We start from the raw sequence: 225801 nt of genomic DNA, 5'->3' as shown, positions 1-225801 counted from the left end.
ACCGGTGGCAGGCCGAGTACGGCACGGCCGAGCCCGACACGGAGGCCTGGCCCGACCTCCGGGGCTGGATCGCGCGCCGGCACGCGGAGGGCCGACGCGTCCTGCTGTGGTGGAAGGCGTGGGATCCGGGCGGACTTCCGGTCGAAGAGTGCATCACGGATGCGTCGGGCCGGCCCATCGCCGCCGACCCCGGCAATCCCGCCTACCTCTCGCGCCTGGACGCGATCGTTGAGCGGCTCGTGTCCGCAGGCGAACTGGATGCCGACGGCTTCAAGGTGGACTTCACCCAGCGCGCCCCCAGCGGCGCGACCCTCCGCTCGTCGCCCGACGGTGACGGGGTGTGGGGCATCGCGGCGCTGCACCGGCTCGTCGAGCGCCTTCACGACGCGGTCAAGCGGATCAAACCCGACGCCCTCGTCATCACCCACACCGTCCACCCGGGCTTCGGCGACGTGACCGACATGATCCGCACGAACGATGTGCTCAAACGCGATCTCACGGGTCAGCGCGTCTCCGTCGCCGCCCAGCTGCGCGCCCGCCACCAGGTGGTGCAGGCGGTGCTTCCGCACCATCCGATCGACACCGATCAGTGGCCGATGCCCAGCCGCGACGAATGGCTCGACTACGCACGAGCACAGCCGGGGCTGGGCGTTCCCGCGCTCTACTACATCGACCGGGTACGTGCGCAGCCGATCGAAGCCGACCATCTCGCCGTCATCGGGCGCGCGTGGGACGAGCATCGAGGGACCCTGACATGACGGTCACCCCGATCGCGCGCGGGGTCTGGCACATCGGCGACACATGCAACGTCTATCTGCTCGCCGACCCCGACGCGCCCGACGGCGAGCGCGACGGCGTCACCATCGACTTCGGATCGGGCCGGGTGCTCGACCACCTCGCTGAGCTGGGCATCCGCCGCGTCACCGACGTCCTGATGACGCACCACCACCGCGACCAGGGTCAGGGCCTGCCGCTCGCGGTGCGCCACGGCGCCCGCATCCACGTGCCCCCCGTCGAGCGCGACCTGTTCGACCGCGTCGAGGAGATGTGGGAGGGGCGCCCTCTCGACAACGACTACAACCTCCGCCAGGACCGCTTCTCGCTCCTGGCGTCGGTGCCGGTGCATGCGAGCGTGCCCGAGTACCGCACCCTCGAGCTCGCCGGGATGCGCCTGTTCGTCCTGCCCACCCCCGGGCACACCACGGGTTCGGTGACGTACCTGCTCGATCGCGACGGCGAGCGACTGGCCTTCACGGGCGATCTGCTCTACGCGCCGGGGAAGGTGTGGTCCCTCGCGGCGACCCAGTGGTCCTACACGCAGAACGAGGGCCCGGCGATGACGGTGCTCAGCGCGCTTCTGCTGCACCGCTATCACCTGTCGGCCATCGCCCCCTCGCATGGCGAGGTGATGCGCGATCCCGACCGCGCGCTGGAGCTGCTGGCGCAGGCGATGCAGGAGTACGTCAACTCCCGGCGCTCGTATCCGACCGACCTCAGAGCGCGACTGGAAGATCCGTACATCGCCCTCACCCCGCACCTGCTGCTCAATCGCACGTCCAACTCGTGCTCGTACGTCATACTCTCGGCGACACGCGAGGCGCTCATCGTCGACTACGGATACGACATGTCGACGGGGATCGCTGCCGGCCAGGACCGCGCCGCCCGCCGGCCCTGGCTGGCGTCCCTCCCGGCTCTGCGCGAGCTTTACGGCGTGACGCGCATCACCGTCGCGCTGCCGACCCACTACCACGACGACCACATCGCCGGCATGCCGCTCCTGCGCGACGTGGAGGGCACGGCACTGTGGATCCCGGAGAACGTCGCGCCCACGATGGCCGATCCGTGGCAGGAGGATCTGCCGTGCCAGTGGTACGACCCCATCGTCGCCGACCGCGTGCTGCCGCTGGGTGAGCCGTTCGTATGGAACGAGTACACCTTCACCGCGCACGAACAACCCGGTCATACCCTCTACGCCGTGGCCTACGCCGTCGAGGTCGACGGCGTCAGGGTGGTCTTCACCGGCGATCAGCAGGAAGGCCTGGGCGGACGCGACGGTCGCCGAGACCTCATGAGCTACCAGTACCGCAATCTCTTCCGGCTCGGCGACTACTCGCGCAGCGCGGAGCTGTACCGCTCCATCGCGCCCGGGCTGATGGCGTCGGGGCACTGGGAGCCGCGGTGGACGGATGAGGCCTACCTGGAGTACCTCGCCGAATCGGGCCGGCTCGTCGACGACCTCCACCGGAGTCTCCTGCCGCTGGACGAGCTCTCCATCGGACCCGATGGGCAGGCCGCCCGGCTCCAGCCCTACCGCGCGCGCGCCGAGGTCGGCGAGCCGATCCACTACACCGTTCGGGTGCGCAACCCCCTGCACGAGCGGGCGGTCGCACGGGTGACACCCGTGCTCCCGATAGGCTGGCGTTCGTCCGAGTCCGAGCTGAGGGTCGATCTCGCACCGAACGAGGAGTCCACCGTGCAGCTGACCGTGGTGCCGTCCTCCGTGGGGCGCAGGCAGCGCATCGCCATCGACGTCGCCATCGCCGACCTCCTGCTCGGCCAGCACGCGGAGGCCGTCGTGGACGTCGCGGACGCGCGCTCATGACCACGGCGCGGGAGAGCGTCACCCGCCCGACCATCCGCGAGGTCGCCGAAGCGGCCGGGGTGTCCAGGTCGACCGCCTCGCGGGCCATGTCGGGCAACGGCTACGTCGCGCGCGACGTGCGCGAACGCGTCCGCGCCGCCGCGAAGACGCTCGGCTACGTCGTGGATGCGACCGCCCGCGGGCTCAAGCAGGGGACGAGCCGGGCCGTGGGCGTGCTGGTGTCCGACCTGCGGAACGTCTTCTACGCCGAGCTGGCCTCGGGCATCGGCCGTGAGGCCCGCATCCACGGTCGCACGCTCGTGCTGGTCGACCTCCACCGGGAGGCCGAGGACGAACTCGCCGCCGCCGAGGCGCTCGTCGCCTCTCGCGTATCCGGCGTCATCGCGACGCCCGTCTCCGCCGAGCTGAGCGCCTTCCTGAGCCGGGTGGGCGTTCCACTGATCGAGGTCGACCGCCGGTTCGACAGCGAAGCCACCGACGCCGTCGTGGTCGACAACCGTGCTGCCGCGCGCGAGTCGACCTCCCGGCTGATCGACGCCGGCCATCGCCGCATCGCGCTGCTGATCGACGAGACGGAGTGGACGACGGGTGAGGAGCGCCTGCGCGGGTACCGCGACGCCCTCACGGCCCACGGCATCCCGGTCGACGAGTCGCTCGTGGTCCCCGCCGGGTGGGACACCGCCGCGGCGACCGAGACGGCGCGCGAGCTGCTCTCGCGCGCAGACCGCCCCACCGCCGTCTTCGCCGCGAACAACGTGCTCACCGAAGGCGTGTGGCGCGCCGCCGCCGCCCTGGAGCTGCCGGTGCCCGACCAGCTGAGCATCGTCGGCTTCGACGACGCCCCGTGGATGACGATCGTCGAGCCGGGTGTCTCCACCAGCGTGCAGGACGTCGGATCGCTCGGATCCGCCGCCATGCGGGCCCTGCTCGAGCGCATCGAGTCGCCGGCCGCGCCGGTGCGGACCATCGTGATGCCCACGACGTTCATCGACCGGGGCTCCATCGCCCCTCCCCCCGCCTGACCCCGCCCGCACCTACCCCCGCCCGCCCGCACGTAGGTCGGAGGATCGCACCCACGTCGGGCGATGCGCGCCGCATCCTCCGACCTTCGTGCGATCCTCCGACGGCGCGCACGCGCGAAGGGCGTCAGCCGGATGCGGCGGAGCCCACGACGGCGCGATGGATGTAGCCCCGCCGCCGCTGGGAGGCGCGAGCGCGGCGCGCCACGTCGTCCGGATCGACGAGCCTCCGCAGGTCGGCGCGCATCCGGGTCAGCAGCGCGGCGTGCTCGGGCGAGCCTGCGAGGTCGGCGCGCTCCCCCGGATCGGCGGCCAGGTCGTACAGCCGCTCTTCGAAGCCGTGCACGAGGACGTACTTCACATCGCCCTCGCGCAGCAGGAAGCACGGCGCATGGACGCCCTCGCCGTGGTACTCCGAGACCACCGGATGCTGCGACGCGTCGCCACCCGCGAGCGCTGCGCCCACGTCCACCCCGTCCAGGTCGGCCGGAAGCGGTGCGCCGACGAGCCCCGCCAGCGTCGGGAACAGGTCCACGAGGCTCACGGGGGTCGCGCACCGCACGCCCTCCGCGATGCCCGGTCCGCTCACGATGAGCGGGACGCGCACCGACCGTTCGTAGAACGTGCGCTTCTGCAGCATCCCGCGGTCCCCCAGCATGTCGCCGTGGTCGCTGACGAACACCACGACGGTGCGCTCGGGATGCGGCAGCGCCTCGAGGAGCTCCCCCACCCGCCGGTCCAGCTCGTGGAGCATCGCGTAGACCGTCGCGTACATCCACCGCAGGTTGGCCGCATCCATCAGCCGCTCCTGCACCTGCGGGACGTAGTGGAAGTCGTTGAGCCAGCGGTCCATGATCCCCGCCTCGGCCACCACTTCGGCGCGCAGACAGGGAAACGCGCCGTCGAAGCGTGCCACGTCGTCATCCGGAGCCCAGAACGGGTTGTGCGGCGCGTGGTAGGAGGCGATCGCGAGGAACGGCTCCGTGCGGTCGCGGCCGAGGTAGGCGAGTGCCTGGGCATGGATGCGGGCATCGCGCTCGTCGTGCAGTCCCGGCCGGAAGCGCTCGCGATAGGCGGAGCTCGATTCGGCGGCGAGGTAGGACTCGCCCATCATGTCGGGGCTGTTCGGGTTGCCGCCGCTGGGCCTGTCCCAGTCGTACGCGAGGGCGTACAGCCGCGGGTCGTAACCCGTGCTGTAGTCGGTGTCGAGGGCGAGGCGCTCATCGAACCCGTGGTGCTGATCGTGGCCGAGAAAGTGCATCTTGCCGATGATCGCCGTCCGATAACCCAGGGCGCCGAAGGCGTGGGCCATCGTGGGATGCTCGGCGGAGAACTCGCCGGCGTTGTCGTAGCAATCCAGACGGCTGGCCAGGCGCCCGGTGACCATGGCGGCTCGTGACGGAGTGCACAGCGGCGCGTTGCAGGATGCGTCGAAGACCGCGCCGCGCGCAGCCAGGGCGTCGATCGCCGGGGTGGCGCCATGGGAGTCTCCGTACGCGCCGACGAGGTCGGGCGGCAGTGAGTCGCACTGGATGACGAGCACATCGGGGCGGGGATGCGACGTCGGAGCGGATGCAGCGGTCACCGGGATCTCCTCCTCGAACGGCGCATCCGCCGCCCTCGATGCGACACTGGCGGCGCATGCGTACGCGTCGATACTATGTGGGAACGATGTCACACCGGCATCGTTCCCAGGACCGACGACGCGCGTCGCGACACGCCAGGGGGAACGGGACGTGAACGAAGAGGCATCGATGCCTGCCCACCGCGCACCGGTTGCCAACGCACCCTCCGGCCGGCAGCATCACGACCTCTCCCCCTCCGCGCGACCGGCCGCGACCCCCGACCGCACGCTGCACATGATCGGCAACGCGCACCTGGATCCGGTGTGGCTGTGGCCGTGGCAGGAGGGGTACCAGGAAGCGCGGGCGACGTTCGCGAGCGCCCTGGACCGGATGGACGAGTACCCCGACTTCGTCTTCACGTGCGATCAGATCGTGCTGCTGTCGTGGGTCGAGGAGCAGGACCCGGATCTGTTCGCCCGCATCGCCCACGGCGTCGCCGAGGGCCGGTGGGTCAACGTCGGCGGGTGGTGGGTGGAGCCGGACTGCAACATGCCGATGGGCGAGTCGTTCGCGCGCCAGGGGCTGTACGGTCAGCGCTACCTGCACTCCCGCTTCGGGCGGATCGCGACCGTCGGCATGAACGTCGACCCCTTCGGGCACAGCGCGACGATCCCGCAGATCCTGCGGGGCCAGCGCATGGACTCCTACTGCTTCCTGCGGCCCGGTCCGCACGAGGGCGACCTCGACGACACGCTGTTCCACTGGGAGTCACCCGACGGATCCCGCGTGCTGACCTACCGCATCCCCTTCGAGTACGGCAGCGCGCCCGGCGACGTCTCGTTCCAGACGGAGAAATCGCTCGGTCAGCTCGACCGCTCGCTCGGCCAGATGATGGTGTTCTACGGCGTCGGCAACCATGGTGGCGGGCCGACGAAGGCCAACATCGAATCGATCCACCGCTACGACCGGATGGGCACCTTCGGGAGGATGACGATGTCGTCGCCGCGCGCGTACTTCGATGAGATGCTCACGCGCGGGGCGGGGTTCCTCGACACCCTGGCCGTGCGCCGCGACGACCTGCAGCACCACGCGCCGGGGTGCTACTCCTCGCATTCGGGCATCAAGGCGTGGCAGCGCCGCGCGCAGTTCGCCGCCCTGTCCGCCGAGCGGTGGGCCGCGGTCGAGGTCGCCCTCACGGGGGCCGACTACCCGCGCGACGACCTCGAGCGCGCCTGGAAGCAGATCCTCTTCAACCAGTTCCACGACATCCTGCCGGGGTCGGCGATCGAACCGTCGTACGACGATGCGCGCGACCAGCTGGGCGAGGCCGTCGCCATCTCGAAGCGCATCATCACGCGGGTGCACAACCGCATCGCCCGGCGGATCGACATCCCCGCGGATGCCGCGACCCAGCCGGTCGTGGTCTTCAATCCGCATCCGTGGCCGGTGTCGGTCGACGTCGACATGCAGTACAGCGCGCAGCCGCACGGCGTGCGCGTCGTGGACGACGCCGACGCGCCCGTGCTGTCGCAGGCCACGCAGTCCACGGCCACGACCAGCGACCTCAGCCGCGGGGCGGTCACCTTCCGCGCCGACGTGCCCGCGCTGGGCTACGCGCTCTACCGCCTGCTCCCCGGGCCCGCGCTTCCCGCGGACGAGGGCGTACGTGTCGCCGGCGACGGCACCGTTCTGGAGAACGCACATCTGCGCGTGGAGCTCGACGCCGCCACCGGCGACGTCGTCTCGCTCCGAGACAAGACCACCGGCGTCGACCCGCTGGCCGGCACGCGCGGTCAGCCGCGCACCGCCGTCTGCGAAGACCCCACCGACACGTGGGGCCACCGGGTCATCTCCTACGCCTGGCCCGGCGCCGCCTTCCACCTGAAGCGCATCGTCGTGCGCGAGACCGGCCCGCTGCGCTCGCGCGTGCGCGTGGAACGCGGATGGGGCGCCAGCACTCTCGTCGAGGAGTACCTCCTCTCCCACGACGCCCGCGCGCTGCGGGTGGACGTGACGCTGGACTGGCGCGAGCACGCGCACCTGCTGAAGCTCCGGTTCCCCGTCGGGCTCGAGCATCCGGCCGCCACGTACGAGATCCCCTACGCGACCCTCGAACGCCCCGTCGACGGCGCCGAGGAGCCCGCTCAGTCGTGGGTCGATCTCACCGGCACGATCGCCGGGACCCCCGCCGGGCTCACGGTCGTGTGCACGACCAAGCACGGGTGGGACGTCTCCCCCGCCGGCACCGCCGGGCTGGGAACGGCGAGCATCGGCATCACGGCGGTGCGGAGCCCCGTGTACTCGTGGCACGATCCCCGCCTGCTCGATCCGGAGGGCGTGTACTCCTTCCACGACCAGGGCGTGCAGCGGTTCAGCCTCGAGCTCATCCCGCACGGCGGCGACTGGCGCGCCGCTCAGCCGACGCGGCGGGCCGCGGTGCTCGGGTCGCCCGTGCGTGCGCAGCTGGAGTCGTTCCACCCCGGCGACCTTCCGCCCCGCGGCAGCTTCGTCGACGACGGCGGCGGCGCCGTCATGGTCACCGCGGTCAAAGGCAGCGAAGACGTCCCGGACGCGGCAGCGGCCGACCTCATCGTGCGGGCCGTCGAGACCCGCGGCCTGCCGGGGTCGGCCCGGATCGCGCTCCCGTTGGTCGGCCGCACGATCGAAGAGGACTTCGGCCCGCACCAGGTGCGGACCTTCCGCATCCCGCTGGACCACGAAGCCCCCATCGTCGAGGTCGACCTGCTGGAGTGGCCGCTCGGTGAGGAGCCTGCATGAGCCCGCCCGGCGTCACGGATGCCACGGGCCGCCGGTGACCCCACAGGCGTCCCGGGGGCACAAGCCCTTCCGCCGGGGCCGGGGCTGCGCGAGCATGTCGGTGCGGCGAGGAATCGCCGGCGAGGAGGTGCGATGGATGTCATCCTGGTTCCCGGCCTGTGGCTCGACGCCTCCTCCTGGGCGGATGTCTCCGAGCTGCTGGCCGCGGCGGGCCACCGCCCGTCCGCGCTGACGCTGCAGGGACTGCACTCGCGCACCGCGAACCGCAACGGCATCTGGCTCGCCGATCACGTGGCCGCCATCGTCACCGCGATCGACCAGTGCGAGGGGAAGGTCGTCGTGGTCGGCCATGCCGAAGCGTGCGGGCTCGTGCACGCGGCGGTCAGTCAGCGCCCCGACGGCGTCGCCCGCGCCATCCACGTCGGCGGGTTCCCGAGCGCGGACGGGGCGCGAGTGCTGAGCGGGTTCACGGTGGACGCCCGCGGGGTCACGACCCACACCGCAGGGTTGAGCGCCGTGGATCCCGGTCTGGGCGGACTGCACCGGCGCATGAGCGAGAACGCCTCCCACGTGCTCGACGCCGTGCAGCGCCTCACCGACGATCGGCGCTTCGCGGTACCCGCCACGGTCGTGGCGACGGAGTTCACCACCGACGATGTGCGCCGGTGGGTGGCCGCCGGCATCGATCCGGTCCGCGAGCTCGCCCGCATCTCCGACCTCACGCTCGTGGATCTGCCGTCGGGGAGATGGCCGCAGATCGAGCGGCCCCGCGACCTCGCCGAGGTGCTGCTGGCCCAGCTCGCCCTGCCGCGGGCCGAGCCCGAGAAGGTATGAGGCCGCAGCGGAGCGGACGAGGCCTCAGCGATGCCCGACGGGGTGCGCCCCGACGCGCGCGATCGAGCCGGTGAGGGAGGACTCGTAGGCCGCGAGGATCACCCCGAGCACATCGATCCCCTCCTCGTGGGTCTGGATCGGGCGCGTGCCGTTGCGCACGCTGTCGGCGAAGTGGCCCACCTCGGCTTCGAATTCGTGCACGGGAGCGAACTCGCGCGTCACCGGCGCTTCGCCCCGCACCCGGTAGGTGAGTGTGATGCCGTCCGAGCTCAGCGAACCCCGCTCGGCCACGAGCGAGAACTTCTCCGTCCCCAGGGCCGGCTCGTACGCCCAGCTGGTGACGACGTGACCCACCACCCCGTTGTCGTAGCGGACGAGCACCTGCGCGGAATCCTCGCCCTCCATGAACTCGAGGCGGTGGCGCGAGAGCATCGCGGCGACCTCCACCGGGGCTCCCCCGGCGAGGTGCTGCATGAGGTAGAGCGGGTGGTAGCCGGTGTCGATGAGCTCGCCGCCCCCGGAGGTCTCCGCACGCGCGCGCCATCCCATGCTCTCCGGCGTGAAGTCGTTGAAGAAGCTGTCGGTCGTGCGCACCTCGTACACGCGGCCGAGCGCGCCGCTGTCGATGAGGCGCTTGGCCTCGGCGACGGCGGGCAGGAAGAGCTGGTTGTGCGCGCACATCACCGTGACCCCGCTGCGCTCCACCGCCCGGGTGATCGCCCCCGCTTCCTCCAGAGTCAGGCACAGGGGCTTCTCGCACAGCACGTGCAGACCCGCGTCGGCGGCGGCGATGACCGCGTCGGCGTGGAGGTGGTGCGGCAGGCAGATGTCCACCGCATCCAGCCCGCCGGCGGCGATCATCTCGCGATAGTCCGCGAAGATGCGCACGCCGGCGCTCCCGCGGCGCTTCTCCGCGCTCTCCCGGACGGGGTCGGCGACCGCCACGAGCTCCACGGTCTCGGGGTTCCGGCGGTACCCGTCGACATGCGCGCCGGCGATGCCGCCCGCGCCGATGAGTCCGATCCGCACCTTGCCGGTCATGAGGGTCCTTCCGGGTCGAAGCCGGCACGCGGATTCGCGGCGGCGGCGGTGTTGGCGGCGACGATGAACCGCGTGAGGTCGATCGCGGCCGACACGTTGGCGGAGGCATCCGCTCGCCCGCGGATGGCGTCCACCCACAGCTCGAACGGGGTGGGCGGCGGCGGATGCAGCGGCACGGGGACCCATTCGTCGCCGAAGGGCCCGCCCTTGGCGTGCAGTCCGCCTCTGCCGAATCCGTGGAGCAGCGACGCTTCGGTGCCGCGCACCTCCATCGCCAGCGCTCCGGGCGTGGTGACGAAGCTGGCCTCGGCGACACCGAGGGCCCCGTCGGGGTAGGCCGCGACGACCACGGCGTTGTCCTCGACCTCGCGGCCGGTGACGCGCGTGTAGACCGCCGACACCCTCTCCGGATACGCGCCGAGCAGGCGCTGGACGAGGTACGCGGGGTGGCAGCCGAGGTCGGTGAACGCCCCGCCGATGGCGGCGACGGGGTCGGCGAAGCGGTCGGGCAGCGATCCGGTGAGCCAGCCGTCGTGCGCCATCCGCACGCGGGCGTAGGTGACGGCGCCGAGCGTGCCCCGGTCGACGAGGTCGGCGGCGGCGACCATCACCGGGTTCGTCAGCTGCGGCAGCGACACCACGAGCGCCACGCCCTTGGCTGCGGCCGCGTCGGCGAGTCGCTGCGACTCCGCCACTGTGGGCGCCAGGAGCTTCTCGGTGAAGACGTGCTTGCCCGCCTCGATCGCCCGCCCGATGACGCCGGTGTGGTCGGCGGTGGCGGTCGTGACGGTGATCGCGTCGACGCCCGGGTGCGCGAGCAGCGCGTCGAGGCTCTCGGCGCGCTCGACGTCCCAGCGCGCCGCGCCCTCCCGGGCCCGGCCCGGTGCGTCATCCCACGCGGCGGCCACGCGGGTTCCCGGATGAGCCTCGGTTTCGCGCGCGTAGTCGTCCGCATGCACGTGCCAGAAGCCCGCGACCCCCACGCCGATGACGTCCTCGGTCACGCTCTGCACTCCTCTGGATGGACGTCTGCCCATCATCGGATCGGGGCTCGTGCTCCTCCGCGGGGCGGGGAGCGCTGCGAAATTGTGGCAACGTTACCACATGCGACTCCGCGCCTCTACAGAAGCGCGGGGAGACTCCGCGGGAGCGCTGTCGGTGGGCACGCGTAGCCTGGAGGCATGCCCGCGCGAAAGCCCTCCACGACCGTGCCGTACCGGTGCACCGAGTGCGGGTGGACGACCCTCAAGTGGGTCGGCCGCTGCGGTGAGTGCCAGCAGTGGGGCACCGTCGTGGAAGCCGCCGAGCAGACCGGGATCACCCGCACGGTGGCCGCCGTCGCCCCCGGCGCCTCGAGGAGCGCACGTCCGATCACCGCGATCGACACCCAGGATGCGCCGCGCCGCACGAGCGGTGTGGGCGAGTTCGACCGCGTCCTCGGCGGCGGCGTCGTCCCCGGCGCCGCCATCCTGCTCAGCGGCGAGCCGGGCGTGGGCAAGTCGACACTGCTCCTGGAAGTGGCGGCGCAGAGCGCGCGCGCCGGTCGCCGGGTCCTGTATGCCAGTGCGGAGGAGTCCACCGCGCAGGTGCGGCTGCGTGCCGAGCGGACCGGAGCGCTGCACGACGAGCTGTACCTGGCGGCGGAGACCGATCTGGCCACCATCCTCGGGCACATCGACGAGGTGCGGCCCGAGCTGCTCATCGTCGACTCCGTGCAGACGGTGTCGTCGGCGCTGAGCGACGGAGCCGCCGGCCAGCCGAGCCAGGTGCGGGAAGTGGCATCCACGCTCATCCGTGTGGCGAAGGAGCGTGCGCTGCCGGTCATCATCGTGGGGCACGTGACGAAGGACGGCTCCATCGCCGGCCCCCGCATCCTCGAGCACCTCGTCGACGTCGTGTGCCAGTTCGAGGGCGACCGGCAGACGTCGCTGCGTTTCGTGCGCGCCCTGAAGAACCGGTTCGGCCCCACCGACGAGGTCGGATGCTTCGACATGACCGGTGCGGGGATCGCCGAGGTGCCCGACCCCAGCGCGCTGTTCCTCGGCCACGGCGATCCCGTTCCCGGCACGTGCGTGACCATTGCGTTGGAGGGCCGGCGCGCGCTGCCGGTGGAGGTGCAGGCGCTCACGATCGACACGACCGCCCCCAACCCGCGCCGCGTCGTGAACGGCGTCGACTCGGCGCGTGTGGCGATGGTGCTCGCGGTGCTGGAGCGGAGGGCGCGTGTGAAGGTGTCGGACAAGGACGTCTACGTCTCGACGGTGGGGGGCGTGCGCCTCGTCGAGCCGGCCGCCGACCTCGCCATCGCCATCGCGGTGGCCAACGCCGTGCGCGACCATACGATCTCCCACCGCACGGCCGCCATCGGAGAGCTGACGCTGACGGGTGAGATCCGGCCCGTCACCCAGTCCGCACAGCGCGCGGGCGAGGCATCCCGTCTGGGGTATCACACGGTGCTCGACGCGTCCTCGCGCTCGATCGATCGCGCACTCCGCGACCTGCAGACCCGTCGCCGCGCCGACCCCGGCGACGTCCCGGACTTCTGAGCGCCTCGGCTTCCCACGGAACCCGGGTCGACCCCTGAAGCTGTCGAGGGTCGGTCAGAAGGCGCCGTGCGAACGGCCGGGAGGACCGGTGCGGCGGCGGCGCTGCTGCTGCTGCGCGAAGCCCAGGACGACCGGTAGGACGAGGCCTGCGGCGCACACGACGCCGACGAGGAGGTACTCCATCCGGCCGAGTCTGCCACCTCAGACCGCGTCCGCGCGAGTTCACGCGGAGTGTCGCCGCTTCCCTGAGCGGGTCAGAGGTCGAGCGCGGCAAGCAGATCCGCAGGCGTCGCCTGCAGGGGATGCGGACCGGCGATGTCGAAGAAGACCGTCGTGATGCGATCGCTGTGGGCCTGCAGGAATGCGCGCAGCCAGGCGGGAGACTGCAGCGCGACCCCCGGTGGCAGCGTCGCGGGCTTGTGTGCCGCGTCGCTGAAGAGCAGGAGGGCGATGTCGCCGGTGTCGGGGTCACGGTAGGTCCAGACCTCGCCGGAATCCAGCGGGTTGTCCCGGGCACCCACCCGCAGGAGCGGCACCACGGTGGGCCCGTGGCGCAGCGCGAAGGCGACGGCTGCCATGTCCTGCGTCTGCAGCGCATCGGCCAGCACCGTGTTGCGGAACTCCAGCTCGGCGTCCTTGCGCCCCTTCTTCCCCGGCATCCCTTCAGCCTAACGGCGCACCCTCACGGTGCTGAAGCCGCGGTCACCCGGCTGCCGGAAAAGGGGAGGCCCTCTCGGATCCCCCAGTTGGGGGCTGGCGGATTCGAGAGGGCCTCGTGCGTTCTGCAGGACCGCGGGCCATGGGCGCTTGGGGAACACCGGGGGCCCGGCTGCTGGGGACAGCCGTGCGATCCTTGGATGCAGGAGCGTATCTACTGTAGCTTCACCGATCGGTTCACGTCTGTCCGCCGTTTGGGGGACAAAAGTCCCGGGTCATTGCAGGATGAACGGGGCGGTGTTCGTCGACGCGATCCCGCCGATCGACACGCTGAGGTGGTACGTCGCTCCGCCACCGGGCGCGCTCGGGCGGTCACCGTCGCACGTGTCGACGGATGACCGCGTGCGATCCCACGTCAGCGGAGCCGAGCTCGTGGTCTCCTGACCTGCCGTCAGGAGCACGATCATGTCGCTGGGCTCGGTCTGGCAATCGGTGGAGCGCCACCACACGTCGCTCCCGCTGGAGACGGTGAACGACTGCGCGCTCGTGCCGACGTTGAGCGTGCAGTCGGTGTCGCTGCGGTTGACCAGGCGAATGGACAGCTGCGGGTTCTGTCCTGCGGCGTAGGCCTGCTGATCGGTGAGCGCCTCGATCGTGAGATCGCCGGGCAGACACGCATCCGCGGTCGGGGTGAGCTCGGGGTTGGGGACCTCCTCCTCGCCCTCAGCCGGAGGTGTCTCGGTGGGCGCCTCGGACGGGGTCGGGGAGGTGGTAGGGGACTGACTGGTCGACGGGCTGGGGCTCGGCGTCGCGATGGGCTGGGCGGCGCTGCGCCACGGCTGTGCGACGAACAGCCACACGAGCCCGCCCACCACGAGCAGCACGACGAGCAGGAGGACGAGCCGACGGCGCCGGTAGACCGCCGGAGAGTGCCGCCGTCGCGGAGAGGAACCGCTCATGCTCCCAGGGTAGGCGCGGCAGCGCCGGGCGCCCGGGCGGCACGCCCGGTGTGACGCGCTACAGCGTCTTCAGCATCCGCGTGTTGCCCAGGGTGTTCGGCTTGACGTGGGCGAGGTCGAGGAACTCCGCGACGCCCTCGTCGGGGCTGCGCACCAGCTGCGAGTACACGTCGGGGTCGACGACCTGCTCGCCGATCGGGGCGAAGCCGCGCCGGGTGAAGAAGTCCACCTCGAACGTGAGGCAGAACAGGCGCTGCACGCCCAGCTCGCGCGCTTCGTCCTCCAGCGCGGCCACGAGTGCTCGGCCCACACCGCGGTGCAGCCATTCGTCCACGACGATGAGGGTGCGGATCTCGGCGAGATCCTCCCAGATGACGTGGAGCGCGCCGCAGCCGATGAGCTCGCCGTCGGCCTCGGCGACGACGAACTGCTGCACCGACTCGTAGAGCACCACGAGGTCCTTGCCGAGGAGGATGCGCCGCTGGACGTACGGGTCGAGGAGCCGATGGATGCCGCGGACGTCGGCCGTGCGGGCGGGCCGGACCGTGAACGCGCTCATGTGTCCAGCCTAGAACGAGTGGGCCTGGCCGCGGCTCGGCGGGAGGGTCTACACTGCCGGGGTCCACCCCGACCGTGGGAGTGTCATGCCCGCTCCGTCGCCGCCCCGCCCCGTCATCGCGGTGGTCGATCCCGACCCCGCCGAGCGGGTCGTCCGCGCGTTGCGGGAGCGGTACGCGTCCCACTACGACGTCGTGACCCTCGACGGAGGCGGGGAGTCCCTGGCGACCCTGCACGCCGGCGGCGGGGCCGTCGCGCTGGTCCTGGCATCGGCGGGAGACGCCGAGCATCCGGTCAGAGCCGTGTTCTCCCGGGCCACCGGCCTGTTCCCGGAAGCGCGACGCGCGCTCCTGATCGAGTGGGGTACGTGGGCGGACGCCGACACCGCGGCCCGGGTGCTGGCGCTGATGTCGGATCTGTTGATCGACTTCTACGTGGTGCGTCCGGCAGATCCCCGCGACGAGGACTTCCACCACGCCGTAACCGAGTACCTCCGCGACTGGCGCGCGACCACGCCGGAGCGACGCGGTTTCACGATCATCGGCTCCGACGTCGCGCCCCGCACGCACCTGCTCGCCGCGCAGCTCGCGCGAAGCGGTCTGGCGGCGACGCGGCTGGATCCGGCCTCGCCGCGGGCGGCGGAGCTTCTCGAGCGCGCCGGCCGGTCGTACCGGGGCGCACCCGTCGTCCAGATCGCGGACGGAAGCCTGCTGGAGGACCCGGATGACCGCGCGATCGCGCACGCGACTGGCCTGTCCACCGAGCTTCCGCACTCCCCCGTCGATGTCGCGATCATCGGGGCAGGACCGAGCGGCCTCGCCGCGGCGGTCTACGCCGCATCCGAGGGCCTGTCGACCCTCGTCGTCGAAGCCGGCTCGGTGGGCGGTCAGGCCGGGTCGAGTTCGCTCATCCGCAACTACCTCGGGTTCCCCCGCGGCGTGGCCGGGGCGGAGCTCGCGCGGCGGGCCTATCAGCAGGCGTGGGCGTTCGGAGCTCGGTTCGCGCACGCGCGGCAGGCCACGGGCCTGGCGCGCGCCGAGGGGGATGCCGCGTTCACGCTCACCGTGGGCCCGGGTGACGAGCACGTGGTGGCCGGCAGCGTGGTCCTGGCCACCGGAATCGCGTACCGCCGGCTGTCGGTCCCGGCCCTGCGGCCCTTCGTGGGGACGTCGGTGTTCTACGGCGCGTCGTCCGTCGAGGCCCGGGCCCAGCGCGGCCGAGCGGTGCTCGTGGTCGGCGGCGGCAACTCCGCCGGGCAGGCGGCGCTGCACCTCGCCCGGTACGCCGCATCCGTCGCCCTCCTCGTGCGCGGTCCGTCGCTGGCGGCGAGCATGTCGAGCTACCTGATCACGCAGCTTCAGGCCCTGGGCGTGGAGATCCTGCCCGGGTCGCGCGTGGTGGGGGCACAGCCCGATGCCGACGGGCGTCTGGGCGCCGTCGAGGTCGAGCACGTCGCGGACGGAGCGCGCGAACTGCGCCCCTGCCACGCACTGTTCGTCACGATCGGTGCCCGTCCACACACCGAGTGGCTGCCCGATGACGTCCTCCGCGACCGCTGGGGCTACCTCGTGACGGGGTCCTCCGCTCCCGACGAGGACCTGCCCGACCCGTGGCGCGGAGGTGCACCGCCCGGGTCGCTGGAGACCTCCGTCCCCGGGTTGTTCGCGGTGGGCGACACCCGGCGCAGCTCCCTCAAGCGCGTCGCCTCGGCCGTGGGCGAGGGCTCGGTGGTGATCTCCGCCGTCCACGCGCATCTGGCCGCACGCTGACCCGCACGCAGGAACGACGAAGGGCGGATGCCGCAGCATCCGCCCTTCGTGTCGCTCAGGATCCGGCGACGATGTCCGGTGTCGCGGTGATCTCCCCGCCGCCGGTCACACCGACGGCGACCTTCTCACCGCGGGGGCCGGTCTCGAAGAGGAACTCCCCGTTCTCGGCGTCGACCTTCACGTGATCGCCCGACTCGAGCTCGCCGTGCAGGATCTTCTCGCTCAAGCGGTCCTCGACCTCGTGCTGCATCGCGCGGCGCAGCGGGCGCGCACCCAGAGCCGGGTCGAACCCGATCTCGATGAGCCGCTCCTTGGCCGCCTGCGACAGCTCGATCGTCATGTCACGGTCGAGCAGGCGCTCGGCGAGGCGCTTGGTGAACAGGTCGACGATCTGCACCAGCTCGGGCTTGCTCAGCTGCGGGAAGACGATGATGTCATCGACGCGGTTGAGGAACTCGGGCTTGAAGTGCCGCTTGAGCTCTTCGTTGACCTTGCCCTTCATGCGGTCGTACGAGGTGGCGCTGTCGCCTTCGACCTGGAACCCGACCGGGCCGCCCGCGATGTCACGCGCGCCCAGGTTGGTCGTCATGATGATGACGGTGTTCTTGAAGTCGACCACGCGGCCCTGACCGTCGGTGAGACGGCCTTCCTCGAGGATCTGCAGGAGCGAGTTGAAGATGTCGGGGTGCGCCTTCTCGATCTCGTCGAAGAGCACGACCGAGAAGGGCTTCCGCCGCACCTTCTCGGTGAGCTGGCCACCCTCTTCGAAGCCGACGAACCCGGGAGGGGCACCGAACAGCCGCGAGACGGTGTGCTTCTCACCGAACTCCGACATGTCGAGGGAGATCAGCGCGCCCTCGTCGTCGAAGAGGAACTCGGCGAGCGCCTTGGCCAGCTCCGTCTTTCCGACACCCGTGGGGCCGGCGAAGATGAACGAGCCCGACGGACGCTTCGGGTCCTTCAGACCCGCACGCTGGCGGCGGATCGTCTTGGACAGGGCGGAGATGGCCTCTTCCTGACCGATGACCCGCTGGTGCAGCGCCTTCTCCATGAAGACGAGCCGGCTGGACTCCTCCTCGGTGAGCTTGAACACCGGGATGCCGGTGGCCTGAGCGAGCACCTCGGCGATCAGGCCCTCGTCGACGATGGCGTGGGATGCCACGTCGCCCGAACGCCACTGCTTCTCCAGGCGCAGACGCTCGGCCAGGAGCGACTTCTCCTCGTCGCGCAGCGACGCGGCCTTCTCGAAGTCCTGCTCCTCGGAGGCGACTTCCTTCTGCTCGCGCACCTTGGCGATCTTGTCGTCGAATTCGCGCAGCTCGGGCGGGCTCGACAGGATCGACAGACGCAGGCGGGCGCCGGCCTCGTCGATCAGGTCGATCGCCTTGTCGGGCAGGAACCGGTCGCTGATGTAGCGGTCGGCGAGGTTGGCCGCGGCCACGATGGCGCCGTCGGTGATCTGCACCTTGTGGTGCGCCTCGTACCGGTCGCGCAGGCCCTTCAGGATGTTGATGGCGTGCGGCAGGCTCGGCTCGGCGACCTGGATCGGCTGGAAGCGACGCTCGAGCGCGGCATCCTTCTCGAAGTGCTTGCGGTACTCGTCGAGCGTGGTCGCACCGATGGTCTGCAGCTCGCCGCGGGCCAGCAGCGGCTTGAGGATCGACGCGGCGTCGATCGCGCCCTCGGCGGCACCGGCACCCACGAGCGTGTGGATCTCGTCGATGAAGACGATGATGTCACCGCGCGTGCGGATCTCCTTGGTGACCTTCTTCAGGCGCTCCTCGAAGTCACCGCGGTAGCGGGACCCGGCGATGAGCGATCCGAGGTCGAGCGAGTAGACCTGCTTGTCCTTCAGCGTCTCGGGCACATCGCCCTTGACGATGGCCTGCGCGAGGCCCTCCACGACGGCGGTCTTGCCGACGCCGGGCTCGCCGATGAGGACGGGGTTGTTCTTGGAGCGGCGCGAGAGGATCTGCATGACCCGCTCGATCTCCTTCTCGCGTCCGATGACGGGGTCGAGCTTGTTGTCGCGCGCGGCCTGCGTGAGGTTGCGGCCGAACTGGTCGAGCACTGCGGAACCTCCCTGCGCGCTGGCGGAGGTCTGCTCGCCGGCGCCGGATGCGACGCCCGCGGGCTCCTTGCCCTGGTATCCGCTGAGCAGCTGGATGACCTGCTGGCGCACCTTGTTCAGATCGGCGCCCAGCTTGACGAGCACCTGCGCGGCCACGCCCTCACCCTCGCGGATGAGTCCGAGCAGGATGTGCTCGGTGCCGATGTAGTTGTGGCCCAGCTGCAGCGCTTCGCGCAACGAGAGCTCGAGCACCTTCTTCGCGCGCGGCGTGAAGGGAATGTGCCCGGTCGGCTGCTGCTGCCCCTGGCCGATGATGTCCTGCACCTGCTCACGCACGGCGTCGAGCGAGATGCCGAGGGACTCGAGGGCCTTGGCGGCCACGCCCTCGCCCTCGTGGATCAGCCCGAGCAGGATGTGCTCGGTGCCGATGTAGTTGTGGTTGAGCATCTTCGCCTCTTCTTGGGCGAGCACCACAACTCGACGGGCACGGTCGGTGAATCTTTCGAACATCCTCAAACCCTCCAGAATGGGTCGATAGGCACGCTTCCGCGCGCCGTACATCGAGACTAACCAGCGCTCGGATGCGGGGCGGCCGTGTTCGCCGTCGGCATAGCGAGGCCTTGACACCCCCTTCCGTCGGACATATCGTTCCTCGATAACAACGATTATCGATATGGCTGGGGAGGGACCGAGATGACACGCGCAGAGGCCCGGGAGCGGACCGACATCGTCTGGATGGTGATCGCCGGCGGGATCGCGATGGTCGCCATCGCCGCGGAGGGGTCTGCCCGGTTCGCCCGCACGTTCACGCCGGCCGGGATCGCGTGGAGCTTCCCGATCGAGGAGACGGAGGTGACGGCGGCGATCACCGCCGACGGCGAGCCCGTGTCGGGGGCGGCGACCGCGCTGACCGTCCACGTCACCGATGTGAACGTCGTCTCGGCGGTCTCGATCGGGGCCTCGCTGGTGCTGCAGGTGCTCATCGCCCTCGCCATCATCGGCCTGGTGCTCTCGCTCGGCGCGGTCTTCCTCCGCGGCCGGTTCTTCGTCCCCGCGACGGCGCGGCTCATCGACGCGATCGCCCTGGTGCTCGCGTTCGGCACCATCGTCGTGCTGGGCCTCGACACCTTCGGCCGCAACGGTGTGCTGGCCGCGCTGGGTCAAGGTGAAGGCGAGCCGCTGCATCCGGCCACCTTCTGGTCGTACGCACCGGTGTGGTTCGCCGCGTTGGCGATCGGCGTGCTCGGGGTCGCCTTCCGGCGCGGTCTCCGGCTCCAGCGGGACACGGAGGGCCTGGTGTGAACCGGCTCGCCCCCGCCGTCCTTCGGCCCCTCCTGCGCGCGGTGGAGGTGCTCGCCGTCGTCCTGGCCGCCGGCACCGTGCTCCTCGGCATCCTCATGACGGCGAGCATCGCGTTCGGGGAGTTCTCCGCGTCCGTTCCGCTGGTGCCCGACTTGGACAGCGTGCCCGAGGTAGGGCAGGAAGACGTGTACGCGTGGGTGTTCTTCGACACCGTCCGCGTCGTCCACCCCGATCCGCCCGCCGTGGCCCGCGCGCTCAAGTGGGGCGGATACGCCGCGGTCGCCGTCGTCGTGCTGGCCGGGTGCGTCGTCGCCTTCACCCTCGCCCGCCGTCTGCGTGCCGGCCGGCCGTTCTCGCGCTTCGCCGCCGCGAGCCTGCTCACCCTCGGCATCCTGGCGACCCTCGCCGCCTTCCTCTCCCCCGCGCTGCTGCTGGAAGCCACCGCGGCGATGGTGAGCGACCTCGGCCTGCGCACCGCGGATGCCGCGGGGCTCGTGGTGTACGAGGCATCCGAAGGACCGGCGGCCCTCCTGCTGGACCGCTTCCCCTCCCCAGGCGTCGTCATCCGCCACGCCAACTGGGTGCTCGCCGGGGTGGGCGGCATCCTCGTCGTCATCTCGTTCGCGTTCCGGCGCGGAGCCGCCCTGCAAGCCGACACGGAAGGACTGGTGTGATGGACGCCATCGGCACGAATCTGGGGATGCTCGCCATCGCCGTCGCCGCGCTCGTCTGCGCGGCGGCCCTGGTGGCCTGGGCCCGCCGGCGTGACGCGGCGGCTGAGGGCGCCTCGCCATCAGCTCTCACCCGCGGGGAGCGCGTGGTCGTCGCCATCGTGGGAGGCGGCGCGCTCGTCGCGATCCCGCTGAGCGTGTACAGCCTCCTCGCCTCGGCGATGTGGTTCGCCAGCGCGCCCGTGCTGCGCGTGGACGACCTGCCCCTGGGCGGCAGCACAGCGCCGGGCTTCCTCGAGTCCGCCACCGCCGTCACGGGCGCGGGGTACGACACCGCATGGATTGAGGTCGCCGACCTCCCTGCCGGGCCGCGCTGGCTGCTGTGGGCGGAGGCCGCGCTTCCCATGGCGCTCGCGCTCGTCCTCGCCGTCGGGATCGCGTCGCTTGCCTTCGCGCTCCTGCGGGGCGCTCCCTTCGCCCGGACGCTGCCGGTGGCCCTCGGCGGCGCCGCGATCGTCGTCGTCGCGGCGGGTCTGGGCACGCAGGTCTTCGGCGCGATCGCGCGCGCTGAGATCATCTCCTCCCTCGGTCCACCCCAGCTGATCACCTCGCACGATGACGGCAGCGGGGTGGCGGAGGGGTTCATCTTCGCCCTGTCGCTGGATCTCAGCCCCATCGGCTGGGGACTCGGGATCGCCCTGCTCTCGGCCGTGTTCGCCATCGGGACGCGTATGCAGCACGACACGAAAGGACTGGTGTGATGGAGCAGACGACGAGGAAGGAGCGCAACGAGATCCTCTCCACGCTCGGAGTCAGCGGCGTCCTCGCCGTGTTCGTCCTCCTGGCTGCCGTGATCCGGTGGCTCGAGACATTCACCCCCGAGGGCACCTCCGTGGCCGTGCCGTTCGGATTCGTTCCCACGGAGCTCTCACCCCAGGACGGCCTCCCGCCCACCGCCGTCGATGTCACGTGGGGCAACGTGGCCGCCGACGGCACCAACCTGCTCTCCGTACTGTCGCTGGCGGCGTCGATCGTCGTGGGCGCCGTGGCCGCCCTCACGGTCATCGCCCTGTTCGCCGTGCTCGCGCTGCGCTTCCTGCGCGGCCGGTTCTTCGACGCGACGAACCCGCGCCTCTTGGATGCGGCGGGGTGGACGATGTTCGCCGGCGCCCTCGCGGTGTACTTCCTCGACACGCTCGGTCGCAACGGGGTCCTCGCGGCCGCAGGCCTGGCCGACTTCGATCCGAACTCGTGGGTGCTGGTGTGGCCGTTCTTCGCCGTCTGGATCGGGGCCACGGTGCTGGGGCTGCTCTCGCTCGCCTTCCGCCGCGGCATCCGCCTGCAGCGCGACTCGGAGGGGCTGGTGTGAGCCCCGCCGAGGACGACGGACCCAGCGGCATCCACTGCCGCCTGGACGAGCTGCTGGCCGAGCGCGGGATGACGCTGACGCGGCTGTCGGAGCTGGTGGGCGTGTCCATCGTGAACCTGTCGGTGCTCAAGAACGACCGGGCCCGCGCCATCCGCTATTCGACGCTGTCGGCGATCTGCCGCGCGCTGGAGTGCGAGGTCGGCGACCTGCTGGTGCTGGCCCGGGACTGACTCAGGGCTCGGCGAGGAAGTCGGCCCCGGCCTGCCGGAACGCGCGTGCGCCGGGCGCGTTGGTGTGGTGGCGGCCGGGGATCTCGAAGAACATGCCGTTCGGGGTCAGGCCGGCCAGGTGCCGGGACTCCTCGATGATCGGATCGTCGCTCCCGGTGGCGAACAGCACCCACTGGTGCGGCGGCGCGGCAGGATCCGGATCGCTGTCGCCGATGCGCATCCCCTCGGCCACGGCGATGAGCGCCCGCAGATCGTTGCCCGCGACCCGCTCGGCGAGGGCGACGTACCGCCGCGTGACCGGATCGGTGACGGGCTCGCCGGAATCGACGTACGCGCGCGCCTGCTCGACCTGGAGCCGCGCGAGCGGGCGGCCGTCGGGGATGCCGCCGAGCACCGCCCGCTCGACGTGCTCCGGCGCATCGACGGCCAGCTGCCAGCCGACGCGCCCGCCGAGGGAGTATCCGAGGTAGCGCACGCTGTCGAGCAGGTACGTGTCGAGCATCGTGGTGAGGTCGCCCACGAACACCGGCATCGCATAAGCGGCAGCGTCGTGCGGCTTGTCGCTGGCGCCGTGCCCGCGCTGGTCGACGGCGAGCACGCGGAGTCCGCGACGCAGCAGCTCGCGGACCCACCCCGTGCTGACCCAGTTGTCGCGCGTGCTCGAGCCGAACCCGTGCACGCAGAACACCGTGGGTGCGTCCGGTTCACCCCACGTGTAGGTGGCGAGCCGGACGCCGTCGTCGGTCATCACGAACTGCGGCGCGGGCATCTCGGTCAGGGCGGGGATGGCGGCATCCATGCCTCTCATCGTGGCGTACGGGGCGCATCCCGCGATGCCCGCGCCGCGCGCCGCGCCGCCCGAGCCCCACGTCCGCGCCACTTCCGTGCATCCGCGCCATCTCTTAACGGCGCGGATGCACCGAACAGGCGCAAACGTGGGATCGCGCGGTGAAGCAGCGTCCGTGCGGGCGGGCCGTCGAGCCGCGGTCAGGGCTGGCCGGCGATGGGGACGCGGATGCCGTCGTACGTGTCGCCCGAGAGCGCCGCCTCGTAGGCGACGCCGGCGGGCACATCGGGCACCTCCACGACGGTGACACGGGCGGCCATGTCGGCCGTGCAGATCTGGTCGGGCGCCGGGTCGACGAAGGCCACGGCGATCTCACCGGGCGCCGAGACCGCGGCCGACTCGACCTGCGGCGCGCAGCTCGACGAACCCCACGTGAGGATGGCGAAGGTGCTCGGGCCGGCCCATCCGGCGCTCGGCTGGCCGCCATCCATGCCCGCGCCCGGGGTGAGGCCGGCGACGCCGGGAAGGTCGGCGCGGCCCACGTAGCCCGATCCCCGCACCTCGATCGTGAGGTCTTCGGCCGGATCGACACCCTCGGGAACGGGCACGGCCACCCCGCGCAGCACGTAGTCGCGGGTGCAAGCGCCGTCGGGCTCCATGACCGACACGCTCAGCACGCCCTCGTCATAGGCGACCTCCTCGGCGAAGGGCTTGCAGGTCGAACTGCCCGCCACGAGCACGCCGACCATCGCGCCACCGTCCAACCACGCGGCCCCGACATCGACGGTGTCGCCGGTCGCCGGCGGAGCGGAGGATGCGCCGCCCCCGGCCGATGCGCATCCGGAGAGCATTCCGATGGCCAGTACGGCCGCGCCCCACGCGGCGACGAGCGAACGAGTACGACGGGACATGAGACCTCCGGATGCAGCGGCGGCCGTCCATCGGAGGAGGCCTCCGACCATCCTCCCGAACCTGTCTGGGCGAACCCAACGGATCCGGTAACACCCCCATCACGATCCGTGGCGGCCCGCGGCGGCCGATCCCCCGCTACTGGAGGGCAGAGGTCAGGCGTGCGAGGTTGTCGAGGAGCGTGGAGCGCAGCGGCTGGTTGGACCATTCCTCGAGGGTCAGCTCCCGGCTGAGGCTGCGATAGGTGTCTTCCACCGCGTGCATCTCGCGGGCGAATTCGCCGCCGCGCACGAGCATCGAGATCTCCAGGTTCAGGCCGAACGAGCGCATGTCCATGTTGCTGGACCCGATGACCGACACCTCGTCGTCGATCGTGACGCTCTTGGAGTGGAGGATGTACGGCTTGCGGTACATCCAGATCTTCACCCCGGCGCGCAGCAGCGTCTCGTAATAGCTGCGCTGTGCGTGGTAGACCACGGCCTGGTCGCCCTCCTCGGAGACGAAGAGCTCGACGCTCACTCCGCGCTGGCACGCGGTGGTGATGGCCAGCAGCAGCGCCTCCTCCGGCACGAAGTACGGGCTGACGATGCTGATCCGCTCGCGGGCCGCGTAGATGAGCGCCAGGAACAGCTTGAGATTGTTCTGGAAGTCGAAGCCCGGCCCGGAGGGGACGATCTGGCAGTCCAGATCTCCCGCCCCGGGAGTCACATCGAACAGACCGATCTCGTCGGAGAGGATCTCGTCGCTCTCGCCATACCAGTCGGAGAGGAACACGGCGTTGATGCTGGCGACCACCGGACCCTCGACGCGGACCATGAGGTCGACCCAGTGCAGGCCTCGGCGGATGTTCTTGTGCAGGTTGTAGGTGGAGTCGGTGACGTTCTGCGAGCCCATGTAGGCGACCTTGCCGTCCACGACCAGCAGCTTGCGGTGGTTGCGCAGGTCGGGGCGCTGGGTCCGGCCCCGCAGGGGCTGCACCGGCAGCAGCAGGTGCCAGTGCGCCCCCATCGCCTTCAAGCGGCGCAGAGTGCGGCGGTAATACGGCTTGCCGCGGTTGGCCCAGTGATCCAGCAGCACCCGGACCACGACGCCGCGCGCGGTCGCCTCCTCCAGCGCACGGAAGAAGTTGTCGGTGGCGTCATCCGATTGGAGGATGTAGAACTCCACGTGCACGTAGTGCTCGGCCTGCCGGATCGCATCGGCCATCTCGTCGAGGCTCTTCTGGTAATCCGAGATGAGGGTCGCGCCGTTGTCTCCCGCGAGCGGCATGGCCCCGAGGTTGCGGTTGAGCGTCACCAGGGCGCGGAACCAGTCGGGGGCGTTCGGCCGCAGCGTCCCGAAGTCCAGTGACGCGCTGGTCTCCCGCAGGTAGTCGTTCAGCGCTTCCTGCTTGCGCCGGAACTTGCGCGGGAGCCGCGGATTTCCGATCAGCAGGAACAGCAGCACCCCGACGTACGGGATGAAGTAGATGGCCAGCAGCCACGCCATCGCGGAGGTCGGACGGCGGTTTCGCGGAACGATGATGATCGCGGCGACGCGGATCGTCACGTCGACGATGAGGGCGACGACCACCCACCACGTGGCGTCAAAGGTGACTTCGACCACTGCACCCCCCGCCGGTGAACCCTCTCAGCGTATCGAATGGCGCCGACAGGGCAGTTCGAGCGGGTCAGCGGTCGGATGCAGCGGGCTGCGGCGGGAGCCCGCGCTTCGCGCGCTCCTCCGCCTCGACGCGCGCGTACGCCTTCCGCTCCGTGCGGTCCATGCGCAGGATGGAGCGGAGGATGAAGTAGAACACCGCCGACACCGCCAGGGTCGGCAGAAGCGACCAGATCACAGCAGTCCAGTAGGGGTCCACCCTCCCAGGATACGCCGCGCGGCCGGCGCTGTATCCGGACCGGATCGGATGCGGCGCCCGGGGTGCACCTCTCCTCCCCAGCCACGTCGGCGGATGCGGTCATCCACCGGCAGCTCCCGCGGCCCGTGCGAGTGCGCGGCCGCCGACGAGGGTGATCGGCATGACGACCATCTTCCGCGCGGCCGGAGCCGCCGACTTCCTCGCGCTGGTGCCGCGCCTCCTGGGCTACCGACCCGCCCGCAGCCTCGTCCTCATTCCGTTCGACGGCAACCGCACCCTGGGCGGCCTGCGTCTGGACCTGCCGGCCACCCTCGGTCGCACCGAACTGGACAGCATGTGCTCGACCTACATCGGAATGGTGTGCAAGGTGAGCCATGCCGATGCGGTGGCTGTCATCGCCTACACCGATGAGACCTTCGCGGCCTCGGAGGGGCCACCGCAGGGGGAGCTCGTCCGCGCACTGCTCGCCCAGGCCGATCTGTGCGGTCTCCGCGTCAGCGAGGCACTGTGCGTCGCCGCGGACGGATGGGGGTCGTACCTCGACGCCGGATGCCCTCCCGCGGGGCACCCGCTGACCGACATCCCGTACGACCATGAGGCGTTCGCCGACGAGCCCCTCCCGACCGAGGATCAGGCCTCGGGGGCCGACCTCCCCACGGTCGACCTGGCCGAGAAGGAACGTCTCGGACTCGCTCTGCGCGAGATCGATCGCGCGACGAGCGCGCTCTTCGGCGATGAACGGGAGCCCTCGGACCGCCCTCTCGGGCGGGACGCCCTTTCGACCGTCGGGCGGATGGACGACGTACCGCTGCTGCTGGAGGAGGCGATCGAGTACGCCCCTGCGGAGATGGACCCCTACGAAGCCGCCGCGGTGGTGTGGTGCCTGATGCGCCCCGGTCTGCGCGATGTCGCGCTCGTGCAGTGGGCGCGCGACCTCGCCGCCGGCGATGAGGCGTTCGCCGCCCAGATGCGTTACGCCGACGGCGGGGAGTACCCGGAGCATCTCGCCGCTCCCATCTGGGGGGAGGGGCCGTCCCCCGACCCCGCCCGGCTGCAGGCGGCGCTCGCGCTCACCCGCCACCTGGCCGCGGCCGCTCCCCGCTCCTCACGGCCCGGCATCCTCGCGGCGGCGGCGTGGGTGGCGTGGGCGCTGGGCCGCTCGACGCATGCCGGGCGCTACGCCGAGATGGCTCGCGAGATCGACCCGGGCCACGGCATGGCCGGCATCGTGCTGACCTTCGCCGCCAGCGGTCATCTGCCGGAGTGGGTGTACCGCCGGTCGGTGCCGTCTGATCCGGTGACCCACCTGATCGACTCGCGACGGGTGGAGTCGTGAATCAGGTCACTTCACGAGGGGAAAGAGGATGGTCTCGCGGATGCCGAGCCCGGTGATCGCCATCAGCAGGCGATCGATCCCCATGCCCATCCCACCGGTGGGCGGCATGCCGTGCTCGAGGGCACGCAGGAACTCCTCGTCGATGCGCATGGCTTCGTCGTCGCCGCCGGCGGCCAGCAGCGCCTGCTCCACGAACCGCTCGCGCTGGATGACGGGATCGACGAGCTCGGAGTACCCCGTGGCCAGCTCGAACCCGCGCACGTACAGGTCCCACTTCTCCACGACACCCGGGATCGACCGGTGCTCGCGCACGAGCGGGCTGGTGTCGACGGGGAAGTCCATCACGAACGTCGGTCGGGTCAGGCCGGTCTTGACGAAGTGCTCCCACAGCTCCTCGACCCACTTGCCGTGGGTGGGATGCGGCGGGGCGTCCACGCCCGCCTTCCCGGCGAGCGCCTGCAGCTCCTCGATCGAGGTGGCGGGGGTGATCTCCTGCCCGGCCGCCTCCGACAGGGAGCCGTACATCGACAGGCGGTCCCACTCGCCGCCGAGGTCGTAGGCGGTGCCGTCGGCCCACGTGACGGTGGTGGAGCCGGCGACGGCCACGGCGGCGTTCTGGACGAGCGCCTGCGTCAGGTCGGCGATGCCGGAGTAGTCGGTGTAGGCCTGGTACGCCTCGAGCATCGCGAACTCGGGGCTGTGCGTGGAGTCGGCGCCCTCGTTGCGGAAGTTCCGGTTGATCTCGAAGACCCGGTCGATGCCACCGACCACGGCGCGCTTGAGGAACAGTTCGGGCGCGATCCGCAGGAACAGGTCGGCGTCGAAGGCGTTGGCGTGCGTCACGAACGGTCGTGCAGTGGCCCCGCCGTGCTGCACCTGCAGCATGGGGGTCTCCACCTCGAGGAAGCCACGCTCGGCGAAGGTCGCCCGCAGGCTCGCGTTGACCTTCGCCCGCGCCACGACGGTCTCGCGAGCGCGGTCGCGCACGATCAGGTCGAGATACCGGCTGCGCACGCGGCTCTCTTCGCTGAGCTCGGTGTACATGTTGGGCAGCGGCAGGACGGCCTTGGACGCGATCTGCCAGTCGTGCACCATGATCGAGAGCTCGCCGCGGCGGCTGGAGATCACCTCACCCGAGACGAACACGTGGTCGCCGAGGTCGACGAGGTCCTTCCAGCGCTGGAGCGACTCCTCGCCCACGACCGCGAGCGACACCATCGCCTGGATGCGGCTGCCGTCGCCGGACTGCAGGGAGGCGAAGCACAGCTTCCCGGTGTTGCGGCTGAAGACCACACGGCCGGCGACGCCGACGGTGACACCGGTCTCCTCGCCCGCTTCCAGCTCGCCGAAACGAGCACGGACCTCGGGGATGGTGTCGGTCACCGGCACGACCACCGGGTACGGCCCGCCCGCGGCATCCGCGCGCTCGGTCAGCAGGCGCTCGCGCTTGGCCAGACGCACCGCCTTCTGCTCGAAGGCGTCGTTCAGTTCGGCCCGCTCGGCATCGTCGTCGGACGATGCGGCGGGTGCGGATGCGGGCGCGTCGGTCATCGCTGGGGGCTCCTCGGGATTCGCTTCCAGTCTACGTGCGGGCCCGGCAGCCCCTCGAAGACCGCCGACGCCCCCGGCTCAATCACCTAGCCGGCTCAGTGCACGTAGATGTCGGTGTTGTCGACGAAGCGGTGCCCGCCCACGGTCGCGGCGATGAGCATGTGCGCACGTCCGGCGTGCCCTTCGTCCACCGGCAGGAAGGTGTCCGGGTCCACGACGCTGAGGTAGTCCAGCCGGATCCGCGCCTCGCCCATGAGCGTGGACTGCGCCGCGGCGATGCAGGCGTCCACCCCCCGGTCGGCGGTGGATGCGGCCGCTTCGAGCGCCGCGGGAAGCCGGGCGGCCGCCCGGCGGTCGTCGTCGTCGAGGAGCGCCACGCGGCTGGAAAGCGGCAGGCCATCGTCCGAGCGGACGGTGGGGACGGTCGCGACGTCGATGTCGAAGGCGAGATCGCGCACCATGCGGCGCACCAGGAAGACCCGCTGCAGGTCACGCTCCCCGTAGACCGCGACGTCGGGGCGCACGAGGTGGAACAGCAGCGCCTCGACGGTGAGGAGTCCGTCGAAGTAGTACGGACGCGACCTGCCCTCGTAACGCAGCCCCAGGTCGCCGGCGCTGATGCGGGTCGTGGCGAAACCGGCGGGCAGCAGCTCGGCGGCCGCCGGCGCGAACGCCACGTCGACGCCGAGGGAATCCAGGAGCGCGCGGTCCACCGACGGCGTGGTGGGGTAGGCGGCGGCGTCGTCGGTCGTGCGGAAGCGCAGCGGATTGACGAACGTGGAGACCACCACGATGTCCGCGCGTTCGCGGGCGAGGCGCACGAGGTCCACGTGCCCGTCGTGGAGCGCACCAAGGGTGGACACGAGGGCGACGGTCGGCGCCGGCCGGCCGGTGGGGGCTGCGGCTCTGGCCTGGGCCAGTCGGGTGCGCAGCTCCGCGACGGTGCTGATCATCCGTCGAGCGTAGCCTCGGGCGGGAGGGTGTCCGGACCAGACGGCGCCCCCTCGGCCAGCGCCTGGTCGACCGTGGAACGCACGAGGGCGGAGAGGTAGCCGCCGGGGTTGTCGATGCCGACACCGGCGAGAAGGCCCGAGGCCTGGCGTACGACCGAGCGGGAGAACTCCGTCGCCGTGGCGATGGCCTCCGCGTACGCGGGGCGATCGGCTTCTGCCACCACGACCGGCTCGCAGCCCAGCTCGACGGCGAGGGCCTGCGCGATGGGCAGGACCGGACCGGGGGCGGTCACGGCGGCGTAGCTCTCGGTGAGCTGGCGCAGGTCGATGGAAGTGCCGGTGAAGGAGATGGCGGGGTGGATCGCGAGCGGGATCGCCCCCGACCGCATCGCCGGGGCGAGCACGTCCACGCCGTAGCCGGGGTCGACGTGCAGGACGAGCTGGCCGATCTGCCACGCCCCGATGTCGGCGAGCCCGGAGACCAATCCCGGCAGCTGATCGTGCGGGACGGCCAGGACGACCAGTTCGGCGCGCCGGACCACCTCGTCGGCATCGAGGACGGGCACTCCCGGCAGCACCGCGTCGGCGCGGTCGGGGTCGCTTCCGGCGGTGATGCCCACCACCGCATGTCCGGCGTTGCGCAGCGCCGCAGCGATCACGGGACCCACCCGGCCGGCGCCCAGCACGCCGACGCCGAGCCGTCCGTCGCGCGTCCCGCTCACCGCGCCCACCGGTGGGTGCGGTCACCCGCCGAGGCGGCGACGATGCCCTGGGCGGCGTCCTCGAACGCCCGCAGGGCGTCATCGCGATCGACGACTCCCACCGTCGTCGTGACGGTGCCGCTGACGACGTTGGCCGTCAGGTTCGCCACACGCAGGGCGCGATCGACCGGACCCTGGCTGATGCGGATGCTCTGCATGCGCGCCAGCGGGAAGACCCCGAGCGCCCGCCAGATGAACCCGCGACGCAGGAACAGCGCATCCGGTGTGAGGAGGAAGCCGTTGCGACGCCACGACAACGGGCGGAACACGCGTGCCCGCCGGGGCGTGGTGGCGTAGGGATCTCCCGGCGCGGGGCCGAGGATCCCCTGCTCGAACACGAGCGCGAGCTGGTCTTCGGGGAGGGCGGGCAGCAGGAGTCGGACGACTCTCTCGACGTCTGCACGCGTGCCCACCGGCAGCACGCTGGTGAGCTGGTCGGTGCCCGCGTCGGTCATCGCGCGCCCCGAGATGCGGTTCACCGCGATCGACCACCAGCCGAACGGGCGCCACATCAGCGACTGCCGCACCTCCACGGCGTGGACCCGCCCCGGCGGCAGGATCTCGCTGACCGTCGTGAACAGCCCGAAGGTGATCCGCACGCCACCGGAGGTGGGTGCGATCGAGTAGCGCAGCGAGCGTACGAACGAGCGCACCCAGTACGCCCCGAATCCGAGGAGCGCGGGGACGAAGGCGAACAGGACCCAGGGCTCGCCGATGACGGCACCGACGATCACGACGGCGAGGAAGGCCAGCAGCCCGAGCGTCGATGTGCTGAGCACGCGGGATGCCGCGAGCCGGCCGGCGGGGATGTGGACGACGGATTCGACCTCGGCCGCCTCGAGGTCTTCGCCCTCGATGATGCCGGTGATGCCGGCGCTGACGAGGTTGGCCGCCTGGTGCACGCGCGAGCCCGCGTCCACGGCGCCCTCGGCGGCGGAGGCCTCCCCCAGCCGGCGCCCCGAGGCCAGGCGCAGGATGTCGGCCCGGATCGTCTCGGAGTTGGAGGTGGAGAGGTACTCGAGCTTGACGTTGGAATCCAGGCCCGCCCCGATGACCTCCAGCTTGGCCATCCCGAACAGGCGGGCGACCAGCGGACGCGTGAGGTTCACGCCCTGGACCCGGTCCAGCGGGGCGCGGCGGTGCGTCCGGAAGAACACGCCGGTGCGCACCTCGACGTCGTCTCCGGTGATGCGGAAGGTGTGGAACCGCCACGACACCCAGAAGATGACCGTCAGCACCACCAGGGTGCCGAGCAGGGCGAGCCCGGCGACGAGCAGCAGGTTGTTGGAGAGCACGTAGTCGACCGGGTCGCCGGGCACCTCCCCCTCGTCGGAGAAGTCGGGGATGAACAATGCCACGAGACGTTCGCGGAGGTTGGCCACGACGATGCCGATGACGACGAGGAGGAACAGTCCCCCGCGCAGCAGCGGGGTGAGCGGGTGCATGCGGTGCCATTCGCCGTCGCTCAGCGGCGAGCGCACCTCCTCCATGGGAGGGGCCGATGGGGACGGCTCGCTCACAGGCCGGTCCGGCGGGTCTCGGCGACGTCCACCAGCGTGTCGCGCAGCCGCTCCGCCGCATCCTGGGTCAGGCCGGGGATCGTGACGGCGGTGGTGGCCGCGGCGGTCACGAGCTTCAGCTGTGCGATGCCGAAACCGCGGTCGAGCGGGCCGTGGGTGATGTCGATCAGCTGCATCCGGCCGTACGGGACGGCGACGACCCGCTGCCACAGGATCCCGCGACGGAAGACGAGGTCGTCCTGGCGCAACTGATACCCGTAGGAGCGCGCCTGGCGCGGCGTGATCGCCAGGGCCCACACCGAGATCAGCGCGAACACGCCGGCGGGGATCCACACCCACGTCTGCTCGAGCCACAGCTGCAGCACGAGCGCGATGCCCAGCACGACGATCAGCAGCGTGGCGGTGGAGATGAGCTGCACCCACACATAGGCCTGCGCGAGCTGGTGCCACTGGCCGTCTCCCAGTGGGAGCCGGCCGGCGCTGCGCGGCTCCCGGATGGACTCGAAGGTACCCCGGTCCAGCACGTCGTCGCCGCGGTGATCAGCGGTCGGTGGCATCGACTCCGGAGGGGTTCCCGGGTTGATCGTCATCGTCGTCCTTCCGGATCGTGCACAGCTGTTCCGCCACCAGCCCGGCGGCGATCAGGAGGCCGCCGCAGACCGCCGTCGCGATGACCGTGCCCATCGAGCCTAGCGAGGGCACGACTGGCCGCGTGAGCAGAAACGCGAGCAGTCCGACGCCGAGCCCGCCGAGCGCCGCGCCCACGATGCTGGAGGCTTTGGCGAGCATCGCGATGCGCAGCGCCCGGAAGGGATCGATGGCCGCCGCGGTGCGTCCACGACTGGCGCGGTAGACCGGGATGGCCAGGACCACGACGAGGGCCCCGAGGAGCAGCAGGAGGATCGGGAGGCTCACCGCGGGGGTGAAGGTGGGGCGCCCGGCGGCGCTGAACGCGCTGTCGATGAGGAAGCCCGCCACGGCCCCCAGCACGGCGGCGAGGAGGAGAGAACCGGCGCCGGTGCGCTTCACGAGCGGTCCTGCAGGCGCTCGCGGAGATCGCGGACGGCTCCGACCCCGGGCAGCTGGGCCTCGGGATCGACGTCGAGCCACGGCGTGAGGACGAACTCCCGCTCGGCGGCCCGCGGATGCGGCAGGGTCAGCGCCGGGTCGGTCGAGGTGAGCCGCCCGTAGGAGATGAGATCAAGATCCAGCGTCCGGTCGCCCCATCGCTCGCGGCGCACACGGCCGTGCGCGGCCTCGATGCCGTGCAGCGCCTGCAGCAGGAGGGAGGGGGCCAGTCGCGTGCGGACCAGGGCGACGGCGTTGAGGTACCGGGGGGCATCCTCGTTCTCGCCGGCCACGGTGACCGCGACGGTCTCGAACGCGCGCGAGGCCCGCAGATCGGTGGTCAGCGGCAGCTCGCCGATCGCAGTGAGGGCGGCGGTGAGGGTCTCGGCTCGATCGCCGAGGTTCGCGCCCAGCGCGATGACGGCCTCCGTGCCGAGGGGCTCCCCGCCGCGAGGCTCCGCCGTGGTCACCGGGGCTCCGAGGCGAAGCCCGCGGTGCGGGCGAGCGGACGCGATCGGCGCACCGTGACCGAGACGTCACCGAAGGGCACGGGGATCGGCGCGGAGGGCTTGTGGACGGTGACCTCCACCAGCTGCACGCGGTCGTCGGCGAGGACGACATCGGCGATGCGCTGGGCGAGGCGCTCGAGCAGGTTCACCGGCTCACCGGTCACGACGGCGGCGACCTTCTCGGCCAGTTCGCCGTAATGCACGGTGTCGGCGACGTCGTCCGAGGCGGCTGCCTGCCCCGTCGGCACGTGCAGCGTCAGGTCGACGACGAACTCCTGACCCTCGCGACGTTCGTCGGGGTAGACCCCGTGATATCCGAACGCCCGCACCCCCGTCAGGGTGATCTCGTCCACGACGTCGTCTCTGCTCATGCTCCGATGCCCTCCCAGCGCTCCGCGACCTGCAGAGCATCGCACGTGGCCGCCACGTCGTGCACGCGCACCGCCCATGCTCCCGCACGCGCGGCGAGCACGCTCGTCACGGCGGTCGCGAGATCCTTGCGCTCGGTCGACGCGTCGTCGCCCAGGGCGTCGGCGAGGAACCGCTTGCGGCTCGTGCCCACGAGCACGCGCGGGCCGAGCCCCGTCAGCTGGGGCAGCGCCCGCAGGACGTCCCAATTCTGGGCGCCCTTCTTCCCGAAGCCGATTCCGGGGTCCAGGATCACGCGCGAGGGGGCGATGCCCGCCGCCGCGGCAGCTTCGACGCGGGCGAGCAGCTCGGCGGTCACCTCCCGCACGACATCGCGGTACGACGCGGTGGCGTACATGTCCTCCGACGGCCCGCGCCAGTGGCCCAGCACGATGTCGGCGTCGGTGGCGGCGACGGCGGTCAGCATCTCGGGGTCGGACAGTCCCCCCGACACGTCGTTGACGATCCGTGCGCCCGCCGCCACTGCGGCCACTGCCGTGGCGGCGTTCATCGTGTCGATGCTCACCACGATCCCGGCCGAAGCCAGCGCCGAGACCACCGGCAGCACCCGCTCCTGCTCCACGCCCTCCGCCACGCGGGTGGCTCCGGGCCGGGTCGACTCCCCGCCCACGTCGATCATCGCGGCGCCGAGCGCGCGCAGCCGCTCGCCGTGCGCGATCGCAGCGGCCGGATCGACGTAGCGGCCGCCGTCGCTGAACGAGTCGGGCGTGACGTTGACGATGCCCATCACGACGGTCATGCGCGCGCGACGCCGATCAGGGCGATGAGCTCGGCGCGCGCGGCGGGGTCGAGCAGTTCGCCGCGCGCGGCGACGGTGACGGTGGATGCGTCGGGCTGGCGGGCGCCGCGCATCGTGACGCACTCGTGCACGGCGTCCAGCACCACCAGCACGCCGCGCGCATCCAGCGACGCCGCGATCGTGTCGGCGATCTGCTCACCCAGACGCTCCTGCACCTGCGGGCGGGACGCGAGGATGTCGACGACCTTGGGCAATGCGCTGAGGCCGACGACCTGCTCGCCGGGGAGGTAGGCGAGGTGGGCGCGTCCGCGGAAGGGCAGCAGGTGGTGCTCGCACATCGAGCGGAACGCGACGTCGCGCAGCAGCACCGCGCCGGAGGGGAGCGTCTCGGGCGCCGGACCCTGGGCGACCGAGATGGTGTGTTCCAGAGGGGCCGCCGCATCCTCGCCGATACCGGAGAAGAACTCCCCGTACGCGTCGGCGACGCGCTGCGGCGTCTGACGGAGCCCGGGGCGATCGGGGTCCTCTCCGATCGCAGCCAAAAGGTCGCGCACGAGCGCGGCGACGCGTGCGCGGTCGACGGCCACGGTCGCGCCTACGCGGTGGCCGGCCGGGCCTGCCCGCTGGCGCGGCGGCGCGGCGCCTTCTCGGTGTCCGCCTCCACCTCCACGCTGGCGGCGACACCGGCGGGCTCGCGGAGATGCGGCACGTCGACCGGCGGCAGGGCCGAGACGGGACGCTCGCTGCTGGAGAGCCACTGCGGACGCGGGGGCAGGCGCTTGATGTCCTTGAAGATCTCGGCGAGCTCGAGGTGGTCGAGCGTCTCCTTCTCCAGCAGCTCGAGCGCGAGCCGGTCGAGGATCTCGCGGTTGTCGTTGAGCACCTGGTAGGCCTCGTTGTGGGCCTGCTCGATCAGTGCGCGTACCTGCGCGTCGACGCGCTCGGCGATCCGCTCGCTGAAGTCACGGCCGTGACCCATGTCGCGGCCCATGAACACCTCGCCCGAGGACGATCCGAGCTTGACCGGGCCGACCTCGGTGGTCATGCCGTACTCGGTGACCATCTTGCGGGCGATGCCGGTGGCCTTCTCGATGTCGTTGGAGGCACCCGTGGTGGGGTCGTGGAACACGATCTCCTCGGCCACGCGTCCGCCCATCGCGTACGTGAGCTGATCCTGCAGCTCGTTGCGCGTGACGGAGTACTTGTCATCCAGCGGCAGCACCATCGTGTAGCCGAGCGCCTTGCCGCGCGGGAGGATCGTGACCTTCGTGACCGGATCGGTGTGGTTCATCGCCGCCGCGGCGAGGGCGTGGCCGCCCTCGTGGTACGCGGTGATCAGCTTCTCCTTGTCGCGCATAACGCGCGTGCGGCGCTGCGGCCCGGCGATGACACGGTCGATCGCCTCATCCAGGGCGCGGTTGTCGATCAGCTGCGCGTTGGAGCGCGCCGTCAGCAGCGCGGCCTCGTTGAGGACGTTGGCCAGGTCGGCACCGGTGAATCCGGGTGTCTTGCGGGCGACGACTTCGAGGTCGACGCTGTCGGCCAGCGGCTTGCCGCGGCCGTGGACCTCGAGGATCTTCTGGCGGCCCTTGAGGTCGGGCGCGTCCACGCCGATCTGCCGGTCGAAGCGGCCGGGGCGCAGGAGCGCCGGGTCGAGGATGTCGGGACGGTTGGTCGCGGCGATGACGATGACGTTCGCCTTCGGGTCGAACCCGTCCATCTCCACGAGCATCTGGTTCAGGGTCTGCTCGCGCTCGTCGTGCCCGCCACCCATGCCGGCGCCGCGGTGGCGGCCGACGGCGTCGATCTCGTCGATGAAGATGATCGCGGGGGCGTTCTCCTTGGCCTGGTTGAACAGGTCGCGCACGCGGCTGGCGCCGACGCCGACGAACATCTCGACGAAGTCCGAACCGGAGATGGAGTAGAACGGCACGCCGGCCTCGCCGGCCACGGCACGGGCGAGGAGGGTCTTACCCGTTCCGGGAGGGCCGTACAGCAGCACGCCCTTGGGGATGCGGGCGCCCACGGCCTGGAAGCGGGCCGGGTCTTTGAGGAAGTCCTTGATCTCGTGCAGCTCTTCGATGGCCTCATCCGCGCCGGCGACGTCCTGGAACGTCACGGTCGGGCTCTCCTTGGTCACGAGCTTCGCGCGCGACTTGCCGAACTGCATGACGCGGCCGCCGCCGCCCTGGGCGCTGGACAGGAGGAACCAGAACAGCAGACCCAGCAGCACCAGCGGGAGCAGGAGCGAGATGAAGCCGTCGAACCACGTCGGGCGGGGAACGAGGTCGTTGAAGCCGTCGGAGGGGTTGGCCGCGTCGATCGCGCGGACGACCTCGTCCCCGCGGTCGGTGACGTAGTAGAACTGCACGTCGGTCGCGCCTTCGAACGGCTCGGAGAGCACCATGTCGACGCGCTGGTCACCGTCGGTGTTGGTCACCTCGGTGACCGTGCCGCCGTCGAGCAGCTCGAGTCCCTGCTGCGTGGAGATCTGCTTCGCACCGTTGAGGCTGGTGATGAGCGAGAACCCGACGATCAGCAGGATCCCGATCAGCAGCACGTACAGGATCGGGTTGCGCGTCAGCTTCTTGAAGTCCATGGTTGGGCGGGGCCCATGACCCTTCCATCTGGGGATCCGCCCATGCGGCGGTGCACTCAGGGTATCGCGGGCCGCCTATGCCCGGACTGTGCATTCGCCCACGGCGTACGCCGCACCGCCCGGGCGACGCCTAGGAGTAGACGTGCGGGGCGAGGACGGCGACGTCGCGCAGGTTGCGATAGCGCTCGGCGTAGTCCAGGCCGTAGCCGATGACGAACTCGTTCGGGATGTCGAACCCGACGTACCGGCAGTCCACGTGGACCTTCATGGCCTCGGGCTTGCGCAGCAGCGCCAGCACCTCGATCGACTCCGCGCCACGCGACGCGAAGTTCTCCAGCAGCCAGCTGAGGGTCAGGCCCGAGTCGATGATGTCCTCGACGATGAGCACGTGCCGGCCGTGCAGATCGGTGTCGAGGTCTTTGCGGATCTGCACGACACCGCTCGAGCGGGTTCCGGCGCCGTAGGAGGACACCGCCATCCAGTCCATCGCGATGTGACCGGGGAGCAGGCGCGCGAAGTCGGCCATCACCATGACCGCGCCCTTGAGCACGCCGACCAGCAGGAGGTTCTTGCCCTCGTAGTCGGTCGCCACCTGAGCGGCGATCTCGGCCAGCTTCTCGTGGATCTGCTCCTCGGTCAGCAGGATCTCGGTGATGTCCTCGGGGATGTCGGCCGCGCGCATGCTTCCGATCCTAAACGTCGGCGCTGAGCGCGCCGTCGGCGGTGAACTCGATGCGGCCGCCGTTGCGGCGGGCGGAGCATCCGGGCAGGTGGATCGGGCCCTGCCCGGTCCAGGAGACTGCGAGGCGTGCGACCTCCACGGTCTGCCTGCGGGTGAGGCTCTGACCGAATTCGCTCGCGACGATGTGACGGATGATGCGGTGCCGCAGCGCTGCGGGGTTGGCGGCGAGGGCCGCCGCGGAGACGGAGATGCCGGCCTCGGCGTGCTCGACGATGTCTTCGATGACCTCGTCGATCATGTCGGCGAAGGCGGCAGCATCCTCCCGCAGCTGCTCGGCGGTGCGGGCGAGGGCCTCGGCCACGCCGGGACCGAGCTCGGCCTCCATCGTCGGCAGCACCCGTTCGCGCACGCGCACGCGAGCGAAGCGGGGGTCGGAGTTGTGCGGGTCTTCCCACGGCTCGATCCCCGCGGCGGCGCACGCCGCCCGCGTGGTCTCGCGGCGCACGCTAAGAAGGGGACGCAGCAGCGTGACTCCACCCAGCTCGGAGGACGCGGCCATCCCCTGGAGGCTGGCAGCGCCCGATCCGCGGGCCAGGCCCAGCAGCACCGTCTCGGCCTGGTCGTCGAGGGTGTGGCCGACGAGCACGGCGGCGGCCCTGCGGGCCCGGGCCGTCTCGGTGAGGGCGCGATACCGCGCACTGCGGGCGGCCGCCTCGGGCCCGTCGCGGCCGTCGACCGTCACACCGACCACGTGCGCGTCCATGCCCAGCACCCGGGCGGCGGCGGCGGCGCGGGCGGAGACCTCGGCAGACCCCGGCTGCAGATGATGGTCGACGACGATCGCGAGAGGCCGGAGGCCGAGCTTGGGCGCTTCGAACGCGGTCGCGGCGGCGAGCGCGAGCGAGTCCGCTCCGCCCGAGAGCGCGACGATCACAGGCGGGCTGCCATCCGCGCGCAGCGGCTCGAGGGCCTCCCGCACAGCACGGCGCACCTCGGCGACGGCGGGGGCGAGGGCGGGGCGGCGGTCCACAGTCCCACGCTACCGGGGTCGCTGGGCTGTCTCCGGATGGCCCGGTGCCCCGGTGGGCTGGGGTCGGTGCACCCCTCCGTCCCCGGTGATGTCCGGGCACCGGCAGTAGGCTGGTGGGCGGTATTCCCAGACTGAAGGAGCACACGCATGGGCGCGTACGACGCCGTCATCGAGATCCCGCGCAACAGCAAGATCAAGTACGAGGTCGACCACGGCACCGGGCGGGTCTTCCTCGACCGCATCCTCTACACGCCGATGGGGTACCCCACGAACTACGGGTTCTTCGAGAACACGCTGGGCGAAGACGGCGATCCCCTCGACGTGCTCGTGCTCCTGGACCACGACCTCGCCCCCGGCATCCTCGCCAAGGTGCGTCCGGTCGGCGTGCTGAAGATGAGCGACGAGGCCGGCGGCGACGACAAGGTCGTCGCGGTGCTCGCAAAGGACCCGCGCTGGGCGCACATCCAGGACGTCGGCGACATCCCGGAGTACACCCAGAAGGAGATCGCGCACTTCTTCGAGCACTACAAAGACCTCGAGCCCGGCAAGTGGGTCAAGGTCGACGACTGGGCGGGTGCGGCGGAGGCCGAGCGCCTGGTCAGTGAGGCGTTCGAGCGCTTCGAGCACCACGAGGGCGAGACCCGCACGCAGGGCTCCGGCGAGGCGCCGAACTCGCTCTGACCCGCACGGATATGCAAGAAGCCCGGCCGAATCGGCCGGGCTTCTCGCAGTCGGGGGCTGGTCAGATCCAGACGCCGCGGTCGCGCAGGAAGGGCGCAGGATTCACTGTGCCGGAGCCGGTATAGACCTCGAAGTGCAGGTGGCAGCCGAACGAGTTGCCGGTCGCGCCGGTGCCGGCGATCTGCTGCCCGGCGTTGACCCACTGCCCGCGCGAGACGTAGATGCCGCCGTTGGAGATGTGCCCGTATCCGGTCGCGACGCCGTTACCGTGATCGATGCGGATGTAGTTGCCGTAGCCGCCGTTGTAGCCGGCGTAGGTGACGGTACCGCTGGATGCGGCGAAGATCGGCGCCCAGCACCCGGCCCCGAAGTCCAGGCCGAGGTGCCACGTGGTCGAGCAGTAGCTGGGCGTGCACTGGCCGGACCGGGGACCATAGCCGGAGCTGATCCCTGCCGAGGAGGGCCGCGCCCATCCGGAGCCGCCGACGGAGCCGCCGTTGCCGCCGCCGCCGCCGCCACCACCGCCGCCGCCGTTGTTGGCCTGCTCGCGCTCCCAGCGCTCGCGCTCTTCACGGGCCCGGCGCTCGGCCTCCTCGCGGGCACGACGCTCGCGCTCCTCGCGGGCCTTGCGCTCGGCCTCGACGCCGGCCTGGTAGTCGGCGACCGTCTTGGCCGTCGTGTCTTTGAGAGCCGCAAGCTGCGCCTCGAGCGTCACCTGGTTGGCCTGCTGCTCGGTCAGCGCCGCCTGTGCCGCGTCGGCGGCCTGCTGGGCGGCGAGCATCTTCTCTTCGGCGACCTTCTGCAGGCGGTCGCGCTCGGCGCGCATGACCTCCGCCTGGTCGCTCAGGCTCTGCGCGCTGTCGCGGGCGGTGACCGCCTGCGCGTACACCGACTGGTTGCGCTCGATGAGCTTGTCCATCGTGCCGAGGCGCGAGAGCAGATCTTCGGCTGAGGTCGCGGACCCGGCGAAGAACAGGTCGAGCGACGTGTCGTCGCCGCCGCTGCGGTACAGCTGGGCGGCGACGCGGCCGGCCTTGTTCGCGGCTTCCGTCGCTGCTGCGGCCTGCGCATCGGCCTGGGCCTGGAGCTGATCGGCCTCGTACGCCGCCTGCAGGTAGGCCTGCTGCGCCTCGTAGTACTCGTTCGAGCGCGCGACGACCTCGGCCTGCGTGCGCTGCACCTCTGCGGCCAGACCCTGGATCAGGCCCTGGATGCGGGCGACCTCGGCGGCTTTGGACGCCTCGTTGGCCTTGGCGCGCTCGACGTCGGGCCACGAGGGGTATCCGGCGGCGAAAGCCGGAGCCAGGAGCGGACCGCCGGTCGAGCCCAGCACGCCGAGCGACACCGCGCCGATCGCACCGAGGGTGAGGGCGCCTCGCCGGTCGAGAGAGGGCCACAGCATCCGGCGTTCCCGAGGGCTGGGTGCGCAGTTGCACTCCTCGTCGTCCAGGCGGTCGAGCGTCACGACGGCACCTTTCCCCTCCGCGGCCACAACTCGCACCACAGTAGCAACAACAGTAACAAGCGCAACAGATGTCCGCCGCCGTCTCCGCGACCTCAATGGTGCGTGCGAATCCCGCTGATCTCGGGACGACGCGCCCTCGATTGGCGGATCCGTGCGGGATTGCGTATGCTTGGGCGTCGGCAAGTGAGCGCTGAGCCCGCGTGGCGAAGGGGTTCATTTCGGCCCCATCGTTTAGCGGCCTAGGACGCCGCCCTTTCACGGCGGTAGCACGGGTTCGAATCCCGTTGGGGTCACGTTCCACCCATAATTGAATAAGCATGGCCCTGTAGCGCAGTTGGTTAGCGTGCCGCCCTGTCACGGCGGAGGTCGCGGGTTCAAGTCCCGTCAGGGTCGCTCCGAGCGACGGGCCTTCTTTCGAGGAGGCCCTTCGTCTAGGACGTGGCATCGCGTCGTTCGCGATACGGATGCCACGCGGCTCTGTAGCTCAGTTGGTAGAGCGCACGACTGAAAATCGTGAGGTCACGGGATCGACGCCCGTCGGAGCCACACGGGTGACCGTTACAGTCACCCTAGGAACCCTCGCCTAGCTTCTACATGGCGGGGGTTTCGCTTTTCCCTGGTGGCGTGCGGCCTCACCTGGCTCCGGGCACTCGCCATCGCGCCGATGCAGCAGCCCGCCCTATTTGTCTTGCTCAGCGCGGTCGTCGTCCTCAAGGTAGATCGTGGCGTACAAGTCGACACCGAGCTCGGCGATCTGCCCGGGCCAGATCTGCAGGTAGTACGAACCCGCCCTGGACCGAGTCGGAGTCGGCGGACCACCAGATCCGGGCTTCGCAATCGGCCGGCAGCTCCCCGACGCGTCCGAACGCGGGGCGGCATCGATCGAGGAGATCTCTGAGCGCTCGCGTGCCCGTCTGGTCCTCATCCGTGTTCACGAGGGTGTCGACCTCGAGCGACCAAGCGTCGTGGTCACGAACTCGACCAGACCCAAGCGCTACCCCCTTCCGGTAACCTCCGTGGGCCCAATACCGAGGACACGCGTCACGATCTCAGCTTCCGTCTCCGTGGAGGTCACGACTAGTGATGCTCTGCCGGACCGAATCATGAGGGAGCCCGGCTGCTTGACTACGCTCGGGTAGTCGTTATGATCGACTACCGTCAGGTAGTCAGCTCGGCCGACTACCTCCCAGTAGTCAGGAGCGCTATGTTCACCGCGAAGATCGCGAGCGTCCAGGACCTCGGGTTCGCGCTGCAGCAGTCCCGCATGGCCACGGGAATGACGCAGCGGGACCTTGCCCAGGCAGTTGGCACAACCCAGCGCTACATCTGGGAACTCGAGTCCGGGAAGCCGGCCCCTGCTCTTGTGCGCCTGCTGGACGCGCTGCGCGAGACAGGCGCGGAGATCACCGTGAGCATCCCAGAGGGTCCGGCGACCGATGGCTGAGCTCACTGTCGCACTCCACGGGGGAGTCATCGGCACGCTCAGCGATCGCGGCGCAGCGTTCGATTTCACCCCGACCGGTGATGCTGTCCGGCGGTATGGGCTGGGCAGCCGAGTGCTCTCTGCGGCGATCCCGCTCGCGCCCCGCCCTGCGGCCTCGACGCGGCCGGTACGACAGAACTTCTTTGCCGAGCTGCTGCCCGAGGGTAACGCGCGGCGACGGCTGGCGCTGGAGGCCGGACTCGACGCCGACGATGTCATCGCCATGCTCCGCGTGTACGGCCGCGACGTCGCCGGAGCGATCCAGGTCTGGGATGCAGCGCTGCCTGGCGAGCCGCGCACACCGGCGACCGAGCCGCTCGATGATGAAGGCGTCGCGCGCCTCCTTCGCGATGTCGGGATTCACCCCCTGGGCAACAAGCCGCGTCGCGGGAAGACCTCGCTGAATGGCGTGCAGGACAAGATCGTGCTCGTGCGGACCGAGACCGGCTGGGCGCGCTCGCTCGACGGATTTCCCTCGACCCACATCGTCAAGCCGATCGTCGGCAGGTACCCGAGCATGATCTTCGACGAGGAGTATGGGTCCCGGTTCGCCCGCGTGCTGGGTCTGGCTGACTTCTCGACCGAGGTGATGACCTTCGCCGGCGAGAAGGCACTGGTGATCGAGCGCTACGACCGCTCGGGCAGCGCCGCAGATGGCCGGATCCATCAGGAGGACTTCAACCAGGTGCTGGGCTGCCGCGGCGATCAGAAGTACGAGATCTACGGCAAACGCGGCCTGAGCGACGTGGCGAAGATCCTCACCCCCGGAGACCGCGAGAAGCTCCTGCGAATGGTCGCGCTCTCCATTGCGGTGGGCAATCTCGACATGCACCTGAAGAACATCGCGCTCTTGCATGACGCAGACGGAGGGTACGTGCTGGCACCGATGTACGACGTCGTCCCGCAGCACTTCCCCGAGTACGACAACGACGGAGAACTCGCGCTGTCGGTGGTGGGCGTCTTCGACTACGCGCAGATACACCGCGATCTGATCGTCGAGGAAGCCGAGGCATGGGGCGTTGCCGACGCGTCCACGATCGTGGATGAAGCACTGTCCGTGACCCTCGAGGTAGCGCAGCGCGAGATTCCGCATTCTGGAGCGCACCCGGGGCTGCAGCAGCTGATCGCTCGGACGACAGAGAGCCTGCTGGCCGGACGCACCGTTATCGGAACCGAGCCCGGCGTCCCCGGCGAGGGGCCCCGGCCGGCAGCCGGACGTGGTGCGTGGGAGTGGCCGAACGCCCGCGCTCCACGTGTCGGGGGCCTCAGCGACGACCCGCCCTTGGAAGCGGGCGATTGATCGCCGTCGCGTTACAACGCCCGAGGTTGGAGCCAAGGCTCGCTCCTGCGTGCCAACCTAGGTTGCTTTCCACCCGGCGATTTGCCTACTGCGGAGCGACCAACGAGGCGACCCCGCCTCCTGCGCGGGGCAGCCAAGGCCCGAGCTTTTGGTCGAGCCACTGAAACCCTCGTGAGGCTTCTACTCACGGGGGTTTCTTCATTTCCCTGTCATCGACATCCCCACGGACATCCGAAGTGGTCCGAGATCGGGGTTCAGGGGAGCCGCATCTCCCTGAGCTGGCGCCGAGACGTGATGCCGAGCTTGCGGAAGATGTTGCGCAGGTGAGCCTCGATCGTCCGAGGACTCAGGAAGAGCTGCACACCGACCTCACGCGATGTCGCGCCCGTCGCGACCAGTCGAGCGATCTGCAACTCGTGTTCAGTGAGCGCGGTTGCCGGCGTGGCGGTGCGCTTTCGCGGATACTCGCCTGTCGCGCGCAACTCCCGCGCGGCGCGTTCGGCGAACGCCTCTGCGCCCATAGTCGACAGCAGCTCGTGCGCGACACGCAGCTGTTCCCGGGCATCCTGGCGCCGCCCCTCCCGGCGCAGCCACTCCCCGTACACAAGGTGCGTGCGGGCGAGATAGCCCGTCATCCGGGACGCCCCGATTCGGGCGATCGCTTCGAGGTACTCGTCTTCGGCAGCGGGTCCCGAGTTCGCCAGCGCGCGCGAGCGCGCAGCAACCCCGAGTGCGAACGGGGCGCCGCTGGCCTCGGCGCGGGCGCAGAGCTCGGTCAGCGCGGTCGCCGCAAGTCCGGGCTGTCCGGCGCGAGTGGCGGCCTCGACCAGCTCGAGCAGAGAGAGGCCGGTGTTGGAGAGCTCGTTCGTCTCACACCCCTCGGCCGCCGCCGTCGCCGCGGACTCGTAATCGCCCGTTCCGTTGCGCAACACGGCCAACGAGTAGTTGGCGGTGGCCATCTCCGCGCCGCCCCGGTGCCCCGCCGCTTTCTCTACGTTCGCGGCGTAGAGCTGAGCGGTCTCGGTCTCGTGACCGCGCCAAGCCGCCAGGATGATGTCGGCGTACGGCAGCGGCACAGCACCTGTTGCACGCGTGATCTCGGACGCTTCGGCGCACAGCTCCGCCGCCAGGGACAGCTCGCCGGCGAGCACCAGTATCCCGGCGTGACCGACGAGCGCCCCCGGCAGCGTGGCCAACGCACCGGAGTCGCGGGCCAGCCGGACGTTCCGTGCCGCCAGCACACGTACCCGCTCCTCGTCGAACAGGGCGGCCGCGCTCCGAGTCGCGAGCCAAAGCCAGCGGCGGCTGCCCATCTCGCCCAGCGCCTCCCCGTCGAACCCGCGATCGTGGAACGCCCTCAGCGCATCCTTCACCGCGGGCGCGCCCGCCACGTACCCTCGCGTGAAGGTCACGATCAAGCCCTCGAGCAGCAGATCCGGCGGTGTCGGCGGCCCCGGGGGCGGCGGCGCTCCGAGAGCCGCCGTCGCCACCTCGCGCGCGCCGCGAACATCTCCGGTCCCGCCGGTGATCATTGCGGCATCGATCGCGTGGAGGTACGTCTCGCGAGCCAAGGCGGGATCGAGCGGGGCGAGAATCTCCGCGGCGTCGAGCAGCATGCCCGGCACCTCTGCACCCTGGGTCAGCTGGAAGGCGATCCGGGCTCGGAGCAGCTCGAGTCGCGCGCGCTGCAGCTCGTCCAGCGGCCCGGCAGCCGCCACGTCCAAGAGTTCCGCCGCCGCGATCGACGCCCCGGAGTCGTGCTTTGCGTGCGCCGCCGCCAGCGCCCGCCGGGCGCGGGCGGCCGGTTCGGGTGTGAGGTCCGCAGCCTGCTGCAGGAACGCGGCGGCGGCCGCCACCCCGCCGCGCTCGCGTGTCCGTTCGGCCGAGCGCTCCAGCTCGGCCGCGACCTCCTCGTCCTGCCCCCACACCGCTTGCGCTCGATGCCAGGCACGACGGTCCGGGTGGACCTGCGGGTCGATGGCGGCGGCGAGCGCCGCATGCACGCGTCGGCGATCGGTCGGCGAGGCCGCGCGGTAGACGGCTGAGCGCACGAGCGGGTGACGGAATCGCACACTGGTATCGATCTCCAGCAGCCCGGAGTCTTCCGCAGGCCCCGCAGCTTCGAGGGGCACCCCGAGGTGCTCGGCCGCTCGCCAGAGCAGAGCCCCATCGCCGGTCGGTTCGGCGGCGGCGAGCAGCAGCAGCAATTGCGCCTGCGCGGACAGCTCAGCCGACCGGCGATGGAAGACCTCCTCGATGCGGCGCGGGATGGTGAGCGTGTCCGGAAGCTCGAACCCGCCCGCGAGCCGGCTGGGCGACGCGCTCCGTGGCAGCTCCAGGAGCGCGAGGGGGTTGCCACGTGACTCCGCGATGATCCGGTCACGCACCTCGTCATCGAGAGGGGCTCGGACTCCTGCCGCCAGCAGCATCCGGGCGTCGTTCTCGCCGAGACCGTTCACGCGCAGCTCGGGTGACAGGCCGGCCACGGGATCGACGTCGTCGATGCCCACGTCGCGCGCGGCGAACAACAGCACGACTCCCTCGGCGGCAACGCGTCGGGCGACGAAGGTCAAGACCTGCGCCGAGGCCTGATCTATCCATTGCGCGTCGTCGATGAGGCACAGCAGTGGGCCCTGCTCGGCGACCTCGGCCAGGAGGCTCAGCGTCGCGAGCCCGACGAGGAAGGGGTCGGGCACCGCACCGCTGCGCAGCCCGAGGGCCACGCCGAGAGCAGCCAGCTGCGGCTCCGGCAGCGCATCGACACGGTCGAGCAGCGGCGCACACATCTGGTGGAGGGCTGCGAAAGCGAACTGCGTCTCGGACTCGGCCCCGCAGCATCCCGTGACTCGGAGCCCGAGAGATGTCGCGGTCTCGCGGGCATGCTCGAGTAGCGCGGTCTTGCCGATGCCGGCCTCGCCCCGCACCACCAACGTCCCGCTACGACCGGCCTGCGCCTCGGCGAGCAAGTGGTCGATGGCGTCGCGCTCCGTGAGACGACCCAAGAGAGTTGCCAAAGTGGTCCCCGTCCCGGCCTCATGAGTCCCGCTCGAACCCGGTAACCGTGTGCTAACCACACAGTATTGCGCAGCACAGCAACGGACCCGAAGGAGCTCGGAGCCCGAGAGATGTCTGGATACCATCGGCTTCTCCGCGACGATGTACGAGAGGCAGTGGGCATTGCAGGAGGCAGCGCTCGAACGGCACCTGACGGGTGTTGACGCACCCCCTTCGTCCTGTCGGGGCTGTGGCGTTCTTCCGTAATGATGGGCAGACCCACGCCCTTCGACACGGATGGAACGGATGGAACGGATGACGATGATGCGACGGATCGGCTCACGTCGCGCCTTGCCGGCGATCGCGCTGGCGGGCGCGCTCGCCTTCGGGATGACCGGATGCAGCGCGCTCTCACCGACGCCGCAGCCTTCGCCACCGCAGGGCACCGAGCAGGTTCTCGCGGAGTACGGGAATCTGTCCGAGGCCGTGACCACCGCCGCGCCCCGCGTGGTCGCCGTCACCGATCCCGGCCGCTCGCGCAACGGCCTCGGCGAGCGCCTCGAACTCACCTTGCTGACCGACGTCACCGAACCCTTCAGCGCGGAGGAACTGGATGCCGTCACCGAGGCGATCTGGCAGGCCCTGCCGTGGGAGCCGAACGCGATCGACCTTGTCGCCGGGGTGGAGTCGACAGGCGGCACCGAACCCGTCGATCTGCGCACCGCGGCAGGGCAGCTCGGCCCGATGGGATTCGCCCAGTCCGGGCAGGGCGGGGTGAGCCTGTTCGACATGGCAGCCCGCTACGGCGTGTGGACCGCGCCGGAATAACCCCGCGCCGGAGACTGCTCGACGGAACGTAGCCCGGGGTGGGCGCCGCGAGTACCGTCACTCCGAAGTGATCGTGCCCCTGGCAGCGGCGATCTCGCGCACTATCTCGGTGAACTCCTGGCGACGCCCCGGCTGATTCAATGACAGCGGCGACGGATGCCACATATCGACGACTTCGGGCCCCCCGAACGAGGTCGAGCCGATGTACCGCCGCCAGCCCCTTTGCGCGTAAAGGCCGCCGAGCACCACGATCTCGAGGAATGGGAGGTGGCTGATCAGGTCGACGAGTTCCGAAGCCCCATTCTTCATTTCATCTTTCGTCGGCTTTCGCGATGCGGCACCGAGATACCAAGGAACGATATTCCACACCAGTGCACCGTCGTGAAGACCCGCCTCATTCCTCGCGTTCCACATGTTCGCAGCGGTCGCGTCATTGTTGTCGACGGAGATGAAGCCCGACCCTGGGCGCTTGTTGCCCGCATTGGTCATCGGACCCGGTGCCTCGAAGACGAACAGCACACGGGCCTCTTCCCCCGCCTCAGCCGGGTCGAATTGAGGGACGTGCACGCCGCGACGATCCTCAAGATCTTCGGCCCAGCCACGCAGACTCTGCGCACGTGGTTCAGTCAGCAGGAGTTGCTCGCGAGCGCTCACGAGGGCTGGATCACGGAAGCCACGGGGGTGGTCGAGGAACACCCTCGGATGCTATCCCCCGGGTGCTCAGCGCCGGCGTCATCGGTGCTCAGCCCGTGCGGCCGCGGTGCGGATCTCCGCCTGAAGCTGTGCTCTATTGCCCCCTCCGACGACGGCACCCCACCGCTGCAGGCGTGGGATGGATGCGGCAGCCGATGGAGCTAAGCCACCGAACGGCGGGCGGTCGCCGCATCCGCTCCGGCACATGGAGTGCGATGCCCTGGGCCCGGCGCTGACGTCATCCGCACCGAGGGGGAACTCCGAACGAACGGCTGCCGAGTTCGAAAAGGAGACCCAAATGAGGAAATTCATCGCGAGTGCCCTCGCGGCACTCCTCATCGGTGCGAGTCCGCTCCTGGTTGGCGCATCCGCCGCACCCGCAGCACACGCCGCGGAGGTCGCACCCACGCCCACCGTCGTCGCGACGGAGACGGCGGATGCCGCCGTCACCACGAATACGGCCCCTGCGGAGGATGCGGCGGATGGCGCGGCTGTCGGCAGGTGCATCTCGAGTCCGGCCTGGACGGAGACGATCATCGTCTCCCCGGAGGTGCCGGCCGTCCCGGAGATCCCGGCCGTTCCGGAGATCCCCGAGATCAGCCACATGGAGACGGTCGTCATCCAGGAAGCCTGGACCGAGACGGTCGTCGACAAGGAGGCCTGGGACGAGGAGGTGTTCGATCACTGGCAGCACTACTCGTGGACCGGTGGACCGCACACCGCTGACAGCGCCCCGGCGTTCCCGAGCGGCGACTGGCAGGCCAACGTGCAGGGCGATCCTCACGGCGTAGGTGTCGCGGGCGCGTACTTCCGCTCCCACGGCAACGCGGGCAACGGCGACTGGTTCTACCTCGAGGCGGTCACCAAGATCGTCCACCACGAGGCGGAGACGCACACCGTCGAGCACCCGGCCATCACCGAAGAGGTGAAGGTCATCGATCAGGAGTACGTCCCGGGTATCCCCGGGGTCCCCGGCAAGCCCGCGATCCCGGCGGTCGTCAAGTACATCTACCACCCGGCCGTCGAGTGCCCCGCTGCTCCCGCGGCGGTCGACACCACGACGGCGTCGGTCGACACCACAGCGGCCGTCGACACCGCGGCGCCGGCTGAGACGACGCCTCTGGCTCAGACGGGTGGGGGCGGCGTCGGGCTCCCCGTGCTGCTCGGCGGCGTGGGGGCGCTCGCCCTCGGTCTGCTGATCACGGGAATCCGTCGATTCGCCCGAGAGTGACGGCTCTGCCCCGCCGGACGGCGGGGCATCCGTGGACCCCGGCTCCGCCTTCGAGGGCGGAGCCGGGGTCCTCGTCACTCGTCGCCATCCGCGTCCGGGCCCCGGGCTCATCAAGATTCCCGCGAGGGTGCCGCAGCAAACCAAGAAGAACGATGATCCGGGGTTACCGTTCGTGTGTGGTCGGGCCGTTGGGGGCAGCTCGGACACATCCAGCGGCCTGCCGGATGCACGTGATCGGCTCCACCGCCTGGGGATGCGGGATTCCGAACGCGCACACCGGCAGGCCGCAGACCCCATGCATCCCGTCACCGATGCAGACAGACCGCGGCCGGGGACGCACATGGACGTGTGCGAACTCGGCAATCAGGTCACTATGGATGCGTGCGCAGCTGGGAGACGGGGCAGGATGGCGTGGTCGCACTGCCCGGCGGCCGCCTGGTCCGGGGCCGAGCGCTCCGAGCCGGTACGCTCACCCCCGACCTGACACCTGACTTCGGGGTGTACTTCACCTCGCGCCCATACGCCGAACGGTGGGAGTCGCGGTGGATCGCATGGCCGGACTTCCGGCTTCCCCGAGAGCCGTCGGAGCTGCTCACGGCACTTCACGACGCCTACGAGCGCGCGCCCCGCATGAGGGTCGAGGTCGCTTGCGACGGCGGCACAGGGCGAACGGGGACGGCCATCGCCATCCTGGCTCGCTACGCGGGCGTGGCGGCGGAGGATGCCGTCGCGTGGACGCGGGCCAATTACCGCCCGGGTGCCATCGAAACGCCCGGGCAGCGCCGGTTCGCGCGTCGCACGATACTCGCCACCTGAACGGGTCGGCGGCGGTGGAAGGTCGGGTCGGGCGGGTTCAGGGGCGCAGGACGCGCGAGGCCTGTTCCAGGGCGCCGGCGACCACGCGGAAGTAGGCCCAGCGACCCCGCTGCTCTCGTGTCGCGAGCCCCGCGTCGACGAGCAGTTTCATGTGGTGCGACACCGTCGGCTGCGACAGGCCCACCGGCTCGGTGAGATCGCAGATGCACGCTTCCCCGTCATCGGATGCAGCGATCAGCGAGAGCAGTCGCACCCGCGTGGGGTCACCCAGAGCCTTGAAGGTGTGAGCGATCCGCTCGGCCTCGTCGGCGGTGAGGACACCTTCGGTGACCGGAGAGCAGCAGGCGACGGCGGCATCATCGGTCAGGAGAGGCAGCACGGCGGGCACGGCACGATTCTGCCACTCGTATTGACATCTGTCGATATATCGACCACTCTCGATCCATCGAAGTTCGTCAATGTGTGGAGGAGTGGTCGTGGGTCGGAATGCACTGCCGGTCGTGGTCATCGGAGCGGGCCCGCAGGGGCTGGCCGCCGCCGCGCATCTCGCCGAGCGGGCCTCGCCGGTCGTCGTGCTGGAGGCCGGCGACGGACCCGCAGCGGCTGTGGCCGACTGGGGGCACGTGCGCCTCTTCTCCGGATGGCCCGAGCTGATCGACGCGGCCGGCGCACGCGTCCTGGCCCCCACCGGCTGGACGGCACCGACGACGGGGTATCCGACGGGCGCACAGTGGATCTCGGGGTACCTCGCGCCGCTCGCCGCCGCGCTGGGCGAACGCATCCGCTACGGCGCCCGCGTTGTCGGGGTGTCCCGCCTCGGCCGCGACCGTCTGGTCGACGCCGGGCGCGGCGAGCAGCCCTTCACCGTGCATGTGCAACCGGCCGAGGGCGAGGAGTACCGACTTCAGGCGCGGGCCGTCATCGACGCCTCCGGCACGTGGTCCACGCCGAATCCGGCCGGCGCGGACGGCCTGCCCGCACTCGGAGAACGGGCCGCCGCTGACCTGCTGTCCTACCGCATCCCGGATTTCCGCGACCGCGGAGGCTTCGAGGGCAAGCACACGGTCGTCGTCGGCTCCGGGCATTCGGCGATCACCGCGGTGCTCGCTCTCGCGCGGATGGCCCGCCGCGACCCGAGCACGACGGTGACCTGGGCGCTGCGTCGCGCGACCGCCGGCAATGCCTTCGGCGGCGGGGGTGCGGATGAGCTGCCCGCGCGTGGCGCCCTCGGCGTCACGGCCAGAGAGTTCGTCGACGCCGGACTGGTCTCGCTCGTCACGGGTTTCCGAGTGGAACGCGTCGTCCGTGAGCACGACCGACCGGTGCTCATCGCCGAGGACGGGCGAATGCTCACGGCAGATCGTGTCGTTGTGCTCACGGGGTTCCGGCCCGACCTCTCTTTCCTGTCAGAGCTGCGGCTGGAGCTGGACCCGACCCTGCAGGCTCCTGTGCGGATCGCCGCGGAGGTCGACCCTAACGTGCATTCGTGCGGGTCCGTCGCGGCGACGGGCGCCGCGGACCTGGCCCAGCCGGAGCCCGGCTTTTATCTCGTCGGCGCCAAGTCGTACGGGCGTGCGCCGACGTTCCTCGCGCTCACGGGGTACGAGCAGGTGCGCAGCGTCGTCGCGGAGCTGGCGGGCGATCACGAGGCAGCCCGGCGCAGAGAACTCGTGCTGCCCGATACGGGGGTGTGCGGCGGGGCCGGCGCGTTCGACGCCGCCGGAGGGTCATGCTGCGCTCTGCCCAGCCAGGTGCTCCAGATCGGGCGCGCGGCCGCATCCGTCTGAGGGGGGTCAGGCGAGGGCTCGGGCGACGAGAGCTTCGTTCATCCCTCCACGCAACTCGTGCCCGACACCGGTGAGGACCGTGGCGTGGAGGGCGGTGTGCTCGTCGAGGAACCGGCGGAACTCCGCTCCCTCAGCGTCCGCCGGAATGACGTCGTCGGAGTCACCCGTCACCCAGTAGGTGGGCGGCCGTAGGCGCGCCAACTCGAGGTCGGTGGGCCGGTTGCCAGCCACGGGGAAACCCGTGCCGAGCACCGCCTTCGCAATCCTCGCGGGCCGCAGCCGCATGACCTCGACGATGAGGGTGGATCCCTCCGACCACCCGATCGCCGTCACGGGCTCGTCGTCCGCTGCCTCGTCCTCGATGACGCGCAGCACCTCCTCCGCTGGACCAGTCGCCTCGTCGACATGCGGCGGCCGGCCCCGCCAGTCGAACCACCCGAAGCCCTTCCCCCTCACGTGAGAGGCTCGCAGGCAGAGCGTGCGACCAGGGAGACGGGCAGCGATGGGCTGCATGTCGCGCTCCGAGCCGCCGCGCCCGTGGAGGAGGACGGTCAGCATGCACCCAGCATGGCGCGCACGCGTCGGCGCCGCCACAGATCACAGCGTCGCTGGCTCTCGACCCGCCGGTGGATGAACCGGCCCCGCGAGCGACCACCGGAGCAGCAGCACGAGTGAGACCAAACGATCCGGCCGCATATGGAAACTGTCCCGGAAGCCCTGACACAGGGTGTCGTGATTCGTTCGAGCTGGAGGCGACCGCCGTCGCGTGACGGACGCGGCGGCAAAGCGCCTTCTCGTGGCCGCCTCCTTGCTTGCGCGGATGGCTCGAGCCCGACACGGTGAACGCATGACGGGTACGGGCGACGAGAACGTGACGTCCACGCGGCCGGGCAGCATGGCGCAATGGCTGCGAGCGCAAGGCTCACTCGTGGGCACCGCGCCCCCGTTCGATGTCGCGGCGCTGCCCGACGATCCGGTTGAGCTGTTCCTGGCGTGGATCCTCCATGCCGCGGACGCGGGCGTTGCCGAACCGCATGCCGCCACCTTGGCAACAGTGGATGCCGCCGGCAGACCCGATGCCCGCACGCTCCTCCTGAAAGACGTCGGGCCGATCGGCTGGGCTGTCGCCGGCCGGCGCTCCTCTGCCAAAGGCGCTCAGCTCGCCGCCCACCCGGTGGCGGCGCTGAACTTCTGGTGGCAGCCGGTGGTGCGCTCGGTGCGCGTGCGCGGCCCGGTGTCCGAGGCGACGCGCCAGGAGAGCGCCGCCGACCTGGCCGCTCGGTCGGCGTCGGCGAGAGCCGGCATCCCGCCCGAGGACTGGGTGCTCTGGCGGATCGAACCGGAGCACGTGGAGTTCTGGCAGGGCGCACCCGATCGCCACCACACGCGCGTCATCTACGAGCGGACGGGCGGGTCGTGGCGCCGCTCGCACATGACGATCTGAGCGTCTCCCTTGTGCGGGCTGGCCCGCCATGCTGTGGTGGTGCGATGACGGGCGACTCGACATTGCAGGACCAGCTCGACCGGCTGGTCGGGACCTGGCGGACCGAGGGGATCATCGTCGGCGGCAGCGAGCACGGCGGCCACAAGTGGGCCGGCTGGGATGTCTACGAATGGTTCCCCGGAGCCCGGCAGATGGTCCATCGGGTGGACGTTGAGATCTTCGGCGCGCGGAAAGAGGCGATGGAATTCTTCACGCCTCGCGAAGCATCGATGGACACCTTCGATCAGACCTCCTTCGACGCCGATGGCACCGTCGAGCACGCGGTGGGAAGCTTCGACGAGCATGGCCGGTACCTCAACGACGCCGGCGACGCCCCGCGCCATCCTCACCTTCGACGCCCCGGATTCCATGCGCGCGGTGTGGGAGACGCGGCAGCCCGGTGGCGGCTGGGCGGAGTGGATGCAGGTGAGGTTCACCCGGGTCGCCGGCCCGCACATCGAGGTGCGCACCAAGGACGACCACACGACCTGACGCATGACCGGTGACGGTCGACCCCACCTGTGTCAGGCCTTGGACACCCGGACCGTGATCGGGGTCGGGTTGGCGAAGAGGTCGAGCACGGGGCAGTGCTCGTCCACGGCGGCCTTGAGCTCGTCGTACCGCCGCTCGGTCTCAGGTCCGTCGATCGTGACGTGCAGGCGAACGCCCGTGAACCCCGGGCGCACCGACTCGTCGACGCCGAAGAGCTTCCGCGCATCGAGGTCGCCCTCGGCTTCGACGCGGATGTCGTCGACCTGGATGCCGAGCGCCTGCGCATAGAGGCGATACACGACGACCTGGCAGGAGATCAGTGCGGCGAGTGCGTACTCGACGGGGCTCGCGCCCACGTCGTCGCCGGCCAGCGCGGCCGGCTCGTCGACGAAGAACTGGTGCTTTCCGGCGCGGACGACGGTCGCGACCGATCCCGACCCCTCACCGCTGACGCGGTAGGTCAACTGGGCGCTGCGGGGATCGGTCGCGATCCGCTCGCCCCACGCCGTGCCGGCTGCGGTGAGCCGTGCGGCGCGGTCGGCGGAGGTGGTCTCGGGAACGACGATGGTGTCAGCAAGTGTCATGGCCGCGAGCGTAGGTCGCGCATCGCGCCGGGCGCTCGCCGCCGGTAACGCGGCGTCACGATGCGCGGTAACGCACCGTCACGCTGCGCTGATCGGGCCCCGCGCCCTGTGCCGCCGGACCGCGGCGCGATTGGCGCAGCGAACCGAGCAGTAGCGCTGCCTGCCGTTGCGGGTCACATCGACGACGACGTTGCGACATCCGTCACCCGCCGCGCAACGCCGCAGCCGGTGCATCCCCCGCGTGGTCAGGTGCAGGGCGGTGCCGACACTGATGACGGCCGCGAGCACGTGGGGCAGGGTCTGATCGGCATCCCGGTAGTGCAGGTGCCAGCCCTCGCCGTTGTGGTCGGTCAGGCGGGGGTAGGCGGATGCTGCCGCCAGGGCGGCGTTCAGGAGTGCCGCGCGGGCGTGCGGGTCGACCTCGTCGACGACGCGCAGCCACTCGTCCAGCACGGCGCGCGACGCCGCCAGGTCGTCGGCGCCGGCGAGGAAGTCCATCGTCATGCCGAACTCGCGCGTGCGGGCGACGATGCCCTCGCGATCGTCCGGCCAGTCGTTGGCCAACGATGCCGCCATCAGTACGGCGTACTCGCCGTAAGGGTTGAGGTGCATAAGGGCATTACAGCACTCTGGCCAGATGAGCCACCAGACCCCTCCTGCACTTGTCCGGAGCCACCGATGACCATCCTCGGAACCGGAGTATCGCTCGCGGCGGCGGGCGGCATGGCGCTGGCCGCTCTCCTGATGGTTCTCACGCCCGGCCCCAACATGGTCTATCTCGTCTCCCGGAGCATCAGCCAGGGGCGCGCAGCCGGGCTCGTGTCCCTCGCCGGCACGGGTACGGGGTTCCTCGTCTACCTGACGATGGCAGGCACCGGGCTCGCCGTCGTGTTCGTCGCGGTGCCGTGGCTGTTCATCGGCCTGAAGGCCGCCGGCGTGGCGTACCTGGCATATCTCGCGTGGCAGGCGCTGAAGCCGAGCGGGCGGGGGGTGTTCGAGACACGGGGGCTGCGCAGGGACTCGGCGGCGAAGCTGTTCCGCATGGGATTGGTGACCAACCTGCTCAACCCGAAGGCGGCGGTGATGTACCTCGCGCTCATCCCCCAGTTCGTCGACCCCTCCGCCGGCAGCCCCGCCCTCCAGGGCTTCCTCCTCGGCGGCATCCAGATCGCCGTCAGCCTGACCGTCAACGCCGCGATCATCCTGGCGGCCGGATCGATCGCCGCCTTCCTCGCCGCGCGACCGGTGTGGACGGTGTGGCAGCGCCGTGCGACCGGCGGCCTCCTCGGCGTCGTCGCCGTCCTGCTGGCACTCGAGGTCGCGGAGCCCGCTTCGGTGGCATAGCCCAGGAGCGCCCTCCCGTCCTGGGCGCACCGCAGCGCTTATGTTTGCTGGGGGCGCCGTCGTCACACCCGCGGCGATGCCGAGGATGCGACAGGAGTCGATGCACACGTGAGTCATGGAGACGAGGCGACGCGTCGCATTCAGCTGAGCCTGCGCAAGCCCTGGTTCGCGCTCTACGCCGGGGTTCGGCCCACGCTCGTCATCGCCGGGCGTGGCCAGCCGGCACAGTGGGGCGTGGGCACGTGGCAGGTTCCCGCCGACCGCTCGGTGACGGTGGGTGCGTACCTGTTCAACCGCGCGTGGCGGTTCGGCCAGGCGGAGTTCTCCCTGGATCCCGGTGACCGGCCATCGCTCGTCTATCGCGCGCCGGCGCTGCCGTTCCTCCGCGGGCGCATCCACGTCGCGGAGGTCGACGAGACCTGACTACACCCGGTGGCGTGGTGTTAAGTATTCCTACACATCCGTCTTGGTGCGCGGTAGGGTGCAGTAGGCCCAGCGGGAGAGCGAATGTCCACTGCAGAGAACATCGGCGAGCGCATCCGCCGCATCCGGCAAGCGCGCGGCGTGAGCCTGCGCAAGGTGGCGCAGCAGTTGGGCGTCTCCCCCAGCCTCATCTCCCAGGTCGAGACAGGGAAGAGCCGCCCGTCGGTGGCGACCCTGTACTCCCTGGCCGGCCTGCTCGAAGTCTCGGCCGACGAACTGCTGGGGATCGAAGGCACCACGAGCGTCCCGAGCTTCGCCGCCGCACCCCCTCTCACCCCGGAGGTGCAGCGCGCGAGCGAGAATCCGATGATCGAGATGGAGGACGGCGTCCGCTGGGAGCGGCTCGCCAGCCGCCCGGATGGCCGCACGGATTCGCTCCTCGTCACCTACCAGGCGGGCGCCTCCAGTTCCCCGACGGGCAAGCTCACCCGGCACTCCGGCTTCGAGCAGGCCTTCATCCTGGAGGGCGAGCTCATCCTCCGGCTCGAGTTCGACGAGTACGTCCTCGGACCCGGTGACTCTCTGCAGTTCGAGTCCGCGCGGCCGCACCTCTATCTCAACCGCAGCACCGCGCCGGCCCGCGGGGTGTGGTTCGTCATGGACCGCAACGGCGCGGGGCTCGAGGCGGAGCCTGCTGCCGACGGCGGGCGCTGGCGGCCGCATCCGCCCGCCAATCCCTTGAACGTGCTGCGTCGGTTCGACCACCTCGATTGACGCTGAATTCGGTGTTCACTGTGCATTGACATAGTGACCCCTCAATGTCACGCTCTGTTTAACACTTCGGCGTCGACATTGGAGTCACTCATGGCAGCCACGGCACTCCGTCCCGAGATCAGCACGATCGTCGACCAGATCGACGAACTGCGTCCCACGCTCACCGCGGGAGGACGCGACGCAGACCGCGACCGCCGCATCCCGCAGGATGCGTTCGACGCCGTCGCGGCGACGGGCGCATTCAGCATCTCCGCTCCGACCAGCGTCGGCGGGCTCGGCGCGAACACGGCCGAGTGCCACGCGGTGGCCCGCGCCATCGGCCGCGGCGACGGCAGCATCGCGTGGGTGCACGGCATCCTCGACTCCGGCGCATGGGTCGTCTCGCTCATGGACGAGCAGGCGCAACAGGACGTGTGGGGAACCGACAAGGGCGTGAACTCCTTCATCTCCATCGTCCTGGCCACCACCTCCGACACCGAGCGCGTCGACGGCGGGTACCGCGTGACGGGCAAGTGGGGATACGGGACGGGGAGCCTGCACGCCGACTGGTCGTTGCTGGGGATCCCGCTGAAGAACGAGGCCGGTGAGGTCGTGGACGCCGGCCTGGCCCTCATCCCCACCTCCGAGCTGTCGATGGAGGACAACTGGTTCGTCGCGGGCATGAAGTCCACCGCCAGCGTCATGCAGATCGCCGACGACGTCTTCGTCCCCGCACATCGGGTCTTCCCCCTCACGGCCGCGGTCGAAGGCGGGTATCTGGGTGGCAACGACGAGCAGACCTACCGCACGGTCTTCGTCCCGTCCCTGTTCATGAAGCTCATCGGCCCGCACCTGGGAATGGGACGCGCCGCGCTGGACTACGTCATCTCCAAGGCCGAGAGCAAGGCGATCGCGTACACCGGCTACGAGAAGCAAGCGGACTCAGCGGTCTTCCAGAGCGCCATCGCCAAGGCCGCCGTTCAGCTCGACGCGGCGGAGCTCGTCGCGCGCGAGCTGGCCGACCGCATCTACGACGGCTCCGCCAACGGCACGTACGCGCCGTACGCGGAGCGGATCGAGATGCGCGCGAAGGCCGGGTGGGTGGTGGAGACCATCACCACGATGATCAACGACCTGATGACCGCCCACGGCTCGGCCGGCTTCGCCGAGTCGGCCCCGCTCCAGCGCGTGTGGCGCGACCAGGCCACGGCCAGCCGTCACGGCCACACCCTCGCCGCCAGCGGGTTCGAGGCCTACGGCAAGGTGCTGTTCGGCCGCGAGGACGACGCACGATTCGTCCTGCCGATCGTCTGACCGGCGGGCACCCCTCCGAGAGGAGCTCACGATGAATTCCACCGTCTCCGAGCCGCAGATCTCCGCCGGCGACTTCACGCACGCGTTCCGCCACCACCCCGCCGGCGTCGCCATCATCACCGCCGACGCCGGCGACGGTCCGGTCGCGATGACGGTGAGCTCGGTCGCATCCGTCGCCATCGATCCGCCCACCCTCGTGTTCTCCGCATCCGGTCGCTCCTCCAGCACGCCGACGATCCGCCGGGCGGAGACGGTCGTCGTGCACCTGCTGGCCTCGGATCAGGTCGAGCTGGCCAAGCTCGGGGCCCGCAGCGGCGTCGAGCGTTTCGGTGACGACGTGGAGTGGGGCCGGCTGCCGACCGGTGAGCCGTATTACCCGCGCGCGAACGCGTGGCTGCGCGGACGGGTCATCGAACGGCTGGACGTGCACGGCTCGACCCTCGTCGTGGTCGAGGCCATCGAGGCCAAGCCGCGCGCGGAGACGCCGGAGAGGTCACCGCATCCGCTCGTCTACCATGACCGCAAATGGTTCGTGCTGAACGAGCACGCCGCCCTCCCCCGCACCGTCGTGCCGTTCTACGCCGTCTACGGGCGGGGCGACTGACCGCTTCTTCCGCCGCATCCGATCGAAACCCCTCCAAGGAGCATTCATGACCAACGACCGCATCAGCCGTACCGCCTCCCCCACCGTGCCCGGGATCTCCGACAGCACGCGGGTGACGAGCGGCGACCTCGTCTTCATCTCCGGCCAGGTGGGATTCGAAGCGGACGGCTCCGTGCCGGAGAGCTTCGAGCGGGCGATCGAGCTGACGTACGGCGAGCTCGAGCGCGCGCTGACGGCGGCGGGGGCGACGTACGAGGATGTGGTGCGCGTCAACGTGTACATCACCCACCTGGACCAGGAGAAGCTCGCGACCTGGCGGCGCACCCGCGACCGCATCGTGCGGGCCCCCGAGCCCTCCGCCAGCACCGTGATCGGCGTCTACTCGCTGTACAACGGCGCCACGATCGAGATCGACGCGATCGCCGCCGTCTGACGCCGTCTCCTGACGCCGCTCGACGCCCCTACTGCCGCGGGCCTGAGCGGCCTGGGCATCACGCCACCCAACATGCCCGCGCGACGCCACGAGGCGGAGCCGACGACACGAAGGAGTGTCATGAACATCAGTGGTTCGACGAAGTTCCCGGCAGCAGCCGATACCGACTACTCGATCTGGTCTCTCGAGTACTGCCACGCGGATATGCCGCACGACTTCTTCGGAGGGTCCGGCCTGTTCAGCAACAGGGGCATCATTCGCATCCCGATGCTCTACACCCTGCTCATCGGCGGTGAAGTCGGGGGCAAGCAGCACGTCGCACTGGTGGACTGCGGATTCCGCAACGACTACTGGCTCGAGCGCTACGCATTCTCGAACTGGGAGAGCCCTACCGAGGTGCTCGGGCATGTGGGGATCAGCCCCGAAGACGTCGACGTCATCCTCGTCTCGCACATGCACTTCGACCACGTCGGCAATTTCGAGGCGTTCCCCAACGCGCAGCTTTATGTGCAGTACGAGGAGTTCACGGGGTGGTCGTCGGCTGTGGACCTGGCCAACCACATGACCACCGAAGAACAGAAAGCATGGATCTTCTCCTCCTTCGACCCGCTCGATCTCGCCAAAGCCGCCCAGGGCATCGCCGACGGACGGATCCGTTTCGTTCATGGAGACGAGGAGCTCCTTCCCGGCGTGACCGCCCGCTTGGCAAGGGATTCGCACACCTTCGGATCGCAGTGGTTCAAGATCCAGACTCGCAACGGCCCCTTCGTCGCCGCCGGAGACACGGTGTACTGGTACTCCAACATCGAAGGCATGTGGGCGCCCGGCTACGTGCAGGGCAACACCTTCAACCTGATCAGCCTGTACCAGACGCTCCAGGAGGAGCTGCAGGGCGAGACGAGCAGAATCATCCCCGGCCACGATCCCGAAGTCGCTCTACGGCACAGCTCTTGGCTCTCCCCCAGTGGCAACTCGATCGCGGAGCTCAATCTTCGCGAGAACGATCGATCGCGTCGTCCCGATGGGGCTCCTCGGCTCCTACGCTGATCCGCCCCCTACTCAAGGAGCAAGGAATGACCGGAAGCACGCCGTTGTACCGCGACTTCACGAGCGTGGACGAATTGAACCGCGCCTACGACATCGAGGCGACAGTGCCCGACTTCGGCGCGTATGCCGACGACTTCGTCGCGCGCAGCGCCGCGTACCGCGACGAAGCCCGAGGTCTGCTGGACGTGCGCTACGGACCGACCCTCGATGAGACGTACGACGTCTTTCTCCCGCAGACGGATACCCCGGGCCCCCGCTCCGCGCTGTTCTTCATCCACGGCGGCTACTGGAAGGCCACGACGAGCAAGGTCTGGAGCTACGTCGCCCGGGGCCTGGCGGCGCGGGGTTTCGTTGTGGCAGTGGAGAACTACGCGTTGTGCCCACGCGTGAGCGTCGCCGAAATCGTCCGCCAGCATCGCGCGGCCTACGCGCATTTCTTCACGCATGCCGCGGACTACGGTGTCGATGCCCGCCGCATCGTCATATCGGGCCACTCGGCAGGAGGCCACGCTGTCGCCACGCTGATGCAGGCTGACTGGGCCGGCGAGTACGGGCTTCCTCGCCAACCATTCGCTGGCGCGCTGCCCATCAGCGGGGTCTTCGACCTTCGCCCACTCGTTCACACCTTCCTCAACGCCGACCTGCACCTGGACGAGAGTGCAGCCGAGGACATCAGCGTCCTCAGCACGCCACCCGTAGTCCCTGCGCTCGTCGTCGCGTACGGGAACGACGAGACGCCGGAGTTCGAGCGCCAGTCGATCGATTTCGCGGCCATGGTCTCGTCAAGCGGACACCCCGTAGATGTGTTGGTGAGGGAGAACAACCACTTCGACATCCTGGAGTCGCTGGCTGACGGCACCGGGGAGCTGGCCCAAATCGTCGAACGGCTCGCTGGCGGCTGACACCGCTTCCGCGGCGGATCACGGGTCGATCCGCCGCGGCGGCCCGATCTCCGCCTTCGCCTCCGTCGGCGCCACCCTGCCCGCTCTCTCCGGCACGACCGGCTACCTCACAGGGTCATCACCGTCCCGAACTCCTCGAAGTTGCGCCCCATCCGGCCACAACCCGCCGAAATGGCGCGGATGGGATCGAGTTTGAGGAGTTCGGGCGAGAGTCGAAATCCGAGGCCGGCGGGAGACAACAGGTCCCGGACGCGCCCGCGTCCGGCCGCCTCACCGCCTCACCACCGTCCGAACTCCTCAAAGTCCCGCCCATTCGGGCCCACAACCGGGCGAAACGACGCGGGGCGCCTCACTCTTGAGGAGTTCAGGCGAGGAAGGCCGGGCGCGAACCCACCCGGGCAGGGTCAGGGGGCGACGACGCGCAGTGTGCAGCCCACGGCCTCCCGGCTCTTCATCACCGCGATCGAGTCGGGCTCGGCGGCGTACTTCGCGTCGAGCACCCGGTCGATGTCGCGCTGGATCGGGTCGTCCTCGGGGACGGACTCGACCGCCACGGCTTCGGACGGCAGCTCGAGCGCGGCCTGACGGTCGCGCTCGGCGATCCTGCCGTCCCCCAGCGCGAACTCCACGTCACGCCCGGCGAGCACGTGGCGGTACCACCATGACGACGGCCCGTAGGCCGATCGCAGGTACGGCACGCCGTCCACCACCATCGCCCAGATGGGGGTCGCGACACGCGTGCCGTCGGCGCGGCGGGTGATGACGGCGACCACGCGGGTCTCATCCAGAACGCGAACCACATCGTCGAAGGCCATGGCCGAGGGTAGCGCGGTGCCCTGGGCGGAGCGAGGTCCTTGGTGGGCCCTCTCACCAACCGCTGCTGCGCCGCACCGCCGCGACGGCGTCCGCGAGAGAGAGATCACCGACCTCGATGATCTGCTCCTCGTCACGAGGAGGCACCTTCCACCGAGCGCCCGACGTGTGGATGATGCGGGCGATCACGGCATCGGAGGCGTGCAGGATGTCGTCGCCCGCGAGCAGCGGACCGCCTTCGTCACGGCGGGACAGGGCGCGCGCACGTCGCTCGGCATCGGGAGCACTCAGCCGGAGGAAGACGACCTCCGACGTGGGCAGGGCCGCGCGCACGGCCTCCGGCTCGATCTCCCACGGTGCGACCGCGACGAACCGCCGGGCACCCGCTTGCTGGAAGGTCGCGTGCACGCGCGCCAGATTCGCCAGGCCGACCGGTCGATCAACGTTCCACGCGAACGACAGCTGACGGACATCGGCGAATCCCACGCGCCTTCCCGCCTCCCAGTCGTGCGTCGCCACCTCCCAGCCGATCCGCGAGGCGCCCGCCAGCCGCGGGCCCGTGATCCACAGGACGCGGCCACCTCCCAACCCCGCGTCCGGGCCGGCGGGCTCGGCGCTCTCGCCGGGCATCGCGGTGACACGCCACCTCGCCAGCACGTCCTCGGCGGTCGCCGCAGCCGACCGTCTCTCGGTGTCGACCCGCTCCCAGGCCGGATGGACTCGTGCCGCCTCCGCGGTGCCGGCGGCGAGGGACCGTTCGACCTGCTCCGGCTCGTTCCGCCGCACGTCGAGGCGTTCGCGCCGGGTCTCCTCCGAGGCATCCAGCCACACGGAGTGCACGGAGATCCCGGGGATCGTCGGCGGTGGGTCATCCGGCCACGCGACTCCCGAGACGACCAGCCGAGCCACTCCCGCACGCGCGAACTCGCCGGCGACCGCCGTGAGCGCACGCTCTTTGAGCGCCCACCGATCCGGGTCGCCCGCAGGCGGCGGATAGCACATGCCCAGCTGGTCGATATCGACGAACCCGGATGCGACGCCCTCGGCCACGAGGCGCTGTGCGATCGCCCATGCCGTCGTCGACTTGCCGACGCCGGCCGCGCCCGCCAGCCGCAAGAGGTCCATCCGCTGCAGCATAACCAGCAGGCTCGGCGGACCGCGCCCGCGTCAGGGGCCCAGCAGCTCCGTCAGGACGGTGACCACGCCGTACTCGGTGTTCGCGGGCGCACGGAATCGGGCCCGCGCGGCGACCTCGTCATGCGCGTTGGCCATCGCGTACGACCAGGCCGCGGCATCCAGCAGCTCGAGATCGTTGAGATAGTCGCCGAACGCGACGGTCTGCTCCCGCGTGATGCCGAGCGTCTCCTGGAGCCGGCGGAGGGCCGTGCCCTTGTTGACGTCGCTGTTCATGATGTCGACCCAGTGCCGGCCCGAGACCACGACCTGATGACTGGCGGCGATGTCGGCGAGCTCGGGGTAGACCGACTCCTCGGCACTCTCGAAGGCGTACACCGCCACCTTCAGCACGTCGTCGTCCACGCTCGTGAGGTCGTCGACCCGCGCGAGCTCGGCGTAGTAGCGCTCGGCCTCGGTCACGAACGCCGGATCGCGCCGCTCGATGTAGGCCGAACGCTTGCCGCACACGACCACGCCGATGTCGTGCCGCGTGGCGACCTCCCGCAACCGCGCCAGCACGTGCTGCACGAACGCGGAGTCCATGACGTCGCTCGACAGTTCGACGCCGTCGCGCATCACGATCGTGCCGTTCTCGGCGATGAAGGCCAGGTCGTCGGCGGATGCGCCGAATTCGCGGCGGAGCGTGGCGTACTGCCGGCCGCTGGCCGGCGTGAAGACGATGCCGCGGGCGAGCATGTGCTCCAGCAGCGCGTCGAAACCGGGTGGCAGCCGGCCCTCGCCGTCGAGCAGCGTGCCGTCCATGTCGACGGCGACGAGGCGGATGTCGAGGCCGTCGCGCGGCGGAGCGTCGAGCACGCGCGGGTCAGCCGAGGACATCTGGCACCTCCGCCGACTTTCCGAGCACGTGCTGGGCGAGGAAGGCGAACACCGTCTCGTACCAGACCACGGCGTGCTGGGGCTTGAGCACCCAGTGGTTTTCGTCGGGGAAGTACAGGAACCGGTGCACGAGCGACCCGTCGTCCGCCCCGAAGTGCTCGTTCAGCTCCGACCACAGCCGCAGGCTCTCCCCGATCGGCACGCGGTAGTCGCGGTCGCCGTGGATCACCAGGAGAGGAGTGCGGATGTCGCGGACGAACCGGTGCGGGGAGTTCTCGGCCATCGCCTCGGGCGTGAAGATGCGCTGCCAGTACGCCGAGGAGTCGGTCGTGCCGGCGAACTGGTCGAGGGCCCACAGGCTCGCATGCGTGACGGTGGCGCGGAACCGGTCGGTGTGGCCGGCGACCCAGTTGGCCATGTAGCCGCCGAACGATCCGCCCATCGCCGCCGTGCGGGTCTCGTCGATGTCGTCGCGGGCGACGGCAGCGTCGGTGATCGCCAGGAGGTCGGTGTAGGGCTTGCCGCCCCAGCTGTTCCACCCGCGGGCGATGAAGTCCAGCCCGTAGCCGGTCGAGAGCGCCGGGTCGGGGAGGAGCACCGCGTAGCCGCGCGCGAGGGCCAGCTGCGGGTTCCACCGCCAGCTCCACGCGTTCCAGCTGTTGAGCGGCCCGCCGTGGATCCACAGCAGGAGCGGAGCCGGATGCTCCGCCGAAGCGCCGTCGGGAAGGAGCAGCCAGCCGCGCACCCGGGCCCCGTCCTCCGCCGTGGCCTCCACCTCCGTCATGGACCCGGCCGCCTCGGGGAGCGCGACCGGTGAGGCCAAGGCCGTCACGGCGCCGTCACGGCCGACGCGGACGGCGTGCGGCGGCGCCATCCACGACGAGCGCAGCGCGACCAGGTCGCCGGTGGCGCGGTCGACGTGCACGTGCGTGTAGGTGAACTCGTCGGCGGTGAGCTGCACGACCGGTCCGCCCTCGAGGGGGACCCGGAAGATCGGTCCGCGCCCGTCCTGGTCGGCGGTCACGATGAGGGCGGAGTCGTCGGCGTCGAAGGCGAGGGCGCTCGGCCACCGATCCCACCCCGCTGCCAGTCGTCGCGGGTTCGCGCCGTCGAGGTCCGACACCCACAGCTCCTGGTCGGCGGGGCCCTCCGGCGACCCGAAGCCCGAGCGCACGAAGGCGAGCGTCGTGCCGTCGTGGCTGATGGCGGGCATCTCGAAGTACGTGCTGCGCTCCTCGAACAGGGTCGTGCGCTCCCCGGTGGCGGTGTCGATCGCCACCAGGACGTGGCGGGAGTCGCGCCCCTCGGGGATCTGCAGGGATGCCACGAGCGTCGCGCCGTCGGGGGTGAGGGCGGCGCCGGCGATGTCGGCTGTGCGGCCCGGGTTCGGGGTCAGGTCGCGCGGCCGCGGGAGCGTGGACGGGTACGGCTTGGCCGCATCCGCTTCTGCCTCGTCGTCCGCCTCCGAGGCACCCTCTTCGGCCACCGCGGCGATGGTGTCGGCCAGGGCATCGAGGTCGAGCGCGAGCAGGTGCGGCTGGGCCGGCCCCAGATCGTGGTCCCAGAACCTCACCGGGTAGGTGTCGTGCAGGATCGCGGACACCTTCCGCTTCTTGCGATCGGCGCGCAGCCGCGCGTCGTCTTCGAGGGTCTGGGCCGACGGCATCAGGTCGGCCGAGAGGACCAGGCGAGTGGATGCCTCGGCCACCGCCGCGATCCCGCCCGCGCCGCCCGCCAGACGCGTGACCGGCCGCGCCTCTCCGCCACCGGCGGGGAGCAGCCACAGCTGACCCGACTCGCCGTCTTCCTCGGCTTCGGCGTCCGGTCGAGCACTGATGAACAGCACATCGCCGTCCGCGGTGAACACCGCGCCGGATTCCCCCTTGGCCGAACGGGTCAGGCGCCGGGGGGCGCCGGCTCCCTCAGCCGGAACCTCCCACAGCGACCGCTCGTACGCCGTGCGGTCTTTCGTGAGCGTTGCGACCGTGAGGACGACGCGCCGGCCGTCGGGCGACAGCGCGAGCGCTTCGATGCGCGGGAGGGCGATGTACTCGTCGAGGGAGGAGAACGCAGTCGAGGGCATGCCTTTCACGCTATCCCGCCTGCGGCGGTCGGGCGGCGGCGCGTCAGGCGGACGGGCGAGTGGCCTGCCCGTCGAGCCAGAGGCGGTCGCTGTCGTCACTGTGGGCGCTGCCCGAGCCGACATGCTTCGAATCGATGCGGTCGCCCTTCGTGATGACGTGCACGAGGGCCATGCCGTGCCCGCGCCCCAGGTCGTACTCGTTCTTCAGCCACTCCAGGATGGGGCCGGCCTTCGTCTGCGGACCGAACCCGCGCTCATGGGCCTGCTCGACGAACTGCCGCGGCGTGAGGCCGGTCTTCGTCTCGATGCTGTCAAGGTATGCCTGGAACGACACGGTGGCCCCCTGGATGACGGGTTGTGATCGGGCTGTCCCCGCACTGTAGGACGATCGGAGGCTGGAGGCCAGGGGCCAGGGGCCGAAACACCGATTCTTGAGAAGCGGAAGCCGCTCATGCCACGCTTCGTATATAACACCCCGATGAAGGAGAGTTCATGCGCTGGAAGTCCCGCCTCGCCGCCGCCGCGATCGCCACCGCCGTCATGGCGGGTGGGACGGTGGTCACTGCGGCACCCGCCGTCGCCGCCGACCATCGCATCGCGGTGGACGGCATCCACAAGAAGGCGGACTGCGTCTACGCGCAGAACTCGTGGCGTACGCACATCCTGCGCAAGGGCGGCAAGATCTACGCGGGCGAGGGCTGCCTGTACGCCGGTGCCGCGCGCAAGTGGATGTTCAGCATCAGCTACACGCTCTGACGCACGGTCAGGGCGCCAGGCGCTGCGCCTTGGCCCGGAGCACGGTGCTCTCCCGCGCGTTCGTCGCCAGGGCGGCGGCCGTGAGCAGCTCGGCGCGTGCCTCCGCGGTGCGGCCCACGCGTGCGAGCAGCTCGCCGCGCACGCTCGGGAGCAGGTGCGACCCCTGGAGCGCGGCGGCGTCTGCCAGCGCGTCCACGATCTCCAGCGCCGCCTCCGGGCCCGACGCCATCGACACGGCCACGGCGCGGTTCAAGGCGACGACGGGGCTCGGCGCGAGACGGCCGAGGGCTTCGTACAGGAGCACGATCTTCTCCCAATCGGTGTCGTCGACGCTGGCCGCTGTCGCATGGCACTGCGCGATCGCGGCCTGCAACGCGTACGGGCCACGCCCCCGCCCGAGTGCGTCCGCGCGGGCGAGCGCGACTCGTGCACGCAGGATCTGCGGGCGATCCCACTTGGTCCGGTCCTGATCGGCCAGGAGCACGGGCGAGCCGTCCGGGGCCACGCGCGCGGAGAACCGCGACGCCTGAAACTCCATCAGCGCCAGGAGCCCGAGGACTTCGGGCTCGCGGGGCACGATGCCCGCCAGGACTCGTCCGAGCCGCAGCGCTTCGGAGGCGAGCTCCCGCCGGATCCACAGATCCCCCACGGTCGCGGCGTACCCCTCGGTGAAGACGAGGTAGACGACCCCGAGCACCCCCGCCAGCCGCGCCGCCCATTCCGCCGGCTCGGGCGTCTCGAACGGTGCGCGCGCCGCCGCGAGCGTCTTCTTCGCGCGGGTGATGCGCGCCTGCACCGTCGGCACCGGAACCAGCAGCATCCGTGCGATCTCCTGCGTGGACAGTCCGCTGACCACCCGCAGCGTCAGGGCGATCTGCGACTCCCGCGAGAGCACCGGATGGCACGCGATGAACACCAGGCGGAGCACATCGTCCTCGATCGGCTCCCACTCGTCTTCGGCGGTCTCGGCGAGCGCGTGGGCGATCGCGCGATGACGTTCGTCCAGCGCGGCGCGACGTCGCCACGAGTCGATCGCGCGACGCTTGGCCACCATCGTGAGCCACGCGCCGGCGTTGCGGGGGACGCCGGTCTGGGGCCACTTCTCCAGCGCCTCCACGAGCGCTTCTTGAGCGAGGTCCTCCGCAAGGCCGACGTCGCCGGTGGCCCGAGTGAGCGTCGCGACGATGCGCGCGCTCTCGATGCGCCAGACGCCGTCGACCGTGCGGTGGATGTCCTCGGCCATGATCACTCCGCGGCGGCGGCCTCCTGGGCTCGCCACTCCTTCTCCTTCTGGATGTACTCGTTGTCGGAGTAGTCCGCGAAGTCGGATTCGTCGGTGACCCGGCGCACCTCGATCTTGTTGCCCGGCCCTAGGGGCGCGCGGCACGCCCACTCCACGGCCTCCTCCTTCGTGGCGGTCTCCAGGATCCAGTAGCCGTTGAACAGTTCGTGCGTCTCGCCGTAGGGGCCGTCGGTCACGACGGGCGCCTCACCCGTGAACTCCACGACCGAACCCTGCGACGCATCCGTGAGCCCTTCGCCGCCGACCATGACGCCGGCCTTGAGCATCGACTCGTTGTAGGCGCCCATCGCGTTGATGATCGTCTCGAAGTCCATGTCTTCGTAGTTCTCGACCGACCCGCTGTTGCGCATGATCAGCATGTACTTGGCCATGAGATTCTCCTTCGTTGCAGGGCCTCGATCCGGCCCCTCCACTATCGCGTCGAACGGCGCGGAGCGGAATCGACATCGCGATCCGGATCCGTTCGATGAGGGCGGTCGACGCGCGACTGTCAAGCCCGTGCCGTGCCCGCCGACCCGGCGGATCCTTGCGCACAGAACGGGCGAGAGGAGCAGCGATGGCCGCCGCAGACGACTTCGGATCACACGGTGACGGCAACGCGGTCTGGACCAGCGCGATGAGGGCCGCCTATGGTGACGGCATCCTGCCACGCGAGCGCGAACCGCGCGTCGCCCGGCACCGCTGGTGGGCGAGGAAGCCTCCCGAGGAGGAGGCACAGGACAGCTGACGGCCCCGCTCTCACCGCTCGTCCGACAGGGATGCATCGGGGAGGCGTTCCCCTGCATCCGCCGGCTCCCACCGCAGCAGGTCGCCCGGCTGACACTCGAGCGCCTGGCAGAGCGCATCGAGGGTGGAGAACCGCACGGCCTTGGCGCGTCCGTTCTTGAGCACCGCGAGGTTGGCGGGGGTGATCCCGACCCGTTCGGCGAGCGTGCCTACGCTCATCTTGCGCCGCGCGAGCATGACGTCGATGTCGACGACGATGGGCATCAGATCACCTCGTCCAGCTCCGAGCGCAGCCCGCGCGCCTCGTCCTCCCGGTCGATCGCCTGCGCCAGCAGCCGCCGCAGAACCACGACCAGCAGCGCCATCCCGGCCAAGACCAGGGCCGCGCCGCAGATGAGTCCCACGATCCCGGGCGCGACCTCCCCCGGCGCCAGCACGACAGCGAGGATGAAGGTGAGCGCGGATGCGGTGGCGATGGCGCCGATCACGACGTCCACGTAGCGGAACGCGGCATCCGAGAACACCGCCCCCCGCCGCACGAGGGTCAGCAGCTGCCATACGCACACGGCGAAGACCTGCAGCGTGCCGACGCCGAGTACGGCGAGCACGACGAGCGTGATGCGCCCCCACAGCGGCTCCCCGGCGAGGTCCGCCCACATCAGCGGCACGATGACCGTCTGGACCAGGACCGATCCGACCAGCGACAGGGCGATGACGATCCGCAGAAGCACGATGGTGACGGTGCCCATGGCGACTCCTTCACTCGGGGAATGCCGCTCAGGCTATCGTTAATCGATTGATTTCGCTAGGTATTCGATAGGTCCCTCCCCACGGTGGAACCCGTCCACACATCCGGCCCTGCGCCGAGAGTGCATCATCCTGGCGAGACGGCACCGGATCCGGTGCACTCTGGCCGAGTCGATGCACTCTCGGGGTGGCGCGAGGTGGGCGCATTAGGCTGAGAGCCCTGACCGAATCGCGAGTTCCCATGGACCTGTCCCTGATCGTTCCGACCTTCAACGAGGGTCCGAATGTGCGGGAACTGCTGCGCCGGCTCGCCCAGACCCTCGACGGCACCGCGTACGAGGTCATCTTCGTCGACGACTCCACCGACGACACCCCCGACATCATCCGCGCGGCCGCGGCCGAGAGCGACGCACCGGTGCGGCTCATCCACCGCACCGAGGCCGCCGGCGGGCTCGGCGGCGCCGTCGTCGCCGGAGTGCAGGCGGCGAGCGCCGACTGGTGCGTCGTGATGGACGGCGACCTGCAGCACCCACCCGAGGTCATCCCCCAGCTGCTCGCCCGGGCCGCGCGCGGCGACGTCGACGTGGTGGTGGCGTCGCGCTACATCTCCGGGGGCACCTCGAAGGGCCTGGCCGGCGCGGTGCGCACCGCGGTGTCGCGCCTTTCCACTCTGCTGACGAAGGCGATGTTCCCCCGAAAGCTCCATGGATGCTCCGACCCGATGACGGGCTTCTTCCTGCTGCACCGTCCGGCCATCGACCTCGACACGCTCCGCCCGCGCGGGTTCAAGATCCTGCTGGAGATCCTCGCGCGCCGGCAGCTGCGCCTGGCCGAAGTGCCCTTCGACTTCGCCGAACGGCACGCCGGCGCATCCAAGGCCTCGTTCACCCAGGGGGTGCGGTTCCTGGCGCAGCTGACGATGCTGCGGTTCGGGCGCATGTCAGCGTTCGCGGTCGTCGGAGGCGTCGGCGCCGTCGCGAACCTCGCGATCATGTGGGCGCTGATCGCCCTGGGCATGGAGTACGTGTGGGCGGCGATCATCGCCAGCGAGGTGACGATCATCAGCAACTTCCTGCTGCTGGAGTACCTCGTCTTCGCCGACATGCGCGCCGACTCCGGTCTCATGCGCCACCGGTTCCTGAAGTCCTTCACGTTCAACAACCTTGAGGCGGTCATCCGCATCCCGGTGCTGTGGGTCATCGTGGAGGCCACGCACATCCCCAGCGTCGTCGCGGCCGCGCTCACCCTCGTCGCCGCCTTCGTGGTGCGCTTCGTCTTCCACGCCCTCATCGTCTACGCGCCCCAGCGACAGCGTGCCGGGGCGGCTGCGCCCGCCGCCGCAGCGCCGGTCGCCGCCGACGAACGCGCCGCCTGAGCGCCCAGGGGTCTCCCATCGGCGCTCCCCTAGCGTGGAAGGCATGTCTTCTACTGATCCCGTCACGATGTTCGGCGCCGACTGGTGCCGCGATTGCCGCCGCACGAAGGCCCAGCTCGACGAGCTCGGCCTGACGTACCGGTACGTCGACCTGGAGGCCGACCCGGCCGCGGCCGACGTCGCGCGGGAGATCTCCGGACGCACGAACATCCCGGTCGTGGTCTACCCCGACGCCTCCCACCACGTCGAGCCGACCAACGCCGAGGTGGAAACCAAGCTCCGGGAGCTCGCCCTCATCTGACCCTGGGGTCTCGCGGCGGGGACGGGACCCTGGCGCGTCGGCGGCCCGTGCCAGAGTGAGCGCATGAACCGCATCGGCGCGATCTTCACCCCGTACTTCCCGCCTGAGGCGCTGCGCGACGCCGCGCAGGCCGCCGAGGAGTCCGGCGTGCCGGAGTTGTGGCTGTGGGAGGACTGCTTCCGCGAGTCGGCGTTCGCCACCGCCTCCGCCGTCCTGGCATGGACGACGCGGATGCGCGTGGGCATCGGTGTGGCGCCCATGCCGATGCGCAACGTCGCGCTCACGGCGATGGAGATCGCCACCGTCGAGCGGATGTTCCCCGGCCGCCTCATCCCCGGCGTCGGGCACGGCGTGCAGTCGTGGATGGGGCAGATCGGCGCTCGCGTGGCCTCGCCCCTGGGTCTCATGCGCGAGTACGTGCCGGCGCTGCGGTCACTCCTGGCCGGCGCCGAGACGAGCGCTTCCGGCCGCTACGTGTCCCTGGACCGCGTCCGGCTCGACTGGCCTCCCGCCGACCCGCCGCCGGTCATGGTCGCCGGGGAGGGCCCGAAGACCGTGCGCCTCACGGGGGAGGTCGGCGACGGCACTGTGCTCCCGGCCGGCAGCACGCCCGAGCGCGTGGCGAGCACCCTCGCGCTGGCCCGGGAAGGCCGCGCGGCGGCGGACCGGCCCGGACCGCACGAGCTGGTCGTGTTCGTCGAGGCGGCCTTCGATCCCCGCCATGCTCCGCCGGCCGCGAGCGATCCGGCCGCGAGCGATTCCGCACCGGTCGACCCGGCTGACGGTGCCGCGCCCGTCGCGGGCGCGCCGGAGGAGGTCGCCGCCGCGCTGGAGCCCTACTTCACCGCCGGCGCCACCCGCGTCATCCTGCAGCCGCCGCTGGCCGACCGCAACCTCACCGAATTTCTGGCCGGGGCTGGCACGGTCGCAAGGCTGCTGCAGGCGGCCTGACCGGACGCCCTTCAGGGGCCGCGCCTATGCTGGGTGCCACCGAAGGAGAGCCCCGTGACCCTCGAGCAGCCCGCCGCCACCCTCCCCGACGCTCCGCGCGAGCAGATCGAGGCCGACCTCGAGGCCCTCACCACCGGCTCGCGCGTGTGGTCGACCCTCGACCTCGGCCAGCGGGCGCGTCTGCTGGGGCGCCTGCGCGACACCGTGGGCGCCGCGGCCGAGGACTGGGCACTCACCGCCGCCGTCTCCAAGGCCCTCCCCGCCGGCTCACCGCTGCGGGGCGAGGAGTGGCTGAGCGGCCCGTACACGACCCTCACGGCGCTGGATGCTGCGGTGCGCACGCTGCGCGCCCTCGCCGGCGAGCGCAGCCCCCTCGACGGCGTGCGTCTCACCGACGCCCCCGGCGGCCGCATCCGCGCGCACGTACTCCCGGCCGAGCCGATCGACCGCGTACTGCTGTCGGGATTCCGCGGCGAGGTGTGGCTCGAGCCCGGGGTGACACGCGCCGAGGCGGTCGCCGCCGCGGGACTGGGACAGCGCACGCCCACGCGCTCGGGCGGCATCGGCCTGGTGCTGGGGGCCGGCAACGTCACCTCCATCCCGATCCTCGACGTGCTGTACGAGCTGCTCTCGGCCAACCGCGTCTGCATGCTGAAGGTGAACCTCACGCAGGACGCCCTCGTCCCGGTGTTCCAGCGCGCCTTCGCACCGCTGATCGAACTGGGCCTGCTGCGCATCGTGCGGGGCGGCGGCGACGTGGGCGCGTACCTGACGCAGCATCCGGCCTTCTCGCACGTGCACATCACCGGGTCGGCGGCGACCTTCGACACGATCGTGTGGGGTACCGGCGAAGATGCGGCGCGCCGCCGAGCCGCGGGCGACCCCGCCCTGAGCGTGCCGATCACCGCCGAGCTCGGTGGGGTGTCGCCGATCATCGTCGTGCCGGGGCGGTGGAGCGATGCCGACCTCCGCTTCCAGGCCGAGCACATCGTCACGATGCGCCTGCAGAACAGCGGGCACAACTGCGTCGCCGGGCAGGTCGTCCTCCTCAGCGCCGACTGGCCCCAGCGCGGCGCCTTCCTCGCGGCACTGCGCACCGCGTATGCCGCGGCGCCAGCCCGCACGGTCTGGTATCCCCGCAGCAGCCAGACCCTCGCCGCGGTGGCCGAGGCCTACCCCGACGCGACGTGGTCGGCGGACGGCACGCGCGCGATCGTCCAGGTCGACCGGGATGCCGCCGCCGATGCCGTGCAGACCACCGAGTACTTCGCCCCGGTGCTCGGCGTGCTGGCGCTCCCCGGAACCGGACGCGCCTTCCTCGACGCCGCCGTCGCCCACGCCAACGACCGGCTCACCGGCACCCTCGGCGCCAACGTGCTCATCGACCCCGCCACCGAGGCCGAGCTCGGCGACGGCCTCGACGACGCGCTCGCCGGGCTGCGCTACGGCAGCATCGCGGTCAACGCGTGGACCGGTGCGATGTTCACGGTGCCGGGCCTGTCGTGGGGCGCCTTCCCCGGCGGCACCCTCGAGCACGTGGGCAGCGGCATCGGCGTCGTGCACAACGCGCGCCTGCTCGACCGGGTCGAGCGCTCCGTGATGCGCGGGCCGTTCCGCCCCTTCCCCCGCATGATCCCCGCAGCGGTGCGCGGCCGCGGCACCTTCACGGTGCTGCCCAAGCCGCCGTGGTTCGTCACGGCGCGCACCGGTGCAGAGGTGAGCGAGGGGCTCACACGCTTCCGTGCGGGCGGGAGCCCCGTGGGTCTGGCGGCGACCCTCGCGAAGGCCTTCCGCGCCTGACCCGTCGCCGGGGTCAGGCGAAGCGGTCGGCGGCCGCGCGCAGGGCCCGGGCGATCCCCGGCTCCGTCGCGGAGTGGCCCGCGTCGGGCACCACGACGAACTCGGCCTCCGGCAGCGCCCGGTGCAGATCCCACGCCGTCATCATGGGCGTGCAGGCGTCGTACCGGCCCTGCACGATGACGGTGGGGATGCCGCGCAGGCGCACGGCGTCCTCGATCAGCTGCCCCTCCCGGAGCCACCCGCCGTGAACGAAGTAGTGGTTCTCGATGCGGGCGAACGCCGTCGCCGTGGCCGGGTCGCTCATCTCGGCGATGAACCCCTCGTCGGGCACGAGCGTGACGGTGGCGGCTTCCCAGCGGGTCCACGCCAGCGCGGCGGGGCCGTGCACGGCAGGGTCGGGATCGTTCAGGCGCCGGTGGTACGCCTCGATCATGCGTGAGCGCTCGAGCACGGGGATGGGGGCGACATACTCGTCCCACAGGTCGGGGAACAGCGCCGACGCGCCGCCCTCGTAGAACCACTCCAGCTCGTGACGGCGGAGGGTGAAGATGCCACGGAGGACGAGTTCGCTGACCGCATCCGGGTGCGCCTCCGCGTACGCGAGGGCGAGGGTGCTCCCCCACGATCCGCCGAACACCTGCCACTGCGCGATCCCGAGATTGCGGCGCAGCAGCTCCATGTCGGCGACGAGGTGCCACGTGGTGTTGTGCCGCAGGTCGGCGGTGGGATCGCTCGCGTGCGGCGTCGACCGGCCGCATCCGCGCTGATCGAACAGGATGATGCGGTACTTCTCCGGGTCGAAGAAGCGTCGCTGCCAGGGACTGGAGCCGCCCCCCGGGCCGCCGTGCAGGTAGACGACCGGCTTGCCCTGCGGGTTGCCGCTCTGCTCCCAGTAGAGCCGCTGGCCGTCGCCAGCCAGGAGCATCCCCGTCTCGTACGGCTCGAGCGGGGGATACAGGATGTCGTCGAGGTGGGCCGGCGCGCTCACGCTCGGTGTCCTTTCGAACTCATGACTTCACCGTAGCGGTGAACAGGACCCGGTCACGGCGCGCGGGGGCCGCCCTATGCTCTGAGGGTGCTGGAGACGCTCCTGGTCGTGGTCGTCGCGGTCGTCGTCATCGCCCTGGCCACGGCGCTGGCTCCGCGCGTGAACGTCGCGGGGCCTCTCGTGCTGATGGCCATCGGCCTGGGCGTGAGCGTGCTGCCGTTCGTCCCGGCGTGGGAGATCGACCCCGAGTGGATCCTCGTCGGGATCCTGCCGCCGCTGCTGTATTCCGCCGCCGTCCAGCTGCCCGCCGTGGAGTTCCGCCGGGATCTCGGGCCGATCGCGGGCCTGTCGGTGCTGCTCGTGGTTCTCTCCTCCGTTGTGCTGGGGGTGGTCTTCACGCTGCTGATCCCCGGCATCGGCCTGCCCCTGGGCATCGCGCTCGGCGCGATCCTGAGCCCCACGGATGCGGTCGCCACCTCCATCGCGAAACGTCTGGGACTTTCACCCCGCGTGGTGACGATGCTGGACGGCGAGAGCCTGCTCAACGACGCCACGGCGCTCGTGCTGCTGCGCACGGCGGTCGCGGCGATCGCGGGCGGCTTCGCGTTCGGCGACACCGTGTGGGCGTTCGTCTGGGCCGTGGCGATCGCCCTCGCGCTGGGAGCGGGAATGGGGTGGGTGAACCTCCGCGTGCGGCAGTGGGTGGCGCATCCGGCGGCCAACACCGCCCTGAGCTTCACCGTCCCCTTCCTCGCGTACCTCCCCACCGAGGCGCTCGGCGGCTCCGGCCTGGTGGCGTCGGTCATGGCGGGCATCGTGACGGGGCAGGGCGCAGCGCGTCGCTTCACGCCAGAGCAGCGCATGAGCGACCACCTGAACTGGCGCACGGTCGAGCTGCTGCTGGAAGGTGCCGTGTTCCTCATCATGGGCCTGGAACTGAAGGAGATCGTCCGCGCGAACGTGGAGGAGCACGAGGGCGTCTGGTACGCCGCATCCCTGGCCCTGGCGGCGCTGGGCATCACGCTGGCTGTGCGAGCGGCGTACGTGTCGGTGCTGATCTGGGCGCAGGGCCGGCGCAGCCACCCGCGGCGCCGGGTGCGTGCGGATGCGGCGGGCGAGCGTCTGGACGACCTCGAGGCCCGGCTCGACCGGCGCCTCCCCGCCGACACCGCCGATGCTTCCGGCGACAAGGCGGCCGAAGCCCGCGTGCGCGGCCTGCGGCGCCGCCTCGCGTGGATGCGCGGACGCATGACGCGAATGATGAGAGACCTCGACTACTACCGCGACTCCCCCCTCGGGTGGCGCCACGGCACGGTGATCGTGTGGGCGGGGATGCGGGGCGTGGTCACGCTCGCGGCCGCACAGACCCTGCCGGCCGAGACCGCCAACCGGTCACTGCTGGTCTTCGTCGCGTTCCTCGTCGCCGTGCTCAGCCTGACGCTGCAAGGGTTCACCCTGCCGTGGCTGGTGGCCAGGCTGGGATTGTCGCGTGAGGGGACCGACCGTCCGTCCCGCCACGATCAGCAGTCGCTCTGGGCCGAACTGCAGGCCGCCGCGGCGGAGGCCATCGCCGCCGGGCGCGTGCGTCGTCGCGACGGCGGGGCGTTCCCCGAGGATGTCGCCCGGCACGTGACGGCACGGCTGACACGCGAGCCGGAAGAGGACGAGACGGCCCGCGCACGCGAGCTGCTGGAACTGCGGGTCGCACTCATCGCGGTGATGCGCGAGCGCCTCGTGGCGGTGTCGCGCGACGGGCGCTTCAGCACCGCGGCCCTGCGGCAGGCCCTCGCAGAACTGGACGCCGACCAGCTGAGTCTCGAGCTGCGGCTCGACGGTGAGGACTGACCCCTCGCCGCGGGCCGGAAACAGGCACAATAGAAGGGCGGGAGGTGTCATGAGCGACATGCGAGACATGGCCGAGATCGCGCACACCCGGCCCCAGGCACCCCGGGCCGACACGAGCCCGCTGCATCTGCCGCATCCGGCTGCCCAATGCCCCAAGTGCTTCACCGAGCTCCAGCGCGACCGGGACTGGTGGCTCGCCCGCCCCGCCGGCGCGCGCCTGGTGGGGCTCGTGGTGTCGCGACCTGGCATGCCGTCGGTCGTGCAGCAGCGCGACGACCTGACCCGTTTCGGCGTGCCCATCGAAGGCTTCCGGCATCCCTCGCCCGAAACGCTCGAGGACTGGTCGGAGCGACTCGCGCGGTTCTTCGCGACGCTGGGCCGCGGCGATGTGCTCGTGGTCGCCAACGTCCACGCCCTCGGGACGACGCTGGAGGAGGAGACCCGCGCCGTCTCCGAGCTGCACGCGCGCGGCGTCGTGGTGAAGGTGCTCGGCCACGGCGGCCGCCACCTCTACGACACCGGCCGCTGACGCCCACCCTCTCGCCGAAAGCGCACCGACCCGGCGAGTGTGCACCGGATATGGTGCACTCTGGCCGAGTCGATGCACTTTCGGGGCCGCGGAGGCGGCGGGGGCGGAGTCAGTCGGCGAGGAGACGGGCGTTGCCGGCGGCGACCTCGACGAACACCTGGGCGGATGCGTCGGACGCGGTGCGCAGGCCGTTGTCGAACCCGCCCGCCGAGACGTCCGAACGCACGTCGTACACGTCGTCGGGGAGGGTCAGCTGGAGCGATCCGGCACTGACGGTGGCGCGGACCTCCGACGGGGCCGAGCCACCGAGGCGTGCGAACAGGTCGCCTGCGCTCACCTGCAGATCGGCTTCCCGCACACCGTCGATGTCGATGTCGGCCCGGCCGGCGCTGACGTCGGCGACGAGCATGTCGGCGCTGCCGGTGACGGTCATCTCGCCCGCACCCATGCCGAGATCCAGCTCGCCGAACGCGCCGTCGGCCGTGAGGGAGCCGGCCCCGACGGACAGCCGCGCGTCGGAGCCTTCCAGCTCGGCGGGCAGGGTCAGGATGGCACGGCCGTTGCCGTTGCCGAACCACGACCCCCACATCACGCGCGGACTGTGCACGAGCAGCGTCTGCCCGTCGTGCCGGAGCGTCCACTCGCCGTTCGTGGAGTTGCGCACGTCGAGGGTCGCCTCCGTCACGTCGTCGAAGCGCACCGTGAGGTCGGCGGCACCGACTTCGATGTCGAGGTCGCTCACGCGGTCCACCTCGATGCTGCTGGTGCCGGTGTACGCGAACGCGGAGGCCATGCTCGCACGCATGCCGCTCCACACGACGGCCACGAGCACGCCGGCGCCGAGCAGCGCGACGAGGATCGTGATCACCCGGGCGGCGTCGCGATTGGGGCGCGGTCCGACCGGCTCGGCGGCCGGGGGAAGCGGCGGCGGGGTGAGCGTGCTGGTCATCGTCCTGCTCCTGTCTGCGGCGTGGATCCGCCGTGTTCGATGTGGGCGAGCGCGGCCTGCACGCGCCGGTTCCCCGACTCGTCCTGCTCGAGCCCGAGCTTCTGGAAGATCGCGGTGATGTGCTTCTCGACGCTCGCCTCCGACACGAACAGCGTCGCGGCGATCGCCTGGTTCGACCTGCCTTCGGCGATGAGGGCGAGCACCGAGCGTTCCCGCTCGGTCAGCCGCTGCATCCGCTCGTCGCGGCTGCGCCGGCCGAGCAGTTGCGCGACGACCTCGGGGTCGAGGACGGTGGCACCTTCGCCGATGCGTGCGACCGACTCGAGGAACTCGGCCACATCGGCGACCCGGTCCTTCAGCAGGTACCCGAGCGCGCCGCCGCCTCCCCCGATGAGGTCGGTGGCGTAGCGCTCCTCGACGTACTGCGAGAGGACGAGGACGGGAAGCTCCGGATGCTGCGACCGCAGCCGGGCGGCGGCGCGGATGCCCTCGTCGGTGTAGGTGGGCGGGAGCCGCACGTCCAGGATGCAGAGGTCGGGGGCGGTCGCAGCGACGGTCTCGTCCAGGACGGAGGCGTCGGGGAGGGAGGCGACCACGTCGTGCCCCGCGTCGACGAGGAGCCGGACGAGCCCCTCCCTCAGAAGAACGCTGTCTTCACAGATCAGAATGCGCACGGCACACTCACCTCCAGAGCGGTCGGGCCGCCGTGGGGGCTGTCGAGGCGGTAGGTGCCGCCCGCGCCGACGATGCGGTTGGAGATGCCGTCGAGGCCTCCCCCGGGAAGGATCCGTGCGCCGCCGATCCCGTCGTCCTCGACGCGGGTCCACAGGGTCCCGTCGTCGCGCCGGCGGACCACGACGCGCACGGCGCTCGCGCGGGAGTGCTTGGCGGCATTGGTGAGCGACTCCGCGATGGCGAAGTACACCGCCGCCTCGGCGCTGCGCTCGCACCGGCCCTCGATGCGTACGTCCAGCTGCACGGGCACGTGCGAGCGGGCGGCGAGCGCCGACAGCGCCGCATCCAGACCGCGGTCGTCCAGGACCGATGCGTGGATGCCGCGGGCCAGCTGGCGCAGTTCGGTGATGGCGGCCTTGGTGGAGGTGTGCGCCTCCTCGATGAGCGCGGTGGCCGCGGCCGGGTCGTCGTCGATCTTCTGCCGCGCCAGGCCCAGGGTCATGCCGACGGAGACGAGGCGCGGCTGGACGCCGTCGTGCAGGTCGCGCTCGATGCGGGTGCGCTCGACGTCGGCGGCCCGCACGGCCCCTGCCCGCTGCTCGGCGGACTGACGGGCCTGCGCGGCCAGCTGCGCCTCTCGGGAGGGCACCATGATCAGGCGCGAGAGCACGCCGTGCAGGATCGCGACACCGATGAGCGCCGCGGCCGACAGCGCCACCATGACCGGCCCGACCACGAAGGCCCACGTCGCGGGCAGCTCCAGGTCCCAGCCCCACAGGCGGGAGACGCCTTCACCGGCCAGCAGCGGCGACAGGGTCAGGGCGATGCCCGACACCAGGACCGCGACCAGCAGGATCGTGACGAGGCCGAGCGCGGTCGCGATGGCGAAGTTCGCGATGCCCCGCCACACGCCCGGATCGATCGCCTGACGCCAGAACATGAGCAGGACGCCGCCGAATCCGGGACGGGGACGGCGGCGCAGCGCCGGCGCGGGAACGCCGACGTGGTACAGCCCGTCGATCCGTGCCGCCTCCAGCCATGCCACGGCCCACAGCGCGTAGACGAAGCCGATGAGCAGCAGCAGACCGATCCCGAGGACGACGGCCGTGCCGATCCCCGTGCTCAGGAGCGTGATCAGCACGGTGAAGACGACCGGTCCGACCACCCCGAGCGCGGCGAGCTGCGCGAGAGCGACCAGAACCCGCACGGGGGAGGCGACCGGTGAGCGGACGGCGGAGGCCGCGGCGGGGCGGGGGCCGTCCGCGGGTGGGGACCCGGGTGCGGGCCCGGTCGCGGGTGCGGGAGGCGACGCGGGCGCCGCAGCGGTGTTCGAGGTCATGTCCCCACGCTAGAGCCGGGGGCGCGCCACCGCCCCCGAGTTCTCCCGACGCCTCGTTCGGGGTTTCCCTACCCCTGCTCGCGCCGCATATGCGGCCGCGGGCATTCCGTACTGCGCGAACCCTGCCCCGCGACGCCCGGACCGGGCGCCGCGGGACACCCAGCATCAGAGGGCGGGGACGAGCACGCGGTCGATGGTGTGGATCACGCCGTTGGTCGCGGGGATCCCGATGGCCCACGGCACGAGCTTCGGGTCCTTCAGCGCCGGCGACTCGTCGCGCAGGGTGATGCCGCGCGGCTGGATGGTGCCGCCGTCGGCCATCGTGAGCGACTTCGACGTGATCACGCGGATCGGACCGAGCTTCTGACCCGGGACGACGTGGTACAGCAGGATGGTGGTGATCTGCTCGGTCGTGAAGGTCGACGTGATCGCCGCCAGCGCATCGGCCTCGGAGGCCGGACGGGATCCGGTCAGATCTTCCACCAGGCGCAGGAACGCGCGGTCGTTCGGCGCGAAGACCGTGTACGCGGTCGAGGTGTCGGCGAGCGTGGCATCGAGCCCCGTGGCCACGACGGCCTGCACCAGCAGGTCGTAGTCCCACGGGTTGCCGTCGGGAGTGCCGCCGCCGGATGCGCCGACGGCGACGTCGACGATGGTCCCGGACGGGGCGGAGCCTCCCGTGGCGTGCGCGGGGGCGGCGGCGAGCGCGAGACCCGCGGCGGCCGCGAGGGCGACGGTGAGGCGCAGCGTCTTGTTCATCTTCCAGCTCCTTCGATGGCGGCACCCGACCGGGGGTGAGCGGGCGTCCACAGGGTTATTCCGCCCGAACGCCCGATCTGGATGCAGCCGCGCCGAAGTCCCGGCCTGCTGAGGCCGCGGGGAGGGGAGGGAAGGATGGGGTCAGGGGGCGCAGGCGGTGGCCGGGTCGGAGGCCTGCCCGTTCGCGCGGCGGATGAGCACTTCGATGCACGTGGTTCCGGAGGGGTCGGCGGGCACCGTGACGGTGGTCTCCGACACCGACTGCAGCGCCGTGTCGCCGCCTCCGCGCTCCACGACACCCCACAGGTACGCGTCGCCCTGCGCGGGGTCGGGGTTCACCCACGTGAAGACGACGCCCTCGGGCGTGACCGTGCCGGTGAGATCGGCCGGAGGCGCTGCCGTGACGGGGATCACATCGATCGGCTCGTCGGTGGGTGCCGCCGTCGGCGTCGGCTCGCCCCCGCCACCGAGGACCGTGGGCAGGGAGAGGGCGAGGATGACGGCGATCACGAGGACGAACGCACCGGCGCCGACGGCGAACCACAGTCCGCGGCGCGACGCCGGCGGTGCGGCCTCGGGAGCCGGCGCGCCCGGGTCGCCCGACAGATCCGGGGTCGGCTGGGTGTACGTCGCCGCACCGGCGCTCGCGCCGCCGGGCGCGGCCGGAGCCGGGGGCGGAGGCGGGACGGCGGGACCGGCCGGATGGGTGGGCCGGAGAGGTGCGGCCGACATGCGCGCGGCCGGGGCCTGCGGGATCACCGACGGCGGCCGGACGCGGGTGGCGTCGTCGGCGACGGCGCGGCCGGTCGCCGCCTCGGGCGCCCACTGGTCGTGCCGCGGAAGCGGCGGCCGCGTGGGGCCGGCGGCGGGGTGGGTCTCCGGGTCGATGCTGACGACCCCGCGGACGCGGGTGAGGCCGTCATCCTCGTCGTCCACGACCCCGTCGGGCGTGCCGTCGTCGAGGATGTCGATCGGCGTCACGGCGTGCGCGGACTCGATCTGCACCTTCTGCAGCGCACGCGCGAACGCCAGTGCGGTGTCGTACCGGTCGGCGGGAGACTTGGCCATCGCCCGCTCGAGCACGCGCTCCAGCGAGGGCGGAGCATCCGGCCGGCCCAGGGGCGGCAGCGCCAGCGTCTCGATGCGGGAGATGAGCTCCGCGCCGGTGTTGCGGTGGCCCACGAGCTCGAACGGGGACCGCCCGGCCAGCAGGCTGTACACCGTGGCGCCCAGCGACCACACGTCCGAGCGCGCGTCGCCGGTGGGCACCGCGGCCAGCGCCTCCGGGGGTGACCACGGGATCGACAGCCCGCCCGCGTCGGCGGCGCCGGCGGTCGTCGACGCGATGCCGAAGTCGGTCAGCGCCGGACGGTTGTACTCGGTCACGAGGATGTTGGCGGGTTTGATGTCGCGGTGGAGCACGCCGGCGCGGTGGGCGGTCTCCACGGCCGCCGCGACCTGCACGCCCACGCGCAGGGCCTCGGCCACCGAGAACGGCTCGCGCCGGTAGCGGGCCTGCAGGTTGGGCCGGGAGCAGTACTCCATCACCAGGTACGGGCGGCCGTCGCCGGCCACCCCGGCCTGGTGGATGGTGACGATCGCCGGGTGCGTCGACAGCATCGCCATGACGTTGGCCTCGGCGGTGAACTCCACGATCGACCCGCTCGTCATGCGCTCGGTGAGGAGCACCTTCACGGCGACCCGGCGCTTGGGCAGGTGCTGCTCGTAGAGGAAGACGTCGGCGAACCCGCCGGAGCCCAGCAGTTCGACGAACGTGAACCCGGGCAGGTCGGGGGGTGACTGCGGCGCGCGGCGCGAACTCACGGAACATCCTCGACGGCGACGGTGATCCCGTCGCCGAGGTCGAGCACGTCCCCGGGGACGACGATCGTCTGCTCGCCCGGGTGCAGGCGCACCGGCTCCGCGCCCCGGCGCAGCAGCCGCGTGCCGTTGGTCGTGTTCAGGTCGGTGGCCAGGATGCTGTCGCCCTCGACGCGCACCTCGAGGTGGTTGCGCGAGATGTCCTGCTGCGGGCTGTCCACGGCGATGAGGTGCGGCAGGTCGGCGCCGCTGATGCGGGTCGAGCGGGGACGGCGTCCGATGATGACGGTGCGCTCGAGCAGCACGCTCTGCCCGCTGGAGACCCGCAGCAGCCCCGCGGCGGCGGAGGGCACGGGCGGCGAAAGCGGCGGCGCGACCGGCGGCAGCTCCCCGGCGGCGCGGAGCCGGCGTGCCTCCTCGAGGGTGATGGTGGCGTCCTCGGACTCCCCCTCTGCCTCGCCCGGGCCGCGGATGATCGTGGCTTCGATGTCTTCGTCCAGAGGCGGCACCGCGGCGGCCGGGGCCGCCGGCACCTCGGGCGCCGGGGCCGTCGCGGGGGCGGGCGCCGCCGGCGTGGGGACGGCGGCGGCGGGCGCCGGCACCTCGGGCGCGGCCGGAGTGGGGTGCGTCGGCGGCGCGTCGGGGGCTGCGGACGCGGCCGGGGCGTCGGCAACCGCCGGCGCGGCTGGGGGCTCGGTGGCGCCGGGGGCCTCGGGAACCGACGGCGCGTCCGCCTCCTGGCGCACCTCGGCCACGCTGTGCGGCTGCACCGGCTCGACGGGAGCGCCCGAGCGGCGCGGCCCGGCCGGCGCGGCCGCGGGCTGCGCGGCGGGAGCGGGGGACGCGTTCTCCTCCCGGGCGATCAGAACCGATGCCGCCGCGACGACGCCGTCGCGCAGGGGCAGGGCGGCGGCGACCGGGGCGGCGGGACCGATCACGAGTGTGTCGGCCGATCGGATGCTGCGCTCGATCCACGTGGAGACCCCGGCGCCGTCCACCCGCTCGGCGGCGGCGTCCGTGCCCAGCGACACCGTCAGGTCGCCGCGGACCGCGATCCGCCACCCGCCGTCTTCGTCGAGGGCGACGGCGAAGGGCGGGAGGGCGGACAGCGGCCCACCCGCGGCGAGCGCGTCGACGACGCCGGCCAGGCCTGCGCCACGGTGCAACTGCTCCCACACGGCCTCGGCCGTGGCATCCGTCGCAGGCTCACCGAGCACGGCGATAGCGTGCGGGGCGACGACGGCGCGCAGGGAACCGGGGGTGTAGCGCACGACGGTCATTGCAGTCCTCCTCGGACTCGCGCTTGCGCGCGTGGCAGGGTGTCGCCCTCGATCTCGTCGAAGGACGTGGACGGGATGGTCTCGCTGCCGTCGCGGACGCCGCGGATGCGCACCGCGAGCGCGTCGACGATCACCGCGGTGACGTTGTCGCGTCCGCCCGCCTCGACCGCCTCGCGCACGAGCCGTTCGGCGGCGGCCTGCGGGTGGCGCTCGGAGCGGAGGATCGCATCGATCCGCTCGGCATCGATCTCGGTGGGCAGTCCGTCGGAGCAGATCAGGATGCGGTCGCCCTCCTCCGCCGGCAGCAGCCAGAAATCCGGCTCGCTGTCGCTGCCGGCGCCGATGGCGCGCGTGATGACGTTGCGGCGGGAGTCCTTCGCGGCGGAGGCGGCGTCCAGCTGGCCCGAGTCGATGAGCTCCTGCACGACGGAGTGGTCCACGCTCACCTGCTCGAGCACGCCGTCGCTGAGGCGGTAGGTGCGGGAGTCGCCGAGGTTGACGGTGAGCCAGTACCCCTCCCCCTCGACGTCGGCGATCGTGACTCCGGCGAGGGTCGTGCCCGCGCCGGCGCCACCACCCTCGGGGAGCGCGTCGATGCGGCGCCGCGCCGCGCGCAGCGCCGCCTGCACGTCGTGGATCGTGAGGCTCTCCCGGCCGGCGAGCCGCGCGAACTCGTCGATCACGGTCGCGCTGGCGATCTCGCCCGCGTGGTGCCCGCCCATTCCGTCGGCCACGAGGAACAGCGGCGGCATCGCCAGGAACGCGTCTTCGTTGAGGGAGCGGCGCCGGCCGACGTCGGTCGCCGCGCCCCACACCACGGTCACCGGCGGATCCGGCCGGCCGATGTCGCCTGCCCCGCTCATGCCGGCCCGCTCACGGTCGCGCTGCGGTCGCCGAGCTCGAGGCGGTCGCCGGGGCGCAGCGCGACGCGCTCTCCCGGGCGGAGGGTCGTGCGCACGCCGTCGCGCACGAGCACGGTGCCGTTGCGCGACCAGCGGTCGGCCAGCCACACCTCGGTGTGCTCGCCGCCGATCTCGAAGTGCGTCCGCGACAGCGACAGCGTCTCGTCGCGCACCACCACGGTCGCGCACGGCCCGCCGAAGGGGTCGCGGCCGAACACCGTCCGGCCGTACACCGCGACCTGCTCTCCGGTGTCCCAGGTGAGGACGGCGACCGGGTTCACGAGCTGCTCCCCTCGTCGCGCGACGACCGGATGCCGCGCACCGCGGCCCTCACGCGCTGCCACTGCGATGCGGCGCCCTGCCCGACGGCGGTGGCGCGTTCGCGCAACGGGCGGCGCTTCACGGCGGAGTCGGTTCCGTCATCCGACGCCGCGGCATGCGCCGAACGCACCGGCTTGGCGCGGACGACCCGGCGATCGGGCAGCGCGAATCGCGTGCCGGCCAGGAGCGACCGCACGTCCAGGCGGGCCTTGAGGCGACGCCAGAAACCGACGCGCTTCCCCATCCCGCCGACGATGCCGTCCACCTCGTGCCAGAACTCCTCGATCTCGGCCGGAGTCGGCTCGGACGGCCCGAACACCTCCGCATCGGCCCGGCGCGCGAGGGTGGACACGTTCGGCTGCTCGAAAGCGGTGCTCACGACCGAGGCGTCCTCCCTGCGCGTCCCACCGCGGCGGACGGGGGTGCCGTAGTCGCTCGCGCGGTCGATCAGCTCGTCCCACCCGCCGCTGATGCGGTCGGCCGGACGCTCGGCCTCGCGCCTGCGGCGACGGCGTGCCGCCTTCAGCGCGCCCACGACGAGGAACGGCCCGAGCAGGAGCGCGAGCACCCCGAGGATGCTGGCCAGCACGATCGCGATGAGCCCGAGGATGCCCGCCAGCGGGTTCTCCTCGTCCTCCGCGCCGCGCTCGTCGGGCACGGTGGGCGGGAGGTCGACCGGCTCCTGCTCGGGCGGCGGCGGCTGCAGCACCTGCGGCTTCGGGTCGGCACGGGGCTTGGTGGTCTGGTCGGTGGGCACCTGGTCTTCGGGCGGCGTGGGGTCGAACGCGACCCAGCCCGAGTCCTCGAAGGCGACCTCCACCCACGCGTGCAGCGTCTCGCCGGTCGCGGTGAACAGTCCGCCGGCGTCATCCTCCTCCGGGTAGAAGCCCATCACAACGCGAGCGGGGATGCCGAGCTGCCCGGCCAGCAGCGCCATGGTGACGGCGTACTGCTCGTCGTCGCCGATCCACTGGTCACCGCGCAGCAGCGTCGCGATGCGCTCGGCGCCATGGCCGGCGCGCGAGAGCACCTGCCCCTCCAGCCCGTGGCTGAAGAACCCGTCCTGCGACAGGGTCTGCTCCAGGGCCCGCACCTGCTCGATCGGGGTCGCGGCGTCGCCGACGATGTCGGAGGCGATCTCGGCGAATTCCGGCGGCACGCCCTTCTGCTTGGGCATGCGCAGCGGCGCGAACTTCTCGTCGGCCAGCCGTTCGTCGCTCGGGTCGCCGGGCAGGAGGGTCTCCAGCGTGTAGGCGTCGCCCTCGCCGAGGCGCATCGTCACGACGCCCGTCCCGGTGGCGTCGTTGTAATACGCGCTGCGGCGCAGCTCGTCGGCGCGCGGCCCGTCGAAGGCGACCGAGCGCACGGCCCCGGCATCCGGAAGCCACACCCCGCGCATGCCCGCGATCTCGATCCGGATCGTCGCGGGGGTTCCCTCGGCATCGGGCGACATGATGCTGCGCACCGGCGTGAACGCGCTGGAGGATCCGGCGCCGTCATCGGCGACGTTGTAGACGGTTCCGGTGTAGGCGTCCATCGTCGCCAGGCGGATGCGGCCGCCTTCGGGCAGGCCCGAGGCGGTGAACAGGGGCTCGTCGGCGAAGTCGCGCACGTACCCGCGGAAGGACTGCAGGGGGCTGGGGTACTGCCGCACGTCGAACGGGGGGATGACGACGTCGCGGAGGACGTAGCGCGGGCCCTCGGGCGCCGCGGCCGCGCCGACGGCGACGCCCGCGCCGGTGGCCACCGCCAGGACAGCGGCCCCCGCGATCAGGCGACGCGCGAGCATGCCGGTGGGCTCGCCGCCCTCTCCTACCGAGATGGCCGCGCGGACGGGCTGCCAGGCCTGACGCACGGCGATCCACACCGCCGCGACGAGGGCGAAGACGACCCCCTGCACGATCGGGGCGGCCGGCTCGACGGTGCCCAGTGCGATCTGGGCGACGAGGTAGGCCACCGCGGGGACCAGGGCCCACGCCGCCGGCCGGACGCGCAGGGCGAGGCTTGCCACCAGGACGGCGGCGACGAGGGTGAGGAAGAACGGCACCACGAGGTGGCTGTCGCCGGTGCCCACGGGCGCGACGGTGGTGAGCAGCTCCTTCCACGACGTCACGATCGCGAGAACCAGGCGCCACAGGGATTCCGGTGTCGGGATGAACCCGAGGAGCCCCATATGCGGCACCGCGAGGACGGTGCCGAAGAGGATGTAGGCGGCGAGGGTGAGACCCGCGATGACGAGCACGCCCCAGCGGCGCCACGTGGCGCCGGCGGCGATGGCCAGGCCGAGGAGCAGTCCGCCCAGAGCGGCGGGCAGGTACGCCGGTCCGCCGAAGGTCGGCCAGAAACCGGCGATCCCGACGGCCAGCAGCAGCGTCGTCGCCCCCAGATCCAGCGCCCACCGGCGCACTTCGAGACCGCCGATCACGCGCGGCTCCCCGTCGGGGCGGGCGGGCGCGGTCATGCGAGCACCCGCGCGAGGGCGGAGGGAAGCTGGTCGAGGGCGCCGAGGGAGAGCACGTCGGCGTCGGCGATGCGGCGGAGGGACGGCGCATCCACCGTCGTGTCAGCCACGACCACCAGGGCCCGGGCGCCGAAGGGCACGCGACCGCACGCGACGCGCAGGCGCGCGGCATTCACGGCGCTGCCGCACAGGAGCACAACCACGCTGGCCGCCGGGGCGGTGGCGGAGATGTGCCCGGCCAGATCGACGATGTCCCCCGTGCGCCCGCGCGCGTACGACAGCCCGGACAGTCCGTCCAGGAACTGCTTGCCGGTGCCCGAGGGCAGCTCGGCGCCCTGCACGCGCACCTCGACGCGCTGGGAGTCGCGCAGTGCCCGCAGGCCGAGCGATCCGGCCGCCGAGATGGCGAGTTCGAACTCGTCCGCGTCGGCGTAGTCGCCCGGGTTCCGGGACAGTCCGATCACGAAGTGGGAGCGCCGCGTCTCCTCGAACTGGCGCACCATGAGCGTTCCCGTGCGCGCCGTCGAGCGCCAGTGCACGTTCCGGCGGTCATCGCCCGGCTGATACTCCCGCAGCGCGTGGAAGGAGATGTCATCGCGGGAGAGGTCGGTGGCGGGAAGGCCCTCGAGGTCGCGGAGGAATCCGAGCGACTGCCCGTCGAACAGCACGGTACGGGGGTGCACGTACAGGTCGACCGGCTCATCGCGGCGGTGCACGCGCTCGAACACCCCGAGGGGGTCGCCGCGGACGACGCTGACGGGTCCGACCGCGAGCACGGCACGACGATTCGTGGGGATCGCGAACAGCTCCTCGGCCTCCTCACCCGGGGCCAGACGCTTCACCGCGAACTCGCCGCGGCCGGCGCCGACGGGCAGCACGACGCGGGAGGGGAGGATCGCCCGCGAGCCGGTGTTCGCGAGGGTCAGCGCACCGACGGCCCGCTCCCCCACGACCACGCGCGTGCGGGTGAGGTCCAGGCCCACGTCGTAGTCGGTGCGGCCGATGAGGAACCCGGCGCAGATCACGAGCACAGCGGTCAGCACGAGGGCCGCGACGATGAGCTCGTGCCAGCCGAGCATCTGCCCGGTGATCCACAGGACGACCGCCGTGACGAACACGACCCAGCCCAGCGGCCGCACGACGCTCAGCACCTCCCGCGTCCCGCGCAGCACGCGCGCCGCCAGCGGCGCGGCGAGTTGACGCAGCGCCTCCGTGCGGGTGGTGCCGGCGGGCACGGTGGTGCCCAGCGTCTCGCTCGTCATCAGGCCGCAGACCTCGCCTGCGGTGCCGGGATCGACTCGAGCGTGCGGGCGATCACCGTCGCGGCGCTGACGCCGCTGAACTCCGCCTCCGGGTCGAGGACGAGACGGTGCGTCCACGCCGGCGCCACGAGCTCCTTGACGTCGTCGGGCACGACGTAGTGGCGGCCCTGCGAGGCCGCCCGCACCTTGGCGATGCGCACCATCGCGAGCGACCCGCGCACCGAGACGCCCACGCGGGTGGAGGGGTCGGTGCGCGTGGCCTCCGCCAGCTGGGCGATGTAGCGCAGGACGGCGGGTTCGGCGTGGACGCTCGCGGCGAGGTCTGCCATGTCGGCAACCGCGGAGGTGGTGATCAGCGCCGGGAGGCTCGCCGACGGGTTGCGGTCGGCGGCGCCGGCGAGGATCCGCTCGGCGATGGCGAGGTCGGGGTATCCGATCGAGGTCTTGATCAGGAACCGGTCGAGCTGCGCCTCGGGGAGCTTGTACGTGCCGGCCTGCTCGATGGGGTTCTGGGTAGCGATGACGAGGAACGGACGGCCCACCTCGTGCGCCACGCCGTCCACGGTCACGCGCGACTCCTCCATGACCTCCAGCAGCGCCGACTGGGTCTTCGGCGAGGCGCGGTTGATCTCGTCGGCGAGCAGGATCGAGGCGAACACGGGGCCGCGGTGGAACTCGAACTTGTGGCTGGCCTGGTCGTAGATCGTCACGCCGGTGACGTCGGAGGGCAGCAGGTCGGGTGTGAACTGGATGCGCGCGCTCGTGCCCTGCACCGTGGCGGCCAGGGCCTTCGCCAGGCTCGTCTTGCCCGTGCCCGGCGCATCCTCCAGCAGCACGTGTCCCTCGGCGAGCATCGCCGACAGGACGAGACTGACGACCTCGCGCTTGCCCATCAGAGCACGGTCGACGTTGTCCACCAGGCGCGTGAAAGTGGTCTCGAACCAGGCGGCCTGGTCGGGGGTCATGGTCATGCGGTCATCCTCGTTCTCGTCGTCGTAGTGCTAGCGCCAGGTGTACCGCTCGGAGTTACCCCAGCCGTCGATGCGCACCCAGACCTCGGTATCGGGGTAGCCGTAGAAGCAGCCCAGCTGGATCGACCCGCTCCGGGGGACATCGAAGCGGCGTCCCCCACCGGCGAACTCGCCGCTCCGGCTGCTGACGCACACCACGTTGTAGCTGCCGGCCGGGAAGTTCGACGTGTTCAGCTCGAAGTACGCGCACGACGCCGACGAGCATTCGCCGCTGTTCACGCGGCTGCCCTTGGTCACCCACGCGCGCGCCTTCGGCGCTTCAGCGGTGCGGGCCTGCGCGCTCGCGGTCGAGGTCTGATTCGCCGCATCCGTGGCGCGCACCTGGATCGTGTGGTTCTGGTCGTATCCGAAGTCCACCGTGCGGGAACCGCTGCGGACAGCGACCTGTTCCCAGCCGCCCCCGGCGATCTTGATCTCCAGCTTCGTGATCGCGCGCCCGTTCGCGGCGGGCGGCGACCATCCGAACTCGATCTGCGTCCCGCTCCCGCGCGCCGACGCTCCCGGAGGCTGGATCGGGCCGTAGGGGATCACCTGCGCCGTCGTGTTGGAGTCGGGGCTGGCGTACGTCGTGCCGTCCTGCGTGGTGACGGCGCGCAGCGTGACGGTGTACCCGGAGCCGTTGGAGATGCCGCTGGTGATCCGGGTGCCGTTCAGCGGCGCCCACCCGCCGCCGTTGAGCTTGTACTCGTACCGCACCGCACCCGGATCGGCGCCGTTGGTCTCCGCCGGCTGATACGCGACGTGGATGGAGTTGTCGGGCCCGGGCGTCGAGGCGCTCACGCCCTGCGGCGCACCGGGCGGCGTGAACGCGCGCCGCGGCGCGGACGGGGCGCTGTCAGGGCCCCACCCGGCCTTGTTCACGGCGGCGACGGTGAAGGAGTAGTCGGTGCGGCTCGGCTCGACCACGACGGCCTGCGAGGTCTGGCCGGCGCCGACGGAGATCGTGTTGATGACGCTGCCCCCGCGCAGCACGTTGAGGCGGTAGCCGGAGATGGCGTCGCCGTTGGGGTTCGGGGCCGCCCACGACACCTGCAGCTGAGCCTGCGAGCCGACCGGGTCCAGTCGCGTCGTCGAGGGTGCCCCCGGAGCGGTCGGCGGACCGGCGGGGATCTCCGTCGCGGAGTAGGCGCTCCAGCTGGACGGCTCGGGGGCGCGGTTGTGCGCCTGCACGCGCACCTGGTAGGCGGTGCCGTTCTCCAGGCCCTCCCACACGAGCGAGTTGCCCGACGCGGTCTTCTGCGTGACGCCCGAGGGCGGCGCCGGAGAGATCTCGAGCGTGAAGGATTCCACCGGCGATCCCGGGGTCGAGGGGGTCGTCCACGCGACGTTCAGCGAGCGGTCGCCGAAGCGCAGCGTCGGCGGAGCCGGGGTGTCGGGGCGCGCGTCGGGACGGGCCGTCTCCGAGGGGGCCGACGGGTCGGACTCCCCGACGCGGTTGGTGGCGGTGACGACGAAGTTGTACTCGACGTTGTTGGTCAGCCCGCTGAGCGTGCACGTGGTGGCGGGGCATTCCCGCGTGTAGTTCCCCGCCGTCGAGGTCACGGTGTACCCCGTGATCGGGGCGCCGTTGTTCGGCGGCGGGGTCCACGACAGCACGACCGTGCGGTCCTGCACGCTCGAGACCGTCGGCACGCCCGGCGCGTCCGGCTTGCCCTGCACGGTGAGGCGGATGCGGCCCTCGACCTCGCGGTCGACGTCGGCCGTCGCGTCCTGGATGCGGTACCGGACGACCATCGTGCCGAAGAAGCTCGCCGACGGCGTGACCGACACCTGGTCGCCGCTGACCTCGGCGACGCCCTCGCCGGTCTCGGTGGCGGCGGCGACGACCTTCAGCGGCGTCTCGGGGAACGGATTGAAGTCGTTCGCGAGCACCGGCACCGAGATCGTGCGGCCCTGATCGGCCTCGGGCAGCACGTCGTCGTTGGCCGTGGGGAGGGGGCGCGTGGATGCGGTCACCCGCACCGTCACGGTCCCTTCTATGGGATCGGTCTCGCCGTCGTCGATCCGCACCTGCACTTCGGCGGTGGTGCCCTTGCGCGTGTCGGCGTCGGCGCTGACCCGCAGCGTCTGGCCGTCGACGGAGGCGTTCATGCCGCTGGGCGACCCGCCCACGATCGTGTACCGCATCCCCTCGAGGTCGCCCTCGTCCGGGTCGGTGGTGAGCGCGACGAGGTCGAGGCCTGTGGCGTCCTCCCCCGGGGCGACGTCCATTTGACCGTTGACGAAGGTCGGCTGCTGGTTGTCCGGCGGCAGCACCGTGACCGGCAGCGTGAGCGTCGCCTTGCGCCCCTCCGGGTCGTCGGGGCCGGTGCCGTCGGTGACCTCGAACGTGATGGCGTCCTGACCGAAGTAGCCGTCGGCCGACGTGTAGACGAGCGTCTTCTCGTCCTCCACGAGCGGGGCGCCGTTCGCGTGCGTGGCGCTGACCTTGCCCGCCTCGGTGATGACGACGTCGCGGTCCCCGGCGGCGCGGACGTGCTCGGACAGCGGGATGCTGATGGTCTCTCCGCTCTGAACCTCAACCCCCTCGGTCGAGATCAGCACGGGGGGCAGGTCGCGCAGGCCCGGCACGTGGATGAACGCGGAGGCGGTGAGGTCGTCGCGGTCGGTGATCGTGTAGGTCACCAGTTGCGCCTCTTCGAGGATCGGCAGCCGCACGACGCCGTCCTCCAGCACGCGCGCGCCCGCGGCATCCACCGAGATCTCCAGCGCGTCCACCGTGCCGTCGGGGTCTTCGTCGTTCGCGAGCAGATCGAGGTCGACGGAGTCCTCCTCCTCCACGTCGGACGGGCGCACGCGGTCATCGCGGGCGATCGGACGCTGCAGCGGCACGTCTTCGGCCACGGTGACCTGCAGGACGGCCCGCGCCTCAGCGCCGCGTGCGTCGCGGATCGTGTACTGCAGGCTCGTCTCGACCGGCTCGCCCGGGGAGGTGACGACCACGCGGTCGCCCAGCACGCGCGCCTCCAGGCCGCCGGAGTCGGCCATGATGAGGCCGTCGGAGACGAGGGTCAGCGCGTCGCCCTCGGGATCGGAATCGTTCGCCAGCACCGGCACCGCCACCTCGCGGCCGGGCCGCATGACGACGGCGTCCTTCACCGCGTAGGGGGCCTGGTTGGCCGCCTCCGCCGGGGCGATGCCCACGCGGATCGAGGCGATCGCCTCGGCGCCGAAGCGGTCGCGCACGCGGTAGGTGAACGCGTCCGGCCCGGTCTCGCCCTCGAACGCCTCGTACGTGAGGAAGTTCGCGCCGACCTCGCTGACGCGTCCCTTCGACGGGGCGGAGTCGATGCCCATCAGCTCGACGGAGTCGCCGTCGGGGTCGAGCCCGTCCAGCGGCACCGGGATGCGCACTTCCGACCCCGCCAGCACGCGGCCGGTGATGTCGCGGGGGCGCGGGGCCTGGTTGGTGTCGGCGTCGACGGGGAGCACCTGGATCGTGACGTATCCGGCGTCCTTCTGGCCGGTGGAATCCTCCACCTCGTAGGTGGCGTACACCGTGCCCGGCTCATCGCTCGCCCGGAAGCGCACGGTGTCCTGCGACACGAAGATCGTGCCCTCTTCCGCCGTGGGGACCGGCTCCACGAGGTCGGGGGCGAGGCGCAGCGTGTCGTTGTTGGGGTGATAGTCGTTGTCGAGCACGGGGATGGTGACGACATCGCCGGCGCGGACGACCGCCGTGTCGTCGCTGGCCACGGGCGGGCGCAGCTGGTCGGGCGCGGGCACCGGGATGACCACGACCTCGCCCTCCGCGGTCTGCTGGCCGTTGGAGATGCGGTAGGAGATGCGCGTCTGCTCGCTCAGGGCCGACTGGTCGGTGATCCGCAGGGTCTCGTGCCCGATGACCGCGACCGAGATGCCGCTGGAGGGATCCACCGTCACCGACTGCACGACGAGGATGCCGCCGGAGGGATCGCTGTCGTTCGCGAGGACGTTGACGAGCACGTCGGCGCCGCTGGGCAGGAGCGCCACATCGCGCACCGCGACGGGCGGCAGGTCGGTGTCGGCGTCGGGGAGCACATCGATGCGCACGAGGCCCGGCACGGCGTTGGGGCCGGCGGCCACGAGGTACTGCGCGTAGTACGTGCCCGGCGCCGAGGAGCGGAACGTGAAGGTCTTGTTGGGGTAGTCGGGGACGATCTCGGCGCCCGGAACCTCGTCCACCCGCGTGAGGCGCAGGGTCTCCCGTCCCGAGCTGGTGTCGTTGGACAGCGGAGCGACGGTCGCGGACTGCCCGGCGCGGACGACGACGTGATCGGCGTTGGTGACCGGGACGGTGGAGCCCGCGGGACGCACGTCGAACCGGACGATGCCCTCGGTCACCTCGGAGCCGTCGGACACGATGATGGGCACGTCCTTGCGGCCCTGCGTGCCGCCGATCGCGCGGTAGGTGATGCGGCCGTCGGCGGTGAAGTCGGCCTCGTCGCCTTCGGCGGGGACGACGGAGGCGAGGAAGATCTCGTCGCCGTCGGGGTCGGTCCAATCCGGCAGGACGTTGTAGGTGATCGCGCCGCCGGCCTCGACGACGACCGTGGTGACGCGCTTGGGTTCGGGCGGCGCGTTGACGTCCCATCCGCGCACGTTCAGCCGCACGTTGGCGGTGTCGGTGCCGCCGCGGCCATCGTCGATCTCGTAGCGGAAGGTCTCGGAGCCCGACCCGTCCTCGGGCACCGCGATCTGCAAGGCGGAGCCGTCGTGGATCGGCTGCACCTCGCCCAGCCCGGGCTCGCCGTCGGGCAGGGTCACGACGAGGATGTCGCCGTCGGCGTCGGTGTCGTTGTCGAGCACGGGCAGCACGGTCGTGCGGCCGGGGCGCACCCCGAGGTCGTCATCGACGGCGATCGGTGGGGTGTTGACCTCGGTGCGCTCGGGGAGTGTCGTCTCGACGGTCTCCTCCGTGGTCTGCTCGTCCTCTTCCGACTCGCCCTCGGGCGGGATGATGTCGTCCCAGTTGTCCACGCGCTGCATCGCGTCGGTGGCCATCCAGGCGGCGCCGCCCACGACGTCGTTGAGGATCACGACGTCGCGGTTCTGCCGGAAGCGGAGCTGCGCGGTGGGCTCCAAGTCTTCGATCTGCATCGTGAGGTCGTTCGCGTCGCCGGAGCAGTCGCGCACGAACGCACCCGAGCCGCTCCACGCGGCATACGTGCAGCCGGCGAGGGTCACCGGCGCCGTGGGCGCCCCCTCCCCCGCGCCGGACGGGGTGGTGGAGGGTTCGGCGCCGTCGAAGGGCACCCGCACGACGTCGGATGCGGTGGCCAGCACGAGCGCATCGCCGGTCGCGGCGGGCTGCTGCAGGACGGCGGACTCGCCCCCGTCCACTTCGGTGCGCAGGCCCCCGGTGGTGTGCACCGTGCCGGTGTCGGCATCCAGCACCGCCGCCGTCGTGCCGACGACCGTGATCGACAGTTCGGCGTTCGCGTCGACGCCCTCGATGCCGCGGCGGGCGGCATCCCCCGTCTCGCCGTCGGCGGTGACGGGCACCGTGACGATCTCGCCGGATTCCGCCGAGACGCCATAGACGGTGCCGTCGCGGCCGACCGCGACGTCGGCGCCCTCGCCCAGTTCGGTCACCGGCTCGACGCCTTCGACCGTGAACCCTCCGGCAGCGCGGGCGGGGGCGACCCACAGCGAACCCGACGCCGGGTCGAGCACGGCCATCGTCGGCCCCCCGAGCGCGACCTTGGCGCCGGCGGGGATGTCCGCGGCATCCGTGAGCATGACCATCGCGGGGTCGACGGCCGTCACGGTGGACTCGGCCTGATCCAGGACGAGGACGGTGGAGCCCTCCTGGAGGATGTCGTACTCGTCGCTCGCGGCACGCAGGCCCGCGTCGAGCACGCGGGACTCATGGTTGAAGTGCCCCACCAGCACGCTGGACTGCTTGGTGATCCACACCCCGCCGTCGTGGAGGTCGACCTCGGTGGTGGGGAAGCCCTGATACGCGACCGCCATCGTGGTGACCGCGATCGCGGAGACGGTGACGACGCCGGCGGACATCAGCGTCCGGCGGCGTCGTCGCAGCCATGTGAACGACCTCACGCTACGTCTGCCTCCCCGGGGCGGAAACGAGCCGGAATTCCCGTCGATGCGGGCGGAATCCCCCTCAGCCTAGCGGGAGGTACTCGACCGCCCGCCACCGGCCGTCCACGCTTGCCGAACCGTTCCGCCGTCTGATATCGGTTCATGCCGTTTCCGGCACGTTCGGCCGGCGACGGGACTGCGGGGAACGGCTCACAGGAGCCCGCGCGCGCCCAGGCTCCACGCCAGGAATCCCGTGATGTGCTCCGCGTACGGCACCGTGAGGTGGGTGGCGTCGTAGCGGATCGGCAGACCGCCGGCGAAGGCGGGGCACGCATCCTGCCAGCAGCTGAACTCGAGCGAACCGATCGCGTGGGCCTGGGTGTCGGCGGCTCTCGCCTCTGCCGCCGCGTGCATGTCGCGCCACGTCTGGTCGACCGCCGTCAGGCACTGCGCGGGGCCCGTCACCGGGGAGAAGCAGCGCGCGAGGTCGCCGCCCTGGGGCGGCGGCGCGAGGTACACGACGCCGCCCGCGCCATACGTGGAGAGCTCGGCATGCGTCGCGGCGAGCAGATCGGCCGGCGACAGGTCGCGTCCGTCGACCGTGCGCCCCAGCGTGTACGCGTTGGACACCACCACGAGGTCGGCGGGGTCGGCCCCCGCGAGCGCACGCACGTCGAGCTTGCGCTGCGGACAGGCGGCCATGACGGCGGGGTCGGGGTTCTGCACGAGCACGTCGGTGAAGCGGCATCCGTACAGTCCCACCGTCGTGATCCGCCACGCACCGCCGCTGTCTTCCGCCAGCTTCTTGAACGCCGGCGCGTACGACATCGCCGTCGAGTCGCCCACGAGATACATGTGGCGCGCGGCATCCGCATCCCCCCACGTGCATCGGCCGGCGTCGATGGGCACGTCGGGAGCGAAGCAATCGTGCGCGGGATTGGCGCTGGAGGATGCCGCCATCACCTCGTCGAGGGACGGACGCAGGTCGGGCCACGCCTCCGCCGTCACGGCTTCGGCGAGCTCGGCCTGCAGGGCCGCCGTCGGATCCTCCGCGGGGGCCGCCACGGGGTCGGCGACCGGTGGGACGAGTGGCCCGATCACGGGCGAGCCGAAGCCGGTCTGCAGCATCAACACGACGACGGTCGCCCCGATGCCCAGGGTCGCCGCCGACATCCCCATCTGTCCGCGGTACCGCGCGCGCCACTGCGCCCACGGGGAAGGGCGGGCGGGCTCCTCGGTCCCCGCCGGGGGCGCGTCGATCCGCCGCACGTCCGCGGGTGCGGAGGCGCGCGGCCGGGCGGGCGACGGGGGCGACGGGGTTCGTGCGGACGTCGCCGGCAGCGGGACGGATGCGGCGGTCGGCGCGGGCTGCGCGGCGGCGGCCGCGTCGGGGCGCGGCGGCCGGCCCGGGTAATACCGCTGCCCCTGCACCCACCCGGCGGGGCGCGTCGTCACGACGCCGTGCCGCGCGGATGCCGGCTGGTGCGACAGGGCGGATGCGTGCTCTCGCGGCGGGGTGGTGGCCGGCTCGGTCTCCTCTGCCGGCTGATGCCCGGGCGCGGGCTCGGAAGCGGAGGCAGGCGAGTGCGCCTGCGCGGCGAGCACCGGCGCCGCCGCACGGCGGCGCAGGAGCGGCGAGCGGTGCAGGGGCTGCTCCACGCCGTAGTACGTCGACACGGCCAGGACGGCCGTCGCGGCCAGCACGATCGCGGTCGTCCACTCGCCGGCGGGCAGCAGCACACCGGCGAACACGAGCACGGGGAAGTGCCACAGGTACAGCGCGTACGACAGATCTCCGAGCCACACGCTGACCGGATTGGTGAGCGGGAACAGATGCCGGTGGCTCGGATCGCCGCCCACTCCGCCGGCCACGACGAGAGCCGTGGCCGCGACCGGCAGCACCGCCCACGGCGCGGGAAAGGCCGAGGCCGGATCGATCACGACGCACGAGAGCACGACACCGGCGAGCCCGACCCACTGCAGCAGCCCGCCGAGCGCGGCCGGGATGCGCGCCAGTGCGGGGGACGCCACGGCCAGCAGCGCTCCGACCGCGAGCTCCCACGCCCGCGTGGCCGTGGAGAAGTACGCCACGGTGGGTTCGGCGGCCGTCTGCGCGACGGCCCATGCCCACGACGCGGCGCCCACCAGCACCACCACGCCGCCCACGGCGACGCGCCCGGCACGCCCCCGGCGCCCGCCGCGGGGCACGAGCAGCACCGCGATCAGCAGCAGCACCGGCCACACGAGGGAGAACTGCTCCTCGACCGACAGCGACCAGAAGTGCTGCAGCGGGCTGACCGCCGCCGCCGAGAAGTAGTCCGTGCCCTCGGCGGCGAACCGCCAGTTCGACACGAACAGCGCCGCGGCCACCGCATCCGCCCACGTCGCATCGGCCCGCGCGCGGTTGAAGACGAAGAACGCCGCGACACAGACGCCCAGGAGCACCAGCATGGCCGCCGGCATCAGGCGGCGGATGCGGCGGGCGAAGAAGTCCCGCAGCGAGATCCGGCCGCTCTCGGCGACCTCCCGCAGCAGCAGCCCCGTGATGAGGAAACCGGAGACGACGAAGAACACGTCGACACCGACGAACCCGCCGCTGGGCCATCCCACGACGTGGGTGGCGATGACCATCACGACCGCGAGCGCGCGCAGCCCCTGGATGTCTCGCCGGATCGGCGTGCGGGGGGAGGTCGGGTTCGAGGTCACGGTTTCTGCGGAGGACGGCCGGCGCTCAGTCTAGGGGCGCCGACGTCGCCGCTGTGTTCCGCGACGGGTGTCAGGACGCGACGTAGGCGGCGAGGTGCTGGCCGGTGAGGGTGGATGCGGCGGCCACGAGGTCGGCGGGCGACCCCTCGAAGACGATCGTCCCGCCGTCGCGTCCGGCCCCCGGGCCGATGTCGATGATCCGGTCGGCGTGCACCATGACCGCCTGATGATGCTCGATCACGATGACGCTGTTGCCCGCATCCACCAGGCGGTCCAGCAGGCCCAGCAGATTGTCGACGTCGGCGAGGTGCAGACCGGTCGTCGGCTCGTCCAGGACGTACACCGCGCCCGATTTGGCCATCGAGATCGCCAGCTTCAGGCGCTGCCGCTCGCCGCCGGACAGCGTGTTCAACGACTGCCCGAGGGTCAGGTATCCCAGGCCCACGTCGACCATGCGGGCGAGCGTCGTGTGCGCGGGGCCCTTGGGGAAGAACTCCGCCGCGTCGGCGGCCGACATCGACAGCACCTCGGAGATGTTCTTCCCCTCCAGGCGGTACTGCAGCACCTCGTCGGAGAATCCGGTGCCCTCGCACACCTCGCACACCGTCTCCACCGTGGACTGGAACCCGAGGTCGGTGATGATGACGCCGAGTCCCTTGCACGCGATGCACGCGCCCTCGGAGTTGGCGCTGAACAGGGACGGCTTCACGCCGTTCGCCTTCGCGAACGCCGAGCGCACCGCATCCAGCACTCCCGTGTAGGTCGCCGGGCTGCTGCGCCGTGACCCTCGGATGGGCGCCTGGTCGACGACGACCACGTCGTCGAGGCCCGCGAGGTTGCCGTGGATGAGGGAGGACTTGCCCGACCCCGCGACGCCGGTGACGACGGTGAGCACGCCGAGGGGCACGTCGACATCGACGTTCTTGAGGTTGTGCTGCGTGGCTACGCGGATCTGCAGCGCGCCCTGTGGGGTGCGCGTGGAATCCTTCAGCCGCGCGCGATGGTCGAGGTGGCGTCCCGTGAGCGTGTCGGATTTCCGCAGGCCCGCGACGTCGCCGGTGAACTGGATGCGGCCGCCGTCGCGCCCCGCCCCCGGACCGAGGTCGACCACGAAGTCGGCGATCGCGATGACCTCCGGCTTGTGCTCGACCACGAGCACCGTGTTGCCCTTGTCGCGCAGGGCGAGCAGCAGCGCGTTCATCCGCTGGATGTCGTGCGGATGCAGGCCCGCGGTCGGTTCGTCGAACACGTACGTGACGTCGGTGAGGCTCGAGCGCAGGTGGCGGATCATCTTCGTCCGCTGCGCCTCGCCGCCCGACAGCGTGCCGCTGGCCCGGTCGAGCGACAGGTAGCCCAGGCCGATGTCGACGAAGGAGTCCACGGTGTCACGGAGCCCGGCGATCAGCGGGGCGACGGCGGGGTCGTCGATGGTCCGCAGCCACGCGGCGAGGTCGGTGATCTGCATGGCCGCCGCATCCGCGATGCTGACGCCGTCGATGGTCGACGAGCGGGCGCCGTCGTTCAGGCGCGTGCCGCCGCAGTCGGGGCACGCGGTGAAGCGCACGGCGCGGTCGACGAAGGCGCGGATGTGCGCCTGCAGCGAGTCGCGGTCCTTCTGCAGGACGCTCTTGGTGATCTTGGGCACGAGGCCCTCGTACGTGATGTTGATGCCCTGGATCTTGACCTTGACCGGCTCCTTGTGGAGGAAGTCGGCCAGCTCCTGCTCGGTGTAGTCCTGGATGGGCTTGTCCGCGTCGAGGAATCCCGACTCCGTGAACTGGCGCACCATCCAGCCGTCGACGTTGTATCCGGGGATCGTCAGCGCCCCCTCTGCGAGCGACTTGGTGCGGTCGAACAGCTGGTCCAGGTCGATCTCGCTCACTTCGCCCAGGCCTTCGCACCGCGGGCACATCCCGCCGGTGATCTCGAACGAGCGATGCTCCTTTACGGTCTTTCCGCCGCGCTCGGAGGTCATCGCGCCGCCGCCGCGCACGGAGGGGACGTTGAACGAGAAGGCCTGCGGCGACCCGACGTGCGGGACGCCGAGGCGGCTGAACAGCATCCGCAGCATCGCGTGCACGTCGGTCGCGGTGCCCACGGTGGAGCGGGCGTTGGCGCCCATGCGCTCCTGGTCGACGAGGATCGCGGGGCTGATGTTCTCCAGCGCGTCGACCTCGGGCCGCGGGGGCGTCGACATGAACGCCTGCACGAACGTCGGGTACGTCTCGTTGATCAGCCGCTGCGATTCGGCCGCGATCGTGCCGAACACGAGGGACGACTTCCCCGATCCGCTCACGCCGGTGAACACCGTGAGGCGCCGTTTGGGGATCTCGACGCTGATGCCCTGCAGGTTGTTCTCGCGCGCCCCCACGACGCGGATCACGTCGTGGCTGTCCGGCGCGGATGCGGTGGACTCGGGCGATGCTGCGGCCATGCGTGCTCCTCCTCGGTCGGTGTGCCCAGTGTTCCGCACATCGCGGACACGCGGCGTCCGCCTCTCGCATCCACACCTCCGCGAGACCGCATCGCACCGACGAGACCGCGACATCATGTCGCGGTCTCGTCGCGGGGATGCGGTCTCGCTGCGTAGCGGGCTCAGGACGCGGCGGCGACCTCCGCGGCGTCGTACTGCGCCACGGAGAAGTTGTCCACGAACAGGGCGTCGGGATCGACCTCGTGCTTGAGGGCGAGCAACCGCTCCAGCTTGTCCGGCGGGAAGGCATCGAGGATGCGCTCGGGCCTCGTGGACGAGTCGAAGCTCAGGTACATGCCGCGTCCGTGCACGCGCACCGCCTCCCACGCCGCGTCCAGACGTCCCGGATCGGCGCCGAGCGCCACCACGGAGAACTGCGCCCCGCGGTGCGAGTACGCGGTGTCGTCCTCTCCGACGTCGCTCACGGCCCCACCGACGGAGCGGAGCTGAAGGAAGTACGACGCGCCCGCATCGAGCATCCGCACGGCCTCCGCCGCGAACTCCGGCGTGATCTCACTCAGCAGAAGCGACCGGGCATGCGGCTCGCCGCGCCCGTGCTGCGGACCGAGGTCGGCGTTGGCCATGACGCGCGCATAGCTCGTGACCTGTACCGACTGCTGCACGAGCGGCGCGAGCTCGGCGAACGGCTGCAGTCGCGCGAGAATCGTGTCCGGATCGGAGGAGTCGACCATCGCCATGATCTGCGCAATGCGGGGCTGACCCGGCCGGCGGGCGCCCATGATGAGGAACGCCGTCAGATCGCGCGGAGCCGCCGCCATCACGGCACCGTAGCCGGTGAGGAACTCCTCGGTGTCGGAGGCGTCGAACGCCAGCTGCGCCCATCCGACCTCGCCGACCTCGTCGACCTCGAACTCGAAGCTCGTCACGATGCCGACGTTCGCGCCCGCGCCGCGGATCGCCCAGAACAGCTCGGGGCGGGTGCCGGCATCCGTGCGCACGACCGAGCCGTCGGCGAGTACCACCTCGGCGGCACGCAGGTGATCGATCGTGAGACCATGCTCGCGCACGAGGAAGCCGATGCCGCCGGCCGTGGCGAGCCCGCCGACCCCGACGCCGCCGTAGTCGCCCGAGCTGAGCGCCCAACCGTGCTCATCCAGCGCTGCGGCGACCTCTCGCCACCGCGCCCCGGGACCGATGCGCACCAGCCGGCGGGACGCGTCGAGCACCTCGATGGCGTTGAGCCGGCGCAGATCGATCACGATGCCGCCATCGTTCGTGCTGCGCCCGCTGATGCCGTGCCCGCCGCTGCGGATCCCGAGCGGCACCCCTCGGTGTCGCCGCGCATATGCGACGGCCTCGACCACCTGCGCCGTGGAGTCGGGCTGCAGGACGATGCCCGGCGCACCGCCGCGGAGGTAGGTGGAGCTCACGTCGGCGTACGCGAAGTCGCCCGGCTCGATCGCCCGCATGCCCGCGGGCACACCGTTGTAGTCGATGCCCGCCCGTCGCCGCGCGAGCGAGGCGACGGATCGCACCGGCGCCTCCGTGGTGCCGCGCGTTCCGCGCTCGCGGGCGACCAGCTCACGCACCGCCGGTGCCAGCTCCTGGCCCACGACCTGGAACACTCGCGGATCGTCGCTGGCCACGATGAACGTCGACACGCCATCCTCGAGCGCATACCGGGCCATCTTCGCGGCCCACGCGCTCACATCACCGCTGGGCGGAGCCACGTTCAACAGGCGGCGGATCTCCCGCGGGTCACGCGCGGCCCCCTCGGCCGCCTCGTCGATCGCGGTGTTGCCGCGCGCGAGGTCGCCAGGCTGCATGTAGGCCTCGGAGGGCAGCCAGCCGTCTCCGAGCCGACCGGTCAGCGCCAGCATCCGCGGCTTGAGAGCCCCGATCAGCAGCGGGATGCGGTGTGCCGGGCGCGGGCCGCGCTTGGCCCCGTGCACGCGGTGGTACCGGCCGTCGGTGAAGACGCCGCCGCGCGCCGACGTGTCCCACAGCTCGCGCATGACCACGATGGCCTCCTCGAGGGCCGTCACGGCCTGACCGGGCGTGAGCCGAGGTTCGCCCATGGCCTCGATCGCATCCCAGAACGCGCCCGCGCCGAGCCCGAGATCGAAGCGTCCGCCGGAAAGGAGGTCGAGGCTCGCGGCGGCGCGCGCGACGACGGCGGGCGGACGCAGCGGCATGTTCAGCACGTTCGGCGCGATGCGCACGCGCTCCGTCTGCGCGGCGACGTAGGTCATGAGGGTCCAGGTGTCCAAGAACGCCGGCTGGTACGGGTGGTCCTGGAACGTGACCAGGTCGAGCCCGGAGGCCTCCGCCATCTGCGCGAGGGTGACCGGAACCTGCGGGTCGGCCGCGGTGGGTGTTATGAAGGCTCCGAACTCGAGTCCGTGACCGTAATCCATGTCAGCTCCCTGCTGTCTGAGGAGTGGGGGAAGAAGAAGAGGGTTCGGCGGCCCGCGCGGGGCGGAGGCCGCCGAGGACGACGTCGAGGAGTACTGGTCGGTCATCGGGTGAGCCGAGGCGCACCGCGTGCTCGACGCCGCACAGCATCCGCCGCACGTGGTCGACAGTGATGTCCGGACGCACGGCCCCGGCAACCTGTGCGCGCTCGAGTGCCGCGCGCAGGCTCGTGACGAATGCGCACTTGGCCTCGCGGGCCGCACCCAGTTCGGCGTCAGGCGCGGTGATGACCGCCTGCACGCCTTCGTCGGCGAGTTGCAGCTCGAGCGCGGCGGCCAAGAGCGTGTGCAGTGCGGCGCCGGCGTCCGGCGTGCGCTCCGCCTCGCCCGCGAGGACCCGCAGGCGCTGGATCGAATCGAGCGAGAGCGCTTCGGACAGCGCCGCGACCGTCGGGAAGTGCCGATACACGGTCGCGACGCCGACGCCCGCCTCGCGCGCGACGTCGTTGAGCCTCAGCTCGCCGCGAGGGATGCGCCGCGCGGCGCACAGGATCGCGTCACGGCTGCGTGCGGCGTCGGCTCGAAGGCGGGTCATGGGCGCCAGCGTACTCCTGAAACGGATGACTCATCCGTTTCAGCGTTTCGCCCCTCGCGAACTCCGTTCCCGCGAAACAGCACGCCACCGGCGAGACCGCGACATATTGTCGGGGTTTCGCCGGTGGCGTGCAGTCTCGCGGACGAGAAGAGGAGGGTGCGGCGGCGTCAGCCCTGCGCGCGACGGTTCGAGCGCGCGTTGCCGCGCACGACGTCGCCGACGCGGATTCCGCCCGGGCGTGCGCCCGACGCGGATCCGCGTCCACCGGACGCCGATCCGCCCGAGCGCGGTCCGCCGCCGGAGCGGGAGCCCGCGGTCGAGGCAGCGGCACCGGCGGCCACCGGCGCGGCACCGCGGCCACCGGAACGGCGACCCTGGCCGCCCGCCGAACCGCCCGAACGGCCGGAGCCGGCCGGTGCGCCACCGCGGGCGGCGCGCTTGCGCTGCGCGTTGGCGCCCTGCGACTGCCCGCCACCGCGCTGCGGGGCGACGACCGGAGCGGGCGTCACGTACTCCGCGACCTCGCCGACGAGCGCGGTCACCTCGGACGAATCCGAGGTCACGGGGGTGGGCGTGGCCTTGATGGCGGCCTTGCGCAGGATGTCGAGGGTGTCGCGGCGCTGCTCGGGGAGCATCACCGTCACGACGTCACCCGCGCTGCCGGCACGGGCGGTGCGGCCCGAGCGGTGCAGGTACGCCTTGTGCTCGACGGGCGGGTCGACGTGCACCACGAGGGCGATGTCGTCCACGTGCACGCCGCGCGCGGCGACATCCGTCGCCACGAGGACGCGGGCGGTGCCGGCGCTGAACGCCGCGAGGTTGCGGTCGCGCTGCGGCTGCGACAGGTTGCCGTGCAGGTCGACCGAGGGGATGCCCGCGGCCGTGAGCGTGCGGGCCAGCTTCTTGGCCTGGTGCTTCGTGCGGGTGAACAGGATGCGGCGGCTCGAGCCGGATGCGAGGGTGCGCACGAGCGCGGCCTTGGCCGTGGCATCCGCCGCGACGAAGACGTGGTGGGTCATCGCGGCCACGTGCGACGTGGCCTCGTCGACCGAGTGCAGCACCTCGTTGCGGAGGAACTTGCGGACGAGCTTGTCCACGCCGTTGTCCAGCGTCGCCGAGAACAGCAGGCGCTGCCCGCCGGCGGGCGTGCGGGTGAGCAGGCGCGTGACGCCCGGCAGGAAGCCGAGGTCGGCCATGTGGTCGGCCTCGTCGAGCACCGTGATCTCGATGTCGTCCAGGCTCGCGAAGCCCTGGGAGATGAGGTCTTCCAGGCGCCCGGGGCACGCGACGAGGATGTCGACGCCGGCGGCGAGCGCGTCGACCTGACGGCGCTGGTTGACCCCGCCGTAGACGGTCGTGGTGGTCAGACCGTATGCGGCGGCGAGGGGCTTGATGACGGCGTCGATCTGGTTGGCGAGCTCACGCGTGGGGGCCAGGACGAGCGCGCGGGGCTTGCGACCACGGCGGGTCGAGGTCTTCGCGCCCAGGCGTGCCACGAGCGGGAGCGAGAAGGCGAGGGTCTTGCCCGAGCCCGTCTTGCCGCGCCCGAGCACGTCGCGCCCGGCGAGGGTGTCGGCGAGCGTGTCGGCCTGGATGGGGAACGCTTCGGTCATGCCCTGCGAAGCGAGGACGTCGACCAGGGGAGCGGGTACGCCGAGATCGGCGAAAGTGGTGGAGGAAGTCATGTGTCTTTCATGCCGGCGCGCAGCGGCGCGCATGGCGGATCAGAATGCGGCCGAGCCGCAGAGGAGGGCGAAGGCGCCGGGTGACGCATCCGTTCGCCGTGGAAAGTTCGGGCCGGAAGGGCCGATGCGTTCGACGACGCAGGGAGCAGGAATCGCTCCGCAGTGGGTCCAGTCTACCCGGTGACGCGTCGCCGGCGGTTCACCCGGCGCGCCAGCACCCCTCGACGTGGTCGTCGACCATGCCGGCGGACTGCATCAGGGCGTACATCGTCGTGGGGCCGACGAAGCGGAATCCGCGGGCGCGCAGCGCCTTGCTCAGCGCCGTGGACTCGGGCGTGACGGCGGGAACCTCCGCGAACGACACCGGATGCTGCGGGCGCGGCGGGGGCGCGAACGACCACATCAGCGCGTCGAGCTCGCCGTCGGCCATGCCCGCGACCAGGCGCGCATTGGAGATGGTGGCCTCGATCTTCGCGCGATTGCGGATGATGCCGGCATCCTGCATGAGGCGCTCGATGTCGTCGGGGCCGAAGGCGGCCACCCGCTCCGGCTCGAACCCGGCGAACACCTCCCGGAAGCGCGGTCGCTTGCGCAGGATCGTGATCCACGCGAGGCCGGCCTGGAAGCCCTCGAGGCTCATCTTCTCGAACAGCGCGCGGTCGCCGTGGAGCGGTACGCCCCACTCCTCGTCGTGGTAGCGGAGGTACTCCGCATCATCCGCCGCCCACGCGCAGCGCGCGACGCCGTCGGCTCCGGTCCGCACGTCGGTGGTCACCGCGCCACCCTATCCGTGCGCTCCGACGCGCGGATGCGGAAAGGTGGACGCATGGTCTCTCCCGATCCGGATTCCCGCACCCGCGCCGCCGACATCCTGCGGGCGAGGCTGGAGGACCGCCGCGTCAGCCCACTGAACAAGGCGCTGCGGGTGGTCTCGTCCTACGCGATCGCGCTCGTCGGCGTCAGCGTCACGGACGAACTGCTGCCCGGGATGGACCTCGTCGTCACCCGCATCGACACGGGCGCGGAGGTGCTGCGCGTCGCTGCGGGGCAGCCGCAGGAGGCCGACCGCATGCTCCAGGCAACCCGGCGCGACCTCGACGAGATGTCGGTCGCGCAGTTCGTGGCCGCGTGGCGGCCGGCGGACGACTGAGCCGCCCGCCGGCACGCCGCGCTACTTCTTCGCGGGCTTGCGCTCGGGCACGGGGGCGTTGCCGGATGCGGCGAGCTCGGCGTAATACGCCGCCGCCTCGTCCTGGCGGGCCTGCTCGGCACCCGAGGCGAGAGGCGCTCGCACGTGCTCGGGCTCGTAGCCGAACGCGTCGACGAGGTCCTGGGCGTGCGGCCGCAGACGCAGGCACAGGCGGTCGATGTAGCTCGACACCGCAGCGGCGCGCTGGGCGGACAGGCGCCCGTTGATGAGGTACCACGCGAGGTGCTTCTCGATGACGGTCAGGCCGAAGAGGTCGCGCAGCCACGTCAGGACCTTGCGGGTGCCGTCGCCCTGCGTCTTGTTGACCGCATCCGTGAACGCCTCCCACATCAGCAGCTCGCCGTGGGCGCGGGCGGCCTCGATGAGCTCGGCCTGGTTCGCGTTGAACAGGGCCGCGGCGTCCTCGGGGGAGAGCTTCGCGGCCGGACGCAGGCGACCGGCCAGATCGGCGACCATCTGCTGCACGCGCCCGGCGAGCAGCTCGTGCTGCTGATCGGCGCGCAGTCCGCGCTCGACAGCCCGCGCGGTCGAGCCGAAGTCGCTGACGGCCTGGCCGAGCTGGCGGAGGCCCGCACCGTGGAACACCTTGCCGGCGGTCTGACCGACGGCGAAGGCGGCGAGGGACTTGGCATCCTTGCCCTTGAACTGCCGGCCGTAGTCCGACAGCAGGCGCTTGCCCACCAGCTGCAGCAGGACGTTGTTGTCGCCCTCGAAGGTGGCGTAGATGTCGAGGTCCTGCCGGAGGCCCACCAGACGGTTCTCGAACAGGAAGCCCGCTCCGCCGCACGCCTCGCGAGCCTCCTGCAGCGTGTCCAGCGCGTGCCATGTGGAGAGCGGCTTGAGCGCGGCGGCGAGGGTTTCCAGATCCTGCCGGTCCTCGTCGGTGTCGGTGACGCCGCTGAAGACGGCATCGAACTTCTGCAGGAACTCGTCGTGCGCGAAGATGTGCGCGTACGTCGTCGCCAGGCGCGGCAGGAGGCGGCGCTGGTGCTTGCCGTAGTCCAGCAGCACGACCTCGGGCGTCCCGAGGCCGGAGTCGAACTGCCGGCGCTGGTTGGCGTACGTGATCGCGATGTACAGGCCGAGGGCCGAGCCCCAGGATGCGGCGCCGTCGAGGGAGATGCGGCCCTGCACGAGCGTGCCGAGCATCGTGAAGAAGCGGCGTCCGGGGCTGGAGATCTCGCTCGTGTAGGTGCCGTCGGGGGCGACGTCGCCGTAGCGGTTGAGCAGGTTCGTGCGCGGGACGCGCACGTTGTCGAAGTGCAGGCGTCCGTTGTCGATGCCGTTGAGGCCCCCCTTGAGGCCGTCGTCCTCGCCGCCGATGCCGGGGAGGAAGTCGCCGTTGTCGTCGCGCAGCGGCACGTAGAAGCAGTGCACGCCGTGGTTGACGCCGTTCGTGATGAGCTGCGCGAACACCGTCGCGGCGATGCCGTGCAGTGCGGCGTTGCCGAGGTAGTCCTTCCACGCCCCGCGGAACGGCGTGTTGATGACGAACTCCTCGGTCTCGGGGTCGTACGTGGCGGTCGTGCCGATGGCCGCGACATCCGAGCCGTGCCCGGTCTCGGTCATGGCGAAGGCACCGGGGATCTCCAGGCTCATGATGCCCGGGAGCCACTTGTCGTGGTGCTCCTTCGTGCCCAGCTGCAGCACCGCGGCGCCGAACAGGCCCCACTGCACGCCGGATTTGATCTGCAGGCTCGGGTCGGCCACGACGAGCTCTTCGAAGCCGGCGATGTTGCTGCCGTTGTCTTCGGCGCCGCCGAAGCGCTTGGGGAACGCGCGATGCACGGCCTTGTTCTCCACCAGGAGGTGCAGCTGGCTCAGGACCCGCTCGCGGTGCTCCGGCATCGACAGGCCGTCGACGCGCCAGAAGGCGGGGTCTTTGATCATCTCGCGCGCCGTGCGGCGCGTGTCGGCCCACGTGCCCAGCAGCAGGTTCGTCACCGCGGTGACGTCGATCTGGGCTTCGGATGCTTCGGCCGCGGTGTGTGCGGCGGTGGGGGCGCCCCCCGCGGGGGTGCGCTTGTCTTCGGCGGGCGTGGTCGGTCGGACGGCGGCGTCAGCCATGTTCAACACCTTTCGGCGGGACGAGAATCGACTCTCACCGTAGGCTTCCCACAACCGCCCTCCAAGCTGGTTGGTCACTCCCCACAAGTCGGTTCGTCCATGTCGCCGCCCCGGCTTGTGCTCCCCGCACAGTCGGCACATTCCGCGGCGCCGCGGAAGAAGCGGTCGCTCGTTTCCCGAAGCCGACGCTGCACATCGGGGTCGCGGGAGACGGGCGGCGTCGGCGTCTCGATGTCGCGAACGAAATACCGTCCGGTGACCCCCTCCATCGCCGGATCGACGGCGAGGCGGAGCGCGGCCGCGGCGCCCTGCTCGGGGGTGAGCAGGGCGCGCCGGATGAGCCCTTCCAGCGGCCGGAGCGGGGCGGGGATGAGGCTGTCGATGATCTCGGTGGAGACGATGCCGGGGTGCACCGCGTTCACGGTGACCTCCCCGGCGAAGGAGCGGGCGAGGCTGTAGCCGGCGGTGACCGTCAGCAGCTTCGCCCGCGCATAGGCATCGAAGGCGATGAAGCCCGCCGCCGGGTTGAGGCGCGCAAGGTCATCCAGCTCTCCCGCGTCGATCGTGGCCGGCCGCGGCGTGCCCAGGAGCGTGATGCGGCGGGCGTCGCGGAGGCTGTCCGAGGCGACGTTGACGACCCGCGCCCTGCCACGTCGAAGCTGCTCCTCGAGCTGCGTGATCATGCCGAACGCGGCCAGATAGTCGACCGCGATGTGCAGCTCGATGCCATCGGGTGACCGGCGATGCTGCGCGTAGTGCGCGCCGGCGTTGTTGATCAGGACGTGCACGGCGTCGTGACGCTCTGCGATCGCACCGGCGACCCGGATGACGCCCGCTCGCTGGGAGAGATCACCGGCGACCACCTCCCACGTGCCCCCACCCGGCATGTCGGGCGAGAGGAGGGCGTCTGCCCGGACGGCGTCCCGAGCCACGGCGACGACATGCAGGCCGTTCCGGACGAGCTCCCGCGTGAGAACCCGCCCCATCCCGCCGGTGGCGCCGGTGACGACGGCGACGCGTCGACCGGCGCTCATCGACGGATCCGGGGGTAGCGGCGCACGTACTGCGGCTCCTCCGCCTCGCGGACGAGGAAGTCGGCCAGGTCGGCGCGGCCGATGAAGTGCCAGAGCCGGATCGGCAGGTCCTCCCCGGTCCGGTATCGCCCAGTCGCCGGGCTGTCCCTGAGCATGGGCGGGCGGACGATCGTCCACTCCAGACCCGAGGCGGCGATGAGCGGCTCCATCGTCTCCTTGTCGGCCATCTTCTCGCCCACGCGTGACCACACCGCCCTCGCGTACAGCGACCGGTCGTGGCTCTCGCGCGCCCCGTGGGCGCTCACGACGATGAGCCGGGGAACCGCGGCCGCGGTCATGGTAGGCACCAGGGTGTGCATCGCGTCGGTGCACACCGTCGTGACCCCCGTCTCCGATCCCCCCAGGGCGCTGATCACCACGTCCACCCCCTCGAGAGCGGCGCTCAGGCCCGCCGTGTCCGAGGCGCCGGCCCAGGCCACTTCACGCACTCCGCGCTCGGGCGAGAACGATCCCTCCCGGCGGACGAGGGCGATGACCGCGTGCCCGGCGCGGGCGGCCCGCGCGGCCACGTGGCGACCGGTCCGTCCGGTCGCGCCGAGCACGAGAACCCTGCGGTTCGATACATTATGTCTCATAGACGAAGAGTCGCACGCGATGGTCTCTGAGTCAACATGTCTCATAGACTGATGCCGTGACGGACGACCCCGACCCCCGCTTCCTGCGCAGCCGGCAGGCGATGCTGGATGCGGCGCGCGAGCTGCTGCTCGCGCACGGCCCCGGCGCGGTCACCCACCACCGCATCGCCGAGCACGCCGGGATCGGCCGTGCCACCGTGTACCGGCACTGGCCGCAGCCGGAACAGCTTCTGGCCGAAGCGATGGCCACTGTTCCGCTGCCGTTCTTCGAGGCGCCCGCCTCCCCGTTCCGGCCGTGGCTGGCCGGTGAGTTCACCTCGCTCGCACGCGAACTGGAACTCGATGAGGTTCGAGCCGTCGCGACGACCCTCGCCAACGCGGCCCTGTGGAACCCCGGCATGGACGCGCGCCGCGCCGGTTTCGCGGGCGTCCTGTCGCGACGATTGGCCGCCGCGCTCACGGCAGCGGAGCAGGCGGGCGAGCTCTCGCTGCGGGGAGAGCCGTCGGATGCGGCCGCCCTCGCGATCGGCCCCCTCTACTACCGGGCGACCATCGAACGAGCCCCCGCCGACGCGGCCCTCATCGAGCGTTGCGTGGACGCGGTGGGAGTGTGGACGTCACGGTGATCAGTGGGCGGCGACGACGGCGAGGATGCGGTCGCCGTAGGCCTCCCGCTTCTTGGCGCCGATGCCGGTGATGCCGTCCAGGTCGCCGAGCGAGGCGGGACGGGCGGCGGCGAGCGCCCGGAGGGTCGCATCGCCGAAGACGATGTAGGCCGGAACGCCCTGTTCGCGCGCCTGCTCGGCCCGCCACGCGCGCAGCGCCTCGAACAGGTCGCGGTCGCCGGCATCCACCGACTCCGCCGCGGAAGGCTTGCGCACGCGCGGCCCGCCGCCGGTGCGCCCGAGCGTGTCCCGCCGCAGCGGCACAGGCGTCTCGCCGCGCAGCACACCGCCGCTGGCCTCGGTGAGGGCGAGGGTGCCGTAGTCGCCCTGCGCGACGAGAAGCCCGCGCGCGAGCAACTGCCGCACGACGCTGCGCCAGTCCTGATCCGACAGGTCGGCGCCGATGCCGTACGTGGCGAGCTTGTCGTGCCGCTGCTGCGAAATACGGTCGGTCTTGGCGCCGCGCAGGATGTCGACCAGATGCCCGGCCCCGAAGGACTGGCCGCGCTCTCGCTGCAGCCGCACGATCGTGGAGAGGAGCTTCTGCGCGGCGACGAGGCCGTCCCACGTCTCGGGCGGCTCGAGGCACGTGTCGCAATTGCCGCACGGGCCGGCGTGCTCGCCGAAGTACGCGAGCAGGTTCTGCCGGCGGCAGGCGACGGTCTCGCACAGCCCCAGCATCGCGTCCAGGTGCTGGCCCAGGCGCATCTTGAAGGTGCGGTCGCCGGGCGACTGGTCGATCATGCGGCGCTGCTGCACGACGTCGCCGAGTCCATACGCCATCCACGCCACGGCCGGCTCGCCGTCGCGGCCCGCGCGACCGGTCTCCTGGTAGTACCCCTCGACGGATTTGGGCAGGTCGATGTGCGCGACGAACCGCACGTCGGGCTTGTCGATGCCCATGCCGAACGCGATGGTCGCGACCATCACGACGCCGTCCTCGCGGAGGAACCGGGACTGGTGGGCGGCGCGGACGGAGCCGTCGAGGCCGGCGTGATAGGCCAGCGCGTCGATCCCCTGCCCGCGCAGGAACTCCGCGGTCTGGTCGACGGTCTTGCGGCTGAGGGCGTAGACGATGCCGGCGGACCCCTCCGGCTGCGCGCGGATGAAAGCCGCCAGCTGCTTGCGCGGCTCGACCTTCGGCGCGATGCGGTACTGGATGTTCGGGCGGTCGAAGCTCGCGACGAACCGGCGGGCTCCGTCCAGGCGCAGCCGCTCGACGATCTCACGCGCGGTCGCGGGCGTCGCCGTCGCGGTGAGCGCCATGCGCGGGACGCCGGGGAACCGGTCGGCGAGGTCGCCGAGGGCGAGGTAGTCGGGACGGAAGTCGTGACCCCACTGCGAGACGCAATGGGCCTCGTCGATCGCGATGACGCTGAGCCGTCCGCGCGTGAGCAGGTTCAGCGTCTGCGCGCCGTTCAGCCGCTCGGGGGCGACGTAGAGGAGGTCGAGGGTTCCGGCGAGATAGGCCTGCTCGACCTGCTGCCGCTCGGCGGGGCTCTGCGTGGAGTTGAGGTACGCCGCTCGCACGCCGTTGGCGACGAGCGCGTCGACCTGGTCGTGCATGAGCGCGATCAGCGGGCTGACGACCAGCCCGGTGCCCGGGCGCACGAGCGCGGGCACCTGGTAGGTGACGCTCTTGCCGCCACCGGTGGGCATCAGCACGACCGCGTCCCCGCCGCCGATGACGTGTGAGACGACGTCGCCCTGATCGCCGCGGAAGGTGTCGTAACCGTAGACCTCGTGCAGCACGTCGCGCGGGTCACGCCCCGTGAAGTCCCGCACTGCGGCGGTCAGGCCGGGGACGGATGCTGCGCCGGCGACCGGCCCGAACCCCGCGGCATCGGGTGGGGGCGGCGCGTAGAGGTCGTCGGGGGGCGGGGCGTCGTCGGGGTTCCAGTCGAACCCGGCGTACGGGTCATCGAGGTCGGCGTATCCCGGGTCGGGGTCGTAGCCGGGCGCACTCACCCCTCCACGGTAACCCGCGCCCCCGACGCAGACCGACCCGAGCCGTCGATCGGTGGACGGCCCGCCCACGCCGGCGGCGGAGGGGCCGGCGTGGGTCCGCTAGATTTGCGCGGGGCGCACGGCCGCGCCGCCGGGGAAGGGATGTCCGTGGTCGGGACAGGACGTAGGAATGCTGATCGCGCGCTGGCAGCGGTTGTCGTCGCCGGCCTGGTCTGGGCGACCACCGCGTGCGCCACATCCGAGCCGCCGCGCCCCGATCCCACCGAGGTCGTCGCGGAGTACCTCGGCGCCATCGCGGCCGGTGACGCCACCAGGGCCCGGCAGCTCGACGCCGCTGCCATCGGCGACCCGCAGCTGCCGGATGTCGACGCCGACACGCTGCGCACCGACGCCGTGCTGGCCGGAGCCCAGCGCATCGAGAACGTGACGGTCGAGGCCGACACCACCGGCGACGAGGACACGCGCAACGTGACGTTCGGCTACGAGCTGGCCGGGCAGCAGGAGCGGTCGGTGCTCACCGTCGCCTGGAACGCCGAGGCGGACGAATGGCAGTTGACCGACTCGCTGACCACGAACCTGATGGTCTCGGCGGAAGTCAGCCGGATCGAGATGAAATTCGTGTCGTTCGAGGTCCCGGGGGCGACCGTGACCCAGGTCGACGACCCGGCTGCGGCGACGATGAGCTTCCTCATCTATCCGGCGGTCTACTCCGTCACGGCCGACATCGACCCGGCTACGCTGGTCGACCCGGCCGCCGGGATCACGCAGGAGATCGCCGTCGACCTGTCGGTGCACCCGGTCGCGCGCTTCGCGGTGACGCGGCTGCCCGCGTCAGGGTAGGCGCGCTCGGCCGAGCGGAGGATGGCGGAACAGACGAGGCCGCGCCTACGTTGGGGACAGCGACCGGAAGGAAATCCGATGACCGACGACGACATCACCGTGACGCGCAACGACGACGAGTCGCGCTACGAGATCCACGTGGGCGACACCCTCGGCGGATTCCTCGTGCTCGAGCCCTCCGACGAAGGTGCGGTGGAACTGCCGCACACCCAGGTCGACTCGGCGTTCAAGGGCCGGGGGCTCGGGACGACCCTGGTGGGCGAGGCGCTCGCGGATCTGGCCCGCCGCGGCGACGCCGTCCGCCCGACGTGCCCCTTCGTCGTGAACTACCTGCGGGAGAACGAGGTCGCGGGGCTCGTCGTGGACTGGGCGGATGACGCTCCCGAGGACGCGGCATCCCCGTCCGAGAGCTCCGGCTGATCCGGGCGGCGCCCGCTCACTCGCTCCGGTCCCGGCGGGACGGACGCGGCTTCTTCTCCGGCAGCGGCGCCTGGTAGACGTCGGGCACGCCGTCGCCGTCGTCGTCGATGCGCTCGGCCTCGTGGATGCGGCGGTAGCGGCGGTTGCGCACGAGCAGGATGCTCGAGGCCAGCAGCGACGCGAGCACCGACGCGAGCATGATCGCGATCTTGGCGTCGTCGTTGTGGAGCGACCCTTCGCCGAAGCTCAGCTCTGCGATCAGGAGCGAGACGGTGAAGCCGATCCCAGCCAGCAGGCCCACGCCGAGCAGATCCACCCACCGGAGCGCCGGGTCCAGGCGGACGCGGCCGACGAGGGTGAGCAGGCGCACAGACAGCAGGATGCCGATGGGCTTTCCCAGCACGAGGGCCGCGACGATGCCGATCGTGACGGGGTCGGTGACCGCGCGCGCAATCCCGTCGGTGCCGCCGATGGCCACCCCGGCGGCGAAGAACGCGAACACCGGCACCGCGAACCCGGAGGACAGCGGGCGGAAGCGGTGCTCGAACTCCTGGGCGAGGTCGCGTCGCGAGCCCTCGCCGCGGTCGCGCCGGGAGGCGCGCACCGGGATCGTGAAGGCCAGCGCCACCCCGGCGATGGTCGCGTGCACCCCGGAGGCGTGCAGGAACGCCCACGCGACGAACCCGATCGGCAGCAGCACGAGCCACGCCGCCAGGGGCCGCCCGGCGAACAGTGCGCGGTAGCGCTGGGCGATGACGCCGTAGACGGCGATGACCGCCACCGCGATCACGAGGGGAAGGACCTCGATCTCGCTGGTGTAGAAGATCGCGATGATCGCGATGGCGATGAGGTCGTCCACGACGGCCAGGGTCAGCAGGAAGATCCGCAGCGGGCTCGGCAGGTGCGAGCCCACGAGCGCCAGCACGGCCACCGCGAAGGCGATGTCGGTGGCGGTGGGGATCGCCCACCCCTGCGCGAGCGAGGACTGCGGTCCGACGATGGCGAGGTAGATGAGCGCCGGCACGATCACGCCGCCCGCCGCGGCGGTCACGGGGACGATCGCGGTACTGAACCGGCGCAGGTCTCCGACCACCACTTCGCGTTTGAGCTCGAGCCCCACGAGGAAGAAGAACACGGCGAGCAGCCCATCGGCCGCCCACGCCCCCAGGCTCAGTTCCAGATGCCATGGCTCGTATCCGATGCGCAGATCGCGCAGCGCGAAGTACCCGTCGGCGACGGGGGAGTTGGCCCACACGATGGCGATCACGGCGGCGAGCACCAGTAGGCCACCGCCGACGGCCTCGGTGCGCAGGAGCGCGGTCACGCGGGTGACCTCGGCGTAGCCGGGCCAGGCGGGGGTGCGAACGGGCGGGGTACGAGTCACGAGGATCCCTGAGAGTCGACGAAAGAGGTGTCGACCAGACTTCCCGACGCGCCACCTCCACCCTATCGCGGGCGCAGCGGGTCACGTGTGCGGGACGCTGCTCATCGCCCGCCCCGCCACGATGGTCACCGCGGCCAGCACCGGAACGAGCATCCCCATCGCGACGGCGATCCCGACGCGGCCCGCGGCGACCCCGAGCACGGCGGGCCCGAGAAGGATCCCGGTATAGACGAAGCCGGTGAAGCGGGTGACGAGCAGGCCCGAGTCCGCGTCATCGGATGCGGCGCGCCCGACCGCGCTGAAGAGCAACGGCAGCAGAACCGACATGCCCAGCCCGGCCACGGCGAAGCCCGCCACGGCGACAGCGGGTTCCGGCATCAGCACCGCGACCATGAGCCCGCAGACCCCGAGACCCCCCGCCACGAGGAAGAGGGCTGGGGCGCCGTACCGGTGGGCGAGACGGTCCCCCACCAACCGCCCCGCGGTCTGGCCGACCGCAAAGCCCGTGACCGCCCCCGCGCTCAGGGCGAGCGAGGCGCCGCGCCCGTCGTGGAGCATGACCGCACCCCACCCCAGCACACCCCCATCGCACACCATGAGCGCCGTCCCGGCAAGACCCCACACGATCAGGGAGCGCGGCCACCGCCCCCGCCGTGTCCGGACGCCCCGGCGGCGGGGGCGGACGGGATCACCCGCCGTGAGAGTGGACGCCACGACCATCCCGCCGGCGAGGGCGATCGCCGCCACCACAGTCGTGCGGACGCGAAGGTCCAGCCCGGCCGCGGTGGTCACCCCCATCGCGAGCGACGCCACCACCGCGCTCGCGCTCCACGCGGCGTGGCACGAGTTCACCAGGCGTCGACCGTGCGCGCGTTCGATGCCGACCGCGTAGACGTTCATCGCCGCATCCGTCGCGCCGTGCACGGCCCCGAAAGCGCCGACGGCCACGAGCAGGCCCCCGAGCCCGCGAGCCGACGGGAGGGCGATCAGCAGCAGCGGCAGGGCGGCGAGCGAGACTCGCAGGACGGTTCCGGCGCCCACGGCCGCGGTCAGGGGACCCATCGCCTGCATCCCCACGAGCGCGGCGAAGGCGAAGGCGAAGCCGACCCCGCCCAATGCACCGTCATCCAGCCGGAACACCCCCTTCAGCGCCGGAAGCGAGGCGATGTAACTGGCGCACACGAGGCCGTTCAGGAAGAAGACCGCGCGTGCCTGCCACGCCGCTCTCGACGTCCCGACCCCGATTCCTCCCGGCCGTTCGCGATGCATCATCGTGCAGTCCTTCCTGTCTCCTGCCCTGCAAGGCCGACGTTCGCCGGCCACCGGGGATCGACAGCCGCCCGGTATCGCGCACACACTCGGAAGAGACGGTGATCCTGTCGATTCGGGCGGATCGCGGTTCGTCGGTGAAGTGAGCGGACTCCTTTCCCGTCCGCACGACGCGAAGGAGGAGGACATGGCGACGTACATGCTGCTGATCACGGGCGACCGGGAGAGTTGGGAGGACATCCCGCCCGCCGAGCGCCGTCGCATCGACGACGGTCACCGCCGGTTCGCGCAGACGGCGGCCGGAGCGATTCTCGCGGGCCACGAGCTGGCTCCGGCCAGCACGGCGACCGCGGTGCGCTCGCGCGGGGGCGGTCAGCCGGAGGTCACCGACGGACCGTTCTTGGAGACGAAGGAGGTGGTCGGCGGCTACTACCTGGTCGACGCGCCCGACCTGGACGCCGCGATCGAGCTGGCCGCGCTGCTCCCGGAGACGGCGGCGCCCTATTCCGCGGGCGTGGAGATCCGGCCCGTCGTCGATGCCCCCTGAGTCGGGGTCCGCCGCCGTCGCCGATGCGGTGACGGCGGCGTACCGGCAGGAGTGGCCCACCGTGGTTGCGAGCGTCGCGCGTGTCACGCGCGACCTCGATCTGGCGGAGGACTGCGCGCAGGAGGCGTTCGCGTCGGCGCTGACCCGCTGGTCGGCGACCGGCGTCCCCGACCGGCCGGGGGCATGGCTCACGACCGTCGCGCGCAACCACGCGCTCGACGTGCTCCGCCGCAAGGGACGCGCGGCCCGCCTCCTGCCGCTGCTGGTGATGGACCAGAGCACAGCCCACGGAGACCCGGGCGACCGGGCGGGGACGGGCGTGGACGACGACCGGCTGCGGCTGATCCTGACCTGCTGCCACCCGGCACTGGATCGCCCTGCGCAGGTCGCGCTGACGCTCCGGCTGGTCTGCGGCCTGTCCACGTCGGAGGTGGCCCGCGCCTTCCTCGTACCGCAGCCGACGATGGCGGCGCGCATCACGAGGGCGAAGAAGAAGATCGCCGTCGCGCGTATCCCGTTCCGCATCCCCGACGACGACCGGCTCCCGGAGCGGCTGGACGCCGTCCTCCAGGTCGTCTACCTCGTGTTCACGACGGGGCACGCGGCACCATCCGGAGCATCCGCGGTACGCGACGATCTCGCCGACACTGCGCTCCGCCTGGCCCGGCTCCTGCACGACCTGATGCCGCACGACGCCCGGGTGGCGGCGATGCTCGCCCTCATGCTGCTCACGTCGGCGAGGCGGGGCACGCGCGTCGCGGCCACGGGCGAGCCGGTCGCCCTGCCCGAACAGGACCGGTCTCGCTGGGACCGCGCCATGATCGCGGAGGGCGCGACGCTCGTGCGCCGGAGCCTGCGGAGCCGCCCCACGCGATACGGACTGGAGGCGGCGATCGCGGCGGTGCATGCACAGGCCGGAGAGTGGGAGAGCACCGACTGGGCGGAGATCGTCGACCTCTACGATCTCCTGGCTCAGCAATGGCCCTCGCCCGTGGTCGGCCTGAACCGCGCGGTCGCGGTCGGGTTTCGCGACGGACCCGAGGCGGGACTGCAGGCACTCGCCCCGCTGATCGCCGATCCGATCGCGCAGGTCTACCCGTATGTCGCCGCCGCGCACGCCGATCTTCTCCGGCGGGCGGGCCGCGCCGAGGAGGCCCGGCAGGCCTACCGCACGGCCATCGATCTCACCGAGAGCGCGGCGGAACGGGCGGGGCTGCAGCGTAGGCTGGATGCGTTGACGTGAGCCGACGGAGTCGCCGCCTGACGGTCGGCACGCCTCAGGTCAGGTGATCGAAATCGCCGCGCACCCACGCGGTGTGGCGGTCCGCTGACCGGCGGACGATCTCGCGGGCGTCGGCCGGGATGACGTTGTCGAAGTTCCCGTAGAGCCGATCGAACGCGAAGCGCTCGACGTGTCGCGCGACGCGGTCCACGACCGCACCCGAGAGCGGCAGCCGGTTGGGGAAGCTGCGCATGAAGCTCACGCTGGCCCGGTCGGGATTCGCGAAGATGGTGTCGCTGGACAGGAGCACTCCCCTGCCCTCCGCTCCCGCCACCCAATGGGCGACCGCGCTCCCGGGGAAATGTCCGCCCGGCTGCGTGAGCGTCACCCCGGGCAGGATCTCGATGTCGTCGGACCAGAACCGGATCGCCTCGCCCGGCCGTGCCAGCCACGAGCGGTCCTTCTCCGCCACGAGCACCGGCACGCCTCCCAGCATCCGGCTCCACTCCAGCTGCACGCCGTACATGTGCGGGGGGCTGGCCACGATCGCCACGACCGGGCCGATGTCCCGGATGCTGCGCACCGCCGCCTCGTCGATGAACCCGAGAGGGTCGAACAGCAGACATCCCTCTTCGGTTCGAACGAGTTTGGAGAGCTGGCCGATGCCGGCTTCCGGAGAGCTGCGGATGCCCCACAGATCGGGCTCGAGCTCGGCGATCGCGGTCTGGTAGCCGGCTTCCGTCATCTCCTCCAGCGTCAGCCAGCGCTGACCGCTCGCCGGCACCCATTGACGCTCATCGGCGCAGATCGCGCACACCTCGGGACGCGCGGCATGCTCCACCGCACAGGTGGCGCAGATCCAGAACGACATCCCGACATCTCCCCGCTTGCCGTGGCACCAGGTCGCCCTCAGTCAACCAGACAGAGCCGGCGTCTCGGTCGACCGACATCGATGGAAGCGGAAGAACCCCCAACACCCCTGAGCCCTACCCGAAGGAGGAGTCGGCCTCCGCCTGGGAGATCGGGTAGATGGCCGTCTGGTCGCGGAGGATGTGCCACCCCGACGCATCCGTCCGGCCCCGAGAAGGTCGGCCAGAACGCGTCGGCGTAGTCGGCCACCCGCCGGTGCGTCCGACGCTCGGGATCGGCGTCGTCGAAGAGGAGGACGTCCGCGTCGAAGTCGTAGTAGCGCCCGAACACATCGGCGAAGGCGCGCAGGGGGTCACCCTCGACGCGGTCCCAGCCGAAGATCCACTCGCGCTGCAGGGCTGCGACCTCCGCTGCCGATCGGTGCTCGGTGTCGCCTGTTCCCGTGTCCATATCCCGTTCTTAGGGCCCGCCGCGTCTGCGGAACCAGGGACTGATGAACCCGGGATGGAGCGGGAGCCCCGGTCAGCGGGGAGCGCGCGAGGGCGCCCGAGCCGGAGCCCGGACGCCCTCAGATGCGACGGATCAGCGGAACACGAGGAATCCGCTCACCCCCGTGGACGACGCGACGGTGTCGCTGCCGTCGTACTGCGCGATCACGACCTTGACCCCGCGGGACTGCGCGGGCAGCGGGATCGTCACGGTGCCCTCGGCGAGCGCACCGGTGTAGGACCGGCCGTTCACCCACACCTCGACCTCACCGGTGGCCGCCTCGCCGCCGGAGGGGGTGACGGCGACGGTGACCGCGTAGTCCTGGGACGACGTGCCCACGTAGCGGTTGAGCGTGACCTTGGTCTGCGACGTGAACTTCACGAAGACCCCGGCGCTGTCGGCTACCCCGGGGGTGGGGTTGCCGGCGGCGGTGGCCGTGACCCGCACCGAGAGGGTCGTGCCCACGTCGGCCCTGGTCACCTTGTACGTCTGCGCGGTGGCGCCATCGATGGGCTGACCGTCGCGCAGCCACTGGTAGGCGACCTCGACCTCCGCCGGCTCCCACGTTCCCGGCGTCGCGGTGAGCGTCTTGCCCACGCGCGGGTCGCCCGAGATCGTCGGCGCCTCCGTGGCCGCCGGCGCCGCCTGACCCGAGTCGACCGTCAGCACCGTGCGCACCGCCGAGTCGGCGTACTGCGCGACGCCGAGGTACCGCGTCTGCGGCTGCAGGCCCGACCACGACAGTGCGTAGGTGGTCTCGACCCCCTGTTCCACGGGGATCGGGTTGGGAGTCGCCGTCAGCGCCCCCTCGCCGACTTCGGCCGGCACGTTGCCGAACCACAGGTCCCACGTGAAGGGGTCGGTGAAGGAGAACACGTTCGCCTCGATGAGGTACGTGCCCGCCGTCGGCTCCTGCAGCGTCACCTGCTCGTCCGCCGCGCCCGTCGCCGACTGCCACACCTCGTAGTAGCGCAGATCGTCGGGGCTGACGACGCGGTACACCGCCAGGTCGAGGTCGCTGGTCTCGTCGTCGGAGGAGTCCAGCGTGAACCGCGACAGGGCGGTGCCCTCGGGCACCTCCACGATCCAGCTCACATACCCTTCGCTGTCGGCACCGGAATTCTCATCGCCGGTGTGGCCGTCCACGGGGTTGTCCGGATCGGCCAAGAGCTCCATCGGCGCCAGGCCGCTGAGGTTCACCGGCAGATCGCCCGTGATCCCCGGCGTGATGGTCACGTCGGTGCTGCCGTCGATCCCGGTGCCCGACACCTCGGCCGGAGCATCCGCCGTCACCGGCTGGATGACGATGGGCGAGCGCACCGTGGTGTCGCCGCTCGTCCAGGTCAGCCGTCCGCTCGTCCACTCCTCCGCGGGAGCGCCGTTGCGCGTGAACGTCACCGTGTACGACTGGGTCTCCCCGGCCGCACCGAAGGTCAGCGAGGCCGGCTCGACGACCGCGTCGATGCCCGGTACGTCGATGGATGCGGTGAAGGTGCCCGCCTGCGTCGCGGTCACCGTGCGCGTCACCGTCTGCGGCGTGGAGAGCGATCCGATCGCGATGGAGGCGAGGTTGAGGTCGCTGCCGTCGATGGGCTCCACGCCGAAGTCGTACAGGCCCTTGCCCTGCAGGTACGCCGCCCAGTCGTCGGGACCGTTCAGGTAGAGCAGCCCCGGCTCGAAGAACCGGGTCGGGTCGACGTGACCGGCGCCCTGCGCGAACGGGTCGGTGGCCGTGGAGCCGTCGTCGTTCACGGTGTCGTACGCGGTGGTCATCATCGCCGACTTGATCTCGGCGGGCGTCGCGTTCGGACGCTCCCCGAGGTACAGCGCGGCGAGCCCGGCGATGTGCGGGGCCGACATGGACGTGCCCGACTTGAAGCCGAACGTGGGGTCTTCGCCCGCGCGGTTCTGCGTCGCGGCGAGGATCGCCACGCCGGGGGCGGTGAGGTCGGGCTTGAGGATGTCGCTGCCGTCGGCGAGCATCGGCCCGCGGCTGGAGAAGCCCGCGATCACGGGGGTCGGGGTCTCCACCCCCGTGACGTTCTCACCGATCAGGGTGGCCGTGGCATCCGGAGTGTTCCGCACGTACTCGAGCAGCGCGGCACGGAAGGTGTCGGCGATGTGCACGGTCGGCACCGAGTGGAAGTCGTTGTCCAGCGAAGACGGCGTGACGTTGACGAGGATCATGCCGATCCCGCCCGCCTCCTCGACGGCCTGCGACTTCTCGATGCGGGCGTTCTCGCCCCGGTCGCACACGACGATCCTGCCCTCCGCCTCGGCCGGATCGAGCGCCCCGATGTAGCACAGCGCCGCCTGCGCGGGATCGGCGCCGTCCGCGACGATGTCGCCGCCGTACACGACCGGACCGGTGACCTCCTCGCCGGACGGCACCGACACCGATGCGCCCGCGGCCTCGAAGCCGTTGGGCAGCTGCACCGTGCCCTCGTAGGTGGGGACGGTGGATGCGGCGACCGTGGTGTACCACGGCGACGCGTGGTCGGCGGTCGCTGCTCCCGGCCCGGCGTTGCCGGCGCTGACGGACACGAAGATCCCGGCGGCGGCGGCGTTGAAGAACGCGCGGTCCTCGGTGGAGAAGGTCGTGGTGGCCGCTCCACCGCCGATGGAGTAGTTGATGACGTCGACGCCGTCCGCCACGGCGGCGTTGATGGCGGCGAGCAGGTCGCTCAGGGCGCAGATGTCGTCGGTGTTGACCAGCGGGTCGGGACCGGAGTAGCACGCCTTGTAGGCGGCGACCTTGGCCCCCGGCGCCACGCCGGAGATCTCTTCGAAGTCGATGCCCTCCACGCTCGCGGCGACGGCGTGATTGCCGGCGGCGGTGCCGGCGGTGTGCGATCCGTGCCCGTCCCCGTCACGCGGAGACAGCACGTCGGCGGAGAAGTCGTAGCCCGCGGCGGCAGCACCCGAGCTGAAGTACTTCGCGCCGATGAGCTTCGTGGAGTAGTCGTCGACGTCCCACTCCTCTCCGGTCACGCGCTCGCTGCGGAACGTCGTGCCGTCGCTCTTGGCGAAGACGACCTCGTTGCCGTCGAGGTACGGCTCCGCGCCGGGCGAGGTGCCCAGCGGCTCACCGGCGAACGACGGATGCTCCGGTGCGATGCCGGTGTCGATCACGCCGACGACCGTGCCGGCGCCCGCCGCATCCGGTCCGCCGACCGCTTCCCACACGCCGCCCTCGCCCTCGAGCCCGAGGAACTCCGTGGAAGGGACTGCGTCGGGGTGACGGATCTCGTCGGGCACCACCGCGGCCACGCCCTCGGTGGCCGCCAGCTTCGCGGCCTGCTGCGCGCTCAGCTGCGCGCTGAACCCGTTGGCCGCCAGCGTGTACGAGTACTCGCGGTCGGCCCCCACCTCTGCCGCGACCTCCTGCTGGCGGTCGTCGAGGAACTGGGTGTACTCCTGCACCTCGGGTGCCCTCGCGTCGAGCTTGTCGCCCTCGTCGGGCTGCGTCGAGCGCAGGTTGGACACGCCGCCGTCGTAGGTCGCGGCCGGCGCCTCATCCAGCAGCACGATGTACTGACCGCTGGGGGCGTCCACGGGAACGGGGCTGGTCACCTCCCCCGCGGCGACGGCGCCGTAACTGGCGGTGGCGGACAGGCCGGTCAGGAGCGCGGCAACCGCCACGACAGCGACCGAACGCAGGGGTCGACCCATAATGCGCTCCAGACGGGGGGATGTATCGAGCGAAATGCGTGACAGCTCTGCCGCGCGTTGCACAAACATAGCTCACAGGTCACTACCAGCCAATGGTCACATCGCCTCTGGATTCTCCCGGCCCGCGGCGGGCAGGCTCTCAGCGGCCAGGGGTACGCTGAACGCGTGGCCGCGGCATCCCGACTCCCCACGCGCGTCCTGCTGATCTGCGCGGCGATCGGTGTCGCAACGGGGCTGCTGTCGGCCGGCTGGGCCGTGCTGCACGCCATCACCGCCGTGGGCGCCGTCGCGCTGTACGGACTCGTGCTCGGATTCCACGCCCTGCCCGGCGTCATCGCGCAGGAGATGCTGCGCCAGCCGTGGGTCGCCCTCATCACCCATGCGATCGCGGCGATCGTGGGATCGGCGATCGCCCCGACGATGCTCGCCGGCTACATCCTGGCCGCGGTCGTCTTCGGCGGCGTGCAGGAGGGGGTCGCCGCTCTCACCCGCTATCGCCACTGGGAGCCGTGGCGCTTCTTCCTCTCGGCAGCGGTGACGGGCCTCGTGCTGGCCGTGCCCATGTGGTTCGCGTTCGGCGTCGCCGGCTTCGAGCTGTGGGTGCAGGTGGCCTTCGTGGCGCTGTTCCTGCTCGGACCCGTCGCCTGGACCGCGGTGGGACTGGCCGTGGGCACGGGCCTGCGCCGCGCCGGCGTCGCCCGCACCGCGACCCGGCGGTGACCGGGATCTCCGCCGCGCCGCTCCTGCGCCTGCGCGGCGTGGCGATCACCCACGACGGAGCCGACGTGGCGACCCCCGCCGACGTCGGGTTCGACGTGTCACCGGGCGAGGTCGTGCTGGTGCTCGGGCCCAGCGGCTCGGGCAAGTCCACCCTCGCGCTCGCCCTGAACGGCCTCATCCCCCACGCCGTCCCCGCGACGGTGACGGGCTCGATCGAGGTGGCCGGCATGGATGCGGCGACCACACCGGTGGCCACGTTGAGCACGCGCGTGGGAATGGTGTTCCAGGATCCCGACGCCCAGATCGTCACCGGCACCGTGCTCGACGAGGTCGCCTTCGGCCCAGAGAACCTGCGGCTGCCGGTGGACGTCGTGCTCACGCGGGCCGAGGCGGCTCTGCGCCGCGTGGGCCTGTGGGACCGACGCGGCGACAACCCGGATCTGCTCTCCGGCGGAGGGCGGCAGCGCCTCGCGATCGCGGCGGCGCTCGCCATGGGCTCGCCCCTGCTCGTGCTCGACGAGCCCACTGCGAACCTCGACCCGCGCGGGATCGAAGAGGTGTACGCCGCGCTGGCCGACGTCGTCGCCGCCGGCGACCGGGCGATCCTCCTCGTCGAGCACAACCTCGATGCCGCCGTGGGCCTGGTCGACCGGGTCGTCGTCCTCGATGGGGCCGGGCGACTGGTCGCCGACGGATCCGTCGACGACGTCCTGCGCGGCCGTGCGGAGGAGCTGCAGGCGATCGGGGTGTGGCTGCCGACATCGCTCCTCGCGGCGCTGCGGCTGCGCCGCGCGGGGTACGCCATCGATCCGCTCCCCCTCACCCCCGGCGAACTGCGCGCCGCGCTCGAGCGGACGCCGCCGCCGGCGGCGGCGTCCGAGGCGGCCGGACGCGGGCGGCCGGCCGCATCCGGAGGCGAGCCGATCGTGCGCGTGCGGGGGCTCACCCTGACCCGCGGGCGCGGGGCGGCCCGCACCACCGTCCTGGACGGCGTCGACCTCGACGTCGCGGCGGGCGCGTTCGTCGCCGTCGTGGGGGCCAACGGCGCCGGCAAGACGACGCTCGTGCAGGCCGTCGCCGGGGTGCTGCGCCCGCCACGCGGCACGGTGCGGCTCGATGGACTCGACGTGCACTCCGCCGACGCCCACACCCTGTCGCGGCGCGTCGGCTTCGTCTTCCAGAACCCCGAGCACCAGTTCATCGCGCACACCGTCTTCGACGAGATCGCCCACGGCCTGCGGATGCAGCGGCTGGCCGACGACGTCGTCCGCGCCCGCACGGACGAGATCCTCGAGCGATTCGGCCTCACCCGATACGCCGGGACGCATCCGTTCCTCCTCTCCGGCGGGCAGAAGCGGCGACTGTCGGTGGGCACCGCGCTCGTGGGCGGTGCGCGGATCCTGGTGCTCGACGAGCCCACCTTCGGTCAGGATCGCGCGCGGGCCGACGAGCTCCTGACGCTGCTGGACGGCCTGCGCCGCGAGGGCACGACGATCATCGTCGTCACTCACGACATGCAGCTCGTGGCCGAGCACGCCGATCATGCCGTCGTGCTCGCCGGCGGACGTGTACTGGCCGCCGCCCCCACCGCCGAGGTCTTCGCCGATGACGCCCTCCTCACGCGCGCGGGTCTCCGGCCGCCGCCGCTGCGGGCCGCGCTGCACGCACTCGCGCAGCATCCGGAGCTGTCCGCCGTGGCACGCCTCGCCGACCTCCCGGGCGGCAGCGGATGAGCGCGCGCGTCGACCCGTACGCCGCCCCCCTCGCGACGGGGCGGCTGCGGTTCCTGCCGCGCCTCAATCCCCTCGCCAAGCTCGCGGCGCCGCTGCCGGCGATCGTGCTCGTGCTCTTCGCCCGTGATGTGATCACCCCGCTGACCTTCCTTGTGCTGGGGTACGCGGTGCTGGTGGTGGGCGCCCCGTGGACGCGGCGCCTGGGCATGGCGCTGGGCGTTGTCGTGCCGGTGGGGGTGGCGGCGGTCGGCGTGGCGTTCTCGCTGTGGGCGGATGCGAGCCGCGTCGACGACACCGCCGTCCTCGTGCAGCTGGGCGGATGGACGTGGTACGCCGGCGCTGTGGAGAGCGGGTTCTCCACCGCGCTGCGACTGGCCGCCATCCTCGTCCTCGCCCTCATCGGCGGGATGACCACGACGGGGCCGGACCTCGTCCGCGCCCTCGTCCAGCAGCTGCGTGTGCCGTACCGCATCGGCTACACCGCCCTCGCCGCGTTCCGCTTCGTGCCGCGGTTCGGGTACGAGCTGGACGTCATCCGCCAGGCTCATCGCGTCCGCGGGGCCCACGGCGGCCGAGGACCCTTCGCCGCCATCGCCCGATGGGTCGGCTACATGGTGCCGCTGCTGGCGGGCGCCATCCGTCACGCCGAGCGCGTGGCCCTCGCGATGGATGCGCGCGCGTTCGGCGCGTACCCCGAGCGCACCGAACGCCACCTCGTGCCCTTCCGCACCCGCGACGCCGCGTTCGTCGCGGGGTTCTGGGTGGTCACCGTCGCGCTGTTCTGGGTGGTGCGCGCGTGGGGCGCCTGACGGCCCCGCGCCGCAGCATCCGGCTAGACATTCCCTAGAATCGGCCCAACGCCTCGACCGGGCGCGGAGGGGAGACGCCATGGCACGGCGACGCAGAACCGTGGCCCGGCACGCCCGCCTGGGCTCGCCCAGCATCGCCGGGCAGCTGCTGACCCTGGTCGCCGTCGCCGTGGCGGTCGTACTCGTGGCCGCCGCCGGCACCGTCGCGTACGCGACGTACGACCTGGCCGCGAGCTTCACCGAAGACGCCGTCGAGCTGGAGGACCAGCCGTCACCGCCGCCGGACATCGGGGCGATCGAGGGCGGGGTGAACCTCCTGGTCACCGGCATCGACGAGTGCGAACCGGAATACGCCCACTTCTTCGGCAGCCGGTGCACCGGGAAGGATGCCGCGAGCCGGCTCAACGACGTCAACATCCTGCTGCACATCTCCGACACTCCCCGGCGCGTGACGGTGGTGTCGTTCCCCCGCGACCTCATCCTGCAGGCACCCGGCTGCACCCGCACCGACGGGTCGCGCTGGAGCGGCGGGACGGTCCAGATCAACGAGCTGTACTCCATCGGCGGACTCAACTGCATCGCGAACACCGTCGCCGACCTCAGCGACCAGGAGATCCCCTTCGCCGCGACGGTGACCTTCGGTGGCGTCATCGAGATCACCGATGCCGTCGGGGGCGTGGAGGTGTGCCTCGCGCGGGGCATGCGCGACCGCGAGACCGGCATCGACTGGCCCGCGGGGCCGCGCACCGTCGCGGGGATCGAGGCGCTGCAGTTCCTGCGCACCCGCTACGGCGTGGGCGGCAGCGACCTCGCGCGGGTCAGCAACCAGCAGCAGTACATGTCGCGCCTGGCCCGCAAGCTCGTGAGCGACGAGGTGCTCTCCGACCCCGCGACGCTCTACCGGCTGGCGGCGACGGGGCTGCGCAACGTCGATCCGTCCACCACCCTGACCAACCCGCTCACCCTCGTGCAGATCGCGCTGGCCGTGAAGGACGTGCCCTTCGAGGAGATCGTGTTCGTGCAGTATCCGACGCTCACCGCGCCGTCGGACGAGGACCGCCTGGTCCCGAACTACAGCGCCGCCGCACCGCTGTGGCAGGCGCTGGCCGAGAACCGTCCGATCGAACTGACGGGCGAGGTCGGCGCCAACAACGGCGTCGTCGAGGTCACCCCCGAGCCCACCGACCCGTCCGCGCCGCCGACGGAGACGGCCGCACCCACGCCGACGGCCACTCCGACTGCGCCCTCCGACGCCGTGGCCCTCCCCCCGAGCGTGACGGGTTCCACCGCCGCGCAGGAGACCTGCTCCGCCGGAAACCTCTCCCAGTAACCCGGCCCCCGCCGGGGTCGCCCGGCGCGCACCCGTGTGCGCAGAATTCAGGAGATCCGCGCCCCCGGCGGCCGCCACAGCACCCCGGCCCGGCGTGTCTCCTGAATTCTGCGCGCTGACGGCTGGGCTCAGCGCCGCCCGGCGAGCTGGCGGCCGACGATCTCGCGCATGATCTCGTTCGTGCCGCCGTAGATGCGGTGCACGCGCGCGTCGAGGTAGGCCCGGGCGATGGGGTACTCCGTGATGTACCCGTAGCCGCCGTGCAGCTGCACGCACGTGTCGAGGACCTCGCCCTCGCGCTCGGTCGTCCAGAACTTGACCTTCGCGGCCTCCTCGGGCGTGAGCTTGCCCTCGCCGTACAGGGCGATCGCGCGATCGACGTACGCCCAGAGCACGTCGACGGTGGTCGCGACATCCGCGAGCCGGAACCGCGTGTTCTGGAAGTCGATGACGGGCGTGCCGAACGCCTCGCGGCTCTTGACGTACTCCAGCGTCCACGCGAGGCCGGCGTCCGCGGCCGCGGCGGCGGCGACACCGATCGAGAGGCGCTCGAGCGGCAGGTTGCGCATGAGCTGGATGAAGCCGTGCCCCTCCTCACCGCCGATGAGGTTCTCCTCGGGCACGAAGACGTCGCTGAAGGACAGCTCCGCGGTGTCGTGGCCCTGGAAGCCCATCTTGTGCAGCTTCTTGCCGTGCTCGAAGCCCGCCATGCCGTTCTCGATGAGCACCAGGCTGAACGCATCCGGGCGGTTGCCCTCGCCCGTCTTGACGAAGGTGACGACGAGGTCGGCGGTCTTGCCGCTGGAGATGAACGTCTTGGCGCCATTGACGAGGTATCCGCCGTCGACCTTCTTCGCCGTCGTGGTCACGCCGCGCAGGTCGCTGCCGGCGCCGGGCTCGGTCATCGCGAGGGCGCCGATCACCTCACCGGTCGCCATGCCGGGCAGCCACTTCTGCTTCTGCTGCGGCGTACCGAAGTGGGCGAGGTAGGGCACCGCGAGGTCGTCCTGGATGCCGAAGGCGCCGGCGAGCGAACCGGCACCGGCGCGGATGACCTCCTCCATCACGATCGTGCGGAAGCGGTAGTCCTGCAGCATCCCCGCGCCGCCGAACTCCTCCGGCACCGACAGGCCGATGAGGCCGGACTGGCCCGCCGCGAGCATCGTCTCGCGGTCGATCTCCCCTTCGGCGTCCCAGCGCTCGCGCGCCTGGTTGGAGACGTAGCGCTTGACGAATTCGCGCACCACGTCGCGGAACGCCTCGTGGTCTTCGTCGTAGATGTCGCGGTCCATGCCGACTCCCTCTCTGCTCCGAGTGGATGCTGTGGGCTCCGGCCGATCGACCGTGCTGCCCGAGCGATTCTAAGGGAGCGCTCCGCCGCGCCGGACGTCCGCTGTCGGAACCGCATCCCACCGACGGTGATACCCGGTGCCGCGTTGTGGGATGGCGCCAGATGCCGGCCTACTGCGCGTAGCCGGGGGCCGGAGGCAGGCCGAAGAACTCCTCGAGGGTGGTCCACCCGCCCTCGTGGTACGTGCGCGCGAGGTCGGGTCCGATGTACCGGAGGTGCCAGGGCTCGGGCATGTATCCGGTCACATCCGTCCGGCCCTCGACGTACCGCACGATCCAGCCGTACTCCCACGCGTGCTCGGCGATCCACCGCCCCTGTGGGGAGCCGGCGAGGTCGTCGATCGTCGCGCACGAGCCGTCGCACGGGACGACATCCGCCGTGAGGCCGGACTGGTGCTCGCTGAAGCCCGGCCGCGCGCTGACGAGGTCGGCGCCCTCCACGCCGCGGTCGGCGGCGTGCCCCCCGTAGGTGCTGCGCTGCGTCGCGTACGAGCGGTACGCGCTCTCCACGGCGATCTCGCCCGCACCGGCGCCGGCCGCCGCCTGGACGAGCGCGCTCAGGGCGGATGCCGCATCCTCTCGCAGCGCGGTGTCGGCGAGGGTGCGCACGCCCTCGGGCGCGCGCAGCGGGTTCGGCTCGACGTCGATGGGGACGTAGGGGCGCTGCTTGTTGATGACCACCCACACGCGGGCCGGATCGTCCAGCCGGATGCACGGCGCCGTCCCGGTCGCCACCGCGGAGCGGAACAGCTCGGGACCCCCGGCGGCCGCGATCGCCGCGGCGTCGTCGCCGGCTGCCACGGCGGCGGCGAGTGCGGGGTCCTCGCACAGCGTCCCACCTCCGGTCGTGCCGCCGGTCGGCGCGGGCGACATCACGGGCGTGGGAAGCCCTTCGGCCGGGATGGGCTGGATGAGCGCCTCCACCGTCTCCTGCGGGGCCGCGCTCGACGGCGCCGCCGCCGGTTCGGCCAGGGCCGGGGCGGTGAGGGCGGCGCCGGTCGCCGCGGCGGCGCCCGTTGCGAGCAGGAGGGCTCCGGAGAGCGCCACGACGACGCGCATCCCGGGTCGCCGGCGGCGTGCGTGCTGCGCAGGCGCCGTCACGCGGGTGCGGGCACTCCGCTGCGCGGCCTCGCGAAGCGCGCGGCGCGTCAGGGTGTGCGGGTCGGGTGCCGTCACGCTCCCATTGTCCCCCAGGCCGCCTCGCGCGTCAGCGCACGGCCGACGCTTCGAATCTCTGTGCGACCGTCTTGACAGAGATTCGTACGTCTGTTCCCATGGAACGATGAGGTGGCAAGGGCAGCAGCTGGGAGTCGACGACCCGTCCGCTCTCCCGGGCATGGAGCGGATGGACGGCCTCGTCCGCTCGGTCACGACACCGGAGTTCGCCGGCATGACCTTCCACGAAGTGCTGTGCAAGACGGCGCTGAACCGCGTGCCCGGCGCATCCGCCATGCCGTTCGACTGGACGGTGAATCCGTACCGCGGATGCAGCCACGCCTGCACGTACTGCTTCGCCCGCGGGACCCACGAGTACCTCGATCTGGACGCCGGCAGCGATTTCGACTCTCAGATCGTGGTCAAGGTCAACGTCGCCGACGTGCTGCGCACCGAGCTGCGGCGCGGCTCGTGGACGCGAGACCCGGTGATGCTCGGCACCAACACCGACCCGTACCAGCGCGCCGAGGGGCGCTATCGGATCATGCCGCAGATCGCATCGGCGCTGACCGAGTCGGGCACGCCGTTCTCGATCCTCACCAAAGGTTCGCTGCTGCGGCGCGATCTGCCGCTGCTCACGGATGCGGCGGCGTCGGTGCGCGTCTCGCTGGCCATGTCGATCGCGGTGTTCGACGATGTGCTGCAGAAGTCGATGGAACCGGGGACGCCGACCGCGCAGGCACGCCTGGACACCGTGAAGGCGGCCACCGAGGCGGGATTCCGGGTGACTGTCTTCCTCATGCCGGTCCTGCCCCATCTCACCGACTCGGTCGCGGCGCTCGACGACGCGCTGCGTCGCATCCGCGAAGCCGGAGCCGACCGCGTCGTATACGGCGCGCTGCATCTGCGCCCGGGCGTGAAACCGTGGTTCTTCGCATGGCTGGAGCGGGAGCATCCGGAGCTCGTCTCCTCGTACCGCGGCCTGTATCCCGGGGTCTCGTCGCAGGCACCGAAGGGGTACCGGAAGTGGCTCGCCACCCGGGTGCGGCCGTTGCTGCGGCTGCATCGCCTGGACGGGCGCGATGAGGACGACCATCCGCGCGGCCGGCCCGTGCCAGGCCTCGCCGATCGCGCCCTGCGCCCGGTCGAGGGCGATCCGGGCGCGTTGCGGGGCCTCGGGCCGGTGCAGGAGACGCGGCCGCGGGTCGCACCCGCCAGCGCGCCCACCCTTTTCTGACGACGCAGGCGCCGCGGGCGGTGCCCGCGATAAGCCCGCGAACGGCGAGACCGCACCCCACCGGCGAAACAACGACATCATGTCGCGGTCTCGTCGGTGCGATGCGGTCTCGCGGAGTCTGGTTCGCCTCCCGGCGGGGTTCCGTGGCCACCCCGTGCGGAGGACAATCGGCGAGCATGACCGACACCGCTTCGACGGACGACCGCCGCCGCATGTGGGACGCGAGTCGCCGTGCCCACCACCTGCTCTCCGGCGAGCGGCCCCTCACGATGACCGAGCAGCTCGAGCGCCTGACCGCGGGGAGCGCCGACCTGGACCGGCGCGGAGACGTCTACGGAGATGGCGTCATGCGCGAGCTGGAGGAGCGCATCGCCGCGATGCTCGGCATGCCGGATGCGCTGTGGCTGCCCACCGGCACGATGGCGCAGCAGATCGCCCTCCGCTGCTGGGCGGAGCGGGCCGGCACGACGCGGGTGGTGCTGCATCCGCGTCACCACACCCTGCTGAACGAGGAGGACGCGGTCACCGCGCTCGCGGCATTGACCCCCGTGTTCGCGACGGAGGAACCGCGCTACGCCACCGCCGAGGAGACGGGGGCGGCCGCGCGAGGTGCCGCGGCCGTCGTGTTCGAGGTGCCTTTCCAGGACCTCGGATACGAACTGCCGCCGTGGGCCGACTTCCGTGCCGCCGTCGGGGCGGCCCGCGCGGCCGACGCCGCCGTGCACCTCGACGGCGCGCGCCTGTGGGACGCCGCGGCGGTGTGGCGACGGGATACCGCCGAGGTCGCCGCACTCGCCGACTCGGTCTACCTCTCCCTGTACAAGGCGCCGGGAGCGATGTCGGGGGCCGCCCTGGCGGGCGACGCGGAGCTCATCGATCGCGCGCGCACGTGGCGGATCCGCTACGGCGGGCAACTCTTCTCAGCCTGGCCCGCGGTCGTCGGCGCGCTGCGCGGCCTCGATGAGCGCGTCTCGCGCGTACCGATGTGGACGGCCCACGCCGGTGTGATCGCCGGCGCTCTCGACGACGTCGGGATGCGGCCGCTCCCCTCCGCTCCCCGGCCCCGCGAGTTCTTCGTCCGCGCCGAGGCGAGCGCAGCCGACATGAACCGCGCGGTGCTGGAGGTCACAGAGACCACCGGATGGCGCTTCCTGCACGGATGGTGGGCGGAGGAGGGGGGCGGCGCGCTGGCGGAGATGACGACCGCCGATCCGGCGCTGGACTGGACGGCCGACGACGTCCACCGCGTCGGCAGGCTCGTCGCCGACCGCGCAGGCGGCACACGATGACGCCGCATCCGGCCCGCGCGCCGGATCGGCCCCATCCCGGATCAACTCGCGAACGGCGAGACCGCACCCCACCGGCGAAACCGCGACATGATGTCGCGGTCTCGTCGGTGCGATGCGGTCTCGCGGAGTGGGCCTCGCGTCAGGCGGGGACGTGGGCCGGGTCGGCGACCTCGGACACCTCGGACACCTCGGACACGTCGGCGACCTCGGATGCGTCGGACACCTCGGACGCGTCGGCGACGTCGGCGGTCGCGCCCAAGCGCAGCTGCTCGAGGAGGTCGTCGCCGGGGCGCACCTCGTCGAACGGCGCCTCGATCTCGGCGCGCTGCAGCATCTCGGTCATGCGGCGGCGGCGCTGACGCGGGATGAGCGTCACGACGGTGCCCGCGCGACCCGCGCGGCCGGTACGGCCTGAGCGGTGCAGGTACGTCTTGTACTCGTCGGGAGCGTCGGCCTGGATCACCAGGTCGATGTCGTCGACGTGGATGCCGCGGGCTGCCACATCCGTCGCCACGAGGACACTGACGCGTCCCGAGGTGAGCCGCTCCAGGTTGCGCGTGCGCTTGGCCTGGTTGAGGTCACCGTGCAGGGCGACGGCCGAGATTCCGGCGTCGTCGAACTGCTCGGCGAGCATCTCGGCGAAGGCGCGCGTGCGGGCGAAGACCAGCGTCTTGCCGTCGCGGTCGACCAGCGAGGTGAGGATCTCGGCCTTGTCACGGTGGTCGATGACGAGGATGCGGTGGTCGATGGTGCTCGACTCCTGCGTCTCGCCGGCCACCTCGTACACCGCAGGGTCCACGAGGAACTCGTCCACGAGCGCGGCGACCTCACGGTCCAGCGTCGCCGAGAACATCAGCTTCTGCGCGCCGTCCTGCACGAGGCGGAGGATGCGCTGCATCGGCTCGAGGAATCCGAGCTCGCTCATGTGATCGGCCTCATCCAGCACGACGATGCGCACGTCGGAGAGGTCGAGCTTGCCCTGGCGGATGAGGTCTTCGATACGGCCCGGGGTTCCGATGATGATGTCGACGCCCTTGCGGAGCGCGCCCACCTGACGGGCCTGCGGCACGCCACCGTAGATCTGCGTGGTGAACAGGCCCACACTGCGGGCGATGGGCTGCACGGTGCGATCGATCTGCAGTGCGAGCTCGCGCGTCGGAGCGAGGATGAGCGCCTGCGGCAGGCGACCGAAGGCACGCTTCTGACCGGCCTGCGCGCGCAGGAGGCTCTCCACGAGCGGGGCACCGAAGGCGATCGTCTTGCCCGAGCCGGTACGGCCGCGTGCGAGAACGTCGCGGCCCTCGAGGATCGGGGCGACGGTCGCCGCCTGGATCGGGAACGGCGTGGCCGCACCGAGGTCGGCGAGCGTGCGGACGATGTTGTCGCCCAGCCCGAGGCTCGTGAACGTCACATCCGACGTCTCCTGCGTCTGAACGGCCTCGGCCTGAAGCTTCTCGTGCACGACGTCGACGTGCTGCTCGTGCGCCTTCGAGGCCGTCTCCGACTTCCAATCGGACCGGTTCGGTCCGGCATCGCGGCGGGGGCGGTCGGAGAAGTCGCGACGCGGGCGGTCGTCGAAGGACCGCGCGGGGCGGTCATCCCGGCGGGGACGGTCATCGAACGAACGCGCCGGACGGTCGCCGTACGAACGGGCCGGACGGTCATCACGAGCCGGGCGGTCGCTGTACGACCGCGCCGGGCGGTCGTCGTACGAGCGGGCCGGACGGTCATCACGAGCGGGGCGGTCATCCCGGCGCGGACGGTCATCGAACGAGCGCGCCGGACGGTCGCCGTACGAACGCGCCGGACGGTCATCACGAGCCGGACGGTCATCCCGGCGCGGACGGTCATCGAACGAGCGCGCCGGACGGTCGCCGTACGAACGCGCCGGACGGTCATCCCGGGCCGGACGGTCATCCCGACGCGGACGGTCATCGAACGAACGCGCCGGACGGTCATCGAACGAGCGCGCCGGGCGGTCGCCGTACGAACGCGCCGGACGGTCATCCCGTGCCGCACGGTCATCCCGACGCGGACGGTCATCGAACGAGCGCGCCGGACGGTCGCCGTACGAACGCGCCGGGCGGTCATCGAACGAACGCGCCGGGCGCTCGTCGAAGGAGCGACGAGGACGGTCGGTGGACCGGATGGCGCGAGCCTCGTCGCGACCGGCACGCTCCTGTGCGGTCCAGCGGCGCTTCGGCTCGGCGGTGCCGGCCTCGGCGGGGCGGTGACCGCGGTGGTTCGGGCTCTTGCTGCCCGGTCGCGAGGCTGCGGGCCGCGCGTCATCGGTGCGGCGCTTGCGGTCCTGGAACGCGGGCTTGTCGCCGTAGCGCGGTTCGAAGTTCTGGGCGGGCCGGCCGCCGGCCGGCTTCTTGTTCTTGGGCATGGGGAATCTTCCTGGGTTGTATTCGCGCAAACAGCACGCGCCGTGCGCACGGCACGGCACAAACCCGGACATCCGTCGGCCGGGGCCATTAACTCTGATGATCGTCGGAGCGGATTCGCTCCTCCCATCGGCCCCTTGGACTCACAAACCCATCCGCGCGCAGCGCAGTGTCCAAAGCCGACGAGTCCACGTTAGTGCACGAGCCTGGGAACATGCCCCGCGCTCCGCTCACCGGCATGTGGCACCGCTCCCAGAAGACTTCGCCGAAGAAAAAGCCGCCACGCCGACGTAAATTCCCGGTGACAGGGGTGCTTTGGCCTACTTTCACATGCCCCTCGGGCGATAGCATGACCGAGACGGCATGCCGTCGCGCTGGGGGTTTAGTTAGTGGGCCGTCCGGCGTTCGTTGACCGACGGGCACATGGGGAGCGGGGAGCTCGGCGGGCAATGGGCGCCCTGTCCGTTTGGGTGGAGTTACCCGAGAATGAGTGCCGTCGTACCCGTCACCCGAACGATTCTCATCGTGTCACCACGCGCACTCGTCGCGCGTCTGACGTCGATGCAGCTGGCCTTCGGGGTGCTCGTCGTGCTCATCGGCGGCATCCTGCTGTCGGTGCTGACGACGACCGATCCGCTGTGGTGGCACCTGCACTTCAGCCAGCTGGGCACCTTCCACGACACCTCCGGCGCCCTCTTCAACGGCACCCTCGTGGTCGGCGGCACCCTCGTGGCGGTCTACGCGTACCGGGTACGCCGCGATCTCGTCCGCCTGGGCGCCCTCGTCGGCCGCCGGGGCTCGGGCTGGGCCGCCCAGGTGTTCCTCACCACGATCGGCGTCAATCTGGCGCTGGTGGGATGCGTTCCCCTCAACGTCAACCAGTCCGTCCACGACAATGTCGCTGCGGGAATGGTCCTGGGCTTCGCCGCGCTCCTGCTCACGTCGCCGGTGCTCCTGCACCGGATGCCGCGGCGCCTGCTGCTGACGACCCTCGCCATCTTCGGATGCCTGTTCGCCGGTGGATGGCTGTTCGTCGACGGCACCATCAACCTCGCTCTGTTCGAAGTGATCGCCTTCAGCGCGATGTTCGCCTGGTCGGGCGTCTTCACCCATTGCCTGGGCGAGCGGGCGAAGGCCCCGGTCAGCCGGCCGGCCGCCCCCGACGCAGTCCGCGCCGTGTCGCCGGAGCCGGTGCCGGCGCCTCCGATTCGCTCATGTGCGTCTGAGTCGCGGCCGTGGCGTCCGAGCCGGCTCGCGCTGCCCGTCGCTCGCGTCGGCGGCGCGCCCGCTCGCCCCTCCGGCCGGTATCGTCGGCCAGCCGCTCGGGCCGCCGCTCCCGCCAGCCCTCGACCAGGTTGTAAAGGGTCGGCAGGACCAGCAGCGTCAGCACGGTCGACGATACGAGTCCGCCGATCACGACGATCGCGAGCGGCTGGGAGATGAACCCGCCCTGCCCCGTGATCCCGAGAGCCATCGGAGTCAGAGCGAAGATCGTCGCCAGCGCCGTCATGAGGATGGGCCGCAACCGCCTGGATCCGCCCGCGATGGTCGCGTCGTGGGCGCTGAGCCCCTGCTCGCGGTACTGATTCACGAGGTCGACCAGCACGATGGCGTTGGTCACCACGATGCCGATCAGCATGAGCACGCCGATGAGCGACGCGACTCCCAGCGGCACACCCGTGGCCAGCTGCAGCAGGATCGCACCCGTGGCGGCGAACGGCACCGAGATCAGCAGCAGGAGCGGCTGACGCAGTGACTTGAAGGTCGCCACCATGACGATGTAGACGATGAGGATCGCCGCCAGCAGGGCGAGCCCCAGCTGCGAGAACGCGTTCGTCTGGTCGGCGAGCACCCCGCCGATCTCGGCGCGCGCGCCGCTGGGCAGGTCGGCCGCCGCCAGCGCGCGGGTGACCGTGGCGGATGCGGCGGTGAGGTCGTCCGTCGAGGGGGTCACGGTCACCGTGGCGGTGCGCAGACCTCGCTGGGTCGTGATCGAGGCGGGCCCCTCGCTCTCCCCCACGGTGGCGATGGCGTCCAGCCGGATCGGGCCCGCCGCCGTGGGGACCTCCAGAGCCCGGAGCTCCTCCAGTGTGGTGGGCGGGTCGGAGACGGCGAGGTACACCGTGAGCGAGGTGCCGTCGATCTCCACCGTGCCGACCTGACGGGGCTGTCCCGCCGCCGACACGAGCCCGCCGACGGCGACCTCCGAGAGCCCGCGCTCGGCGGCCGCATCCCGGTCGACCGCGACCGAGATGTAGGGCAGTGAGGCTGCGAGGTTGCTCGACACCTGCCCGACGCCGGCGCGCCCGTCCAGCTCCGCCACGACGGCGTCGGCGGCCTGCTGCAGCGCTTCCCCGTCGGGGGCGCTCACGTCGATCGCGATGTCGGTCGACCCGAATCCGCCGCCGGCGGCGGCGACGGTGACCGTTCCGACGTCCTCGAGGTCGGCGACGGCCGCCTGCACGCGTTCCCGCACGGCGACCTGGTCGGCGTCGGGGTCGGTGGTGACGGAGTACGTCACGCCGCTGCCGCCGCCGGAGAACGCATCCCGCAGCGCCGATCCGCTCGAGCCGATCGACACCTGCACCGTCTCGATGCCGTCGACCTCGGCGAGGGCCTCCTCCACGCGCAGCGCGGCGGCATCCTCTGCCTCCAGGCTCGGCGCCGGACCGATGCTCTGGGTGATCGTGAACGTGTTCTGACCGGAGTCGCCGAGGAAGTTGGTCTTCAGGAAGGGAGCGGCCGCGCCGGTGCCGGCCAGGACGAGCACGGCGAGCCCGAGGGTGGCCCACGAGTGCTTGAGCGTCCAGGTGAGCACCGGCAGGTAGGCCTTCTGCAGCCGGCTGGGGGGCGCCTCGGGCGATTCCGGGTCGATCGGACGACCCTCCGCGTCCACCAGCTGCTTCCCCGGCCGCAGGAACCAGTACGCCAGCACGGGCACGATCGTCAGGGCGACGAACAGCGACGCGGTCATCGCGATCGCGACCGTCAGGGCGAAGGGCCGGAACAACTCGCCCGTGACATCGCCGACGAAGGCGATGGGCAGGAAGACGGCCACCGTCGTGATCGTGGACGCCGTGATCGCCGCGGCGACCTCCTTCACCGCCCGGATGATGGACCGCAGCTTGTCGGCGTCGCCGACGTAATGCCGCTTGATGTTCTCGATGACGACGATCGAGTCGTCCACGACGCGGCCGATGGCGATGGTGAGCGCACCGAGCGTCAGGATGTTGAGGGAGTACCCGAACGCCTGGATTCCGATGAAGGTGATCAGCACGCTCGTGGGGATCGAGATCGCGGTCACGATCGTCGAGCGCACCGACAGTAGGAACAGCAGGATCACGAGGACGGCGAACGCCAGACCCAGCAGCCCCTCTTCGGCGAGGGCCTCGATGGACTGCTGGATGTAGGGCGCCTGGTCGAACACGACTGTGAAGGACGCGCCCTCCAGCGATTCCTCCAGGTCGGGGAGGACGGCGAGCACGCCGCGGGAGACATCGACGGTGTTGGCCGCGGGGAGCTTGGTCACCGCGATCGTCAGCGCCGGCTCGCCGTCCACGCGGGAGACGCTGGAGACCGGATCGGTCTCCTCGGCCACGGTCGCGACGTCGCCGATCGTGGTGACTGCCGCGCCGAACTGGCCCGCCTCGGTGGGGACGAGCGGAAGGGCGGCGACGTCCTCGACGGAGGTGAGCTTGGCGCCGGTCTGAACCGTGAGGCTCTGGCCGTTCTCGGTGATCTCGCCGCCGGGGAAGAGCACCCCGTTCTGGTCGAGGGCGTCGGTGATGGCCTGTTGGGAGAATCCGCGCTCGGCCAGACGGGCCTGGTCGGGGGTGATCGTCACCCGCTGCCCGAGTCCGCCGACGATCTGCGCCGCGTTGACGCCGTCGACGTCCTCGAGGTCGGGGATGACCGTGGCCTCCAGGGTCGCCTGAGCGTTCTCGGCGTCATCGAACCCGGTGACGGCGATCTGGATGACCGGGAAGTCGTCGATGCTCGCAGAGATCACGTTGGGTTCGACCGACTCCGGCAGCTCGCTGTTGATGCGGTTGACGGCCTGAGTGATCTTCTGCTCGGCGGTGGCCAGGTCGGTGCCGTACGTGAACGACGCCGAGATGATCGAGGCGTTGGTGGTGCTCGTCGCGCTCGTGGATTCCAGTCCCGGCACACCTTGAATGGCCGTCTCGATCGGAGTGGAGACGTCGTTCTCGACGACCTCGGGCGACGCCCCCGGGTAGGTGGTCACCACGGCGAGCTGCGGGAACTCGATCGAGGGGATCAGTTCCTGCTTGAGGTTCACCAGGGCGAGCCCGCCGAAGACCGCGGCCACGATCGTGATGAGGGCGATGAGCGCGCGGTTCTTGAGGCTCAGGACGGCGAGATTCGACACGGATGCCCTTCGGACGTGACGTGGGATGACCGACACCGATGCCGGGCCCTCAGTATCCCACGCGTCACCTGGGCACTTCTCAGGTGAGGAGAGCCCCGCACACCGCTCCCAGCAGCGCGCAGATCACCGAGCCGACGAACGTTGCGACGGCGTAGCCGACCGCCGCGCGCGGGCGACGCTCCTCGGCCAGCAGCACGGTGGATACGGCCACCGAACTGAAGGTGGTGTACCCGCCGAGAAGACCCGCGCCGAGCACCCAGAGACCCGTGGAGTCCACGATGCCCGCCGAGATCAGCCCGAGGGCGAACGCTCCGGAGAGGTTCACGACGAGGATCCCCCAGGGCACACGCGAACCGGCGAGCCGTTGCACGACCAGGTCGAGCAGGTAGCGCAGCCCCGCCCCGGCACCGCCGGCCAGCGCCACCGCGGCGAACAGGGACGGCGTCATCGCGGTGCCTTCCGCCGACGTGCGACCACGACGCCGGCCCACGCCGCCAGGGTGCCCGCGATCACGGTGGCGGCGCCCCACGCCAGACCGGCCGGATCGACCGACTCCACGGCGAGGGCGCTGTAGGTCGTGAAGCCGCCCAGGATGCCCGCTCCGAGGAAGTGCTGTGCGCCGGCCGGGGTCCGGGCCGGCCTGGACCGCGTGCCTCCGCCGAGCACGAGCCCGAGCAGGAAGGCTCCCGTGACGTTGACGACCGGCACGAGGGCGGGCCCCAGCCCCTCGCCGAAGGCCAGTGTGATGCCCAGCCGCGCGGCGGTGCCGATCACCCCGCCGAGGATCACGAGCGCGAGGTGGACCCACGAGAACACACCGACACCCTAGCCCGGTGCCTCACTCCCCGAGGATGAGGCGGCGGATCGCAGCGTCTCGGGAGCCGTCCAGGTCCATGAGCTGCCCGCGCCGGTAGAGCGTGAAGACGCGCGGATCGATGTAGCTGCCCCGCGCCACGGAGGGAGTGTTGCCCAGCTTCTCCGCCGTGGCGCGCACGGCGAGCAGCTCTGCGCGCTTGAGGTCCGTCTTGGTGTCGACGGTGCCGATGCGCGCGAGGGTCTCGGCCGCGAGGATGGTGCCGCGCAGGGTGCGGAAGTCCTTCGCGGTGAACGATCCACCTGTCAGTGCCCGCACGTACGCGTTCACGTCGCCCGGCGTCAGGGGCACGCGGCGCCGGCCGCGGACATACGCCAGCAGGTGCGCGCGGGGACGGCCCGCGGCCAGCTCCGACACGGCGCGGGCGAGGTCTTCGTCGTCCAGCTCCAGGAGGGCGCGCTTGCCGCTCTTGGCCGGGAACGACAAGGTGACGTGCGAGCCGTCGACCTCGGCATCCCGGCGCAGGAGCGTCGTGAGACCGCGACTGCCGTTGCTGGCGAAGTACCGCGCGGACCCCACCCGCGGGGCGACCTGATCGAGCAGCCGGAAGGCCACCGCCAGCACACGCTCACGGTCGAGCTCCTCGCGGCGGATCGACTGCGTGACCCGTCGCCGGGCACGCGGAAGGGCGGCGGCGAGTTCGAGCGCGCGCGCGTACTTGCCCTTGTCGCGCTTCTTCGACCACTCCGGGTGGTAGACGTACTGGCGCCGGCCGGCGTCGTCGGTGCCGACGGCCTGGATGTGACCGCGCGCCTCGCGGGAGATCCACACTTCACGCCACGCGGGCGGGATGACCAGTGCGTGTGCGCGTTCGGCGTCCTCCGAGGGAGCCGGACGGCCCCGGTGGTCGACGTAGCGGAATCCGCGCCCCGAGCGCACGCGACGGTACCCCGGGTCCTCGAAAGGCCGGACCCGGATGAGTCGTGCCACCCTCAGTGGTTTCGGAGCATGGAGATGAGCTCGGACTTCTTCTTGCCCGAGTAGCCGCTCAGGCCGAGTTCCTTGGCACGCTTGCGCAGTTCGGCCACGGTGCGGTCTTCGTAGTTATCGGCGTTGGCCCCGCGGCTGCCCACCTTCGAGCGCCCCTGCGCCGCGGCGGCGTTGGAGATGCGTGCGGCCTTCTCCTTCGACGCGCCGTCCTTGCGCAGCTCCTCGTACATCTCGCGGTCCTTGAGGTTCGATCCACGTCCAGCGGGCATCGCGACTCCTTTCGACGGTCCGAAGGTACGAGGCCAGGAACGGGACTGACATGGGGTTGACAGGGAACGCCCCTTCCCTACGCGCGACGCGCGTGCTAGCACCCGGCTTCCGCGGTCGTCAACCCCTCGCATCCGCGGAGGTACACCGGGCATTGTGGATGAGCGCCGCACACGGCGCCCGACGCCCTGCCCTCCAGCGGGGCGTCGTCCTAGAGAAGGAGTAGACCTCGACATGAACATCGCCCTCCTCATCATCATCGTCGTCGCCATCGTGCTGGCCATCGTGGGCGGTCTGAACACCGCGCTCAACTGGCTGCTCTGGGTGGCACTGATCGTCGGCGTCATCGCGCTGATCGCATTCCTGTTCCGCGTCATCAGCGGACGCAAGAGCGTCTGACCCCCTGGATGGATCGGCGCTTCGGGTGCGCCGGATTCATCGCCTGCGCGATCTGATCGATCGCGACCACGGATGCCACGTCCTTCCCCCCAAGGGACGTGGCATCCGTTCTTTCCCTCACCAGGTCGTCTCGGCGTAGATCCTCAGCGCCGACCGCACGAACTCCGCCCCGGCCGTCCCGCCGGCACTCGTTGCGTAGGTCCGTGCGAAGCGGGGGTCGCCGACGTACATGTCGGCCAGTCCGAGGACATAGCCCGCCACATCGCCTCCGGGCTGCGCGGCCGGCGTACCCGGCACTTCCGTCAGCCAGGCGACGTGGCGCGCAGCCAGGTCCTGTGCGGCCTCACCGGCCGGATCGTCGCCGCGCTCGGCCGCGTCGATCCATTCGCGGATGAGAGCGGCCGTGCGCCGTGACCATTCCGATTTCTCCTCGGTCGATCGCGCACGCCACCACGCGTCCGAGCGCTCGTAGGCATCACTCCCCCAGCGCTGGACGACCTCCTCCCGGTGCTCCGTGTGATCGAATCCGTCGAACATCTCCTGTGCCATCAGGCGTCCACCTTCTCTTCTCTTCTCCAGGGTCTTCTCCACCGCGGCGATCTGCCGCGTCAGCCGTTCCTGCTCGCGGCGCAACCAGGCCAGATGCGTGGCGAGCGCCGACTCCTCCGAACCCTCCCGAGCCAGCACCTCGGCGATCTGGGCCAGGCCGAGTCCCAGTTCGCGCAGGAGGAGGATCCTCTGCAGCCGCACGAGTGCGTCCTCGTCGTAGTACCGGTACCCGTTGCCGCCGACGCGGGAGGGATGCAGCAGCCCGACGGCGCCGTAATGGCGCAGCGTGCGACTGGTCGTGCCGGTCAGCTGCGCGATCTGCTGAATGGACCATTCCATGTCCGTCCCCTTTCCCCTCCACGGTAGAAGTTGACGTCGCGTCAATGTCAAGCTCATCTCAGCGCCTTCGTCCCCTCAGCTCTTGACACAGACGCGATATATCGTGTTATTCTCCCCAGACGCGATATATCGCGATCCACCCTCTTCACCCTCAGGAGTTCTCATGACCCTCGAGAAGTGGCTCATCCACCCGGGCGAGACGCGCGTGATCGACATCGAGACCGTTCGTTCGCTCAAGGTCGGCCTGGTCGGCGGCCAGATCGACATCGTCGCCCACGACCAGCCGGGCGCCCGCATCGAAGTGCACGGCGTCACGGTGAAAGATCTGCGCATCGAGATCACCGACGACAGCCTCGAGATCGATCATCCTCAGCTGCGGTGGGACAACTTCCTGGAGGTGTTCCGCAACTTCGGAGCGGGCGGCCCGCGCGCGGAGATCAGTGTCGCGGTCCCCCGTGACATCGCCCTCACCCTCGGAGTCGTCAGCGCGAGCGCCCTGCTGTCGGGGCTGCACACCGACGCGCGGCTCAACACCGTCTCGGGCGACATCATCGTCGACGGCCTGACGGGCGATCTCAGCGTGAACGCCGTCTCCGGCGACGTGCAGGTGCGCCAGCTGCAGGGTGCCCTCAGCGCCAACAGCGTCTCGGGTGACATCGCGGCGACCGGCAGCGTGTCGAAGGCGTCGATCGACACCGTCTCGGGAGCCATGCTGGTGGACTCGCGCGGCACGGTCCACTCCATCGGCGTGAACACGGTCAGCGGCAACGCCACCATCCGCCTGGACGACGATCTTCCCGCCAACTACGCCGTGCGCAGCGTGAGTGGCCGCATCCTCATCGACGGTCAGACCCGCTCCGGGTCGGGACCGACCAACTACACCGGGTCCACCGGCGAACTCAGCGGTTCCTTCGTCGACGTGCGCGCCCACTCCGTCTCCGGGAACGTCACCGTCCTGCGCCGCGGATCATCCGGTGTGCGCCAGTCCGACCTCGAGGCCGAGGAGGAGTGGTGATGGCCGCCGTCTTCTCGCACGGCGACCTGCGCCTGTACCTCCTGAGCCTTCTGGACGAGTCGCCGCGCCACGGGTACGACCTCATGCAGGCGCTGTCCGATCGCACCGGCGGCACGTACACGCCCTCCGCCGGCACCGTCTACCCCCGCCTGGCGAAGCTGGAGGAGGAGGGGCTCGTGACCAAGACGGTCGAGGGACGCAAGACGGTGTACGAGATCACCGATGCGGGCCGGGCCGAGGTCGCCGCCCGCGCGGGCGAGCTCGACGGGATTCAGGCGGGACTGGCCGACAGCGTGCGCCTGATCGCCGACGAGGTGCGCGGCAGCGTCCGCGAGGCGATGCGGAGCCTTCGCGCCGACCTCGCCGCCGCGGCCAAGGAGGAGCGCCGCAGCGCGCCGGCCACCCCCGCCGACGACGTCCGCACGCGCAGCCGGGAACAGCTGCACCGCGCGGACGCGATCGTCAACGGCTTCCGCGCCCGCGTGCGCGCCGACCTGCGCACGCACGTCGCCCGCGGCGGAGAACTGAGCTCCGCAGTCATCGACGAACTGGAGACGGCGCTCGATGACGCATCCGGCGCGATCGTCCGCGCCATCCGGGGCTGAGGGTCAGCTCCAGACGATGTCCTGATCGTCGGGCACCGGATCGCCCAGCGGGATCACGAGCAGCGGCCGGTGCTGACGGTGACTCAGCCGCGCCGCCACCGAGCCGGTGAAGAACTCCCGCAGCGAGTCGCCGAAGCCGCGCTTGCGGGTGCCGACGACCAGCAGCTTGGCGTCGATGCGCTCGGCCAGGTGCTTGATGGCGAGGGCCGGATCGCCGACCAGCTGATGCACGCTCCACGGCACAGGGCACTCGGCCAGGGCCGCTTCGGCGGCCGCGCGCACCTCGTTGAGCTCGACCTCGCCTCCACCGACGTCGAGATCGATGGGCGCGGAGTGCACGAAGCCGTCGGGGTCTTCGAACGTGACGAAGCGGGTGACATCCACGTGCGCGATCACCAGTGGCGCCGACAGCAGCCGCGCATAACGCGCGGCTTCGATGATGACCCGGGGGGATTGCCCGGGAACGGCGCCGACGATCACCGCACCGTGTGGAGCATCCGCGGCGGCGGCGGCTCGTTGCTCCGGACTGCCGGCTGCTTCGTCGACCATCTGCATCCCCTCGCGTCCGGCCGCCGCGCAGAGAGGGCGGAAGGCCACCGTGATATCCTGAATGCTACTCTTACCGGTTTCTATCCGGATCCGTGAATGCGTCGGGCCGCGAACAGCCCGCGTTGTCGAACATGAGGGGGTCTCGCATGGGGCGTGGCCGTCAAAAGGCGAAGCACACCAAAATCGCCCGGGAGCTGAAGTACGACACGTACTCGGTGAACCTCGCCGCCCTCGAGCGAGAGCTCGGTCACAACGGCGAGGACGAATACGTCGACAAGTGGGCCGACGAGCACGAGGACAAGCTCGAAGGCGAAAAGGCCTGACACCCCACTGAGGGGCAGGCCCGTCAGCGAAGACGGTCGGCTGCAGCGGTGCTGCGGCCGACCGTTTCGCTGTGCGCGCGGCGCGGTCAGGACTGCTGGCTGCCCTCGACCCACGCGAGGTACTCGGGGGTGACGGTGCCCGTGACGTACCGGCCGTCGAAGCAGCTCATGTCGAGGTCTTCGACGTCGGATCCCTCGAGGATCGCCGCCTTGAGGTCTTCGACCTCCTGGTAGACCAGGTAGTCGCAGCCGAGCTCCTCGGCGATCTCGGGCACCGTGCGGCCGTGGGCGACGAGCTCCTGGCGTGAGGGCATGTTGATGCCGTACACGTGGGGATAGCGCACCGGCGGGGCCGCCGAAGCGAACGTCACCGTCTTGGCTCCCGCATCCCGCGCCATCTGGATGATCTCGCGGCTCGTGGTCCCGCGCACGATCGAGTCGTCGATGAGCAGGACGTTCTTGCCCTTGAACTCGCTGGACATCGCGTTGAGCTTCTGGCGCACGCTCTTCTTGCGCACCGCCTGCCCGGGCATGATGAAGGTGCGGCCGACGTACCGGTTCTTGTAGAAGCCCTCGCGGTACTCCAGCCCGAGCTTGCGGGCGACCTGCATCGCCGCCGGCCGCGAGGAGTCGGGGATCGGCATCACGACGTCGATGGTTCCCGGCGGGGTGTACTTCGCGATGGTGTCGGCGAGCCGCTCCCCCATCCGCAGCCGTGCCTCGTACACCGAGATGCCGTTCATGATCGAGTCCGGTCGCGCGAGGTACACGTACTCGAAGGAGCAGGGCTTCAGCACGGGGGCGGACGCGACCTGTCGCGTGTGCAGGGTGCCGTCGAGCGTGACGAAGACGGCCTCGCCGGGCATCACGTCGCGGACCACCTCGAAACCGGCGTTCTCCAGCACGAGCGACTCGGAGGCGACGACCCACTCGTACCCGGCGGTGCCTGAGCCGGTCGGCGAGGCGACGGGACGGGTCCCCAGGATGAGGGGCCGGATGCCGAAGGGGTCGCGGAAGGCGAGGAGCCCGTGCCCGGCGATCAGGGCGATGGCCGCGTACGATCCCTCGACCCGCTCGTGTACGCGCGCGACCGCGCGGAACACCTGGTCGGGATCGAGGTCGGGCTCGGTGATCTCGGACTGCAGCTCTGACCCGAGGATGTTCACCAGCAGCTCGGTGTCGGACGTGGTGTTCAGGTGCCGGCGGTCTTTGTGGAAGAGCTGATCGGTGAGCTCGCGCGTGTTGGTGAGGTTGCCGTTGTGCACCAGGACGATGCCGTACGGAGCGTTCACGTAGAACGGCTGCGCCTCCTCCTCGCTGGAGGCGGTGCCCTTCGTGGCGTACCGGACGTGGCCGAGGCCGATCTCACCCAGGAGCGTGCGCATGTCACGCGTGCGGAAGGCCTCGCGCACCATGCCGCGCTGCTTGTTGATGTGGAAGACGCCGTTCGCCTCCGCGGTGGCGATCCCGGTGGAATCCTGCCCACGGTGCTGCAGCAGCAGCAGGGCGTCGTAGATCTCCTGATTGACCGGGCCGCGCCCGACCATGCCGACGATGCCGCACATGGGGTGTTATTCCGCTCCGTTCCCGGGTGACCCGGTGCTGCCGGCGGGGGTGCCGCCGCTGTCCGCGTACGCGCCGACGAGGCGCACCGCGCCGCCGTCGACGCCCTTGGCGCCCTGCTCGAAGTCGCCGTCCGGGCGCTGCCCGTCGCGGACGACACCCACCTGCCACGTCGCGATGCCGTCGGCGGCGAGGGCGGCGGCCGCCGCATCCGCGTGCTCGGCGGCGACGACGGCGAGGAAGCCCACGCCGAGGTTCCACGTGGACTCGGTGGCGGCCAGCGGCATGTCGCCGAGGTCGGCGAGGACGCGGAAGACGGGCGGCGGCGACCACGTGGCGCGATCGACGTCGACCCACGTTCCCCGCGGCAGCACGCGGGCCAGGTTGGCCGCGATGCCTCCGCCGGTGACGTGGCTCAGCGCGTGCACGCCGGCGTCGCCGGAGAGCAGCCGCAGGAGCGGGGCCGTGTACAGGCGCGTGGGCTCGAGGAGCACCTCACCCCACGTCGTGCCGAAGTCGGCGGCGTGATCGCCGTAGCCGATGCCGCGGCCGGCGACGATGTGCCGGACGAGGGAATAGCCGTTGGAGTGCAATCCGCTGGAGGCCAGGGCCAGCACGACGTCGCCGGCGGCGACGCGCTCGGCCCCGAGCACCTTGTCGGCCTCGACGACGCCGGTCGCCGCACCCGCGACGTCGTAGTCGTCCGGTCCGAGCAGGCCGGGGTGCTCGGCCGTCTCGCCGCCCACGAGCGCTGTCCCGGTTTCGGAGCATCCGCGGGCGATGCCCGCCACGATCGCCGCGATGCGCTCGGGCACGACCTTGCCGCACGCGATGTAGTCGGTGAGGAAGAGGGGCTTCGCCCCCACCACGACGATGTCGTCGACGACCATGCCGACCAGATCGATGCCGATGGTGTCGTGCTTGTCGACGGCCTGCGCGATGGCCACTTTGGTGCCCACGCCGTCGGTGCTGGTGGCCAGCAGCGGCTTCGTGTACGCCCGCAGCGCCGTCGCGTCGAACAGCCCGGCGAATCCGCCTACGCCGCCGAGGACCTCCGGCCCGTGGGTGCGGCGTACCGCCGACTTCATCAGCTCGACCGCTCGGTCACCCGCCGCGGTGTCGACGCCGGCTTCGGTGTAGGGGTTGTGGGACGCCACGCCCTCAGCCTAGCGGCGCTCCCGGAGGCCTCGGCGCCGCGTGCGGGCGTTCGGCGAGCGGGGCGGGTGCGGCGCGGCCGGAATGATGCGCGCAAGGGGAGGAAAGGGGTGCGGAGAGGCTCCTATGATGGGCGGCATGCGGGACGGGAACGGTCCGGAGTGGGTGATCCGCGAGGACGCGGGTCAGCCGGTGCTCGTCGCGCTCTACCTGCGACAGGCCCTGGGGATCCGCTCCCCCGACGAGCTCCCCCACCTCCGCGGGGCGCCCCCGCGGATCGAGCACAACCGGCCCGACGACCTCCAGGCGCTGCTGGAGCGCCAGTGGCGCGCGTACTGGGCGATGACGGTCGAACCGCAGGCGCATCCGTCCCCCGAACCGCTCGACCTGGTCGACGGATTCGACACGCTCGTCGCGCTGCCTTCGTCCGCGGGCGCGCTGCGCAATGCGATCATGCCGTACTCCGAGTCGGCGGTCGGGTTCGCCCGAACCGCACATGAGCGCTACCGCGTCAACGCCAAGCCGGGTGTGTCGTACCGGGCGTACGCGAGCGCCATCGCCGAGCACGAACGTCAGGTGGGCCGGCGCGCGCACTCGTTCGAGCTGAACGTGCAGGTGCTTCCGCTGTCCCAGCGTGGCGTGTGGTGGATCGGATCGCTGACGGTGGCGGTGACCGACGGTCTGCGCGGCGATGTCGTCGCCTTCGACGCGGCCATCCACCCGATCATCGCCGAGCTGGCCTGAGGGCTCAGCCGGGCCGGTTCACCGACTCGTGGTCGACGCGCACGTCGCGCGTGCGCTTGCCCACGACACGGTCGAGGATCAACGCCATCGCGCCGGCGAGGGCGATCCCCACGGGCACGCAGATGAGGGTGATGAACCCGAACACCTGCAGGCTCGAGTACTGCATGCCCGAGTTCGGGCTCACCATCGAGGTGCCGTCGAAGGCGAAGGTGAGGATCATCGCCACCAGCAGGCCGAGCGCCGCCCCCAGGGCGAGGAACACGCCGTACTTGGGAGCGCGGCGCACGCGCACCGTCTCGATGTCGTCCCGCACGGACGGCGGCTGCTGATCGGACATGCCTCTATTGTCGCACCGCGGTCGGCGGCCGGCTCGTGCCCACCGGCTGGATCCGTCAGGGACGCAGCGGCAGAAGCTCGGTCAGGTTGGCCCGGACGCCGGAGGCGGCGATGCGGCCCGAGTCCGCCGCATCCGCCCACGACTCCCCGCCGGTGGCGAGGGCGATCCACGTCTGCGGGTCGGTCTCCACCACGTTCGGGGGTGTGCCGCGCGTGTGGCGCGGACCCTCGATCACCTGGACGGCACCGAAGGGCGGCACGCGCACCTCGACGGTCTGGCCCGGCGCCTTCTCGGCCAGCAGCTGCAGCAGGTAGCGGACGGCGGTGGCCAGGTCGGTGCGGGCCGGCGCCGCACCGGCCGTGCGGGCCTCGGAGACGGCGGCCAGTGCACGACGGCCCTCGGCCGTGTCGATCCTTCGCGGCATGACTCCACGCTACGCCGCCACCGCAGTGGCGCGCGGCCACGGGCGGGCGGGTGCGGGCTGGGTAGGCTGGGCGCGTGCGAATCCTCGTCCTCGGCTCCGGTGCCCGCGAGCACGCCCTCATCCTCGCCCTGCGGTCCGAAGACGCCGATCACGCGATCTTCGCCGCTCCCGGCAACGCCGGCATCGCCGCCGACGCCCACCTCGTGCCCCTGGACCCGAGCGATCCGGTCGCGGTGACCGAGTTCGCCGGCACCGAGAGCATCGGCCTCGTCATCGTCGGACCCGAGGCGCCGCTCATCGCCGGCGTCGCCGACGCCCTGCGCACCCGCGGCATCCCGGTGTTCGGCCCCGGCAAGGCGGCCGCGCAGCTGGAGGGCTCCAAGGCTTTCGCGAAGCGCGTGATGGATGCCGCGGGCGTCCCCACCGGCCGCGCGATCCGTGCCCACACCCTCGCGGAGGTCGCCGACGCCCTCGACGAGCTCGGAGCTCCGCACGTGGTCAAGGCCGACGGGCTCGCCGCCGGCAAGGGCGTGCTCGTCACCGACGACCGCGCCGCCGCGCTCGCCCACGCCGAGACGTATCTGACCGGCGCCCCGGTGCTCGTGGAGGAGTTCCTCTCCGGCCCGGAGGTGTCGCTGTTCTTCCTCAGCGACGGCGACAGCGTGCTGCCCCTCAGCCCGGCGCAGGACTACAAGCGCCTGCGCGACGGCGATGCCGGCCCCAACACCGGCGGCATGGGGGCGTACTCGCCGCTGCCATGGCTCTCCGAGCGCTTCGGCGGCGAGGAGGAGTTCGTCGACCTCGTCACCCGCGACATCGCCCGTCCCGTCATCCGGCAGCTGGATGAGGAGGGCACGCCGTTCATCGGGCTCCTCTACGCCGGCCTCATCCTCACCGACGAGGGCGTCAAGGTCATCGAGTTCAATGCGCGCTTCGGCGACCCCGAGACGCAGGTCGTGCTGCCGCGGCTGGTGGATCCGCTCTCCGAGCTGCTGCTGGCCGCAGCATCCGGTCATCTCGAGGACCGTCCGCGCCCCGCCTTCGCCGAGGCGACCGCCGTGACCGTCGTCCTCGCGAGCGAGGGCTACCCGGAGGCGCCGGTCACGGGCCGGACGCTGAGCGGCCTGGAGGAGGCCGGCGCCGTCGACGGCGTGCACCTGGCCCACGCCGCCACCGTGCGCGACGGTGCCCACCTGGTCGCCTCGGGCGGGCGCGTGCTCAGCGTCGTCGGGCTGGGCACGACGTTCCACGAGGCGCGCACCCGCGCGTACGACGCCATCGGCCGCATCGGCCTGGAGGGCGCCCAGTACCGCACCGACATCGCCGACCGCGTGCTCGAGGCCTGACGCCGGGCACCGGGATAATGGGCCGGGTGACCCACACCCTGGAACTTCCCGGCTGGACCCATGTGTACTCCGGCAAGGTGCGCGACCTGTACGTGCCGCAGGGCACATCCGAGGGTTCCCGGCCGACGCGCATGCTCGTCGTGGCGAGCGACCGCGTGAGCGCGTTCGACCACGTCCTCTCCCCCGGAATCCCCGGCAAGGGCACGATCCTCACCACCCTGAGCCTGTGGTGGTTCGACCGCCTGGCCGGCGGCGACGGAGGCCGCCGCATCCCGAACCACCTCATCCCCGACCACGTGCTCGTGGGCGACGCGGCGCTCGAGCTCATCCCGGAGCAGGTCGCCGGCCGCGCGATGGTGGTCGCCGCCCTGGACATGCAGCCGATCGAATGCGTCGTGCGCGGGTACCTCACCGGGTCGGGATGGGCCGAGTACCGCGAATCGGGGACGGTGTGCGGCATCCCGCTGCCCCAGGGCCTCGGCGACGGCGACCGGCTTCCCGAGCCGCTGTACACCCCGGCCTTCAAAGCGCCGATGGGCGAGCACGACGAGAACATCTCCTACGAACGCAGTGTCGAACTGGTCGGCGCCGACACCGCGGCTGAGCTGCGCGACCTGTCGCTGGAGATCTACCGCCGCGCCGCCGCGACCGCCGAGGAGCGCGGCCTCATCCTCGCCGACACGAAGTTCGAGTTCGGGCGCAATTCCGCCGGTGCCCTCGTGCTCGCCGACGAGGTGCTCACCCCCGACTCGTCGCGATACTGGGATGCCGCCGCATGGCGGACCGGCGCCACCCCCGCCGAGCGGATGGCGAGCTTCGACAAGCAGATCGTGCGGGACTGGCTTGCGGAGCACTGGGACCGTCAGGGCGAGCCGCCGGCACTCCCCGACGGCATCGTGCAGCGCACGCAGGCCCGGTACGCAGAGCTGCTGCAGCGGCTCACCGGTCACTGAGATCCGGCGCGGGGCCACCGACGGCGGACGCGGCGTAACCGCGCCGAAACGCCGCGTATCGCTATGGTGTCGGAGGCGCTACCCGAGGAGGACCCCGATGCCGGTGTGGAAATTGCATGGAAACGGCCGAACCGTCGAGCCCGGCGCGGTCGTGCGCCCCGATGAGCGGCTGAACTGGCCCGCGACGATCGCGGTGGGCGTGCAGCACGTCGTCGCGATGTTCGGCGCGACCTTCCTCGTCCCGGTGCTGACCGGATTCCCCGTCTCCACGACGCTGCTGTTCTCCGGCATCGGGACGCTGCTGTTCCTCCTCGTCACCCGCAACAAGCTCCCCAGCTACCTCGGCTCCTCGTTCGCCTTCATCGCGCCGGTCACCGCCGCCACCGCCTCGGCGGGGATGGGATCGGCGCTGGCCGGTATCGTCGCCGTCGGCGTGCTGCTGGCCGCGATCGGCTTCGTCGTGCAGTTCGCCGGCATCGGCTGGATCGACAAGCTCATGCCGCCGGTGGTGGCCGGCGCGATCGTCGCACTCATCGGCTTCAACCTCGCCCCCGTGGCGTGGGACAGCTACCAGCAGCAGCCGCTGCCCGCCACGATCACCCTGGCCGCGGTCATCCTCTTCAGCGTGATGTTCCGCGGTTTCCTCGGTCGCATCTCGATCGTCCTGGGTGTCGTCGTGGGCTACCTGGTCACCGTCGTGCTGCAGCTGGTCACGGGTGAGCAGCTCATCGACTTCGCCCCGGTGGCGGATGCCGCGTGGATCGGGCTGCCCGAGTTCCACCTCGCCGACTTCGCGTCGCCTGGCACGTGGAGCGTCATCGCGATGTTCCTGCCGGTCGCGCTCGTCCTCATCGCCGAGAACGTCGGACACGTGCGCGGCGTCGCCACCATGACCGACCCTTCGGTGAACCGCTCCACCGGCCGCGCGCTCATCGCCGATGGCGCCGCGACGACCCTGGCCGGCGCCTTCGGCGGCTCGGGCACCACCACTTACGGCGAGAACATCGGCGTCATGGCCGCCACGCGCGTGTACTCCACCGCGGCCTACTGGGTCGCCGGGTCCGCCGCGATCGTGCTGAGCCTGTCGCCGAAGATCGGCGCGGTGTTCAACACCATCCCGCCGGGCGTCCTCGGCGGCGTCACGACGGCCCTGTACGGACTCATCGGCATCATCGGCATCAAGATCTGGGTCGACAACCGCGTGGACTTCTCCCGCCCGGTCAACCAGTACACCGCGGCGGTATCGCTCGTGATGGCCATCGCCGGGTTCACGATGGTCTGGGGCGAGTTCTCCCTCGGTCCGATCGTGCTCGGCGCCGCGGCGGCCCTGGTGATCTACCACCTCGGCAACCTCGTCGCCCGGCTCCGCAAGACCGGTGCCGATGACGGCGGGCCGATCCCGGCCGTCGGGCAGCTCGGCGGCGACCCGCTCGACAGCGACCCCCGCTGACCCGGCGGCGGCCGGCGCCCACCGCTCGCGCGGCGCCGGCCGCCGCGTCCGTCCGCGCGGCGGCCCCGCCGCATCCGTCCGTCAGGACTCAGGCGGACTCGCGCACCACGAGCTCGATGGGCAGGATCGTCGAGTGCGCGGCGTCCCTGCCCGCGAGCAGGTCCAGCAGCACCGCCGCCATGCTCGCGCCCTGGCCGCGGGAGGGCTGGCGGATCGTCGTGAGCGCCGGGGTGACCGCCGTCGCCACGGGCGAGTCGTCGAAGCCGATCAGTGCGAGATCCCCGGGCACCGAGACCCCCGCCTCGCGCAGCGTGGCCAGCGCCCCGCGCGCCATCAGGTCGCTGGCGACGAACAGCCCGTCGGGGGCCGCGCCGGACTCGAGGATGCGGCGCATCGCGTCGGCGCCCCCCGCCTCCGAGAAGTCACCGTCCTCGACGGCCACCAGATCCAGTCCGGCCTTCTCGGCCGCCTCGCGGAAGCCGCGGAGCCGGTCGGTGGCCGAGGTCATCGTCGCCGGTCCGGAGATGCTCGCCAGGCGGCGGTGCCCCTGCTCGACGAGATAGCGCGCCGCCTCCCGGCCGCCGCCGACGTTGTCGATGTCGACGTAGTAATCCGACGGACCGATCCGCCCGGGGCGGCCGCCGTAGACGACCGGCAGGTCGGCGGCGATGAGGTCGAGGAACGTGTCGCTCGTGTGGTGCGACGCGACGATGACCCCGTCCACACTTCCGCTGCGCAGGTACGTGGTCGCCTTGTCGTGCGGATCGTCGCTGGCGATGATGAGGTTCAGGACGTACTCGGACTGCGCCATCCGCTCGTGGACTCCGGCGACGATCGACGCGAAGAACGGATCGCCGAAGAACCGGTCGGTGTCTTCGGGGATCACGAAGGCGATCGCGTGGGTCTGCCGGCGCGCGAGCGAGCGCGCGGCTCGGTTGGGCACGTAGTTGAGGTCGGCGATCGCGCGGCGCACCGCATCCAGCGCCGTCGGTGAGACGGCCGTCGATCCGTTGACCACGCGCGACACCGTCGAACGCGACACGCCTGCGCGCGCCGCGACCTCTTCGATCGTGACGGCTTCCCGCGTCATGAAGCTCATCGGCCCCTCCTCGCCGAGCGGGACGCTACGCGTGGGCGGGATCGTCCAGCGCGCGGTCGGCGATGATGCGACTGTATCGAAGCCCGGAGCGCTTGATCGACCGCTCCTGGGTCTCGTAATCCACACGCACGATGCCGAACCTCTTGTCGTAACCCCACGCCCATTCGAAGTTGTCCAGCAGCGACCAGTAGAAGAAGCCTCGGACATCCACACCCTGGTCGATCGCGTCGAGGATCGCCCCGAGGTGCAGCTCGACGAACTCGGTGCGTTCGGCGTCGTCCACCTCCACGCGGCCGTCCACGACGACCGGCTCGTCCTCGTACGCCGCGCCGTTCTCGGTCACGACGAGGGCCACGCCGCGCTCGGCGGTGTACTCCTCGTGGACGCGGCGGAGCAGGCGGGTCAGACCCTCCGGCTGCACCTCCCAGTTCATCGACGTGCGGGGCAGCCCGCGATCGTGCCAGAAGATGTTCTCCGACGCCGGGAACGGCGACTGCGTGCGGCGCGACGTCGGCGCGTCGCCGCCGCCGGGGGCATCCGCCGGCGGGCGACCCGCGACGAAATCGCCGTGGTAGTAGTTGACGCCCAAGGTGTCCAGCGGAGCGGCGATCGTCTCCAGGTCGCCCGGGTGCACGGCGGCTTCCAGGACCGCCACGGCCTCGGGGTCCACGCGACGGAAGTCGTCGAGGATGTCGCCGGGATACCTGCCGCGGAACACCGGGTCGAGGAACCAGCGGTTGAACTGCCCGTCGATGCGACGGGCGGCATCGACGTCGGCCGGATCCGTGGCATCCACCGGATCGGCGACGGTGAGGTTGAGCGTGACGCCGAGGTTGAGGGACGCGTCGCGCGCGCGCAGCTCGCGGATCGCGGTGCCGTGACCCAGCAGCAGGTGGTGGGCCGACAGCATCCCCTCGGCCGCCGAGTAGTGGCCGGGTGCGTGCGCACCGGCGGTGTAGCTGAGGAACGACGAGCACCACGGCTCGTTGAGGGTCGCCCAGTCCTGCACGCGGTCGCCGAGCGCGTCGTGCATGTCGAGGGCGTACTCGGCGAAGCGCTCGCTGGTCTCGCGCACGGTCCATCCGCCGCGCTCCTCGAGCGCCTGCGGCAGGTCCCAGTGATACAGCGTCAGCCACGGGCGGATGCCGGCACCCAGCAGTTCGTCGACGAGCCGGCGGTAGAAGTCCAGACCCGCCTGGTTCAGCGGACCGCCGTCGGGGCGCACGCGCGACCACGACGTGGAGAAGCGGTAGGTCTGCAGGCCGAGCTCCTTCATGAGCGCGACGTCCTGCGGGTACCGGTGGTAGTGGTCGCACGCGACATCGCCGTTGTCACCGCGCAGCACGGCACCCGGCACGCGGCAGAACGCGTCCCAGATGCTCGCACGCCGGCCGTCCTCGAACGCGGCGCCCTCGATCTGGAAGGCGGCCGTCGCGGCGCCGAACCGGAAGCTCGGCGGGAACTCGCGCAGTCCGGGGCGCGCCGAAAGGGCGGTGGTGGTCATGGAAGGGGGATCCTCTCGTCGGATGTCGGTCACGCCTCAGCCCTTCACGGCCCCGGCCATGATCCCGCTGATCAGCTGCTTGCCCGCGATGATGAACAGCACCAGAAGGGGGATCGTCGCCAGGACCGCGCCGGTGAGGACGATCGAGTAGTCGATGTAGAAGCCGGACTGCAGCTGGCTCAGCGCCGTCTGCAGCGTCGGGTTGGACGGGCTGAGCACGATCAGCGGCCACAGGTAGTCGGTCCACGCCGTCATGAAGGTGAACAGCCCGAGGATCGCCATCGCCGGGCGGGCCGCGGGCAGACCCACCGTCAGGAACGTGCGGAACTGGTTGGCCCCGTCCATGCGGGCAGCCTCGATGAGCTCGTCCGGGATGACGTCGACGAGGTACTGGCGCATGAAGAACACCCCGAACGCCGTCACGAGCGTCGGCACGATGACCGCGCCGATGGTCCCGGTCCAGCCGAGTTCGCGCATGACCATGAACAGCGGGATGATGCCCAGCTGCGTGGGGATCGCCATGGTGGCGATGACGAAGACCAGGAGGCCGTCGCGGCCGCGGAAGCGGAGCTTGGCGAAGGCGTATCCGGCGATCGTGGAGAACGTCACGACCGACAGGGTGATGATCGCCGACACGAGCACCGAGTTGCCCAGCGCGAGCCAGAAGGGGATCGCGTCGAACACGCGCGCCGCGTTGGCGAGGAAGTTGCCGCCGGGGATGAGAGGCAGCGTCTCGCCGCGCGTGGCGTTGGTCCCCGACCCGACGACGAACGACCACCACAGCGGGTAGGCGCTGCCGATGATGAACGCCGCCAGCAGGCCGTAGGTGAGGAAGCCGGGGCGGCTGCCGATGCCGGCGGGACCCGCCTCGCGCGGCTTGCGGCCGCCGGCGCGTCGCGGGCTGCGCGGGCGGTCGGGCTCGACCGCATCCACCTGCACCGGGGGAAGGGGCTCGGGGATCGTGATGCTCATGCGTCCGCTCCGTTCTGTGCGCCGCGGCGCGCAGCCCTGCGCGCCCGACGCGTCGGCCTGCCCTCGCCGGTGGCGATGCGGCGGGCGATCAGGAAGTTGATGATGCCGATGCCGACGATCAGCAGGAACAGCAGCCAGGCGACCGCCGACGCCTCGCCCAGGTTGCGGCGGAAGAACGCCAGCTCCCACAGGAAGAGCACGGTGGTCTGGAACTGCCGGTCGCTTCCGCCGATGCCGCCCGCGGTGGAGACATCGAACAGGCGCGGCTCGGCGAAGATCTGCAGCCCGCCGATCGTCGCGGTGATGACGACGAAGATGAGCGTCGGACGGATCGTCGGGATCGTGATCGAGAAGAACCGGCGCACCGCCCCCGCGCCGTCGATCGCGGCCGACTCGTACAGGTCGCGCGGGACCGCCTGCATCGCCGCGAGCAGGATGAGGGCGTTGTAGCCGGTCCAGCGGAAGTTGACCATGATCGCGATCGCGAGGTGGCTCAGGAACGTGTCGTGCTTCCACTGCTGGTCGGCGATGCCGATCAGGTTGAGCAGGTTGTTGGCGAGGCCGTCGGCCTCGTTGAAGATGCTCGAGAAGATCAGCGCGGTCGCCACGGGGGTGACGACGAAGGGCAGCAGGACGCTCATGCGCCAGAAGGTGGGCGCCCGCAGACCACGGTCGAGGAGGTAGGCCACCACCAGTGCGACGGCGAGCTGGGGGATCGCCGAGAGCAGGAAGATGCTCAGGGTGTTGAAGATGGAGTTCCAGAACATCCGGTCGCCGAGGATCTCGACGAAGTTGCCGAATCCGACGAACTCCCCCTGGCCCTTGAGCAGGTCCCATTCGAACAGCGAGACGTTGAGGGTGTAGATCAGGGGGAACAGCCCGACGAGCCCGAAGAGCAGGAAGAAGGGCGCGATGTACAGGTAGGGCGAGGCCTTCTGGTCGGCCTTGGACATCCGCTGACGCAAGCGCGAACGGCGGGGAGCGGGAGGCGGGGCGTCGGCGGCGACGGTGTCGGGGCGGATCGCGGTGGCAGTCATGTCGAGTCCTCTCGAGGAAGGCGCATGCGGGGTCCCGGACGAGTCCGGAGACCCCGCATGCGTCAGCCGATCGCTAGTCGACCAGGTCGTTCAGCAGGTCGAGCGACTGCTGCCAGGCACCGTCGGTGTCGGTCTCGCCGCGGTCCAGTGCCGACAGCGGCGGGCCGAACACGTTCTCCTGGATGACGGAGTCCTGCGGTCCCTTGAACTGCGCGATCACGCCCTGGGCGCGCTCGGCGAGGATGGCACCGGTCGGAGCGTCGTTGAAGAACTCGTGGGGCGTGGCCTCGGCGGCGAGCGCCTCCTGCGCCTCGATCGTGCTGGGGAAGTTGCCCGCTGCGGCGGACTGCTTCACCTGCTGCTCGGGCTGGGTCAGCCAGTCGGCCAGCTTCGCGGCCTCTTCTTTGTGCTCGGAGGTCTCGGTCACGGAGAGGAAGGCGCCACCCCAGTTGACCGGGCCGCCGGGGAAGACGTCGGCGAAGTCCCAACCGGTGGTGGCGTCGCCGCCGCCGGCCTCGGCGTTGCCCTGCAGGACGCCGAGCATCCAACCGGGGCAGACGAACGTCGCGAAGGTGCCGTCGACGAACGACTTGCCGCCGTTCCAGTCCCACGCCGCCTGCGCAGCCGACAGGCCGTCTTCAGCGGCCGCGCCGAGCAGCTCGAACCGGTCCTGCAACTCGGTGTTGCCTTCGACGTTCAGCTCGCCGTCGGCGGTGTAGTAGCCCTCGGGCAGCTGGTTGACCATCGAGTTCCAGACGAACCCGGAGTGGTCGTACCAGGCCTTGCCGGTGGTCTCCTTGTACTGGCGGCCCACGTCGAAGTAGTTCTGCCAGTCACCCTCGAGGAGGGTCGCGACCTCGGCACGGTCGGTGGGCAGGCCCGCGGCGGCGAATGCCGGGCCGTTGTAGCACAGGCCGACCGGGCCGATGTCGGTGCCGTAGCCGATGACACGACCCTCGGGGTCGGTGGCCTGGTCGTACTTCCACTCCACCCAGTCGGACTTGCGATCCTCGATGCCGTGATCGCGCAGGTCGACGAAGTTGTCGGAGACCTCCATGATCGCCCCGAGCCAGCCCTCTTCGATAGCGACGATGTCGGACAGGCCCGAGCCGGCGGCGAGCTTGGTGAACGCATCCGTGCGGGCGTTACCGCCCGTGTCGATGTTGGTCGCCTCAATGGTGATGTTCGGGTTCAGCTCTTCGTACTCCGCGTAGAGGTCGTCGTAGCCGAAGGTGCCGAAGGTCGTGATCGACAGCGTGATGTCGCCGTCGGAGTCGCCCTCTGCGGCGCCCCCGCCGGCGCAGCCGGCGAGCACGAGAGCTGTGGTGGATGCGACGGCTGCCACGAGGGCGGAGCGTCGCAGGACGCGTGATGACACAGGTCACTCCTTTGTGGGTGGTGTTCGGACGGCTTCAGCGTGGGAGCGCTCTCACCGGATTGACGGTCAGCGTATGGGATCGCTCCCACGAAGTCAAGGGAGCGCTCCCATGGCGCGTCGGAGCCGTGCGGTGAGGCCGGAACGACGCCTCCCGGCGGGCGGGCCCATAGGATGGGAGCGCCTGCTTTCCCGCGATTCCTGGAGCTCGAATGCCCACCATCGTCGTCGACGTCATGCCCAAGGCCGAGCTGCTGGATCCCCAGGGCAAGGCGGTGTCGGGAGCACTCAGCCGCATGGGCGTCGAGAACTTCTCCGATGTGCGCATCGGCAAGCGCTTCGAACTCACGGTCGAGGGCGAGGTGGACGACGACGTGCTCGCCACCGCCCGCCGGATCGCCGACGAGGTGCTCTCCAACGCCGTCATCGAGGACGTCGTCGGCATCGAGGTGGTCCCGTGACCGCCCGCATCGGGGTCATCACCTTCCCCGGTTCACTCGATGACCGCGACGCGCAGCGCGCGATCTCGATCGCCGGTGGCGAGCCGGTGGCGCTGTGGCACGGCGACCACGACCTGAAGGGCGTCGACGCGCTCGTCCTGCCCGGCGGCTTCAGCTACGGCGACTACCTGCGGGCGGGGGCGATCGCCGCCCTCGCGCCGATCATGGCCGAGGTGAAGGATGCTGCGGCCAAGGGCATGCCCGTGCTCGGCATCTGCAATGGATTCCAGATGCTCGTCGAAGCGCACCTGCTGCCGGGCGGGCTGATTCGAAACGCCCACCAGCAGTTCATCCGCCGCGACCAGCGACTTCGCGTGGAGAACGCCTCGACGGCGTGGACGAGTGACTTCGCCGAGGGTGAGGAGATCGTCATCCCCCTCAAGAACGCCGACGGCGGCTACATCGCCGACGCCGAGACTCTGAAGCGGGTTCACGGCGAAGGCCTCGTGGCCCTGCGCTACCTCGGGGTGAACCCGAACGGGTCGATCGACGACATCGCCGGCATCACCAACGAGCGCGGGAACGTCGTCGGCCTCATGCCGCACCCCGAGCACGCGGTCGAGCCCGGCTTCGGCCCCGGCACCGCCGTCGCCATGCGCTCCGGTGTCGACGGTCTCGGGTTCTTCTCCTCGGCACTGTCCGCCGTGGTCGCCGCCGCCGCCTGAGCCGCCGCATCCGCGCCCGGCGCCGCTACTGAGGCCGCGGCGCCGCTACCGAGCCCGCCGTTCGCGAGAGTGCATCACCTCGGCGAATCCGCACCGGATTCGGTGCACTCTCTCCGAGTCGATGCACTTTCGCCGGCGCGTGTGGGTCGCCACTACGGTGGGAGGGTGACCAGCGTCGTCGTCTCCGTACCCACCGAACAGCTCGCCGCCGACATCCAGCCGCTGCCCGACGGGGTCGATGTGGTCGTGTGGGATCTCGACTCCCCCGCGCCGCGGGATCGGTTCGACATGGTCGTGCCGCCGTACATGGGCCTCGCGACGGTGCTGAAGAACCTCAGCGGCATCGAGGTGGGACTCATCCAGAGCCAGTCGATCGGCTATGACGGGGTCGACGCCGTGCTGCCGGAGGGGCAGGCCTTCGCGAATGCGTCGTCCGTGCATGAGACCTCCACGGCCGAACTCGCCGTGGCGCTGACCCTTGCGGTCCAGCGCGGCATCCCCGGTTTCGTGCGCGCGCAGGATGCCGGGAAGTGGTCGCAGGGCTTCGCCGAGAGCCTCGCCGACCGCCGCGTGACCCTCCTCGGCTACGGCGGCGTGGGCAAGGCGATCGCCGCGCGCCTGGCCGGATTCGAAGTCCAGCTGCGCGCCGTCGCCAGCCGAGCCCGCACAGAGGACGGCATCGAGGTCGCCGCGATCGACGACCTCGCCGAGGTCCTCGCCGACACCGAGGTGCTCATCGCCTCTCTTCCCGGCGGAGAGTCCACGACGCACCTGATCGACGACGCCGCGCTGTCGGCGCTGCCCGACGGCTCGCTGGTCGTCAACGTCGGGCGAGGACCGCTCATCGACACCGACGCCCTCGTCGACCACGTGCGTCGTGGGCGGATCCGCGCGGCGCTGGACGTCACCGACCCCGAGCCGCTGCCCGAGGGGCACCCCCTGTGGGGGCTGCCGGGCGTGCTCATCGCGCCGCACGTGGGCGGCGCGACCACCGCCATGCGGCCGCGGATCGCACGCCTCGTGAAGACCCAGATCGAGCGGCTGCACGCCGGTGAGCCGCCGCTGAACGTCGTGCTCGGCGGCTGATCCGCTGCCGTCGGGCGCTGGCCGGCGCGGCTGCCTCGCCCGGCGTGGCGCCTCGCGCGACGCCCGGCACGCGGCGTGACGTCCGCGTCACGGTCGCCGGTCGTGATCCGCGCCGTCCCACAGGTCGCCGCACTCGACCGCCGTCGCGCCGGCGCGGGTGAGGAACGCCCCGGCGCCCGCATCGCCCGACAGCCATGCTCGCAGCTCCGCCCAGTGGGCCGAGCCCACGAGCACCGGATGCCCCGGCTTTCCGCCGTACGTCGCCCGCACGAGCGCGACCCGCGGATCGTCCCCGCCGGCAGCGCGGATGCGGGTGACCGCCGCGGCGGGAAGCCCCGGGGTGTCCACGGGCGTCAGGATGACGGCATCCGCGCCGACCGCCGCATCCAGCCCCGCAACCACCGAGCGGGACAGGCCCGCCTCCCAGTCCGTTGCCACGACGACGCGTGCCGGCGGCGGCACCAGGAGCGCGGCCGCCTCGGCCCCGGCGCCGAGGACGACGATGACGTCGTCGCATCCGCCGCCCTGCAGAGCCTCCACCGCCCGCTGCACCCACGGGCTTCCGTCCGCGCCCGACGCCAGCGCCTTGGGGCCTCCGAAGCGGCGACCCGCCCCCGCGGCCAGCACGACGCCGGTGACGCGGGGCAGGGCGGGAGCGGCCATCGCGACAGCGTATCGACCGACCCGGCCCCGTAGCGTCCGCGAAACATCACCGGTCTACCGTGTGGCCATGCTCGAACTCGCCGACTCCCTGCTGCCGGTGCTTCACGCCGGGGAGCCGGTGGCGGTCGTCACCGTGATCCGCGCGGCGCGCAGCGCACCGCGCGGGCCGGGCGCGGCGATGGCCGTGCACCGCGACGGTTCGGTCATCGGATCCATCTCCGGCGGATGCGTCGAAGGCGACGCCGTGCTGCTCGCCACGCAGGTGCTCGCGACCGGTCACGGCATGGTGGCCTCCCTCGGCTTCAGTGACGAGGCGGCCCATGCCGCGGGCCTGGCGTGCGGGGGGAGCGTCGACGTCGTCATCCACCGCGTCGACCCCGCGGATGCGGTGGCACGGGCGGCGCTCGAGGTTCCCGTCGATCGCTCGGCCCGCGTGGGCATCGTCGTGTCAGGGGTGGCCGCGGGCCGTCTGATCCCCGGCGACGGGCTGCCTGCCGAGACCCGCATTCTCGAATCGGCATATGACGGCGCCGACGTCTTCGTGGTGCAGCGCGACCCCCGGCGACGCCTGGTGATCGCGGGCGCCGGGGAACACGCGATCGCCCTGTGCCGCGTGGCCTCCGCGGCCGGCTTCGCCGTCACCGTGTGCGACGTGTGGGAGCGGCTCGTCACGGCCGAGCGGTTCCCGACCGCGGAGCGTCTCGTCGTGGGCACGCCCGCCGAGCACCTGGACGACCTCGTGGGGCCCGACCCCGCGCGCGCAGCCGTGTGCGTCCTGAGCCACGACGAGCGCGTCGATGTGCCGACGCTCGCGGCCGCACTGGAGCTCGGCGCCGGGTTCGTCGGCGCGATGGGCGCCCGCGGAACCGTCGCCCACCGCGCACGGCTGCTCGCGGAGGCGGGAGTGGACGCGGCGGAGATCGCCCGCATCCACGCTCCGCTCGGCCTGGACCTCGGCGCCCCCTCCCCGGCCGGCACCGCGATCTCGATCCTCGCCGAGATCACCGCCGCGCGGCACGGCGGCACCGGCCTCCCGCTGCGAGAGCTCACCGGACCCCTGCACCGCTCGGCGGCCTCGTGCACGGTCGCCGCCGCGCCGCAGCCCGCGTAACCCCGCCGGTCGGGCGAAGACGCCCGGGATCGTCACACCGTCTGTTTCGTATCCGACCGCAACCTGCTGGTTGCACCACCTTCCTTCCTCTGCAATTATCTAGTTGCAGATAGCGAAGGGAACCTGGGATGCTTCGGATCACGCGCACGAAGATCGTGCTGGCGGTGCTCTTCGCCGGCGCGTTCACGATGGGAAGCGCCGAGATGCTCGTCGTCGGCATGCTCGACCTGCTGGTCGCCGACTTGGGGGTCTCCATCGCCGCGGCCGGGGCTCTCGTCACCGCCAACGCGCTCGGGCTCGCGCTCGGCGGTCCGATCCTCACCGCGCTGACAGCGCGATGGGACCGGCGACGCGTTCTGCTCGGCGCCGGTGCGGTCTTCGTCGCGGTGACGCTCGTGCCTGTCCTCCTCCCGGCGTACGACCTCTTCCTGGCGCTGCGCGGTGTGGGCGGAGCGGCGCAGGGACTCTTCATCGCGGCAGCGATCACGACAGCCACCAGCGTCGTCCCACCCGCGCGCGCGGGCCGGGCCATGGCCACCGTGATCTCCGGATTCGCCAGTGCCAGCGCCCTCGGGCTGCCGCTGGGCACGCTGCTCGGGCAGGCGATGGGCTGGCGTGTGTCGTTCGCTGTCGTCACGGCGGTGGCGATCGTCGTGCTGACGGTGGGATGGCGCGTGCTGCCCTCCGTGCCCGCACGGTCCGAGACTCGGATGGGCGGCCTGGCCCGCGCCGCCCTGGCTCCACGCGTGCTCGCCCTCCTCGCCGTCTGCGCGCTGGTGTTCACGGCGATCCAATCCGCCCTCACCTACCTCGTGCCGCTTCTTCTGGACGTCACCGGCGTCGCCGCGCCCGCCGTCGGCGTGTACCTGATGCTCTACGGCGTCACGACGACGCTCGGCTCGGCCGCGGGCGGGCGCTTCGCCGACGCCGGAGCCGCGCGCACGCTCGTGATCGGAAGCATCGGAGTCGCCGCATCCCTCGCCCTCCTGTGGCTGGGCAGCGACAGCGCGCTCCTCGCCGGGCTCGCCGTGGCCGGCATCGGGGTGTTCGGCATGGGCATGGCCCCGTCGATGCAGCATCGCGTCGCTGAGCTCGCCGGCCCGGGCGCTCCGCTGGCGGCGTCCCTGCCGTCGTCGGCGGTCAATGTCGGCATCGCGGCGGGGTCGCTTCTCGGAGGTGCCGGGGTCGATACCGTGGGGCTGACCGCCGCATCCGCTACCGGCGCCGTCGTCGCCGTGCTCGCCATCGTCGCGGCCCTGGTGACCTCCCCCCTCCGGCCGCCCACGGAGACCACCACGCTGCCCGCCTCCCTCGCCCATTCCCGGAAGGACCCCGCATGACCCTCGACAACCCCGCCGCCACCCTGGACGAGTCGACGCTGACGGTACGGCGCAGCATCCGCATCGCCGCGCCCGTCGAGAAGGTGTGGCAGGCCGTGACCGAGCCGGAGCACATCTCCCGGTGGTTCGCCCGCACCACCCTCGACGATGCCGGCTCCGGCGCGATCGTATTCCCCAGCCGCGGCGCGGTTCCCCTCCGGCGGATCGCCGCCGACGCCCCGCGTTCGGTGACCTACCGGTGGAACAACGACGACACACTCGCGGCGTTGCCCGCCCACTACGACGACGCGCGGGCGACCGAGTTCACCTTCACGCTGGCGGCCGTGGACGGCGGCACCGAGCTGACCGTGGTGGAGACCGGGTTCGCCGCGACCTCCGACCCACTCACCAATCTCCGGGCGCACCGGGAGGGCTGGACCATCGAACTCGACACGCTCGTCGCCCTCCTCGGAGGCGGACAGTGAGCGCGACGCTGGTTCCCGTCTTCGCCGCGCTGGGCGACGACACGCGCTGGAGCATCCTCGCCGCACTCGGGGAGGGCGACGCCTCGGCATCGGCGCTCGCCCATCGCCTGCCGGTGAGCCGGCAGGCGATCGCCAAGCATCTCGCGATCCTGGAGACGGCCGGGCTCGTCGAGCCCATGCGGGCCGGCCGGGAAGTGCGCTTCCGGGTGCTGGGGGCGCAGCTCAGCGCGACCGCCCGCCGGCTCGACGAGATCGGCGCGGCCTGGGAGAAGCGCCTCACCGCCATCCGCGACATCGCCGAATCGCTCTGACCGCGGCCCGGTCCGCCGCATCCACCGGCGTCCGGGAGTGTTCAGAATTCAGGAGATCTGGGGCGCGCACCGGCCCCGGCGGGCGGCCGCGCGGCGTGTCTCCTGAATTCCGAACCACTCGGCCCCTCGCCGACCCGGACTCGGCCGCGTGTCACGCGGAATGTTGATGACGGAAACATCCGGGTAATCCGGCGGTGTTTGACTGCTCGCAGCCCGACCGAGCGGAGGAAGCCGTGGACATCCACACCGTCACGAGCTTCCGCCGCGCCGGCTCGCGCGCCGACCTCGACCTGGGTGCGGGCGAGGTCTTCCTCGCCGGCGGCACGTGGCTTCTGAGCGAACCGCAGCCCGATGTCACCGGCTTCGTCGACCTCACGACCCTCGGCTGGCCCGACCTCGAGATCTCCGCCACCGGGCTCCGCATCGCCGCCACGTGCACGATCGCGCGCCTGGTGGCCTGGGCGCGCACCGCAGCACCCGAGGACTGGCCGGCCGCCGCCACGATCCCGGATGCGGCGAACGCACTTCTGGCGAGCTTCAAGATCTGGAACACCGCGACGATCGGCGGGAACGTCGCGCGCTCCTTCGCGGCCGCGGGGATGGTCGCCCTCGCCGCCGGGCTGGACGGCGTCGCCGAGATCTGGACTCCCGACGGCGGCGAGCGCCGCACGCCCGTCGCCGACCTCGTCACCGGCAACGGCACGAACAGCCTCGGCCCCGGGGAGGTTATCCGCGCGATCGAGCTGCCCGCGGCCGCGCTGGCATCGCGCTTCGTCCTGCGGAAGATCGCCCTCGCCGAGTTCGGCCGCTCCGGCGCGGTCGTCACCGGCCGGCTGGACCCCAGCGGCGCGACGGTCTTCGGCATCACCGCCGCGACCGAGCGGCCCACGGTGCTGCGCTTCCCGGGACTCCCGGATGCCGTGCACCTGCGCGCCGCGGTCGCAGCGGCATCCGGCTACTACAGCGATCCGCTCGGGTCGGCCGACTGGCGGCGCGGAGTGAGCACGACCCTGGCGGAGCGGATCCGCGGCGAACTGGCGGAGGCGGCGTGAGGTTCGAGGTCAACGGGGAGCCCGTCGAGGCGGATCCCGCCGCAGGGCAGTGCCTGCGCACCCTCCTTCGCGAGAGCGGGCACACGGAGGTGAAGAAGGGATGCGACGCCGGAGACTGCGGCGCCTGTTCGGTGCTGCTGGACGGCGCCCCGGTGCACTCGTGCATCGTGCCCGCCCAGCGCGTGGCGGGACAGGCCGTGACGACGGCGGCGGGCCTCGCGCCCGGCGATGCGCTGCATCCGGTGCAGGAGGCCCTCGCGAGCGGGTTCGGATTCCAGTGCGGCTTCTGCACGCCCGGGATGTCGGTGACCGCCTCGACGCTGTGCGCCGACGACCTGCCCGAGCTCGACCGGACGATGCGGGGGAACCTGTGCCGCTGCACCGGGTACCGGCCGATCCGCGAGGCGATCACCGCATCCGTCCTCGGCCCCGTGCGCGAGACCTCCGGCGCGGCCGCCGGAGAGGGGGTTGGAGCCTCCGTCGCGCCCCCGGCGGCGGCCCGGATCGTGCAGGGTCTCGAGCCGTTCACCTTCGACGAGCCGGTCGCCGGCGCGCTCACCCTCCGCGTGCTCGGATCGCCGCACGCCCACGCGCGGATCGTGTCGATCGACACCACGGCAGCCGCGCGCATCCCCGGCGTGGTCGCGATCTTCACGCACGAGGATGCTCCGGCGACGCGCTTCTCGACCGGTCGTCACCAGCACCGCACCGACGATCCCGACGACACCCGCGTGCTCGACGACGTCGTCCGCTTCCGCGGGCAGCGGGTCGCTGCCGTGGTGGCAGAGACGGCGGCGGCCTCCGAAGCCGCGTGCCGCGCGATCCGCGTCGAGTACGAGCTTCTTCCCGCCGTCTTCGACCCCGAGGAGGCGCGCCGGCCGGGCGCACCGCTGCTGCACCCCGACCGCACCCCCGACGATCGCGTGCACGAGGCAACCCGCAACGTCGTCGCCTCGATGCACGAGGAGCACGGCGGGGATGCTACGGTCGCTCTCGCGGCAAGCGCCGTGACGGTCAGCGGCACGTGGCAGACGAGCCGCGTGTCGCATGCGCAGCTGGAGACGCATGGCGCGGTCGGCTGGCTCGACGACGACGGACGGCTCGTGATCCGCGCCAGCACGCAGGTTCCGTTCCTCACGCGCGACGAGCTCGCGCGCCTGCTCGACCTCGACCCCGACCGCGTCCGTGTGCACACCGCGCGCGTGGGAGGCGGATTCGGCGGCAAGCAGGAGATCTTCGCCGAAGATCTCGTCGCCCTCGCGGTGCTGCGCACCGGCCGTCCGGTCGCGTACGAGCTCTCCCGGACCGAGGAGTTCCAGCGCACCTCCTTCCGGCATCCGATGCGCGTCTCGGTGTCACTCGGGGCGACGCAGGACGGACGCCTGACCGCGATGCGGGTGGAGGTGCTCAGCGACACCGGCGCCTACGGCAACCACGCCATCGGGGTTCTGTTCCACGGCGTCGCGGAGTCCACGACGGTGTACCGGGTGCCGGTGCGCCGCATCGACGCCGAAGCCGTCTACACGAACAACCCGCCCTCCGGCGCCTTCCGCGGCTACGGCCTCGGGCAGGTCATGCTCGGTGTCGAGTCGGCGATGGACCTCCTGGCCCAAGAGCTCGGGATCGACCCGTTCGAGCTGCGCCGGCGCAACGTCGTGCGCGCCGGGGATCCGCTGCATCCCGACGACGACGCGTTCGAGGAGGACCTCGTGTGGGGCAGCTACGGGCTGGACCAGTGCCTCGACCTCGCCCAGGCGGCGCTGGCCCGGGGCAACGGCGTCGAGGCCCCGACGGGGCCGAATTGGCGGGTCGGGGAGGGTATGGCGCTCGGGATGATCGCCACCATGGCCCCGCGCGGCCACATCGCCCACACCTCCGCGACCCTCCGCCCCGACGGCACCTTCCTGCTGCGCGCCGGGACGGCCGAGTTCGGCAACGGCACCACCACCGTGCTGCGTCAGATCGCCGCATCCGACCTGTCCGCCGGCTTCGACCGTATCGAGCTGCGCACCGCCGACACCGACGCGGTGCGCCACGACACCGGCGCGTTCGGGTCGGCGGGGATCACGGTCGCCGGTAAGGCGCTGCACGCGGCGTGTCTCGCGCTGCGGGAGCGGATGCAGCGGATCGCCGCGTCACTCGCCGGCGCCCCCGCGCATACGCCCGCGGAGCTGACCGCGGAGGGGGTGCGGGTCGGGGAACGCCTCATCGGGTTCGCCGACGTCGTCGGAGCCGCAGCATCCGAGGAGCGCACTGCCGAGGGGCTCATCTCGACGGGGGCGGAGTTCGGGAACGTGCGCTCGCTGGCGTTCAACGTGCACGCCGCACGCGTCGCGGTCGACGTGGACACCGGGACGGTCCGGGTGCTCCAGTCCGTCCACTCCGCCGACGCGGGCTTCCTCATGAACCCCGCGCAGGTGCGCGGGCAGGTCGAGGGCGGGGTCGCGCAGGGCCTGGGCAGCGCGCTGTACGAAGAGGTCCACCTCGAGGACGGACGCGTGCTCAATCCGGTCTTCCGGCAGTACCGCGTGCCGCAGTTCGCCGACATCCCCGACACCGAGGTCTACTTCGCCGAGACCTCCGACACGGTCGGCCCGTTCGGCGCGAAGTCGATGAGCGAGTCCCCCTACAACCCGGTGGCGCCCGCGATCGGCAACGCGATTGCCCGGGCTCTCGGCATCCGCGGTCATCACCAGCCCTTCTCCCGCGACCGCGTGTGGCGCCTGGCGGCGCCGCTGCGAGAACGCGCCGACGCCATCGTGGCCATGACGGCTGCCGACGGCCCGATAGGTTGAGAGCAAACTCGAATGAAGGGGCATCCATGGATCTCGTCGCTCTCGGAGGGGTCGGTCTCCTCGTTCTGATCGGGGTGGGCGTCGCCGTCGTCGCGCTCATCATCATCCTCATCTTGATCCGCGCGTGGTACCGCGTCGCCCGCGCCGACGAGGCGCTCGTCATCGTCGGTAAGAAGCAGCGGATCACTCCCGACGGAGACTCCTCGCGCATCACCGTGATCACCGGCGGCGGGGCGATCGTGAACCCGCTCACCCAGCGGGCGGAGATGATCTCCCTCCGCGCACGGCAGATCAAGATGGAGCCGGTGGCGCAGTCCTCCAACGGCGTCACCGTCAACGTCAGCGGTGTCGCGCTGGTGAAGATCGGCTCCGATCCCGATTCCGTGCGTCGCGCCGCGGAGCGCTTCGCGTCGCAGGATGCGGCCATCGAGCAGTTCACGACCGAGCAGCTGGAAGGCGCCCTCCGCGGCGTCGTGGCCACGCTGACCGTCGAAGAGCTCATGCGCGACCGCCAGCGCCTGTCGGACCAGATCGCCGACGGCATCAAGCACGACCTGTCCAGCCAGGGGCTCATCCTGGACTCGTTCCAGATCCAGGGCATCACCGACTCCAACGGCTACATCGGCGCTCTCGGCGCCACCGAGGTCGAGCGCGTCAAGCGCGACGCCGAGGTCGCGAAGATCAACGCCGACCGTGAGATCCGCCGCCGGCAGATCGCCACGGACGAGGCCAACCTCATCGAGCAGACCGCGCTGGACAAGAACACCGCCGCGGCCAAGGCCGAGGTCGGCCGCGCCAACGCCGAGGCCGAACAGGCCGAGGCCCTCGCCCGCGCCGAGCGTCAGCAGGCGGTCCTCGTGCAGGAGGCGGAGAACACCCAGGCGCGCCTCGAATCCGAGGTCAGCCGCGTCGCCGACGCCGACCTGTACCAGCGCCAGCGGCGCGCCGACGCCGACGCCTACGCGCACGTCAAGGCGGCCGAGGCCCAGGCCGAGATCGCCGAGCAGGACGCCACCGCCGTCCGGCTGCGCGCCGAGGCCGATGCCCACGCCGAGCGCCTGCGCGGCGAAGCCCGGGCCGCCGCGATCAGCGCGGAGGCCGAGGCCCTCGCGAAGAACCAGGAGGCGCTCCTGGCCCAGCGCGCGCTCGAGGCGCTCGTGCCGCTCATGGCCGAGTTCGCCAAGGGCTACGACAAGGTCGGCTCGATCACGGTCCTCGGCGGCGACGGCGCCAGCTCGCACCTGGCGACGGAGTCGGCCACCGGCCTGCGCGCGTCGTTCGAGGCGGTTCGCGCGGCCACCGGCATCGACCTGACCGCGATCATCCAGGGCCGTGCCCTGGGTGAGGGGATCGCCGCCGGCACGGCGGCGGCGACCTCACCCGAGGCGCCCTCCGCGCACGCGGCAGCACCGGCCGCTGCGGCAGCATCCGCCGTCCCGGCCACCGTCCCGGTCACCGAATGAGTACGGGCGGGTCCGGAGGTCGCCTCGGTGACTCCGGATCCGCCTTCCTCCCGTCCGGCTCACGCGAGCGCGTCGGCGTCAGCCGTCTTCGCCGGGGACGCTGGTTCCCTGCTTGACCACGACCAGCCGGTACGGGCGCCCGGTCGCCGACCACCAGCGGTGCGGCACACCGCCGACGTAATAGACCGAGTCTCCGACGGCGAGCCGCACCTCCCGGTCGCCGAGGTCGACCCGCACGTCCCCTTCGGCGACGTAGAGGAACTCGTCCTCCCGGTGGGTGAACACCTCCCCCGGAGCGGCGTTCGATCCCTCCAGTTCGAGCGGATGCAGCGGCCGGGAGCCGTGCGCGAGCATGCGCGCGTCGCCCGGCCCGAAGCTCTCGTCCACGCGCCCCTCGCCGCGCCGGTGCACCTCGATCCGGCCGGAGGTCGGCCCGGGGGCATCGGCGGCGGCGATGAGCTCGATCGGACTGGTCTGCAGCGCCACGGCGATCCTCCGCAGCGACGACAGGCTCGGCTGCGCCAGCCCGCGCTCGAGCTGGCTGAGGAACGGGTGCGACAGACCCGTCGCCTCGGCCAGCTGCACGAGCGTCTTGGCGCGCGCGTGCCGCAGGCGGCGGATCGAGGCGCCCAGGCGCGCGGTGGCCTCGGCGTCCCCCGCGGAGTCGTCGGCGGGCGGCGGCGTCACGGTCGGTGCGCTCCTACGCCGGGAGCGGCACTCCCTGCGCCGGGAGCGGTACACCCTGAGCCGTCGCGTACTCCTCGATGGCCGCGACGTACGCCGCGCGGCGGGCCGGGGTCAGCCACGCCGCCTCGAAGGAGTTGACCGCGAGCTGGACCAGCTCGGTCGGGGTCAGGCCCGCCTGCTGGGCGAGCGCGACGTAGTTGTCGCCCACGTACGCACCGAAGTAGGCCGGGTCGTCGGAGTTGACCATGACCCGCACGCCCTCGCGCAGGAGGCCGACGATCTCGTCCGCCTTCATCTGCTCGGTCACGAACGAGTTCGACACGGGGCAGGTCGTGAAGCCGAGTCCGCGTTCCTTCGCGAGGGCGACCAGCGCCGGGTCCTCCACGATGTTGGTGCCGTGGTCGATCCGGTCGACGCCGATCTCCTCCAGCACGGCGCGGATGTTCTCGATGGAGCCGACCTGGTCGATGTCGCAGTGCATCGTCAGGAAGAACCCCTCCGCCTTGGCACGGGCGAAGACGGCGGCGAACTTCGCCGGCGGATTGTCGCGCTCATCCGAATCCAGACCGACCCCGAGGATCCACGCCTTGTACGGCAGCGCCTCCATGAGGGTCGCCATGGCGTACTCGGCGGAGAAGTCGCGCAGGAAGCACAGGATGAGCTCGGCGCTGATGCCGAGTTCGTCCTGCGCGCGGACGGCGGCACGACGGTAGCCGGTGATGACGTTCTCGAACGGCACGCCGCGGCTGGTGTGCGCCTGCGGATCGAAGAACATCTCCGCGTGCACGACCCCCTGCTCCTTCGCCTTCAGCAGGTACGCCCAGGCCAGGTCGTGGAAGTCCTCGGCCGTCTGCAGCACCCGCATCGCCGGGTAGTACACCGCGAGGAAGCTCGTGAGGTCGGTGAAGTCGTAGGTCGCGCGCACCTCCGCCACGGTCTTCTCCGGCAGCTCGATGCCGTTGCGGGCAGCGAGGGCGAACTTCAGCTCGGGCTCCAGCGTCCCCTCCAGGTGCAGGTGGAGCTCGGCCTTGGGCAGGCCGTGGGCGAACGCGGTGAGGTCGAAATCGACGGGGGTGGTCATTCAGGTTCCTTCGGGTCGAACGGGTGGTGAGGGGTCATACGGTGCTCAGGAACGGTCGGCCATCCCCATGCGGGCCAGCACGACCGACTCTACGATCTGCACCAGGTTGTACAGCACGAGCGCGGTGCCGGTCACGAGCACGACGGCCGTCCACATGGCGGAGAACTGCGCGGCGGCGATGTAGCCGCCCACCGCACCGCCGATGCCGCCGCCCACGGCCAGCCACTCGGCCAGCAGCGCACCGGTGAGCGCGCCGGGGACGGAGATGCGCACGGCGGCGAAGAACTCCGGCAGGGAGCTGGGCAGCGCGACCTTCCGCAGGCGCGTCCACGAGCTGCCGCCGTACACCGAGATGAGGTCGTTCATCTGCGGCGAGGCCGACTTCAGCCCGAACGCGATCGTGACCAGGGCGGGGAAGAGCACGACGATGCCGCCGATCACGGCCACCGAGGCGAAGTCGCGGCCGAAGATGAGGATGATCACGGGGGCCATCGCCACCAGCGGAACCGAGCGCAGCAGCATTGCGAGGGGCATGAGCGCGTGCTCGATGCCCTTGCTGAGCTGGAACACGATCGCGACGATGAGCGCGACGGCGAGACCCGCACCGAAGCCGACGGCGGCGTGGCCGAGCGTCTCCCCCAGCTGACCGAACAACTGGGCGCGGTTGGCCGCGGCGTTGGGCATGGTGACGAGGAAGTTCCACACCTCCAGCGGCCCCTTGCCGACGTACGGCGAGATCTGGAACACCCACAGCGCCCCGACCCAGATGACCGTCACGGCGACGAGGGTGAGGACGAAGGTGAGGATGCTGCGACCCAGGGCGCGCATCGTCGCCCTGCGGGATTCACGGCGGATGTCCGCATCCAGGCGCGTGACCTGCTCGGCAGCAGCGGGGACCACCGGTGTGGGCGGGGCGAGGACGTCGGTCATCGTGCGGATCCCTTCGACCAGGGCGCGACGGCGCGCGCCACGAGACCGAGCAGCGCGTATCCGGCGAGCGCGACCGCCCCGGACACGAGCGCCACATCCCACACGCGGGCGGCGTTGAGCGCCTGCTGGGCGGAGATCATCGCCGGGCCCACGCCCACCGTGATCTTGCCGAAGAACTCCCCCAGGACGGCGCCGAGGAAGGCGGCCGGCACGGCGATCTGGAGGGCGTTGAGGATGCTGGGGAGCGAGGCGATGAGCCGCACCTTCCGCAGCTGTGTGAGACGCGATCCGCCGTAGACGGTGATGACGTCCAGGCTCGCCCTGTCGGCGGCCTTCAGACCCAGGAGCGCTCCGACGACGGTCGTGAAGAAGCAGCTGAGCGCGGCGAGGATGACAGCGGTGGGAGAGGGGTCGCCGGCCGCGGGGACGGGCACGATCACCACGATGAGCAGGCCGATCGCCACGATCGGCACGCAGTAGGTGAGGATCGCGACCTGCATGACGACGCCCTCCAGGCGCGGCACGATCAGCACGAGCGCGGCCAGTAGAAGGGCCAGCCCGTTGCCCCACGCGTAGCCGATACCGGCCTCGGTGAGGGTGACGGCGAAGTTGCGCGCGTAGAACTCCCAGCCGGTGGCGAAGAACTCCACCACGACTTGGGGTGGCGTGGGGATCGCCTGCGCCCCGCCGGGGCCGACGTTGGAGAACACCGTGGCGGCGAGGATCCACCACAGCGCGACGACGCCGACGCCGCCGATGAGGCCCGTGAGCCACGCCGGAAGGTGGATGTCCTCCCACTGGATGGCGCGGGCCTTCGCCGCGTCAGTGGTCATCGGCGGCGGCGCCTCCCGCGCCGAAGAGCAGCTCGGAGGCATGGTCGACGTACTCGTGGAACTCGGGCGTGCGCATCATCTCCGGAGTGCGGGGGCGGGGCAGGTCGATCGTCATGACCTCTTTGATTCGACCGGGACGCGCGCTCATCACCGCGACTTGGTCGGAGAGGAAGATCGCCTCCGAGATGCCGTGCGTCACCAGCAGCGTCGTCGCCGGCTTCTCCGTCCAGATCCGCAGCAGCTCCAGGTTCAACTTCTGCCGCGTCATGTCGTCGAGCGCGCCGAACGGCTCATCGAACAGCAGCACCGACGGCTTCATGATGAGCGAGCGCGCGATGGACACGCGCTGCCGCATCCCGCCGGACAGCTGCGCCGGCTTGGCCTTCTCGAAGCCCTTCAGACCGACGAGCTGGATCATCTCACTCACGTACGCCTTGTCGACGGGTTTGCCGGCCACTTCGAAGGGGAGCTGGATGTTGGACTGCACGCTGCGCCAGGGCAGCAGCGCGGAATCCTGGAACGCGATGCCGAGCTCGTTCGCCTTGCGCAGCTGCTTGGGGCTCTTGCCGTCGACGCGCGTCGTCCCGCTGGTCGGGTCTTCCAGACCCGCGAGGATGCGGAGGATCGTCGACTTGCCGCATCCCGACGGTCCCAGCAGCGACAGGAACGTGCCCTGCTCGGTGTGGAGATCGGCGTTCTGCAGGGCGACGACGCTCTTGCGTCCGACGCTGAAGACCTTGTTGAGGCCGGTGATCTGGAGGCCGGTGCCCAGGGTGGTCCCCTGGGCACCGGCGAGGGTGGCCGTGTCGGTCACGTGATGCTCCGTTGAACGGGATCTCAGCGCTGGTAGGCGATGAGGTCGGGGTTCTCTTCGTAGACCTCGGCCAGCAGGCTGAGGTCGAACAGGTCCTCGGCGGCGACCTCGATGCCGGCGCCGGCGAGGCTCTTGACGGTCATCTCCTGCAGCTGCTCGGAGATGGTGAACAGGCCGTTCTCCTCCGTCTCGGCGGAGACGACGAGGAGGTTCTGCGCCTCGGATCCGGCCAGGGTCTTGGCCGGGTCGAGGTCGAGATCCTTGCCGTACACCTCGAGGGCGAGGTCGGCGCCGCCCTGGGCGTCGTTGACGGCGTCGGTCCAGCCGCGGATCTCGGCGACGAGGAAGGCCTTCAGCATCTCGCGCTTGCTCTCCAGCGTCTCCTGCGTGACGGTGACGGTCTCGGCCACGAAGGGGAGGCCGTTGTCGGCGAGCTGCAGGTTCGTGGTCGCCAGGCCGGCCATCTCCACCGAGATGGCCTCGTTGGTGATGTAGGACATGAAGCCGTCGACCTCGCCGTTGACCAGGGGCGCGGGGTCGTACTGCACGGGGACGATGGTCAGCTCGCTGGGGTCGATGTCGTTCGCGGCCAGCAGCGCGCTGAACAGTGAGCGGTTGGAGTCCTGGACGCCGATCTTCTTGCCCTTGAGGTCCTCGGGCGTGGCGATGTCGCCGCCCTCGGCGAGCGAGAGGACCGTGAACGGGTTGGCCTGGAAGGTCGCGCCGATGATCTTCAGCGGTGCGCCCTCGTTCGCGATCGCGGTGCCGATGGCCACCGAGTCGCTCAGGGCGATGTCGGCGGAGCCGCTGACCAGCTCGGCGACCCCCGTGGACGGGCCGGGCACGAGGTTCACCGCGTCGAAGCCGGCCTCCTCGAAGTACCCGTTGCTGTCGGCGAAGTACTCCCCGGCGAACTCCTCGTTGAGGATCCAGCTGAGCTGCAGGGTGATCTCGCCGAAGCTCTCGTCGCCGTCATCCGAGGGCGCCGAGGCCGAGCCGGAGCCGGAGCCTCCGGCGCACGCGGTCAGGGCGAGGGCGGACAGGGCGACTCCGGCGAGGGCCGCGGTGGTGCGCGGTGCGCGCCGGGAAGAGAAGAACGTCATGTGCTGTGTCTCCAGATGCCAGTGGTGCATTCGGGTAGGTGTCGCGGTGCCGCCCTCGGGACTCGACGGTGCGCGGTGCGTCATTCGGCGGAAGCCGGCCTCGGCATTCGCCACGGTATGGGATGTAGATTTCACCAACACTGGCCCGGTGTTTCGGCGCCGTTACACGTGCCGCCGCCGCATCCCGGTCCACGCCGTTCGGCCCGGCCGCCGCCTGCCCGTGGTGCGCCGTTCGGCCCGGCCGCCGCCTGCCCGTGGTGCGCCGTTCGGCCCGGCCGCCGCCTGCCCGAACTCCTCAAGACCGGCCCGGAAAGGGCGCGGATCGGCCGCATGCGGGCCTTTGCGGCGCGAACTTGAGGAGTTCGGGCGGCGGGAGACGCCGGTAGAGGCCCGGGGAGACTGGCCCGCCCGCCGCCGCGGACACCCACGCCGGAGCAGCCGCGTTGCCGCCGATGCGCGCGCACGCACCCGCCGGCCCGCGCGTCACCGACCCGTCACCCGCCCGAACTCCTCAAGACCGGCCCCGATACGGCGCGGATCGGCCGGATACGGGCCTTTGCGGCGCGCACTTGAGGAGTTCGGGCGGCGGGAGGGTCGGCAAGGGCGGCCCGCCCGGCTCAGCGGGGGTGGGAGGTGCGGGCGGCGAGGGCGGGCAGGTCGGCGTGCAGACGGGCGGATGCTTCGGGTGCGAGCGGGTTCGTCGAGACGCCGCCGTCATCCACGAGCACGCCCCCGACGTACACGTGCCGGAGGTTGCGGGGCGTCATCGACAGCACGTAATTGCGGACGGGGTGCCACAGCGGACCCACGTCGGGCCGGCGAGGGTCGACGACGACGAAGTCGGCGTACTTGCCGACCTCGAGGCTGCCGACGCGGTCGGCGACGCCGAGGATCTCCGCCGAGCCCAGGGTGTGCAGTCGGAGCACCCGCTCGGGCATCATCGCGCGCGGATCCTTCGTGCGGGCACGCTGCATCGCGATGCCCATGCGCATGTTCTGCCACGGGTCCGACACGTCGGTGCAGGCCTGATCGTCCAGTCCCATGCCGACGTTCATGCCGGCCGAGATCATCTCCGGCACGAGTGCGACCCCCGAGGCCAGGCGCCCGTTGGAGGCGGGCTGCCACGACATCGACGAGCCGGCGGCGGCGGCCTCGGCGATGATCTCGGGCGTGGTCTGGATGAAGTGCCCGAACATCATCGCCGGGCCGAGGGCGCCCGCGTCGCGGTACATCGCGAACTTCGACTGCTGCAGCGGCACGGCCTCCGGCGACTCGAGGAAATGCGCCTGGTTCGTGACGCCGAACCGCCGCATCGCCTCCACCTCGACCTCGGCCGCATCCACCCGCGGCGACCACTGCACCTGGCCCATGATCGAAGCGCCCAGGGCGAGGGCGGGGTCCATCGCGCGGGTGTGGGCGACGGATGCGGCGAAGCGGTCGAAGATCTCTTCATCCGACCCGGCGGTGGCGTCCATCCCGATCGCGTCGACGAAGCGGATGCCGGCGTCGCGGCAGCCGTCGGCCTGACGCGTGTGGTACTCCAGCGGGCGCAGCTCCGCCGTGCCGGTGCGGCGCCCGTCGATCATGGGCTCCCACGCCTGCAGCGGGTCGGTGAAGTTGTACGCGGTGGTCACGCCGTTCGAGAGGAAGTCCAGCGCCCCGTGCAGCGTCGACCAGTACGCATCCTCCGGAGCGAATCCCGCCGTCATGCCGAGCATCGAGTCGCACCAGCCGTACAGCGTCTCGCTGACCCCCAGGCCCCGCAGGCCGCTGGTGAACAGGTGCGAGTGGCTCGACACGAATCCGGGGGCGACGAAGGCCCCGCCGACGTCGAGCACCTCGTCGGCGGTGACGGTGGGTCCACCCCCACCGAGGGCGGCGATGCGGCCGTCTTCGATGAGCATCCAGCCGCGGTCGAGGTATCCGGGGTCGTCGGTGCCGGCGGGAACGGTGATCAGGCGGGCACCGGTGACCAGGAGAGACATGCGGATCCTTCGGGTGGGAGCAGCGCGGCCGGGCGACCGCGACTCCCGGCACGCTACGAGACGGGGGTTACGCGGACACGGCGGTGTGTTTCGCCGTGGTTACGAAGGCGCCCGGCCGACGCCGGTGGGAGGCCTGGTCAGGCGAGGGGCTCGGCGGCCAGGTGCAGCACCGATTCGGCCAGGGCGCGGATGCCGGCACCCACGTCGGCCGCCGACACCGCCTCGTCCGGGTGGTGGCTGATTCCGTCGGGGTTGCGCAGGAACAGCATCCCGACGTCGGTGATGCCGCCGATGGCCATCGCGTCGTGGCCGGCACGGCTGAAGATCTGCGCGGGGCCGTCGGCGCCGGGCGCGAGGGTGGCGCCGATGCCGGCGCGGACGACGTCCTGCAGCAGCGGCGCGCAGAACACCGCCGGCGCCGAGTGCACCTCGCGCGCATGCCAGCGCAGGCCGCGGCGGCCCATGATGACGTCGAGCTCTCGCGCGATCCCGTGCCACACGCGGTCACGCGTGTCGTCGAACTCCCCCCGCAGGTCCAGGGAGAAGTGCGCCTCGCCGGGAACGATGTTGACGGCGCCGGGGAAGGCCTCGAGCTGCCCGACCGTGCCGATGATGTGGTGCTCGCCGCGGCAGATCCGCTCGACGGCGAGCGCCGCCTCGCTCGCACCCAGGAGCGCATCCCGCCGCATGTCGTAGGGGGTGCCGCCGGCGTGACGGGCCTCGCCCTCCACCACGAGCTGGAACCTCCGGGCGCTCGCGATCGACGACACCACGGCGAGCGCCTCGCCGCGACGGTCGAGCTCCGGACCCTGCTCGATGTGCGCCTCGAGGTAGCCGACGAGCTCGTCGGGTCGCCGGGCGGCCTCCCCGATGCGCCCGGGGTCGAGCCCGAACTCCCGGAACGCGTGGCGGAGGCTCACGCCGTCGCCGTCGGTCAGCTCCCACCACGAGTCATCCCACGCGCCCGCGACGGCCGAGGAGCCCAGCAGCGCCTTGCCGAATCGCGTGCCCTCCTCGTCGGAGAACGCGATCACCTCCAGGGCGAACGGGAAGGACGCGTAGACGGTGCCGTCATCGCGGATGCTGCGCAGCAGGCGGGCGACCTCGAGGGCCATCAGCACGCCCACGATGCCGTCGAACCGCCCGGCGTCGGGCACGGTGTCCAGGTGCGAGGCGAGGAGGAGGGCCGGCGCGTCGCGCGGGCCGGCGTCCGCCGCGGGTCCCGGCCGCTGGGGCAGGCTGCGCGACCGGCTGGAGGCCAGGCCACTGAGCGATCCGGCGGCATCGGGATCCAGGCGCCCGACCTGGTTGCCCGCGGCGTCCTGCCACGAGGTCATCCCGATCTCCCGCATCCACTCGGCGACCAGCCGGTTGACCCGCGCGTGCTCGGGCGAGAGGTACACCCGCTCGATGCGCCCAGGGGTGGCCGTCACACGGGCGAGCTCGTCGCACCGCGCCATGACCCGGCGGGCCGCCGCCGCGATGCGGTCGGGCGAGGTCTCCAGGCGCGTCCGCACGGCTCAGTCCCCGCCCGGCGCGTCGGTCGAGGCGTACACGCCTTCGGCCGCCTCCACGCCGCCGCCGGCGGGGACGGATGCGCCGAACCGTCGCAGCACGGATTCCAGCGCGGCGAGGGTCTGGAGCACCGCATCCGTGCGGGCGTTGTAGCCCATCGTCCCGATGCGCCACACCCGCCCGTGCAGCGGGCCGAAGGACGTGCCGATCTCGATGCCGAACTCCGCCAGCAGCGCCGAGCGCACCGCCTCACCCGGCACGCCCTCGGGAATCTCCACGGCCACGACGTTGTGCATCTTGTGCGCGAGGTCGCCGAAGACCCCGAGGCCGAGTCCGCGAACGCCCGCGAGCATCGCCTCGCCGTGCAGCCGGTGCCGCGCGATGACGGCGGCGCGCCCTTCGGTCAGCAGCACGCGCGCGCACTCGCGGGCGGCGTAGAGCATCGACGTCGCTTCGGTGTGGTGGTTCAGCCGGCGCGGACCCCAGTAGTCCAGGATCATCCCGAGGTCGAAGTAGTTCGAGCGGACGAAGTCCCCCGCGTCGGGGTCGCCCTCCTCCCGGATGCCGGCCTCCACGCGTGCCCGCGACCGGATCACCTCCACCGCCCGCTCCGACAGGGTGATCGGTGCGGAGCCGGACGGACCGCCCAGGCATTTCTGCAGACCGGCGGTGGCGGCATCCACGCCCCACGCGTCGGCCTCGAACTCGTTGCCGCCGAGGGATGCGGTGGCATCGGTGTAGAACAGCACGCCGTGCGCACGGCAGATCTCGCCGATCTCCTCCAGGGGTTGGTTCATCGTCGTGGACGTGTCACCCTGCACGAGGGCGAGCACGTGCGGACGCACGCGCGCGACGGCCTCGCGGATCGCCGACACCGGGAACACCCGGCCCCACGGCACCTCGATGGTGTGCACCTCGGCGAGCGCGCGTTCGGCGATCTCGGCGAGCAGGTGGCCGAACCTCCCGAAGATGGGCACGAGCACGCGGTCGCCGGGGCGGATGAGGGAGACCAGCGCCGCCTCGATCCCGGCCCGGGAGGTGCCGTCGATGAGGAGGGTCGCGTCGTTCTCGGTGGCCCACACGCGGCGGTACAGGTCCTGCGTCTCGGCCATCGTCGCCGTCATGAACGGGTCGTACTGCCCCACGAGCGGCGCCGACATCGCCCGCAGCACGCTCGGGTAGGCCGAGATGGGCCCGGGGCCCATGAGCAGGCGTGCAGGAGGGTCGATGGGGCCGGGCACGGATGGGGCGGTCACAGGTTCTCCGTCATGGTCGGGTTTCGGGGGGGATATGGGGGGTCGGGAGGTGGCGGGGAGGCGGGAGTGATGTCGGCCGGTCGGGGCGGGCGGCGGGGTCAGGAGAGGGCTCGGGCGAGGCGGCGGGCCAGGCGCACGAGCGCGATGTCGGTGCCCGGCGCCGACACGAGCGAGACCCCGACGGGCGCCTCACCGACCGGGGAGGGCACCGTCAGCAGCGGCACGGAGATCGCCGGCAGGCCCGCGACGGCGGCGGGTGCCGTCATCCGCAGGGTCGCCGCACGGGCCGCGTCGACGGCCGCCGCATCCGCTGTGCGCAGCGGGGCGGGTCCGGGGGCGGTAGGGAACAGCAGCACGGCGCCGCGGACGAGATCGGTCAGCCGCCCGCGCAGGGCGGTGACGGCCTCGCGCGCCGCGGCTTCGGCCGCGGGGTCGACGGCGGCGGCGACGCGGAAGCGTTCGGCCACCGCGGGGCCGAGGGCACCCGGGTGCGCGCGGAGCCACTCGCCGTGGTTGCGCCATGCCTCCGCGCCCTGCACGGTGCGGAAGGCGTCGAGGATGGCGCCGAGGTCGCCGGCGTCCGCGGGCGTCACCTCCGGCGCATCCGCCGTCTCCCCCAGCGCCGCGACGAGGGCGTCGAACGCGCTGCGCGTGGCGGGTTCCGCCTGCGCGCGCAGGTCGGCGGGCACGACGAAGCGCCATGGCAGATCGTCACCCGGGGCGCCGAAGACGCTCTCGGTCGACTCCGAGCCGTCGTAGCTCAGGCACCAGTCCACGACGCGCTGCAGCGTCTCACCGTCGCGCGTGAGCCAGCCGACGGTGTCGAAGGTCTGCGCGAGGGGCAGGAGGCCCTGACGCGGGACGAGTCCGTGCGTCGTGCGCAGGCCCCACAGGCCCTGGTACGACGCCGGCACCCGGATCGATCCGGCCGTGTCGGTGGCCAGCCCGATCTCGGACTGCCCGGTGGCCACCGCCGAGGCGGGGCCGTTCGAGGACCCGCCCGGCAGCGCACCGGGGACGGCCCCGTTGGGCGGAGTGCCGTAGTGCGGATTATCGCCGGCGATCGAGTACGCGAACTCGTCGGTGCGCGCGATGCCGCGCAGGGATGCTCCGCCGCGCAGCAGGTCGGATACGGCCGGCGCCGTCGTGGTCTCCGGCCGTGCCTCTTCCAGGTAGGTCGGATTGCCCGCGCCGATGCGGAATCCCTTGACGGCGAACAGGTCTTTCACGGCCACCGTGAGGCCGGCCAGCGGCCCCTCCCACGCGCCTTGGAAGAACGGGTCGCCCACGCTCCGCCACACCGATCGGTCGAACGCCTGCGCGCGCGGGGTCACGTGGGCGGCGGTGATGAGCCACCGCCCGTCGATGCGCTGCCACACCTGAGTCTGCAGGCCGCTCCCGCCGCCGGCGTACCGCGAGACCGACACCAGCAGCGCGGTGTCCTCGCCCAGGGGCCGGTACTGGATGCTGTCGATCGTGCGCCGCGCGACGCCCCCGCGCCGCGACCGGAACGCGCGGATGGCGTCGTGCCCGACGAGCAGACCCGCCCCGTCACCGCGCAGCACGTCGGGGCCGGGCGCGAAGGACGCGTCGAGCACGTCAAGGTCGTTCTCGACCACCGCACGCTCGTACGCCTCGAAGGCGGCCCGCAGGTCGTCGGGAATGGCCGCATCCGCCCCGCTCCCCGGCTCTGCCGCATCCGTCATCGCCGCACCGTTCCCCGCCGCATCCGTCATCTCCGCACCTGTCATCGCGTCTCCGTCCCGGTCGCGCCGCTGGATTCAGGAGATCTGCCGAGATCAGGCCGATTTCGGCCGGATGCTCCTGATCCGGGCGATTCTCCTGATTCGGGGAGAGCGGCCGGACGCGCGACAGCGGCGAAGTCGGCGACGCGGATGCGGGCGTGCACGCCGCTGATGATGTCGACGACCTGCGAGATGTCGAAGTCGGTGGCGGCGCTCAGGTAGGCGTAGGCGAGGTGCTCGTCCAGCCCCCATCGGGCCTGGAGAAGCGACAGGGCCGCGCGGACGCAGCGGCGCATGGCCTCGTCGAGGTCGATGTCCATCCCCGTCGGCACGAGATACGCGTCGGTGCGGATGAGGGGTCCGGTGATCTCGCCGAACTCGGCGAGCGCCTCCGGGCGCGGCACGACGTCGAAGCGCAGCGTCGCGCGCAGCGACGCCTCCAGCGCCGTGAGCGCGACCTCGCCGTCGCCCTGCGCGAAGTGCGGATCGCCCACGTACGCGAGGGCGCCCTCGACCTGGACCGGCAGGTACAGCACGGCGCCTTCCACGAGCAGGTTGATGTCGATGTTGCCGCCGTGCTCGCCCGGCGGCACGGAGTGCGGCCGTTCGCCGCCGGCCACGGCGACGCCCATCGTGCCGAGGAACGGCGCGAGCGGGAAGGCGACGATCCGCTCGCCGCCGTCGGTGACCGGGAGCGTGCCGAACAGCCGCCCGTCGCGCTCCTCGACGGCGGCGAAGACGCTGACGGTGCCGGGCGTGCGCGGCAGCTCCCCCACGAGCGCGCCCTTGCCGTGCCGGTTGGAGATGACGCCGTACGGCACGCGGGGCACCAGCTGCTCGACGGTGATCTTCAGCAGGTCGCCCGGGCGCGCGCCGTCGATGCGGATCGGCCCGGTCACCACGTGCGGGCCGTCGGCCGCCGCATCCCTCGGCACGGCCGCAGCGATCGCCACGGCATCGTCGAGGACGTCGGATGCGGCGATCCCGTGCCGCGCGAAGAACGCCACCGGGTCCTTGCCCTGGTCATCGAGGATGCCCTCGTGGCTCACGGTGTCGATCGTCACGGTCTCACCCGTCGCGATGGTGAGGACGGCGGCATCGGTCGCGCACGGCAGCCTGCCCCACAGGACCGTCTCCGGCGTGGACGGCAGGTAGCGCGCTCCCGGCTCGATGCCGATGCCCCGCTGCAGGATCGGGACGGCGGGGGTGGCGGCGGTACCCGGCGCGGCGAGATCGGGCGCCGTCATCGGTCACTCCCCCATCCGGCCAGCGCGGCCGGCTCAGCCAGGATCTCCCGGCCGGCGCGGGCGACGACACCCTCACCCCGGCGGTAGGCCGGGATCCCGTGCACCCACGTTTCGGCCACGACCCCGTGCAGGCTGCGCCCGTCCCACGGCGACATCTTGTTGCGGTACTCCAGCTCCCCCGCGCGCACCGTGTGCGCCGCGTCCGGATCGAACGCGACCAGATGCGCGGACTCGCCGGCCTGGATCCGCCCCGCCCCGCCCAGCCCGCCGATGCGGGCCGGGCCGGTCGTGAACAGCGGGAGGATGCGCTCGAGCGGGATGCCGCGGCGGCGGGCCTCGGTCCACACGGCGGAGAAGCCGGTCTGCAGGCCCGAGATTCCGCCCCACGCGAGTCCGAAGTCGGGCGAGGCCTTCAGCGCCGGGGTGGCGGGCGAGTGGTCGCTCACGATCGCGTCGACCGTGCCGTCCAGCACCCCCTCCCACAGCAGGTCGCGGTTCGCGGCGTCGCGGATCGGCGGGCAGCACTTGAACTCCGCGGCGCCGTCGGGCACCTCATCCGCCGTCAGCGTCAGGTAGTGGGGGCACGTCTCGACCGTCAGCGGCACGCCCTCGGCCTTGGCGGCGCGCACGTCGGCGAGCGCTCCCCCGTCCGACACGTGCACGATGTGGGCGCGCCCGCGCGTGCGCCGCGACGCGTCGATGACGGTGCGGATGGCCGCACGTTCGCCGGCGGCCGGGCGCGACGCCTCGAACGCGGTGTAGTCGGTGCCGAGCGGACCGTCGGCGCTCAGGTGCGCGGGGTGTTCCGCGTGCACGATGAGGATGCTGCCGAGCTCGGCGATCTCGGTGAGGGCGGCCTCCAGCTGGTCGGCGTCGAGATGACCGAACTCGTCGATGCCCGACGGCGACAGGAAGCACTTGAAGCCGACCACGCCCGCCGCATCCAGTGCCGCGAGCGTCCCGAGGTTCTCGGGCACGGCGCCGCCCCAGAACCCGACGTCGACGGCGAGCTGACCGGCCGTCGCGGCCCGCTTGGCGGCGAGGGCGCCGGGGGTCGTGGTGACCGGGATGCTGTTGAGCGGCATGTCGAGGATCGTCGTGACGCCGGCGGCGGCCGCGGCCGCGGTGCCGGTCGCGAACCCCTCCCATTCGGTGCGACCGGGCTCGTTGAGGTGCACGTGCGAGTCGACGAGGCCGGGAAGGAGAAGGTGCGTATCGGGGAGCACGATGTCGGCACCCGCGTCGAACGCATCCACCGCCGCGATCACGCCCCCGGCGATGCGGACGGTCGCCGGCACGAACGCGCCGTCGAGGTACACGCGGGCGGCCGAGACCGCGGAGGGGGTGGTCATGGCGCCACCGTACGGTTTCCGCATTTCCCGGATGTTACCCAGGGCAACATCTCGTGCGCGTGTTCCGTGGTTTCCTCTCCCCCGCGTCGCGTCACGAGCCGGAAACGCGGCCGCGCTACCGTGACCGGCATGGAGCTGGAAGAGTTCAACGCCGCCGATCCGGATGAGGCCGCGAGCGTCGTGCGGGTGTGGGCCGACGTGCCGGGATGGGTGGATGCCGTGGTCGCGGGCCGCCCGTACGCCTCCGTCGACGCCCTCGCCGCCTACGCCGGTGCGCTCGCCTCCACGTGGGCGCCCGCCGACCTGGAGGCCGCGCTCGCGCACCACCCGCGGATCGGCGCACGCGTGACCGGCACGGGCGCGGAGGCCGCGGCATCCCGGCGGGAGCAGGCGTCCATGGCCGCCGCGCCCGACGAGGTCGCCGCCGCCCTGGCCGCGGGGAATGCGGCCTATGAGGAGCGGTTCGGCCGGGTCTTCCTCATCCGCGCCGCCGGGCGGACACCGTCGGAGATGCTGTCCGAACTGCAGCGGCGCCTGGGCAACCCGGCCGACGTCGAAGCCGCCGAGGCCACCGCGCAGCTGGCCGAGATCGCACTGCTTCGCCTGCGGACGGCCCTCGCCACCGACAGCGCGCCCGAGGAGGCCGAGTGACCCACCTCACCACGCACGTCCTGGACTCCGTGTGCGGTGAGCCCGCCGCCGGGATCGCCGTCACCCTCGCCGCCGCCTGGACGCCGCTGGCCCACGGCGCGACCGACTCCGACGGACGCCTCGCCCTCGGCCCCGACCGGCTGGAACCCGGCGAGTACAGCCTCACGTTCCGCACGGGCGACTACTTCGCCGCGCGGGGGACGGCGAGCTTCCATCCCTCCGTCACGGTGACCTTCACCGTCGACGACAGTGGGCGGCACCTGCACGTGCCGCTGCTGCTGAGCCCGTTCGCCTACTCCACCTACCGCGGATCATGAAGGTTCTCGTCATCGGCGCCGGCGTCGGCGGCACGAGCGCCGCGCTCGCCCTCCAGCGCCTCGGTCACGACGTCGTCGTCTACGACCAGATGCGCGAGAACAAGCCGGTCGGTGCGGCGCTGTCGCTGTGGTCCAACGGCGTCAAGGTGCTCAACTGGCTGGGCCTCGGCGACGCGGTCGCCGCCCTCGGTGGCCGCATGGACCTGATGGCGTACTACGACGGGCACACCGGCGAGCAGATGTGCCGCTTCAGCCTCGACCCCGTCACGACCCAGACCGGTCAGCGCCCCTACCCCGTCGCGCGCGCCGACCTGCAGGCGCTGCTGATGGATGCGGTCGGGCTCGACCGCATCCGCCTGGGCATGCGGCTGACGGGCATCGACGATGACGGCACCACCGTCACGGCGACCTTCGCCGACGGCTCGACCGACACCGCCGACCTCCTCATCGGCGCCGACGGGGCGCGCTCCTTCACGCGCGACTACGTCACGGCGGATGCCGCCACCCGCCCCGAGCGCACCTACTCGGGGTACACGAACTTCAACGGCCTCGTCCCCATCGACGAGCGCATCGGCCCCGCCGACCAGTGGACGACGTACGTCGCCGAGGGCAAGCGCTGCGCGGTGATGCCCGTCGCCGGCGACCGGTTCTACTTCTTCGTCGACGTGCCGCAGCCCGCCGGGCTCCCCTACGACCGCGCCGCCGACGGCAAAGCCCCGCTGGAGGCCGCGTTCGGCGGATGGGGGGCACCCGGTGTGCGGGCGCTCCTGGACGCCATCGACCCCGCCGCATCCCTCAATCGCGTCGAGATCTGGGACATCGACCCGTTCCACACGTGGGTGCGGGGGCGGGTGGCGATCCTCGGGGACGCGGCCCACAACACCACGCCCGACATCGGCCAGGGTGCGTGCTCGGCGCTGGAGGACAGCTTCGCGCTCGGCATCGTCTTCGCCACCAACACCCTCGGCATCGAGGATTCGCTGCGCCGGTACCAGGACATCCGCTCGACGCGGGCCGGCGACCTCGTCCTGCGGGCCCGCAAGCGCGCGCACGAGACGCACGCGTTCGATCCCGCCGCGACCCAGGCCTGGTACGACGGCCTGCGACGCGAGGACGGCACGGGGGTGATCCGGGGCATCGTGGGCAACATCGAGGGCAGTCCGGTGAACCTCGGCGGCGGCATCCTGGCCTAACGACGACCTTCTTCCCGGCGCGGTGCGGCGGGGGCCGCGCGCAGAACTCAGGAGATACCGACTCCGACACCGGTGACAGCAGCCCGGAACGGCCGGATCTCCTGAGTTCTGCGCGACTGGATGCCGCCGCCCGGTCGCCGACCCGGCGGAGCACCCGGCGCACGGACCGGGCGCCGCACCTCGGGTCGTGCCCTGGCCGGGCGCACCCGGCGCGCAGCGGAGCGCGCAGATCTCAGGGGATACCGACTCCGACACCGGTGACAGCGGCCGAGAAAGGCCGGATCTCCTGAGTTTTGCGCGGCCGGGAGCGGCGGCCGGGAGCGGCGGGTCAGATGTGGAAGAGGGCGTGCAGCGGAGCGTCGCCCAGTGCGTCGCGCCCTCGGAGGGCGTCGATCTCCAGCAGCACCGCGGTGCCCACGACGGTGCCGCCGAGGCCGGTGACGAGCTCGCGCGCGGCGGCGATGGTGCCGCCGGTGGCGAGCACGTCATCCATCAGCAGCACGCGCGTGCCGGGGGCGATGTCGTCGTGCATCTCGATCTCGGCGGTGCCGTACTCCAGTGCGTAGGAGACGGATGCGGCGGGCCGGGGCAGCTTCCCGGCCTTGCGGATCGGCACCAGCCCCGCGCCCGCGGCGATCGCTGCGGCGCCGGCGAGGAGGAACCCGCGCGCCTCGATTCCGGCGACCACGTCGAATTCGTCGGCGAAGGGGGCGATGAGGGCGTCGATGCTCGTGTGCAGCGCGGCGGCGTCGGCCAGCAGCGGCGTGATGTCGCGGAAGATCACGCCCGGTTCGGGATAGTCGGGGATGCTGCCGATCAGGCTTTCGGCACGCGCGAGGTCGGACACCAGGCCACCCTACCGGCCGGATCCTGAGCGTTCCCACCACTGATGTAAGCGTTTGCACTACCCTGGACGCCATGACTTCGACGCAGCAGGAGACGCAGCACGCGGCCGCAGCCGCCCCCGGGTCGGAGTGGTGGCGCACGGCGGTCATCTATCAGATCTACCCCCGCTCCTTCGCGGACGAATCCGGCGACGGCGTGGGCGACCTGCCCGGCGTGACGGCGCACCTGGACGACCTGCGCGAGCTGGGGATCGACGCGATCTGGCTGAGCCCCTTCCAGCGCTCTCCGCAGAAGGACGCCGGCTACGACGTCTCCGACTACTGCGACGTCGACCCCCTCTTCGGCACGCTCGCCGACTTCGACGACCTCCTCGCCGGCGCACACGATCGCGGCATCCGCATCATCGTCGACCTCGTGCCCAACCACTCCTCCGACCAGCACGAGTGGTTCCAGGCCGCCCTGGCCGCAGGCCCTGGGAGCCGCGAGCGGGCGCGCTACATGTTCCGCGACGGCACGGGCGAGCACGGCGAACTGCCCCCGAACAACTGGGAATCCGTGTTCGGCGGGCCGGCCTGGACGCGCGTCACCGAAGCCGACGGGACGCCGGGGCAGTGGTACCTGCACCTGTTCGACACCTCCCAGCCCGACTTCGACTGGTCCAACGAGGAGGTGCGGGAGGAGTTCCGCCGCATCCTGCGCTTCTGGCTCGACCGCGGCGTGGACGGTTTCCGCGTCGACGTCGCCCACGGGCTGGTCAAGCAGGAGGGCCTGCCCGACTACACCCCGAATCCGGACGCCGGCTCCATGGGCGGCGACGAGGGCTCGGTGCCGTACTGGGGCCAGCCGGAAGTGCACGAGATCTACCGCGACTGGCACGAACTGCTCGCGGAGTACGACGGCGACCGGGCACTGTGCGCCGAAGCGTGGCTGCCGAGCATCGCGAAGACCGCCCTGTGGGTGCGGCCGGACGAGATGCACCAGGCGTTCAACTTCGAATACCTCGAGACCGAGTGGGATGCCGCGAAGCTGCGTGCCGTCATCGCCGAATCGCTCGCGGCCTACTCCGCGGTGGGCGCACCCAGCACGTGGGTGCTGTCCAACCACGACGTGGTCCGCCACGCCTCGCGGCTCGCGCTGACGGCGGAGAACCCCCAGGGACACGGCATCGGCCCGGCCTCCCCGGGCCAGCCGATCCCCGAGGTGGGCCTGCGCCGCGCACGCGCCGCGACGGCGCTCATGCTCGCCCTCCCCGGCTCCGCCTACGTCTACCAGGGCGAGGAGCTGGGCCTGCCCGAAGCCATCGACCTGCCCGACGACGCGCGTCAGGACCCGACGTGGTTCCGCACCCAGGGCGAGCGCTACGGACGCGACGGATGCCGCGTGCCACTGCCGTGGAGTCCTTCCGCCCCCGCCTTCGGCTTCAGCCACACCGGCGAGAGCTGGCTCCCCCAGCCCGCGCAGTGGCGGGAGCTGGCCCGGGAGGTGCAGGCGGCGGACCCGGAGTCGACCCTGTCGCTGTACCGCACGCTGCTCGCCGAGCGCCGCGCCCGAGGGCTCGGTGCCGGCGCCCTGGAGTGGCTGGACGGCTTCGGGGACGGCGTCGTGGCGTTCCGCAACAACGGCCTGACGGTCGTCGCGAACGTCGACGGCGCCACGGTGCCGCTCCCGCACGGCACGGTGGTGGCCGCGAGCGGTCCGCTCGCACCCGAGGGCGTGCCGGTCGACACGACGGTCTGGATCGCGGCGGACTGATCCGCGGGAGCGCCGCGGAGGCGGTCGACATGGTGAGCATCGACGAGGTCGCGCGCGTGGCCGGCGTGTCCACGGCGACGGTCTCGCGTGCCCTCAGCGGCCGCGGCCACGTGTCCGACGCGACGCGCACGCGCGTGCTCGACGCCGCCGACCGCCTCGGGTACGTCGTGTCCGCCTCGGCATCGAGCCTCGCGTCGGGCCGCACGCGCAACATCGGCGTGCTGGTGCCGTTCCTGGACCGCTGGTTCTTCAGCACGGTGCTCGCCGGCATCTCCGCCGCGCTCATGCGGCGCGGGTACGACATCACCCTCTACAGCGTCACCGACGACCCGGGCGAGCGCCGCACGGTGTTCGAGACGTTCCTGCGCCGCCGGCGGATCGACGGCGTCATCGCGATCTCCATCGCCCTCGGCGGGGAGGAGTCCCAGCGCCTGCACGACCTCGGCATTCCCGTGATCGCGATCGGCGGGCCCAACCCGCAGCTGACGACGCTGACCGTCGACGACGTCGCCGTGGCGCGCCTGGCGACCCAGCACCTGCTCTCCCTCGGGCACACCCGCATCGCCCACATCGGCGCGACCCCCGAGTTCGACATCGACTTCCACATCCCCACCCAGCGCCGGCAGGGGTTCGAGCAGGCGCTGGCGGATGCGGGGATCCCGGCTCTGCCGGCGCTGTACGAGCCGGCCGACTTCACGATCGAGGGCGGGTTCCGCGCCGCCAAGCAGCTGCTGGGGCGCCCCGGCGAACGACCCACCGCGATCTTCGCGGCCTCCGACGAGATGGCCATCGGCGCCGTCCTGGCCGCGCGCGAGCTCGGCTATCGCGTGCCCGAGGATCTGTCGGTGATCGGCATCGACGGGCACGAGCTGGGCGGGTTCTTCCGTCTCACCACGATCGACCAGTTCCCCACCGCCCAGGGTGAGCAGGCCGCCGACGCGATCCTCGCCGAACTGGAGGGGCCGGCGTCGGCCCCGCAGCCGACGGCGCGGCTGCCCTTCGAGCTCGTCGTCCGCGGCACCACGGCGCGGCTGCGCTGAGCCGGACCGTCGTCCGCGCCGCCGGAGGGCCCGCGTCTAGGCTCGACGCATGAGCATCGATCTGGAGAGCCTGTACCGCGACCTGCACCGCCATCCCGAGCTGTCGTTCCAGGAGACGCGGACGGCGGGGGTCATCGTGCGGCATCTCACCGAGCTCGGCCTCGAGGTGGAGGAAGGCGTCGGCCGCACGGGTGTCGTGACCGTGGTGCACGGCGCTGCGCCCGGCGATGGCCCGGTCGTGTGGCTGCGGGCCGACATGGACGCCCTCCCCGTCGAGGAGCACACGGGGCTCGATTACGCCAGCACCGCCCGCGGCGTGGATCCCTCCGGCGCGGAGGTCCCGGTGATGCACGCGTGCGGTCACGACATGCACGTGGCGGCGCTGCTCGGGGCCGTGGAGCGCCTCGTCGCGACCCGCGAGGAGTGGTCGGGCACGGTCGTGGCCGTCTTCCAGCCCGCCGAGGAGTACGGCGCCGGGTCGCGCGCCATGATCACCGACGGCGTGCTCGAGCGGTATCCGAGACCCGACATCGTGCTCGGCCAGCACGTCACCCCGCTGCCGGCCGGCGTGGTCGGCGTGCGCCCCGGCACGCAGATGGCGGCGTCGGACGGTCTGAGCGTCGTCCTGCACGGCCGCGGCGGACACGGGTCGCGCCCGCAGTCCACGATCGACCCCGTCGTGATGGCGGCGGCCACCGTCATGCGGCTGCAGACGATCGTCTCCCGCGAGACCGACCCGCGCGACGTCGCGGTCGTGACCGTCGGCTCCATCCACGCCGGGCTGAAGAACAACATCATCCCGGCGGAGGCGAAGCTCGAGCTGAGCCTGCGCTACCCCGACGACGACGCCCGCGACCGCGTGCTGGAGAAGGTGGAGCGGATCGTGCGGGCCGAGGCGATGGCATCCGGGGCGGAGCAGACCCCCACCATCTCGACCGACCACACGCTGCCGCCCACGATCAACGACGACGAGGCCACGGCGCGCGTCACGTCCGCCTTCGAGCGCCATTTCGGCGAGGGCAGCGTCGTGGATCCGGGCATGTTCACCGGCAGCGAGGACGTCTCGTGGTTCGCGCGGGACGCCGGCGCGCCCCTGGTGTTCTGGTTCTGGGGCGGGGTCGACCCGCTGGCGTACGCCGAGGCCGCCGCCGCCGGGACCCTCGAGCGCGACATCCCGACGAACCACTCGCCGTTCTACGCGCCGGTGCTCCAGCCCACCCTGAGCCGCGGCGTGGAGAACCTCGTCGTGGCCGCGCGGGAGTTCCTGGCCTGAGAGCCGGCACCCCGCCGGGCCCTGACGCCGTCGGGGTCAGACGCGTCCCTGGATCGTTCGCCACGAGAGCGTGCCCACCACCGCGGCCAAGAGCGTGAACATCGCCGTGACCACGAGGGCGAGGACGACGCGACCGCCGTCGTCCGTGCCCTGCGCGATGATCCATCCCAGCAGCGTCGCCGTCCACGCGAAGGTGAGCACGATCGGGATCCCGGCGACCCACCACGCCGGCACCGCGTCCCACGCGACGGCCCCGACCACCCACACGACCGCCGCGAAGGCCAGGAGGGCCGCTGTGGCGACATAGGCCTCCGCCGGCACGGGCCCCAGATCCACCGCGCGCGCGGGGCGACCGGGGAGGACGAGGTCGACCGATCCGGACGGGAGGGCACGGATGCCCCACCAGACCGCGAGAAGGGCGACGGCGAACGGGACGGCGCCGTACGCGGCGACGGACCACCGCGATCGGAGCCCGGGCGCGAGGCGAGGCGGCGCTGGACGGCGGAGGATCATCGATCGAATCTAGACGGAATCAGGGATTCGGTGCATCGCCCTGACGCCCGCCGGCGGCCGATCGGCTCGGCACTCCCGGATCAGTCCGCGACGAGCCGGTAGCCCATCCCCTGTTCGGTGAGGAGATGCTGCGGCTGGGCCGGATCGGCTTCCAGCTTCTTCCGCAGCTGCGACACGTACAGCCGCAGGTAGCCGGAGTCGGACACCTGCTCACTGCCCCACAGTTCCTTCAGCAGCGTCTGGCGCGTCACGAGCGTGCCGGGGTGGCGGGCGAGGAACTCCAGCATCCGCCACTCGGTCGGGGTCAAGTGCACGGGGGAACCTGCTCGCGTGACGGCGCGGGCGGCGAGGTCGACGACGACGTCGCCGAACCGCACGATGGGTTCGGCGGATGCGGCGGCCGTCCGCCGCGAGAGCGCGCGCAGTCGCGCGAGCAGCTCATCGATCTGGAACGGCTTGGTGACGTAGTCGTCGGCGCCCGCGTCGAGGGCCTCCACCTTGTCGGCCGAGCCGGTGCGGCCCGACACGACGAGGATGGGCGCCTCGCTCCACCCGCGCAGGGCCTGGATGACGCGCACGCCGTCCAGCCGCGGCATCCCGAGGTCCAGCACCACGATGTCGGGGTGCTCCTGGGCGGCCAGCGTGACGGCGGCGGCGCCGTCGGGGGCGGTGACGACGTCGTACCCGTGCGCGGCGAGCGTGATCCGCAGCGCCCGCACCAGCTGCGGATCGTCGTCGGCGAGGAGGATCTTCATCGAGGCCCATCCTCCCCCGCGCCCGCCGCCGGCAGCGCCACGACCATCGTGAGCCCCCCGCCCGGTGTGTGCTCGGGGGTGAGCGTGCCGCCCATGCCCTCGGTGAATCCGCGCGAAAGTGCGAGCCCGAGACCCAGTCCCGCGGTGTTGTCGGTGTCGCCGAGCCGCTGGAACGGGGCGAAGATGTCGCCCTGACGTTCGGTCGGGACGCCGGCTCCGGTGTCGACCACGCGGATCTCGACCGTTCCGCCCAGCCGGCTCGTGGCCACGCGCGCGCGGGCGCCCTCCGGAGCGTGCCGGTGCGCGTTGGCGAGGAGGTTCACGAGCACACGTTGCAGCAGGACGGGGTCGGCGGTGACGGCGGGAAGCTCGGGGTCCAGCGCGAGGTCGACCTGGTCGGGACCGAGGTGCAGCTCCTCTACGGCGGCGAGGATGACATCGGCGGCATCCACCGGCGCGAGCGACACGGCCAGCACGCCGGCCTGCACGCGGCTGACGTCCAGCAGATCGGTGACCAGCCCCGACAGGGTGGCCAGGCTCTCGTCCGCGGTGGCGAGCAGCTCGTCCCGGTCATCGCCGGTGAGCCGCCCGCCGGCCGCGCGCAGTCCGCCCACGGCCGCGACGGCGGCCGCGAGGGGCCGGCGGAGGTCATGGCTGACGGCGGACAGCAGCGCGCTGCGCACCTGATCCGTCGCGGCCAGGACACCCACTTCCCGCGCGGTCTCGGCGAGGTCGGTGCGCTCCAGCGCCGCGCCCAGCTGCGCGACGATGACATCCAGCAGCCGGCGGCCGGATGCGTCGAGCTCTGCGCCGTGCAGCTCCAGCGTCGCACGCGCCTCGCCGTCGGGTCCCACGGGCAGGCGGACGGCACGGTCATCGCGCACTGGTTCGCCGTCGGTCGCGAGCACCGTTCCGTCGGCGGCGAGGAGACGCACGCCCGCGAACCCGAAGGCCTCCCGCACCCGCGTGACCATCGCCGGGACCGCGCTCTCGCCGCGCAGGACGCTTCCGGCCACCGTCGCCAGCAGCTCGGATTCGGCCAGCGCCCGCCGCGCCGAGCGGGCACGCCGGGCCGCCTGGTCGACGACCAGGCTCACGAGGATCGCGATCACGATGTACAGCACGATCGACAGCGCGTGCGCGGGGTCGGAGATCTCGACCGTGAACAGCGGGTCGATGAAGAGGAAATCCAGGGTGAGACCCGACAGCAGCGCCGCGAAGACGGCGGGCCAGATGCCGCCCACGAGCGCGACGATCACGACGAGCAGCTGGTAGGCGAGCACGTCGGAGGTGAGGGAGTCGGGTCCGTCGGTGACGTACAGCAACCACGACAGGAGCGGTCCGCCGGCCAGCGCGAGGAGGAATCCGAGGATGCGGCGCTTCACGCTGAGCGCCCCGCCGCGCAGGCGCGGCAGGGTCAGGTGCCCGCCCGCGGCGGCGTGCGTGACGATGTGCACGTCGATGTCGCCGGATTCGCGGATGACGGTCGCGCCGATCCCGGGGCCGGTGAGGGCTGCGGCCAGGCGACCGCGACGGCTCACGCCGATCACCAGCTGCGACGCGTTGACCGAGCGTGCGAAGTCCACGAGGGTTCGCGCGACGTCGTCGCCGACCACCTGGTGGTAGGTGCCGCCGAGCGATTCCACGAGGGCGCGCTGGGCGGCCAGGTCGCCGGGGGCGGCGCCTGCGAGCCCGTCCTGACTGGATACGTGCACCGCCAGCAGCTCGCCGCCGGCCGACCGGGCCGCGATCCGCGCGCCCCGGCGCAGGAGGGTCTCGCCTTCTCGGCCACCGGTGAGGGCGACCACGACGCGTTCGCGCGCCTGCCACGAGCCCTCGATGCCGTGATCCGCGCGGTAGGAGCGCAGGGCGCTGTCGACCTCGTCGGCCAGCCACAGCAGGGCGAGTTCGCGCAGAGCCGTGAGGTTGCCCAGCCGGAAGTAGTTCGACAGCGCCGCGTCGATCCGCTCGGCGGGATACACGACGCCGGCCGACAGGCGGTCGCGCAGCGCCTGCGGGGCGACGTCGACGACCTCGATCTGATCCGCGCGGCGCACCACGCCGTCGGGAACGGTCTCCCGCTGCACGACGCCGGTGATGCGCTGGACGACGTCGTTGAGGGAGGCGATGTGCTGCACGTTGACGGTGGTGATGACGTCGATGCCGGCCGCGAGGAGCTCTTCGACGTCGGCCCACCGCTGGGTGTTGCGCGATCCGGGCGCGTTGGTGTGCGCCAGTTCGTCCACCAGCGCGAGGTCGGGGTGTCGCGCCAGCACCGCCTCCAGGTCCATCTCCGCCAGAGTCACGCCGCGGTGCTCGACGCTGCGGCGCGGCACGAGGGGGAGCCCCTCCGCCTGCGCGGCCGTGGCGGCACGACCGTGCGTCTCGACGACCGCGATCACGACGTCACGACCCTCGTCCCGCAGGCGCCGCCCCTCCTGGAGCATCTCGTACGTCTTGCCGACGCCCGGCGCCGCCCCCAGCAGCACCCGCAGGCGTCCGCGCTTCACGCCGTCGCTCCCGCCGCGGCGAGAGGGTCCGCATCCGGGGGGCGGCCGGCGGAGGATGCACGGGAGGTCATGGCGGGATTCTCTCAGTCCTGCAGCGCGTCCAGCGCCCGGTTCAGCTCCAGCACGTTCACGCGCTCCTCGCCGAGGAAGCCCAGGTCGCGCTGCTGCACGTGCGCGCGGACGAGCTCCTGAACCTCGCCGGTGGGGATGCCGCGGGCCGCGGCGACGCGGTCGGCCTGCAGCGCGGCGTACTCGGCGCTGATGTCGGGGTCCAGGCCCGACCCCGACGCCGTCACCGCGTCGGCGGGGATGTCTCCCGGTGCGACGCCGTCGCCGTCCGCGATCGCGGAGCGTCGCTCCTCGATCGCGGCGACGAGGTCGTCGTTCTCGGGACCGAGGTTCGAGCCGCTCGAGGCAGCGCCGTCGTACCCGTCCCCGGCGGCGGAGGGGCGGGACTGGAAGTACTCCGGAAGGGGGGCGCCCTCGGCATCCGTCCACCCCTGCCCGATCAGCTCGGATCCGACCACGACGCCGTCGCCGTCGCGCACGAGCGAGCCGTTGGCCTGATGCGGAAGGGCGAGCTGCCCGACAGCGGTGATGAGGAGCACGTAGCCGACGCCGAGGACGGCGGTGAGGACGAGCATCGCGCGGACGGCGACGCCGGTGGTGCGCAGGGAGGTGCGTGCGGTGGTCATGGGTTGCTCCTAGAAGCCGGGGATGAGGCTCACGACGAGGTCGATGAGCTTGATGCCGAGAAAGGGGACGAGCACGCCGCCGATCCCGTAGACGAGCAGATTGCGGCTGAGGATGCTCGAGGCTCCGGCCGCCCGGTAGGCCACGCCGCGCAGGGCGAGCGGGATCAGGGCGATGATCACGATCGCGTTGAAGATGATGGCGCTGGTCACCGCAGACGCCGGCGAGGACAGCTGCATGATGTTCAGCGCCGCCAGGCCCGGGAAGACGCCCATGAACATCGCCGGGATGATCGCGAAGTACTTCGCGATGTCGTTGGCGAGCGAGAACGTCGTGAGCGCACCGCGGGTGATCAGCAGCTGCTTGCCGATGCGGACGATGTCGATGAGCTTCGTCGGGTCGGAGTCGAGGTCGACCATGTTGCCGGCCTCCTTCGCCGCCGACGTGCCGGTGTTCATCGCGACCCCGACGTCGGCCTGGGCCAGCGCGGGAGCGTCATTCGTGCCGTCGCCGGTCATCGCGACGAGGTTGCCGCCCTCCTGCTCGCGCATGATGAGGGCGAGCTTGTCCTCCGGCGTGGCCTCGGCGAGGTAGTCGTCCACCCCCGCCTCGGCGGCGATGGCCTTGGCGGTGAGGGGGTTGTCGCCGGTGATCATGACGGTGCGGATCCCCATCGCCCGCAGTTCGGCGAAGCGTTCGCGCAGGCCGTCCTTGACGATGTCCTTGAGGTGGATGACCCCCAGCACCTCGCCCTGCGGTCCCTCCGGGGTGGGGCGGAGGACCGCGACGACGAGGGGCGTTCCGCCCGACTGCGCGATCGCGTCGGCTTCGCCGGACACGTGCGCACGCACCTGCGCGGCGACGCCGGAGGTCTCCGTCTCCAGCCACGCGAGCACGGCGGATGCGGCGCCCTTTCGGACCTGCGTGCCGTCGGGCAGGTCGACACCGCTCATGCGCGTCTGCGCCGTGAACGGCACGGCGATCGCATCCGCCGGCATGTCGGCCACGACTCCCTGGGCGGCGGCCAGCTCGACCACCGAGGTGCCCTCCGGGGTGGGATCCGCCAGCGACGACAGGGACGCCGCCTCGGCCACCGCCCGGGCGTCCGCGCCCGGCATGGGCACGAACTCGCTCGCGCGCCGGTTGCCGTAGGTGATGGTGCCGGTCTTGTCCAGGAGCAGCGTCGTGACGTCGCCGGCGGCTTCGACGGCGCGGCCGGACATCGCCAGGACATTGCGCTGGACCAGCCGGTCCATGCCGGCGATGCCGATGGCCGACAGCAGCGCGCCGATCGTGGTGGGGATCAGGCACACCAGCAGCGCGACGAGCACCGGGATCGACACGGGGGATGCGGCGTAGGAGGCGATCGGGTTCATCACCAACACGACGATCACGAAGACGATCGAGAGGCTTGCCAGCAGGATGTTCAGCGCGATCTCGTTGGGCGTCCGCTGACGCGAGGCGCCCTCCACGAGCGCGATCATCCGGTCGACGAAGGTCTCCCCGGGCTTGGACGTGATCCTCACCACGATCCGGTCCGACAGGACGCGCGTCCCGCCGGTGACGGCGCTGCGGTCACCGCCGGACTCGCGCACCACCGGCGCCGATTCGCCCGTGATGGCGGATTCGTCGACTGTCGCGATGCCGTGGACGATGTCGCCGTCGCCAGGGATGAGCTGCCCCGCCGTCACGACCACCACGTCGCCCACGCGGAGTTCGCCGGAGGGCACCTCGTCGAGCTCGGCGGCGAGGGCCGCCGCATCCGTCGTCCCGTCGTATCCGGGGACGCGGTGCGCCGTGGTGGTGGTGCGGGTCTGGCGGAGGGTGGCGGCCTGCGCCTTGCCGCGTCCTTCGGCGACGGCCTCGGCGACGTTGGCGAAGAACACCGTCAGCCACAGCCACACCGCGATGCCCCACGTGAATCCCCACGGCACCTCCGCGCCTCCCGAGGAGTCGGGGCCGCCGAGGAAGGGCTCGGCGATCGCGATGAGGGTCGTGAGGGCCGCGCCGACCCACACCAGGAACATGACCGGGTTGCGCCACTGCGCCGCCGGGTTGAGCTTGCGCAGCGCTCCGGGGAGGGCCTCGGCGACCTGGGCCGCGCTGAAGGCGCGCCGCTCGGGCGCAGGCGTCTTCTGCCGCGGCGACGGACGTCGGGGCTCCGGGACGGACAGGGGATCCGAGGTGAGCGAGGTGGTGGACATGTCAGGCGAGTCCTTCGGCGAGGGGTCCCAGGGTCAGGACCGGGAAGTAGGTGAGCGCGGTGACGATGACGGCGACACCGGCCAGGAGGCCCGCGAACTGCGGGCGGTGGGTGGGGAGGGTGCCGGCGGTGGAGGGCACTTTGTCCTGCGCCGCGAGAGAGCCGGCCAGCGCGAGGACGAACACGATCGGCAGGAACCGGCCCAGCAGCATCGCCACGCCCAGGGCGGTGTTCAGCCACGGGGTGTTCGCGGTGAGGCCGGCGAACGCCGACCCGTTGTTGTTCGCTGCGGAGGTGAACGCGTAGAGCACTTCGCTCAGCCCGTGCACGCCGGGATTCCAGATCGACGTCGACTCGACGTCTGCCCGGACGCCGGGGATCGCGAAGCTCAGCGCCGTGCCGGCGAGCACGAGCGTCGGGGTGACGAGGATGTACAGGCTCGCCAGCTTGATCTCCCGCGGGCCGATCTTCTTGCCGAGGTACTCCGGTGTGCGGCCGATGAGGAGTCCGCCGACGAAGACGGCGATGACCGCGAGCACCAGCATCCCGTACAGGCCCGATCCCACGCCGCCGGGGGCGATCTCCCCCAGCATCATGTTGATCATCGGCATCATGCCGCCCAGCGCCGTGTAGCTGTCGTGCATGGAGTTGACCGCCCCGGTGGAGGTGAGGGTGCTCGTGCTGCCGAACAGCGTCGACCCGAAGATGCCGAAGCGCACCTCCTTGCCCTCCATCGATCCGCCGGCCAGCTGCGGCGCGGCACCCGCTCCCGCCGTCTCCAGCGCCGTGAGGATCGCGGTGGAGGCGACGAAGATGCCGGCCATGACGCCGAGGATCGCGTAGCCCTGGCGGTTGTCGCCGACGATCCGGCCGAAGGCCCGCGGCATCGCGAAGGGGATGACGAGCATGAGGAAGATCTGGAAGAGATTCGTCCACGGCGTCGGGTTCTCGAACGGGTGGGCGGAGTTGACGTTGAAGAACCCGCCCCCGTTGGTGCCGAGGAGCTTGATCGCCTCCTGCGAGGCGACCGGGCCGCCGGGGATGGATTGCGCCGCGCCGGTCACGGTGGCGGCGTCGGTGAACCCGTTGACGTTCTGGATGACGCCGCCGGCCAGCAGCACGACCGCCGCGACGATCGAGAACGGCAGGAGCAGCCGGTACGTGCCGCGGATGAGGTCGACCCAGAAGTTGCCGATCACGCCGCCGCGGCGCGAGGCGAACCCGCGCACGAGGGCGATCGCCACGGCGATGCCCACCGCGGCGGAGACGAAGTTCTGCACGGCGAGCGCAGCGAACTGGACGGTGTACCCCAGCGTCATCTCGCCGGAATACGACTGCCAGTTCGTGTTCGTCACGAACGAGACGGCGGTGTTGAACGACAGCGCCTCGCCGGGGGCGGGCATGCCGAGGGAGTAGGGCAGGAACTGCTGCAGCCGCAGAAGGCCGTACACCAGCAGCACGCCCACGGCGGAGAACGCCAGTACCGAGCGCAGGTAGGCCTGCCACGTCTGGGCTCCGGCGGGATCGACGCCGATCAGGCGGTAGGTCACCCGTTCGAGCGCGAGGTCCTTCCTGCCGGTGTAGATGGAGGCGATGTAGTCGCCCACGGGCCGGTAGGCCAGTGCGAGGGCGAGGATGAGGGTCGCCGAGGTGAGGGCGAGCGACCAGGCTGTGCCGGCGTCCATGTCAGAACCTCTCCGGGCGCACGAGGGCGACCACGAGGTACACCACGGCGGCGACGGCGAGGACGGTGGCCAGCAGCGAGAAGACGATCATCCCCGCTCCTCCCCACCCACCGCTTCGCGTCGGGCGGAGCCGCGGGCGCGGGGACCCAGGTGCTCCACCCCCCGGGCGACCAGCGCGACCAGCGCGAACAGCGCCAGCGTTGCTGCGAGATAGACGACATCGAGCACGGGAGCTCCTTGAACGGGTACGACCGCGCGACTGCTGTGGCGCGGGTGACCACGCGCGGTGGCCACGGGATCCGATGCAACACCCCGCGGATGCTCCGGACGGCCGCCCTCACGGAATCCATACGGGCTGGGGGCCGTTCCTCACACGGTCCTGACATCGCAGGTATTCAGTGTTGCTATCTACCGGTACTCGGTCTTACTATGTAGTAGTACCTAGTGACACTGATATGCGGGAGCGGACCTCATGGGCAAGCAGGACACGGAGATGCTCAAGGGCGTCCTGGAGGGGATCGTGCTCGCGGTCCTCGCGCGGCGCCCCGCATACGGGTACGAGATCACGGCGGGGCTGCGCGAACGCGGCTTCGCCGACATCGCCGAGGGCACGATCTACGCGCTCCTCGTGCGCATCGAGCAGCGCGGACTGGTCGACGTGGAGAAGGTGCCCTCCGAGAAGGGCCCGCCGCGCAAGGTCTACACGCTGAACACCGCAGGGCGGGAAAAGCTCGCCGAATTCTGGACCACCTGGAGCTTCCTCGCCGAACGGCTGAAGCAGCTCCGCACGGAAGGAGAGTGACATGGCCTGGTACGAGAAGATCATCGGCGATCTCGGCGAGAAGAAGCGCTACCTGGCGTACAAGGCGCGCGTGAAGCGCCTGCCCGAGCCGTACCGGCAGGCCGCCGCCGCGCTCGAGCGCTACCTGCTGCACCTCGGGCCCAGCGACAGCGGTTCGAGCCTCGTCGCGATGCTCGACGATCTCGGCGACCTGCTCGAGCAGAGCGCGGCGGCCGGAACGCCGATCCGCGACGTCGTCGGAAGCGACCCGGTCTCCTTCGCCGAGACGTTCATGGAGAACTACGGCGGCGGCAGCTGGATCCGCAAGGAGCGGGCACGCCTCGAACGCGCGATCGAGGCTGCCGAACACGACGACACCGCCTGAACCTCCGGGGCTGAGCCCCGCCACACCACGCCCCCTCACCACGCCCTCCCGCCTCGGCGGGCTCGGAGCGATGGCTTCGTGCGCCCATTTTCCGCGCACCCCCACCCCGACACGCTCATCCCGCAAAGGAACGACCATGACCACCGCCATCCGCGTCCGCGACCTCGAGAAGACCTTCGCCGACGTATCCGTCCTCCGGGGCGTCGACCTCGACGTCGCCCGGGGCAGCATCTTCGCGCTGCTCGGCTCCAACGGCGCCGGTAAGACCACCATCGTGAAGATCCTCTCCACGCTGCTCTCCGCCGACGCCGGATCGGCCGTCGTCGACGGGCACGACGTGTTCGCCGATCCCCGCGGCGTCCGAGAATCGATCAGCCTCACGGGGCAGTTCGCCGCCGTCGACGAGGTGCTCACAGGGCGAGAGAACCTCGTGCTCGTGGCGCAGCTGCGCCACCAGCCGGATCCCGGCGGCATCGCCGACGACCTGCTCGCGCGCTTCCGTCTGGTCGAGGCGGGCGGACGGAAGGCGGCGACCTACTCCGGCGGCATGCGCCGCCGGCTCGACATCGCGATGAGTCTCATGGGGGCGCCGTCGGTCATCTTCCTGGATGAGCCGACCACGGGCCTTGATCCGGAGGCCCGCATCGAGGTGTGGCACGCCGTGCGCGAGCTCGCCGCCGGCGGCACGACCGTGCTGCTGACCACGCAGTACCTCGACGAGGCGGAGCAACTGGCCGACCGCATCGCGATCCTCCACGAGGGCCGCATCATCGCCGACGGCACCCTCGCCCAGCTGAAGGCGCTGCTTCCCCCGGCGACGGTCGAGTACGTCGAGAAGCAGCCCACGCTCGAGGAGATCTTCCTCGCCATCACCGGCGGCAGGAGCCACCCCACCTCCCCCGGCGCATCCGCCGCCGACGCCGCATCCACCGCAGACGAGTAAGGAACCGCCATGACCACCCACTTCTTCGGCGACACCGCCGTCCTCACCGGGCGTTCACTGCGTCACATCCTGCGCAGCCCCGACACGATCATCACCACCGCGGTGACCCCCATCGCGCTAATGCTGCTCTTCGTCTACGTCTTCGGCGGGGCGATCAATTCCGGCTCGCAGTCCTACATCGACTACATGCTCCCCGGCATCCTCCTGATCACCGTCGCATCCGGCATCGCCTACACGGCATACCGGCTGTTCCTCGACATGCAGGGCGGGATCTTCGAGCGCTTCCAGTCGATGCCCATCGCACGCTCGGCCGTGCTGTGGGGGCACGTGCTGACCTCCCTGGTGGCGAACACGATCTCGCTCGTGCTCGTCGTGGGCGTCGCTCTGCTGCTGGGGTTCCGATCCGGCGCCGGCGTGCTGGAGTGGCTCGCCGTCACCGGGATGCTCGTCCTGTTCACCCTGGCGCTGACGTGGGTCGCGGTGATCGCGGGGCTGTCGGCGAAGACGGTGGACGGGGCCAGCGCGTTCTCGTACCCGCTGATCTTCCTGCCGTTCATCAGTTCCGCGTTCGTGCCGACCGACACGATGCCGGGCCCCGTCCGCTGGTTCGCGGACAACCAGCCCGTCACCTCGATCGTGAACTCCATGCGCGCCCTGTTCACGCAGCAGCCGGTCGGCTCGGACATCTGGATCGCCCTGGCGTGGTGCCTCGGCATCCTCCTCGTGGCCTTCGCCCTCGCGATGCGCCTGTACCGCCGCCGGACCCACTGAGCCGCGAACGCGAATCGGCTGCTCCCCGCGCGGGGAGCAGCCGATTCAGCGTGCGGGGAAGGGCCCGGGAGCAGCGCCTACGTGCGGTCCCGGCCGCGCGCGTCGTAGGCCGCGCCGCAGCCGATGCCGATGGCCAGGCCGATCCCGAGCCACAGTGCGAGGTTCTCGGTCACGATCCCGACTGCCGCACCCAGGGCCATACCCAGGGCGATGCCGATGCCGACCCCGGTGCCTTTCGCGAAACCTTCGGACTCCGACTTCTCTTCGTCACTCATGGTCCCCACGCTACGCAGCACCGTGCAGCGGATCCTCCCGCGCGCGACGGAGATCCGCCTCACACCTGCGGGGGACCCGGTGGCGCGGCCATCTCCGCCCGTGGGCCCGCGCAGAATTCAGGAAGAACCGGATGCCGCGGGCCCGGCGGGGGCGGCAGCATCCGGATCTCCTGAATTCCGGCGGATCAGGCCAGGACGAGCGACTCCAGCCGGGCGTAGCTGGATTCCATGCCGTCGACCATGCCGGTGGCCAGGATCATGTCGCGCGTCTCCTTGTCGGGGTACTCGATGAGCACCGTGAGCAGCGTGACACCGTCCTCTTCGTAGAGCGTCATGTCGTTGACGGTGCCCTCGCCGGGCATCCCGATCATGCGCTCGGTGGTGACGGCGCGCCGGGGCGGATCCGACAGCAGCGTCTCGCCCTCGAAGCCGAACCGCTCCCCCGGCTGGCCGGGTGCGGGCTCCCACTCGTACCGGTAGTGCCCGCCGACGCTCGGGTCGACCTCGGCCACGGGCATCGTCCAGCCGTCGGGTCCGAGCATCCACTTCCGCAGCAGTTCCGGTTCGTGGTGCGCGCGCCACACGAGCTCGCGCGGCCCTTGGATGACGCGCGTGATGCGGACGTGGGTGTCGTCGAGCACCTCGAGCTCGGTGCCCCGCCCGGCGGCGTATTCGCCGAGGTCGCGCAGCACGGCGTCCAGCTGGCCCATCGCCATGGCCGCACCCTCGACCATGCCCATCGCCGCCAGCTGCTCGAGCGCCTCGGACGAGGGGAAGTGCGTCAGGATCGTCAGACGTGACCCGCTGTCGGTCGGTGCGATCTGGAACCGCATGCGCGAAGTGGGCATGTCGGCGGAGGGGGCACCCGATTCGTCGGCGAAGGCGTCGAGCACTTCGAACCCATCGGTGGGATCGATCGAGAGGAACTCCCATCGCCCGCGCGCGACGTCGCCGCGCGGACCGATCATCGCGTACGTGGCGACACCGCCCGGAGTCAGGTCGAACGCGTCGAAGGTCGCAGGATATCCAGGAGGCCCCCAGAAGCGCTCGAGCTGGCGGGGATCCGAGAAGGCCTTCCACAAACGCTCGGGGCCGACCGGGAAGTCGGCGACGAGGGTCATCGTGAGGGCCTCGGGGTCGGTGGTGACGGATGTGACGGGCATGGCGGTCTCCTTCGGACGAGTGGATGCCGCAGCATCCGGTTCAGGACGCGGGATCTTCCCGCAGCAGGTCGTCGAGGCGGTCGATGCGCGATCGCCACAGCCACTCGTAGGCACTGAGCAGCTGACGGGCGCGCGCGATCGTCTCCGGGTCGGCACTCACGAGCCGCTCCCTCCCTTCGGCCCGCTTGATCACGAGCCGGGCCGTTTCCAGCACGGCGACGTGCTTCTGCACGGCGGCGAAGCTCATGTCGTACTCGGCGGCGAGCGCCGACACCGTCTGCTCGCTGACCAGGGTGCGGCGCAGGATGTCACGCCGCGTGGCGTCGGCGAGGGCCCGGAAGATCCGGTCCACCGCCGCGTCATCGAGTTCACTGTCTACAACCATTTGGTTGTACGTTAGACCTCGGCGTGGCTGCCGTCAAGCCTTTCCCGCCCCCGGAGAGCGATCCGTCACGTGCGCCGGGTAGCCTCGCGGTATGACGCCCCCGCCCGATGCCACGCACGCGCGCGCTCCCGTGGCCGACGAGGGGCTGCCCGACCCGCTGGCCGACCCGCCCACCTCACCCGTGGACGCGCAGGGCAGGCCACTACCCAAGGGCGACGTTCGGGTCGCCTCCTGGATCGCGATCTTCACGGCGATCGCGGTGCTGCTGTGGTACTTCAGCATCCTCATCCTCGGCGGCGTCTACTTCGGCGAGTTCAGCAGCGCCGCCCAGGTCGCGGTGTGGGCCCTGGCTGCGGTGTCGTTCGTGTGCGGCCTCATCAGCCTCAACGCGCGCAGGGCGAGAGAGCTCGCCGCGGCGGGATTCATCGCCGGCATCGTGTCGCTCCTGGTCAGCCTCACCATCGGAGTGCCCACGGGCTTCCAGATCCTCTTCTGACGGGGACGATCGGATGCCGCGGCGGAACTAGACTGAGCGGGTCCGGCACCCCCGAAAGCCCGTTCGGCCGAATTCCTGGAGTACAGCCGCGTGACCACCCCCGCTGACAACGCCGCGGCCGCGGCATCCGCCCCCGTCGCCCCGACAGCTCAGGCTGATACCGCCGCCGCGAGAGCGGCAGCGCAGGCCGATACCGTCGATCACGCCCTCGCGACGCCGGAGAAGGAGCAGCCGTACGCGGCGCTGGGTCTCAAACCCGACGAGTACGCGCGGATCCGTGAGATCCTCGGGCGCCGCCCCACCTCCGGGGAACTGGCGATGTACTCCGTCATGTGGAGCGAGCACTGCTCCTACAAGTCGAGCAAGATCTACCTCCGCCAGTTCGGAGACAAGGTCTCCGACGAGATGAAGACCCGCCTCATGGTCGGCATGGGCCAGAACGCCGGCGTCGTCGACATCGGTGAAGGATGGGCCGTCACCTTCAAGGTCGAGTCGCACAACCACCCCAGCTACATCGAGCCCTTCCAGGGTGCCGCCACCGGCGTCGGCGGCATCGTCCGCGACATCATCTCGATGGGCGCGCGCCCGGTCGCCGTCATGGACCAGCTGCGCTTCGGAGCCATCGACCACCCCGACACGGCACGCGTCGTGCACGGGGTGACCAGCGGCATCTCCTTCTACGGCAACTGCCTGGGCCTGCCCAACATCGGCGGCGAGACCGTGTTCGACTCGGTCTACCAGGGCAACCCGCTCGTCAACGCCCTCGCGGTGGGCGTCCTCCGCCACGAAGACCTGAAGCTCGCCAACGCGTCGGGGGTCGGCAACAAGGTCGTGCTGTTCGGCGCCCGCACCGGCGGAGACGGCATCGGCGGAGCATCCATCCTCGCCTCCGACTCGTTCGACTCGACCGGCCCGACCAAGCGGCCGGCCGTGCAGGTGGGCGACCCGTTCGCCGAGAAGGTGCTCATCGAGTGCTGCCTCGAGCTGTACTCCGGCGGCCTCGTCGAGGCGATCCAGGACCTCGGCGCCGCCGGCATCTCGTGCGCCACGAGCGAGCTGGCCGCCAACGGCGGCAGCGGCATGAAGGTCGAACTGTCGCACGTGCTGCTGCGCGACCCCTCCCTCACGCCGGAGGAGATCCTCATGTCGGAGTCGCAGGAGCGGATGATGGCCATCGTCGCGCCCGACAAGCTCGACGCCTTCCTCGCCGTCACCGCCAGGTGGGATGTCGAGACCAGCGTGCTGGGTGAGGTCACCGGCGACGGACGCCTCGTGATCGACTGGCACGGGCACGAGATCGTCAACGTCGACCCGTCCACGGTCGCCGTCGACGGCCCCGTCTACGAGCGTCCGGTCGCCTATCCGGCCTGGATCGACGCGCTCCGCGAGGATTCCGCCGCCGCGCTCCCGCGCGAGAGCGACCCCGAGACCCTCCGCAGCCAGTTCCTGCAGCTGCTGACCAGCCCCAACCTGGCCGACACGTCCTGGATCACCAACCAGTACGACTACTACGTGCTCGGCAACACCGCGCTGTCGTTCCCCGATGACGCGGGCATGATCCGCGTCGACGAGGAATCCGGACTCGGGTTCGCGATCGCGACCGACAGCAACGGCCGGTACTGCCAGCTCGACCCGTACGAGGGCGCGAAGCTCGCCCTCGCCGAGGCGTACCGCAACGTCGCCGTCACCGGCGCGGCGCCTGCCGCCGTGACCGACTGCCTCAACTTCGGGAGCCCCGAGAACCCCGAAGTCATGTGGCAGTTCTCGCAGGCCGTCGCGGGCCTGGCCGACGGATGCCTCGAACTGGGCATCCCCGTCACCGGCGGCAACGTCTCGTTCTACAACCAGACCGGCGACACCCCGATCCACCCCACGCCGGTGGTGGGCGTTCTCGGCATCATCGACGACGTGGCCCGCCGCATCCCCAGCGGGTGGCAGGATCCGGGCGAGAACCTGTACCTCCTCGGCGTCACCTCGACCGAGCTGTCGGGCTCGCAGTGGGCCGGCACGGTGCACGGGCATCTCGGCGGGCGGCCCCCGCGGGTCGACCTGGCGCAGGAGCGCCGGCTCGCCGAACTGCTGCGTGCCGCGAACGACCAGTCGCTCATCTCCAGCGCGCACGACATCTCCTCCGGCGGCCTCGGACAGGCCCTCGCCGAGGGCGTGCTGCGCTTCGGCGTCGGCGCGCGCGTGTGGCTCACGGAGATCATGGAGCGCGACGGCGTGGATGCATCGGCCGCGCTGTTCTCCGAATCGACGGGCCGCGTGATCGTGAGCGTGCCGCGCGAGGAGGACGTGAAGTTCCGCGGCCTGTGCGCGGGCCGGGACTACCCGGTGCTGCGCATCGGCGTGACCGACGTCCCCGGCGACGGCAGCGGCGCGGCTCTGGAGGTCCAGGACGTCTTCACGATCCCCGTGTCCGAGCTGCGGGAGCTGTCGGGCGGCACCCTGCCCGCCGCCTTCGGCCCGACCGTCGTGGAACCGGCCGCCTAGACTGTCCTCATGACCGACCAGGAGGACTACGGCCCGCTCGGACAGACCAGGCAGCGCCGCATCCGCGTCGTGGCGTGGGTGGTCATCGCCTCGCTCATCATGGTGGGCGCCGGCGCGACCGTGATCTCGCTCCTGCCCGGCTGACTTCTGGCGGTTCCCATGGTCGAAGCGGCGCACACCGGCTGCCCGGCAGGCGGCCGCGCGATTAGCATGAGGGCGTGGATCCGCTCTGGGCGATGCTCGCCGATCTGTGGTGGCTCGCGCCCGCGACGGTGGGCGCCGGAGCCGTCGGCTGGGGCGCCGTGAGCATGGCGCGCGGCTCCGGGCGTGCGCGCCACCTCGAGGTCGAGGCATCCCTGCACGACGTGCGGGTCGCCGCCGGCAACCTCTCCCGCGCCCGCGCCGCCGTGCTCGCCGCGCGAGCGGGCGTCGCCCGCGCGGATGCCGACCGCCTCGCCCGTCGCGCCACCTCCGCCGATGTCGCCGCCGCCCGCCATGCCCTGCAGCAGGCCGAGCGCGACGTGCGCGCCGCCGGCGCCGACCTGCGTGCGCGACGCGCGAATGTCCGTGCCGCGCGGGCCGCCGTCCCGCCGCGGCGCGCCGGCATCGAGGCGCTGCCGCTGAGCCGCCTGATCGCCCGCCACGACGCGCTCCTGTCGCGCTGGCTGGCGTACGAGACGGATGCCGCGAAGGCCATCGACTACCCGTCGATGAGCGACCCGCACGATCCGCTCACCGCCGAATTCCTGCGCGCGCAGTCCACCGCGCAGTGGCTGCGCCCCTCCGGCCCCGACGTCAAGATGCAGGCGGCCGACTACGCCGCCTATCGGGACGCGGTGTACCGCGCCGAGTACGCGTTCGCCGTCGCGGAGCGGGCCGCGCAGCGCGGCCGCGGCGAGGTGCCCGATGCCCCCGCATCCGGCGACCACTGGAGCGACCTGGCCCGCGACGTGATGGACACCACCAGCCGCGCGATCGCCCGTTCCGCCGAGGCGGTCGCACGTGCCGCGGAGGCGGGCTGGAAGAACCGCCGGCGCCCGCCGGAGGGATGAGCCGGCCGGTGTGCCCGGCCGACCCCGCGACTAGCATGGCGACGTGGACTTCTGGGCCTTCGTCGGCGGTTACTGGTGGCTCGCCTTCCCGCTGCTCGGGGCGGCTGGCGGCGTCGCCGGCGCGTGGGAGAAGGCGGCCCGCCGGCGGCACAAGCGGCGCCTGGAGATCCTCAAGGCCAAGAGCGAGCTGAAGGCCGCGCAGTCCGGGCTGCGGTCGCAGGCCCTCACCGGCGCCACCCCCGCCGACGCGGCCCCGGAGTCGCAGGCCGCTCAGCTGGAACGTCTGTTCGCCGCGCACGACACCGTCACCGCCCGCTGGCTGGAGTACGAGCTGGATGTCGCGAAGCTCATCGCCTTCCCCGCGATGAGCGACGGCCGTCAGCCGCTGACCGCCGCGTACCTGCGCGCCAAGCGCGTCGCCGACGGCCTGCGCCCGCCCTCGGCCAAGGCCCGGCTGACGCACCAGGAGCTGACCGAATACCGTAACGCCGTCACCGACTACGAGGTGGCCTTCGACGTGGCCGAACGCGACGCGCGGCGCATCAAGGACTCCTCCTTCACGGAGGCGGAGCGCAAGCGCCTCGACACCGCTCAGCAGCTGCTCACGGTCGCGGTCGACCAGGCCGCCACCCCCGCCGAGCGTCAGCTCGCCTACCGGCGCGTACGGGAGGAGCTCGACGGCCTCCTGTCGCTGTCGGACGAGGCCATCGACGTGCTCGAGCAGAAGGTCGCGCTCGAGTTGCCCGCCGGCGCATCCTCCCCCCGCCCGGATGCCGCCGGCCCGGGTGCCGCATCCTCGGGTGGCCAGGGCGCTGCCGCCTCGGGCGGCCGGGGTGCCCGGTCCTCGGGCGGCCGGGGTGCCGCATCCTCGGCCGGTGCAGATCCCCGGTTGACGCCCCCTCCCGCGCCGGCTCCGGGCCCGCCCGCGCGCGAGCCGAAGACCGGCCCGCCGCCGGCGCCGTCCGACGTCACCCCCGCGCCGGGCCGCATCGTCCGCCCCAAGCCCACCCCCTAGCCCGAAACACCACATTCCGTCCGAGACACCGGGCGACGCCTGGTGTCTCAGACGTTTTCGCGTGTTTCGCGGGGCGGATGCGGCGGGCGCACGCCGCGCGGACGTCAGGTCAGCGGCGGGTCGAGCAGGTACAGCGTGCCGAGGTCGGCCGCTCGGGCCCGCGTGACCGTCTGCGCGTCGAGGATGCCCCGCTCCCCGAGGACGTCCAACGCCGCATCCCGGTCTGCGCGGATGGCGCCCAGCTCCGCGTCGTCCAGCTCACGCAGCGCGGCCTGAACGGCCTGCGGTCCATCGGTGGGCTGCGCCGCCTGCGCGACGGCCTCGGGCGCGCGGTGGCGCCGGCGTGCGATCATCGCGATCGCGGATCCGGCCGAGATCAGGAACGCGGCGATGACCGCCGGGTACCACGCGCCCCACCCGTCGTAGCCGTCGAGGGCGCCGGCGTTCACCATGCCGATGAGTCCGAAGCCCGAGAAGACGAGGGCCACCACCACGATGCCGAGAGTGAAGCCGTCGAACCGCGCACCCTTGCGCAGCCACATGACGAGCATGACGAGCTGGGTCAGCGCGGTGACGGCGAACAGCGCGCCGGCCAGCGGCACCGACTGCGCCGCATCCATGCGGAAGAAGTTGAAGCGGTCACCCCCCATTGCCGAGACCGCCGCCACCGGGGCGATGACACCCACCACGGCGAGCAGGACGATGATGCCGTTTCCCGCCCGGACGGCGATGGGGCGCCGCGCGGTCAGCGCGCGCGCTGCCGTGAGGGCGCCGTCGGGGCCGAAGTAGCGGTAGATCTCGGGATGCCGCCGGAAGGCGATGATCTCGACGCGCGCCAGGCGCAGGTCGGCGGCGAGCGAGTGCTCGCGCGCCCATGCGGAGGCGGATTCCAGAGTGTCCACGGTTGGCACGCTAGCAAACGATGTCGCGTCGTCAGCGCGGCGCGTCCGCGGCCCGCGGCGATCCGTCCACCGGGAGCTCGAGGAGAGGCGGCGGCGCGATCGTGAGCGCCGTCATACCCAGATCCGTGGCATCGGCGCGCGCGGCGAGGGCGTCGTCGATGAGGCCCCGCTCACGCAGGCGGCTGATCGCCCGCCCGCGCTCGATCCGCAGGCGTGCTCGCTCATCGTCCGACAGCTCCGCCACGCTGACGCGCACATTGTCGACGAGATTCTGCGGTCCGCCGGGGCGCACGGGGCCGCGCACCAGCTGCACGATATGCACGGCGACGTCGATCGCGATGACGGCGAGCCAGATCCACGCGCCGTCGCTCAGGAGGCCGCCGCCGAGCCAGAGGGCGACGATGACCGTGACGGCGCCGGGAACGATGTGCATGAGCGTGAGCTGCCGGACGGCTGCCTGAGATGCCGCTCGCGGATACCGGCGTGCCTGCACCTCGCTGTACGCGGTCACCGCCAGGGACGCGGCCGTCAGGATTCCCGCCGCCGCCAAGGGGAACCCCGAGTCCCACGCCCCCGTCGACGCCCATCGCGCCATCAACGCCGCACCGATCAGCGGGGCGATGAGGCCGAACAGGTAGGCCATCGACTGCACGACGTAGCGAAGCTCGAAGCGCGTGTACTCGTGGCGGCGCGGTGCCGGAGGCGCGAACATGACGAGCGCATGCTGAACCCGCGGTGTGTCGGCGAACAGCCGCAGGTCGAGCCGCCACCACTCCTCGACGCCCCACTCCGCCTGCTCTTCCACGAGATCCTGCACCGTCGCGTGCGCCATCGCATCCTCCCCCTCACGGCCGCCCCCGCCGTCGGCCGGCTGCTGCCCACATCCTAAAACGCGCCGCCCCGCGCCCCCGCCCCGCACTCTCCCGCGCGAAACACCACATCCCGGCTGAGACACCGAGCGACGCCGGGTGTCTCAGACGTTTTCGCGTGTTTCGCGGGCGGGCTTGACAACGGGGAGAGGGAGGCGCCATGGTTAGTTACTTAAGTAATGAACCAGAGAAGGAGGCGCGTGTGATCGATGAAGGCAAGGCCCTCTTCCTGCAGATCGCGGAGAACGTCGAGGACGCGATCATCGACGGCACTCTCCTCGAGGAGACCCAGGCGCCGTCGACGAACGAGCTCGCCGCTTTTTACCGCATCAATCCGGCCACCGCTGCAAAAGGAGTCAACATGCTCGCCGACAAGGGCGTGCTCTACAAGCGACGCGGCATCGGGATGTTCGTCGCGCCGGGCGCGCGCGAACTCCTTCTCACCGAGCGCCGCACGTCGTTCGCGGATCGCTTCGTCGATCCGCTGATCGCCGAGGCCCGCAAGCTCGGGCTCGGCCCCGAAGACCTCGCCGCGCTCATCCGCGACCGGGCCGCGCACGACACCGACACCACCGAGACCACCACTGAAAGGACCGCCTCATGACCGCCGTGATCGAGGTGAAGAACCTCACCAAGCGTTACCGCGACACCCTCGCCGTCGACGACGTGAGCTTCTCGATCGAGAAGGACAAGATCTACGGATTGCTCGGGCGCAACGGCGCGGGCAAGACCACCGTCATGTCCATCCTCACCGCGCAGAACTTCGCCACCTCCGGCGATGTGCGGGTCCTGGGTGAGAGCCCCTACGAGAACGCCCGCGTGCTCTCGCGCATGTGCTTCGTGCGGGAGAGCCAGAAGTACCCCGACGACGCGGTGCCGCTGCACGCGTTCCGCATCGCGCGGCTGTTCTTCCCGAACTGGGACCAGGAGCTCGCCGAACGTCTCATCGACGACTTCCAGCTGCCCCTGAAGACGCGCATCAAGAAGCTCTCCCGTGGGCAGCTCTCCGCCGTGGGCGTCATCATCGGCCTCGCCGCGCGGGCCGAGGTGACGTTCTTCGATGAGCCGTACCTGGGCCTGGACGCCGTCGCGCGCCAGATCTTCTACGACCGGCTGCTCGAGGATTACACGGAGCACCCCCGCACCGTGATCCTCTCCAGCCACCTGATCGACGAGGTCTCCAACCTCATCGAGAAGGTGCTCGTGATCGACCGCGGACGCATCGTCATGGATGAGAGCACGGATGCGGTGCGCGATCGTGCCGCGAACATCGTGGGCGACGCGGCCGCTGTGGATGCCTTCGTCGCCGGGCGCGAAGTGCTGCACCGCGAAAGCCTGGGCCGCGTGGCGAGCGTCACGGTGCTCGGCGCGCTCACCTCCGCGGACCGCGCGCAGCTGGCCGCCGCCGGACTCGACGTCACGCCGGTGTCGCTGCAGCAGCTCATCGTCCGCATCACCCAGAAGCACACAGGCGCGGATGCGGCAGCATCCACGACCCGGGAAGGAGTCCTGAAATGAACCGCACGCTGCCCGTCATCCGCATGCAGCTGGTGAACCGCCAGACCTTCGTGTGGCTGCCGCTGATCATCCTCGGCTCGGCATTCCTCATCACCCTCGCCATCTACGCGATCATCCACAACGCCACGGGCGGGACCGACGGCATGTACGGCGGCGGCGCGCAGGCACCGCTGTGGTACTTCATGATCGTCGGCGTGTACGCGCTCACCCTGAGCTTCCCGTTCTCGCTCGCCATGAGCGTGACACGCCGGGAGTTCTACCTCGGGACCCTCCTGACCGCCGCGATGACGTCGCTGATCATGGCGCTCGTGTTCGTCATCGGCGGCATGATCGAGACCGTAACGGGCGGCTGGGGCATGCGGGGATACTTCTTCCGCCTGGACTGGCTGTGGGAGGCCGGGGACGTCGTGGCCGGCCTGTTCTACTTCGTCATCGCGATGCTCTTCTTCGTCATCGGATTCTGGGGCGCGACGCTCTACAAGCGCTTCGGGCCGATGGGTCTGACGATCGCTCTGGTCGGAGTGGCCGTCGTGCTGCTGGGGCTCATCTGGCTCATCACGGCCACCGCCTCGTGGGTCGCGGTGTGGGAGACGGTCGTGGGCGCAGGGCCGCTCGGGCTCACGCTGTGGGCGGCGCTTCTGACCGCCATCCTCGCCGTCAGCGCGTTCCCGATGTTCCGCCGCCTGGTCGCCTGACCCCTCCACTCCCCGAGACCGACCGTTCCGGGTGAGACACCACGCATCGCGTCGTGTCTCACCCGGATCGTCGTGTGTGGGGAGTCAGCCGGATGCGGCGGCGGTGTGGTGGCGGATGACCTCGGCCACGACGAAGTTGAACCACTTCTCGGCGAACTCGGGATCCAGATCCGCCTCCGCCGCGAGCCGCTTGAGGCGCGCGATCTGCTGCTCCTCGCGCGCCGGGTCCGATGGCGGCATGCCGTACTGCGCCTTGAGCACCCCGACCTGCTTGGTCGCCTTGAAGCGCTCCGCGAGCAGGAAGATCAGCGCGGCGTCGATGTTGTCGATGCTGCCCCGCAGCCCGGCGAGCACCTCGCGCGGATCGACGGCGGCCACAGGGGAATCGGTCATGGCGTCCTCCGCCTCCGACGATACCGGGTGCCGGCGTCGCGGCCCGCGGCACTGGGGGCGGGGTGGGTCGCGGCCTAGAGTGTGAGCCATGACGGACGCGACGGATGCCGCGGCCCCGCCCCCTGCGGAGCTTCCCCCCGCGGCAGGCCCGCCGCCCGCCCGCCCCGATGCCGGCCGCCTGTGGGCGAGCCTTGCCAGCCCGTTCTCCGCCGGCTTCTTCCTCACCCTCGGAGGGTTGGTGGCGCTGGTCCTGGGACTGGCCGCCTCCCACCTGTCCACCGTGGCGATCTACGTGGTCTTCGCCCTCTTCGCCGCGCTGGGGCTGGATCCGCTGGTGCGCTTCTTGGAGCGCCGCGGTCTGGCACGGGCGTGGTCGATCGTCATCGTCTTCGCGGGTTTCGCGGTCGTGCTCGTCGGCGTGCTGGCTCTGATCATCCCGACGGTCGTGCGTCAGGTCACGCAGTTCGCCAAGCAGGCGCCCGCTCTCGTGAAGGAATTCACGGACAGCGACCTCTACGCGTGGCTGGAGAGCACGTTCGGGGAGAGCGTGAACGATCTGCTCGGTGAGCTGGAGAAGTTCGCCACGAACCCCGCGAACATCGCCGCCATCGGCGGGGGCGTGCTGCAGGTGGGCGTGTCGATCGCCACGGCGATCTCCGGCGCGATCATCGTCCTGGTGCTGAGCCTGTACTTCCTGGCCTCCCTCCCGGCGATCAAGACCTCGTTCGTGCGTCTCGTGCCCGCCCGCAATCGCACCCGGGTCGCGGACATGACCGAGCAGATCACCGATTCCATCGGCGGGTACCTCATGGGAATGGTGATCCTCGCCTTGTGCAACTCCGTCTTCGCCTTCCTCCTCTACCTCCTGCTCGGGCTGCCCTTCCCGGCGCTCATGGCGGTCGTCGCGTTCTGCCTGACCCTCATCCCGCTCGTGGGGTCGGTGCTCTTCTGGATCATCGGCACCGTTCTTGCGCTGTTCAGCAATCCGATCGCGGCTCTCGTCTTCGCGATCGTCTACCTCATCTACATGCAGATCGAGGCATACATCCTGACGCCACGCGTCATGAACCGCGCGATCTCGGTTCCGGGAGCCCTCGTCGTCATCGGAGCGCTCGTGGGCGGCACGCTGCTCGGGCTCCTCGGCGCGCTCGTCGCCATCCCGGTGACCGCGTCCATCCTGCTCATCGTCAAGCAGGTGATCATCCCGCGCCAGGACGCCAAGACCTGACGCGCCCTGTGTCAGCGCGTGGGCAGAAGACAGGTCGGCGCGGGAGCAGGAGTGCGGTACCGCACTCCGCCGGGGATCCCGGTGCGCAGATCCAGCGACAGCGACACGACCTCGTCCGAGGCCTGGCCGGCCACGAGGAGCGTGTCGCGCACGACGACGTGGTGCCGCGGACGCCGCACGCCCGCCTCGACGAGCGCCACCGGTTCGACGGCCTCTCCCCCGCCGCGCACTCGCAGCACGCCCAGCGTGTCGCTGCCGCGGATGCCGGCGTAGAGGAACTGCCCGTCGCGGGATGCCGCGAGCTCGGCTCCCGTGTCGCCCTCGAGCGCGCCGACCGCCGCCGGCGCGCCGCCGCGGACGTGCCACGCGCCGTCCGCGTCGGGGGAGAGCACGAACACCTCGTGCGTGTACTCGGTCAGCACATACAGGTGCCCGCTCGGGTGCCACACCATGTGGCGCGGACCGCAGCCTTCGGGCAGAGCGATCTGCTCCCCACGGCGCAGCCCCGCGCCCGCGGCGTGCCACACCCGCACGAGGTCGAAGCCGAGGTCGGTGGTGACGACGGTGCCGCCGGGGAGGAACAGCGCCTCGTGCGCGCGGGACACGCGGGGCGATTCCCCGGGCTCCGGTTCCGGCCCCGCCGGCTCGGCGTCAGCGTCGGAACCGTACCCGGGCACGAGGTCGGCGTACTCGGCCCCGGCCGCCGCTCGCAGAGCCCGCGCCGCCGCGGCGAGGCCCGGGTCCACCGCATCCGCTGCCGGCGACCCCGACCCGTACGGGTCGGCCGCCGCCGGCGCGACGCGGGCGTCGCCGAGCGCGCCGTCGGCGCCCAGCGGCACCCGCACGACGCGGCCATCACCCCAGCAGCTGACCAGGAGGAATGCGCCGTTCGGCTCGACGGCGACATGGCAGGCCGCCACTCCCGCGGGAACGGGTGCACCCATCGGCGCCAGGCGGTCTTCGGACACGCGGCGGAAGGCCTGCACGGCGCCCTCCCCCTCGAGGGCGGCATAGACGACGTCGAGGGTCGGATGCGCCGTCACCCACGACGGCGACGGGGCGGGCGCGGCGGTGCCGGTGTAGGCGAGCGGCCCGCCGGCCAGGGCGCCGTCGGGCTCACCGGCCACCAGCATCCCGATGCCCTCGGCGGGCGCGCCGTTGTGGTCCTCGCCGTAGCCGCCGACCCAGAACCGCATCAGTCGACGAGGTCGTGCCGCACGATGACCGCGTCGCGCGCGGCGCCGACCCCGATGACGGAGATCCGCGTGCCGCTCATCGCCTCCAGCGCGAGCACGTAGTCCTGCGCTTCCCGCGGAAGCTCGTCGAACGTGCGCGCACCGGAGATGTCGTCCTTCCACCCCGGGAAGTATTCGTAGATGGGCGTCGCGTGGTGGAAGTCGGTCTGGTTCACCGGCATCTCGTCGAACCGTTCGCCGTCGATCTCGTAGGCCACGCACACGGGGATGCGGTCCAGGCCCGTGAGGATGTCGAGCTTGGTGAGCACGAGGTCGGTGATGCCGTTGATGCGGGTGGCGTAGCGGGTGATGGGAGCGTCGTACCAGCCGACCCGGCGGGGGCGTCCGGTGGTCGTGCCGAACTCGAAGCCGCGCGAGCGCAGCCACTCCCCCTGCTCGTCGAACAGTTCGGTGGGGAACGGTCCCGACCCCACGCGCGTCGTGTACGCCTTCACGATCCCCACGATCCGATCCAGGCGGTTGGGCCCCACGCCGGCGCCGGTGGCCGCGCCGCCGGCCGTCGCCGAGGACGACGTGACGAACGGGTAGGTGCCGTGGTCGACGTCGAGCATCGTGGCCTGGCCGCCCTCGAACACCACGACGTCGCCGCGGTCGAGGGCGTCGTTGAGCAGCAGCGAGGTGTCCGACACCATGGGCCGGAGGCGCTCGGCGTACGACAGCAGGTCGTCGACGATCTCATCCACCGAGATCGAGCGGCGGTTGAACACCTTCACCAGCAGGTGGTTCTTCTGATCCAGCGCGCCTTCCACCTTCTGGCGCAGGATGTTCTCGTCGAACAGGTCCTGGATGCGGATGCCGACGCGGTTGATCTTGTCGGCGTACGCCGGTCCGATGCCGCGACCGGTCGTGCCGATCTGCCGCTTGCCCAGGAAGCGCTCGGTGACCTTGTCGAGCGTGCGGTGGTACTGCGTGATGACGTGCGCGTTGGCGCTCACGCGCAGGCGGGACGTGTCCACGCCCCGCGCGTTCAGCGCCTCGAGCTCGTTGAACAGCACCTCCAGGTCGACCACGACGCCGTTGCCGATGACGGGGATGACCCCGGGCGAGAGGATGCCGGAGGGCAGCAGGTGCAGCGCATACTTCTCATCGCCGATCACGACGGTGTGGCCGGCGTTGTTGCCGCCGTTGAACTTCACGACCCAGTCGGTGCGTTCGCCGAGGAGATCGGTGGCCTTGCCTTTGCCCTCGTCCCCCCACTGGACTCCGACGATCACGATTGCGGGCATGGACGCTCCTCGCGTGGATTCGGGCGGTACATCTCATCCTATCGAGGCCCGCCCCCCGGCCGCCGCCGTGCCGCGGGTTAGGGTGAGCGCATGCAGCCGCCACCCCGTGCGCACACGGCGTGGATGATCGCCCGTCTCGTCGCCGGCGCGGTCGTGACCGCCGCCGTGACCGCGCAGGGCATCTCCACGGTCAGCGCCGGCGCTGCCGCCGGGTACCACCTCGCGACGACCACCGCGAACTTCTTCAGCTACTTCACGATCCTCTCCAACGCCGCCACCGCGATCGTGCTCGCCTGGGCGGGGCTGTCGCGGGTGCCGCGGCGGCGGCGGGATGCGGTCGACCCGCCGGCGCTGGCGGCGTGCCTGGTGTGGGTGACGACGTACATGCTCATCACGTGCGTCGTCTACAACCTGCTGCTGCGGGCCGTGTCGATCGGGCCCGACACGGTCGGATGGGCGAACGAGGTCATGCACGTGTGGGCGCCGCTGTACTTGATGGTGGACCTCATCTTCGGCACCGGGCACCGCCGCGTGCGCTGGCGGGTCGCGGTGGCGGCCGTGCTGTTCCCCATCGCGTGGATCGCGTACACGCTCGTGCGCGCTCCGCTGGTCACGGCGCCGTCCTCCGGTGCGCCGTACTGGTACCCGTATCCGTTCCTGGACCCGTACGCCGGCACCGACGGATGGGGCGGGGTGGTCGGCTATCTCGTCGCGATCGCCGCCGGGATCATCGTGGTGGCCTTCGGCGTGGTCGCGGTGCTGCGGCTCCGCCTCCGGCCCCCGGCGGGCACCGCCCGGTCGCGGCCGCCCGTTTCGGTCGAGGGCGAGGGGCCCATACGCTGAGGACGTGCGCATCCGGATCCTCACCCTCGCCCTGGCCGCCTCGAGTCTGCTCGTCCTGTCGGGATGCGCCGGCTCCGGCGACGCGTCCTCCTCCCCCACGACTCCGCCGGCGTCCTCACCGGCCGCCGCAGACGGCTGCGGCTACGTCGCGGGCGGCGGGGCCGCGCGCGAGGTGACCCCTCCGCCGGCCGAGCCGACGGTCACCGGTGAACTGACGGCGGTGGTGGAGACCTCCGCCGGGGCGATCCCGATGACCCTCGACGCCGAGGGGGTGCCGTGCACCGTGGGCAGCTTCGTCTCGCTGGCCGAGCAGTCGTACTTCACCGACACCCCCTGCCACCGCCTCACCACATCCGGGATCTTCGTGCTGCAGTGCGGCGATCCCAGCGGCACCGGCCGCGGCGGCCCCGGTTACAGCTATCCCGACGAGCTGGACGGCACGGAGACCTATCCGGCGGGAACGGTCGCGATGGCCAACGCCGGGCCCGACACCAACGGATCCCAGTTCTTCCTCGTGTACGAGGACAGCGAGCTCCCGCCCTCCTACACCGTCTTCGGGCAGCTCGCCCCCGAGGGTCTCGAGGTCGTGCGCACCATCGCCGCCGCCGGAGCCGAGGGCGGCCAGCCCGACGGCGCGCCGGCCACACCCGTGACCATCACCGGCGTCACCGTCGGCTGACCGCTCCCGACGCGGCGGTCACCCCAGCGCGCGGGCGGATTCCCGCACGATGAGGTGGGTCGCGATGGGGGTGTCCTCGGTCAGGCTCTCGGGCTCCTCGACCGCCAGCAGCACCTTCTGCATCATGAGCTCCCCCAGAGCGCGGAAGTCCTGGCGCACCGTCGTCAACGGCGGCATGAGGTAGGGCGCCTCGGGCACGTCGTCGAACCCGACGACGCTGATGTCCTCGGGCACACTCAGTCCGCGGCCCCGCAGCGCCGACAGCAGGCCGATCGCCATGTGGTCGTTCCCCACGAACACGGCCGTGCCCGATCCGAGGTCGAGCTCCCGCCCCAGCTCGTAGCCGCTCGCGGCCGACCAGTCCCCGTTGCGCGGCTCCTCGGCCACGAGGCGCCGCGCGGCCAGCTCGTCGCGCCATCCGCGGACGCGTTCCAGGGCATCGGGGTTCCGCGGCGGGCCGGCGACGTGCAGGATGCGGCTGTGCCCGAGCTCGGCGAGATGCCGCACCGCCGACCGGGCGCCGCGGTACTGGTCGATGGAGACCAGGTGCGGATGCCGGCGCTGCGTCGCGGCGGCGGCGACCAGAGGAACGCTGAGGTCGAGACCGCGCACCACCTCGAGAACCCCGACGTCCGTCACGACGAGCACGATCGCGTCCACGCGCTGACGCAGGAGGGTCTCGACCGCCGAGCGCACGCTGGCCGGATCGGGATCGGGTGAGGTGACCGTGTCGACGGAGTACCGTTCGGCACGGGCCGCGACGGTGAAGTGCATCGCGATCGACGTCGGCCCGAAGTCGGCGCTTCCCGGGGTGACCAGCCCGATCGTGCGGGTGCGCCGCGTGACGAGCGCCCGCGCCGCCGGCGAAGGGCTGTATCGCAGCTGGGTGATGGCCTGCTCCACGCGCGCACGTGTCGCGGGGCGGACGTTGGGAAGGTCGTTGAGCACACGGGACACGGTCTGGTGCGATACGCCCGCCAGCCGCGCGACGTCGAAGATGTTGGCGGATTTCGCGCCGCGCTCATCGCTCACGGGGTGTCCTCGGGGCGCGCCACGCGCGCGAGCAGCGAATCCACGGTGAGCGCCTCGGCGGGCAGGATGTCGGCGACCCGGCCCGCGCGCAGCACCGCGACCCGGGAGGACACGCGCAGGACCTCCTCCAGCTCGGCGGAGATGAACAGCACCGACAGGCCGTTGTCGGCGAGGTCGGCCACGAGACGCTGGATCTCGATCTTCGCGCCCACGTCGATGCCCCGCGTCGGCTCGTCCAGGACGAGCGCCCGCGGCGACAGGGCGAGGAGGCGCGCCAGCAGCACCTTCTGCTGATTGCCGCCGGAGAGCGTGCGGGCGGGGCGATCGGGATCGGCGGGACGGATGTCCAGCGCCTCGATCCAGCTGGCCGCGAGTTCGCGCCGCCGTGGGCGCCCCAGCAGCTGGAACACGCCGCGCTCGGCCTGGAGGGCGAGGGTGATGTTGTCCTCCACGCTGAGGTCGCCGATGATCCCCTCGGTGCGCCGGTTCTCGGAGGAGTACACGATGCCGAGCCCGATGGCCTGCCGCGGCGAGCCGAGCACGGTCGGCACGCCCGCGACGCGGATGCTGCCGGCATCCGGCCGGTCGATGCCGGTGAGCACGCGCGCCAGTTCGGTGCGCCCCGACCCGAGCAGCCCCGCCAGGCCCAGCACCTCGCCCTCCGCCATCGCCAGGGAGGCGTCGGTGACCGCCGTCCCGACCGTGATGCCGGTACCGCTGACGTACGCCGCCGCGTCCGCCGGGGCCGGCTCGACCGCCTGGCGCACCTGAAGCTCCTCGCTCGTGCGACCGAGCATCTTCTCCACCAGATCGATGCGCAGAAGCTCGTCCGGGACGTACTCGCCGATGAGCCGCCCTCCCCGCAGCACCGTGATGCGGTCGCAGATCTCGTACACCTGGTCGAGGAAGTGCGACACGAACAGGATCGCGACCCCTCGCTGCTGCAGTTCGCGCATGACGCGGAACAGCTCCGCCACCTCGTCGAGGTCGAGGCTCGACGTGGGCTCGTCGAGGATCAGCACGCGCACGTCGACCGAGATCGCCCGCGCGATGGCGACGAGCTGCTGCACGGCGAGCGAGTGGCGCACGAGGGTGCTGCGCGGGTCGATGTCGAGCCCGAGCTCGGCGAGCACCTCCGCTGCCCGCGTGTTCAGCCGGCGCCAGTCGATCGCACCGAAGCGGCGCGGTTCGCGGCCGAGGAGGATGTTCTCCGCCACGGTGAGATTCGGCAGGAGATCGATCTCCTGGTAGACCGCGCTGATGCCGGCGGCGAGCGCGTCCGCCGGCTTGCGCAGGCGCACGGGCTCTCCCCCGACGCGCACGACCCCCTCGTCCAGCCGCAGCGCGCCCGTGATGGCCTTGATGAGCGTGGACTTGCCGGCGCCGTTCTCCCCCATGAGCGAGTGCACCTCGCCGGGGAAGAGGCGGAAGTCCACCGCATCCAGCACCGTCTCCGCACCGAACCGGACGGTCGCGCCGGTGACCTCGACCACCGGCGCGACCGTCGTCGGGCGCGAATCCATAGGCTCCATCATGCCGGTGCGGGGCGCGGCATCCCGTTCACGAACGCTGGGTCGCCGATCGCGCCACGATGACGCGCTGCACGACGACGAAGATCAGGAGCAGGCCGCCGATCGTGATGCGCGTCCAGGCCTGCTCCGCGCCGAGGAAGGAGATGACGGTCTTGATCGTGCCGTACACGAAGACGCCGATCATCGACCCCAGCACGTAACCGCTTCCCCCGGTCAGCAGCGTCCCGCCGATCACGACCGCGGCGATCGTGTCCAGTTCGGTGCCGATGCCGTTCAGGGGGTAAGACGCCCCGGTGTACGCGGTGAAGACGACGCCCGCCAGACCGGCGCACACACCGCTGATGACGTAGGCGAGCAGCTTCGTGCGCACGACCGGGAGACCCATGAGGCGCGCGGACTGCTCATTGCCGCCGATGGCGTAGATCGTGCGGCCGAAGCGCGTGAACTGCAGGACGAGGATGCCGACGAGCACCACCAGCAGCGCGAGGATCCCGGTGGGCGTGAGATAGAAGCTCCCCGGCGCCCCCTGAATGCGCGCGGACTGCAGCCACAGGATCGCAGGGTCCTCCACCTTGATCGAGGACAGGCTCACCATGAACGCCAGCCCCCGCGCGGCGAACATCGCGGCGAGCGAGGCGATGAACGGCTGCACACCGAAGTACTGCACCATCACGCCCACGGCCAGCCCCATCCCCGCCCCCAGCAGGAGCATGACGGGGACGACCACGGCGGTGGGCAGCCCCTGGCTCAGCAGGCTCGCCCCCAGCATCCCGGTGAAGGCCATCACGGCGCCCACCGACAGGTCGATTCCGCCCGTGAGGATGACGAAGGTCATCCCCACCGCCAGGATCAGCAGGTAGGCGTTGTCCAGCAGGAGCGCGGACAGGACGCGGGGGGTGACGAACGTGCCGAAGTACGCCTGCGCGCCTCCCATCATCGCGATGAGGATCACGAGGGCACCGAAGACGGGGACCCACGAGGCGTGCCGGCTGCGGAACCGCTGCACGGCGGTGGTGACGGCTCCGCGGCGCTCGGTGCCGGATGCGGTCAGGGTGGTCACGAGGCGGCTCCCATCTTGGTCGCGGGCGCGCGGCGGGCCGATGCCGCCAGCCGGGCGAGGCCACCGCGGGTGCGGGGCGACTGCACGAGCACCACGATGATCACGACGATCGCGAGGAACAGCGGACTGATCGCGGGCGGGACGCCGAGGAAGGTGATCGTCGACTTCAGCGTCTGGATGGTGAAGACCCCGACAACGGTGCCGGCGATCGTGAACTTGCCGCCCATGAGGCTCGTGCCGCCCAGCACGACGGCGAGGATGGCGTCCAGCTCGATGTACAGACCGGCGGCGTTGGCGTCGGCGGCCATGATGTTCGAGGAGTACAGGATGCCGGCCAGCCCCGCCAGGACGCCGCTGGCGGCGTACGCGCCCCAGATGATTCCGCGCGACCGCACGCCCGCGAGACGGCTGGCCTCGGGGTTGATGCCCACCGCCTCGGTGAGCACCCCCAGCGCGGTCCGCCGTTCCAGCAGCGCGACGACGGCGATGGCGAGCACCGAGACGTAGAACGCGAAGGGCAGCCCGAACAGGTAGCCCTGCGCCATGAACCGGTACGGGTCGCTGTTGATCGTCGTGATGAAGCCGCCGGTGATCAGCAGCGCCACGCCTCGGCCGGCGAGCATGAGGACGAG

Annotated in this window: 211 protein-coding genes, 3 tRNA genes and 1 pseudogene (2 of these 215 cut by a window edge); 93 read left to right on the top strand and 122 right to left on the bottom strand. The window is 71.4% G+C overall.

What is annotated here, in order from left to right:
• The 3 genes in view from E4K62_RS01330 to E4K62_RS01320 are tightly spaced (each overlapping or abutting the next) and all read left to right on the top strand, a layout consistent with a single transcriptional unit that may run on beyond the window.
• Window positions 1-758, top strand: partial view of an alpha-amylase family protein gene (locus E4K62_RS01330; protein WP_135062843.1) — the final stretch only. 1018 nt of this gene lie to the left of the window's left edge; the window shows 758 of its 1776 coding nt (coding positions 1019-1776); its start codon lies off the left edge, out of view; the stop codon is at window positions 756-758.
• Entirely contained in the window at window positions 755-2602 is a 1848-nt protein-coding gene (locus E4K62_RS01325) for an MBL fold metallo-hydrolase (RefSeq protein ID WP_135062841.1), read from the top strand. Before E4K62_RS01330 ends, E4K62_RS01325 begins: the two co-directional genes overlap by 4 nt.
• Window positions 2599-3624, top strand: a complete 1026-nt coding sequence (locus tag E4K62_RS01320) for a LacI family DNA-binding transcriptional regulator (RefSeq protein ID WP_135062839.1) — start codon at window positions 2599-2601, stop codon at window positions 3622-3624. The genes E4K62_RS01325 and E4K62_RS01320 overlap by 4 nt, the downstream gene beginning before the upstream one ends.
• 124 nt (window positions 3625-3748) lie before the next feature.
• On the opposite strand, the gene E4K62_RS01315 is transcribed toward E4K62_RS01320, so the two are convergent.
• Window positions 3749-5299 carry a sulfatase-like hydrolase/transferase gene (locus E4K62_RS01315; RefSeq protein ID WP_167747690.1) on the bottom strand — a complete coding sequence of 517 codons (1551 nt, stop codon included), beginning with the start codon at window positions 5297-5299 and terminating at the stop codon, window positions 3749-3751.
• A 76-nt stretch (window positions 5300-5375) separates the two neighbouring features.
• Between E4K62_RS01315 and E4K62_RS01310 the strand changes: the two genes are divergently transcribed.
• Window positions 5376-7964: an alpha-mannosidase gene (locus tag E4K62_RS01310; protein ID WP_135062835.1), complete on the top strand. Its 2589-nt coding sequence runs from the start codon at window positions 5376-5378 to the stop codon at window positions 7962-7964.
• A gap of 132 nt (window positions 7965-8096) precedes the next feature.
• Window positions 8097-8798, top strand: coding sequence for an alpha/beta fold hydrolase (locus tag E4K62_RS01305; RefSeq protein WP_135062833.1), 702 nt, complete (start codon window positions 8097-8099; stop codon window positions 8796-8798).
• 24 nt (window positions 8799-8822) lie between these two features.
• On the opposite strand, the gene E4K62_RS01300 is transcribed toward E4K62_RS01305, so the two are convergent.
• Both E4K62_RS01300 and E4K62_RS01295 read right to left on the bottom strand, forming a co-directional pair.
• Complete coding sequence (locus tag E4K62_RS01300) at window positions 8823-9839, bottom strand: Gfo/Idh/MocA family protein (RefSeq protein ID WP_135062831.1); 1017 nt, start codon at window positions 9837-9839, stop codon at window positions 8823-8825.
• Window positions 9836-10843: a Gfo/Idh/MocA family protein gene (locus tag E4K62_RS01295; RefSeq protein WP_135062829.1), complete on the bottom strand. Its 1008-nt coding sequence runs from the start codon at window positions 10841-10843 to the stop codon at window positions 9836-9838. Before E4K62_RS01295 ends, E4K62_RS01300 begins: the two co-directional genes overlap by 4 nt.
• A gap of 177 nt (window positions 10844-11020) precedes the next feature.
• On the opposite strand from E4K62_RS01295, the gene radA reads away from it, so the two are divergent.
• On the top strand, window positions 11021-12385 hold the full coding sequence (gene radA / locus E4K62_RS01290; RefSeq protein ID WP_135062819.1) for a DNA repair protein RadA: 1365 nt from the start codon (window positions 11021-11023) through the stop codon (window positions 12383-12385).
• A gap of 54 nt (window positions 12386-12439) precedes the next feature.
• On the opposite strand, the gene E4K62_RS18935 is transcribed toward radA, so the two are convergent.
• From E4K62_RS18935 to E4K62_RS01275, 4 genes are all read right to left on the bottom strand, one after another.
• A complete protein-coding gene (locus E4K62_RS18935; RefSeq protein ID WP_261799199.1) occupies window positions 12440-12568 on the bottom strand; it encodes a hypothetical protein in 129 nt (42 codons plus the stop codon).
• Between the two features lie 71 nt (window positions 12569-12639).
• The gene (locus tag E4K62_RS01285; RefSeq protein ID WP_135062817.1) at window positions 12640-13044 is read right to left on the bottom strand and encodes a dehydrogenase; all 405 of its coding nucleotides are present in this window, start codon (window positions 13042-13044) and stop codon (window positions 12640-12642) included.
• A 273-nt stretch (window positions 13045-13317) separates the two neighbouring features.
• Window positions 13318-14001: a hypothetical protein gene (locus tag E4K62_RS01280; RefSeq protein ID WP_187270433.1), complete on the bottom strand. Its 684-nt coding sequence runs from the start codon at window positions 13999-14001 to the stop codon at window positions 13318-13320.
• Window positions 14002-14059: 58 nt separating this feature from the next.
• Window positions 14060-14560: an amino-acid N-acetyltransferase gene (locus E4K62_RS01275; RefSeq protein ID WP_135062815.1), complete on the bottom strand. Its 501-nt coding sequence runs from the start codon at window positions 14558-14560 to the stop codon at window positions 14060-14062.
• Window positions 14561-14645: 85 nt separating this feature from the next.
• On the opposite strand from E4K62_RS01275, the gene E4K62_RS01270 reads away from it, so the two are divergent.
• The gene (locus tag E4K62_RS01270; RefSeq protein ID WP_135062813.1) at window positions 14646-16328 is read left to right on the top strand and encodes an NAD(P)/FAD-dependent oxidoreductase; all 1683 of its coding nucleotides are present in this window, start codon (window positions 14646-14648) and stop codon (window positions 16326-16328) included.
• Window positions 16329-16383: 55 nt separating this feature from the next.
• Here E4K62_RS01270 and E4K62_RS01265 read toward each other — a convergent pair whose 3' ends face one another.
• Window positions 16384-18909, bottom strand: a complete 2526-nt coding sequence (locus tag E4K62_RS01265; RefSeq protein ID WP_135062811.1) for an ATP-dependent Clp protease ATP-binding subunit — start codon at window positions 18907-18909, stop codon at window positions 16384-16386.
• A 183-nt stretch (window positions 18910-19092) separates the two neighbouring features.
• Between E4K62_RS01265 and E4K62_RS01260 the strand changes: the two genes are divergently transcribed.
• The 5 genes from E4K62_RS01260 to E4K62_RS01240 are packed head-to-tail and all read left to right on the top strand — an operon-like array spanning window position 19093 to window position 21971.
• Complete coding sequence (locus E4K62_RS01260) at window positions 19093-19701, top strand: hypothetical protein (protein WP_135062809.1); 609 nt, start codon at window positions 19093-19095, stop codon at window positions 19699-19701.
• Window positions 19698-20375 carry a hypothetical protein gene (locus E4K62_RS01255; RefSeq protein ID WP_135062807.1) on the top strand — a complete coding sequence of 226 codons (678 nt, stop codon included), beginning with the start codon at window positions 19698-19700 and terminating at the stop codon, window positions 20373-20375. The genes E4K62_RS01260 and E4K62_RS01255 overlap by 4 nt, the downstream gene beginning before the upstream one ends.
• Complete coding sequence (locus E4K62_RS01250) at window positions 20375-21133, top strand: hypothetical protein (RefSeq protein WP_135062806.1); 759 nt, start codon at window positions 20375-20377, stop codon at window positions 21131-21133. Before E4K62_RS01255 ends, E4K62_RS01250 begins: the two co-directional genes overlap by 1 nt.
• Window positions 21133-21741, top strand: coding sequence for a hypothetical protein (locus E4K62_RS01245; RefSeq protein WP_135062805.1), 609 nt, complete (start codon window positions 21133-21135; stop codon window positions 21739-21741). The genes E4K62_RS01250 and E4K62_RS01245 overlap by 1 nt, the downstream gene beginning before the upstream one ends.
• Complete coding sequence (locus E4K62_RS01240) at window positions 21738-21971, top strand: helix-turn-helix domain-containing protein (protein WP_135062804.1); 234 nt, start codon at window positions 21738-21740, stop codon at window positions 21969-21971. The genes E4K62_RS01245 and E4K62_RS01240 overlap by 4 nt, the downstream gene beginning before the upstream one ends.
• 1 nt (window position 21972) lies before the next feature.
• On the opposite strand, the gene E4K62_RS01235 is transcribed toward E4K62_RS01240, so the two are convergent.
• The 4 genes from E4K62_RS01235 to E4K62_RS01215 all read right to left on the bottom strand — a co-directional run bounded on the left by E4K62_RS01235 (window position 21973) and on the right by E4K62_RS01215 (window position 25525).
• The gene (locus E4K62_RS01235) at window positions 21973-22770 is read right to left on the bottom strand and encodes an alpha/beta fold hydrolase (protein ID WP_135062803.1); all 798 of its coding nucleotides are present in this window, start codon (window positions 22768-22770) and stop codon (window positions 21973-21975) included.
• A 188-nt stretch (window positions 22771-22958) separates the two neighbouring features.
• Window positions 22959-23669: a hypothetical protein gene (locus E4K62_RS18605; RefSeq protein WP_167747688.1), complete on the bottom strand. Its 711-nt coding sequence runs from the start codon at window positions 23667-23669 to the stop codon at window positions 22959-22961.
• A gap of 136 nt (window positions 23670-23805) precedes the next feature.
• Entirely contained in the window at window positions 23806-25272 is a 1467-nt protein-coding gene (gene cls, locus E4K62_RS01220; protein ID WP_135062800.1) for a cardiolipin synthase, read from the bottom strand.
• Between the two features lie 64 nt (window positions 25273-25336).
• The gene (locus E4K62_RS01215; RefSeq protein WP_135062798.1) at window positions 25337-25525 is read right to left on the bottom strand and encodes a hypothetical protein; all 189 of its coding nucleotides are present in this window, start codon (window positions 25523-25525) and stop codon (window positions 25337-25339) included.
• Between the two features lie 160 nt (window positions 25526-25685).
• Here E4K62_RS01215 and E4K62_RS01210 point away from each other — a divergent pair, with 160 nt between their 5' ends.
• The gene (locus tag E4K62_RS01210; RefSeq protein ID WP_135062796.1) at window positions 25686-26861 is read left to right on the top strand and encodes a DUF4192 family protein; all 1176 of its coding nucleotides are present in this window, start codon (window positions 25686-25688) and stop codon (window positions 26859-26861) included.
• A gap of 6 nt (window positions 26862-26867) precedes the next feature.
• Here the strand turns inward: E4K62_RS01210 and lysS are convergent, their stop codons facing one another.
• The 13 genes from lysS to tilS all read right to left on the bottom strand — a co-directional run bounded on the left by lysS (window position 26868) and on the right by tilS (window position 38702).
• Window positions 26868-28412, bottom strand: coding sequence for a lysine--tRNA ligase (gene lysS, locus E4K62_RS01205; protein ID WP_135062794.1), 1545 nt, complete (start codon window positions 28410-28412; stop codon window positions 26868-26870).
• Window positions 28413-28507: 95 nt separating this feature from the next.
• On the bottom strand, window positions 28508-29365 hold the full coding sequence (gene panC / locus E4K62_RS01200; protein ID WP_135062792.1) for a pantoate--beta-alanine ligase: 858 nt from the start codon (window positions 29363-29365) through the stop codon (window positions 28508-28510).
• A complete protein-coding gene (locus tag E4K62_RS01195) occupies window positions 29362-30096 on the bottom strand; it encodes a Rossmann-like and DUF2520 domain-containing protein (protein WP_135062790.1) in 735 nt (244 codons plus the stop codon). Before E4K62_RS01195 ends, panC begins: the two co-directional genes overlap by 4 nt.
• On the bottom strand, window positions 30084-31616 hold the full coding sequence (locus tag E4K62_RS01190; RefSeq protein WP_187270432.1) for a PH domain-containing protein: 1533 nt from the start codon (window positions 31614-31616) through the stop codon (window positions 30084-30086). Before E4K62_RS01190 ends, E4K62_RS01195 begins: the two co-directional genes overlap by 13 nt.
• A 26-nt stretch (window positions 31617-31642) precedes the next feature.
• Complete coding sequence (locus E4K62_RS01185; protein WP_135062786.1) at window positions 31643-32236, bottom strand: PH domain-containing protein; 594 nt, start codon at window positions 32234-32236, stop codon at window positions 31643-31645.
• Window positions 32187-32675 carry a DUF3180 family protein gene (locus E4K62_RS01180; RefSeq protein ID WP_135062784.1) on the bottom strand — a complete coding sequence of 163 codons (489 nt, stop codon included), beginning with the start codon at window positions 32673-32675 and terminating at the stop codon, window positions 32187-32189. The genes E4K62_RS01185 and E4K62_RS01180 overlap by 50 nt, the downstream gene beginning before the upstream one ends.
• Window positions 32672-33184, bottom strand: coding sequence for a 2-amino-4-hydroxy-6-hydroxymethyldihydropteridine diphosphokinase (gene folK, locus E4K62_RS01175; protein WP_135062782.1), 513 nt, complete (start codon window positions 33182-33184; stop codon window positions 32672-32674). The genes E4K62_RS01180 and folK overlap by 4 nt, the downstream gene beginning before the upstream one ends.
• Window positions 33181-33594: a dihydroneopterin aldolase gene (folB, locus tag E4K62_RS01170; RefSeq protein ID WP_135062780.1), complete on the bottom strand. Its 414-nt coding sequence runs from the start codon at window positions 33592-33594 to the stop codon at window positions 33181-33183. Before folB ends, folK begins: the two co-directional genes overlap by 4 nt.
• On the bottom strand, window positions 33591-34391 hold the full coding sequence (gene folP / locus E4K62_RS01165) for a dihydropteroate synthase (RefSeq protein ID WP_135062778.1): 801 nt from the start codon (window positions 34389-34391) through the stop codon (window positions 33591-33593). Before folP ends, folB begins: the two co-directional genes overlap by 4 nt.
• On the bottom strand, window positions 34388-34978 hold the full coding sequence (folE, locus tag E4K62_RS01160) for a GTP cyclohydrolase I (protein ID WP_135062776.1): 591 nt from the start codon (window positions 34976-34978) through the stop codon (window positions 34388-34390). Before folE ends, folP begins: the two co-directional genes overlap by 4 nt.
• Window positions 34979-34986: 8 nt before the next feature.
• Entirely contained in the window at window positions 34987-36990 is a 2004-nt protein-coding gene (ftsH, locus tag E4K62_RS01155; protein WP_135062774.1) for an ATP-dependent zinc metalloprotease FtsH, read from the bottom strand.
• Between the two features lie 130 nt (window positions 36991-37120).
• Window positions 37121-37672, bottom strand: coding sequence for a hypoxanthine phosphoribosyltransferase (gene hpt / locus E4K62_RS01150; RefSeq protein WP_135062772.1), 552 nt, complete (start codon window positions 37670-37672; stop codon window positions 37121-37123).
• 10 nt (window positions 37673-37682) lie between these two features.
• Window positions 37683-38702, bottom strand: a complete 1020-nt coding sequence (gene tilS, locus E4K62_RS01145) for a tRNA lysidine(34) synthetase TilS (protein WP_135062770.1) — start codon at window positions 38700-38702, stop codon at window positions 37683-37685.
• Window positions 38703-38849: 147 nt separating this feature from the next.
• Here tilS and ppa point away from each other — a divergent pair, with 147 nt between their 5' ends.
• Complete coding sequence (gene ppa, locus E4K62_RS01140; RefSeq protein ID WP_135062768.1) at window positions 38850-39383, top strand: inorganic diphosphatase; 534 nt, start codon at window positions 38850-38852, stop codon at window positions 39381-39383.
• A gap of 61 nt (window positions 39384-39444) precedes the next feature.
• Here ppa and E4K62_RS01135 read toward each other — a convergent pair whose 3' ends face one another.
• Window positions 39445-40848 carry a M23 family metallopeptidase gene (locus E4K62_RS01135; RefSeq protein WP_240742773.1) on the bottom strand — a complete coding sequence of 468 codons (1404 nt, stop codon included), beginning with the start codon at window positions 40846-40848 and terminating at the stop codon, window positions 39445-39447.
• Between the two features lie 220 nt (window positions 40849-41068).
• Here E4K62_RS01135 and E4K62_RS01130 point away from each other — a divergent pair.
• The 5 genes from E4K62_RS01130 to E4K62_RS01110 all read left to right on the top strand — a co-directional run bounded on the left by E4K62_RS01130 (window position 41069) and on the right by E4K62_RS01110 (window position 43631).
• Window positions 41069-41141 (top strand) — tRNA-Glu (locus E4K62_RS01130).
• 26 nt (window positions 41142-41167) lie between these two features.
• Window positions 41168-41241: transfer RNA gene (locus E4K62_RS01125), tRNA-Asp, on the top strand.
• An 80-nt stretch (window positions 41242-41321) separates the two neighbouring features.
• Window positions 41322-41394: transfer RNA gene (locus E4K62_RS01120), tRNA-Phe, on the top strand.
• A 658-nt stretch (window positions 41395-42052) separates the two neighbouring features.
• Window positions 42053-42292: a helix-turn-helix domain-containing protein gene (locus E4K62_RS01115; protein WP_135062766.1), complete on the top strand. Its 240-nt coding sequence runs from the start codon at window positions 42053-42055 to the stop codon at window positions 42290-42292.
• Window positions 42285-43631, top strand: a complete 1347-nt coding sequence (locus tag E4K62_RS01110) for a type II toxin-antitoxin system HipA family toxin (RefSeq protein ID WP_135062764.1) — start codon at window positions 42285-42287, stop codon at window positions 43629-43631. The genes E4K62_RS01115 and E4K62_RS01110 overlap by 8 nt, the downstream gene beginning before the upstream one ends.
• A gap of 254 nt (window positions 43632-43885) precedes the next feature.
• On the opposite strand, the gene E4K62_RS01105 is transcribed toward E4K62_RS01110, so the two are convergent.
• Window positions 43886-46633 (bottom strand): ATP-binding protein, encoded by a 2748-nt coding sequence (locus E4K62_RS01105; protein ID WP_240742772.1) that lies wholly within the window; start codon window positions 46631-46633, stop codon window positions 43886-43888.
• 307 nt (window positions 46634-46940) lie between these two features.
• Between E4K62_RS01105 and E4K62_RS01100 the strand changes: the two genes are divergently transcribed.
• Window positions 46941-47453 (top strand): hypothetical protein, encoded by a 513-nt coding sequence (locus E4K62_RS01100; protein WP_167747671.1) that lies wholly within the window; start codon window positions 46941-46943, stop codon window positions 47451-47453.
• Between the two features lie 57 nt (window positions 47454-47510).
• Here the strand turns inward: E4K62_RS01100 and E4K62_RS01095 are convergent, their stop codons facing one another.
• Window positions 47511-48149 (bottom strand): uracil-DNA glycosylase, encoded by a 639-nt coding sequence (locus E4K62_RS01095; protein WP_240742771.1) that lies wholly within the window; start codon window positions 48147-48149, stop codon window positions 47511-47513.
• Window positions 48150-48444: 295 nt separating this feature from the next.
• On the opposite strand from E4K62_RS01095, the gene E4K62_RS01090 reads away from it, so the two are divergent.
• Complete coding sequence (locus tag E4K62_RS01090; protein WP_135062760.1) at window positions 48445-49377, top strand: hypothetical protein; 933 nt, start codon at window positions 48445-48447, stop codon at window positions 49375-49377.
• A gap of 381 nt (window positions 49378-49758) precedes the next feature.
• Window positions 49759-50193 carry a protein-tyrosine phosphatase family protein gene (locus E4K62_RS01085; protein ID WP_135062758.1) on the top strand — a complete coding sequence of 145 codons (435 nt, stop codon included), beginning with the start codon at window positions 49759-49761 and terminating at the stop codon, window positions 50191-50193.
• Window positions 50194-50230: 37 nt separating this feature from the next.
• Here E4K62_RS01085 and E4K62_RS01080 read toward each other — a convergent pair whose 3' ends face one another.
• Entirely contained in the window at window positions 50231-50581 is a 351-nt protein-coding gene (locus E4K62_RS01080; RefSeq protein WP_167747687.1) for an ArsR/SmtB family transcription factor, read from the bottom strand.
• 70 nt (window positions 50582-50651) lie between these two features.
• On the opposite strand from E4K62_RS01080, the gene E4K62_RS01075 reads away from it, so the two are divergent.
• Window positions 50652-51980 carry an FAD-dependent oxidoreductase gene (locus E4K62_RS01075; RefSeq protein WP_135062756.1) on the top strand — a complete coding sequence of 443 codons (1329 nt, stop codon included), beginning with the start codon at window positions 50652-50654 and terminating at the stop codon, window positions 51978-51980.
• 6 nt (window positions 51981-51986) lie between these two features.
• Here the strand turns inward: E4K62_RS01075 and E4K62_RS01070 are convergent, their stop codons facing one another.
• Window positions 51987-52538, bottom strand: coding sequence for an alpha/beta hydrolase (locus E4K62_RS01070; RefSeq protein ID WP_135062754.1), 552 nt, complete (start codon window positions 52536-52538; stop codon window positions 51987-51989).
• Between the two features lie 289 nt (window positions 52539-52827).
• Between E4K62_RS01070 and E4K62_RS01065 the strand changes: the two genes are divergently transcribed.
• Window positions 52828-53424, top strand: a complete 597-nt coding sequence (locus E4K62_RS01065) for a pyridoxine/pyridoxamine 5'-phosphate oxidase (RefSeq protein WP_240742769.1) — start codon at window positions 52828-52830, stop codon at window positions 53422-53424.
• 44 nt (window positions 53425-53468) lie between these two features.
• Complete coding sequence (locus tag E4K62_RS01060; protein ID WP_135062752.1) at window positions 53469-53969, top strand: hypothetical protein; 501 nt, start codon at window positions 53469-53471, stop codon at window positions 53967-53969.
• A gap of 18 nt (window positions 53970-53987) precedes the next feature.
• Here the strand turns inward: E4K62_RS01060 and E4K62_RS01055 are convergent, their stop codons facing one another.
• Both E4K62_RS01055 and E4K62_RS01050 read right to left on the bottom strand, forming a co-directional pair.
• Window positions 53988-54539, bottom strand: coding sequence for an OsmC family protein (locus E4K62_RS01055; RefSeq protein ID WP_135062750.1), 552 nt, complete (start codon window positions 54537-54539; stop codon window positions 53988-53990).
• A 78-nt stretch (window positions 54540-54617) separates the two neighbouring features.
• A complete protein-coding gene (locus E4K62_RS01050) occupies window positions 54618-55151 on the bottom strand; it encodes a CGNR zinc finger domain-containing protein (protein WP_135062748.1) in 534 nt (177 codons plus the stop codon).
• A gap of 66 nt (window positions 55152-55217) precedes the next feature.
• Between E4K62_RS01050 and E4K62_RS01045 the strand changes: the two genes are divergently transcribed.
• The 8 genes from E4K62_RS01045 (at window position 55218) to E4K62_RS01010 (ending at window position 61359) form a co-directional block, all read left to right on the top strand.
• Window positions 55218-55883 (top strand): LysE family translocator, encoded by a 666-nt coding sequence (locus E4K62_RS01045; RefSeq protein WP_205805851.1) that lies wholly within the window; start codon window positions 55218-55220, stop codon window positions 55881-55883.
• 108 nt (window positions 55884-55991) lie between these two features.
• Window positions 55992-56306, top strand: coding sequence for a hypothetical protein (locus E4K62_RS01040; RefSeq protein WP_135062746.1), 315 nt, complete (start codon window positions 55992-55994; stop codon window positions 56304-56306).
• Between the two features lie 84 nt (window positions 56307-56390).
• The gene (locus E4K62_RS01035; protein ID WP_135062744.1) at window positions 56391-57080 is read left to right on the top strand and encodes a helix-turn-helix domain-containing protein; all 690 of its coding nucleotides are present in this window, start codon (window positions 56391-56393) and stop codon (window positions 57078-57080) included.
• A 90-nt stretch (window positions 57081-57170) separates the two neighbouring features.
• Window positions 57171-58373 carry an acyl-CoA dehydrogenase family protein gene (locus E4K62_RS01030; protein ID WP_135062742.1) on the top strand — a complete coding sequence of 401 codons (1203 nt, stop codon included), beginning with the start codon at window positions 57171-57173 and terminating at the stop codon, window positions 58371-58373.
• A gap of 31 nt (window positions 58374-58404) precedes the next feature.
• Window positions 58405-58977 carry a flavin reductase family protein gene (locus E4K62_RS01025; RefSeq protein ID WP_135062740.1) on the top strand — a complete coding sequence of 191 codons (573 nt, stop codon included), beginning with the start codon at window positions 58405-58407 and terminating at the stop codon, window positions 58975-58977.
• A gap of 46 nt (window positions 58978-59023) precedes the next feature.
• Window positions 59024-59410 carry a RidA family protein gene (locus E4K62_RS01020; protein WP_135062738.1) on the top strand — a complete coding sequence of 129 codons (387 nt, stop codon included), beginning with the start codon at window positions 59024-59026 and terminating at the stop codon, window positions 59408-59410.
• Between the two features lie 120 nt (window positions 59411-59530).
• Window positions 59531-60457: an N-acyl homoserine lactonase family protein gene (locus E4K62_RS01015; RefSeq protein ID WP_167747686.1), complete on the top strand. Its 927-nt coding sequence runs from the start codon at window positions 59531-59533 to the stop codon at window positions 60455-60457.
• A 26-nt stretch (window positions 60458-60483) separates the two neighbouring features.
• Window positions 60484-61359: an alpha/beta hydrolase gene (locus E4K62_RS01010; protein WP_135062732.1), complete on the top strand. Its 876-nt coding sequence runs from the start codon at window positions 60484-60486 to the stop codon at window positions 61357-61359.
• A gap of 404 nt (window positions 61360-61763) precedes the next feature.
• On the opposite strand, the gene E4K62_RS01005 is transcribed toward E4K62_RS01010, so the two are convergent.
• The 5 genes from E4K62_RS01005 to E4K62_RS00985 are packed head-to-tail and all read right to left on the bottom strand — an operon-like array spanning window position 61764 to window position 66602.
• Window positions 61764-62174, bottom strand: coding sequence for a DUF2255 family protein (locus E4K62_RS01005; protein ID WP_135062730.1), 411 nt, complete (start codon window positions 62172-62174; stop codon window positions 61764-61766).
• A gap of 52 nt (window positions 62175-62226) precedes the next feature.
• Window positions 62227-63297, bottom strand: a complete 1071-nt coding sequence (locus E4K62_RS01000) for a P-loop nucleotide/nucleoside kinase family protein (protein WP_167747685.1) — start codon at window positions 63295-63297, stop codon at window positions 62227-62229.
• A 42-nt stretch (window positions 63298-63339) separates the two neighbouring features.
• The gene (locus E4K62_RS00995; protein ID WP_135062726.1) at window positions 63340-64185 is read right to left on the bottom strand and encodes a Cof-type HAD-IIB family hydrolase; all 846 of its coding nucleotides are present in this window, start codon (window positions 64183-64185) and stop codon (window positions 63340-63342) included.
• Window positions 64172-66268: a S9 family peptidase gene (locus E4K62_RS00990; protein ID WP_135062724.1), complete on the bottom strand. Its 2097-nt coding sequence runs from the start codon at window positions 66266-66268 to the stop codon at window positions 64172-64174. The genes E4K62_RS00995 and E4K62_RS00990 overlap by 14 nt, the downstream gene beginning before the upstream one ends.
• A gap of 43 nt (window positions 66269-66311) precedes the next feature.
• Complete coding sequence (locus E4K62_RS00985; protein WP_135062722.1) at window positions 66312-66602, bottom strand: DUF4287 domain-containing protein; 291 nt, start codon at window positions 66600-66602, stop codon at window positions 66312-66314.
• Between the two features lie 158 nt (window positions 66603-66760).
• On the opposite strand from E4K62_RS00985, the gene E4K62_RS00980 reads away from it, so the two are divergent.
• Window positions 66761-67024 carry a hypothetical protein gene (locus tag E4K62_RS00980; RefSeq protein WP_135062720.1) on the top strand — a complete coding sequence of 88 codons (264 nt, stop codon included), beginning with the start codon at window positions 66761-66763 and terminating at the stop codon, window positions 67022-67024.
• Window positions 67025-67031: 7 nt separating this feature from the next.
• On the opposite strand, the gene E4K62_RS00975 is transcribed toward E4K62_RS00980, so the two are convergent.
• Window positions 67032-68267, bottom strand: coding sequence for an RNA polymerase sigma factor (locus E4K62_RS00975; RefSeq protein WP_135062718.1), 1236 nt, complete (start codon window positions 68265-68267; stop codon window positions 67032-67034).
• A 2-nt stretch (window positions 68268-68269) separates the two neighbouring features.
• Complete coding sequence (locus E4K62_RS00970) at window positions 68270-68698, bottom strand: YciI family protein (protein WP_135062716.1); 429 nt, start codon at window positions 68696-68698, stop codon at window positions 68270-68272.
• A 185-nt stretch (window positions 68699-68883) separates the two neighbouring features.
• Between E4K62_RS00970 and E4K62_RS18600 the strand changes: the two genes are divergently transcribed.
• A complete protein-coding gene (locus tag E4K62_RS18600) occupies window positions 68884-69054 on the top strand; it encodes a hypothetical protein (protein WP_167747684.1) in 171 nt (56 codons plus the stop codon).
• Window positions 69055-69065: 11 nt separating this feature from the next.
• Here the strand turns inward: E4K62_RS18600 and E4K62_RS00965 are convergent, their stop codons facing one another.
• Window positions 69066-69317, bottom strand: coding sequence for a helix-turn-helix domain-containing protein (locus tag E4K62_RS00965; protein WP_135062714.1), 252 nt, complete (start codon window positions 69315-69317; stop codon window positions 69066-69068).
• Window positions 69317-69802: a DUF2975 domain-containing protein gene (locus E4K62_RS00960; RefSeq protein ID WP_135062712.1), complete on the bottom strand. Its 486-nt coding sequence runs from the start codon at window positions 69800-69802 to the stop codon at window positions 69317-69319. The genes E4K62_RS00965 and E4K62_RS00960 overlap by 1 nt, the downstream gene beginning before the upstream one ends.
• A gap of 239 nt (window positions 69803-70041) precedes the next feature.
• Between E4K62_RS00960 and E4K62_RS00955 the strand changes: the two genes are divergently transcribed.
• The 4 genes from E4K62_RS00955 to E4K62_RS00940 all read left to right on the top strand — a co-directional run bounded on the left by E4K62_RS00955 (window position 70042) and on the right by E4K62_RS00940 (window position 74227).
• The gene (locus tag E4K62_RS00955) at window positions 70042-71175 is read left to right on the top strand and encodes a glycosyltransferase (RefSeq protein ID WP_135062709.1); all 1134 of its coding nucleotides are present in this window, start codon (window positions 70042-70044) and stop codon (window positions 71173-71175) included.
• A gap of 43 nt (window positions 71176-71218) precedes the next feature.
• Window positions 71219-71476 (top strand): glutaredoxin family protein, encoded by a 258-nt coding sequence (locus tag E4K62_RS00950; RefSeq protein WP_135062707.1) that lies wholly within the window; start codon window positions 71219-71221, stop codon window positions 71474-71476.
• A 63-nt stretch (window positions 71477-71539) separates the two neighbouring features.
• Complete coding sequence (locus E4K62_RS00945; RefSeq protein ID WP_135062705.1) at window positions 71540-72427, top strand: LLM class flavin-dependent oxidoreductase; 888 nt, start codon at window positions 71540-71542, stop codon at window positions 72425-72427.
• 54 nt (window positions 72428-72481) lie between these two features.
• Window positions 72482-74227 carry an aldehyde dehydrogenase family protein gene (locus E4K62_RS00940; RefSeq protein ID WP_135062703.1) on the top strand — a complete coding sequence of 582 codons (1746 nt, stop codon included), beginning with the start codon at window positions 72482-72484 and terminating at the stop codon, window positions 74225-74227.
• Between the two features lie 13 nt (window positions 74228-74240).
• On the opposite strand, the gene pip is transcribed toward E4K62_RS00940, so the two are convergent.
• Window positions 74241-75215, bottom strand: a complete 975-nt coding sequence (pip, locus tag E4K62_RS00935) for a prolyl aminopeptidase (protein WP_135062701.1) — start codon at window positions 75213-75215, stop codon at window positions 74241-74243.
• Between the two features lie 87 nt (window positions 75216-75302).
• Here pip and E4K62_RS00930 point away from each other — a divergent pair, with 87 nt between their 5' ends.
• Together E4K62_RS00930 and E4K62_RS00925 are read left to right on the top strand one after the other, a co-directional pair.
• Window positions 75303-77060, top strand: coding sequence for a cation:proton antiporter (locus E4K62_RS00930; RefSeq protein ID WP_308195135.1), 1758 nt, complete (start codon window positions 75303-75305; stop codon window positions 77058-77060).
• A gap of 58 nt (window positions 77061-77118) precedes the next feature.
• A complete protein-coding gene (locus E4K62_RS00925; RefSeq protein ID WP_240742918.1) occupies window positions 77119-77589 on the top strand; it encodes a dehydrogenase in 471 nt (156 codons plus the stop codon).
• Window positions 77590-77698: 109 nt separating this feature from the next.
• Here the strand turns inward: E4K62_RS00925 and E4K62_RS00920 are convergent, their stop codons facing one another.
• The 18 genes from E4K62_RS00920 to E4K62_RS00835 form a co-directional block, all read right to left on the bottom strand.
• Window positions 77699-78538, bottom strand: a complete 840-nt coding sequence (locus tag E4K62_RS00920; RefSeq protein ID WP_135062699.1) for a DUF4097 family beta strand repeat-containing protein — start codon at window positions 78536-78538, stop codon at window positions 77699-77701.
• Window positions 78535-79212, bottom strand: a complete 678-nt coding sequence (locus E4K62_RS00915) for a response regulator transcription factor (protein WP_135062697.1) — start codon at window positions 79210-79212, stop codon at window positions 78535-78537. The genes E4K62_RS00920 and E4K62_RS00915 overlap by 4 nt, the downstream gene beginning before the upstream one ends.
• Window positions 79200-80552, bottom strand: coding sequence for a sensor histidine kinase (locus tag E4K62_RS00910; protein ID WP_135062695.1), 1353 nt, complete (start codon window positions 80550-80552; stop codon window positions 79200-79202). Before E4K62_RS00910 ends, E4K62_RS00915 begins: the two co-directional genes overlap by 13 nt.
• Window positions 80553-80717: 165 nt before the next feature.
• Complete coding sequence (locus tag E4K62_RS00905; RefSeq protein ID WP_135062693.1) at window positions 80718-81311, bottom strand: fasciclin domain-containing protein; 594 nt, start codon at window positions 81309-81311, stop codon at window positions 80718-80720.
• A 141-nt stretch (window positions 81312-81452) separates the two neighbouring features.
• Window positions 81453-83135 carry a serine/threonine-protein kinase gene (locus tag E4K62_RS00900; RefSeq protein ID WP_135062691.1) on the bottom strand — a complete coding sequence of 561 codons (1683 nt, stop codon included), beginning with the start codon at window positions 83133-83135 and terminating at the stop codon, window positions 81453-81455.
• A complete protein-coding gene (locus E4K62_RS00895; RefSeq protein WP_135062689.1) occupies window positions 83132-84412 on the bottom strand; it encodes an FHA domain-containing protein in 1281 nt (426 codons plus the stop codon). The genes E4K62_RS00900 and E4K62_RS00895 overlap by 4 nt, the downstream gene beginning before the upstream one ends.
• Window positions 84409-85275: a PP2C family protein-serine/threonine phosphatase gene (locus E4K62_RS00890; protein WP_135062687.1), complete on the bottom strand. Its 867-nt coding sequence runs from the start codon at window positions 85273-85275 to the stop codon at window positions 84409-84411. Before E4K62_RS00890 ends, E4K62_RS00895 begins: the two co-directional genes overlap by 4 nt.
• On the bottom strand, window positions 85272-85595 hold the full coding sequence (locus E4K62_RS00885; RefSeq protein WP_167747683.1) for an FHA domain-containing protein: 324 nt from the start codon (window positions 85593-85595) through the stop codon (window positions 85272-85274). The genes E4K62_RS00890 and E4K62_RS00885 overlap by 4 nt, the downstream gene beginning before the upstream one ends.
• Window positions 85592-88096, bottom strand: a complete 2505-nt coding sequence (locus tag E4K62_RS00880) for a transglutaminase-like domain-containing protein (RefSeq protein WP_135062683.1) — start codon at window positions 88094-88096, stop codon at window positions 85592-85594. The genes E4K62_RS00885 and E4K62_RS00880 overlap by 4 nt, the downstream gene beginning before the upstream one ends.
• On the bottom strand, window positions 88093-89358 hold the full coding sequence (locus E4K62_RS00875; RefSeq protein ID WP_135062681.1) for a DUF58 domain-containing protein: 1266 nt from the start codon (window positions 89356-89358) through the stop codon (window positions 88093-88095). Before E4K62_RS00875 ends, E4K62_RS00880 begins: the two co-directional genes overlap by 4 nt.
• Window positions 89358-90329, bottom strand: a complete 972-nt coding sequence (locus E4K62_RS00870; RefSeq protein ID WP_135062679.1) for an AAA family ATPase — start codon at window positions 90327-90329, stop codon at window positions 89358-89360. The genes E4K62_RS00875 and E4K62_RS00870 overlap by 1 nt, the downstream gene beginning before the upstream one ends.
• Before the next feature lie 30 nt (window positions 90330-90359).
• The gene (locus E4K62_RS00865; protein ID WP_135062677.1) at window positions 90360-96431 is read right to left on the bottom strand and encodes an Ig-like domain-containing protein; all 6072 of its coding nucleotides are present in this window, start codon (window positions 96429-96431) and stop codon (window positions 90360-90362) included.
• A 192-nt stretch (window positions 96432-96623) separates the two neighbouring features.
• Window positions 96624-99119 (bottom strand): acyltransferase family protein, encoded by a 2496-nt coding sequence (locus tag E4K62_RS00860; protein WP_240742768.1) that lies wholly within the window; start codon window positions 99117-99119, stop codon window positions 96624-96626.
• Between the two features lie 70 nt (window positions 99120-99189).
• A complete protein-coding gene (locus E4K62_RS00855) occupies window positions 99190-101553 on the bottom strand; it encodes an ATP-binding cassette domain-containing protein (protein ID WP_135062675.1) in 2364 nt (787 codons plus the stop codon).
• 161 nt (window positions 101554-101714) lie between these two features.
• Complete coding sequence (locus E4K62_RS00850) at window positions 101715-103970, bottom strand: LLM class flavin-dependent oxidoreductase (RefSeq protein WP_135062673.1); 2256 nt, start codon at window positions 103968-103970, stop codon at window positions 101715-101717.
• 1 nt (window position 103971) lies between these two features.
• Window positions 103972-104562, bottom strand: coding sequence for a TetR/AcrR family transcriptional regulator (locus tag E4K62_RS00845; protein WP_135062671.1), 591 nt, complete (start codon window positions 104560-104562; stop codon window positions 103972-103974).
• A gap of 167 nt (window positions 104563-104729) precedes the next feature.
• The gene (locus E4K62_RS00840; RefSeq protein WP_135062669.1) at window positions 104730-106247 is read right to left on the bottom strand and encodes a DEAD/DEAH box helicase; all 1518 of its coding nucleotides are present in this window, start codon (window positions 106245-106247) and stop codon (window positions 104730-104732) included.
• Window positions 106248-106446: 199 nt separating this feature from the next.
• The gene (locus E4K62_RS00835) at window positions 106447-107022 is read right to left on the bottom strand and encodes a DNA-3-methyladenine glycosylase I (RefSeq protein ID WP_135062667.1); all 576 of its coding nucleotides are present in this window, start codon (window positions 107020-107022) and stop codon (window positions 106447-106449) included.
• 51 nt (window positions 107023-107073) lie between these two features.
• Between E4K62_RS00835 and E4K62_RS00830 the strand changes: the two genes are divergently transcribed.
• Window positions 107074-107397, top strand: coding sequence for a hypothetical protein (locus E4K62_RS00830; protein WP_135062665.1), 324 nt, complete (start codon window positions 107074-107076; stop codon window positions 107395-107397).
• Between the two features lie 21 nt (window positions 107398-107418).
• Here E4K62_RS00830 and E4K62_RS00825 read toward each other — a convergent pair whose 3' ends face one another.
• From E4K62_RS00825 to E4K62_RS00815, 3 genes are all read right to left on the bottom strand, one after another.
• Entirely contained in the window at window positions 107419-109524 is a 2106-nt protein-coding gene (locus E4K62_RS00825) for an acyl-CoA dehydrogenase family protein (RefSeq protein WP_135062663.1), read from the bottom strand.
• 74 nt (window positions 109525-109598) lie between these two features.
• A complete protein-coding gene (locus E4K62_RS00820; RefSeq protein WP_135062661.1) occupies window positions 109599-110558 on the bottom strand; it encodes an SDR family NAD(P)-dependent oxidoreductase in 960 nt (319 codons plus the stop codon).
• Window positions 110555-111193 carry an NAD(P)-dependent oxidoreductase gene (locus tag E4K62_RS00815; RefSeq protein ID WP_167747682.1) on the bottom strand — a complete coding sequence of 213 codons (639 nt, stop codon included), beginning with the start codon at window positions 111191-111193 and terminating at the stop codon, window positions 110555-110557. The genes E4K62_RS00820 and E4K62_RS00815 overlap by 4 nt, the downstream gene beginning before the upstream one ends.
• 56 nt (window positions 111194-111249) lie before the next feature.
• Between E4K62_RS00815 and E4K62_RS00810 the strand changes: the two genes are divergently transcribed.
• Window positions 111250-111819: a TetR/AcrR family transcriptional regulator gene (locus E4K62_RS00810; protein ID WP_135062657.1), complete on the top strand. Its 570-nt coding sequence runs from the start codon at window positions 111250-111252 to the stop codon at window positions 111817-111819.
• Here E4K62_RS00810 and recQ read toward each other — a convergent pair whose 3' ends face one another.
• The gene (recQ, locus tag E4K62_RS00805; RefSeq protein WP_135062655.1) at window positions 111820-113826 is read right to left on the bottom strand and encodes a DNA helicase RecQ; all 2007 of its coding nucleotides are present in this window, start codon (window positions 113824-113826) and stop codon (window positions 111820-111822) included.
• 147 nt (window positions 113827-113973) lie between these two features.
• Between recQ and E4K62_RS00800 the strand changes: the two genes are divergently transcribed.
• Window positions 113974-114666, top strand: coding sequence for a hypothetical protein (locus tag E4K62_RS00800; RefSeq protein WP_135062653.1), 693 nt, complete (start codon window positions 113974-113976; stop codon window positions 114664-114666).
• Between the two features lie 78 nt (window positions 114667-114744).
• Window positions 114745-115086, top strand: coding sequence for a GNAT family N-acetyltransferase (locus E4K62_RS00795; RefSeq protein WP_135062651.1), 342 nt, complete (start codon window positions 114745-114747; stop codon window positions 115084-115086).
• A 16-nt stretch (window positions 115087-115102) separates the two neighbouring features.
• On the opposite strand, the gene nhaA is transcribed toward E4K62_RS00795, so the two are convergent.
• Both nhaA and E4K62_RS00785 read right to left on the bottom strand, forming a co-directional pair.
• Window positions 115103-116470, bottom strand: coding sequence for a Na+/H+ antiporter NhaA (gene nhaA, locus E4K62_RS00790; RefSeq protein ID WP_135062649.1), 1368 nt, complete (start codon window positions 116468-116470; stop codon window positions 115103-115105).
• A gap of 81 nt (window positions 116471-116551) precedes the next feature.
• Window positions 116552-117742 carry an MFS transporter gene (locus E4K62_RS00785; protein WP_135062647.1) on the bottom strand — a complete coding sequence of 397 codons (1191 nt, stop codon included), beginning with the start codon at window positions 117740-117742 and terminating at the stop codon, window positions 116552-116554.
• Window positions 117743-117926: 184 nt separating this feature from the next.
• Between E4K62_RS00785 and E4K62_RS00780 the strand changes: the two genes are divergently transcribed.
• Both E4K62_RS00780 and E4K62_RS00775 read left to right on the top strand, forming a co-directional pair.
• Window positions 117927-118286: a YciI family protein gene (locus E4K62_RS00780; RefSeq protein WP_135062645.1), complete on the top strand. Its 360-nt coding sequence runs from the start codon at window positions 117927-117929 to the stop codon at window positions 118284-118286.
• Window positions 118276-119529 (top strand): RNA polymerase sigma factor, encoded by a 1254-nt coding sequence (locus E4K62_RS00775; protein ID WP_135062643.1) that lies wholly within the window; start codon window positions 118276-118278, stop codon window positions 119527-119529. The genes E4K62_RS00780 and E4K62_RS00775 overlap by 11 nt, the downstream gene beginning before the upstream one ends.
• Window positions 119530-119563: 34 nt before the next feature.
• Here the strand turns inward: E4K62_RS00775 and E4K62_RS00770 are convergent, their stop codons facing one another.
• The 3 genes from E4K62_RS00770 to E4K62_RS00760 all read right to left on the bottom strand — a co-directional run bounded on the left by E4K62_RS00770 (window position 119564) and on the right by E4K62_RS00760 (window position 124539).
• Window positions 119564-120379: an MBL fold metallo-hydrolase gene (locus tag E4K62_RS00770; protein WP_135062641.1), complete on the bottom strand. Its 816-nt coding sequence runs from the start codon at window positions 120377-120379 to the stop codon at window positions 119564-119566.
• 38 nt (window positions 120380-120417) lie between these two features.
• Complete coding sequence (locus E4K62_RS18595) at window positions 120418-120828, bottom strand: hypothetical protein (protein WP_167747681.1); 411 nt, start codon at window positions 120826-120828, stop codon at window positions 120418-120420.
• Between the two features lie 132 nt (window positions 120829-120960).
• Window positions 120961-124539: a S8 family serine peptidase gene (locus tag E4K62_RS00760; RefSeq protein WP_167747680.1), complete on the bottom strand. Its 3579-nt coding sequence runs from the start codon at window positions 124537-124539 to the stop codon at window positions 120961-120963.
• Window positions 124540-124704: 165 nt separating this feature from the next.
• Between E4K62_RS00760 and E4K62_RS00755 the strand changes: the two genes are divergently transcribed.
• The 4 genes from E4K62_RS00755 (at window position 124705) to E4K62_RS00740 (ending at window position 129131) form a co-directional block, all read left to right on the top strand.
• Window positions 124705-125259, top strand: coding sequence for an ECF transporter S component (locus E4K62_RS00755; protein WP_135062635.1), 555 nt, complete (start codon window positions 124705-124707; stop codon window positions 125257-125259).
• Entirely contained in the window at window positions 125256-126992 is a 1737-nt protein-coding gene (locus E4K62_RS00750) for an ABC transporter ATP-binding protein (RefSeq protein ID WP_135062633.1), read from the top strand. The genes E4K62_RS00755 and E4K62_RS00750 overlap by 4 nt, the downstream gene beginning before the upstream one ends.
• On the top strand, window positions 126989-127801 hold the full coding sequence (locus E4K62_RS00745) for an energy-coupling factor transporter transmembrane component T (protein WP_135062631.1): 813 nt from the start codon (window positions 126989-126991) through the stop codon (window positions 127799-127801). Before E4K62_RS00750 ends, E4K62_RS00745 begins: the two co-directional genes overlap by 4 nt.
• 79 nt (window positions 127802-127880) lie before the next feature.
• The gene (locus E4K62_RS00740) at window positions 127881-129131 is read left to right on the top strand and encodes an LCP family protein (RefSeq protein WP_135062629.1); all 1251 of its coding nucleotides are present in this window, start codon (window positions 127881-127883) and stop codon (window positions 129129-129131) included.
• 128 nt (window positions 129132-129259) lie between these two features.
• Here the strand turns inward: E4K62_RS00740 and E4K62_RS00735 are convergent, their stop codons facing one another.
• On the bottom strand, window positions 129260-130423 hold the full coding sequence (locus E4K62_RS00735) for an acyl-CoA dehydrogenase family protein (RefSeq protein ID WP_135062627.1): 1164 nt from the start codon (window positions 130421-130423) through the stop codon (window positions 129260-129262).
• 169 nt (window positions 130424-130592) lie between these two features.
• Window positions 130593-131657, bottom strand: coding sequence for a M15 family metallopeptidase (locus E4K62_RS00730; RefSeq protein WP_135062625.1), 1065 nt, complete (start codon window positions 131655-131657; stop codon window positions 130593-130595).
• Window positions 131658-131763: 106 nt separating this feature from the next.
• Between E4K62_RS00730 and E4K62_RS00725 the strand changes: the two genes are divergently transcribed.
• A complete protein-coding gene (locus tag E4K62_RS00725; RefSeq protein WP_135062623.1) occupies window positions 131764-132873 on the top strand; it encodes an Rv2578c family radical SAM protein in 1110 nt (369 codons plus the stop codon).
• Between the two features lie 176 nt (window positions 132874-133049).
• Entirely contained in the window at window positions 133050-134162 is a 1113-nt protein-coding gene (locus E4K62_RS00720) for a beta-eliminating lyase-related protein (RefSeq protein ID WP_167747679.1), read from the top strand.
• 139 nt (window positions 134163-134301) lie between these two features.
• On the opposite strand, the gene E4K62_RS00715 is transcribed toward E4K62_RS00720, so the two are convergent.
• On the bottom strand, window positions 134302-136551 hold the full coding sequence (locus E4K62_RS00715; RefSeq protein WP_135062619.1) for a DEAD/DEAH box helicase: 2250 nt from the start codon (window positions 136549-136551) through the stop codon (window positions 134302-134304).
• 421 nt (window positions 136552-136972) lie between these two features.
• On the opposite strand from E4K62_RS00715, the pseudogene E4K62_RS19035 reads away from it, so the two are divergent.
• Window positions 136973-137596, top strand: a pseudogene (locus E4K62_RS19035) (DUF998 domain-containing protein); the annotation flags it as partial.
• 94 nt (window positions 137597-137690) lie between these two features.
• On the opposite strand, the gene E4K62_RS00705 reads toward E4K62_RS19035, so the two are convergent.
• The 5 genes from E4K62_RS00705 to E4K62_RS00685 all read right to left on the bottom strand — a co-directional run bounded on the left by E4K62_RS00705 (window position 137691) and on the right by E4K62_RS00685 (window position 143012).
• A complete protein-coding gene (locus E4K62_RS00705) occupies window positions 137691-140939 on the bottom strand; it encodes an efflux RND transporter permease subunit (RefSeq protein WP_240742766.1) in 3249 nt (1082 codons plus the stop codon).
• Window positions 140940-141018: 79 nt separating this feature from the next.
• Window positions 141019-141387, bottom strand: a complete 369-nt coding sequence (locus tag E4K62_RS00700; RefSeq protein ID WP_135062615.1) for a fluoride efflux transporter FluC — start codon at window positions 141385-141387, stop codon at window positions 141019-141021.
• Window positions 141384-141755: a fluoride efflux transporter FluC gene (locus tag E4K62_RS00695; RefSeq protein WP_135062613.1), complete on the bottom strand. Its 372-nt coding sequence runs from the start codon at window positions 141753-141755 to the stop codon at window positions 141384-141386. Before E4K62_RS00695 ends, E4K62_RS00700 begins: the two co-directional genes overlap by 4 nt.
• A 22-nt stretch (window positions 141756-141777) precedes the next feature.
• On the bottom strand, window positions 141778-142743 hold the full coding sequence (locus E4K62_RS00690) for a DNA topoisomerase IB (protein WP_135062611.1): 966 nt from the start codon (window positions 142741-142743) through the stop codon (window positions 141778-141780).
• A gap of 2 nt (window positions 142744-142745) precedes the next feature.
• Complete coding sequence (locus E4K62_RS00685) at window positions 142746-143012, bottom strand: DUF7218 family protein (protein WP_135062609.1); 267 nt, start codon at window positions 143010-143012, stop codon at window positions 142746-142748.
• Between the two features lie 232 nt (window positions 143013-143244).
• Between E4K62_RS00685 and E4K62_RS18590 the strand changes: the two genes are divergently transcribed.
• Complete coding sequence (locus E4K62_RS18590) at window positions 143245-143409, top strand: DUF2207 domain-containing protein (protein WP_147911271.1); 165 nt, start codon at window positions 143245-143247, stop codon at window positions 143407-143409.
• A gap of 117 nt (window positions 143410-143526) precedes the next feature.
• Here E4K62_RS18590 and E4K62_RS00680 read toward each other — a convergent pair whose 3' ends face one another.
• Entirely contained in the window at window positions 143527-144297 is a 771-nt protein-coding gene (locus E4K62_RS00680) for a MerR family transcriptional regulator (protein ID WP_135062607.1), read from the bottom strand.
• Between the two features lie 163 nt (window positions 144298-144460).
• Here E4K62_RS00680 and E4K62_RS00675 point away from each other — a divergent pair, with 163 nt between their 5' ends.
• Complete coding sequence (locus E4K62_RS00675; RefSeq protein ID WP_135062605.1) at window positions 144461-145312, top strand: DUF4097 family beta strand repeat-containing protein; 852 nt, start codon at window positions 144461-144463, stop codon at window positions 145310-145312.
• Complete coding sequence (locus E4K62_RS00670; RefSeq protein ID WP_135062603.1) at window positions 145312-145917, top strand: PadR family transcriptional regulator; 606 nt, start codon at window positions 145312-145314, stop codon at window positions 145915-145917. Before E4K62_RS00675 ends, E4K62_RS00670 begins: the two co-directional genes overlap by 1 nt.
• A 3-nt stretch (window positions 145918-145920) precedes the next feature.
• Here the strand turns inward: E4K62_RS00670 and E4K62_RS00665 are convergent, their stop codons facing one another.
• Window positions 145921-146466 (bottom strand): universal stress protein, encoded by a 546-nt coding sequence (locus E4K62_RS00665; protein ID WP_135070664.1) that lies wholly within the window; start codon window positions 146464-146466, stop codon window positions 145921-145923.
• Window positions 146467-146612: 146 nt separating this feature from the next.
• On the opposite strand from E4K62_RS00665, the gene E4K62_RS00660 reads away from it, so the two are divergent.
• A complete protein-coding gene (locus E4K62_RS00660; protein WP_135062601.1) occupies window positions 146613-146789 on the top strand; it encodes a DUF3073 family protein in 177 nt (58 codons plus the stop codon).
• A gap of 86 nt (window positions 146790-146875) precedes the next feature.
• Here the strand turns inward: E4K62_RS00660 and purF are convergent, their stop codons facing one another.
• On the bottom strand, window positions 146876-148354 hold the full coding sequence (gene purF, locus E4K62_RS00655; protein WP_135062599.1) for an amidophosphoribosyltransferase: 1479 nt from the start codon (window positions 148352-148354) through the stop codon (window positions 146876-146878).
• 6 nt (window positions 148355-148360) lie between these two features.
• Window positions 148361-149509, bottom strand: coding sequence for a phosphoribosylformylglycinamidine cyclo-ligase (gene purM / locus E4K62_RS00650; RefSeq protein ID WP_135062597.1), 1149 nt, complete (start codon window positions 149507-149509; stop codon window positions 148361-148363).
• 136 nt (window positions 149510-149645) lie between these two features.
• Here purM and E4K62_RS00645 point away from each other — a divergent pair, with 136 nt between their 5' ends.
• Window positions 149646-150251 carry a zinc-binding alcohol dehydrogenase gene (locus E4K62_RS00645; RefSeq protein WP_135062595.1) on the top strand — a complete coding sequence of 202 codons (606 nt, stop codon included), beginning with the start codon at window positions 149646-149648 and terminating at the stop codon, window positions 150249-150251.
• A gap of 4 nt (window positions 150252-150255) precedes the next feature.
• Here the strand turns inward: E4K62_RS00645 and E4K62_RS00640 are convergent, their stop codons facing one another.
• Together E4K62_RS00640 and E4K62_RS00635 are read right to left on the bottom strand one after the other, a co-directional pair.
• A complete protein-coding gene (locus E4K62_RS00640) occupies window positions 150256-150588 on the bottom strand; it encodes a potassium transporter Trk (protein ID WP_135062593.1) in 333 nt (110 codons plus the stop codon).
• A gap of 55 nt (window positions 150589-150643) precedes the next feature.
• Complete coding sequence (locus E4K62_RS00635; protein WP_135062591.1) at window positions 150644-151012, bottom strand: sterol carrier family protein; 369 nt, start codon at window positions 151010-151012, stop codon at window positions 150644-150646.
• Window positions 151013-151086: 74 nt separating this feature from the next.
• On the opposite strand from E4K62_RS00635, the gene purD reads away from it, so the two are divergent.
• The 3 genes from purD to E4K62_RS00620 all read left to right on the top strand — a co-directional run bounded on the left by purD (window position 151087) and on the right by E4K62_RS00620 (window position 154761).
• On the top strand, window positions 151087-152358 hold the full coding sequence (purD, locus tag E4K62_RS00630; RefSeq protein WP_135062589.1) for a phosphoribosylamine--glycine ligase: 1272 nt from the start codon (window positions 151087-151089) through the stop codon (window positions 152356-152358).
• Window positions 152359-152375: 17 nt separating this feature from the next.
• On the top strand, window positions 152376-153311 hold the full coding sequence (locus E4K62_RS00625) for a phosphoribosylaminoimidazolesuccinocarboxamide synthase (RefSeq protein WP_135062587.1): 936 nt from the start codon (window positions 152376-152378) through the stop codon (window positions 153309-153311).
• 97 nt (window positions 153312-153408) lie between these two features.
• Entirely contained in the window at window positions 153409-154761 is a 1353-nt protein-coding gene (locus E4K62_RS00620) for a uracil-xanthine permease family protein (RefSeq protein ID WP_135062585.1), read from the top strand.
• Window positions 154762-154849: 88 nt separating this feature from the next.
• Here E4K62_RS00620 and E4K62_RS00615 read toward each other — a convergent pair whose 3' ends face one another.
• From E4K62_RS00615 to E4K62_RS00595, 5 genes are all read right to left on the bottom strand, one after another.
• Window positions 154850-155860, bottom strand: a complete 1011-nt coding sequence (locus E4K62_RS00615) for a LacI family DNA-binding transcriptional regulator (protein WP_187270431.1) — start codon at window positions 155858-155860, stop codon at window positions 154850-154852.
• Between the two features lie 25 nt (window positions 155861-155885).
• Window positions 155886-157364, bottom strand: a complete 1479-nt coding sequence (locus E4K62_RS00610; RefSeq protein ID WP_135062583.1) for a GH1 family beta-glucosidase — start codon at window positions 157362-157364, stop codon at window positions 155886-155888.
• Window positions 157365-157400: 36 nt separating this feature from the next.
• Window positions 157401-158336 (bottom strand): carbohydrate ABC transporter permease, encoded by a 936-nt coding sequence (locus E4K62_RS00605; protein ID WP_240742763.1) that lies wholly within the window; start codon window positions 158334-158336, stop codon window positions 157401-157403.
• Window positions 158333-159373, bottom strand: a complete 1041-nt coding sequence (locus E4K62_RS00600) for a carbohydrate ABC transporter permease (RefSeq protein ID WP_135062581.1) — start codon at window positions 159371-159373, stop codon at window positions 158333-158335. Before E4K62_RS00600 ends, E4K62_RS00605 begins: the two co-directional genes overlap by 4 nt.
• A gap of 73 nt (window positions 159374-159446) precedes the next feature.
• Window positions 159447-160751 carry an ABC transporter substrate-binding protein gene (locus E4K62_RS00595; protein WP_135062579.1) on the bottom strand — a complete coding sequence of 435 codons (1305 nt, stop codon included), beginning with the start codon at window positions 160749-160751 and terminating at the stop codon, window positions 159447-159449.
• A gap of 209 nt (window positions 160752-160960) precedes the next feature.
• Here E4K62_RS00595 and purS point away from each other — a divergent pair, with 209 nt between their 5' ends.
• From purS to E4K62_RS00580, 3 genes are all read left to right on the top strand, one after another.
• Entirely contained in the window at window positions 160961-161209 is a 249-nt protein-coding gene (gene purS, locus E4K62_RS00590) for a phosphoribosylformylglycinamidine synthase subunit PurS (RefSeq protein ID WP_135062577.1), read from the top strand.
• Entirely contained in the window at window positions 161206-161913 is a 708-nt protein-coding gene (gene purQ / locus E4K62_RS00585) for a phosphoribosylformylglycinamidine synthase subunit PurQ (RefSeq protein WP_135062575.1), read from the top strand. Before purS ends, purQ begins: the two co-directional genes overlap by 4 nt.
• A 165-nt stretch (window positions 161914-162078) precedes the next feature.
• Window positions 162079-162999 carry a 2-hydroxyacid dehydrogenase gene (locus E4K62_RS00580; protein ID WP_135062573.1) on the top strand — a complete coding sequence of 307 codons (921 nt, stop codon included), beginning with the start codon at window positions 162079-162081 and terminating at the stop codon, window positions 162997-162999.
• A gap of 87 nt (window positions 163000-163086) precedes the next feature.
• Here the strand turns inward: E4K62_RS00580 and E4K62_RS00575 are convergent, their stop codons facing one another.
• Window positions 163087-163662: a nucleotidyltransferase family protein gene (locus tag E4K62_RS00575; protein ID WP_135062571.1), complete on the bottom strand. Its 576-nt coding sequence runs from the start codon at window positions 163660-163662 to the stop codon at window positions 163087-163089.
• Between the two features lie 67 nt (window positions 163663-163729).
• On the opposite strand from E4K62_RS00575, the gene E4K62_RS00570 reads away from it, so the two are divergent.
• From E4K62_RS00570 to E4K62_RS00540, 7 genes are all read left to right on the top strand, one after another.
• Entirely contained in the window at window positions 163730-164773 is a 1044-nt protein-coding gene (locus E4K62_RS00570) for an XdhC family protein (protein ID WP_135062569.1), read from the top strand.
• Window positions 164774-164901: 128 nt separating this feature from the next.
• Window positions 164902-166113, top strand: coding sequence for an MFS transporter (locus E4K62_RS00565; protein ID WP_135062567.1), 1212 nt, complete (start codon window positions 164902-164904; stop codon window positions 166111-166113).
• The gene (locus E4K62_RS00560) at window positions 166110-166577 is read left to right on the top strand and encodes an SRPBCC domain-containing protein (protein WP_135062565.1); all 468 of its coding nucleotides are present in this window, start codon (window positions 166110-166112) and stop codon (window positions 166575-166577) included. Before E4K62_RS00565 ends, E4K62_RS00560 begins: the two co-directional genes overlap by 4 nt.
• A complete protein-coding gene (locus E4K62_RS00555; RefSeq protein ID WP_135062563.1) occupies window positions 166574-166888 on the top strand; it encodes an ArsR/SmtB family transcription factor in 315 nt (104 codons plus the stop codon). The genes E4K62_RS00560 and E4K62_RS00555 overlap by 4 nt, the downstream gene beginning before the upstream one ends.
• Window positions 166889-167121: 233 nt before the next feature.
• A complete protein-coding gene (locus E4K62_RS00550) occupies window positions 167122-167940 on the top strand; it encodes an FAD binding domain-containing protein (RefSeq protein WP_135062561.1) in 819 nt (272 codons plus the stop codon).
• The gene (locus E4K62_RS00545; RefSeq protein ID WP_135062559.1) at window positions 167937-170735 is read left to right on the top strand and encodes a molybdopterin-dependent oxidoreductase; all 2799 of its coding nucleotides are present in this window, start codon (window positions 167937-167939) and stop codon (window positions 170733-170735) included. Before E4K62_RS00550 ends, E4K62_RS00545 begins: the two co-directional genes overlap by 4 nt.
• A 26-nt stretch (window positions 170736-170761) precedes the next feature.
• Window positions 170762-172198 carry an SPFH domain-containing protein gene (locus E4K62_RS00540; protein WP_135062557.1) on the top strand — a complete coding sequence of 479 codons (1437 nt, stop codon included), beginning with the start codon at window positions 170762-170764 and terminating at the stop codon, window positions 172196-172198.
• 78 nt (window positions 172199-172276) lie between these two features.
• Here the strand turns inward: E4K62_RS00540 and E4K62_RS00535 are convergent, their stop codons facing one another.
• The 12 genes from E4K62_RS00535 to allB form a co-directional block, all read right to left on the bottom strand.
• Window positions 172277-172885, bottom strand: coding sequence for a helix-turn-helix domain-containing protein (locus tag E4K62_RS00535; protein WP_135062555.1), 609 nt, complete (start codon window positions 172883-172885; stop codon window positions 172277-172279).
• A 13-nt stretch (window positions 172886-172898) separates the two neighbouring features.
• Window positions 172899-173966, bottom strand: coding sequence for an adenosine deaminase (add, locus tag E4K62_RS00530; RefSeq protein WP_135062553.1), 1068 nt, complete (start codon window positions 173964-173966; stop codon window positions 172899-172901).
• Between the two features lie 45 nt (window positions 173967-174011).
• The gene (locus E4K62_RS00525; RefSeq protein WP_135062551.1) at window positions 174012-174896 is read right to left on the bottom strand and encodes an ABC transporter permease; all 885 of its coding nucleotides are present in this window, start codon (window positions 174894-174896) and stop codon (window positions 174012-174014) included.
• A complete protein-coding gene (locus E4K62_RS00520; protein WP_135062549.1) occupies window positions 174893-175729 on the bottom strand; it encodes an ABC transporter permease in 837 nt (278 codons plus the stop codon). Before E4K62_RS00520 ends, E4K62_RS00525 begins: the two co-directional genes overlap by 4 nt.
• A complete protein-coding gene (locus E4K62_RS00515; protein WP_135062547.1) occupies window positions 175719-176543 on the bottom strand; it encodes an ABC transporter ATP-binding protein in 825 nt (274 codons plus the stop codon). Before E4K62_RS00515 ends, E4K62_RS00520 begins: the two co-directional genes overlap by 11 nt.
• Window positions 176544-176566: 23 nt before the next feature.
• Entirely contained in the window at window positions 176567-177646 is a 1080-nt protein-coding gene (locus tag E4K62_RS00510; protein ID WP_135062545.1) for an ABC transporter substrate-binding protein, read from the bottom strand.
• 617 nt (window positions 177647-178263) lie between these two features.
• Window positions 178264-179631 carry an amidohydrolase family protein gene (locus tag E4K62_RS00505; protein WP_135062543.1) on the bottom strand — a complete coding sequence of 456 codons (1368 nt, stop codon included), beginning with the start codon at window positions 179629-179631 and terminating at the stop codon, window positions 178264-178266.
• A 137-nt stretch (window positions 179632-179768) separates the two neighbouring features.
• Window positions 179769-181091, bottom strand: coding sequence for a Zn-dependent hydrolase (locus E4K62_RS00500; protein WP_135070658.1), 1323 nt, complete (start codon window positions 181089-181091; stop codon window positions 179769-179771).
• Between the two features lie 60 nt (window positions 181092-181151).
• Complete coding sequence (locus E4K62_RS00495; RefSeq protein ID WP_135070655.1) at window positions 181152-182351, bottom strand: pyridoxal-phosphate-dependent aminotransferase family protein; 1200 nt, start codon at window positions 182349-182351, stop codon at window positions 181152-181154.
• A gap of 149 nt (window positions 182352-182500) precedes the next feature.
• Complete coding sequence (locus tag E4K62_RS00490; RefSeq protein ID WP_240742761.1) at window positions 182501-184153, bottom strand: AtzH-like domain-containing protein; 1653 nt, start codon at window positions 184151-184153, stop codon at window positions 182501-182503.
• Entirely contained in the window at window positions 184150-185394 is a 1245-nt protein-coding gene (locus E4K62_RS00485) for an acetamidase/formamidase family protein (RefSeq protein WP_135062541.1), read from the bottom strand. The genes E4K62_RS00490 and E4K62_RS00485 overlap by 4 nt, the downstream gene beginning before the upstream one ends.
• On the bottom strand, window positions 185391-186746 hold the full coding sequence (allB, locus tag E4K62_RS00480) for an allantoinase AllB (protein WP_135062539.1): 1356 nt from the start codon (window positions 186744-186746) through the stop codon (window positions 185391-185393). Before allB ends, E4K62_RS00485 begins: the two co-directional genes overlap by 4 nt.
• Before the next feature lie 129 nt (window positions 186747-186875).
• Here allB and uraD point away from each other — a divergent pair, with 129 nt between their 5' ends.
• Genes uraD through hpxO form a run of 3 tightly spaced genes read left to right on the top strand, consistent with a single transcriptional unit; the run spans window position 186876 to window position 188907 of the window.
• The gene (gene uraD / locus E4K62_RS00475; protein WP_135062537.1) at window positions 186876-187397 is read left to right on the top strand and encodes a 2-oxo-4-hydroxy-4-carboxy-5-ureidoimidazoline decarboxylase; all 522 of its coding nucleotides are present in this window, start codon (window positions 186876-186878) and stop codon (window positions 187395-187397) included.
• Window positions 187394-187714, top strand: a complete 321-nt coding sequence (gene uraH / locus E4K62_RS00470) for a hydroxyisourate hydrolase (protein ID WP_135062535.1) — start codon at window positions 187394-187396, stop codon at window positions 187712-187714. The genes uraD and uraH overlap by 4 nt, the downstream gene beginning before the upstream one ends.
• Window positions 187711-188907: an FAD-dependent urate hydroxylase HpxO gene (gene hpxO / locus E4K62_RS00465; RefSeq protein ID WP_135062532.1), complete on the top strand. Its 1197-nt coding sequence runs from the start codon at window positions 187711-187713 to the stop codon at window positions 188905-188907. The genes uraH and hpxO overlap by 4 nt, the downstream gene beginning before the upstream one ends.
• A 328-nt stretch (window positions 188908-189235) precedes the next feature.
• Here the strand turns inward: hpxO and E4K62_RS00460 are convergent, their stop codons facing one another.
• Window positions 189236-189757 carry an adenine phosphoribosyltransferase gene (locus tag E4K62_RS00460; protein ID WP_135062530.1) on the bottom strand — a complete coding sequence of 174 codons (522 nt, stop codon included), beginning with the start codon at window positions 189755-189757 and terminating at the stop codon, window positions 189236-189238.
• 68 nt (window positions 189758-189825) lie between these two features.
• On the opposite strand from E4K62_RS00460, the gene E4K62_RS00455 reads away from it, so the two are divergent.
• The 3 genes from E4K62_RS00455 to E4K62_RS00445 are packed head-to-tail and all read left to right on the top strand — an operon-like array spanning window position 189826 to window position 193818.
• Window positions 189826-191505, top strand: a complete 1680-nt coding sequence (locus tag E4K62_RS00455; protein WP_135062528.1) for a glycoside hydrolase family 13 protein — start codon at window positions 189826-189828, stop codon at window positions 191503-191505.
• Window positions 191506-191534: 29 nt separating this feature from the next.
• Window positions 191535-192545, top strand: a complete 1011-nt coding sequence (locus E4K62_RS00450; protein WP_135062526.1) for a LacI family DNA-binding transcriptional regulator — start codon at window positions 191535-191537, stop codon at window positions 192543-192545.
• 49 nt (window positions 192546-192594) lie between these two features.
• Window positions 192595-193818 (top strand): amidohydrolase, encoded by a 1224-nt coding sequence (locus tag E4K62_RS00445; RefSeq protein WP_135062524.1) that lies wholly within the window; start codon window positions 192595-192597, stop codon window positions 193816-193818.
• Window positions 193819-193854: 36 nt separating this feature from the next.
• Here the strand turns inward: E4K62_RS00445 and E4K62_RS00440 are convergent, their stop codons facing one another.
• The 8 genes from E4K62_RS00440 to E4K62_RS18585 all read right to left on the bottom strand — a co-directional run bounded on the left by E4K62_RS00440 (window position 193855) and on the right by E4K62_RS18585 (window position 202405).
• Complete coding sequence (locus E4K62_RS00440; protein ID WP_135062522.1) at window positions 193855-194331, bottom strand: hypothetical protein; 477 nt, start codon at window positions 194329-194331, stop codon at window positions 193855-193857.
• 80 nt (window positions 194332-194411) lie between these two features.
• The gene (locus E4K62_RS00435) at window positions 194412-195086 is read right to left on the bottom strand and encodes a response regulator (protein ID WP_135062520.1); all 675 of its coding nucleotides are present in this window, start codon (window positions 195084-195086) and stop codon (window positions 194412-194414) included.
• Entirely contained in the window at window positions 195083-197596 is a 2514-nt protein-coding gene (locus E4K62_RS00430) for a DUF4118 domain-containing protein (protein ID WP_135062518.1), read from the bottom strand. Before E4K62_RS00430 ends, E4K62_RS00435 begins: the two co-directional genes overlap by 4 nt.
• 83 nt (window positions 197597-197679) lie before the next feature.
• A complete protein-coding gene (gene kdpC, locus E4K62_RS00425) occupies window positions 197680-198291 on the bottom strand; it encodes a potassium-transporting ATPase subunit KdpC (RefSeq protein ID WP_135062516.1) in 612 nt (203 codons plus the stop codon).
• A 9-nt stretch (window positions 198292-198300) separates the two neighbouring features.
• The gene (kdpB, locus tag E4K62_RS00420) at window positions 198301-200493 is read right to left on the bottom strand and encodes a potassium-transporting ATPase subunit KdpB (RefSeq protein ID WP_135062514.1); all 2193 of its coding nucleotides are present in this window, start codon (window positions 200491-200493) and stop codon (window positions 198301-198303) included.
• Between the two features lies 1 nt (window position 200494).
• Window positions 200495-202177, bottom strand: coding sequence for a potassium-transporting ATPase subunit KdpA (gene kdpA / locus E4K62_RS00415; RefSeq protein ID WP_135062512.1), 1683 nt, complete (start codon window positions 202175-202177; stop codon window positions 200495-200497).
• A 1-nt stretch (window position 202178) separates the two neighbouring features.
• Entirely contained in the window at window positions 202179-202268 is a 90-nt protein-coding gene (kdpF, locus tag E4K62_RS00410; RefSeq protein WP_135062510.1) for a K(+)-transporting ATPase subunit F, read from the bottom strand.
• Complete coding sequence (locus tag E4K62_RS18585; protein WP_167747677.1) at window positions 202265-202405, bottom strand: hypothetical protein; 141 nt, start codon at window positions 202403-202405, stop codon at window positions 202265-202267. The genes kdpF and E4K62_RS18585 overlap by 4 nt, the downstream gene beginning before the upstream one ends.
• Window positions 202406-202649: 244 nt before the next feature.
• Between E4K62_RS18585 and E4K62_RS00405 the strand changes: the two genes are divergently transcribed.
• The 4 genes from E4K62_RS00405 (at window position 202650) to E4K62_RS00390 (ending at window position 205057) form a co-directional block, all read left to right on the top strand.
• The gene (locus E4K62_RS00405; RefSeq protein WP_135062508.1) at window positions 202650-202979 is read left to right on the top strand and encodes a PadR family transcriptional regulator; all 330 of its coding nucleotides are present in this window, start codon (window positions 202650-202652) and stop codon (window positions 202977-202979) included.
• 1 nt (window position 202980) lies between these two features.
• The gene (locus tag E4K62_RS00400) at window positions 202981-203343 is read left to right on the top strand and encodes a DUF1048 domain-containing protein (protein ID WP_135062506.1); all 363 of its coding nucleotides are present in this window, start codon (window positions 202981-202983) and stop codon (window positions 203341-203343) included.
• A gap of 136 nt (window positions 203344-203479) precedes the next feature.
• The gene (locus E4K62_RS00395) at window positions 203480-204286 is read left to right on the top strand and encodes an ABC transporter ATP-binding protein (RefSeq protein WP_135062504.1); all 807 of its coding nucleotides are present in this window, start codon (window positions 203480-203482) and stop codon (window positions 204284-204286) included.
• Between the two features lie 9 nt (window positions 204287-204295).
• Complete coding sequence (locus E4K62_RS00390; protein ID WP_135062502.1) at window positions 204296-205057, top strand: ABC transporter permease; 762 nt, start codon at window positions 204296-204298, stop codon at window positions 205055-205057.
• Between the two features lie 77 nt (window positions 205058-205134).
• On the opposite strand, the gene E4K62_RS00385 is transcribed toward E4K62_RS00390, so the two are convergent.
• The 3 genes from E4K62_RS00385 to E4K62_RS00375 form a co-directional block, all read right to left on the bottom strand.
• Window positions 205135-205332 (bottom strand): glycine zipper domain-containing protein, encoded by a 198-nt coding sequence (locus E4K62_RS00385; RefSeq protein ID WP_135062500.1) that lies wholly within the window; start codon window positions 205330-205332, stop codon window positions 205135-205137.
• Window positions 205333-205517: 185 nt separating this feature from the next.
• The gene (locus tag E4K62_RS00380; protein ID WP_135062498.1) at window positions 205518-206495 is read right to left on the bottom strand and encodes an SRPBCC family protein; all 978 of its coding nucleotides are present in this window, start codon (window positions 206493-206495) and stop codon (window positions 205518-205520) included.
• Window positions 206496-206535: 40 nt separating this feature from the next.
• The gene (locus E4K62_RS00375) at window positions 206536-206880 is read right to left on the bottom strand and encodes an ArsR/SmtB family transcription factor (RefSeq protein WP_135062496.1); all 345 of its coding nucleotides are present in this window, start codon (window positions 206878-206880) and stop codon (window positions 206536-206538) included.
• Window positions 206881-206971: 91 nt separating this feature from the next.
• Here E4K62_RS00375 and E4K62_RS00370 point away from each other — a divergent pair, with 91 nt between their 5' ends.
• The 5 genes from E4K62_RS00370 (at window position 206972) to E4K62_RS00355 (ending at window position 211936) form a co-directional block, all read left to right on the top strand.
• The gene (locus E4K62_RS00370; RefSeq protein WP_135062494.1) at window positions 206972-207376 is read left to right on the top strand and encodes a hypothetical protein; all 405 of its coding nucleotides are present in this window, start codon (window positions 206972-206974) and stop codon (window positions 207374-207376) included.
• 90 nt (window positions 207377-207466) lie between these two features.
• Window positions 207467-209869: a phosphoribosylformylglycinamidine synthase subunit PurL gene (gene purL, locus E4K62_RS00365; protein WP_135062492.1), complete on the top strand. Its 2403-nt coding sequence runs from the start codon at window positions 207467-207469 to the stop codon at window positions 209867-209869.
• A gap of 9 nt (window positions 209870-209878) precedes the next feature.
• On the top strand, window positions 209879-210013 hold the full coding sequence (locus E4K62_RS18930; protein ID WP_276321925.1) for a hypothetical protein: 135 nt from the start codon (window positions 209879-209881) through the stop codon (window positions 210011-210013).
• 74 nt (window positions 210014-210087) lie between these two features.
• Window positions 210088-210921 (top strand): hypothetical protein, encoded by an 834-nt coding sequence (locus E4K62_RS00360; RefSeq protein WP_135062490.1) that lies wholly within the window; start codon window positions 210088-210090, stop codon window positions 210919-210921.
• Between the two features lie 43 nt (window positions 210922-210964).
• Window positions 210965-211936 (top strand): hypothetical protein, encoded by a 972-nt coding sequence (locus E4K62_RS00355; protein ID WP_135062488.1) that lies wholly within the window; start codon window positions 210965-210967, stop codon window positions 211934-211936.
• Between the two features lie 104 nt (window positions 211937-212040).
• Here E4K62_RS00355 and E4K62_RS00350 read toward each other — a convergent pair whose 3' ends face one another.
• Both E4K62_RS00350 and E4K62_RS00345 read right to left on the bottom strand, forming a co-directional pair.
• The gene (locus tag E4K62_RS00350; RefSeq protein WP_135062486.1) at window positions 212041-212838 is read right to left on the bottom strand and encodes a hypothetical protein; all 798 of its coding nucleotides are present in this window, start codon (window positions 212836-212838) and stop codon (window positions 212041-212043) included.
• A 31-nt stretch (window positions 212839-212869) separates the two neighbouring features.
• Window positions 212870-213670 (bottom strand): hypothetical protein, encoded by an 801-nt coding sequence (locus E4K62_RS00345; protein ID WP_135062484.1) that lies wholly within the window; start codon window positions 213668-213670, stop codon window positions 212870-212872.
• 239 nt (window positions 213671-213909) lie between these two features.
• On the opposite strand from E4K62_RS00345, the gene E4K62_RS00340 reads away from it, so the two are divergent.
• From E4K62_RS00340 to E4K62_RS00330, 3 genes are read left to right on the top strand one after another with little or no spacing between them, the layout of a single operon-like run.
• Window positions 213910-214311 carry a GntR family transcriptional regulator gene (locus E4K62_RS00340; RefSeq protein ID WP_135062482.1) on the top strand — a complete coding sequence of 134 codons (402 nt, stop codon included), beginning with the start codon at window positions 213910-213912 and terminating at the stop codon, window positions 214309-214311.
• Window positions 214308-215225: an ABC transporter ATP-binding protein gene (locus E4K62_RS00335; protein WP_135062480.1), complete on the top strand. Its 918-nt coding sequence runs from the start codon at window positions 214308-214310 to the stop codon at window positions 215223-215225. Before E4K62_RS00340 ends, E4K62_RS00335 begins: the two co-directional genes overlap by 4 nt.
• Window positions 215222-215920: a hypothetical protein gene (locus E4K62_RS00330; protein ID WP_135062478.1), complete on the top strand. Its 699-nt coding sequence runs from the start codon at window positions 215222-215224 to the stop codon at window positions 215918-215920. The genes E4K62_RS00335 and E4K62_RS00330 overlap by 4 nt, the downstream gene beginning before the upstream one ends.
• Before the next feature lie 84 nt (window positions 215921-216004).
• Here E4K62_RS00330 and E4K62_RS00325 read toward each other — a convergent pair whose 3' ends face one another.
• A complete protein-coding gene (locus E4K62_RS00325; RefSeq protein ID WP_135062476.1) occupies window positions 216005-216313 on the bottom strand; it encodes a chorismate mutase in 309 nt (102 codons plus the stop codon).
• A gap of 88 nt (window positions 216314-216401) precedes the next feature.
• Here E4K62_RS00325 and E4K62_RS00320 point away from each other — a divergent pair, with 88 nt between their 5' ends.
• Entirely contained in the window at window positions 216402-217541 is a 1140-nt protein-coding gene (locus E4K62_RS00320) for an AI-2E family transporter (RefSeq protein WP_135062474.1), read from the top strand.
• 11 nt (window positions 217542-217552) lie between these two features.
• Here E4K62_RS00320 and E4K62_RS00315 read toward each other — a convergent pair whose 3' ends face one another.
• Window positions 217553-218737 (bottom strand): lactonase family protein, encoded by a 1185-nt coding sequence (locus E4K62_RS00315; RefSeq protein WP_135062472.1) that lies wholly within the window; start codon window positions 218735-218737, stop codon window positions 217553-217555.
• On the bottom strand, window positions 218737-220023 hold the full coding sequence (locus E4K62_RS00310) for an adenylosuccinate synthase (RefSeq protein WP_135062470.1): 1287 nt from the start codon (window positions 220021-220023) through the stop codon (window positions 218737-218739). Before E4K62_RS00310 ends, E4K62_RS00315 begins: the two co-directional genes overlap by 1 nt.
• Window positions 220024-220113: 90 nt before the next feature.
• Here E4K62_RS00310 and E4K62_RS00305 point away from each other — a divergent pair, with 90 nt between their 5' ends.
• Together E4K62_RS00305 and E4K62_RS00300 are read left to right on the top strand one after the other, a co-directional pair.
• Window positions 220114-220866, top strand: a complete 753-nt coding sequence (locus E4K62_RS00305) for a Pr6Pr family membrane protein (protein WP_240742760.1) — start codon at window positions 220114-220116, stop codon at window positions 220864-220866.
• A 4-nt stretch (window positions 220867-220870) separates the two neighbouring features.
• On the top strand, window positions 220871-221545 hold the full coding sequence (locus tag E4K62_RS00300) for a peptidylprolyl isomerase (RefSeq protein WP_135062468.1): 675 nt from the start codon (window positions 220871-220873) through the stop codon (window positions 221543-221545).
• 18 nt (window positions 221546-221563) lie between these two features.
• On the opposite strand, the gene E4K62_RS00295 is transcribed toward E4K62_RS00300, so the two are convergent.
• The 4 genes in view from E4K62_RS00295 to E4K62_RS00280 are tightly spaced (at most 37 nt apart) and all read right to left on the bottom strand, a layout consistent with a single transcriptional unit that may run on beyond the window.
• Complete coding sequence (locus tag E4K62_RS00295; RefSeq protein WP_135062466.1) at window positions 221564-222577, bottom strand: LacI family DNA-binding transcriptional regulator; 1014 nt, start codon at window positions 222575-222577, stop codon at window positions 221564-221566.
• The gene (locus E4K62_RS00290) at window positions 222574-224100 is read right to left on the bottom strand and encodes a sugar ABC transporter ATP-binding protein (protein WP_135062464.1); all 1527 of its coding nucleotides are present in this window, start codon (window positions 224098-224100) and stop codon (window positions 222574-222576) included. Before E4K62_RS00290 ends, E4K62_RS00295 begins: the two co-directional genes overlap by 4 nt.
• A 37-nt stretch (window positions 224101-224137) precedes the next feature.
• Complete coding sequence (locus E4K62_RS00285) at window positions 224138-225169, bottom strand: ABC transporter permease subunit (RefSeq protein WP_205805846.1); 1032 nt, start codon at window positions 225167-225169, stop codon at window positions 224138-224140.
• Window positions 225166-225801, bottom strand: the 3' portion of a protein-coding gene (locus E4K62_RS00280) for an ABC transporter permease (RefSeq protein ID WP_135062462.1). It continues 414 nt past the right edge of the window; 636 of the gene's 1050 nt are visible here — the last part of the coding sequence; its start codon lies beyond the right edge, outside the window — the gene reads right to left on this strand; its stop codon occupies window positions 225166-225168. The genes E4K62_RS00285 and E4K62_RS00280 overlap by 4 nt, the downstream gene beginning before the upstream one ends.

The organism is Microbacterium wangchenii (genome assembly GCF_004564355.1).
Lineage (GTDB): Bacteria > Actinomycetota > Actinomycetes > Actinomycetales > Microbacteriaceae > Microbacterium > Microbacterium wangchenii.
This window is presented reverse-complemented; position numbering and strand designations above follow the sequence as displayed.

What these genes read in the sequence shown, in the direction of transcription:
- E4K62_RS01325 (WP_135062841.1), top strand. Translation starts at nt 755, where the DNA reads ATGACGGTCACCCCGATCGCGCGCGGGGTCTGGCACATCGGCGACACA.
- E4K62_RS01320 (WP_135062839.1), top strand. Translation starts at nt 2,599, where the DNA reads ATGACCACGGCGCGGGAGAGCGTCACCCGCCCGACCATCCGCGAGGTC.
- E4K62_RS01310 (WP_135062835.1), top strand. Translation starts at nt 5,376, where the DNA reads ATGCCTGCCCACCGCGCACCGGTTGCCAACGCACCCTCCGGCCGGCAG.
- E4K62_RS01305 (WP_135062833.1), top strand. Translation starts at nt 8,097, where the DNA reads ATGGATGTCATCCTGGTTCCCGGCCTGTGGCTCGACGCCTCCTCCTGG.
- E4K62_RS01300 (WP_135062831.1), bottom strand. Translation starts at nt 9,839, where the DNA reads ATGACCGGCAAGGTGCGGATCGGACTCATCGGCGCGGGCGGCATCGCC.
- radA (WP_135062819.1), top strand. Translation starts at nt 11,021, where the DNA reads ATGCCCGCGCGAAAGCCCTCCACGACCGTGCCGTACCGGTGCACCGAG.
- E4K62_RS18935 (WP_261799199.1), bottom strand. Translation starts at nt 12,568, where the DNA reads ATGGAGTACCTCCTCGTCGGCGTCGTGTGCGCCGCAGGCCTCGTCCTA.
- E4K62_RS01285 (WP_135062817.1), bottom strand. Translation starts at nt 13,044, where the DNA reads ATGCCGGGGAAGAAGGGGCGCAAGGACGCCGAGCTGGAGTTCCGCAAC.
- E4K62_RS01280 (WP_187270433.1), bottom strand. Translation starts at nt 14,001, where the DNA reads ATGAGCGGTTCCTCTCCGCGACGGCGGCACTCTCCGGCGGTCTACCGG.
- E4K62_RS01275 (WP_135062815.1), bottom strand. Translation starts at nt 14,560, where the DNA reads ATGAGCGCGTTCACGGTCCGGCCCGCCCGCACGGCCGACGTCCGCGGC.
- E4K62_RS01270 (WP_135062813.1), top strand. Translation starts at nt 14,646, where the DNA reads ATGCCCGCTCCGTCGCCGCCCCGCCCCGTCATCGCGGTGGTCGATCCC.
- E4K62_RS01265 (WP_135062811.1), bottom strand. Translation starts at nt 18,909, where the DNA reads ATGTTCGAAAGATTCACCGACCGTGCCCGTCGAGTTGTGGTGCTCGCC.
- E4K62_RS01260 (WP_135062809.1), top strand. Translation starts at nt 19,093, where the DNA reads ATGACACGCGCAGAGGCCCGGGAGCGGACCGACATCGTCTGGATGGTG.
- E4K62_RS01250 (WP_135062806.1), top strand. Translation starts at nt 20,375, where the DNA reads ATGGACGCCATCGGCACGAATCTGGGGATGCTCGCCATCGCCGTCGCC.
- E4K62_RS01245 (WP_135062805.1), top strand. Translation starts at nt 21,133, where the DNA reads ATGGAGCAGACGACGAGGAAGGAGCGCAACGAGATCCTCTCCACGCTC.
- E4K62_RS01235 (WP_135062803.1), bottom strand. Translation starts at nt 22,770, where the DNA reads ATGGATGCCGCCATCCCCGCCCTGACCGAGATGCCCGCGCCGCAGTTC.
- E4K62_RS18605 (WP_167747688.1), bottom strand. Translation starts at nt 23,669, where the DNA reads ATGTCCCGTCGTACTCGTTCGCTCGTCGCCGCGTGGGGCGCGGCCGTA.
- E4K62_RS01210 (WP_135062796.1), top strand. Translation starts at nt 25,686, where the DNA reads ATGACGACCATCTTCCGCGCGGCCGGAGCCGCCGACTTCCTCGCGCTG.
- lysS (WP_135062794.1), bottom strand. Translation starts at nt 28,412, where the DNA reads ATGACCGACGCGCCCGCATCCGCACCCGCCGCATCGTCCGACGACGAT.
- panC (WP_135062792.1), bottom strand. Translation starts at nt 29,365, where the DNA reads ATGATCAGCACCGTCGCGGAGCTGCGCACCCGACTGGCCCAGGCCAGA.
- E4K62_RS01190 (WP_187270432.1), bottom strand. Translation starts at nt 31,616, where the DNA reads ATGGAGGAGGTGCGCTCGCCGCTGAGCGACGGCGAATGGCACCGCATG.
- E4K62_RS01185 (WP_135062786.1), bottom strand. Translation starts at nt 32,236, where the DNA reads ATGACGATCAACCCGGGAACCCCTCCGGAGTCGATGCCACCGACCGCT.
- folB (WP_135062780.1), bottom strand. Translation starts at nt 33,594, where the DNA reads ATGAGCAGAGACGACGTCGTGGACGAGATCACCCTGACGGGGGTGCGG.
- folP (WP_135062778.1), bottom strand. Translation starts at nt 34,391, where the DNA reads ATGACCGTCGTGATGGGCATCGTCAACGTCACGCCCGACTCGTTCAGC.
- ftsH (WP_135062774.1), bottom strand. Translation starts at nt 36,990, where the DNA reads ATGGACTTCAAGAAGCTGACGCGCAACCCGATCCTGTACGTGCTGCTG.
- hpt (WP_135062772.1), bottom strand. Translation starts at nt 37,672, where the DNA reads ATGCGCGCGGCCGACATCCCCGAGGACATCACCGAGATCCTGCTGACC.
- ppa (WP_135062768.1), top strand. Translation starts at nt 38,850, where the DNA reads ATGGGCGCGTACGACGCCGTCATCGAGATCCCGCGCAACAGCAAGATC.
- E4K62_RS01115 (WP_135062766.1), top strand. Translation starts at nt 42,053, where the DNA reads ATGTTCACCGCGAAGATCGCGAGCGTCCAGGACCTCGGGTTCGCGCTG.
- E4K62_RS01110 (WP_135062764.1), top strand. Translation starts at nt 42,285, where the DNA reads ATGGCTGAGCTCACTGTCGCACTCCACGGGGGAGTCATCGGCACGCTC.
- E4K62_RS01100 (WP_167747671.1), top strand. Translation starts at nt 46,941, where the DNA reads ATGACGATGATGCGACGGATCGGCTCACGTCGCGCCTTGCCGGCGATC.
- E4K62_RS01090 (WP_135062760.1), top strand. Translation starts at nt 48,445, where the DNA reads ATGAGGAAATTCATCGCGAGTGCCCTCGCGGCACTCCTCATCGGTGCG.
- E4K62_RS01075 (WP_135062756.1), top strand. Translation starts at nt 50,652, where the DNA reads ATGTGTGGAGGAGTGGTCGTGGGTCGGAATGCACTGCCGGTCGTGGTC.
- E4K62_RS01070 (WP_135062754.1), bottom strand. Translation starts at nt 52,538, where the DNA reads ATGCTGACCGTCCTCCTCCACGGGCGCGGCGGCTCGGAGCGCGACATG.
- E4K62_RS01065 (WP_240742769.1), top strand. Translation starts at nt 52,828, where the DNA reads ATGACGGGTACGGGCGACGAGAACGTGACGTCCACGCGGCCGGGCAGC.
- E4K62_RS01060 (WP_135062752.1), top strand. Translation starts at nt 53,469, where the DNA reads ATGACGGGCGACTCGACATTGCAGGACCAGCTCGACCGGCTGGTCGGG.
- E4K62_RS01055 (WP_135062750.1), bottom strand. Translation starts at nt 54,539, where the DNA reads ATGACACTTGCTGACACCATCGTCGTTCCCGAGACCACCTCCGCCGAC.
- E4K62_RS01050 (WP_135062748.1), bottom strand. Translation starts at nt 55,151, where the DNA reads ATGCACCTCAACCCTTACGGCGAGTACGCCGTACTGATGGCGGCATCG.
- E4K62_RS01045 (WP_205805851.1), top strand. Translation starts at nt 55,218, where the DNA reads ATGACCATCCTCGGAACCGGAGTATCGCTCGCGGCGGCGGGCGGCATG.
- E4K62_RS01035 (WP_135062744.1), top strand. Translation starts at nt 56,391, where the DNA reads ATGTCCACTGCAGAGAACATCGGCGAGCGCATCCGCCGCATCCGGCAA.
- E4K62_RS01030 (WP_135062742.1), top strand. Translation starts at nt 57,171, where the DNA reads ATGGCAGCCACGGCACTCCGTCCCGAGATCAGCACGATCGTCGACCAG.
- E4K62_RS01025 (WP_135062740.1), top strand. Translation starts at nt 58,405, where the DNA reads ATGAATTCCACCGTCTCCGAGCCGCAGATCTCCGCCGGCGACTTCACG.
- E4K62_RS01020 (WP_135062738.1), top strand. Translation starts at nt 59,024, where the DNA reads ATGACCAACGACCGCATCAGCCGTACCGCCTCCCCCACCGTGCCCGGG.
- E4K62_RS01015 (WP_167747686.1), top strand. Translation starts at nt 59,531, where the DNA reads ATGAACATCAGTGGTTCGACGAAGTTCCCGGCAGCAGCCGATACCGAC.
- E4K62_RS01010 (WP_135062732.1), top strand. Translation starts at nt 60,484, where the DNA reads ATGACCGGAAGCACGCCGTTGTACCGCGACTTCACGAGCGTGGACGAA.
- E4K62_RS01005 (WP_135062730.1), bottom strand. Translation starts at nt 62,174, where the DNA reads ATGGCCTTCGACGATGTGGTTCGCGTTCTGGATGAGACCCGCGTGGTC.
- E4K62_RS01000 (WP_167747685.1), bottom strand. Translation starts at nt 63,297, where the DNA reads ATGGACCTCTTGCGGCTGGCGGGCGCGGCCGGCGTCGGCAAGTCGACG.
- E4K62_RS00995 (WP_135062726.1), bottom strand. Translation starts at nt 64,185, where the DNA reads ATGTCCTCGGCTGACCCGCGCGTGCTCGACGCTCCGCCGCGCGACGGC.
- E4K62_RS00990 (WP_135062724.1), bottom strand. Translation starts at nt 66,268, where the DNA reads ATGCCCTCGACTGCGTTCTCCTCCCTCGACGAGTACATCGCCCTCCCG.
- E4K62_RS00980 (WP_135062720.1), top strand. Translation starts at nt 66,761, where the DNA reads ATGCGCTGGAAGTCCCGCCTCGCCGCCGCCGCGATCGCCACCGCCGTC.
- E4K62_RS00975 (WP_135062718.1), bottom strand. Translation starts at nt 68,267, where the DNA reads ATGGCCGAGGACATCCACCGCACGGTCGACGGCGTCTGGCGCATCGAG.
- E4K62_RS00970 (WP_135062716.1), bottom strand. Translation starts at nt 68,698, where the DNA reads ATGGCCAAGTACATGCTGATCATGCGCAACAGCGGGTCGGTCGAGAAC.
- E4K62_RS18600 (WP_167747684.1), top strand. Translation starts at nt 68,884, where the DNA reads ATGGCCGCCGCAGACGACTTCGGATCACACGGTGACGGCAACGCGGTC.
- E4K62_RS00965 (WP_135062714.1), bottom strand. Translation starts at nt 69,317, where the DNA reads ATGCCCATCGTCGTCGACATCGACGTCATGCTCGCGCGGCGCAAGATG.
- E4K62_RS00960 (WP_135062712.1), bottom strand. Translation starts at nt 69,802, where the DNA reads ATGGGCACCGTCACCATCGTGCTTCTGCGGATCGTCATCGCCCTGTCG.
- E4K62_RS00955 (WP_135062709.1), top strand. Translation starts at nt 70,042, where the DNA reads ATGGACCTGTCCCTGATCGTTCCGACCTTCAACGAGGGTCCGAATGTG.
- E4K62_RS00950 (WP_135062707.1), top strand. Translation starts at nt 71,219, where the DNA reads ATGTCTTCTACTGATCCCGTCACGATGTTCGGCGCCGACTGGTGCCGC.
- E4K62_RS00945 (WP_135062705.1), top strand. Translation starts at nt 71,540, where the DNA reads ATGAACCGCATCGGCGCGATCTTCACCCCGTACTTCCCGCCTGAGGCG.
- E4K62_RS00925 (WP_240742918.1), top strand. Translation starts at nt 77,119, where the DNA reads ATGCGAGACATGGCCGAGATCGCGCACACCCGGCCCCAGGCACCCCGG.
- E4K62_RS00920 (WP_135062699.1), bottom strand. Translation starts at nt 78,538, where the DNA reads ATGACCAGCACGCTCACCCCGCCGCCGCTTCCCCCGGCCGCCGAGCCG.
- E4K62_RS00910 (WP_135062695.1), bottom strand. Translation starts at nt 80,552, where the DNA reads ATGACCTCGAACACCGCTGCGGCGCCCGCGTCGCCTCCCGCACCCGCG.
- E4K62_RS00905 (WP_135062693.1), bottom strand. Translation starts at nt 81,311, where the DNA reads ATGAACAAGACGCTGCGCCTCACCGTCGCCCTCGCGGCCGCCGCGGGT.
- E4K62_RS00895 (WP_135062689.1), bottom strand. Translation starts at nt 84,412, where the DNA reads ATGACCGTCGTGCGCTACACCCCCGGTTCCCTGCGCGCCGTCGTCGCC.
- E4K62_RS00890 (WP_135062687.1), bottom strand. Translation starts at nt 85,275, where the DNA reads ATGAGCGGGGCAGGCGACATCGGCCGGCCGGATCCGCCGGTGACCGTG.
- E4K62_RS00880 (WP_135062683.1), bottom strand. Translation starts at nt 88,096, where the DNA reads ATGACCGCGCCCGCCCGCCCCGACGGGGAGCCGCGCGTGATCGGCGGT.
- E4K62_RS00875 (WP_135062681.1), bottom strand. Translation starts at nt 89,358, where the DNA reads ATGACGAGCGAGACGCTGGGCACCACCGTGCCCGCCGGCACCACCCGC.
- E4K62_RS00870 (WP_135062679.1), bottom strand. Translation starts at nt 90,329, where the DNA reads ATGACCATGACCCCCGACCAGGCCGCCTGGTTCGAGACCACTTTCACG.
- E4K62_RS00855 (WP_135062675.1), bottom strand. Translation starts at nt 101,553, where the DNA reads ATGGCCGCAGCATCGCCCGAGTCCACCGCATCCGCGCCGGACAGCCAC.
- E4K62_RS00850 (WP_135062673.1), bottom strand. Translation starts at nt 103,970, where the DNA reads ATGGATTACGGTCACGGACTCGAGTTCGGAGCCTTCATAACACCCACC.
- E4K62_RS00845 (WP_135062671.1), bottom strand. Translation starts at nt 104,562, where the DNA reads ATGACCCGCCTTCGAGCCGACGCCGCACGCAGCCGTGACGCGATCCTG.
- E4K62_RS00840 (WP_135062669.1), bottom strand. Translation starts at nt 106,247, where the DNA reads ATGACTTCCTCCACCACTTTCGCCGATCTCGGCGTACCCGCTCCCCTG.
- E4K62_RS00830 (WP_135062665.1), top strand. Translation starts at nt 107,074, where the DNA reads ATGGTCTCTCCCGATCCGGATTCCCGCACCCGCGCCGCCGACATCCTG.
- E4K62_RS00825 (WP_135062663.1), bottom strand. Translation starts at nt 109,524, where the DNA reads ATGGCTGACGCCGCCGTCCGACCGACCACGCCCGCCGAAGACAAGCGC.
- E4K62_RS00820 (WP_135062661.1), bottom strand. Translation starts at nt 110,558, where the DNA reads ATGAGCGCCGGTCGACGCGTCGCCGTCGTCACCGGCGCCACCGGCGGG.
- E4K62_RS00815 (WP_167747682.1), bottom strand. Translation starts at nt 111,193, where the DNA reads ATGAGACATAATGTATCGAACCGCAGGGTTCTCGTGCTCGGCGCGACC.
- E4K62_RS00795 (WP_135062651.1), top strand. Translation starts at nt 114,745, where the DNA reads ATGACCGACGACGACATCACCGTGACGCGCAACGACGACGAGTCGCGC.
- E4K62_RS00785 (WP_135062647.1), bottom strand. Translation starts at nt 117,742, where the DNA reads ATGATGCATCGCGAACGGCCGGGAGGAATCGGGGTCGGGACGTCGAGA.
- E4K62_RS00780 (WP_135062645.1), top strand. Translation starts at nt 117,927, where the DNA reads ATGGCGACGTACATGCTGCTGATCACGGGCGACCGGGAGAGTTGGGAG.
- E4K62_RS00775 (WP_135062643.1), top strand. Translation starts at nt 118,276, where the DNA reads ATGCCCCCTGAGTCGGGGTCCGCCGCCGTCGCCGATGCGGTGACGGCG.
- E4K62_RS00770 (WP_135062641.1), bottom strand. Translation starts at nt 120,379, where the DNA reads ATGTCGTTCTGGATCTGCGCCACCTGTGCGGTGGAGCATGCCGCGCGT.
- E4K62_RS18595 (WP_167747681.1), bottom strand. Translation starts at nt 120,828, where the DNA reads ATGGACACGGGAACAGGCGACACCGAGCACCGATCGGCAGCGGAGGTC.
- E4K62_RS00760 (WP_167747680.1), bottom strand. Translation starts at nt 124,539, where the DNA reads ATGGGTCGACCCCTGCGTTCGGTCGCTGTCGTGGCGGTTGCCGCGCTC.
- E4K62_RS00745 (WP_135062631.1), top strand. Translation starts at nt 126,989, where the DNA reads ATGAGCGCGCGCGTCGACCCGTACGCCGCCCCCCTCGCGACGGGGCGG.
- E4K62_RS00740 (WP_135062629.1), top strand. Translation starts at nt 127,881, where the DNA reads ATGGCACGGCGACGCAGAACCGTGGCCCGGCACGCCCGCCTGGGCTCG.
- E4K62_RS00735 (WP_135062627.1), bottom strand. Translation starts at nt 130,423, where the DNA reads ATGGACCGCGACATCTACGACGAAGACCACGAGGCGTTCCGCGACGTG.
- E4K62_RS00725 (WP_135062623.1), top strand. Translation starts at nt 131,764, where the DNA reads ATGAGGTGGCAAGGGCAGCAGCTGGGAGTCGACGACCCGTCCGCTCTC.
- E4K62_RS00720 (WP_167747679.1), top strand. Translation starts at nt 133,050, where the DNA reads ATGACCGACACCGCTTCGACGGACGACCGCCGCCGCATGTGGGACGCG.
- E4K62_RS00715 (WP_135062619.1), bottom strand. Translation starts at nt 136,551, where the DNA reads ATGCCCAAGAACAAGAAGCCGGCCGGCGGCCGGCCCGCCCAGAACTTC.
- E4K62_RS00700 (WP_135062615.1), bottom strand. Translation starts at nt 141,387, where the DNA reads ATGACGCCGTCCCTGTTCGCCGCGGTGGCGCTGGCCGGCGGTGCCGGG.
- E4K62_RS00685 (WP_135062609.1), bottom strand. Translation starts at nt 143,012, where the DNA reads ATGCCCGCTGGACGTGGATCGAACCTCAAGGACCGCGAGATGTACGAG.
- E4K62_RS18590 (WP_147911271.1), top strand. Translation starts at nt 143,245, where the DNA reads ATGAACATCGCCCTCCTCATCATCATCGTCGTCGCCATCGTGCTGGCC.
- E4K62_RS00680 (WP_135062607.1), bottom strand. Translation starts at nt 144,297, where the DNA reads ATGGAATGGTCCATTCAGCAGATCGCGCAGCTGACCGGCACGACCAGT.
- E4K62_RS00675 (WP_135062605.1), top strand. Translation starts at nt 144,461, where the DNA reads ATGACCCTCGAGAAGTGGCTCATCCACCCGGGCGAGACGCGCGTGATC.
- E4K62_RS00670 (WP_135062603.1), top strand. Translation starts at nt 145,312, where the DNA reads ATGGCCGCCGTCTTCTCGCACGGCGACCTGCGCCTGTACCTCCTGAGC.
- E4K62_RS00665 (WP_135070664.1), bottom strand. Translation starts at nt 146,466, where the DNA reads ATGGTCGACGAAGCAGCCGGCAGTCCGGAGCAACGAGCCGCCGCCGCC.
- E4K62_RS00660 (WP_135062601.1), top strand. Translation starts at nt 146,613, where the DNA reads ATGGGGCGTGGCCGTCAAAAGGCGAAGCACACCAAAATCGCCCGGGAG.
- purF (WP_135062599.1), bottom strand. Translation starts at nt 148,354, where the DNA reads ATGTGCGGCATCGTCGGCATGGTCGGGCGCGGCCCGGTCAATCAGGAG.
- E4K62_RS00645 (WP_135062595.1), top strand. Translation starts at nt 149,646, where the DNA reads ATGCGGGACGGGAACGGTCCGGAGTGGGTGATCCGCGAGGACGCGGGT.
- E4K62_RS00640 (WP_135062593.1), bottom strand. Translation starts at nt 150,588, where the DNA reads ATGTCCGATCAGCAGCCGCCGTCCGTGCGGGACGACATCGAGACGGTG.
- E4K62_RS00635 (WP_135062591.1), bottom strand. Translation starts at nt 151,012, where the DNA reads ATGCCGCGAAGGATCGACACGGCCGAGGGCCGTCGTGCACTGGCCGCC.
- E4K62_RS00625 (WP_135062587.1), top strand. Translation starts at nt 152,376, where the DNA reads ATGGGCCGGGTGACCCACACCCTGGAACTTCCCGGCTGGACCCATGTG.
- E4K62_RS00620 (WP_135062585.1), top strand. Translation starts at nt 153,409, where the DNA reads ATGCCGGTGTGGAAATTGCATGGAAACGGCCGAACCGTCGAGCCCGGC.
- E4K62_RS00615 (WP_187270431.1), bottom strand. Translation starts at nt 155,860, where the DNA reads ATGAGCTTCATGACGCGGGAAGCCGTCACGATCGAAGAGGTCGCGGCG.
- E4K62_RS00610 (WP_135062583.1), bottom strand. Translation starts at nt 157,364, where the DNA reads ATGACCACCACCGCCCTTTCGGCGCGCCCCGGACTGCGCGAGTTCCCG.
- E4K62_RS00605 (WP_240742763.1), bottom strand. Translation starts at nt 158,336, where the DNA reads ATGAGCATCACGATCCCCGAGCCCCTTCCCCCGGTGCAGGTGGATGCG.
- E4K62_RS00600 (WP_135062581.1), bottom strand. Translation starts at nt 159,373, where the DNA reads ATGACTGCCACCGCGATCCGCCCCGACACCGTCGCCGCCGACGCCCCG.
- purS (WP_135062577.1), top strand. Translation starts at nt 160,961, where the DNA reads ATGCCCACCATCGTCGTCGACGTCATGCCCAAGGCCGAGCTGCTGGAT.
- E4K62_RS00575 (WP_135062571.1), bottom strand. Translation starts at nt 163,662, where the DNA reads ATGGCCGCTCCCGCCCTGCCCCGCGTCACCGGCGTCGTGCTGGCCGCG.
- E4K62_RS00570 (WP_135062569.1), top strand. Translation starts at nt 163,730, where the DNA reads ATGCTCGAACTCGCCGACTCCCTGCTGCCGGTGCTTCACGCCGGGGAG.
- E4K62_RS00565 (WP_135062567.1), top strand. Translation starts at nt 164,902, where the DNA reads ATGCTTCGGATCACGCGCACGAAGATCGTGCTGGCGGTGCTCTTCGCC.
- E4K62_RS00560 (WP_135062565.1), top strand. Translation starts at nt 166,110, where the DNA reads ATGACCCTCGACAACCCCGCCGCCACCCTGGACGAGTCGACGCTGACG.
- E4K62_RS00540 (WP_135062557.1), top strand. Translation starts at nt 170,762, where the DNA reads ATGGATCTCGTCGCTCTCGGAGGGGTCGGTCTCCTCGTTCTGATCGGG.
- add (WP_135062553.1), bottom strand. Translation starts at nt 173,966, where the DNA reads ATGACCACCCCCGTCGATTTCGACCTCACCGCGTTCGCCCACGGCCTG.
- E4K62_RS00525 (WP_135062551.1), bottom strand. Translation starts at nt 174,896, where the DNA reads ATGACCGACGTCCTCGCCCCGCCCACACCGGTGGTCCCCGCTGCTGCC.
- E4K62_RS00520 (WP_135062549.1), bottom strand. Translation starts at nt 175,729, where the DNA reads ATGACCACTGACGCGGCGAAGGCCCGCGCCATCCAGTGGGAGGACATC.
- E4K62_RS00510 (WP_135062545.1), bottom strand. Translation starts at nt 177,646, where the DNA reads ATGACGTTCTTCTCTTCCCGGCGCGCACCGCGCACCACCGCGGCCCTC.
- E4K62_RS00505 (WP_135062543.1), bottom strand. Translation starts at nt 179,631, where the DNA reads ATGTCTCTCCTGGTCACCGGTGCCCGCCTGATCACCGTTCCCGCCGGC.
- E4K62_RS00500 (WP_135070658.1), bottom strand. Translation starts at nt 181,091, where the DNA reads ATGGCGCGGTGCGACGAGCTCGCCCGTGTGACGGCCACCCCTGGGCGC.
- E4K62_RS00495 (WP_135070655.1), bottom strand. Translation starts at nt 182,351, where the DNA reads ATGGGCCCCGGGCCCATCTCGGCCTACCCGAGCGTGCTGCGGGCGATG.
- E4K62_RS00490 (WP_240742761.1), bottom strand. Translation starts at nt 184,153, where the DNA reads ATGACAGGTGCGGAGATGACGGATGCGGCGGGGAACGGTGCGGCGATG.
- E4K62_RS00485 (WP_135062541.1), bottom strand. Translation starts at nt 185,394, where the DNA reads ATGACGGCGCCCGATCTCGCCGCGCCGGGTACCGCCGCCACCCCCGCC.
- allB (WP_135062539.1), bottom strand. Translation starts at nt 186,746, where the DNA reads ATGACCACCCCCTCCGCGGTCTCGGCCGCCCGCGTGTACCTCGACGGC.
- uraD (WP_135062537.1), top strand. Translation starts at nt 186,876, where the DNA reads ATGGAGCTGGAAGAGTTCAACGCCGCCGATCCGGATGAGGCCGCGAGC.
- hpxO (WP_135062532.1), top strand. Translation starts at nt 187,711, where the DNA reads ATGAAGGTTCTCGTCATCGGCGCCGGCGTCGGCGGCACGAGCGCCGCG.
- E4K62_RS00455 (WP_135062528.1), top strand. Translation starts at nt 189,826, where the DNA reads ATGACTTCGACGCAGCAGGAGACGCAGCACGCGGCCGCAGCCGCCCCC.
- E4K62_RS00450 (WP_135062526.1), top strand. Translation starts at nt 191,535, where the DNA reads ATGGTGAGCATCGACGAGGTCGCGCGCGTGGCCGGCGTGTCCACGGCG.
- E4K62_RS00445 (WP_135062524.1), top strand. Translation starts at nt 192,595, where the DNA reads ATGAGCATCGATCTGGAGAGCCTGTACCGCGACCTGCACCGCCATCCC.
- E4K62_RS00440 (WP_135062522.1), bottom strand. Translation starts at nt 194,331, where the DNA reads ATGATCCTCCGCCGTCCAGCGCCGCCTCGCCTCGCGCCCGGGCTCCGA.
- E4K62_RS00435 (WP_135062520.1), bottom strand. Translation starts at nt 195,086, where the DNA reads ATGAAGATCCTCCTCGCCGACGACGATCCGCAGCTGGTGCGGGCGCTG.
- kdpC (WP_135062516.1), bottom strand. Translation starts at nt 198,291, where the DNA reads ATGACCACCGCACGCACCTCCCTGCGCACCACCGGCGTCGCCGTCCGC.
- kdpB (WP_135062514.1), bottom strand. Translation starts at nt 200,493, where the DNA reads ATGTCCACCACCTCGCTCACCTCGGATCCCCTGTCCGTCCCGGAGCCC.
- kdpA (WP_135062512.1), bottom strand. Translation starts at nt 202,177, where the DNA reads ATGGACGCCGGCACAGCCTGGTCGCTCGCCCTCACCTCGGCGACCCTC.
- kdpF (WP_135062510.1), bottom strand. Translation starts at nt 202,268, where the DNA reads ATGATCGTCTTCTCGCTGCTGGCCACCGTCCTCGCCGTCGCCGCCGTG.
- E4K62_RS00405 (WP_135062508.1), top strand. Translation starts at nt 202,650, where the DNA reads ATGGGCAAGCAGGACACGGAGATGCTCAAGGGCGTCCTGGAGGGGATC.
- E4K62_RS00400 (WP_135062506.1), top strand. Translation starts at nt 202,981, where the DNA reads ATGGCCTGGTACGAGAAGATCATCGGCGATCTCGGCGAGAAGAAGCGC.
- E4K62_RS00395 (WP_135062504.1), top strand. Translation starts at nt 203,480, where the DNA reads ATGACCACCGCCATCCGCGTCCGCGACCTCGAGAAGACCTTCGCCGAC.
- E4K62_RS00390 (WP_135062502.1), top strand. Translation starts at nt 204,296, where the DNA reads ATGACCACCCACTTCTTCGGCGACACCGCCGTCCTCACCGGGCGTTCA.
- E4K62_RS00385 (WP_135062500.1), bottom strand. Translation starts at nt 205,332, where the DNA reads ATGAGTGACGAAGAGAAGTCGGAGTCCGAAGGTTTCGCGAAAGGCACC.
- E4K62_RS00380 (WP_135062498.1), bottom strand. Translation starts at nt 206,495, where the DNA reads ATGCCCGTCACATCCGTCACCACCGACCCCGAGGCCCTCACGATGACC.
- E4K62_RS00375 (WP_135062496.1), bottom strand. Translation starts at nt 206,880, where the DNA reads ATGGTTGTAGACAGTGAACTCGATGACGCGGCGGTGGACCGGATCTTC.
- E4K62_RS00370 (WP_135062494.1), top strand. Translation starts at nt 206,972, where the DNA reads ATGACGCCCCCGCCCGATGCCACGCACGCGCGCGCTCCCGTGGCCGAC.
- E4K62_RS18930 (WP_276321925.1), top strand. Translation starts at nt 209,879, where the DNA reads ATGACCGACCAGGAGGACTACGGCCCGCTCGGACAGACCAGGCAGCGC.
- E4K62_RS00345 (WP_135062484.1), bottom strand. Translation starts at nt 213,670, where the DNA reads ATGGCGCACGCGACGGTGCAGGATCTCGTGGAAGAGCAGGCGGAGTGG.
- E4K62_RS00335 (WP_135062480.1), top strand. Translation starts at nt 214,308, where the DNA reads ATGACCGCCGTGATCGAGGTGAAGAACCTCACCAAGCGTTACCGCGAC.
- E4K62_RS00330 (WP_135062478.1), top strand. Translation starts at nt 215,222, where the DNA reads ATGAACCGCACGCTGCCCGTCATCCGCATGCAGCTGGTGAACCGCCAG.
- E4K62_RS00325 (WP_135062476.1), bottom strand. Translation starts at nt 216,313, where the DNA reads ATGACCGATTCCCCTGTGGCCGCCGTCGATCCGCGCGAGGTGCTCGCC.
- E4K62_RS00320 (WP_135062474.1), top strand. Translation starts at nt 216,402, where the DNA reads ATGACGGACGCGACGGATGCCGCGGCCCCGCCCCCTGCGGAGCTTCCC.
- E4K62_RS00315 (WP_135062472.1), bottom strand. Translation starts at nt 218,737, where the DNA reads ATGCGGTTCTGGGTCGGCGGCTACGGCGAGGACCACAACGGCGCGCCC.
- E4K62_RS00310 (WP_135062470.1), bottom strand. Translation starts at nt 220,023, where the DNA reads ATGCCCGCAATCGTGATCGTCGGAGTCCAGTGGGGGGACGAGGGCAAA.
- E4K62_RS00305 (WP_240742760.1), top strand. Translation starts at nt 220,114, where the DNA reads ATGCAGCCGCCACCCCGTGCGCACACGGCGTGGATGATCGCCCGTCTC.
- E4K62_RS00290 (WP_135062464.1), bottom strand. Translation starts at nt 224,100, where the DNA reads ATGGATTCGCGCCCGACGACGGTCGCGCCGGTGGTCGAGGTCACCGGC.